This is a genomic window from Paenibacillus sp. Y951 (assembly GCF_056786395.1).
Map to the genome: position 1 here is coordinate 57,672 of NZ_JBXCIY010000002.1, position 230,686 is coordinate 288,357.

Annotated in this window: 217 protein-coding genes, 8 pseudogenes and 1 riboswitch (2 of these 226 only partly in view); of the genes and pseudogenes, 52 read left to right on the forward strand and 173 right to left on the reverse strand. The window is 38.5% G+C overall.

Going from position 1 to position 230,686, the window contains the following annotated elements:
* From AC1TPB_RS02970 to coxB, 23 genes are all read right to left on the reverse strand, one after another.
* A protein-coding gene (locus AC1TPB_RS02970) for a glycoside hydrolase family 11 protein (protein ID WP_482075125.1) crosses the window boundary here: on the reverse strand, positions 1-580 show its 5' portion. The gene continues 56 nt to the left of window position 1, outside the view; 580 of the gene's 636 nt are visible here — the first part of the coding sequence; its start codon is at positions 578-580; the stop codon falls past the left edge of the window.
* Positions 581-744: 164 nt separating this feature from the next.
* Positions 745-1,071, reverse strand: a complete 327-nt coding sequence (locus AC1TPB_RS02975) for a winged helix-turn-helix transcriptional regulator (RefSeq protein ID WP_482075126.1) — start codon at positions 1,069-1,071, stop codon at positions 745-747.
* A 118-nt stretch (positions 1,072-1,189) separates the two neighbouring features.
* On the reverse strand, positions 1,190-3,331 hold the full coding sequence (locus AC1TPB_RS02980) for a glycoside hydrolase family 88/105 protein (protein WP_482075127.1): 2,142 nt from the start codon (positions 3,329-3,331) through the stop codon (positions 1,190-1,192).
* Positions 3,328-4,602: a hypothetical protein gene (locus AC1TPB_RS02985; RefSeq protein ID WP_482075128.1), complete on the reverse strand. Its 1,275-nt coding sequence runs from the start codon at positions 4,600-4,602 to the stop codon at positions 3,328-3,330. Before AC1TPB_RS02985 ends, AC1TPB_RS02980 begins: the two co-directional genes overlap by 4 nt.
* An 82-nt stretch (positions 4,603-4,684) precedes the next feature.
* On the reverse strand, positions 4,685-6,250 hold the full coding sequence (locus AC1TPB_RS02990; RefSeq protein WP_482075129.1) for an extracellular solute-binding protein: 1,566 nt from the start codon (positions 6,248-6,250) through the stop codon (positions 4,685-4,687).
* A 65-nt stretch (positions 6,251-6,315) separates the two neighbouring features.
* Complete coding sequence (locus tag AC1TPB_RS02995; RefSeq protein WP_482075130.1) at positions 6,316-7,197, reverse strand: carbohydrate ABC transporter permease; 882 nt, start codon at positions 7,195-7,197, stop codon at positions 6,316-6,318.
* A gap of 20 nt (positions 7,198-7,217) precedes the next feature.
* Positions 7,218-8,174, reverse strand: a complete 957-nt coding sequence (locus tag AC1TPB_RS03000; protein WP_482075435.1) for an ABC transporter permease — start codon at positions 8,172-8,174, stop codon at positions 7,218-7,220.
* Between the two features lie 169 nt (positions 8,175-8,343).
* Positions 8,344-10,653, reverse strand: a complete 2,310-nt coding sequence (locus AC1TPB_RS03005) for a helix-turn-helix domain-containing protein (RefSeq protein ID WP_482075131.1) — start codon at positions 10,651-10,653, stop codon at positions 8,344-8,346.
* Between the two features lie 357 nt (positions 10,654-11,010).
* The gene (locus tag AC1TPB_RS03010) at positions 11,011-11,997 is read right to left on the reverse strand and encodes an ABC transporter ATP-binding protein (RefSeq protein WP_482075132.1); all 987 of its coding nucleotides are present in this window, start codon (positions 11,995-11,997) and stop codon (positions 11,011-11,013) included.
* Between the two features lie 15 nt (positions 11,998-12,012).
* Positions 12,013-12,786, reverse strand: a complete 774-nt coding sequence (locus AC1TPB_RS03015; protein WP_482075133.1) for an ABC transporter permease — start codon at positions 12,784-12,786, stop codon at positions 12,013-12,015.
* Between the two features lie 33 nt (positions 12,787-12,819).
* A complete protein-coding gene (locus AC1TPB_RS03020; RefSeq protein WP_482075134.1) occupies positions 12,820-13,611 on the reverse strand; it encodes an ABC transporter permease in 792 nt (263 codons plus the stop codon).
* A 408-nt stretch (positions 13,612-14,019) separates the two neighbouring features.
* Positions 14,020-14,505: a small multi-drug export protein gene (locus AC1TPB_RS03025; protein WP_482075135.1), complete on the reverse strand. Its 486-nt coding sequence runs from the start codon at positions 14,503-14,505 to the stop codon at positions 14,020-14,022.
* 98 nt (positions 14,506-14,603) lie between these two features.
* Positions 14,604-15,896: an ABC transporter permease gene (locus AC1TPB_RS03030; RefSeq protein WP_482075136.1), complete on the reverse strand. Its 1,293-nt coding sequence runs from the start codon at positions 15,894-15,896 to the stop codon at positions 14,604-14,606.
* A gap of 4 nt (positions 15,897-15,900) precedes the next feature.
* Positions 15,901-16,803, reverse strand: a complete 903-nt coding sequence (locus AC1TPB_RS03035) for an ABC transporter ATP-binding protein (RefSeq protein WP_482075137.1) — start codon at positions 16,801-16,803, stop codon at positions 15,901-15,903.
* An 18-nt stretch (positions 16,804-16,821) separates the two neighbouring features.
* Positions 16,822-17,727, reverse strand: a complete 906-nt coding sequence (locus AC1TPB_RS03040) for an ABC transporter ATP-binding protein (RefSeq protein ID WP_482075138.1) — start codon at positions 17,725-17,727, stop codon at positions 16,822-16,824.
* Between the two features lie 2 nt (positions 17,728-17,729).
* Positions 17,730-18,122, reverse strand: a complete 393-nt coding sequence (locus AC1TPB_RS03045; RefSeq protein ID WP_482075139.1) for a GntR family transcriptional regulator — start codon at positions 18,120-18,122, stop codon at positions 17,730-17,732.
* 25 nt (positions 18,123-18,147) lie between these two features.
* Entirely contained in the window at positions 18,148-18,867 is a 720-nt protein-coding gene (locus AC1TPB_RS03050) for a hypothetical protein (protein ID WP_482075140.1), read from the reverse strand.
* Positions 18,868-19,332: 465 nt separating this feature from the next.
* The gene (locus AC1TPB_RS03055; protein WP_482075141.1) at positions 19,333-19,803 is read right to left on the reverse strand and encodes a DUF420 domain-containing protein; all 471 of its coding nucleotides are present in this window, start codon (positions 19,801-19,803) and stop codon (positions 19,333-19,335) included.
* Positions 19,804-19,826: 23 nt separating this feature from the next.
* Complete coding sequence (ctaG, locus tag AC1TPB_RS03060; protein WP_482075142.1) at positions 19,827-20,744, reverse strand: cytochrome c oxidase assembly factor CtaG; 918 nt, start codon at positions 20,742-20,744, stop codon at positions 19,827-19,829.
* A 97-nt stretch (positions 20,745-20,841) separates the two neighbouring features.
* Positions 20,842-21,162 (reverse strand): cytochrome C oxidase subunit IV family protein, encoded by a 321-nt coding sequence (locus tag AC1TPB_RS03065; protein WP_482062578.1) that lies wholly within the window; start codon positions 21,160-21,162, stop codon positions 20,842-20,844.
* Positions 21,163-21,166: 4 nt separating this feature from the next.
* Positions 21,167-21,784 (reverse strand): cytochrome (ubi)quinol oxidase subunit III, encoded by a 618-nt coding sequence (locus AC1TPB_RS03070; RefSeq protein WP_482075143.1) that lies wholly within the window; start codon positions 21,782-21,784, stop codon positions 21,167-21,169.
* Positions 21,781-23,625: a cytochrome c oxidase subunit I gene (gene ctaD / locus AC1TPB_RS03075; RefSeq protein ID WP_482075436.1), complete on the reverse strand. Its 1,845-nt coding sequence runs from the start codon at positions 23,623-23,625 to the stop codon at positions 21,781-21,783. Before ctaD ends, AC1TPB_RS03070 begins: the two co-directional genes overlap by 4 nt.
* A gap of 79 nt (positions 23,626-23,704) precedes the next feature.
* Entirely contained in the window at positions 23,705-24,763 is a 1,059-nt protein-coding gene (gene coxB, locus AC1TPB_RS03080) for a cytochrome c oxidase subunit II (RefSeq protein WP_482075437.1), read from the reverse strand.
* A 368-nt stretch (positions 24,764-25,131) separates the two neighbouring features.
* Between coxB and AC1TPB_RS03085 the strand changes: the two genes are divergently transcribed.
* Positions 25,132-25,815 carry a hypothetical protein gene (locus tag AC1TPB_RS03085; protein WP_482075144.1) on the forward strand — a complete coding sequence of 228 codons (684 nt, stop codon included), beginning with the start codon at positions 25,132-25,134 and terminating at the stop codon, positions 25,813-25,815.
* 74 nt (positions 25,816-25,889) lie between these two features.
* On the opposite strand, the gene AC1TPB_RS03090 is transcribed toward AC1TPB_RS03085, so the two are convergent.
* Genes AC1TPB_RS03090 through AC1TPB_RS03100 form a run of 3 tightly spaced genes read right to left on the reverse strand, consistent with a single transcriptional unit; the run spans position 25,890 to position 27,088 of the window.
* Positions 25,890-26,696: a DUF421 domain-containing protein gene (locus tag AC1TPB_RS03090; protein WP_482075145.1), complete on the reverse strand. Its 807-nt coding sequence runs from the start codon at positions 26,694-26,696 to the stop codon at positions 25,890-25,892.
* 58 nt (positions 26,697-26,754) lie between these two features.
* The gene (locus AC1TPB_RS03095; RefSeq protein ID WP_482075146.1) at positions 26,755-26,928 is read right to left on the reverse strand and encodes a hypothetical protein; all 174 of its coding nucleotides are present in this window, start codon (positions 26,926-26,928) and stop codon (positions 26,755-26,757) included.
* A complete protein-coding gene (locus tag AC1TPB_RS03100; RefSeq protein WP_482075147.1) occupies positions 26,888-27,088 on the reverse strand; it encodes a heavy-metal-associated domain-containing protein in 201 nt (66 codons plus the stop codon). The genes AC1TPB_RS03095 and AC1TPB_RS03100 overlap by 41 nt, the downstream gene beginning before the upstream one ends.
* Before the next feature lie 135 nt (positions 27,089-27,223).
* Here AC1TPB_RS03100 and AC1TPB_RS03105 point away from each other — a divergent pair, with 135 nt between their 5' ends.
* A complete protein-coding gene (locus AC1TPB_RS03105; RefSeq protein ID WP_482075438.1) occupies positions 27,224-27,958 on the forward strand; it encodes a glycerophosphodiester phosphodiesterase in 735 nt (244 codons plus the stop codon).
* 4 nt (positions 27,959-27,962) lie between these two features.
* Entirely contained in the window at positions 27,963-29,228 is a 1,266-nt protein-coding gene (locus AC1TPB_RS03110; protein WP_482075148.1) for an MFS transporter, read from the forward strand.
* A gap of 196 nt (positions 29,229-29,424) precedes the next feature.
* Here AC1TPB_RS03110 and AC1TPB_RS03115 read toward each other — a convergent pair whose 3' ends face one another.
* The 5 genes from AC1TPB_RS03115 to AC1TPB_RS03135 form a co-directional block, all read right to left on the reverse strand.
* Positions 29,425-30,267, reverse strand: coding sequence for a YitT family protein (locus AC1TPB_RS03115; RefSeq protein WP_482075149.1), 843 nt, complete (start codon positions 30,265-30,267; stop codon positions 29,425-29,427).
* A 146-nt stretch (positions 30,268-30,413) separates the two neighbouring features.
* Positions 30,414-31,412 (reverse strand): siderophore ABC transporter substrate-binding protein, encoded by a 999-nt coding sequence (locus tag AC1TPB_RS03120; protein ID WP_482075150.1) that lies wholly within the window; start codon positions 31,410-31,412, stop codon positions 30,414-30,416.
* 25 nt (positions 31,413-31,437) lie between these two features.
* Entirely contained in the window at positions 31,438-32,196 is a 759-nt protein-coding gene (locus AC1TPB_RS03125) for an iron ABC transporter ATP-binding protein (protein WP_482075151.1), read from the reverse strand.
* Positions 32,193-33,134, reverse strand: a complete 942-nt coding sequence (locus tag AC1TPB_RS03130; RefSeq protein WP_482075152.1) for an iron chelate uptake ABC transporter family permease subunit — start codon at positions 33,132-33,134, stop codon at positions 32,193-32,195. Before AC1TPB_RS03130 ends, AC1TPB_RS03125 begins: the two co-directional genes overlap by 4 nt.
* On the reverse strand, positions 33,124-34,077 hold the full coding sequence (locus AC1TPB_RS03135) for an ABC transporter permease (RefSeq protein WP_482075153.1): 954 nt from the start codon (positions 34,075-34,077) through the stop codon (positions 33,124-33,126). The genes AC1TPB_RS03130 and AC1TPB_RS03135 overlap by 11 nt, the downstream gene beginning before the upstream one ends.
* 808 nt (positions 34,078-34,885) lie before the next feature.
* Here AC1TPB_RS03135 and AC1TPB_RS03140 point away from each other — a divergent pair.
* The 3 genes from AC1TPB_RS03140 to AC1TPB_RS03150 all read left to right on the forward strand — a co-directional run bounded on the left by AC1TPB_RS03140 (position 34,886) and on the right by AC1TPB_RS03150 (position 37,645).
* Positions 34,886-35,530, forward strand: coding sequence for a GntR family transcriptional regulator (locus tag AC1TPB_RS03140; protein WP_482075439.1), 645 nt, complete (start codon positions 34,886-34,888; stop codon positions 35,528-35,530).
* A gap of 147 nt (positions 35,531-35,677) precedes the next feature.
* Positions 35,678-36,745 (forward strand): mannonate dehydratase, encoded by a 1,068-nt coding sequence (gene uxuA / locus AC1TPB_RS03145; RefSeq protein ID WP_482075154.1) that lies wholly within the window; start codon positions 35,678-35,680, stop codon positions 36,743-36,745.
* A gap of 36 nt (positions 36,746-36,781) precedes the next feature.
* Positions 36,782-37,645, forward strand: a complete 864-nt coding sequence (locus AC1TPB_RS03150) for an SDR family oxidoreductase (protein WP_482075155.1) — start codon at positions 36,782-36,784, stop codon at positions 37,643-37,645.
* A 92-nt stretch (positions 37,646-37,737) separates the two neighbouring features.
* On the opposite strand, the gene AC1TPB_RS03155 is transcribed toward AC1TPB_RS03150, so the two are convergent.
* The 9 genes from AC1TPB_RS03155 to AC1TPB_RS03195 all read right to left on the reverse strand — a co-directional run bounded on the left by AC1TPB_RS03155 (position 37,738) and on the right by AC1TPB_RS03195 (position 43,798).
* On the reverse strand, positions 37,738-38,025 hold the full coding sequence (locus AC1TPB_RS03155; protein ID WP_482075156.1) for a HesB/YadR/YfhF family protein: 288 nt from the start codon (positions 38,023-38,025) through the stop codon (positions 37,738-37,740).
* Positions 38,026-38,091: 66 nt separating this feature from the next.
* Complete coding sequence (gene iscB, locus AC1TPB_RS03160; protein ID WP_482075157.1) at positions 38,092-39,318, reverse strand: RNA-guided endonuclease IscB; 1,227 nt, start codon at positions 39,316-39,318, stop codon at positions 38,092-38,094.
* Between the two features lie 341 nt (positions 39,319-39,659).
* A complete protein-coding gene (locus tag AC1TPB_RS03165; protein ID WP_482075158.1) occupies positions 39,660-39,989 on the reverse strand; it encodes a DUF3024 domain-containing protein in 330 nt (109 codons plus the stop codon).
* 352 nt (positions 39,990-40,341) lie between these two features.
* Positions 40,342-41,991 carry a PH domain-containing protein gene (locus AC1TPB_RS03170; RefSeq protein ID WP_482075159.1) on the reverse strand — a complete coding sequence of 550 codons (1,650 nt, stop codon included), beginning with the start codon at positions 41,989-41,991 and terminating at the stop codon, positions 40,342-40,344.
* Entirely contained in the window at positions 41,984-42,463 is a 480-nt protein-coding gene (locus tag AC1TPB_RS03175; RefSeq protein ID WP_482075160.1) for a PH domain-containing protein, read from the reverse strand. Before AC1TPB_RS03175 ends, AC1TPB_RS03170 begins: the two co-directional genes overlap by 8 nt.
* A gap of 24 nt (positions 42,464-42,487) precedes the next feature.
* Complete coding sequence (locus tag AC1TPB_RS03180; RefSeq protein ID WP_482075161.1) at positions 42,488-42,949, reverse strand: hypothetical protein; 462 nt, start codon at positions 42,947-42,949, stop codon at positions 42,488-42,490.
* Between the two features lie 36 nt (positions 42,950-42,985).
* Positions 42,986-43,411, reverse strand: coding sequence for a hypothetical protein (locus AC1TPB_RS03185; protein ID WP_482075162.1), 426 nt, complete (start codon positions 43,409-43,411; stop codon positions 42,986-42,988).
* Positions 43,408-43,668, reverse strand: a complete 261-nt coding sequence (locus AC1TPB_RS03190) for a hypothetical protein (RefSeq protein WP_482075163.1) — start codon at positions 43,666-43,668, stop codon at positions 43,408-43,410. The genes AC1TPB_RS03185 and AC1TPB_RS03190 overlap by 4 nt, the downstream gene beginning before the upstream one ends.
* On the reverse strand, positions 43,649-43,798 hold the full coding sequence (locus AC1TPB_RS03195) for a hypothetical protein (RefSeq protein ID WP_482075164.1): 150 nt from the start codon (positions 43,796-43,798) through the stop codon (positions 43,649-43,651). The genes AC1TPB_RS03190 and AC1TPB_RS03195 overlap by 20 nt, the downstream gene beginning before the upstream one ends.
* Positions 43,799-43,966: 168 nt before the next feature.
* Between AC1TPB_RS03195 and AC1TPB_RS03200 the strand changes: the two genes are divergently transcribed.
* A complete protein-coding gene (locus AC1TPB_RS03200; RefSeq protein ID WP_482075165.1) occupies positions 43,967-44,158 on the forward strand; it encodes a hypothetical protein in 192 nt (63 codons plus the stop codon).
* Here AC1TPB_RS03200 and AC1TPB_RS03205 read toward each other — a convergent pair.
* The 10 genes from AC1TPB_RS03205 to AC1TPB_RS03250 all read right to left on the reverse strand — a co-directional run bounded on the left by AC1TPB_RS03205 (position 44,147) and on the right by AC1TPB_RS03250 (position 54,222).
* Positions 44,147-45,040, reverse strand: a complete 894-nt coding sequence (locus AC1TPB_RS03205) for a hypothetical protein (RefSeq protein WP_482075166.1) — start codon at positions 45,038-45,040, stop codon at positions 44,147-44,149. The genes AC1TPB_RS03200 and AC1TPB_RS03205 overlap by 12 nt on opposite strands.
* 91 nt (positions 45,041-45,131) lie before the next feature.
* Positions 45,132-46,073, reverse strand: a complete 942-nt coding sequence (locus tag AC1TPB_RS03210) for a hypothetical protein (RefSeq protein WP_482075167.1) — start codon at positions 46,071-46,073, stop codon at positions 45,132-45,134.
* On the reverse strand, positions 46,073-47,419 hold the full coding sequence (locus tag AC1TPB_RS03215) for an ATPase, T2SS/T4P/T4SS family (RefSeq protein WP_482075168.1): 1,347 nt from the start codon (positions 47,417-47,419) through the stop codon (positions 46,073-46,075). The genes AC1TPB_RS03210 and AC1TPB_RS03215 overlap by 1 nt, the downstream gene beginning before the upstream one ends.
* Positions 47,420-47,503: 84 nt before the next feature.
* The gene (locus AC1TPB_RS03220; RefSeq protein ID WP_482075169.1) at positions 47,504-48,370 is read right to left on the reverse strand and encodes a CpaE/TadZ family protein; all 867 of its coding nucleotides are present in this window, start codon (positions 48,368-48,370) and stop codon (positions 47,504-47,506) included.
* Positions 48,360-49,079, reverse strand: a complete 720-nt coding sequence (locus tag AC1TPB_RS03225; RefSeq protein ID WP_482075170.1) for an SAF domain-containing protein — start codon at positions 49,077-49,079, stop codon at positions 48,360-48,362. The genes AC1TPB_RS03220 and AC1TPB_RS03225 overlap by 11 nt, the downstream gene beginning before the upstream one ends.
* Before the next feature lie 390 nt (positions 49,080-49,469).
* Complete coding sequence (locus tag AC1TPB_RS03230) at positions 49,470-49,820, reverse strand: type II toxin-antitoxin system PemK/MazF family toxin (RefSeq protein WP_213514971.1); 351 nt, start codon at positions 49,818-49,820, stop codon at positions 49,470-49,472.
* Between the two features lie 3 nt (positions 49,821-49,823).
* Entirely contained in the window at positions 49,824-50,105 is a 282-nt protein-coding gene (locus AC1TPB_RS03235) for a CopG family ribbon-helix-helix protein (RefSeq protein ID WP_258200484.1), read from the reverse strand.
* A gap of 375 nt (positions 50,106-50,480) precedes the next feature.
* The gene (locus AC1TPB_RS03240; protein ID WP_482075171.1) at positions 50,481-51,134 is read right to left on the reverse strand and encodes a hypothetical protein; all 654 of its coding nucleotides are present in this window, start codon (positions 51,132-51,134) and stop codon (positions 50,481-50,483) included.
* Between the two features lie 261 nt (positions 51,135-51,395).
* Positions 51,396-52,571, reverse strand: coding sequence for an alanine racemase (alr, locus tag AC1TPB_RS03245; protein WP_482075172.1), 1,176 nt, complete (start codon positions 52,569-52,571; stop codon positions 51,396-51,398).
* Positions 52,572-53,013: 442 nt separating this feature from the next.
* On the reverse strand, positions 53,014-54,222 hold the full coding sequence (locus AC1TPB_RS03250; protein ID WP_482075173.1) for a LolA family protein: 1,209 nt from the start codon (positions 54,220-54,222) through the stop codon (positions 53,014-53,016).
* A 216-nt stretch (positions 54,223-54,438) separates the two neighbouring features.
* Between AC1TPB_RS03250 and AC1TPB_RS03255 the strand changes: the two genes are divergently transcribed.
* A complete protein-coding gene (locus tag AC1TPB_RS03255; protein WP_482075174.1) occupies positions 54,439-56,004 on the forward strand; it encodes a histidine kinase N-terminal 7TM domain-containing diguanylate cyclase in 1,566 nt (521 codons plus the stop codon).
* A 551-nt stretch (positions 56,005-56,555) separates the two neighbouring features.
* On the opposite strand, the gene AC1TPB_RS03260 is transcribed toward AC1TPB_RS03255, so the two are convergent.
* The 3 genes from AC1TPB_RS03260 to AC1TPB_RS03270 form a co-directional block, all read right to left on the reverse strand.
* Positions 56,556-57,974, reverse strand: coding sequence for an RNA-guided endonuclease InsQ/TnpB family protein (locus tag AC1TPB_RS03260; protein WP_482075440.1), 1,419 nt, complete (start codon positions 57,972-57,974; stop codon positions 56,556-56,558).
* Positions 57,975-58,327: 353 nt separating this feature from the next.
* Positions 58,328-58,969, reverse strand: a complete 642-nt coding sequence (locus AC1TPB_RS03265) for a DcrB/PsbP domain-containing protein (RefSeq protein WP_482075175.1) — start codon at positions 58,967-58,969, stop codon at positions 58,328-58,330.
* A 1,126-nt stretch (positions 58,970-60,095) separates the two neighbouring features.
* Positions 60,096-61,619, reverse strand: coding sequence for a RidA family protein (locus tag AC1TPB_RS03270; protein ID WP_482075176.1), 1,524 nt, complete (start codon positions 61,617-61,619; stop codon positions 60,096-60,098).
* A gap of 369 nt (positions 61,620-61,988) precedes the next feature.
* Here AC1TPB_RS03270 and AC1TPB_RS03275 point away from each other — a divergent pair, with 369 nt between their 5' ends.
* Positions 61,989-64,022 carry a methyl-accepting chemotaxis protein gene (locus AC1TPB_RS03275; RefSeq protein WP_482075177.1) on the forward strand — a complete coding sequence of 678 codons (2,034 nt, stop codon included), beginning with the start codon at positions 61,989-61,991 and terminating at the stop codon, positions 64,020-64,022.
* Between the two features lie 624 nt (positions 64,023-64,646).
* On the opposite strand, the gene AC1TPB_RS03280 is transcribed toward AC1TPB_RS03275, so the two are convergent.
* The gene (locus AC1TPB_RS03280; protein WP_482075178.1) at positions 64,647-65,297 is read right to left on the reverse strand and encodes a glycosyltransferase; all 651 of its coding nucleotides are present in this window, start codon (positions 65,295-65,297) and stop codon (positions 64,647-64,649) included.
* A gap of 172 nt (positions 65,298-65,469) precedes the next feature.
* Here AC1TPB_RS03280 and AC1TPB_RS03285 point away from each other — a divergent pair, with 172 nt between their 5' ends.
* Positions 65,470-67,299: an S-layer homology domain-containing protein gene (locus AC1TPB_RS03285; protein ID WP_482075179.1), complete on the forward strand. Its 1,830-nt coding sequence runs from the start codon at positions 65,470-65,472 to the stop codon at positions 67,297-67,299.
* Positions 67,300-67,534: 235 nt separating this feature from the next.
* Here AC1TPB_RS03285 and AC1TPB_RS03290 read toward each other — a convergent pair whose 3' ends face one another.
* Positions 67,535-68,527, reverse strand: a complete 993-nt coding sequence (locus AC1TPB_RS03290; protein ID WP_482075180.1) for a cell wall hydrolase — start codon at positions 68,525-68,527, stop codon at positions 67,535-67,537.
* Positions 68,528-69,122: 595 nt separating this feature from the next.
* Here AC1TPB_RS03290 and AC1TPB_RS03295 point away from each other — a divergent pair.
* Positions 69,123-69,554 (forward strand): GreA/GreB family elongation factor, encoded by a 432-nt coding sequence (locus AC1TPB_RS03295; protein WP_482075181.1) that lies wholly within the window; start codon positions 69,123-69,125, stop codon positions 69,552-69,554.
* Positions 69,555-69,651: 97 nt separating this feature from the next.
* On the opposite strand, the gene AC1TPB_RS03300 is transcribed toward AC1TPB_RS03295, so the two are convergent.
* The 5 genes from AC1TPB_RS03300 to AC1TPB_RS03320 form a co-directional block, all read right to left on the reverse strand.
* A complete protein-coding gene (locus AC1TPB_RS03300) occupies positions 69,652-70,494 on the reverse strand; it encodes a MerR family transcriptional regulator (RefSeq protein ID WP_482075182.1) in 843 nt (280 codons plus the stop codon).
* Between the two features lie 178 nt (positions 70,495-70,672).
* Positions 70,673-72,862 carry an alpha-galactosidase gene (locus AC1TPB_RS03305; protein WP_482075183.1) on the reverse strand — a complete coding sequence of 730 codons (2,190 nt, stop codon included), beginning with the start codon at positions 72,860-72,862 and terminating at the stop codon, positions 70,673-70,675.
* A 421-nt stretch (positions 72,863-73,283) separates the two neighbouring features.
* Positions 73,284-74,345, reverse strand: a complete 1,062-nt coding sequence (locus AC1TPB_RS03310; protein WP_482075441.1) for a LacI family DNA-binding transcriptional regulator — start codon at positions 74,343-74,345, stop codon at positions 73,284-73,286.
* A gap of 185 nt (positions 74,346-74,530) precedes the next feature.
* The gene (locus AC1TPB_RS03315) at positions 74,531-75,028 is read right to left on the reverse strand and encodes a hypothetical protein (protein WP_482075184.1); all 498 of its coding nucleotides are present in this window, start codon (positions 75,026-75,028) and stop codon (positions 74,531-74,533) included.
* A 121-nt stretch (positions 75,029-75,149) separates the two neighbouring features.
* Complete coding sequence (locus AC1TPB_RS03320) at positions 75,150-76,151, reverse strand: CobW family GTP-binding protein (RefSeq protein WP_482075185.1); 1,002 nt, start codon at positions 76,149-76,151, stop codon at positions 75,150-75,152.
* 982 nt (positions 76,152-77,133) lie between these two features.
* Here AC1TPB_RS03320 and AC1TPB_RS03325 point away from each other — a divergent pair.
* Positions 77,134-77,232: a dihydroorotate dehydrogenase gene (locus tag AC1TPB_RS03325; protein WP_482062623.1), complete on the forward strand. Its 99-nt coding sequence runs from the start codon at positions 77,134-77,136 to the stop codon at positions 77,230-77,232.
* Between the two features lie 98 nt (positions 77,233-77,330).
* Here the strand turns inward: AC1TPB_RS03325 and AC1TPB_RS03330 are convergent, their stop codons facing one another.
* The 4 genes from AC1TPB_RS03330 to AC1TPB_RS03345 form a co-directional block, all read right to left on the reverse strand.
* A complete protein-coding gene (locus AC1TPB_RS03330; protein WP_482075186.1) occupies positions 77,331-78,845 on the reverse strand; it encodes a methyl-accepting chemotaxis protein in 1,515 nt (504 codons plus the stop codon).
* A 258-nt stretch (positions 78,846-79,103) separates the two neighbouring features.
* Positions 79,104-79,985, reverse strand: a complete 882-nt coding sequence (galU, locus tag AC1TPB_RS03335) for a UTP--glucose-1-phosphate uridylyltransferase GalU (protein ID WP_482075187.1) — start codon at positions 79,983-79,985, stop codon at positions 79,104-79,106.
* Positions 79,986-80,204: 219 nt separating this feature from the next.
* A complete protein-coding gene (trhO, locus tag AC1TPB_RS03340; protein WP_482062626.1) occupies positions 80,205-81,158 on the reverse strand; it encodes an oxygen-dependent tRNA uridine(34) hydroxylase TrhO in 954 nt (317 codons plus the stop codon).
* A gap of 221 nt (positions 81,159-81,379) precedes the next feature.
* On the reverse strand, positions 81,380-82,306 hold the full coding sequence (locus tag AC1TPB_RS03345; RefSeq protein ID WP_482075188.1) for a diacylglycerol/lipid kinase family protein: 927 nt from the start codon (positions 82,304-82,306) through the stop codon (positions 81,380-81,382).
* Positions 82,307-82,582: 276 nt separating this feature from the next.
* Between AC1TPB_RS03345 and AC1TPB_RS03350 the strand changes: the two genes are divergently transcribed.
* Positions 82,583-82,717, forward strand: coding sequence for a hypothetical protein (locus tag AC1TPB_RS03350; protein ID WP_482075189.1), 135 nt, complete (start codon positions 82,583-82,585; stop codon positions 82,715-82,717).
* A gap of 54 nt (positions 82,718-82,771) precedes the next feature.
* Complete coding sequence (locus AC1TPB_RS03355; RefSeq protein ID WP_482075190.1) at positions 82,772-82,960, forward strand: hypothetical protein; 189 nt, start codon at positions 82,772-82,774, stop codon at positions 82,958-82,960.
* Here AC1TPB_RS03355 and AC1TPB_RS03360 read toward each other — a convergent pair.
* Positions 82,957-83,592 (reverse strand): FMN-dependent NADH-azoreductase, encoded by a 636-nt coding sequence (locus tag AC1TPB_RS03360; protein ID WP_482075191.1) that lies wholly within the window; start codon positions 83,590-83,592, stop codon positions 82,957-82,959. The genes AC1TPB_RS03355 and AC1TPB_RS03360 overlap by 4 nt on opposite strands.
* Positions 83,593-84,083: 491 nt before the next feature.
* A complete protein-coding gene (locus AC1TPB_RS03365) occupies positions 84,084-84,524 on the reverse strand; it encodes a hypothetical protein (protein ID WP_482075192.1) in 441 nt (146 codons plus the stop codon).
* A 290-nt stretch (positions 84,525-84,814) separates the two neighbouring features.
* Here AC1TPB_RS03365 and AC1TPB_RS03370 point away from each other — a divergent pair, with 290 nt between their 5' ends.
* On the forward strand, positions 84,815-85,813 hold the full coding sequence (locus AC1TPB_RS03370; protein WP_482075193.1) for a glycoside hydrolase family 43 protein: 999 nt from the start codon (positions 84,815-84,817) through the stop codon (positions 85,811-85,813).
* 145 nt (positions 85,814-85,958) lie between these two features.
* Here the strand turns inward: AC1TPB_RS03370 and AC1TPB_RS03375 are convergent, their stop codons facing one another.
* The 4 genes and pseudogenes from AC1TPB_RS03375 to AC1TPB_RS03390 all read right to left on the reverse strand — a co-directional run bounded on the left by AC1TPB_RS03375 (position 85,959) and on the right by AC1TPB_RS03390 (position 90,314).
* The gene (locus tag AC1TPB_RS03375) at positions 85,959-86,924 is read right to left on the reverse strand and encodes an ArsR/SmtB family transcription factor (protein ID WP_482075194.1); all 966 of its coding nucleotides are present in this window, start codon (positions 86,922-86,924) and stop codon (positions 85,959-85,961) included.
* A gap of 139 nt (positions 86,925-87,063) precedes the next feature.
* Complete coding sequence (locus tag AC1TPB_RS03380) at positions 87,064-88,368, reverse strand: ABC transporter substrate-binding protein (RefSeq protein WP_482075195.1); 1,305 nt, start codon at positions 88,366-88,368, stop codon at positions 87,064-87,066.
* Positions 88,369-88,405: 37 nt separating this feature from the next.
* Positions 88,406-88,504, reverse strand: a pseudogene (locus tag AC1TPB_RS03385) (response regulator transcription factor); the annotation flags it as partial.
* Positions 88,497-90,314, reverse strand: coding sequence for a sensor histidine kinase (locus AC1TPB_RS03390; RefSeq protein WP_482075196.1), 1,818 nt, complete (start codon positions 90,312-90,314; stop codon positions 88,497-88,499). The pseudogene AC1TPB_RS03385 and the gene AC1TPB_RS03390, both read right to left, overlap by 8 nt.
* Positions 90,315-90,466: 152 nt before the next feature.
* On the opposite strand from AC1TPB_RS03390, the gene AC1TPB_RS03395 reads away from it, so the two are divergent.
* From AC1TPB_RS03395 to AC1TPB_RS03405, 3 genes and pseudogenes are all read left to right on the forward strand, one after another.
* On the forward strand, positions 90,467-90,877 hold the full coding sequence (locus AC1TPB_RS03395) for a hypothetical protein (RefSeq protein ID WP_482075197.1): 411 nt from the start codon (positions 90,467-90,469) through the stop codon (positions 90,875-90,877).
* A pseudogene (locus AC1TPB_RS03400) lies at positions 90,810-91,092 on the forward strand (ABC transporter permease subunit); the annotation flags it as partial. The gene AC1TPB_RS03395 and the pseudogene AC1TPB_RS03400, both read left to right, overlap by 68 nt.
* Positions 91,093-91,135: 43 nt before the next feature.
* Complete coding sequence (locus AC1TPB_RS03405) at positions 91,136-91,315, forward strand: YjfB family protein (RefSeq protein ID WP_482062644.1); 180 nt, start codon at positions 91,136-91,138, stop codon at positions 91,313-91,315.
* Between the two features lie 118 nt (positions 91,316-91,433).
* On the opposite strand, the gene AC1TPB_RS03410 is transcribed toward AC1TPB_RS03405, so the two are convergent.
* Positions 91,434-91,793: a hypothetical protein gene (locus AC1TPB_RS03410; RefSeq protein ID WP_482075198.1), complete on the reverse strand. Its 360-nt coding sequence runs from the start codon at positions 91,791-91,793 to the stop codon at positions 91,434-91,436.
* Positions 91,794-92,057: 264 nt separating this feature from the next.
* Between AC1TPB_RS03410 and AC1TPB_RS03415 the strand changes: the two genes are divergently transcribed.
* On the forward strand, positions 92,058-93,092 hold the full coding sequence (locus AC1TPB_RS03415; RefSeq protein ID WP_482075199.1) for a cation diffusion facilitator family transporter: 1,035 nt from the start codon (positions 92,058-92,060) through the stop codon (positions 93,090-93,092).
* Positions 93,093-93,140: 48 nt separating this feature from the next.
* Here AC1TPB_RS03415 and AC1TPB_RS03420 read toward each other — a convergent pair whose 3' ends face one another.
* Entirely contained in the window at positions 93,141-93,557 is a 417-nt protein-coding gene (locus AC1TPB_RS03420) for a hypothetical protein (protein ID WP_482075200.1), read from the reverse strand.
* Between the two features lie 167 nt (positions 93,558-93,724).
* Complete coding sequence (locus AC1TPB_RS03425; protein ID WP_482075201.1) at positions 93,725-95,152, reverse strand: amidase; 1,428 nt, start codon at positions 95,150-95,152, stop codon at positions 93,725-93,727.
* Positions 95,153-95,363: 211 nt separating this feature from the next.
* On the opposite strand from AC1TPB_RS03425, the gene AC1TPB_RS03430 reads away from it, so the two are divergent.
* Entirely contained in the window at positions 95,364-95,891 is a 528-nt protein-coding gene (locus AC1TPB_RS03430; RefSeq protein ID WP_482062648.1) for a superoxide dismutase family protein, read from the forward strand.
* Between the two features lie 209 nt (positions 95,892-96,100).
* Positions 96,101-96,928, forward strand: a complete 828-nt coding sequence (locus AC1TPB_RS03435) for a polysaccharide deacetylase family protein (RefSeq protein WP_482075202.1) — start codon at positions 96,101-96,103, stop codon at positions 96,926-96,928.
* A 431-nt stretch (positions 96,929-97,359) separates the two neighbouring features.
* Here AC1TPB_RS03435 and AC1TPB_RS03440 read toward each other — a convergent pair whose 3' ends face one another.
* The 5 genes from AC1TPB_RS03440 to AC1TPB_RS03460 form a co-directional block, all read right to left on the reverse strand.
* Entirely contained in the window at positions 97,360-98,088 is a 729-nt protein-coding gene (locus AC1TPB_RS03440; RefSeq protein WP_482075203.1) for a hypothetical protein, read from the reverse strand.
* Between the two features lie 74 nt (positions 98,089-98,162).
* Positions 98,163-98,675, reverse strand: a complete 513-nt coding sequence (locus AC1TPB_RS03445; RefSeq protein ID WP_482075204.1) for a hypothetical protein — start codon at positions 98,673-98,675, stop codon at positions 98,163-98,165.
* A gap of 23 nt (positions 98,676-98,698) precedes the next feature.
* Complete coding sequence (locus tag AC1TPB_RS03450; RefSeq protein WP_482075205.1) at positions 98,699-99,628, reverse strand: hypothetical protein; 930 nt, start codon at positions 99,626-99,628, stop codon at positions 98,699-98,701.
* 164 nt (positions 99,629-99,792) lie between these two features.
* Complete coding sequence (locus tag AC1TPB_RS03455) at positions 99,793-100,149, reverse strand: hypothetical protein (RefSeq protein WP_482075206.1); 357 nt, start codon at positions 100,147-100,149, stop codon at positions 99,793-99,795.
* Positions 100,150-100,247: 98 nt separating this feature from the next.
* A complete protein-coding gene (locus AC1TPB_RS03460) occupies positions 100,248-100,565 on the reverse strand; it encodes a hypothetical protein (RefSeq protein WP_482075207.1) in 318 nt (105 codons plus the stop codon).
* 454 nt (positions 100,566-101,019) lie between these two features.
* Here AC1TPB_RS03460 and adhE point away from each other — a divergent pair, with 454 nt between their 5' ends.
* The gene (adhE, locus tag AC1TPB_RS03465) at positions 101,020-103,629 is read left to right on the forward strand and encodes a bifunctional acetaldehyde-CoA/alcohol dehydrogenase (protein ID WP_482075208.1); all 2,610 of its coding nucleotides are present in this window, start codon (positions 101,020-101,022) and stop codon (positions 103,627-103,629) included.
* Positions 103,630-103,719: 90 nt separating this feature from the next.
* Here adhE and AC1TPB_RS03470 read toward each other — a convergent pair whose 3' ends face one another.
* The 24 genes and pseudogenes from AC1TPB_RS03470 to AC1TPB_RS03585 form a co-directional block, all read right to left on the reverse strand.
* Complete coding sequence (locus AC1TPB_RS03470; protein WP_482075209.1) at positions 103,720-104,400, reverse strand: hypothetical protein; 681 nt, start codon at positions 104,398-104,400, stop codon at positions 103,720-103,722.
* A 57-nt stretch (positions 104,401-104,457) separates the two neighbouring features.
* Positions 104,458-104,682, reverse strand: coding sequence for a hypothetical protein (locus AC1TPB_RS03475; RefSeq protein ID WP_482075210.1), 225 nt, complete (start codon positions 104,680-104,682; stop codon positions 104,458-104,460).
* A 56-nt stretch (positions 104,683-104,738) separates the two neighbouring features.
* On the reverse strand, positions 104,739-105,038 hold the full coding sequence (locus AC1TPB_RS03480; protein ID WP_482075211.1) for a hypothetical protein: 300 nt from the start codon (positions 105,036-105,038) through the stop codon (positions 104,739-104,741).
* 531 nt (positions 105,039-105,569) lie between these two features.
* Positions 105,570-105,701 (reverse strand): annotated as a pseudogene (locus tag AC1TPB_RS03485) (RHS repeat-associated core domain-containing protein); the annotation flags it as partial.
* Positions 105,702-105,923: 222 nt separating this feature from the next.
* Positions 105,924-106,871, reverse strand: coding sequence for a leucine-rich repeat domain-containing protein (locus tag AC1TPB_RS03490; protein ID WP_482075212.1), 948 nt, complete (start codon positions 106,869-106,871; stop codon positions 105,924-105,926).
* 61 nt (positions 106,872-106,932) lie between these two features.
* The gene (locus AC1TPB_RS03495; protein WP_482075213.1) at positions 106,933-107,217 is read right to left on the reverse strand and encodes a hypothetical protein; all 285 of its coding nucleotides are present in this window, start codon (positions 107,215-107,217) and stop codon (positions 106,933-106,935) included.
* Positions 107,218-107,577: 360 nt separating this feature from the next.
* Positions 107,578-107,880 (reverse strand): pentapeptide repeat-containing protein, encoded by a 303-nt coding sequence (locus AC1TPB_RS03500; RefSeq protein WP_482075442.1) that lies wholly within the window; start codon positions 107,878-107,880, stop codon positions 107,578-107,580.
* Positions 107,860-107,949, reverse strand: a pseudogene (locus AC1TPB_RS03505) (pentapeptide repeat-containing protein); the annotation flags it as partial. The gene AC1TPB_RS03500 and the pseudogene AC1TPB_RS03505, both read right to left, overlap by 21 nt.
* A gap of 1,368 nt (positions 107,950-109,317) precedes the next feature.
* On the reverse strand, positions 109,318-110,031 hold the full coding sequence (gene bglS / locus AC1TPB_RS03510) for a beta-glucanase (RefSeq protein WP_482075214.1): 714 nt from the start codon (positions 110,029-110,031) through the stop codon (positions 109,318-109,320).
* Positions 110,032-110,811: 780 nt separating this feature from the next.
* Complete coding sequence (locus tag AC1TPB_RS03515) at positions 110,812-111,105, reverse strand: hypothetical protein (protein ID WP_482075215.1); 294 nt, start codon at positions 111,103-111,105, stop codon at positions 110,812-110,814.
* A gap of 49 nt (positions 111,106-111,154) precedes the next feature.
* Positions 111,155-111,322, reverse strand: a complete 168-nt coding sequence (locus tag AC1TPB_RS03520) for a hypothetical protein (RefSeq protein ID WP_482075216.1) — start codon at positions 111,320-111,322, stop codon at positions 111,155-111,157.
* A 61-nt stretch (positions 111,323-111,383) separates the two neighbouring features.
* A complete protein-coding gene (locus AC1TPB_RS03525; protein WP_482075217.1) occupies positions 111,384-111,623 on the reverse strand; it encodes a hypothetical protein in 240 nt (79 codons plus the stop codon).
* Positions 111,620-112,024 (reverse strand): hypothetical protein, encoded by a 405-nt coding sequence (locus tag AC1TPB_RS03530; protein WP_482075218.1) that lies wholly within the window; start codon positions 112,022-112,024, stop codon positions 111,620-111,622. Before AC1TPB_RS03530 ends, AC1TPB_RS03525 begins: the two co-directional genes overlap by 4 nt.
* Before the next feature lie 485 nt (positions 112,025-112,509).
* The gene (locus tag AC1TPB_RS03535; RefSeq protein WP_482075219.1) at positions 112,510-112,851 is read right to left on the reverse strand and encodes a hypothetical protein; all 342 of its coding nucleotides are present in this window, start codon (positions 112,849-112,851) and stop codon (positions 112,510-112,512) included.
* A 425-nt stretch (positions 112,852-113,276) separates the two neighbouring features.
* Positions 113,277-113,534 (reverse strand): hypothetical protein, encoded by a 258-nt coding sequence (locus AC1TPB_RS03540; protein WP_482075220.1) that lies wholly within the window; start codon positions 113,532-113,534, stop codon positions 113,277-113,279.
* A gap of 26 nt (positions 113,535-113,560) precedes the next feature.
* Positions 113,561-114,025, reverse strand: a complete 465-nt coding sequence (locus AC1TPB_RS03545; protein ID WP_482075458.1) for an RHS repeat-associated core domain-containing protein — start codon at positions 114,023-114,025, stop codon at positions 113,561-113,563.
* 741 nt (positions 114,026-114,766) lie between these two features.
* Positions 114,767-115,183 (reverse strand): hypothetical protein, encoded by a 417-nt coding sequence (locus AC1TPB_RS03550; protein ID WP_482075221.1) that lies wholly within the window; start codon positions 115,181-115,183, stop codon positions 114,767-114,769.
* Between the two features lie 204 nt (positions 115,184-115,387).
* Positions 115,388-115,513 (reverse strand): annotated as a pseudogene (locus AC1TPB_RS03555) (RHS repeat-associated core domain-containing protein); the annotation flags it as partial.
* Positions 115,514-115,574: 61 nt separating this feature from the next.
* Positions 115,575-115,832, reverse strand: coding sequence for a hypothetical protein (locus AC1TPB_RS03560; RefSeq protein WP_482075222.1), 258 nt, complete (start codon positions 115,830-115,832; stop codon positions 115,575-115,577).
* A 403-nt stretch (positions 115,833-116,235) separates the two neighbouring features.
* Positions 116,236-116,391, reverse strand: a complete 156-nt coding sequence (locus AC1TPB_RS03565) for a hypothetical protein (protein WP_482075223.1) — start codon at positions 116,389-116,391, stop codon at positions 116,236-116,238.
* Between the two features lie 13 nt (positions 116,392-116,404).
* The gene (locus AC1TPB_RS03570; RefSeq protein WP_482075224.1) at positions 116,405-116,572 is read right to left on the reverse strand and encodes a hypothetical protein; all 168 of its coding nucleotides are present in this window, start codon (positions 116,570-116,572) and stop codon (positions 116,405-116,407) included.
* Between the two features lie 143 nt (positions 116,573-116,715).
* A complete protein-coding gene (locus AC1TPB_RS03575) occupies positions 116,716-117,081 on the reverse strand; it encodes a YxiJ family protein (protein ID WP_482075443.1) in 366 nt (121 codons plus the stop codon).
* A gap of 30 nt (positions 117,082-117,111) precedes the next feature.
* The gene (locus AC1TPB_RS03580; RefSeq protein ID WP_482075225.1) at positions 117,112-124,512 is read right to left on the reverse strand and encodes a polymorphic toxin-type HINT domain-containing protein; all 7,401 of its coding nucleotides are present in this window, start codon (positions 124,510-124,512) and stop codon (positions 117,112-117,114) included.
* Between the two features lie 26 nt (positions 124,513-124,538).
* A complete protein-coding gene (locus AC1TPB_RS03585) occupies positions 124,539-126,563 on the reverse strand; it encodes an S-layer homology domain-containing protein (RefSeq protein ID WP_482075226.1) in 2,025 nt (674 codons plus the stop codon).
* Positions 126,564-126,610: 47 nt separating this feature from the next.
* Positions 126,611-126,706: riboswitch (cyclic di-GMP riboswitch) on the reverse strand.
* 373 nt (positions 126,707-127,079) lie between these two features.
* On the opposite strand from AC1TPB_RS03585, the gene AC1TPB_RS03590 reads away from it, so the two are divergent.
* Positions 127,080-127,469, forward strand: a complete 390-nt coding sequence (locus AC1TPB_RS03590) for a hypothetical protein (RefSeq protein ID WP_482075227.1) — start codon at positions 127,080-127,082, stop codon at positions 127,467-127,469.
* Positions 127,470-127,714: 245 nt separating this feature from the next.
* Here the strand turns inward: AC1TPB_RS03590 and AC1TPB_RS03595 are convergent, their stop codons facing one another.
* The 4 genes from AC1TPB_RS03595 to AC1TPB_RS03610 form a co-directional block, all read right to left on the reverse strand.
* On the reverse strand, positions 127,715-128,014 hold the full coding sequence (locus AC1TPB_RS03595) for a cupin domain-containing protein (protein ID WP_482075228.1): 300 nt from the start codon (positions 128,012-128,014) through the stop codon (positions 127,715-127,717).
* 123 nt (positions 128,015-128,137) lie between these two features.
* Positions 128,138-129,157: a FecCD family ABC transporter permease gene (locus AC1TPB_RS03600; protein WP_482075444.1), complete on the reverse strand. Its 1,020-nt coding sequence runs from the start codon at positions 129,155-129,157 to the stop codon at positions 128,138-128,140.
* Positions 129,158-129,169: 12 nt separating this feature from the next.
* Entirely contained in the window at positions 129,170-130,207 is a 1,038-nt protein-coding gene (locus AC1TPB_RS03605) for a FecCD family ABC transporter permease (RefSeq protein WP_482075229.1), read from the reverse strand.
* A 4-nt stretch (positions 130,208-130,211) separates the two neighbouring features.
* Positions 130,212-131,927 carry an ABC transporter ATP-binding protein gene (locus AC1TPB_RS03610; RefSeq protein ID WP_482075230.1) on the reverse strand — a complete coding sequence of 572 codons (1,716 nt, stop codon included), beginning with the start codon at positions 131,925-131,927 and terminating at the stop codon, positions 130,212-130,214.
* Between the two features lie 163 nt (positions 131,928-132,090).
* Here AC1TPB_RS03610 and AC1TPB_RS03615 point away from each other — a divergent pair, with 163 nt between their 5' ends.
* From AC1TPB_RS03615 to AC1TPB_RS03630, 4 genes are all read left to right on the forward strand, one after another.
* A complete protein-coding gene (locus AC1TPB_RS03615; RefSeq protein ID WP_482075231.1) occupies positions 132,091-133,734 on the forward strand; it encodes an ABC transporter substrate-binding protein in 1,644 nt (547 codons plus the stop codon).
* A gap of 100 nt (positions 133,735-133,834) precedes the next feature.
* Positions 133,835-134,845 carry an ABC transporter substrate-binding protein gene (locus tag AC1TPB_RS03620; protein WP_482075232.1) on the forward strand — a complete coding sequence of 337 codons (1,011 nt, stop codon included), beginning with the start codon at positions 133,835-133,837 and terminating at the stop codon, positions 134,843-134,845.
* Positions 134,846-135,113: 268 nt separating this feature from the next.
* Positions 135,114-137,117, forward strand: a complete 2,004-nt coding sequence (locus tag AC1TPB_RS03625; protein ID WP_482075233.1) for a stalk domain-containing protein — start codon at positions 135,114-135,116, stop codon at positions 137,115-137,117.
* 259 nt (positions 137,118-137,376) lie between these two features.
* A complete protein-coding gene (locus AC1TPB_RS03630; RefSeq protein WP_482075234.1) occupies positions 137,377-139,515 on the forward strand; it encodes a stalk domain-containing protein in 2,139 nt (712 codons plus the stop codon).
* A gap of 119 nt (positions 139,516-139,634) precedes the next feature.
* Here the strand turns inward: AC1TPB_RS03630 and AC1TPB_RS03635 are convergent, their stop codons facing one another.
* From AC1TPB_RS03635 to AC1TPB_RS03665, 7 genes are all read right to left on the reverse strand, one after another.
* On the reverse strand, positions 139,635-140,378 hold the full coding sequence (locus tag AC1TPB_RS03635; protein ID WP_482075235.1) for a hypothetical protein: 744 nt from the start codon (positions 140,376-140,378) through the stop codon (positions 139,635-139,637).
* Positions 140,372-141,073 (reverse strand): ABC transporter ATP-binding protein, encoded by a 702-nt coding sequence (locus AC1TPB_RS03640; RefSeq protein ID WP_482075236.1) that lies wholly within the window; start codon positions 141,071-141,073, stop codon positions 140,372-140,374. Before AC1TPB_RS03640 ends, AC1TPB_RS03635 begins: the two co-directional genes overlap by 7 nt.
* Positions 141,074-141,080: 7 nt before the next feature.
* On the reverse strand, positions 141,081-141,461 hold the full coding sequence (locus AC1TPB_RS03645) for a GntR family transcriptional regulator (protein ID WP_482075237.1): 381 nt from the start codon (positions 141,459-141,461) through the stop codon (positions 141,081-141,083).
* A gap of 44 nt (positions 141,462-141,505) precedes the next feature.
* Positions 141,506-142,243, reverse strand: coding sequence for an ABC transporter permease (locus AC1TPB_RS03650; RefSeq protein WP_482075238.1), 738 nt, complete (start codon positions 142,241-142,243; stop codon positions 141,506-141,508).
* Positions 142,244-142,247: 4 nt separating this feature from the next.
* Positions 142,248-143,207: an ABC transporter ATP-binding protein gene (locus AC1TPB_RS03655; RefSeq protein WP_482075239.1), complete on the reverse strand. Its 960-nt coding sequence runs from the start codon at positions 143,205-143,207 to the stop codon at positions 142,248-142,250.
* 589 nt (positions 143,208-143,796) lie between these two features.
* Complete coding sequence (locus AC1TPB_RS03660) at positions 143,797-144,156, reverse strand: avidin-fold protein (protein ID WP_482075240.1); 360 nt, start codon at positions 144,154-144,156, stop codon at positions 143,797-143,799.
* A gap of 257 nt (positions 144,157-144,413) precedes the next feature.
* Positions 144,414-144,575 (reverse strand): hypothetical protein, encoded by a 162-nt coding sequence (locus AC1TPB_RS03665; protein ID WP_482075241.1) that lies wholly within the window; start codon positions 144,573-144,575, stop codon positions 144,414-144,416.
* Between the two features lie 606 nt (positions 144,576-145,181).
* Between AC1TPB_RS03665 and AC1TPB_RS03670 the strand changes: the two genes are divergently transcribed.
* A complete protein-coding gene (locus AC1TPB_RS03670) occupies positions 145,182-145,463 on the forward strand; it encodes a hypothetical protein (protein WP_482075242.1) in 282 nt (93 codons plus the stop codon).
* A 38-nt stretch (positions 145,464-145,501) separates the two neighbouring features.
* Here AC1TPB_RS03670 and AC1TPB_RS03675 read toward each other — a convergent pair whose 3' ends face one another.
* The 8 genes from AC1TPB_RS03675 to AC1TPB_RS03710 all read right to left on the reverse strand — a co-directional run bounded on the left by AC1TPB_RS03675 (position 145,502) and on the right by AC1TPB_RS03710 (position 152,266).
* Positions 145,502-146,371, reverse strand: coding sequence for an NAD-dependent epimerase/dehydratase family protein (locus AC1TPB_RS03675; protein ID WP_482075243.1), 870 nt, complete (start codon positions 146,369-146,371; stop codon positions 145,502-145,504).
* 306 nt (positions 146,372-146,677) lie between these two features.
* The gene (locus AC1TPB_RS03680) at positions 146,678-147,394 is read right to left on the reverse strand and encodes a 3-ketoacyl-ACP reductase (RefSeq protein ID WP_482075244.1); all 717 of its coding nucleotides are present in this window, start codon (positions 147,392-147,394) and stop codon (positions 146,678-146,680) included.
* A 166-nt stretch (positions 147,395-147,560) separates the two neighbouring features.
* Positions 147,561-148,172, reverse strand: coding sequence for a hypothetical protein (locus tag AC1TPB_RS03685; protein WP_482075245.1), 612 nt, complete (start codon positions 148,170-148,172; stop codon positions 147,561-147,563).
* Between the two features lie 250 nt (positions 148,173-148,422).
* The gene (gene nagA, locus AC1TPB_RS03690) at positions 148,423-149,598 is read right to left on the reverse strand and encodes an N-acetylglucosamine-6-phosphate deacetylase (protein ID WP_482075246.1); all 1,176 of its coding nucleotides are present in this window, start codon (positions 149,596-149,598) and stop codon (positions 148,423-148,425) included.
* Entirely contained in the window at positions 149,598-150,323 is a 726-nt protein-coding gene (gene nagB, locus AC1TPB_RS03695; RefSeq protein ID WP_482075445.1) for a glucosamine-6-phosphate deaminase, read from the reverse strand. Before nagB ends, nagA begins: the two co-directional genes overlap by 1 nt.
* A gap of 2 nt (positions 150,324-150,325) precedes the next feature.
* Positions 150,326-151,174, reverse strand: a complete 849-nt coding sequence (locus AC1TPB_RS03700) for a MurR/RpiR family transcriptional regulator (RefSeq protein ID WP_482075446.1) — start codon at positions 151,172-151,174, stop codon at positions 150,326-150,328.
* 158 nt (positions 151,175-151,332) lie between these two features.
* Entirely contained in the window at positions 151,333-151,578 is a 246-nt protein-coding gene (locus tag AC1TPB_RS03705) for an ROK family protein (RefSeq protein WP_482075447.1), read from the reverse strand.
* Between the two features lie 43 nt (positions 151,579-151,621).
* A complete protein-coding gene (locus tag AC1TPB_RS03710; RefSeq protein WP_482075247.1) occupies positions 151,622-152,266 on the reverse strand; it encodes an ROK family protein in 645 nt (214 codons plus the stop codon).
* A gap of 166 nt (positions 152,267-152,432) precedes the next feature.
* On the opposite strand from AC1TPB_RS03710, the gene AC1TPB_RS03715 reads away from it, so the two are divergent.
* The gene (locus tag AC1TPB_RS03715; RefSeq protein ID WP_482075248.1) at positions 152,433-153,653 is read left to right on the forward strand and encodes a GNAT family N-acetyltransferase; all 1,221 of its coding nucleotides are present in this window, start codon (positions 152,433-152,435) and stop codon (positions 153,651-153,653) included.
* Positions 153,654-153,738: 85 nt separating this feature from the next.
* Here the strand turns inward: AC1TPB_RS03715 and AC1TPB_RS03720 are convergent, their stop codons facing one another.
* The 4 genes from AC1TPB_RS03720 to AC1TPB_RS03735 all read right to left on the reverse strand — a co-directional run bounded on the left by AC1TPB_RS03720 (position 153,739) and on the right by AC1TPB_RS03735 (position 157,359).
* Positions 153,739-153,897: a hypothetical protein gene (locus AC1TPB_RS03720; protein ID WP_482075249.1), complete on the reverse strand. Its 159-nt coding sequence runs from the start codon at positions 153,895-153,897 to the stop codon at positions 153,739-153,741.
* A 13-nt stretch (positions 153,898-153,910) separates the two neighbouring features.
* The gene (locus AC1TPB_RS03725; protein ID WP_482075250.1) at positions 153,911-154,129 is read right to left on the reverse strand and encodes a hypothetical protein; all 219 of its coding nucleotides are present in this window, start codon (positions 154,127-154,129) and stop codon (positions 153,911-153,913) included.
* A gap of 82 nt (positions 154,130-154,211) precedes the next feature.
* Entirely contained in the window at positions 154,212-155,084 is an 873-nt protein-coding gene (locus AC1TPB_RS03730) for an N-acetylglucosamine kinase (protein WP_482075251.1), read from the reverse strand.
* 151 nt (positions 155,085-155,235) lie between these two features.
* Entirely contained in the window at positions 155,236-157,359 is a 2,124-nt protein-coding gene (locus tag AC1TPB_RS03735; protein WP_482075252.1) for a glycoside hydrolase family 3 protein, read from the reverse strand.
* Positions 157,360-157,710: 351 nt separating this feature from the next.
* Between AC1TPB_RS03735 and AC1TPB_RS03740 the strand changes: the two genes are divergently transcribed.
* On the forward strand, positions 157,711-158,628 hold the full coding sequence (locus tag AC1TPB_RS03740; protein WP_482075253.1) for an AraC family transcriptional regulator: 918 nt from the start codon (positions 157,711-157,713) through the stop codon (positions 158,626-158,628).
* A 19-nt stretch (positions 158,629-158,647) separates the two neighbouring features.
* On the opposite strand, the gene AC1TPB_RS03745 is transcribed toward AC1TPB_RS03740, so the two are convergent.
* Entirely contained in the window at positions 158,648-158,965 is a 318-nt protein-coding gene (locus AC1TPB_RS03745; RefSeq protein WP_482075254.1) for a transposase, read from the reverse strand.
* Here AC1TPB_RS03745 and AC1TPB_RS03750 point away from each other — a divergent pair.
* Positions 158,900-159,193: a hypothetical protein gene (locus AC1TPB_RS03750; protein WP_482075459.1), complete on the forward strand. Its 294-nt coding sequence runs from the start codon at positions 158,900-158,902 to the stop codon at positions 159,191-159,193. The genes AC1TPB_RS03745 and AC1TPB_RS03750 overlap by 66 nt on opposite strands.
* 108 nt (positions 159,194-159,301) lie before the next feature.
* Here AC1TPB_RS03750 and AC1TPB_RS03755 read toward each other — a convergent pair whose 3' ends face one another.
* From AC1TPB_RS03755 to AC1TPB_RS03775, 5 genes are all read right to left on the reverse strand, one after another.
* Positions 159,302-160,246 (reverse strand): NAD-dependent epimerase/dehydratase family protein, encoded by a 945-nt coding sequence (locus tag AC1TPB_RS03755; RefSeq protein ID WP_482075255.1) that lies wholly within the window; start codon positions 160,244-160,246, stop codon positions 159,302-159,304.
* Positions 160,247-160,345: 99 nt separating this feature from the next.
* Entirely contained in the window at positions 160,346-160,636 is a 291-nt protein-coding gene (locus AC1TPB_RS03760) for an acyltransferase family protein (protein WP_482075256.1), read from the reverse strand.
* Between the two features lie 597 nt (positions 160,637-161,233).
* Positions 161,234-161,563, reverse strand: coding sequence for a DOMON domain-containing protein (locus tag AC1TPB_RS03765; RefSeq protein ID WP_482075257.1), 330 nt, complete (start codon positions 161,561-161,563; stop codon positions 161,234-161,236).
* 93 nt (positions 161,564-161,656) lie between these two features.
* A complete protein-coding gene (locus AC1TPB_RS03770) occupies positions 161,657-161,785 on the reverse strand; it encodes a hypothetical protein (protein ID WP_482075258.1) in 129 nt (42 codons plus the stop codon).
* Positions 161,786-161,964: 179 nt separating this feature from the next.
* Complete coding sequence (locus tag AC1TPB_RS03775; protein ID WP_482075259.1) at positions 161,965-162,450, reverse strand: AraC family transcriptional regulator; 486 nt, start codon at positions 162,448-162,450, stop codon at positions 161,965-161,967.
* On the opposite strand from AC1TPB_RS03775, the gene AC1TPB_RS03780 reads away from it, so the two are divergent.
* The 5 genes from AC1TPB_RS03780 to AC1TPB_RS03800 all read left to right on the forward strand — a co-directional run bounded on the left by AC1TPB_RS03780 (position 162,421) and on the right by AC1TPB_RS03800 (position 166,338).
* Complete coding sequence (locus AC1TPB_RS03780) at positions 162,421-163,338, forward strand: aldo/keto reductase (protein WP_482075260.1); 918 nt, start codon at positions 162,421-162,423, stop codon at positions 163,336-163,338. The two genes, AC1TPB_RS03775 and AC1TPB_RS03780, sit on opposite strands and share 30 nt — an antisense overlap.
* A 359-nt stretch (positions 163,339-163,697) precedes the next feature.
* Complete coding sequence (locus AC1TPB_RS03785; protein WP_482062726.1) at positions 163,698-164,144, forward strand: LytTR family DNA-binding domain-containing protein; 447 nt, start codon at positions 163,698-163,700, stop codon at positions 164,142-164,144.
* A gap of 12 nt (positions 164,145-164,156) precedes the next feature.
* The gene (locus AC1TPB_RS03790; RefSeq protein WP_482075261.1) at positions 164,157-164,573 is read left to right on the forward strand and encodes a hypothetical protein; all 417 of its coding nucleotides are present in this window, start codon (positions 164,157-164,159) and stop codon (positions 164,571-164,573) included.
* Positions 164,570-165,487: an ABC transporter ATP-binding protein gene (locus AC1TPB_RS03795; RefSeq protein ID WP_482075262.1), complete on the forward strand. Its 918-nt coding sequence runs from the start codon at positions 164,570-164,572 to the stop codon at positions 165,485-165,487. The genes AC1TPB_RS03790 and AC1TPB_RS03795 overlap by 4 nt, the downstream gene beginning before the upstream one ends.
* A complete protein-coding gene (locus AC1TPB_RS03800) occupies positions 165,484-166,338 on the forward strand; it encodes an ABC transporter permease (RefSeq protein ID WP_482075263.1) in 855 nt (284 codons plus the stop codon). The genes AC1TPB_RS03795 and AC1TPB_RS03800 overlap by 4 nt, the downstream gene beginning before the upstream one ends.
* A gap of 187 nt (positions 166,339-166,525) precedes the next feature.
* On the opposite strand, the gene AC1TPB_RS03805 is transcribed toward AC1TPB_RS03800, so the two are convergent.
* The 10 genes and pseudogenes from AC1TPB_RS03805 to AC1TPB_RS03850 form a co-directional block, all read right to left on the reverse strand.
* Complete coding sequence (locus tag AC1TPB_RS03805) at positions 166,526-167,821, reverse strand: alkaline phosphatase family protein (RefSeq protein ID WP_482075264.1); 1,296 nt, start codon at positions 167,819-167,821, stop codon at positions 166,526-166,528.
* Positions 167,822-167,828: 7 nt separating this feature from the next.
* Positions 167,829-169,079 carry an MFS transporter gene (locus AC1TPB_RS03810; protein WP_482075265.1) on the reverse strand — a complete coding sequence of 417 codons (1,251 nt, stop codon included), beginning with the start codon at positions 169,077-169,079 and terminating at the stop codon, positions 167,829-167,831.
* 356 nt (positions 169,080-169,435) lie between these two features.
* Positions 169,436-170,185, reverse strand: coding sequence for a GntR family transcriptional regulator (locus AC1TPB_RS03815; RefSeq protein ID WP_482075266.1), 750 nt, complete (start codon positions 170,183-170,185; stop codon positions 169,436-169,438).
* Positions 170,182-170,955, reverse strand: coding sequence for an inositol monophosphatase family protein (locus tag AC1TPB_RS03820; RefSeq protein WP_482075267.1), 774 nt, complete (start codon positions 170,953-170,955; stop codon positions 170,182-170,184). Before AC1TPB_RS03820 ends, AC1TPB_RS03815 begins: the two co-directional genes overlap by 4 nt.
* Before the next feature lie 14 nt (positions 170,956-170,969).
* Positions 170,970-171,887, reverse strand: a complete 918-nt coding sequence (locus AC1TPB_RS03825; protein ID WP_482075268.1) for a ComEC/Rec2 family competence protein — start codon at positions 171,885-171,887, stop codon at positions 170,970-170,972.
* On the reverse strand, positions 171,871-172,752 hold the full coding sequence (locus AC1TPB_RS03830; RefSeq protein WP_482075269.1) for a carbohydrate ABC transporter permease: 882 nt from the start codon (positions 172,750-172,752) through the stop codon (positions 171,871-171,873). The genes AC1TPB_RS03825 and AC1TPB_RS03830 overlap by 17 nt, the downstream gene beginning before the upstream one ends.
* Before the next feature lie 32 nt (positions 172,753-172,784).
* On the reverse strand, positions 172,785-173,999 hold the full coding sequence (locus tag AC1TPB_RS03835) for an extracellular solute-binding protein (RefSeq protein ID WP_482075270.1): 1,215 nt from the start codon (positions 173,997-173,999) through the stop codon (positions 172,785-172,787).
* A 15-nt stretch (positions 174,000-174,014) separates the two neighbouring features.
* Complete coding sequence (locus AC1TPB_RS03840) at positions 174,015-174,842, reverse strand: carbohydrate ABC transporter permease (RefSeq protein WP_482075271.1); 828 nt, start codon at positions 174,840-174,842, stop codon at positions 174,015-174,017.
* Between the two features lie 743 nt (positions 174,843-175,585).
* Positions 175,586-175,794: pseudogene (locus tag AC1TPB_RS03845) on the reverse strand (fumarylacetoacetate hydrolase family protein).
* Positions 175,795-175,893: 99 nt separating this feature from the next.
* Positions 175,894-176,748 (reverse strand): arginase family protein, encoded by an 855-nt coding sequence (locus AC1TPB_RS03850; protein ID WP_482075272.1) that lies wholly within the window; start codon positions 176,746-176,748, stop codon positions 175,894-175,896.
* 106 nt (positions 176,749-176,854) lie between these two features.
* Between AC1TPB_RS03850 and AC1TPB_RS03855 the strand changes: the two genes are divergently transcribed.
* The gene (locus AC1TPB_RS03855; RefSeq protein ID WP_482075273.1) at positions 176,855-177,193 is read left to right on the forward strand and encodes a winged helix-turn-helix transcriptional regulator; all 339 of its coding nucleotides are present in this window, start codon (positions 176,855-176,857) and stop codon (positions 177,191-177,193) included.
* Positions 177,194-177,311: 118 nt separating this feature from the next.
* Here the strand turns inward: AC1TPB_RS03855 and AC1TPB_RS03860 are convergent, their stop codons facing one another.
* Complete coding sequence (locus AC1TPB_RS03860; RefSeq protein WP_482075274.1) at positions 177,312-177,962, reverse strand: nitroreductase family protein; 651 nt, start codon at positions 177,960-177,962, stop codon at positions 177,312-177,314.
* 119 nt (positions 177,963-178,081) lie between these two features.
* Between AC1TPB_RS03860 and AC1TPB_RS03865 the strand changes: the two genes are divergently transcribed.
* The gene (locus AC1TPB_RS03865) at positions 178,082-178,450 is read left to right on the forward strand and encodes a helix-turn-helix domain-containing protein (protein ID WP_482075275.1); all 369 of its coding nucleotides are present in this window, start codon (positions 178,082-178,084) and stop codon (positions 178,448-178,450) included.
* 775 nt (positions 178,451-179,225) lie between these two features.
* Positions 179,226-180,143 carry a tRNA dihydrouridine synthase gene (locus AC1TPB_RS03870; protein ID WP_482075448.1) on the forward strand — a complete coding sequence of 306 codons (918 nt, stop codon included), beginning with the start codon at positions 179,226-179,228 and terminating at the stop codon, positions 180,141-180,143.
* Positions 180,144-180,281: 138 nt separating this feature from the next.
* On the opposite strand, the gene AC1TPB_RS03875 is transcribed toward AC1TPB_RS03870, so the two are convergent.
* Positions 180,282-181,469 carry an amidohydrolase gene (locus AC1TPB_RS03875; protein ID WP_482075276.1) on the reverse strand — a complete coding sequence of 396 codons (1,188 nt, stop codon included), beginning with the start codon at positions 181,467-181,469 and terminating at the stop codon, positions 180,282-180,284.
* 21 nt (positions 181,470-181,490) lie between these two features.
* Positions 181,491-182,918 carry an MFS transporter gene (locus tag AC1TPB_RS03880; protein ID WP_482075277.1) on the reverse strand — a complete coding sequence of 476 codons (1,428 nt, stop codon included), beginning with the start codon at positions 182,916-182,918 and terminating at the stop codon, positions 181,491-181,493.
* Between the two features lie 673 nt (positions 182,919-183,591).
* On the opposite strand from AC1TPB_RS03880, the gene AC1TPB_RS03885 reads away from it, so the two are divergent.
* A complete protein-coding gene (locus AC1TPB_RS03885; protein ID WP_482075449.1) occupies positions 183,592-184,464 on the forward strand; it encodes a GNAT family N-acetyltransferase in 873 nt (290 codons plus the stop codon).
* 151 nt (positions 184,465-184,615) lie between these two features.
* Here the strand turns inward: AC1TPB_RS03885 and hisD are convergent, their stop codons facing one another.
* The 5 genes from hisD to AC1TPB_RS03910 all read right to left on the reverse strand — a co-directional run bounded on the left by hisD (position 184,616) and on the right by AC1TPB_RS03910 (position 189,438).
* Positions 184,616-185,932, reverse strand: a complete 1,317-nt coding sequence (hisD, locus tag AC1TPB_RS03890) for a histidinol dehydrogenase (RefSeq protein ID WP_482075278.1) — start codon at positions 185,930-185,932, stop codon at positions 184,616-184,618.
* Between the two features lie 459 nt (positions 185,933-186,391).
* A complete protein-coding gene (locus AC1TPB_RS03895) occupies positions 186,392-186,961 on the reverse strand; it encodes a GNAT family N-acetyltransferase (protein ID WP_482075279.1) in 570 nt (189 codons plus the stop codon).
* Between the two features lie 26 nt (positions 186,962-186,987).
* Entirely contained in the window at positions 186,988-187,392 is a 405-nt protein-coding gene (locus AC1TPB_RS03900; RefSeq protein ID WP_482075280.1) for a phosphotransferase family protein, read from the reverse strand.
* Between the two features lie 103 nt (positions 187,393-187,495).
* Entirely contained in the window at positions 187,496-188,413 is a 918-nt protein-coding gene (locus AC1TPB_RS03905; protein WP_482075281.1) for an AraC family transcriptional regulator, read from the reverse strand.
* Positions 188,414-188,874: 461 nt separating this feature from the next.
* On the reverse strand, positions 188,875-189,438 hold the full coding sequence (locus AC1TPB_RS03910; RefSeq protein ID WP_482075282.1) for an S-layer homology domain-containing protein: 564 nt from the start codon (positions 189,436-189,438) through the stop codon (positions 188,875-188,877).
* Positions 189,439-189,689: 251 nt separating this feature from the next.
* Between AC1TPB_RS03910 and AC1TPB_RS03915 the strand changes: the two genes are divergently transcribed.
* Together AC1TPB_RS03915 and AC1TPB_RS03920 are read left to right on the forward strand one after the other, a co-directional pair.
* Positions 189,690-190,889 carry a hypothetical protein gene (locus tag AC1TPB_RS03915; RefSeq protein ID WP_482075283.1) on the forward strand — a complete coding sequence of 400 codons (1,200 nt, stop codon included), beginning with the start codon at positions 189,690-189,692 and terminating at the stop codon, positions 190,887-190,889.
* 176 nt (positions 190,890-191,065) lie between these two features.
* Complete coding sequence (locus tag AC1TPB_RS03920; protein WP_482075284.1) at positions 191,066-191,608, forward strand: hypothetical protein; 543 nt, start codon at positions 191,066-191,068, stop codon at positions 191,606-191,608.
* Positions 191,609-192,018: 410 nt separating this feature from the next.
* On the opposite strand, the pseudogene AC1TPB_RS03925 reads toward AC1TPB_RS03920, so the two are convergent.
* Positions 192,019-192,630: pseudogene (locus AC1TPB_RS03925) on the reverse strand (ATP-binding cassette domain-containing protein); the annotation flags it as partial.
* A 181-nt stretch (positions 192,631-192,811) separates the two neighbouring features.
* Here AC1TPB_RS03925 and AC1TPB_RS03930 point away from each other — a divergent pair.
* A complete protein-coding gene (locus AC1TPB_RS03930) occupies positions 192,812-198,361 on the forward strand; it encodes a sugar-binding protein (protein WP_482075285.1) in 5,550 nt (1,849 codons plus the stop codon).
* 224 nt (positions 198,362-198,585) lie between these two features.
* On the opposite strand, the gene AC1TPB_RS03935 is transcribed toward AC1TPB_RS03930, so the two are convergent.
* The gene (locus tag AC1TPB_RS03935) at positions 198,586-200,325 is read right to left on the reverse strand and encodes an ABC-F family ATP-binding cassette domain-containing protein (RefSeq protein WP_482075286.1); all 1,740 of its coding nucleotides are present in this window, start codon (positions 200,323-200,325) and stop codon (positions 198,586-198,588) included.
* A gap of 729 nt (positions 200,326-201,054) precedes the next feature.
* Here AC1TPB_RS03935 and AC1TPB_RS03940 point away from each other — a divergent pair.
* Positions 201,055-206,571: a sugar-binding protein gene (locus AC1TPB_RS03940; protein WP_482075287.1), complete on the forward strand. Its 5,517-nt coding sequence runs from the start codon at positions 201,055-201,057 to the stop codon at positions 206,569-206,571.
* Between the two features lie 610 nt (positions 206,572-207,181).
* Here the strand turns inward: AC1TPB_RS03940 and AC1TPB_RS03945 are convergent.
* Both AC1TPB_RS03945 and AC1TPB_RS03950 read right to left on the reverse strand, forming a co-directional pair.
* On the reverse strand, positions 207,182-207,334 hold the full coding sequence (locus tag AC1TPB_RS03945) for a hypothetical protein (protein ID WP_482075288.1): 153 nt from the start codon (positions 207,332-207,334) through the stop codon (positions 207,182-207,184).
* Positions 207,331-208,905, reverse strand: a complete 1,575-nt coding sequence (locus tag AC1TPB_RS03950; protein WP_482075289.1) for an anti-phage dCTP deaminase — start codon at positions 208,903-208,905, stop codon at positions 207,331-207,333. The genes AC1TPB_RS03945 and AC1TPB_RS03950 overlap by 4 nt, the downstream gene beginning before the upstream one ends.
* Positions 208,906-209,151: 246 nt before the next feature.
* Here AC1TPB_RS03950 and AC1TPB_RS03955 point away from each other — a divergent pair, with 246 nt between their 5' ends.
* Together AC1TPB_RS03955 and AC1TPB_RS03960 are read left to right on the forward strand one after the other, a co-directional pair.
* Positions 209,152-209,370, forward strand: coding sequence for a helix-turn-helix domain-containing protein (locus AC1TPB_RS03955; RefSeq protein WP_482075290.1), 219 nt, complete (start codon positions 209,152-209,154; stop codon positions 209,368-209,370).
* A gap of 120 nt (positions 209,371-209,490) precedes the next feature.
* Complete coding sequence (locus AC1TPB_RS03960) at positions 209,491-209,685, forward strand: hypothetical protein (protein ID WP_482075291.1); 195 nt, start codon at positions 209,491-209,493, stop codon at positions 209,683-209,685.
* Positions 209,686-209,983: 298 nt separating this feature from the next.
* On the opposite strand, the gene AC1TPB_RS03965 is transcribed toward AC1TPB_RS03960, so the two are convergent.
* A complete protein-coding gene (locus tag AC1TPB_RS03965) occupies positions 209,984-210,520 on the reverse strand; it encodes a hypothetical protein (RefSeq protein WP_482075292.1) in 537 nt (178 codons plus the stop codon).
* A 103-nt stretch (positions 210,521-210,623) separates the two neighbouring features.
* The gene (locus tag AC1TPB_RS03970; protein ID WP_482075293.1) at positions 210,624-210,851 is read right to left on the reverse strand and encodes a hypothetical protein; all 228 of its coding nucleotides are present in this window, start codon (positions 210,849-210,851) and stop codon (positions 210,624-210,626) included.
* A 120-nt stretch (positions 210,852-210,971) separates the two neighbouring features.
* Between AC1TPB_RS03970 and AC1TPB_RS03975 the strand changes: the two genes are divergently transcribed.
* Positions 210,972-211,385, forward strand: coding sequence for a DUF3102 domain-containing protein (locus AC1TPB_RS03975; RefSeq protein ID WP_482075294.1), 414 nt, complete (start codon positions 210,972-210,974; stop codon positions 211,383-211,385).
* Positions 211,386-211,390: 5 nt separating this feature from the next.
* Here AC1TPB_RS03975 and AC1TPB_RS03980 read toward each other — a convergent pair whose 3' ends face one another.
* The 3 genes from AC1TPB_RS03980 to AC1TPB_RS03990 form a co-directional block, all read right to left on the reverse strand.
* On the reverse strand, positions 211,391-212,173 hold the full coding sequence (locus AC1TPB_RS03980; protein WP_482075295.1) for a hypothetical protein: 783 nt from the start codon (positions 212,171-212,173) through the stop codon (positions 211,391-211,393).
* A gap of 85 nt (positions 212,174-212,258) precedes the next feature.
* On the reverse strand, positions 212,259-212,522 hold the full coding sequence (locus tag AC1TPB_RS03985; RefSeq protein WP_482075296.1) for a hypothetical protein: 264 nt from the start codon (positions 212,520-212,522) through the stop codon (positions 212,259-212,261).
* 55 nt (positions 212,523-212,577) lie between these two features.
* On the reverse strand, positions 212,578-212,994 hold the full coding sequence (locus AC1TPB_RS03990; RefSeq protein ID WP_482075297.1) for a DUF3908 family protein: 417 nt from the start codon (positions 212,992-212,994) through the stop codon (positions 212,578-212,580).
* 175 nt (positions 212,995-213,169) lie between these two features.
* Between AC1TPB_RS03990 and AC1TPB_RS03995 the strand changes: the two genes are divergently transcribed.
* Entirely contained in the window at positions 213,170-213,877 is a 708-nt protein-coding gene (locus tag AC1TPB_RS03995) for a transposase (protein WP_482075298.1), read from the forward strand.
* A gap of 2 nt (positions 213,878-213,879) precedes the next feature.
* Positions 213,880-214,734, forward strand: coding sequence for an IS3 family transposase (locus AC1TPB_RS04000; protein WP_482075299.1), 855 nt, complete (start codon positions 213,880-213,882; stop codon positions 214,732-214,734).
* Between the two features lie 220 nt (positions 214,735-214,954).
* Here AC1TPB_RS04000 and AC1TPB_RS04005 read toward each other — a convergent pair whose 3' ends face one another.
* The gene (locus tag AC1TPB_RS04005; protein WP_482075300.1) at positions 214,955-215,401 is read right to left on the reverse strand and encodes a hypothetical protein; all 447 of its coding nucleotides are present in this window, start codon (positions 215,399-215,401) and stop codon (positions 214,955-214,957) included.
* A gap of 82 nt (positions 215,402-215,483) precedes the next feature.
* Positions 215,484-216,053, reverse strand: coding sequence for a phage tail tape measure protein (locus AC1TPB_RS04010; protein ID WP_482075450.1), 570 nt, complete (start codon positions 216,051-216,053; stop codon positions 215,484-215,486).
* On the opposite strand from AC1TPB_RS04010, the pseudogene AC1TPB_RS04015 reads away from it, so the two are divergent.
* Positions 216,045-216,311, forward strand: a pseudogene (locus AC1TPB_RS04015) (tyrosine-type recombinase/integrase); the annotation flags it as partial. The gene AC1TPB_RS04010 and the pseudogene AC1TPB_RS04015 overlap by 9 nt on opposite strands.
* Before the next feature lie 74 nt (positions 216,312-216,385).
* Here AC1TPB_RS04015 and groL read toward each other — a convergent pair.
* The 7 genes from groL to AC1TPB_RS04050 all read right to left on the reverse strand — a co-directional run bounded on the left by groL (position 216,386) and on the right by AC1TPB_RS04050 (position 224,278).
* Positions 216,386-218,014 (reverse strand): chaperonin GroEL, encoded by a 1,629-nt coding sequence (groL, locus tag AC1TPB_RS04020; protein ID WP_482075301.1) that lies wholly within the window; start codon positions 218,012-218,014, stop codon positions 216,386-216,388.
* A 177-nt stretch (positions 218,015-218,191) separates the two neighbouring features.
* A complete protein-coding gene (groES, locus tag AC1TPB_RS04025) occupies positions 218,192-218,473 on the reverse strand; it encodes a co-chaperone GroES (RefSeq protein WP_482062769.1) in 282 nt (93 codons plus the stop codon).
* 129 nt (positions 218,474-218,602) lie between these two features.
* A complete protein-coding gene (locus tag AC1TPB_RS04030; RefSeq protein ID WP_482075302.1) occupies positions 218,603-219,379 on the reverse strand; it encodes an ABC transporter ATP-binding protein in 777 nt (258 codons plus the stop codon).
* Positions 219,369-220,349, reverse strand: coding sequence for a FecCD family ABC transporter permease (locus tag AC1TPB_RS04035; protein ID WP_482075303.1), 981 nt, complete (start codon positions 220,347-220,349; stop codon positions 219,369-219,371). Before AC1TPB_RS04035 ends, AC1TPB_RS04030 begins: the two co-directional genes overlap by 11 nt.
* Before the next feature lie 8 nt (positions 220,350-220,357).
* Entirely contained in the window at positions 220,358-221,302 is a 945-nt protein-coding gene (gene isdE, locus AC1TPB_RS04040) for a heme ABC transporter substrate-binding protein IsdE (protein ID WP_482075304.1), read from the reverse strand.
* A gap of 133 nt (positions 221,303-221,435) precedes the next feature.
* The gene (locus AC1TPB_RS04045) at positions 221,436-223,151 is read right to left on the reverse strand and encodes an S-layer homology domain-containing protein (RefSeq protein WP_482075305.1); all 1,716 of its coding nucleotides are present in this window, start codon (positions 223,149-223,151) and stop codon (positions 221,436-221,438) included.
* Between the two features lie 98 nt (positions 223,152-223,249).
* The gene (locus AC1TPB_RS04050) at positions 223,250-224,278 is read right to left on the reverse strand and encodes an NEAT domain-containing protein (RefSeq protein ID WP_482075306.1); all 1,029 of its coding nucleotides are present in this window, start codon (positions 224,276-224,278) and stop codon (positions 223,250-223,252) included.
* A 327-nt stretch (positions 224,279-224,605) separates the two neighbouring features.
* On the opposite strand from AC1TPB_RS04050, the gene AC1TPB_RS04055 reads away from it, so the two are divergent.
* A complete protein-coding gene (locus AC1TPB_RS04055) occupies positions 224,606-225,556 on the forward strand; it encodes an ABC transporter substrate-binding protein (RefSeq protein ID WP_482075307.1) in 951 nt (316 codons plus the stop codon).
* A 173-nt stretch (positions 225,557-225,729) separates the two neighbouring features.
* Here AC1TPB_RS04055 and tatC read toward each other — a convergent pair whose 3' ends face one another.
* The 6 genes from tatC to AC1TPB_RS04085 form a co-directional block, all read right to left on the reverse strand.
* A complete protein-coding gene (gene tatC / locus AC1TPB_RS04060; protein ID WP_482075451.1) occupies positions 225,730-226,539 on the reverse strand; it encodes a twin-arginine translocase subunit TatC in 810 nt (269 codons plus the stop codon).
* A gap of 65 nt (positions 226,540-226,604) precedes the next feature.
* A complete protein-coding gene (locus AC1TPB_RS04065) occupies positions 226,605-226,838 on the reverse strand; it encodes a twin-arginine translocase TatA/TatE family subunit (RefSeq protein ID WP_482075308.1) in 234 nt (77 codons plus the stop codon).
* A 159-nt stretch (positions 226,839-226,997) separates the two neighbouring features.
* Positions 226,998-228,059, reverse strand: coding sequence for a molybdopterin-binding protein (locus AC1TPB_RS04070; protein ID WP_482075309.1), 1,062 nt, complete (start codon positions 228,057-228,059; stop codon positions 226,998-227,000).
* 72 nt (positions 228,060-228,131) lie between these two features.
* Positions 228,132-228,620 (reverse strand): MogA/MoaB family molybdenum cofactor biosynthesis protein, encoded by a 489-nt coding sequence (locus tag AC1TPB_RS04075; RefSeq protein ID WP_482062777.1) that lies wholly within the window; start codon positions 228,618-228,620, stop codon positions 228,132-228,134.
* Between the two features lie 60 nt (positions 228,621-228,680).
* On the reverse strand, positions 228,681-229,157 hold the full coding sequence (gene moaC, locus AC1TPB_RS04080; protein WP_482075452.1) for a cyclic pyranopterin monophosphate synthase MoaC: 477 nt from the start codon (positions 229,155-229,157) through the stop codon (positions 228,681-228,683).
* Between the two features lie 20 nt (positions 229,158-229,177).
* Positions 229,178-229,768, reverse strand: a complete 591-nt coding sequence (locus AC1TPB_RS04085; protein WP_482075310.1) for a 5-formyltetrahydrofolate cyclo-ligase — start codon at positions 229,766-229,768, stop codon at positions 229,178-229,180.
* A 350-nt stretch (positions 229,769-230,118) separates the two neighbouring features.
* On the opposite strand from AC1TPB_RS04085, the gene AC1TPB_RS04090 reads away from it, so the two are divergent.
* Positions 230,119-230,686, forward strand: partial view of an ABC-F family ATP-binding cassette domain-containing protein gene (locus AC1TPB_RS04090; protein WP_482075311.1) — the start only. It continues 1,370 nt past the right edge of the window; only the first 568 of its 1,938 coding nucleotides appear in the window; it begins with the start codon at positions 230,119-230,121; the stop codon falls past the right edge of the window.

Below are 230,686 nucleotides of genomic sequence, written 5' to 3' on the forward strand. Positions count from 1 at the left end.
TCTGGTAAGACCAATTATAGCCAAGATGCATACCGACATTTTTCCACGCGTTAACATGGTTGCCAAATGTAATAGCTACGTTGCTACCTGTCGCTCTTTTTGACTGTCGTACACTCCAGTACTGAGTAAATGTTTGTGTACCGTCAATGGAAGGCGCATTGTAGCGAGTAGTAGTATATATGTCATAGGTGCCACCATCACTGGACACGCTACCTTTATACGTTCCAGTAGGTCTATAAGTGCCCCAGCTATCCACAACGTAATATTCTATGAGTGAGCTTCTTGTCCACCCGTAAAGAGTCAAATATCCGTTTCCTGATGGCGCCCAAACGCCAGCATTATAATTGACTGTACGAGTTGGTGAACCAACATTCCATCCTTTACCTGTAACAAAATTACCGGTATTACTCCAGTTTACGCTGTAATTCCCACCAGCTCCGTTAGTAGCATTTACTGTTCCGCCACCATCGGTCCAATTTTGATAATAGTCTGTCGCTGCGCTTGAAGATGCACCAATCAAGCCAAAACTCATTGAAGCTACAATCGCTAAACTCAAAAATGTCTTTTTGAACTTAAACATAATCATCCTCCTCAAATAATTAGATTTGACACAACTTGTCTACATACCATCTGTAAGTTGCTTTACTTGCAGTACATAACTTATCCTGTGTCTTATTCTGTGAGCTTTTCCTTGTCCTCCTTTCTAAATAGATTATATAAAGTAAACGCTTACATAACATTGAATTAATTAAAGGTTTTGCTATAATTATTATACTTATCCAAAAAATGATACATATACCATTTTAATGTATCTGTCAACGAATTCTGTAGTTTAATCTCTTGTATGGATAGATGTATAGCATAGTTCCCGTACTCAAGAATTTTATCCAGAAAAAGATTCAATTGTTCATGAGAGTAAGCTTTAATTACACCACTTTCCTCAAGTTTTTTTATACGATTTCCAACGGCTTGTCCCGTCATATGAATTTGTTCACCTAAGTCTTTCCATTGAATACGTGAATTTTCGGATAATAACCGAAGGATCTGAAAATCAATGTTATCAAAGATCAAAGAACCCTGTTTTTAATTCCTGCTAAGCCAAAACCCCCGTAGATACACGCATTCTGCATGATCACGGGGGGCGATTTATTGATAGACTTTCTTACTAATGCAACATATGCAAAGTTTACTAGATTCTTGCCCTTTTCGATAAAAATGTTCGAAGTTTAATGATTTCAATACCCGCGAGCATTACTATGCCTATTCCATGAGTATCATTCAAGCGTGGCAGAAGATCATATTTATAGTATTCGTAATTATAGGAGTATCCTGATCCTCTACATACACCCAATATATTCCCCGCTTCATCTACACCATATTGTGCGAGTGCTTCCCATCCATAGTATGCACTTTCAACATATGGAATTGGGTTATCGTACCAGCCATTTTGCACTCCGCTTGCCAATGCATAAATAAACATCGCCGTGCAGGAAGTTTCCTCATAGGAATCATGATCATCAACTATTTGATGCCACATTCCCCTATTCCCTTGAAGCTGTTGATAGCCTTGACTTAATTGTCTGAACATCGTAAGCAGCTCACCATATTTCTCATGCTGCGGTGACAATTCCGCTAATAACTCCGCAAGTGAGAATATTACCCAGCCATTCCCCCTTCCCCAAGAGACCGTATTCTGCTTATTAAATTTCATATCATAAACATGATGCATAATTTGAAGCTCTTCTCGGTATAAGTAATAACGATACTGCAACATTTGATGTACAGCATCATCTATATATCGGATATTCTGTGTATAACGGTAGTATCGAACTAAAAATGGAACACTCATGTAGAGATCATCACACCACATTGTATGCTGCATAAAATCCGTACTTCCTTTTAAGCGATATAAGGTCCCATCTGGAAGCCGCTCCTGCTCATCCGTAATAAAGTCAGCTATTCGCTCAGCAACGGATACACTTCCTATTAAAGGGTAATTTTCCATAGTAAACAGCATCGTAGCTCCGAAAGAGCCGCAATCATCCAGACTGTCCATCAGCACGATTTGCTGATTTATTCCAGGGGCTCCGTACTGCTTACAATCCCATTTGGCATACTCATAATATTTCGTGCATAGTTCAATATGATTTTGCACATACGACTCAAACGATTCGATAGATAATATTTTCCCCGTACTTAATAATCCATATAAGGTTACACCTAACGGGTAATTCCATTTGCCATAATGAGTCGTTTCAACGAAGGGGCGAATTCTACTACAAGGCGCATCTATATACCAATAATCTAATCCATTTTTTGTAGTATGTAAATTAGATAATTCAATAATTTGTTCTCGCACCGCTTCATCTATCGTTACATAAGGACCGCTATAGAGCCAATTTTCTGACGTTCCTTCAACGGAGACAGGACAATCCAACTTTACATTTTCATTATTAAACTTGAAGTCCCAGCCCATTGCATTATACTGTAACTGAATCATTAAAGAATGAGCTCTATCTTTAGCTATCTCTGCAGTAAACTCAAAATCATGCTCACCTTCACCAACAGACTCTGCTTGAAATTGTAGCTGCCCATCAATAAAAATCTGGAGTTCGCCTTTATAACGGCCTGTCAAATGAACAGGACTATCATTCTCCTTCGAGATCATTGTCCAAGCAATCGCATAGTTACCCTGCTCGCCATTTGTAAATATCCGCTTAATGGCAGTCAACTCTTGTTCGTTAGAAGACCATGTGGCATTTGGATACCAGCTTATTCCATCCTCATATTCTGATCTCTCTGTAGACGGAATAAATGGCAACTCCGTTGTGAGAGCTTCCGTAAAAATCCAACCTTCGCCCCCCGCTCGTTCTAAGGACGGCATAATGAAATGCAACGGTAATCCTTTAATAGAGCCAGTTCCGAATTTAGCACCGCAGCCCGTTTCTGTTTTCATAAAACGCAGTACGAAATGATTCCAGCCTTTCCCGAGCGATAACCTGAACCAACTGCGCCGTTCAGGAAAAACCTCCTCCTCAATATTGGCATAATGAACCCTTTCGCCATTCAGGAATACTTGTGTCGGACCATAGCAACTAAGACTAAACGGAAGCTCCTGCGCTTCTTCCATCCATAGCTTCGACCAAGCATATACGTATTGATTGTTTTGTAGCTCAGGTAATGCCTCTATCATATTTAAGTCATATCTAAAATCTTTGCCTCTAGTAAATCCAGCATAGTTCATTACACGAAATTGATAGGAAGCAGGAGGCTGATCCTCCATATACTTTCGACCAACTGATGTAAGCAGCTTTTCAACCTGTTGTATCATACATATTCACCACCTGGATATAAGGTAGATGCATACAGACGCTTACTCTCTATCAAGCCTTTCGATACAGGCTGATTATTAATATCAATCTGCACTGAGCTGTAAATGACTACTTTTTCATCATTGTATATAACAATTTGTTCAAAGCCAGACTGAACTAGATCGGCATGAACAACATATCCGTCTACAGGGAAAGAAACTGCTGGCTCCATATGACCATTGTACAATGTTGGGAAAACGCCTCCACCTCTTCGATATGCCAAAATATAATCTACTCCACTATCATCCCATTGACGCATCGTTTCAATAATAGTTAGCCAACCGTTTGTTGTACGCTCTTCCTTCCATAACTCTTGACCGTGTTGATCCAATAAGAAAATACCGTCTTTCCCGGTTTCAGTCATTGTCCCGCCCATATCTCCGCGAACAATACGATCTAGCCCCGCAATTTGCAGACCTGGCAAATCTGCTCTAAATTTGCCCAGTGCAATATGCTGAGATTCAACGGAACCATCATGACGCCAAAGCTCATTACCTTCAATGTCATACATGACAGTAACACTACCACCAATTACGATTTGCTGATTACCACGACCCAATACATCACCAATCCACACACAATCTGCATGATCTTCAAGCGGCAGCGTTGACCATTTCAACTCCCCTTGTGGTGTAAGTACATCATATCCCGCGATAACATCATCTTTACCATCTTGATCAAAATCAAATACCCAAGGATAGTGACCTGGATTACCTTCATAGCTCCACAGCACATTCCAATCATAATCCATTGCCCATAATGTACGGTATCGATCCTTCAAAATAATATCTTGAGCTTTCTCTGTTCCACGTAAATTACAAACAATAATACAATCATGCGCCTCATCCCCTGGCAGCGACAATGCTCGCTTCGTAGCTCCAGTAGCCCCGTCAAGCGCAAGAAATTGCTTGTTCATTACGCAAAGAACTTCATTGGCTCCATCTCTATCCCAGTCATAAATTTGGGCAGGGAAATCTGAACCTAAAGTACCAGCATCTTCCGTCGGTGTTCCAACCTGCCATATTATTTCACCATTCAATTTATAAGCGGTCAAAGCCTGAACCTGATGTGGAACATAGCGATCATCGATTCCTCCGTCTGCCTGAACAAACAGTAGCTCCATAGCTCCATCTCCATCTAAATCGCCAACAAGCACTTTACAATGTGGTCCTGCAACTGAAACATCGAATTGTATTAATTCAAAATAATTTTTATTTACTTCTGTACGCATCTATCACCGCTCCCATCAGAAAAATGATCCCTTCAGTGCATTTTCAAAAATGCGCTGAAGGGCTTCTTAATACTAATTTATACTATTTGGATGCTGCGTAAAGCTCATTAATTTCAGCGATATATTCGTTTCCGCCATTCTTTTTCCACAGCTCAATCGCTGCATCTAAGCCTGCATCATCAATTTGACCAACGATATATTGAATACGAGCATCTGCAATGATGTTATCCATCTGTTGTCCTTGCTTCGCATACACTTCAGAGATTAATGGCTCTGCTGGATTTCCAACGACAATTTTCACGTTCGCAGCTTGAACTTCATCAATTTTTTTGTTTATCGTTGTCATTTCAATAGTAGGTGCTAATGGACCAATAAATGTTAGCATTTGATTCATGCTTTCCATTTCTTTAATAAGGGAAGTATCTTCTGCAGTCGTTAATGCTTTAATATGACCATCAACTAATTCATAATGTCTTCCTTCAATACCGTAGCCAAGCAATAATTGCATTTCTGGATCACCAATCTGATCTAAAAAGTGTAATACGCGTTTCAAATCATCTTCCGTTTTAACGGATGATTTTGAAATAGCAATGACATTGGAATAGCCTGAAGTAGGCATATCGTGATGTCCCTTTGGACCTACTGGTGCTTGGAAGACATCCGTGTATGGAACATCGCGGTTCGCTTTTTCTTGCATTGAATTATCAATACGGCGAGAAACGTCTGCTACGTCTACGATAACCCCTGCTTTACCATTTATAATCGGATCGCTCCATATTGCGGGATCCATAACAGCAAAATCATCATTTACTAAGCCTTCATCGTAAAGTTTTTTGAAAAATGTCAGTGCTTCTTTGTACTCTGGGAATAGATGCGCTGGCAGCAATTGACCGTTGGCATCCTCACCCCATTTATTCGGAGCGCCAAACCAAGTTTGCATAATATCCCATGGTCCAGCATATTTCGTAATTACCATACCATAAGTATCATTTTGATCATTTTGATCGGGATCATTTTCTTTAAACGCCTTTAGCATTTCATAGAACTCATCAATTGTCGTCGGTGCAGCCATGCTTAGATTGGCAAGCCAATCTCTGTTTACAGTTACGCCCATTCTTCCAAGAACACGTCCACGGTAAATACCGTATGTTTTTCCATCAACAGAGGAGTTATTCAATATAATTTCATTTGCCATGCTTAAGTTCGGATAATCTTTTAAGTAAGATCCAATTTCCCAAAAAGCCCCTGTTCTTGCAGCATTAATATAACTTGCAGAGTTGCGATCAAGTACCATTAAATGAGGCATTTGACCAGATACTAACGTAATATTCGCTTTATCCGGGTATGAGCTGTTTGGTACAAATTGCATATGGACCTCTGTGTTTGTATATTCCTCCAGTGCCTTAATGACCGGGGAATTGCTATCCGGCAATTCTGTACTGAAAGCAGGTACCATAATCTCTAGCTTTAGAGGCGGCAATACGGCTTCCTCAATTGGTGTGTTTGCTTCTGCTTCCTTAGTCGGAGTAGTAGTGCTAGTCACCTCAGGCGTACCAGAATTTTTTGCACAGCCCGTAAAGATTACACTTACTAATGCGAGCATTACTACAATAATTGCTACATTAACCCTCTTCTTCTGTTCAATCATTTTCAACTTCCTCCCTTTAATATAAAAATGATAGTACATATATTTAGATATCGCATGGCGATAAACTAACCTTTGATAGATCCAAGCAAAGCACCTTTGGCAAAATGCTTCTGCAAAAATGGATATACTAGTAAAATTGGTAGCGTACCTACTATAATAACTGCCATCTTCACAGATTGATCTGGCGGCTTAACAAAGTTGGGATCAGCACTCATATCTCCAATAGCTAGCTGCGACAGCATAACGATTTCGCGAAGCATAACCTGAAGCGGCCATTTCGTATGATCATTCAAATACAGTAATGCTGAGAAGAAATTATTCCAATGTCCTACGGCGTAGAATAAACCAAAGGTTGCAATGATCGGCATCGATAGCGGAATAACAATTTTCCACAGTACTCCTATATCTGTACAGCCATCAATTCTAGCTGACTCCTCCAAGCCTGGCGGCAAGTTTTGAAAAAAGTTTCGAATTACGATTAGATTAAAGGCACTAATTGCTGCTGGTAAAATAACGGCAGCATAGCTGTTTATTAAGCCTAGATCTTTAACGACAAGATAAGATGGAATCATCCCTCCACTAAAGAGCATAGAGAAAATGACAAGATTCATAACAAAGTTTCTACCCATCAGCTCTTTGCGTGAAAGCGCATACGCCATAGTCAAAGTAAAAAATAAATTTGTTAATGTTCCGACGACTGTAATAAAGATAGATACGCCCATACTGCGAAATATGGTACTTGTTGAAAAGATATACTGATACGCAGTTATCGAGATATCTCTAGGAATTAAGAAAAAGTCACGCTCCGCCAATTCTGCTTCTGTTGCAAATGAACCCGCTACAATATAAATAAAAGGAAGCAGCGTAATCAAAGCAAATATAGCTAGAAAAACATAATTAAAAATATCAAAAAAACGTTCGCTAATCTGATCGTGCTTATTGAGCATAGAGCATGCACCTCCTTATGTTAATATAGGCCTTCTTGTCCCATACGTTTGGCTATCCAGTTACTTCCGTAAATTAGAATAATACCAATAACTGATTTGAATAATCCGATTGCGGTACTGTAGCTAAATGCACCCTGCGTAATTCCGACAAAGTAAACATAGGTATCGAATACGTCTGCAACCGTTCGATTCAGCGAGTTGGTCATTAAGAAGATTTGTTCAAACCCATTATCTAAAAAGTTACCTAACCGAAGTATTAATAAAATAGTAACGACCGGAAGGATAGACGGAATCGTAACATTCCAAAGCCGCTGCCACCTCGTTGCCCCATCCACAATTGCTGCTTCATATTGCTCTACATCCACTGCAGCCAGCGCAGCTAAAAATATAATCGTTCCCCAGCCTGTTTCCTTCCACATTATTTGTAAAATAATCATCGGTCTAAACCATGCTGGATCTGCTAAAAAGTTGATTTTTCCGCCGGTTATATTAAATATAATTTCATTTACTATTCCGCCCTGTGTCGTTAAGAACACATAAGTCATACTTGCTACAATAACCATTGAAATAAAATGCGGAATATAAATCATTGTTTGTATCAGCCTTTTGAACACTGAAATACGTATTTCATTTAATAACAGGGCAACTATTATAGGCGCCGGAAAAAAGAAAACTAAATCATATACTGCGAGAATCATCGTATTTCTTAATAGCCTTAAAAAATCGGGATTTGCGAAAAAGATTTTGAAATGTTCAAACCCAACCCATTCACTATTCCAAAACCCAACATAAGGTTGGAAATTTTGAAAAGCAATCAATACTCCCCACATTGGCAAATACTTAAATACTAAGAAGTAAAGCAATCCTGGCAGTAATAGCAGATAAAGCCAGCGATCTCTCTTTAATCGAAGTAGCCAGCGCGGAGGACCAAGTTGCTGGGGTACTCCCGGTTCAGCCGTTAGCGATTCTGTTATCATATTGTTTTTCACTTATCGATTCCTCCTCCACGTTCCATTTGTTTGTTGGTGATTGTAGTATCTCGAACATTGAGTAGCAGAGCAATTATATTTTTTTGCATAAAAAAAGCCTTGATTTACAAGGCTTTTCGGAGCATGAACACTTTTTTGATTCACTGGTATTTTTTTGTTAAGAAGTGGATTCTCTATATTCACTAGGTGTTTGCCCAACCTGCTTTTTGAAAATACGATTAAAATACCTTTGCTGATAGCCTACTTCTGTTGCAATGTCGTTGATCTTCATCGGAGTTTGACGAAGTAATTCTTTTGCCCTATTTATTCTAAGATCAGTTACATAATCAATAAAGTTAACTCCAGTTATATTTTTAAATAGTTTGCTTAATGCATAGAAGTTCATCCCTACTTGGTCAGCACATTGATCTAACGAAATATCTTCATGGAAATGCTGATGAATAAAATTCAACACCTCGCTAATTGTACTCTGCTGCTGCACATTGACACGAGATGCTCTTTCCTCAATATAAGGTAGAATAACTTTCCTTGTAATCCATCTGAGCATTTGCTGCGGATCACGAATTTGTGAAAGCTTACTGTACATATTTTCCCCCTTGAATAATTTATCTGGGTTAACACCAGATTGCATCATCATGTGTTGAATGCTTCCAAGCAGCTGTAAAATGTTTTGCTGTGCATTACGTTCTCTTTGTTGATCCCCTGCACCCATTTCCATAAAACTTTGCAATAGCTGTTCTGCTGCATGCAGTTCTCCTGCACGTAGAGCTTGTAATATTTCTAACTCAAGCTCGAAAGGATATTGAATATCATCTAAAGAAAAATCCGTCGGCGATGCTTCTAATAATATCATTTGATTTTGATTGCGGAATTGTCGATAGCTTGCTGCTCTTTCAAGCTCCATAAATATATTTGCCATTTTTTTAATCTCAGTTGTTTCACGGCTAGCGGTAGTAATAACTTGTAATTTTAAGAGTTGATTAACAAGCTCAGTCATTTCCTTGCAAAACTCAATGAGGGTATCATAAATTTCATACCCTGTAGGCTCCATAATAAAAACCCCTACTGATAAGTTATGAAAGTTCATGACATGACATTGACTAAATCGACCAGAGATTAACTCATCGGCTATATTATAGGCGGCAAACGTAATAAGCCCCTCATCATTTGATGTCATTTGATTGTCTAATGAATCCATCCCAATGAGATAGATGTGAATAAAATAGTAGGAATGTTTATCTACCTTCCATTGCAAGCTCCGCATTCTATTGAGCAAATCGCCTTCACTTAGAGATTGCAGATGTCCTTGCAACAATTGCATAAGAAAGCTGTTTCGCAGCATAGGTTGTGCCGAAGCGACTTCTTGCTTCAATAGTAAACTTTGCTTGGCAACATTGGACCATATCGATTCAATATAGCGGAATTCATCCTTATCGCTTTTATTATTGAGACGCTCTGGATCAATATATCTAATTAATCTAACAATAGGAGAATACATGCGATTTGAAACAATGAAAGACAATAGCAAGCCTATTAATATACTGCTACCACTTATGATCAATATAAATTTAGATAGGACGACTACTGGTGACGTGATTGCCGATGTTGGCGACGCTGATACGTAAATCCATTCCTCAGCAATTCTTTTCATAATCCCATAGGAAACTGTATAACTTTCTCCCTTGTATTCATACACCAAACTTCCATTCTGCTGATCACCCTGAATAATTAGTGCTGTAAGTTGGCTCTGTAAGTCTAATTCATAATTTTGGTCCGATAGTATTGCCTTACCATCATTTTGCATAAGAAAGGTTATTCCCTCAATGTAAGGGGTCATCGTTCGTAGTAAGTTAATGACCTTTTCCCTATTTAATTTTACGATTAATGCTCCTATTGGGCTGCTACTCTCACCTGGAACCTTATGTATAAGCATTAATGGTGATTCGGCTTCATCTCCACTCGTATAATCCCAATATACTCTTCTTTTATCGGCTACTATTTCTTCATAACTATGTATTAACTCATCGTTAAAAACTTGATAATATTCCGTTTTAAACAATATTGGCGGAGTGCGCTTCAAATATAGCTCTACATCTTTCACTAATGGATGGGAACCTTCCATTATATTAAGAGATTTTGTAATATTCCACGTATCCTGAAAATAATAAACAAAGTCCAAATTACTTAATCCAAAACCAAACTGTGGGTTAAATGCCCAGTTAGAAAGGTTTAATTCCAAATAATTCAGTTGATCATCAATATTGGAAACTCTCTCCGTCATTTGATGATGATGTAAAGCACTTAAATCCTTTTCCATATGCTTCACACCAATTTGATATATAAATAATCCAGTGATAAATCCTGGAATACTTGCAGCAAGTAAAATAGAAATCATACTATTTCGATAAAAAACACCTTTATGATCCCATATCCCACCTATTTTACTTCTGACCTTTTTTAGTAACATTATATCCCCCTTCAATTCCGATAAATTATGTTATAGCTCATTACTAAATCACTGTGTAACTTCCTTCATAAACACAGAATTGCTTGATTCGGAGGGAATCAATTAAGTCGTAAGCGTTTTCAAATGTATGTAGGCAGATGAGGAACATGTTGGCTTCCAGTAAAGGAAAAATAAAGTCATTCCTGTTTTCTATTAAATTATTCTATTCGTTAGCTTAATCAAGCCTCTTCAGTCTATATAGCTCACAATTATAACAATAAAGTAATAAGTTCATTTTGAAGTAAAAAACAGTCACCTTCTTAGCGGTGACTGTTTTTTTTAATGCTAATGGTGTCATTACGACCTTATCTTTTAGAGTTATCCTCTATTAGATACTCTAAATAAACTCTTTACCGCTTCTTCAATATTAGGCTCTGAAATTTTCAAGTCAATAATATTGTTAGTAGAAGCTAAAGTGGATATAGCATCAGTCATACTAATATCATCTTTATTAATAAGAAAGACAAACTGATTTTCATTAGAATCAATAAGCTTAAGTCTTGGATCGCTTAATTGCGGTTGTGTTGTTGTAAATTCTACAATGAGTTTATGACCAGTTGAGAACGATTGTTTAAATTGGTCTATTGAGCCATCATAAATTAATTTACCTTCATTAATTGTAATAATTCGATTACAAACGGCATCAATATCGTTCATATCATGAGTAGTTAAAATAACTGTAGTATTTTTCGTTTTATTAATTTCATTTATAAATAAACGTATTTTTTCCTTAACATGCACATCAAGTCCAATCGTTGGTTCATCTAAATATAATATCTCTGGGTCATGTAGCAATGCAACAACAAGCTCAGCTCTCATACGCTGTCCAAGGCTTAGCTGTCTAACTGGTGTTCTTAAGAAGTGCTTCATCTCAAGTAACTCAACGTAAAAGTCTACATTTCTTTTGTAAGTATGTTGTTCTATTTTATATATTTTTTTATATAGCTCAAACGTCTCCTCCATTGGTAGATTCCAATATAACTGACTTCTTTGGCCAAATACGACCCCGATTTTTTTAGCATTTTCCTTTCGATGCTTATAAGGATCTCTCCCATCTACAGTTATCGTTCCACTAGTAGGAACTAAGATACCCGTCATCATTTTAATAGTTGTAGATTTACCTGCCCCATTCGCACCAATATAACCAACAAGCTCACCTCTATTAATATGAAAGCTAAGATCATGGACAGCATGCTTAGTCATATAATCGCGTTTAATTAAAGTTTTTAGTGACGCTTTAAGCCCACTAGCTCTTTGTTGAATACGAAAAGATTTAGTCACATGTTCTAACTGAATTAAACTCATCTATTTACTCTCCCTTTAAGAGCCCGTGCTCGTATAGTTTTTAATTCCAAGCTTCCAAGCTAAACAGGCAACTGTAAATATAATTAAGCCGACTATTGGAGTTAGATATTGAAATGATGAATGGAACAACACTTGATCTTGTTTATTAAGAAGATATTGAGCTGGATAAAAATTAATAAAGCTATATGGCAAAATGAAGGTCAATATAAATTGAATTACTTTATGATAAATAGAGATTGGGTAGCGAATAAATTCAGTCATTTGAAAAAATAGAATGGATTGTAATCCTGAGTTTGAAATGAGCCAAAACGATGGTATAGCTGTTAACAGCAGTGCACCACTTTGAATCAGCATGCCTCCAATTGAAACAACTAAAAGGAACATAATATCAAGTGCTGATAAAGAAATATGTAATCGATTTAATGCGATAAAAATGACAAGTGCAGATAAACTTAAATGACAGATATAGGCACTATTAAAATCACGGCTTACTAAATAAATTAGGGAGTTAACTGGTTTTGTTAATACTTCATCGAATGTACCGTTTTTAATCATATTAGGAAGCTGAGAAGTAACTGAATTGAAAAAGAAGCCAGCTAATGCATAGGTTCCAAGATTGAGTCCATACAAAAATAGTACTTCTTCAGGAAGCCAGCCATTAATGTTTTGGAACTTGTCGATAATGATCCAAATCATTAGAAATTGTGCGCCATACATGGCGAACTGTGAAAGTACACCAAGTATAAAAGAATTGCGATACTGTGCAACGCTCTGTATTTTAATTTTCATAAATTCTAAATATAAGGAAAAGTAGTGCATCTCTTATCCCCCATGTATAACTATTTTGTGTTGAACTCTTAACCATAAAAGCCTCTCAATGATATAAAGACCAACTAACCAGCAAAGTTGATAAAAAAACACATAAAGCGACTCCGTGAACGTATAACGACCTAGAAAAATTGAAATAGGTTCAAATATGGTGAATCTAAACGGTAAAAATAAGGTTAATTGTTCTAACCAGCTAGGATAAAACCATATGGGAATTTGTGAGCCTGAAAATAATGTAAATGTGGCCGTTATTAAAAAGGGGATATACCATGATGTTTCTAACCAGAAAACAGTTAAGGCAAAAATATAGTAAATGTAAAAAGCGATTAAAACTCCGAAAATCACACTAACAATAGTTATTAGTATAGTGTGAAAACTAGTAGAAATTTGGATGTCAAATATAAAAAAGGCTACAAGTGAAATTGGTAATGATGTGAAGATTAAGCGAAAGAGATTGTTAGCTAAATCTTCTGCCAATATATAGCTCTTAAAATTAACAGGTTTCATAAAATCAGAAATAATAGCACCAGTCTCAATTTTCGAACCAATTTGATTGACCGCCGTAGATTGAGTTAATCTTACAATAATCGTTGATATCAATATGTACACAAGCATTTGATTTAAAGAGACACCATCAATAGAGGGCTGATTGTTGTATAACGCTTGCCAAACATTGAATTGAATAAATAGAACAAGCATACTTGATAAAATCGAAACATAAAAATCAAATCTATACGTATACTTCTCCTTAAACGCAAGCTTAAAAAAGCTAAAGAACAATGACATACTGCTCACCCTTAGAATATATTGTTTCATCAGCAATCTTATTACCGTATAGGCGTTGTACTTAACTTATATTTAGTAAGCGTAGATTATACGAGTAATATACTTTCTAATTTTCATCGCTTGAACTATGCTTTGGTCATCGATACTCGTTTGTATTATAACAATTTTATAAGAATATGTCATTTAATTAATTTATCTATACCGATACTAACTATTTTCTAAGGTATTTTAAACAGTCGAGAAAGTGAATATGCCCAAACGATTGTGGACATTAGAGGAATTAAAGAATACGGTTTTGTTATCCTTCCGTACTTATAGAAAAAGAACCCTAGATTACATAATAATCAAGGGTTCTTTTTAACATTCAAATATTTTCGTAAACAGCAGCATTGACTAAAATTAGCGTTTTTACTTTATAATATTAATTCCTAACAGCACTAAAATCCCCATTCCAACAGCCCATACTACAATAGCAATCGTTTGCCAAATAATCACATATCGTTTCGATGCACCTGAGGCAATACATATTAAAGCAGCTAGATGGTCCCCGATCAACAACGGACCAATGAGTGACACTCCGGGAACACCAAACTTATGGAATAGATTCTGTCCTCGTTCTAAACGTTTGTTTTGCTTTTCTTGTTTACGTTCAGATGTTTTTCTACTTTGTAGCCACTGCTTAACACGATCACTGGCTAGGATAACAACCATAACTGAAATCCAGTTACCAACGATTGCAGCTACTATCGTCATCACTGCAGAGAATCCAATCGCAATCCCAACAGGTACTGCAAAATATCCTTCGATAAATGGGATCATTGCCACAATCATAACACCAATGAATTGTAATATTGGATTTGAATCTTGCAACTCTTGTAAAAATTGTTCTAGCATGTTGTACCATCCTTCTTTATTAATGTATGCAGGTCTCCTAGTAATAGATATAACCAGTCTCATTTATAACCGTTACCCACAATAATTCACTACACCAATTAGATCTTATAAGCTTTCATCGCTTTTCGAAGCTCTTTCCAGCTTGGACGTTTACCGTACATCAATACGCCAGTGCGATAAATTTTTGCGGATAGCAATACTGTCAAGTAGATCGTAATCACTAGAATACCTAGTGATAGTAGCACTTCCCACGTTGGAATATCTGTTAATCCAATACGTAATACCATAACGAATGGTGAGAACAATGGAATAAAGCTACAGATTTTCACAAGCATGCTATCTGGTGTTGAAATGCTGAAGATCGCGATATAGAAACCAGCCATTGAGATAAATGTCATCGGCATTACCGCTTGACCCAAATCCTCTGTTCTACTTACGATAGAACCTAAAGCTGCATAAAGTGTTGCAAATAAGAAGAATCCAGTTAAGAAATATAGTACCGCGAATACGAGTAGCATTGGATCAACTAGTGAAAGATCAATATCGAATCCTTCAAGTACACTTTTATTATGTGGTAGATTAAGATTGATTAATCCAACGCCAATGTATAGTGCTAGTTGAGACAGAACAAGTAAGAACATTCCTGTTATTTTACCAAACATACTTGTCAGTGGAGACACACTTGTAATGAGTACTTCCATTACGCGAGAGCTTTTCTCAGCTGTAACTTCGGAAGCAATCATCTGCCCAGAGATCATAACTGCCATGAATAGGAAAACAATAATGAAGTTAATCAAAATCATATTAACGCCTTGCTCTGTTTCATCTTTACCTACTGCTTCACCTGTTGTACCAGCACCTATTTGTACAGAATCAATAACGATAGGCGCTTGGAGCTGTTTCCATTGATCCTCCGTAAGACCTGACTGAGATAAGATGCTTTGTTGTCTAATGACTTGAAGTCCCGTCTCAATCTGAGAGGCAATCGAGAACTCCATTAGCTTCTCACTCTTAACCACGATCTCAGGGAAACCACTATCCGTTACTTCACCAAATACGATATAGCTGTATAATTCACCGTCGTTCAATGCTTTCTTCAGCTGTTCTTCATCCTTAACGGCATCACCTGTAGATGCAAAGCCTTTGAATTCGAAGCTACTGTTCCCAACAGCAGTAAAATGTTCCTGTAGCTGCTTACCTGTTGTTGCTGCTAACTCATTATCCGTACTTTGCGCGTAGCCAATCGTTTTCACTTTGTCTTCTGAATCAAATTGAGAAATAATGAATGGAATATGAATAACTGCAGAAATAATAATTAAGAAAATAAGCGTAGAAATCTGGAATGGCTTACCTTTTAATTTATTGAATAATGTAAATCGAACTACTGTCATGAAATTATTCATTTGCTTCACCAACCGATCTAATAAAGATTTCGTTCAAAGTAGGTTCTTTTAATTGGAAGTGTTGAACATCTGATTGTGATAATGCATGATGCAGTATACGTTTCGCAGCATCTTCGCGCTCAATTTCAATTTCAAGGCCATTCTCATGATGATGAACGGCTTTGACACCTTCAATCTTTTCAAGTCCTTTTACTTCTTTATCTGTAGTAAGTAACACTTTTTCCTTTGGAAATTGACTCTTAATTTCTTTCACATTGCCTTTTACTACTTCATTCGAACGATGTAATATTGTAATATTGCGGCATAGCTCCTCAACATGCTCCATACGGTGAGTGGAGAATACGATACTTGCCCCTTCATCACGTAATTCCTTCACTGTTGCTTTCAATAGCTCTACGTTAACAGGATCAAGACCACTGAATGCTTCGTCCATTATAAGGAATTGTGGTTTATGAATAATAGCTGATATAAATTGAATCTTTTGTTGATTACCTTTGGATAGCTCTTCAACACGCTTATTGTAATTTTCAGGAACACCGAAACGTTCCAACCATTCCTTCAAGCTACGATCAGCATCTTTCGCTGACATCCCTTTCAGCTGTGCAAGATAGACCAGCTGCTCACTAACTTTAATTTTCGGATACAGACCACGCTCTTCAGGCAAATAGCCAATATTGTTCAATAGTGATTTGTCATATGGCTTTCCATTATATTGAATATGTCCTTGATCCGGATAAATTAGTCCAAGAATCATACGCATTGTCGTTGTTTTACCAGCACCATTGGCTCCTAATAGCCCATAAATTTCACCACGACCAACTTCAAATTGTACTCCGTTAACTGCAGTTTTGTCAGCATACTGTTTATATACTTTGTTAATTACTAATGGATTCACAATTTTCCCACCTCTACATTAATTTGAAAAATGACCAACCTGATTGATATGCTGCAGCAATATGTCGTCTAGTTCTAATAGCTGCTTTGTGTGAATTTTAATGTCTCGCTCTATAAACCATTGCTCTGCTTCCCATGCTTTAGAGACAATGACTTCAAGATGTTGACCACTACTATTTTTATGCGAAACGTATCCTGAAACATGTCTAATCTCACTTAATTGCTTATCCGTACTTTCTATGAAATAAGTGGCCCAACTTTGCAGTAATTCATCCTTCTCGTAAAAGCCTAGTACTCTACCATTATACTGGAATATAATGTAATCTGCCAAGCGTTTTACTTCATCAACAATATGTGTTGCCATTAATATGGTCTTACTACCTGATTCCATATATTGATGTAATGTTTCAATCATTGCTTTCCAAGCAATCGGATCAAGCCCTGAGGATGGCTCATCTAGTAGTAATAGATCCGGCTGATGGGATAAGGCTAGACATAGTTCAAACTTACGTCTCGTACCTTTGGACATTTTTTTCAATGGAACGTCATCTTTCGCATTGAGCAATGATAGTAATCCCTGATACGTCGTCTCATTCCAGTTACGATACCATTTTGCATTGAATTTCGCTTTATCTGAGCCCCTCATAAATTCATCATAGGTAGATGGTAATTCACTCATATAGCCTATTCTTTGCTTGAGTTCATCATCGTTTTCCAATCCCAGCTGGTGGCCCAAAATCGTTATCGTTCCGCTCTCAGGCTTCATAAAGTTCATCAAGCAATTGAATAAAGTACTTTTTCCTGATCCATTCGGACCGACAATTGCGGTAACATACCCTTCTGGAATCGTTAATTGCAGTGGACCAAGCGTAAAACTATCTCTTCTAACTTTCATATCGGCAACGACAATCGCTTGCTTCTCCATCTCTATCCTCCTAACTCATACTGCTCGATTCGTTCCTTAAGTAATTGTTCGAGCTCATCCTTAGAACATTGCACACGCTTCGCTGCTTCAAAAAGCTGATCAATCGCTTCAACTACGACAGATTGTTTCTGTTCTTCTCGAGATTGCTCTTCAACTAATGATACATATGTCCCTGTTCCTTGCTTCGTTCGGAGTAAACCTTCATTCTCAAGATCACTATATACACGTTTAATAGTAATAACACTACACTTCAATTGAGAAGCAAATTCTCGTATAGACGGAAGTAGTGTACCTGCAATTAATGTCCCGCTAATGATCAATGCTCTAAGTTGTACCTCAATTTGATAGTATAGCGGCTCGGCACTTTGTTCATTAATCTGTATTGGAAGCCGCATCAATATTCACCTGCTTTAATAGTAATCATATATTTCTCTTTCGGAATTTTGGGGTAATCATTTTATGCGCTAACCAGATCGAACCTACCATTACGACTAAACTTCCAATCGATGTGATCAAAGGCTGCTGCTCCGCTAATTTATCCATTGCTTCAATTAGACTATAACTACCTACTACATAGTACAGTACGACTAAAATTAGAAATACAAAGGGATAAGTCCAACATATGAATGAATATGTTTTCAGCGAGAACACCATTTCACAATATAGCAAAATAAAATTCAACACTAAGGATAGCACTAGAAATTGTAATGCATGTAACATAAGAGGGACATAGTCAAATGAAATATCGGATAATACCATCGCCATAATTATTAATACGTAATAGAGTATAATTGACACTATCGAGTAAAACGTAACTCCGATAATTCTTGACCAAACAATTTGATCTTGCTTGATCGGTAACGTCCGCCAGTAGATAAGACGCTCTGCTAGCAAATCTCGCTTCATATCACCTAATGAATAAAGATGTGTTGCTACTAATCCTATTGCTGAGAAAACGATGAGCAAAAGATACTCGGTAAAAAAAGAATCAAGCTCTATCCCTTCCACAACAGCCCCACTAAAAGTTTTGTAAGTAAATAGTGCTACATATAATATGAAAATTAAAAATGTTAAGTTTTTCCATCTGGCATTTTTCATATCCTGCTTAACAAGAAATCGTATTCCTTGCCAATAACTCATCTAACATCCTCCTAAAACTTTTCATGATACAAACATAAGACACTGCCTAGTGAATGAAAAGTAGCATCGAAAGCATAACCTAAAACTTTTCATTCGCTTCATAATATACTTCTCGTCAATGAAAAGTTGCATCGGAAGCATAAACATTACTTTTTCCAATCCGTTATTTGAAGCAGAGTGTACATACTGTATATATCTATATACACAGTATATACACGACGTATTATGCTGTCAACAGTTTTTTTGTATTTAATTTCCTAATATACAAACGCAATTATTTTATCCAGTCGGTTGAATACTCTGGGCCAGATGACAAAAAGATCCGATAATATTCCCACAAAGGAATATTATCGGATCTCGTGTTAATCGAATATGCTACAAAGCACTACTTCGTTATCAAAGTCCGCTTTGGACTTCAACTTACAATAAGGTTCGAAAAGCAGATGGAGCGTTTACTTCATCCACCTATTGTTTGAACAATGCATCGATAAATGGTTCTGTATGTCCACCTGGATAAAATATATAGAGTAAGAAGTATACTGTCACACCAGTAATAGCGGTAATAAACCAAATAACTGCCGTTACTCTACCAATTTTACGATGCTTTGAATACTTCTTCTTATAGCCTAGTGTCAATGTGGTGATACCAAAAACCGCCGCCACTGTTGCTAACGTAATATGGAAGAATAAGAAGATTAAATAGATCGTCTTCAACTCTTCAGGTCCGCCCCATGTTGTATTACCAACAAAAATAGTACGTGAAGCATAAATAATGAAGAAGATAATCGCAGTTATTGCTGCCCAAAACATCATTTTTTGATGCTCTTCACGCTTCTTATTCAATATTAACTTCCAGCCAATAGCAACTAGTATCGCACTAAGTGCGATAAAGAAGGTACTAAGTGCAGGTAATAAGGAAAATTCAGTTGATTCCAATGCTTGGCCTCCCCTAGTTGATCTTATTTATTATGATTGATTAACAATGCATCATTCAACAGCTTTGCATCAAGATCATCTTGCTTATGTTCTTTGTTAAACCAATCACGAAATACAAATCCGAGCAGTATACCATACATAACCTCTTGTATCAATTTCATAATAATGCCACCTGATTGCTGATCTTCAAGGACGGTGAACATATTGAAAAATTGCGGACCTTCGAATTTCGTAAGCAAATAGCTAGTATCTCCTGGTATACAATAGCCCATAGCATTAGCCCATACTTCTGGATCATTGTAGACAGAGAATAGTGGTTCATTGCTGAAAATAATAAGTGCACATGCCGGAGTAAGTAATACACCATTAGCAAAAATATAGGCCAGCTTTTTGACATGAGCAAGCTTGCTCCACTCTTTTACAGGCGTTATAACATGCCACCACATCATAAAGGCCATAATTAACATCACAACATAATATATACGATGCACTGTGAAATGGGTCATCACATAATCATGAACTACTGGAAGATGGTAAATCGAGAAGGTCATATTGAACATAACTAGCGTGACGATTGGGTGCATAAGAACTTTGTATTTTTTCCAAAAAGGAGCTGAAAATATTTTTTTCCAAATAAAAGATGGAATGGCTGCTAATACCATTGGGGGCACGATCAAATAAGAAATCGCCATATTCACCATATGGAACGAGAACATAATATGTCCTAATAAGCTCGATGGTCCACCATTCGTTATGTAATACAGTATTGCAGCTGTGATGAATAAAGCAATTTGTACACCAGATGCTTTATTTTCCATTGGAAAATGCTTTTCACGCCAAGGTCCTATAATGTACAAATACGCAATAATGACTGCGATTGTAGCAAACAGAAACATTGGACTCCATACCGCTTGAAAAGTAAAATATTGTAATCCAAACATGTCAGTGCTCCCTCCTATGCAAACCAACGACGCTAGCGACAAAATAAGAGGGTCCAATTAAGGACCCTCTTCCACTTAATTAGATATTACTTACATTCTACCATCTAGTCCAATACAATGCCATAATGACACAAGTAAATACGACTACGACACCGGTCAATATTGCAATAATGGCAAACATGTGACCGCGATCCTTCATATGCATCCAGAAAGCCATCTGAATGAATACTTGTATAATGGCTAAACCAACTAGCATGATGTAGACGAAATCAGTATTCATTTCTCCAGCCATTACAAGCGCAAAAGAAGTGAATGTTAACAGAATGGAGAAGATAAACGCAATGATATGCTTTTTGGGACCTTCCGATCTCGTTCGCTTTGCGTTTGAATGTTTAGAAGCCGTTGGACTACTCGCCATTTTATTAACCTACCTTTCCCATCAAGTAAACAACTGTAAAGATGAATACCCATACTACGTCGATAAAGTGCCAGTACATACCGAATAGATAAACCTTCGGTGCTGTCGTAGTATTCAATCCGCGTTTAGACAATTGGTATAGAATCGATGCTGCCCAGAATAGACCAAAAGCTACGTGAGCACCATGGAAACCAACTAATGTGTAGAACGATGTACTAAATGCACTAGCTGTAAATGTATGTCCTAAACCAGCGTAATGAACGAACTCGTAAATTTCTAAGCCTAGGAAAGCAAGACCTAGAGCCATTGTTGCAATTAGCCAATTAATTAATGATTTTTTGTTATTCGCATGCATCGCTTGTAATGCGAACACACTCGTTAAGCTTGATGTAAGTAGTAGCGCTGTTGCAATGGCAACTAAAGCGAAGTCGAATAGCTCATCGCCTGTCTTACCACCATTAATCTCATTGCGAAGTGTTAAATATGCTGCAAATAATGTACCGAATAGTACAGTCTCACCGCCAAGGAATAACCAGAAGGCAGTAATCTTATTACGACCTTCGAGCGTAGCTCTTTCTGGCTCATGAGGTAGCTGATCTTCTACATGTGAATGTGAACTCATGATTTAACCCCCTGATCCTTAAGAATTTCATCCTTTTCAATATGGAATCCATGATCGTCGATCAATGAACGAAGTCCCATACATCCAAATACAATAAGTAAGCCAATAATACCTATAGCATGACCAACTGAAATGAATCCTAGACTACCCCAATCCTCGGAGTACAAGAACCCAAATCCAGTAACGAAAAAGCCAATACCCATTATAAATGGAAGAATAGAAGAATTCGGCATATGAATTGGTCCAATTGGTTCAACTGGAGTCATTGCTGTATTACCTTCCATTTTTTCATGCCACCATGCATCATAGCCACGAACTAGTGGAGTTTGAGCAAAGTTATATTCAGGTGCTGGAGAAGGAATCGTCCACTCTAGTGTACGGCCATCTTCCCATGGATCGTTCGCGCAACCTCTTGGTTTTTTGAATGATGCTGCAACGTTGATTAGGAATAGAATTGTACCAATACCCATCATAATTGCACCAATTGTACTAATGAAGTTCATGTTATTGAAGCCCATACCATCTAGGTACTGCCACACTCGGCGCTGCATACCAATTAGACCAAGGAAATGCTGTACGAAGAATGTTAGATGGAATCCAATATAGAATATCCAGAACGTAATTTTACCAAGTGTTTCATTCAGTACACGTCCGAACATTTTTGGCCACCAGTAATGTAGACCTGCGAAAATTCCTAACACCAAACCACCAACGATTACGTAGTGGAAATGGGCAACGACGAAGTAAGAGTCATGGTACTGATAGTCAGCAGGAGCTGCTGCAAGCATTACCCCTGTAACTCCACCCATTACGAACGTTGGAATGAAGCCGATCGCATAAAGGCTAGCCGATGTGAATTTAATGGAACCGCCCCACATTGTAAATAGCCAGTTGAAAATTTTAATACCTGTTGGTATTGCAATTAACATCGTAGCTACGGAGAACAAGGCGTTTGCCACCGGTCCAAGACCAGTTGTAAACATATGATGGGCCCAAACCATAAAGCCCAGGAAACCGATCAATATCGTTGCAAATACCATTGAACTGTATCCAAATAGACGTTTACGAGAGAATGTTGATATTACCTCGGAAATAATACCGAATGCCGGCATAATTAGAATATATACTTCTGGGTGACCGAAGATCCAGAATATATGCTCCCATAATACGACATTCCCCCCGGCGGCCGGGTTGAAGAAGTTACCGCTGAATAAACGGTCAAACATTAGTGCTGCTAGACCAACTGTAAGAGCTGGGAAAGCAAACAGAATTAGAGCTGATGTAATGAATGAAGCCCAAGTAAACATCGGCATACGCATAAATGTCATACCTGGAGCACGCATATTGATAATCGTAGCTAAGAAGTTAATACCACCAATTAGCGTACCGATACCAGCAATTTGCAATCCAACGACATAATAATCCGTCCCGTGATGCGGTGTATATTGGGTTCCAGATAATGGAGCATACATTGTCCAACCTGCATCAGGTACAGAACCAGCAATGAAACTCACATTAAGTAAAACTCCACCGAAGAAAAATGTCCAAAAGCCTAATGCGTTAAGAAATGGAAACGCAACGTCACGAGCCCCTAGTTGCAATGGAATAATGGCATTCATTAGAGCAAATATAATCGGCATTGCCGCCAAAAATATCATTGTAGTACCATGCATCGTAATTAACTCATTATAAAACTGTGCAGATACTACTTCAGACTGTGGAAACATTAATTGAAGACGAATAAGTATCGCTTCAAGTCCACCTATTAGGAAGAAAAATCCTCCCCCGATTAAATACAATATTCCAATCTTTTTATGATCAACCGTTGTAAGCCAGTCCATAAGACCTGTACGACGTTTAATCGCATGCGCATTAGCATGAGCCAAGGTAGGTACCTCCTTTTACACCGATGATTGTGTTTTACTCAAAATCAAGCTTTAGATTAGTCAAGTATTCTGCAATACCTTCAAGCTCTGTTTCAGTAAGTGTGTACGTGTCAGACATTTGATTGCCTGGTTTGTGTTTCTCTGGATCTTTAATCCACTCGTATAGATTGTTATATACAGTGTCTTCATATGTATACTCTGCTTCGCCCTCTTCGACGTTCATGAGAATACCACCAACACTTTCACGAGAACCAATACCCGTTAAGTTAGGATACATACTGAAGCCGCCATCTTGACCAATTGCGTGACATGTTAAGCACTTGCTTTCAAATGCACTTGCAATTTCCGAATCAGTTGGTAATGCTACCGCACCAGTCATTGCACTCTGCCAACGTTCGAATGAAGAAGGTTCAACTGCTTTTACTTTGAAATCCATCAAACTATGAGATACTCCGCATAGTTCAGCACATTTACCTAAGTAAACACCTGCTTTTGGGGCTTCAAAGTACATTTTGTTCACGTTTCCATCTGGATTCGTATCGATCTTACCCGCTAATGCCGGGATCCAGAAGGAGTGAATGACATCAGCTGTAGATGCAGTAATCGAAATTACTTTATCCGTTGGAACTACTAGCTCCTGAGCTGTTTTAATACCTAATTGAGGATACTCAAACTCCCACCAATACTGATGCGCAGTTACAATAACATGTAATGCATCCGGGTCTTCTGAATAATCATTCGATAATTTAAATACGGATGTCAATGTTGGAACAGCTAAAATAACTAACATAATAACTGGAATAACTGTCCAAATAATTTCTAATTTGTGGTTACCTTCCACTTGCTTAGGAATCGTATTGTCACCCTTACGTCTGCGGAATTTAATCAATACATAGATTGAAATCGCAAACACTGCTATAACAACTATCGACATAATGGTAATAGAAATTATCATCAAGTTAAGTTGTTCTTGAGCAACAGGTCCTTGAGGATTAAGCGTTGATACATCCTCTCTTCCACAAGCTGATAGCACAAGCACCAACAAGGCCATCAGAGGCGCTAGGCGTTTTACAAATTGCCACCGTTTCATTATTAATCAACCCCACTTTTGACGTTTTCACAGCAGCCTTATGTATGTGGCAAATAGTCTGCTGCGTATAACACAACACAGATGTTTCACAATTATTGCATTCTAAATCACTTTATTAAATATAAAGTTGTGACAACCTTTTGTCAATGTTCCACAGGAAGTTCACAAATTGTTCTTAAAGCCGCCACAACCTTATGAAACCTCAGTATATGGAATTATATGACTTGATTTTAACACCCTTTTCTTGCTTTTTATGCTATTAGTTAACGTTTCCATTACAAACGGTCAATTATGTATGTCAAGTCGATGAATATTTTCTATTCATTTAATGAAACAATAGCTATATATCTAACAATCGCTTGGAGGAGTGTATGATGAGAAGTATGAGGCTACTATCGACATTTTGCTTCGTGTTATTACTACTTACAGCTGGATGCAGTAGTGAAATTGAACGCTACAGCAAAAAACTAGATGATTCAGATTATGGCAGCTCACAAGCTAAGCAAGCACAAAAAGGACAGTTCATAACATTCGGTACGAATCATCCCGATGATAAACAACATGTCAATACTACGGTTCACTATAACCCCAAAATATCAGATGCATTAGGTTCAATTGGCGGTGTAGGGGCTGTTCGAGTATTTTTAACTGACAAAAATGCCTATGTAGCTCTTGTCCTTGATAATACAGGCCGGGGTTATGCCAGCTCCAAACAATATATTAGGCAGGATACAACGCCATTCGATAATAAAGCGCCTAATACGATCACCAATAACCCATTTAAAAATTTTATATCCGTTAATGATAATACACAACTTACCGATCGCTTCAAACAAACGATCGCTAATAAAGTGTTTGAGCTTGCTCCGGAAGTTGAAGAAGTGCATATATCCGCTAATTTGAATTTTATGTTCTATATGGATGAATTCGCACAAGCAGCTTGGGGTGACAAACCATTAGATCCCTATTTGAAGCAATTCAATATTCTCGTACAGCATCAATTTGCCAATGGGTTAATTATGCCGACATCATTGAACGATTACAGAAATAAATAGCTACTTTGATTGTGTTTCTACTATTAATATAGTTTTATGCTTCAAAAACAGAGGAAGCAAAGAAGAATTAAGGATTAACCTTGCTTCTTCTTTGCCAATTGTTCGAGATATGCGATTGTTTGGAGCAAGCCTATCTTAATCTCTTCTAAATTTATTTGTTCGGCTTGCTGTTGCTCACTTTGCAAATTCACTTCAATCGTTCGATGATCAAGTGTAAATAATGATAGTGATTGATCTATCGTGTACTGAGCAATAAATACTTCTTCATACTTTAAATTAACAGTGTCCAATTGCTTCTTAAGCCAGACCTCAGTTATACCATTTTGCCGCATTGTATCTAATTCCATTGAGCCATCAACAATCAAGGTCATCGGCTCTTTCTCAGTCGCAATCTTCATTCCTAGCATATTGGGCGTCAGTGGATTAAAGTCTTGCTTCAAAAACACACTTATATCTCCATTGGCTTCTATCGATGCACTTTCCACATCGGATATCTTATAGATATCTTTATTTCTTAATCGTTCAAGTAGCTCTTCTACCGTATATCGTTCTTTGTGTAATGCTTCCTTAAGCACGATACCATTAGCTATGAGCATCCGTCTATTACCGTCAACGGCGGTACGCATCTTTTTACTTTTTAGGGTCCAATATTCTAATATCATTGTAACACCAACCCATATAATTAAAGCAATAATGCCTAAACCCCACGCACGGTCATTTTCTAGCGCGATATAAGCAGCTAGATTCCCGATACTAATGCCCGAGATATATCCGAACAATGATATTTCTGAAAGTTGGCGCTTACCTAACATCTTCGTAAGTGTAAACATGACCAACAGAGCAATTAGTGTCCGATATGTAAGTTCAAATACTTCATTCATAGTGATCCCTCCCATAATAGTATTGCCACTATTTAGGAAGAAATACATTAGAGGAAGTTCAAAAAGCGGACTTTGATAACGATGATTGGCTTCGTAGCTTATTCGGCATTGCATTTGAAACGAACTTGGAAAGTACGGTTCGCGTGTACCAATTACGTACACTTGCGCTTCCGCCTTTCTCAAGTAGCGTCTCAACTGCTCGGTTCTGAAAGTCCACTTTTTGAACTTTCATTTGAAGCTTCGGCATTGACCGCTTGTGTACTCGTACCGTACACGTTGCTGGGTGTTGTTTCATTAGCCTCTGCACCAATTGCTTGCAACGCCTTCTCAACTGAATTCACACAGTGACCACAGCTCATTCCATCTACTTTTAATATCATTTCACTCATCATATTCGCTCCTCTTTCATATCATTTTATTAAATGTTATCTGCTTGCTACTAGCCACTAACTTAATAAAAGTTTAACTTTGAAAGCGTTATTGTATATGGTACGATTCATGTAACAAACTCTATCTTTGAGGAGATTATACCAATGACAATGAATTACGCACACCGCGGAGCAAGCGGTTATTGCCCGGAAAATACGATGGCTTCATTTGCGAAGGCTGTTGAGCTTGGCGCAACTGGAATTGAGACCGATGTTCAGATGACATCTGATGGTCAACTCGTCCTCATCCATGATGAAAGTTTACTACGTACAACAGGTGTAGATAAGTATGTAAAAGATGTAACATTAGCTGAAATTAAACAGCTTGATGCTGGCTCGTGGTTCGCTGAAAGCTTTGCTGCTGAAAAGATTCCTACTTTAGATGAATTGATGAAGCTTGCCAAGCAATCTCAGCTTAAATTAAATATTGAGATCAAAAGTGGCGTATTTCTCTACCATGGAATTGAACAAAAAGTGATTGATAAAATCTACGAATACGAACTTCAAGATGATGTCATTATCTCCAACTTCAATCACTACTCATTAGCACTTTGCAAGCAAATTGATCCAGCGATTGCTACAGGAATTCTCTATATGGAAGGCTTATATCGCCCATGGGATTATGCCGCATCATTACAAGCAGATGCATTACATGCTCCTCGCTATGCAGTAATGCCAGAATGGGTAGAAGAGGCAAAGCAAAATGATAAAATCTACAATGTGTGGACCGTTAACAACGAACAAGAAATGAAGAATTTTGTTGCTGCTGGTGTATCAGGTATTATTACCGATTATCCAGACCGACTTCATCAAATTTTACACGGAAAGGGCTGAATCTATGAAAAAAACTTGGCTGCTTGGCTTCGGATTTTTCAGTATTAGTCTAACATGGGGATTATATAATGCTTTCGTCCCATTATTTCTAGATAACTACATCGTAAAAAGTGCGACGCTCGTTGGATTTCTAATGACGATAGATAATTATTTCGGTTTATTTCTCCAGCCACTCATTGGCCGGAAAAGTGATAAGACCGATACAAAAATCGGTAAACGAATGCCTTATCTTCTTATAGGAATGCCACTTGCAGCTATATTTTGTGCCTTAATACCGATACATACAAGCTTTTCTTTATTAATCTTATTTATGGTACTTATGAATTTATCGATGAGCCTTTATCGTTCACCAACCGTCTCTCTCATGCCCGATATAACTGAACCAAGCAAACGTACACAAGCCAATGGAATTATTAATCTAATGGGTGGTATTGGTTCAATATTTGCCTTTACTGTAGGCTCTACACTTTATGATCAGCATATTGCATTACCTTTTTTAACGTCTTCTGTTCTTACATTAATGAGTTTAGTTATTCTAATTGTATTTATTCGTGAACGTCGTGATGCGATTGAATATACTCCACAAATTCCACAGCAGCAAGCAGCAGTCAATCATGAACGTGTATGGGGAAGAGCTCATGTACTATTGGCAAAAGCGAAACAAGATCTATCTACTTACTCTCAAGAATGGACATTGCCAACGCTATTCCTACTAGGTGCTATTTATTTCTGGTTTTTCTCATACCAAGGAATCGAAGCGTTATTTACACTATACGGAAGAAAAGAACTTAATTTGTCAGATACACAATCATCGTTCTCGCTGGCCTTTTTCTCGTTAGCATTTGTTGCAGCCGCTATACCTGCAGGCTACTTAGGTCATAAATACGGTAAAAAGAGTACGATCATGTTTGGCGTTATCGGACTTATTATCGTTTTCTCTGCTATTTCTTATGTTGACTCTTTACTTACATTAAGAGTACTACTGCTCGTAGGCGGTATTTTCTGGGCATTAATTAACATTAACTCCTATCCATTCGTTATTGCACTAGGGAAGGAGAGTAGTATCGGTACTCGTACAGGAATATACTACATCGCCTCATCATTAGCTGCATTATCTTCTCCGCCATTAATGGGACTTATTGTCGACTTACTTGGATACTCCTACCTGTTCTACGCAGCAGCAGTTGGAATGCTAATAGCATTATTATTTCTATTTGGCGTCAACGATAAAGGTCATTCGAAGCCAGCAGCATTACATCGTTCAATGTAATCGATCTACTATCATCATGAAATAACGTCGTTAAACGAATAAGAGGTTGATACTGCATAGTTTGAATGCAGTATCAACCTCTTTCATTATTCCATAAAAATTCGAGATATCCCCTAATTACAATAAAAATTCAAAATATTCGGCTGTCAGCATAATCATCGTGATCACCGTCGGAGATTTTGAATATCCTCTTATATTAATGTGCCGTTTCTCTGAAGCTGCCGCCTACTACATCTGCTACAGATTCAACTGCCATAAATGCATTGGAATCTGCTACTTGCACGAGCGACTTTAATTTGGAAAGTTCAATACGTGAGACGACACAGTAAATTACTTTCGTATCCACTCTAGAATAACCACCCGATGCATGTAATAGCGTCGTTGTACGACCTAGACGATCAACGATTAGTTGAGATATTTCTTCATATTTCGTAGAAATAATCATGACCGACTTCGATTCATTCAAGCCCTCAACAACGATATCAATCACTTTTATCGCTATATAGTAGGTAACCATCGAATACATCGCTGAGCTCCACTCGAATACAAAGCCCGCTATAACAAATATAACTACGTTAAATACCATAATAATATTACCAACCGAAACTTTGAACTTTTTCGATATTAAAATGGAAATTACTTCAATCCCATCCAAGCAACCTCCATAGCGTATAACGAGCCCAACTCCCATACCAAGCACCATACCACCAAATAGTACTGCTAATAGTTTATCATCCGGAAACGGGCCAGAATTGTGGAGCAGCGCCGTTGTCATCGACATAACTGCAATGCCATATAACGTAGAAAATGCAAAGCCTCTGCCCAATTGTCTGTAGCCGAAAATGAGAAATGGAATGTTAATAATAAACAATAAAATACTTAATGGCAGTGAGGTAAGATGCGACAGCATAATCGAAATACCAGCAATTCCACCATCAATAATGTTATAGGGAACTAGAAATTTTTCAAGTGCAACCCCCATCATTATTGCACCAATGGTAATGAATATAACTCGTTTGAATAGCTCTCCTTTGGACATTTTACGCACTCTCCTTATCTTTCCACGAGTACACTTGTCATATACGGTATTATTTATTTTACTATTACTTTTTCTCAATTGCAAAAAAAAAAACAGTTCCTAAAGCAATAATATTGCTTTAGGAACTGTTCAATGGACGTGCTCTATTATTTTACTGCTGCATCAATATCTGTAACCATTTTCTCAACAGAGATTAATCCGCCACCAGATAGGTACCAGTATTGAGGATCAAGATAAGTGATTTTACCTTCTTTGAATGCATCAGTGTTTTTCACAAGATCATTTTCAACAGTATCTTTTGCATTACCTTCTCCACCAACTGCCGCAGTACGGTCGATAACGAATAGGTAACCTGGGTTTTTCTCAGCAATATACTCAAATGTAATTTCGTTACCATGTGTAGAAATATCAAGTTTATCATCTACAGCTGGAACACCTAGCACATCATGAATGAGACCAAAGCGAGAACCAGGACCGTAGGCACTAATTTTACCTTCATTAGCTAGAACGATTAAACCTTCTTTATCCGTTGCAGATACATTAGCTTTAACATTGTCGATAACTTCGTTAATTGCAGCTAATTCAGTAGCAGCTTGCTCTTCTTTACCGAAGATTGTAGCAAGTGTATTAACATTGCTCGTGAATGAGTTTAAGTAGTCAGCGTTATCAACGCCCATGTAGATTGTTGGAGCAATTTTACTCAATTCTTCGTAAGCATCAGATTGACGTCCAGAAATAATAATTAGATCTGGCTGGGCACCATCAATTGCTTCGAAATTAGGCTCTTTCAAACCACCAGCGTTCATATAATCGCTACTTGCATATTTTTCAAGGTATGCAGGCAGTGAATCTTGTGGAACAGCTACGATAGATTCAACACCTAGACGATCCAAGGTATCAAGTACACCAAAGTCAAATACAATTACTTTGCTTGGGTTGATTGGTGCATCAGTTTCACCAAGTAAGTGAGTTACTTTAACACTAGTTGCTGCTGGCTCTGTAGAATTTTCTGGAGTAGCTGTAGGTGTATTAGTTGCTCCACCAGTTGCTCCGTTATTTGGAGCATTATTCGTATTGTTGCCACATGCTGCCATTACAATAGCCATTACTAATACTAACATCATCATTGATAAATTCTTTTTCATTACTTTTCTCCACCCTTTTTATCTATTATTTGAAATACACACCAATACGATTGCCATGGATAACTTCTATTGGAATATTCATATCGTAAATGCTTTCTAATACAGGTCCATCAATAATTTGTGCTGTCGGACCTTCTTGCACAATTTTTCCATCCTTCAGAGCAACAATATAATCAGAATAACAAGAAGCAAAATTGATATCATGGATGACGATAACAATCGTCTTACCGAGCTCCTCAACAAGTCTTCTTAACACTTTCATAATTTGAACGGAATGTTTCATATCCAAATTATTAAGTGGCTCATCAAGTAATATTACTTCTGTATTCTGTGCAATAATCATCGCAATGTATGCTCTTTGATTCTGCCCACCACTTAATTGATCAAGATAACGATCTTTTAATGAATTTAGATCCATATAATCAATTGCTTCATCTATGAATTTCCAGTCTTCTTTCGTCAATTTACCTTGTGAATAAGGAAATCTTCCGAAACTGACAAGATCGCGAACGGTTAAACGCATGCTGATATGGTTAGATTGCTTTAGAATCGAGATTTTGCGCGCCAAATCTCCCGTTTTCCAAGCACTCACATCCTTACCATCAATTGTAACTGTACCGCTATCCTTCGTTAGAAGTCGGCTTATTATAGATAGTAAACTACTTTTACCTGCTCCGTTAGGGCCAATGAACGAAGTGATTTTTCTTTCTGGGATGTTCAATGAAACATTATCTACGACAGCCTTGCCACCATAGGTTTTGGTAACATTACTTACTTCAATCATGCTTTAGCCTCCTTTAGCAACAAGTATATAAAGTACAAACCACCTACAAAATTGATTAGCACACTTACGGTAGTACTGAAAGTGAACACACGTTCAACAAGCAGTTGACCACCAACAAGTGCAATGACGCTTATACAAATCGATGCAGGTATTAATACTGCATGACGATAGCTTCCCATGAAATGATAAGCAAGATTGACAACGAGCAAGCCTAGAAATGTAACTGGACCGACAAGTGCCGTACTTACAGAGATCAATATTGCAATAATAAGCAGCATTCCTTGTACCGTTTTTGCATAGGGTACACCTAAATTCACTGCATGCTCTTTCCCCAACGACATAACATCTAAATACTTGTTATATCTGATGGAATATAATGCGACCAGCACAATAATGACAGTTGCTAAGATAAGCAGATCAGAATTCACATTATTGAAGCTTGCAAACATCTTCCCTTGAAGAATTTGAAATTCATTCGGGTCGATAAGAACTTGCATAAAGGTAGATATACTACCAAACATAGTGCCCATTACGAGCCCGACTAGCAATAAGAAGAATAAGTTTCTACCTTCTCGTTTGAACAATAAGCGATATAGTACTACAGCAAACAACATCATAAACACCGTAGATAAACCGAAGTTCATATATTTATTTACTGCAGGGAAACTCATAGAACCAAATACGAAGACGACAAATGTTTGAAATAATAAGTATAAAGAATCTAGACCGATCACACTCGGCGTCAAAATTCTATTATTCGTCATCGTTTGAAAAATTAGCGTCGCGTAGGCAATTGCACCACCTGTAATAATAATGGCAAACACCTTTTTCAATCGGCGCGGTAATGCGTAATCCCAATTATGTGGAAGATCTAAAAATACAAAAGCAATAATAATAGCAATCATCGTACCGAATAATATCATCAACTTAACTTTCATAAACTCTTCTCCTCATTAGCAAGTAAAGGAATAAGATACTACCGATAACTCCAACAGTTAGCGCTATTGGAATTTCATACGGGTAGATCACAATCCTTCCAATAATATCACAAGCTAACAAGAATATCGCACCCATTAAAGCGGTATGAACTAGTGATCTTTTCAAATTATCGCCCATGTATAAGGAGACGATGTTAGGTACAACTAATCCCAGAAATGGTATCGCACCTACACTTAGAATAACAACAACAGATACAAGTGCTACAATAATCAAACCGATATTTACTACTCGTTTATGATTAAGACCTAGATTGGCTGAAAAATCTTCACCCATACCGGCAATTGTAAATTTATTCGCATATAGATACGCTACAATAAGTAGTGGAACGCTAATATAAATCAATTCATAGCTACCTGACATGACGCTTGAAAAGCTTCCTTGTAGCCAAGATGAAATATTTTGAATGAGGTCGTTTTTATATGCAAAAAACGTTGTAACTGAGTTAATAATGTTACCGAACATTAAGCCAACAAGCGGAATGAAAATCGCATCCTTAAACTTAATTTTCTCGAGTAACTTCATAAATAGAAACGTACCTGCCAGAGCAAATACAAAGGCAATAAGCATCTTCTCCATCGTTGATGCAGAAGAAAACATTAGCATAGCCACCATAATACCTAATTTGGCAGAATCATCTGTACCTGCAGTTGTAGGCGAGACAAATTTATTGCGACTTAACTGCTGCATAATAAGACCCGCAACACTCATACTTACACCAGCAATAATAAGACTAACTAGACGAGGTATACGAGTAATTGTCATCACTTGGAGTTGCTTCTCCGATAAATTAAAGAGCTCAAATATAGAGATATCAGTTACACCAACAAACAGTGATATGATAGATAGTGTCATTAGAATAAATACCAAATGCCATACTTTCATGTCTTCCCTCTAATCTCTTCTCTCAGATAGATAATCATTCTCAGTTGTTACTAATAATAAAACTCGTTCATAGTTTCAACGAGTTGAATAATTACGTTTATATTGATAATCATTCTCACATATAAACTTATCATTACCTATAGACTTCGTCAACAACTATTGTAGGATAACGTCTAACAATTTACATCGTGTGACTAAGTTATGAATAACTAAAGTAATTCTTATACAATAATTTGAACATTTTAACTTAACGTTTACTGAAAGTTTTTTTGTTGATCGTATTAGTAGAAACAACTCAATACTACAGCTTTTAACAATACGACAAGGTTCAACGCACTATTCAGATCTCGACGAGATAAAAGTTTCACCCGAGCGGACACAGGATCCGTTATTTGCGAATTTTAGGGTCGAATGACATTTTGGCGGACACAGAGGCCGTTATTTGTCCTAAATGGAGTCCAATTGCATCTAATAGTGTGAAATAAGTGCATCTGTGTCCGGTTAGTATCGAGAATAGAGGCATACATAGCAAATAAGGTCTCTGGTGTCCGTCAATCGAGTGAAGCAATCAAAATCAACCTTATTTAATATTCAAGCGCTGATTTTGGTTTTGAGCCAACACTAATTAGCATCTTCTCAACCTTTAACTTGTATGGTAGTATGTAAGTAATAATGTAAGCACTTTCTTGCTTCTACTTTCGCTTCTGCTTTGGAAGCTACTTATTAATTACAAAAAGTAAATCAAGCTGTTAATAAAAAAAAATGGAGGTGTTTCATTATATCCAAACCATCAAGTGATACACGTTCTATTCGTGATCAGGTCTACGACGCATTGAAACAACAAATTATTACACTCAAAATTTTACCAGGAACTTCTCTTTCTGAAAATGAGATGGCAATCCAATTCAATGTAAGTCGTACTCCTGTTCGTGAAAGCTTTGTTAGATTAGCACAAGAAGGACTCGTTCAAGTATTACCACAACGTGGTACGCTCGTGTCATTAATTGATCGTTCACTTGTAGAGGAAGCTAGATTTATGAGACTACAATTAGAATGCGCAATTATTGAGATTGCTTGCAACGATTTTCCCGAATCATCTCTAAATGAGCTAGCAATGAATCTTTCGAAGCAAAAAGCATTGTTAGAATATGAAGATAGCGATCATATCTTCACTTTAGATCAGCAATTCCACTTCATTCTTTTTGCTGGAGTGAACAAGATTCATACTTGGAACACGATGAGCCAGCTTACCATTCATCTGGACCGCAGTCGTAAATTACGTCTACTCGATAATAATGACTGGAAACAAATTTACGAGCAGCATTGTCAAATTTTCGAAGCTATTCAGAAAAAAGACGCTACGTTCGCGATACAAGTAATGAAGCAGCATCTTAACCGCGGTGTAGATGATTTCGCTATGCTGAATCAAAAGTATCCTGATTATTTCATCTAAGTTTATGCTTTCGATGCTACTTTTCATTTACGAGGTAGTTTCTTATGTTTGTATCATGAAAAGCTAAGTTTATGCTTTCGATGCTACTTTTCATTTACGAGGTAGTTTCTTATGTTTGTATCATGAAAAGTTTTAGGAGGATTTATTATGCGCATGACATTTCGTTGGTTTGGTGAGGGTAATGACCCTATTCCTTTAGAACATATTAAGCAAATTCCTGGTACAGAAGGTATTGTGTGGGCTCTTCATGATATTCCTGTTGGCGAAGAATGGCCTATGGAACGTATTCAAGAAGTTAAATCTCTGGCGGATGCTGCTGGACTGCATATCGATGTTGTTGAAAGCATTAATGTTCATGAGGATATTAAGTTAGGCTTACCTTCGCGTGATCAATATATCGAAAACTATAAAAACACGATTCGCAAATTAGGTTCTGCTGGTGTAAAAGTCATTTGCTATAATTTCATGCCTGTATTTGACTGGTTACGTACGAACTTGTTTGAAGAGCTAGAAGATGGTTCGACTGCCCTATTCTTCGAAAAGGCAAAAGTGGCAAATTTAACACCGCATGAACTTGTTGCTTATTTTCAAAGCAGCTCAACATTCCAACTTCCTGGGTGGGAGCCAGAACGTCTAGAACAATTATCGGCTACTTTGGAAGCTTACCAAGCTGTTGATGAAGAAAATCTTTGGAGTAACCTAGCTTATTTCCTTGAAGCAATTATTCCTGTTGCAGCTGAATCAGGTATTAAAATGGCGATCCATCCCGATGATCCTCCTTTCTCATTGTTCGGCTTACCCCGTATTATTACAAGCCAACAAAATTTACGCCGTTTCTTGAAACTTGTTGATCATCCTGCTAATGGACTTACACTTTGCAGCGGTTCATTGGGCGTCAATCCTAACAATGATATCGTATCGATGATACATGAATTCGGCGACCGTATTCCGTTTGCACATATTCGTAATGTTCGTGTAGCTGAAAATGGCGATTTCATCGAAACCTCTCATCGTACTCAGGATGGTACTGTTAATATTGCTGGTATTGTGAAGGCCTACTATGATATCGGGTATACGGGATATGCCCGCCCCGACCATGGCAGACATATTTGGGGAGAGCAATGTCGTCCCGGATATGGACTGTATGACCGTGGCTTAGGGATTATGCATTTGTGGGGGCTATGGGACGCCTATCATTACGCATCAAAGATGTAGTTCAATAAAACAACAGTTTTAGGGGGAGATTTGATCATGTCTACTAATCAAGAACAAACGATTCATCCTTCGCTTGCTAATAAGGTAGCGGTTGTAACTGGCGGTTCGGGGGTGCTCTGTGGAGCAATGGCCATTGAGCTGGCTCGTCAAGGAATGAAGGTAGCTGTACTAGGCCGTACTGTTGAAAAAATCGAACGTGTTGTAGCAACGATTATTGAGCAAGGCGGCATCGCTATTGGCGTACCTTGTAATGTAACCGATACACAAAGCGTTACTGAAGCAAGCCAAGTCGTTGAGCAAAAACTTGGGCCATGTCATATTCTAATTAATGGAGCTGGCGGTAATCAAGCAAGTGCGAATACGACGAATGAAACATTTTCCATGGAGGATATGAATAATCCTAATGTATCATCATTCTTTGATCTGCAGCCAGATGGCATTCGTCAAGTGCTTGATCTGAATTTCGTTGGGACACTTATTCCATCACAAGTATTTGCAAAACAAATGCTTACCGTTGAAAACCCAGTGATCATTAACCTATCTTCAATGAGTGCTCCGTCTCCTATGACAAAGGTTCCTGGTTATAGTGCAGCAAAAGCAGCTATTGAAAACTTTACCCAGTGGCTAGCTGTTCATATGGCTGATGCAGGTATTCGCGTTAATGCGATTGCCCCTGGCTTCTTCCTTACCGAACAGAATCATAAGTTACTTGTGAATGAAGACGGTTCTCTAACGGATCGCTCTAACAAAATAATTACACATACTCCAATGCGACGTTTCGGTAAACCAGATGATTTATTAGGTGTATTGCTATGGCTTTGCGATAATAGTGCATCTGGCTTCGTCACAGGGATTACTGTGCCGATCGATGGTGGATTCATGGCCTACTCAGGCGTATAATATGAAAAATCTCGCTAGAACTGTGATACAGTTTTAGCGAGATTTTTAACATCTATAGTAGAACAGCATACACAAAACATACTAAGCTTTGACTATTGTACACTCATCTTAATCTCTTCAGTGGGTGCATCGAAAGAAACCGTCAAATCCTTCTCTTCCAAATACCATAAATTATCCTGCTCAATGAAGAAGTTTACACCTTCCACTTCTTCCAATAGTCCAATCTCACGTGGTTGATCCTTCATTACTCCTAATGATAGTCCAGGATGAACGCTACCACAGCCGCCTAATCTAACATAGATACGAACATGATCTCCCTGCTGTAATTCCATCTCTGATTTGTACCAGCTTGCTGCTGATTGTTCAACGATTAATTTCATAAAAATTTAGGCTGGCGGAAACTCGTGACTTCCGTCGTGAGAGGAGCCAGCCGGCACTTCCCTTCTCTAAGTTATTTGGGCGAGTAGTGTACTGGCCTTTTCTACTACTCGCAGCTTCTTGTAACTTGCACTTTTGTGTACGCTTGTCCCCTCAATGGTTCGTAGATCAAAGTAGCTCGTTTGTCGTCGACCAAATATGATGCACTCGATTCCTTCAAAAAGGACTTTATCAAACAGCTGAAAATCTTTTACGAATCGTTCCGCTTTATTCGCTTTTCGATAGCCACCTTTGGCGATGGTCATTTGGTGTAACTGCCGATTGTTTTTGCGCACTTGCTTAAACAAATAACTATTGGGGGATGGTTTTGCAAGTGGATTGCCACTGATACACCGAGCATCTACGACGTGAGCTTTCTCCAAGTCATGGCGAATACGTGTGTTTTTCGTTTGAAATCCATACGTGTATTGAACGTGTGGATACAACTCTTTCACTTGGCGATGTATAAACCATCGCATCACGGTCATTTGAGAGGCATCACGAAACGTAGTACTTTTACGTGTAAATAGATGCTCTTTCTCTTCTTCGTGGATCTTGTGATGACACGTTTCACACAGTGTAAGTAGATTATCTGGACTGTCTCCACCAGTTTTACGACTTTCGATGTGATGGACATTTAAAATCTTGTCTTTTGTTTTGCCCTTACAGTGCTGGCATAGATGCTGATCGCGAAAGAATACATACTCTCGCACATTCCAAAAACCTAGCTGATCTCCTTGTTGATACAAATCACCCGAAATCGTAGGGTTCTTAATCTTTTGAATGTCAAACTGTGCTACTTCAATCGTTACATTCGTAATCGGGAGAATGTTATGCACTTTGGTAATCATCTTTGTATGCATATCGACTTTGTTTTGAACGGATGGAGCGAGCCACCCTTTATCTTTTTTTCGATTTGAAAATCGTGGCTCACGGTAGCGTGTCTTTCTGCTTCGCCTGACACTTCGCAAAGTTCGGCGAGTAGCCAGTAGTTCTTGAATATCAGTACGCAGCTTCACTTCGCCCTCGAACAAAACCTGCCCTTCTGTTGTCGCTGATAGTCCGATATGCTTCGTACCAGCATCAACACCAAGTGAGATAGATTGCTTGTAACCGCTAGATCCGTATTGTAGTTGAATGGTAAATGGTGTTCGTTGCACAACTTTTGCTTTTCCTTGTTCCAATAGCTTACGTGCTTTTTGTGGTTTACAAGGCATAAGTGGCTGTCCGTGTTTATTTAGTACATAAACGAGCATATCGTTTACCTCCTTCGAGTTAGGTACTCTTCGCCAATGTTGTAGGTGCTTGCTCAGCATGCAACACCGCTCCTTTCCCTCAGAGCTTTTAATCACATGCGACAGTTGCATAGAACTAGAGTGGCATCCTATGGTGTCATGACACAAACAACGTAGTCAGTAAAGACTTAGGCTAGTCAATTGAGGCTCTTACAAGCCTACGACTTCAGTAGTGGGTTATTGACACCTCTGCACACCCTTCTATGATAATCATTATTTACCTATAGTTTAACGGTTATTGTGTAATAATTGCACTACATTACTACGACAATGACCAATTTATAACCAAATCAATTTCACCGTTATGACCAAAACATTCCACGTTCATTTTTTTCAACGATCGCTAATTGATTTTCAAAATTTTCATCAGCCATATAATCATCTACAAAATGCCATTTGTCCTTGCTATCTTGCCAATAAATCTTCCATTGGTCCTGATCAAGTCTGAATTGGGCGATAGCTCGCTGCACCCATTGCTCACTTCGAAATGCTGGTCTTTCTTCTATTAAAGTAACATTGTTTCCTCTAATTTTATAAGCTAATTTCATTTGATTGCTCAAATGTGCCGGTATTTTGTTACTTATATACTTATCCATTATTTTTCCAATACGTTTTTTTGTAAATTCGTCCATTCGAATCCCTCCTAAATTAACAACTACCTCTAACTGCTGTAAACTTCCCCTTACTTAATAATCATACTATATGCTTATACTAAAATAAATCACTATTCTATTCAACAGCTATAGACGCACTTCAATGATTCACAAAGTGCGCCTCGCAACTTACTTACTTACTTACTTACTTATTTATTTACTTACTTATTTACAATAAAGGTTCAAACAGTGGGCTTTCAGAACCGAGAGGATGGAACGCTACTTGAGAAAGACGGAAGCGCAAGTGTACGTGGTTGGTACAAGCGAACCGTACTTTCCAAGTTCGTTTCATATTCGATGTCGAGTATGCTCCGAAGCCTAGTCATCGTTATCAAAGCCCGCTGTTTGAACTTCCTCGACTATACCAATTCCATACCGACTCAACATCTCCACGACGTAGGCTTCGAACGGAATAAGAAAATACACTGCCGAGCACCTTTGTACTAATCGATATTAGTCCAAGCTTCCGTTGACGTGGTGATTCTTTTACCTTCAGTGTTACAATATGTTTTCTAGCTACGAAATAAGTCGTGCGAGTAATGAATCGGTTACGCAACACTAATTCATTATCTTCAAGCCATAGCCCAGCAGAAACCCGACAGCTATTAGCCCACATCATCACAACTGGATACAATAACAGCATCCATAACCCCGTATATTGCCATAGCCAAATACTAATACCGCAAATAATAGTTACGATGATCATTGGTAATAACGCATACGTTATCAAACCTTGAATAGGAACACCACTAAGCTTTTCCTGAATCTTGATGTTGCGACTAGGTATTAACTGCTCAATAATGGCTGACATATCCTTCTTACGAACAAAAGGATGAATAACAAGCTGTTCCTTATTCGCATCGGATGTAATGACCTGAACTTTTAACTCTGCATAGCCTAATAGTTGGCGAATTGGATTTTCATCCATAATAATTGCTTGAACTTTACCTTCATTGAAGACATAACTTTTCTTCTCCAGTAGTCCATACTTAATCGATAACTGCTCCTTACTACGTGTAATATGATAGTCTCCAAATTTTATCACATACAATGCAATAGACAACAGCCACACGAATAGCATTACTACTATAACTGGAACAATAATAATTTTGAATGATAAGCCATTATAATCATCCAAGTACTGATTATAATTAAATTCAGGAACTACGAATCTAATGAAATCATCGGCAAATGAGAATATCCCCACAATGAAAATGATCGCGTAATTCAAATTCAATGAAGTGAGAGCAGCTTTTAGCAATTGTCCTATAGATAACTTCATATTGTAATCCAGTTGTTCTTGCATGATATGAGCGTTGCCTGAATAAGCAGTTTCCATCTGTTCAGCTACAGACTGCTGATGGACGGTTTCCATTTGTCCTGTTACTGGCAGCTGCCGAGCAGCACTTTCCTGCTCGCTTTTAGCTTGTAATGAACGATCAGCATCCAAATCTGGCCGCTCCATACTAGCATTGCTACTACGTTCTTTCTCTGTAGGCAATGGAGCTATTACGCCACCTTCGCGAATGATCGCAGCATAATGCTTCAGCTGCTGTTGTAACTCAATAGCCTGCGTAAGTGGTAATACTCTTAACTCACCTTCCGCTTTACCACTTTTTCCACCAGGAGTTTCTATTTGCAATTTCGCAACACTGAACACCCGATGAAGCAGTGGCTGCTGTACATTTACAGAATGAATTCGATTATAGTAGATTACCTTTTCTTCCTTATTGAATACTCCGCGCATAATAACAATGCGATCTGATTCTAAGTAGAAACTGAACTTTTTCCATGTTAACCATCCGTACAGCAAGGAAAAGACTACAATAACGACAGCGCCTAGTAGCCCCCATAATGTATACAGCCACTTAAACTCACCACTATTAACGGATGCAACAAAAACAATTGGAATAAATACTCTAATCGTCCGCAGAAATCCAAAGAAAATATCTAGGCGTGATAGTTTACGTGGATTAGTCATGTAGTTCATCCACCTTCGCTAATTCGCCAATCTGAAGTTTCAGTGCCTCTGCATTCGATTGATGTAAGCCGCTGATCTCATGTTCCTTGGCCGCCGTAACAACTTTTAAGCTAGCAAGCTTATATTTACGCATAATCGGACCACTTCCAACCTCAACATGTTGCACGCGATTCATCGGTACGAGTATATTAGAGCGAAACCATATTCCAGATTGGATTTCAAGCTCCTCATCAAAAACTTCGAATGAAAAGCTACGATATTCATAAAATGGAACGACGTACGTAAAGATAACGAATGAGAGTATCCAGACCGCGGCTGCAATATAAATAGGAATCATAGTCCAATCGTTCATAATAATAACGATCAAGGCAGCAATAATAAGTAATAGAAATATTCCGTGAGTAATGTAGCTTGTGAGCTTAGATGCTTTCATATAATCTTTATGTAATTTCTGAGTAAGTTCACGATTCATCTATCCGTTGCCTCCTGCATTATATTATTGGAATACAAGTTGTGAGCTCCCAATTATATTCCATTCTACAGGATTATTGCTTGAAAATATACGCGGATATTTCATTCTAATAACAATGATAACTGCTGGTCGATCAAACGTAGTGCTGTAGCCGTATTCACTAAGACTATATTCATAGGGGTATGCCAAAGTTGCATCCAAAACTTCAAAATGAAGAAGCTCCACTCGCTCCCTTAGAAAAGACTGATCTGTTGGATTTCCACTTTCATCTAATCGTAAATTAGCATACATATACTGCGAGGCCATATTGAATGCTAATTCAGGCTCAATTGTAAATATCCCTTCACTAAGTAACTCCTCATCTAGCTGTAATGCCCCTGCATGCGCTGCATGATTAACAGCTTGCTTGCCTTTGTAGTAGGCTTTCATCGATAGCTCATGATCCAGCTGCTCGGAGTACATCATCAGCCAAATGACTAGCATCAATGGAATAATTAATAATTTATAGATGAGCGCTCACCTCTACTCCACATACTCACTCATCCGCAGGCCATAAGCCCGCATTAATTGCCCTTCGGGCACTGATTCGATGCCAATTAATGCATCAATCGCTGTTAACCGCTCATAGGGGTAGGATAAGGAAAGTACGATACCTTCTCCCCTGCCTACCCGATAACCATCATTGAGCAATAGTTGACCTGCCGTACTTGAAACCTCATATTGTAATTTCTCAGTCTTGAGACCGAATCTTGCTAATCTTCGCTTCGACTGATCAACCATATTACCGCTAATATAACCATATTGACCACTAGCACCAATCTCTAATAAATAATCGACCTCTTGCTGTAAGATCGCTTGTCTTGTTATGAGCACATGCTTGTAAATGGGAGAGAACATCATCCAACAAATAATAGTTGAAAACATAATGAATGCTAATATTTGCTTCATGCGTCAATCCCTCTTACATAATTGGTCAGCTGCGTATCAGACTGATCGAGTTGCTCCTTCACTCCATCCTCATCTTGAATCACCGTTAAGTAAATGACGAGCATCGTAAGCAGTAGTGCGCAAGTGACTACCATTTGTTTCATAAACATCCCTCTTTTTTTCAATTCGATCATTCGAGGAGTAATTAGTGGATTAATCGTAGCTTTCCAACTACCAACTAGCAAGCTATAACCCGCATTACGGTGTAATCTTGCCAATTTGTAAATTAGCAGCATTACCTTGTGATTGGATTTGAGCCTTCGTTCCTGTTCCATCCTTCGAAATAATACCGTTGAACAAAATCACAACGACAATTAACATCATCACCGTCATCAAAATGTTTTTCATCCCGTCACCTCCCTTCAATAGTTTAGTTTCATCTGCTGTATCAAGTACCCACAAAGCAAAACCCAGCAACGTGTACGGCACGAGTACACGAGCGGACATTCTCTCGCTCGAAGCTTTAAATAAAGGTTCAAAAAGCGGGCTTTCAGAATCGAGAAGATGGAGCGCTACTTGAGAAAGGCGGAAGCGCAAGTGTACGTTGTTGGTACACGCGATCCTACAATGTTTCTGCAAGAAACATACATCGGAAGCATATGCTATACTTTCCAAGTTCGCTCCATATTCGATGTCGACTACGCTACGAAGCTTAATCATCGTTATCAAAGTCCGCTTTTTGAACTTCCCCTCATATCAATTCATTAGCGATAGTAGCTTATTCACCTCTTGCACCCACGGATAAATAAATACTTGAAAGGTGTAGAGGATCGGTATACCAGCAATGACAAAGAGGACGTACGACGCAGTTTCTTTGCGGCCTTCCTTAGCTAACTCGATCGTATCCTTATAATCTAGTAATCTCGTTCTCAGCAATGTATAAAAATCTTCATTATTATGCTGCCTGAGCGCATCAATCGTATCAACAAAACTAATTCCTTCTTCCGTACCGATCGCGCGCTTAAATCGTTGCAAGGCAATAATCGGATCGTGATACCAATCGGCAAGCAATATTTCCATATCTTTGCGAAGCAAGCGACTATAAGGGAGACATTTTCGTAGTTTAGTATGAATATGAAGCTTAGAATCCGCAAAATAGAGAAGCTGACCACTAATCGCATAAATTTCCTTCGTAATGGAGTTGGCTCTTAACTGCCGATAAGCCCTTAGCCAATATTCATCCAAATGAATGGCGACGATAATACCTAGTAAAATGAACAATATGACCACTCGATTTGTATTCCAATGTAAGGGAATAAATTGCATTGATAGTAGAAATATCGCCATACTGATATAACCTGTCCATAATACAACTTGTCGCCAGAGCATATAGGCTACAATTGAATATTCAATCCCACATCCTGCCCATAATATTGCCCGTTTGCTTTGCCGAACTAGCTGTTCGTCTATCCTTACTAAGCGAAGTAGCTTCAGAGAAGGCTCGCGTTTATGCCATCCCCACAGCTTTCGTTCGATGGTGTGACTGCGAGATGATGAAGGAATACTTTGCAGTAATGCACCTATACAGATCGCTCCAAAAATAATTTGAGCCACAAATAATATCCAGTTAACCCATTGGAATTCAAACATCTCACACCTCCTACAACTTTTCATAAACTGCTCGATATACTTCTAGTTAATGAAAAGTACATCGAAAGCATATCCCATTTTGCTTTGCAGCCTAGCCCATCTTCTTACGCGATAAATAAATCCCCATAAGGAAAGATAGAAAGATCATCGTAATCATATGCAGTATCATTTCGCGGCCTGATTGGTCATGAAAGTAGTAATATAACGATTGCTCGCGATTGTACTTGAAATTTATAACGATAAATAAGAGCAGAAATAATATCGGTGTAAAGTTAGCAATTCTTATTTCTAATAGCTGATGTCTTTCCTGCTCATTAGCCCGCCTTGCAGCTCTCATATCTTGAATCAATTGTTTTAAGCTACTCGATATTGTAACGCCTTCCTGCAACGCTACCTTAATCATTTGCACAAAATAATCTGCCCATATATGACCAAGCGAATTAGCGAAAATATCTAAGCTTTCCTCGTCATTATCACGCACGCACAAATTACGATATAGCTGCTCAAATATCCCTTTCATCGGTCCAGCAATTCGATTTTCTTCAATAACCTTGGCAAGTGCTATTTTGATCTGACGTTCTCCTGTTATAAGATAACATTGGTAGAATAATTCTATTGCTGGTAGGAAATCAATTTGTGCCTCTAGCTGGCGATGAATAAGTAGCATTCTGAGCGTCATATATGGTATTCCTGCAACCATTGCCGAGCATAATATGGCACCCTTCATCGAACCGAACAGATACCAGCCGAGTACGCCCCCTACAAGTGCTATACTTAGTAGCCAGTGAAGGAATCGTTCTCCACTAATCGATAATCGTAATGTTTGTAGCAGATGATCGAGATGAGTAGTTAACTTGTGTACTGATTTTTGTACCCATGATCGATGATGTAACATTGGAGCTGTCACTACTGGCGTAAGCCGACTTTTACGACGCTGTCTTGTGAAGACGATCAGCATTAATTTCTCGATCATATACATAAGCAAAATAAACAATACTCCAACAATCGCTAACGTCATCACATGAAAAATCATTAACCTACCCCTTCCTCAATATGAGGCAGCTCGCGACGTATATAATTCCAATGAATCGTCCATTGATCTTGCTCTGGATCATATGTTACCCAATCCGTTACGCGAACATCATTGTTATCCCAATGCAATCTTCCTATTCTTGTAATGATACGTCGCCCATTAACAAGTTGAAGTTGAATACCAATCTCCGTGACAAACTGTGTAATTCGCTTAGCTAGACGATTAGCATCCATGCCCCTGCCATCAAGCATACACATATCTACAATCGCTTCGGGAACATCCTCTAACTGATTAGCATGTACGGTTGTCATACTTCCATGATGTCCCCGAGTGCAGGCGCGCACATAGATGTTCGCATCATCATCCCGTATTTCAGCATGAATAATACGTTGTGGAGATTGCCGCAGAGCTAGCTTGAAAGCTTGATTCGAGCTATGCAAATAATCATCTTCATTAATTTCATATTCGATAATATTACGATTCGGATAATCTCTACTAATCATCATTTCATAACGACCTTCAATAGTTACCAATCTTTCTTCGGCTGGCAGCTCTGCGATGCAGGCTTTCAGTAAATTTGTTTTCCCGGTATTCGTTGGCCCGATAAGCACCAGATTATAACGGTTTTGCAGTATCAATTGGAAAATAGTAAGCATACTCGGAGACATCATTCGATAAGGAGCAGCAGCTAATTGCGAGAGGGGAATATTACGGAGCGTGTAGAAGCGAATCGTCAACGTCGGAAGTGCAGTATATCCATGCCCTGTAATGGTTACACGTGAACCATCTCGCAGCATAACTTCCGCCCACCGCTTGCGCATATTAATATGATCATTGTTAAATAGCACCAAATTTTGTTGAATTCGTTCTACCTCTTTCAATTGTTCGAAGCGATATGGAGAAAGGCTTACTTCACCACGTATAATCGTATATATATTCGTACCTACCACTTGAATTTCCTCAAGCCCATCCGTATCTCTAATAATAATTTCTAACACATGCATTCCGACTACCTCGGAAAATATTGCTTCAGCAAGCGAGGGATATGGATGCTCATAATGTTCAATTTCATTAATATGAAGCTTTAACAATCGATCTGTAATAATGTTCAATATATACTGCCTTGCTGCTGGAAATCCAAGTACTGCTTGATTTAATGACTCACTATATTCTCTTCTTTCCTCCTCACTGAGGCCGCGCGGCGTACTCAAAAAACTACGCATCTCATTGCATAATGTTTGAAATTGAAGGGATGATCCATTATCTTTTGACTCAAAATCAACCTTTGCTTTGTGGCGAGACATAAATTCGATTGCTGAAAATCGTTTAATCTCATTGTCCGTCATATGAAATCACTCCTACAACTTTTTATTGACTTACTTATGAACAACTTGCTAATGAAAAGTAACCTCGGAAGCAGCACTTAACTTTTATTTTGCTAATGATGACTTCATTTTACGTTGCCATATCATTTGCACACTTTTCCATGCTCGTTGCTTTTTCAATGTATATTGCTCAGGCAGTAAGTTAATCGATAATCCAACCAACCAGTTGCGCCCCTCCGAAGTTTCAGTTAGCCAGTAATCTAGTGCGCCCTCATCTAAGCTGGCAAATAAGGACGTGGGAAACAGTACATCTCCAATGACTTTCAATTGCAATTCCGCTTCAATTTCCTGTGTTGTAAATCCTGAATATTGTTTACTCTGTCTAATGACAAGGGCATGAACACTCTTATCGCTTAGTCCTAGTGAATGAGACATTGTTCCATACCAGCCTTTTGTATCTTCTTGAAAATGTGAAAGCGCATTTGTCGTAACTAGCACAATCTCATCTGCTTGTTGCATACTGCATAGACTTCCGGCATTATCCCAATACGCATTGCAATCAATAATGACATAATCATAATGTTCCTTGGCAGTAGCTACTAGTTGTCCTATATCTTCATCGCTGAAATATTCCGCCATCTCTCGGTAACGATTGCCAAGCAATAGATGTAATTGCGGTCTTGATGATGATATTGTCATCGCATTCATAAGCATAGTTGAGGTGAGTGAATGGGTACGTAAATGTGGGAGTAATTCATCGACTGTTGCTTGCGTTGGGGGAATGTTCATATAGCGGTGTAGCTTTGAGGATTTGAAGTTCATACATAGAAATGCTACTTTACACTCTGTGACTTCAACGATACGATATGCCGTAGCAAGTGCACATACCGTCGTTCCAATGTTCGGTGTCGTGCCAATAAATGATAACACTCGGCCTTCATGCTGCTCACTGCCGTTACCTCTATTCATCATTGATCTGTCCTTTCACCAATTGCGGTAAAGAATGATAAGCAATAACGAGCTTAACATCACCCGTGCGACAAAGATTATCGATATACAACCACTGTTCTTCTGTAAGATTGACATTGATGTATTCAATCATGCCGTTAGCAATGCGCCTTGAGGCATACATTTGTTCAGCGTTGCCACGAACTAGCGCATTTTTCCCTTCCTCATCTGGAGCTGCTACTTCAAGATTGGATCCCGTTTTCACTGATGCAACGATAATATCTTGCTCAAATATTTTTGTTGGTGCAGCTTCTGCCCCCGAACTGTAGATCCAGACCGCATCTCCAGCACGGATACCATTAGATACTGATTTGATATAATCTTTCGGAATTTGGAAGGTCGCCTCGTGTTCATTCGGGTGAAGTGCATAACGATTAAGCTTCCATTGCAATACGGGTTCATCACTACCAAGCGGAACGATCGCTTCTTGTCCAATAACATCTGCCTTGTTGAACACCATTTCTGCTGTAGCTAATGAAATTGGTATAGACAGCATTTGCAATTGTTCCTCCTTAATCATCTGCCCTGCTTCAATAAATTGGCCAGGTACAACAACTTCAATCTGCTCCTCTGCTTGGATTCGTTCAAATTGAAGAAGATATAATCCGTATACTAACGCTGCCGAGATGGTAGCTGATAGTAACGTGACAAACAGCTTTCTACTTCTTAACATATCATTCCTCCTCCAACTTTTTGTTACATCTCGATGAAACTCTCATATACAAAAAGTACATCGGAAGCATAACCTCCAACTTTTTGTTACATCTTGATGAACCTCTCGTATACAAAAAGTACATCGGAAGCATCCGCTCCAACTTTTTGTTACATCTCGATGAAACTCTCATATACAAAAAGTAGCATCGAAAGCATAACCTCCAACTTTTCATATTCTTCCCGAATATACTTCCTTGCTCATGATAAGTACATCGAAAGCATACACCCACCTGTACATAACAAAAAAGAACGCATGCCACTATCGGTATCGATAGATAGGTATGCGTTCTTCACATATTTGTATCAGGTTTTATTTTCATTATAACTATTTTCCCTTAATATGTCTATTCTAAAAATCAATTAATCCTACACTTATTAATAATGCATCATCAACCTTGCGCATCGTCTCATCATCTAAATGTGTAATTTTATCCGTTAGTCGTTGTTTGTCAATCGTGCGAATTTGTTCAAGAAGAACAACTGAATCACGATCGAACCCATGTTTTTCAGCATCCATCTCAACATGAGTAGGTAATTTTGCTTTTTGAATCTGTGCAGTAATAGCCGCAACAATAACTGTAGGGCTAAAGCGATTACCAATATCATTTTGTATAACTAGAACAGGTCTAACTCCACCTTGCTCCGAGCCAACAACTGGTGACAAATCAGCAAAAAACACATCTCCGCGTTTTACGATCAATCTCTACACCCCACTAACAAGACGACCCAAAGTATGGTCTGCTTCTTCCTCCGCTTGAAAAGCTTCTGAAGCAATATTCAAGTTAATTCTTGCCATTTCCATATAGCCACGCTGCATCTTCTCACGTATTTGTCTCTTTTTGCGCTCGATCAAATACAGCTTCATTGCTTGGCGAATGAACTCGCTGCGATTTGATTTTTCAGTTGCGACAATTCCATCAACTTCTTCTAACAATTGATCGGGCAAACTGATCATTATCCGCTTTGTATTATGAATATTGGCCACAGAATTCGCACCTCCAAAACTTTTCCAACACTTTACTACACATTATGACATAAATATAACTTTTCTATACTTGATCATATATATGTAATGAATATATCAAGTATGCTATATCCAACGATATATGGAAAGGATCGGGATAATACTTTACCCATTATGTTTGCTTAAAAACTACATGTAAATTTTTCCTCTTTACATATATTATTGATTTATTTTTCCATAGTACTCTCATATTACACTACAATGGTGCCTATAAGCTATAGATTATTATTGATAAAATCATCCAATTTCACTAATTACGGAAAATGCAACTTTTTAAGATGCATTGTCTATGAAATTCAAAGAAAAAAGTTACTTTTATTCCACAGACAAACCGGGCTACGATGCGGAGTTAGTGTCTATGACGGAACAAACCCTCTCTTCACACTCAGGGACTTTAAAATTACTGTCTGTGGCGGAACAAACACTCTTTTCACACTCAAGGACCGTAAATTTACTGTCTGTGGCGCATAAAACACTCTTTTCACACTCATAGACCGTAAATTTACTGTCTATGCCGCATAATACACCCTTTTCACACTCAGGGACCGTAAATTTACTGTCTATGCCGCATAAAACACTCTTTTCACACTCAGGGACCGTAAATTTACTGTCTATGCCGCATAAAACACTCTTTTCACACTCAGGAACAGTAAATTTACTGTCTATGCCGCATAAAACACTCTTTTCACACTCAGGGACAGTAAATTTACTGTCTATGCCGCATAATACACCCTTTTCACACTCAGGGACAGTAAATTTACTGTCTATGCCGCATAATACACTCTTTTCACACTCAGGGACAGTAAATTTACTGTCTATGCCGCATAAAACACTCTTTTCACACTCAGGGACAGTAAATTTACTGTCTATGCCGCATAAAACCCTCTTTTCACACTCAGGGACAGTAAATTTACTGTCTATGCCGCATAATACACTCTTTTCACACTCAGGGACAGTAAATTTACTGTCTATGCCGCATAAAACTCTCATTTTCCTCTCAGGGACCACAATTGACGTGGAAAATCCCTCTCATTCGCCGAAACAAAGTAACCTTTTTTTCGTCCCTTCCACTTTGCTATAGCGAAGAGAACTAATCACTCTCCTCCGCCGTAGCGGAGAGAACTAATTGCTCGTGGAAAAGCGATAGCGTTCGTTTTTGTCCTCGGATTTATACCACTATTCCCTTTACAATAAATCCGAGGACAACGGCGATTGGAACAGTGATTAGTTCTCCGAGCGGTCTTCGATTGATTATATACCATTAGATACTGCAATCACTTGACCTTGTTCGATATAACGACGCGGTACACGACTTGCAATCATACAAGTCAATTCATAATTAATCGTGCCTAATAATGCAGCGATCTGTTCAGTCGAAATCGTATGCTCGCCTTGCTGACCAATAAGGACAACCTCTTGATCAAGCAACGATTCAAGCGGATATGCTTTTAACTTATCTAGCGACACCATACATTGATCCATGCAAATTGCACCTAGCACAGCAATCCGTTCACCTTGTAATAATACTTCTACTTTACCAGACAGCATGCGACTGTAGCCATCTGCATAACCAATTGGCAACGTTCCAATCCACTCTGGTTCATCCGTTACATATCGTGCGCCGTAACTAATTCCCCAATCGGCTGGAGCTTCCTTAACATGTACAATTTTAGTCTTTAAGCTAAGCACTGGCTTCAATGCGATATGATCCTTATTCACTTCCTCTGACGGATACATGCCGTACATCGCTATTCCTAGACGAACCATATTGCCAGCCCACTGTGGAGTGTCCATTCCCCCAGCACTATTGGCAGCATGAATAATCGGTATATCCCAGCCTTCATCTCTAACATGGCTTTCAATCGCATGAAAACGATCATATTGAAGTGAAGTATAGGATTTGTCCGCTTCATCCGCTTTGGAATAATGTGTGAAAATCCCTTCTACTTGAATAGTTGAAATAGCCATCGCCTGCTCGATAAATGAGATTGCTTCCTCATATCCCAATATGCCAAGTCTACCCATGCCCGTATCGATTTTCACATGAACCTTCAATCGCTTGCCAGCTATTGCCTCCATAGCTTGAGCGGCTTGAAGTTGATCCTCGCGATATAAAGCAATTGTCACATTTTGCTCTCTTGCAATTGACATATGTTCAGGAGCTACAAAGCCGAGAACAAGAATTGGTAATTGAATACCTTCCTTACGCAGCTGTAACGCTTCATCAAGAAAGGCAACTCCCAAATAATCGACGCCATAGCGTTCAACTGCTCTTGAAATTTCTACTAAGCCGTGACCATATGCATTCGCTTTAACCGATGCTAATAATCGTGTACCTTCTTTTAATTGTGATTTTACTGCTTCTATATTATGATGCAACGCATCTAATGATATGTCGGCCCATGTAGGACGATAAAACGCACTCAATTACTCCACCTACCTTTAGAGGATGTTCAAAAAACGGACTTTGATAACGATGGGTATGCTAACGTAGCATACTCGACATCGAATATGAAGTGAACTTGGAAAGTACGGTTCGCGTGTACCAATAACGTACACTTGCGCTTCCGCCTTTCTCAAGTAACACTCCATCTTCTCGATTCTGAAAGCCCGCTTTTTGAACTTATATTTTATGAGGTTATTCATAAAATGGACTTTGATAACGATGGGTATGCTAACGTAGCATACTCGACATCACGTCTAATAGTTGATATGTTACCCCTAGTCATGTAACGTGTCAATGTTAATCTGTGCGGTTGAACCTCACTATGATTTTGATACGATATTAGCGTCTTTCTTCGTTATATAGCAAAAAGCTAGCTCATTGAATCGAAGATATACTTCGATCTTTAAGCTAGCTTTATCTATCTTATTTGGATACTTCAGCAAGAACGGATTGCGCAACTTTAATCATTTCAACTTCTGGTAGATCCGCACTACTTAGACGGTATTGATTACCAAAGTACGTCCAAGATAATGTATGCACATTATCACCAGATGTAAGCTGAGCTATCGTGAAGCCTAGATCAACGAAATCTCCTGGGACTAATGTTGTTGCTATATCTTTCGCTTCTGTTTGAATCAATGTGTAATTATAGGTACCTGCAAAGCGTGTCATCACACCTTGATTGCCAGCGTACTCAATATCTGTCATATCCTTCTCGTTAACACCTAATGGGGTGTGTGTAGGTCCCATAACCGTAAATGATTGTGGAGTTGTTGGTGCGATACTCGTTGCATCGTCATCCTCGCTCAAATCTGTGCCATGACCTTCCTCACCCGTAGTAGATTGTTCAGTAGGAGCGCCAGTTTTTGGATCAGTACTAGTGTCACCGTCCACATTACCTGTCTCAATGCCTACGCCATCATCACCAGGAGCAAGTGTGTCTACATCATCTTTATTTGGATCAACCGTTGTTGGTTGTTGCTCAGTTACATCGCCAGATTGTGCCTGCATATTAGATTCTGTCTTGAAGAATCCTTCAGTAAACGTCGGATTGAATTCGAATGTATCAAATTTCACGTCTACAAGTACAGTCGCGTTCGTGTCACTAACTTCTACTTGCATCGGTTTATAATCATCTTGGCTTAACCAAATCTTTTGTCTTGCAAGTGATGTACTGTTGTATTTCGCCATAACATCAAATACATAAGCATCATCTGTCGTTGTAAATTGACGGGAACCATCAAGTAGAATACTTTGTACTAATGTTTGATACAAATATACTTGGCCATTTTTTTGCGGCCAATCACTTTGGAAGCGGAAAACTTTGTTTTGCTTTGGCGTTAATACGAACACACCTTCATCATTGCGAAGCACGATTTGCGTAATATCTTTGTCTGCATTTGTCAGCTTAATGCGGTAAGCCTCTGGTTTGGCATAAGAAACTTCCACCTGATACACTTGCGGTTGCTGACCATTATGTAAGGTCATCGTACCTGTGCCACTGTAACCTTCCATACTATTCAAGAATTTGTCCAAATCCTTTACCACGGATTCGGCGTCTTTCGTCCCGCATGCAGATAACACTAGTACCATACTTAGTATAATTGCCGCGATCCATGTCATACGACGCATGAAATCATCCCCTCACACCTTGTTTTTTAACTGGCTTATACATACTATGTGGGGACTTGGACATTTATGCGGACTGGTTGTAGGCTTGACTAATTTTTTTTGCTACATTGTATATATGCAGCTGTTGAAAGTAATTTATACTATGGATTATATTAACATTTTTTTGTGATCGTGTTAACATGATATAGAGATAATATTTGAAAGAGGGTAAAACTATTGGTATCGACGCTAGAGGCATATGTAACATTAGTTTGCACTTCGGTTGTATTGAATTTGTCTATACTAGTCTATACTTATTGGAAGAGACATCATTATACAAATATCGCTAAATTGTTCATGTGGAATACATTAACTTCAATGATTTATTGCTTTGGTTATGCCTTTAGCTTAACATCCACTTCGTTAGAACAGCTTAGATTTTGGAATATTGTACAGTATGTTGGGCTGCCATTTTTCCCTCCGTTAGGATTATTGTTTGTTATGCAATATTTAGGATTTAAATTAACGAGAAAAAGAATTATCGCTTTACTAATAATGCCTTGTCTCACCTTTCTCATTAATGTAACCAATGAATCCCATCATACATTTTATAGAATATATGATATCCATTCGGTACTTGGGGCTCCATATAGTGAGATTGAATATGGGGTATGGTTTGTTGCACATAATATTTACATTTTCAGCTGTATGTTAGCTGCGTTCTTATTGCTACTTTCACGTTGGAAGGAAACAGTTAGTACATATAAACCTCAATTATTTGCGCTCATCTGTGGTCAATTGCTTCCAATAGTGACTGCATTTTTATTATTCATAGGAGTGACACCCGATGGTATCGATCCTGTACCAATGGTTATTTGGTTTTCTTCTGTTTTGTACCTCTGGTCTATTACTAGCTCTCGAATGTTATCAATTATGCCAGTTGCTAAGGAAACAATCTTTAATAGTATGAATGATGGTGTAATTGTGCTTAATGATAGCTATCAATTAATTGAATATAATCATGCTTGTAAAAATATGTTTACTGCATTGGATCGATCAACGTTAGGGCAGCCATTTGATCAAGTTTGGTTTATGCTAACGGATCAATCATTTCCTGTTCAATTAGATACGATATCAGATAAATTGAATGTTACGATTCATCAAGCTAATTATATTTATCAGGTACGTATTTCTATGCTTCAGCAATCAAATAATAACTCTGGCTTACTAATTATATTTACGGATATAACAGAGCTACATACATTACAACAAAAGTTAGAGCATCAAGCCTATTATGATGAGCTTACGCAACTATACAATCGTCGTGCCTTTTTCCAACAAAGTGAGCAAGACTTAATGAAAGTAAAGGGTAATCTGTCATCTTATACGCTTATTCTATTTGATATTGATTTTTTCAAAAAAGTGAACGACACTTTTGGACATCAAACCGGAGATCAAATACTAGTACATGTGGCTCAAATATGTAAAGCTGAGCTTGGAGAAGATATGCTATTTGCTAGATATGGTGGTGAAGAATTCGTACTCGCTATAGCTGGATATACATTAGTTGAAGGGGAAAACTTCGCTAATCACCTTAGATTTTGCATTGAAAAAAATCCTCTAGTTGAAAATAAACGAGTTGTATCAGTTACCTCCAGTTTTGGAGTATCCGTAACGACAGGAGCTATGGATGAATCAATCTATCAGCTTATTCAAAAAGCTGATGAAGCACTTTATGCTGCCAAAAGAGCTGGTCGAAATCAAGTAAAAGTTTTTACTGAAAAGTACGAATTTGTGGAATAGTACAGCAAAATATTAAGAACGCAGAAAAAGTTTGTATACCCCAAAATCACCAATGACACTTGCTGAGGTAGGAAGCATCATTGTTGATAACTGAAAATGAGGCGAAGGGCTGGATACTCCTCATGATACTCTCAGTAAGTGCGGCACAGCAGTGTAGTGGCTGCGTTTTTACCGTACAGTCAAAACTCGTGTAGTACAAGGTAGCGTCCACTTGAAAGTGTTTACAGTCTTGCCCTCCTATTGTGTAATGCGCCTCTGTAGGCGCTGGGTTAGAAGGAACTGGGAACGGACGGAGTTGATGACTGCTGTAGTGAACCCCTAGCCTTAGCTGCTCCCAGTGCAAACGACCAGCAAACCGAAGGGTTAGCCGAGGAGCCTAGTTCGAGTGGCTTCCGTTGCTTGACGGTGGGGGTTCAGTGGTTAAAAGCAGCTATGCGGACAAAGTTGACGAGATGGTAAGATTATTTTCTTCTATACATGTATGAATACTCCCGCCACTTACCAAAGCTGTCGCTTCGATTGAAGTGGGGGTTTCTGATGCTTCATCCCACTTATTTCAGGATGCTTAACACCAGTGGAGTTGACACGTTGATGGTCTGGTTACCATCCAACCCCTCTATCCCATTCGCTCCTCTGGCAGATACGTTTGGGAATACTTTTCGCATAATATTGGCTGCACCGTTGACATCGGCATGAATCAAGCCCTTCGTGTTCTGATACAGACCGCGATACATCCGTTTGCCTGAGAAGATCCATGTCCCTTCTTCGCCATAACTCGGTAACGGGTCTTGATCTACAAAGCTGGCTTTCGAGGTATACGCCTCTTCGGTCAGGATCACGTTGATTCCCTGCTCAGCTGCCTTATACTCGATCATCTTGATGAGCATGTGATGGGGAATATGACAGAAAAACTGATTGTTTCGCCGTCCGATTCCGGGCGCTTGTTTCCATCCATCGTTATGCCCAATGACGATCGTACCGACGTTGTGTTCCACTGCTAACCGAACAATATGATGACTTGCCTTGTGGAACAAGTCTTTGATCCTCCGATGGCGTTTCAAATGGAGACGTTCTAATCGCCTGGATGTATACGCCCCCTCGCGAGGTTCCTTGCCCTGACGAAGATTGCTGATATAGTACGCTTTCATCTTGTTGTAATACTGATTGATCGCTTTCACGATCTTGCCCTTCACGAGGATCGGTTTCGCTCCGGTCGTCGTGACGATGGTTGCAAGATTGGCGACGCCAAGATCAATCGCCAGCACGTGTTCTGCTATGGCTTCCTTCTGTTCAAGCGGATAAGCGAAGATCAATTCAACGACGTATTGCCCATGGCTTGGCACGACACGTACTTGCTTCAGTTGTCCGTCGGTACAGCCTAGTTTTCCGATGTTCAGTTGCAACTTACTCTTTGGAAACTTGAGAAACTTTCGTTCTTTGATCACACAGTCTTGATTGGAGAACATCACTTCCTTTACTCTATTACGTGCGTATCCAGGAATATTGGGCTTGCCGTTGTACTTCTCAGAATACTGGCGGTAATCCTTGATACTGGAAAAAAAAGAATGCCAATTCTGGAACACCACCTTCATGATTCCCTGACTGCTCTGCGTCGGGAGCGCTCGATAATCGAGTTGGTTCATCACTTTGAACAAGGCGTCTAGGAAGTTGTAAGGAACAAAGGGACTTTTTTGCGAGGGTAGCTCGAATGGAAGAGAAAGGTCCCCTTTTCTTCGTCGTTCATTCATTAAGTCAAGATGTAACGCCAGCGTGTCTAAAACTTCCCGTTGCAACGGTTGAAGAGGCTCATTCTTTCCAAATGCAGTAACGATCTGTCGGATGTAAAAGTTGGTCGTGTTATACAGGTTCTTAGCGTCCTGACATGCTTGATCGAGGTACGTAAACAAGCGATGACCCGGCTTAATCCACACCTGATGGGTTCTGTACATTGACTTTGAATCTGACAAAATCTCACCCCCTTCCAGTCGAAAACACGAATGTATGTTCTCTATTCATTATACCTCTTAGGATGTAGGAAAGGAAGAACATCTTGCGGGATTATTCAAGAAATCGCCGATTCACCTCGCCACTTATAGAAGTGGCGAGGTGAATCGGCGAAAACGGATAGATTCAGATCAAGGATCGCATGATCACCAATCATGGGTGAGAGCATAATTGACAATGAACGGATTAAACAAAAACTGGCTGACATGTGTCCAGTAACATACCGAACTCATGCCAGCCTATTAGCTGCATAATAAAAATTTTAACTTTAAGGGGACACTACCAAATCTACTTTATAGACAGCCCCATTCATTGTAAATTAAGAAATTTTGAAAGATTGAATGATCTCTTCGCTTGTTGTCTTCCATTCTTCTAATTGCTCCTGTAAGCAGTTGAAGCTAACAAGGACCAACTGGCCATCTACAACGGTAAATAGCATAGAATTGTAAATACTAGCATTATCTCCTTCAACTTCAACTACAAAAGAGAGATACCCTGCTTTCTTACCATTCATTTCAACAATGCCATCCTCCATCCACTCTGTTGCAACGGGTTGATACATTGCGACCATCTCTTCTTTAAGTGCTTCAAGGTCTTCCTCGTTCATCGGACTGCCAGTCTCGCTCAAAGCAACGTTAATGGTGCCATCTTCATTCGTATAGACCTCTTTCGGAGCGTTTCCAGAAGGATATTTGATTTGCTTCATCTCATCAGACATGATGATGAATTGTTCAGGAATACTGATCGTAGCAAGGCCAGACATAACGCTTTGCTCTTTGAGCGCGATTGATCCTTCAGGTGTCGCAGTTTCTTCTGCCGAGGTTTCCGGCGTAGGAGAGACCTCTGTGTCAGCCACAACTTCAGTAGGTGTAGGTTCATTAGCTGAATCACCTTGGTTTTGGGAGCATCCTGTAACAATGAGTGCAAATGCGGTAAAAACGATAACAAACAGCTTTTTCATAATAATTTCCTCCATGTCTCTATCTTTTATTTCCATCCAGCTGGGATGTAAGGATTAAATCCTCAACTTATGATATCGACAAATCATAAGTTGAATTTAATACTTTTCAAGGAATACATACAAATTATTACTTTTGCACTAATTTATATTCGGGTCATTAGTCTAATACTAATCATTTAATAGATGCGATGCCACTAGTGTTGCATTTATGCTATGTTAATAATCCATAATTTTCAATTTAATCAAAACTAACTCATAACATTCCTTTACAATAGATATGGTAGTAGCACGACCTTCGCCTACCTAAAATTATTCTTACATGCTCAAATTCAACAAAGAGATGGGCTGCGCGAAATTGTATTTTCGGAATTGGTTTCACAGATTTGCCAGTGGATAGGGAAAACACGATATATGGAACAGCAATTCCTGTCATTTCGGAAACGAATACAACAAGGGGTAGTTGGTACACGTGGATAGGTTTGGTCTCGGTAGTAAAGGCTACTCTCTGAAAGTTATCTTCATTTCTTAGATCCCTGAGTTCATTGATTTACGACGATCACTCGTAGTTTCTCTTAATCGTGGTAAGGATTGCTTTTCCTGCAAGTAGTGATCCTTTAACAACACTTACCTTGCCTTTCTTTTGCCTCAAGTACTACACCGCTATAGCAATCCTTCCTCAAAAGTAGAATTCAAGAAGAGCATCGCTTCGTTTGCCCGAAAGTATCTTGCTTCACTTAGCAAATGATGCTTGCAGGATGCGGAAACACCGCATGACGGCTGATTTTGGGATGCTAAAAGCAGCTATGCGGACTGGCATGACAAGCTCGAGTTTTTTTGAGGTGTGATACATGTAGGTGGTGAAATGTAGCATATGAAGGGTTCGGGAGTGTATGTAGGTGATTCTTATATATCCATTCTTATAAAGGTTTTGTATATCAATTATCAGGTAAGGTCCCGATGCAAACCAATATCATTAACCGCATAGAGTTAAATTGAAGTAAATTAAAGCGATATAAAATAAAACATCTTCAAACTAAAATTCTTTGTTAGAATTCCAACTTGAAGATGTTTTCACGGCATAAGTATCTAATTATACATACTTAAGATATGACATTTTCACTCCAACTTAATTCAAGAAGAAATTACCTTCAACTTCAAAAATATCATCTTGATTTAGACGATCAACCTCTACGATTGTACGTGGAGGATATGGACCATCTCCCCATAGCTCTTGTTGAACCTGATTCACTAGTGGACGATAACGATTCATATCTGTTAAGTAAACAATAATACGAGTTGTATCTTGTAATGTAGCACCTTCTGATTCAGCAATCAGCTGCATGTTTAGGAAGGCCTGCTTAATGCGCTCATAATCACCTTGTACTAGCTGATTTGTTGCTGGATCAATACCACGCATACCTGCTACATATAGGTGATCATCTGCTACAGTTGCAAGATTCCAAGTACCTGTTGGTGTAATAGCCCCTTCAGGGAATATTGTTCTAACTCCATTTGGTGAAACATTCGGATCATCAGTAACGATTAACTCACCATCTTCTGGTGCATAGAACGTACCTTCTACCTCAAAAATATCATCTTGGTTTAGACGATCAACCTCTACAATCGTACGTGGAGGATATGGACCATCTCCCCATAGCTCTTGCTGAACCTGATTCACTAGCGGACGATATCTGAACATATCAGTCAAATAAACCACGATACGAGTCGCATCCTGAAGAGAAGCTCCTTCAGACTCTGCGATTAGCTGCATGTTTAGGAAGGCTTGCTTTATTCGCTCATAATCTCCATCTACAAGCTGATTCGTTTCTGGATCAATACCACGCATACCTGCTACATAAACCATATCTCCAGCACGTGTGCCCACATTCCAAGTACCAGTAGGTGTAATAGCTCCTTCTGGGAACAACGTAATAACACCATTCGGTGAAACGTTCTCTGTAGATGCTTCGATCGCTTCATAATTATCATCTTCTGCTACTGCTTGCTTATTATTTGGGTTAGACTTTCCGTTAGACTCATTTTTATGCTTAGGGCCTTTTGGACCTTTAGGGTCTTTTGGAGATTTATTTCCTTTACCTGGCTTTTCTTTTTCCTCTTTATCAACTACATTTTCACTATTAATAGGGGCGTAGAATGTACCTTCAACCTCAAAAATATCATCTTGATTCATACGATCAACCTCAACAATGGAACGTGGAGGGTAAGGGCCTGCTCCCCATAGCTCTTCTTGAACTTGATTAATTAGCGGACGAAAGCGATACATGTCTGTAACATAAACAATAAGACGTGTTGCGTCTTGAAGAGTGGCACCTTCAGATTCAGCGATTAGCTGCATATTAAGGAATGCTTGCATTATTCGCTCATAATCTCCAACTACAAGTTGGTTCGTCGCTGGATCAATTCCCCGCATACCCGCAACATTCACAAAATCACCTGCACGAGTACCTAAATTCCAAGTACCAGTTGGGGTAATTGCACCTTCAGGATAAAGGGTTTTTACTCCTGTATTAGAGTAAGGAACACCTTCTTGGGCAGTCACCAATGATGTTGCAGTGCCAGCCACTAAAAGTTGGATAGCTAATGCTCCTGTTAATACACGTTTTAACATCGTGCTTGTCTTTTTCTTCATTTACACATTCTCTCCCTAAACTATTACATTATTTTTGTGACATTTGATAAATTTAATGATAGACAAGTAATAAGTCAATGTTAATATGAATATATTCACAATATTTCCATTTATATTTCCATAATCATACTATAATTATCATTAAATATGATAAGATAACAGTTTTTTCATTGATTTATTATGACAAATGAAATACACTCCAAAAGTTGGATTGACAATTCAAACTTAATACCTACTATTAATACTTTTTATTCATCAAAACTCATCGATGACCATTAATTTATACATATCAAGATGAGGCTAGAGAATTAGATACTAATTCCATAGCGCAAACCAAATGAACACCATAGAAATCAGGAGGATATCACATTGAAAAAAAATTTAAGTTCAAGCAAGAAAAAGGGCTCATTTTTAATTTCTATAAGGAATACATCGTTCTTCAGCAATTCCTTAACGATTAGAAATAAACTATATGTCTCATTTTTAGGTATTTTAATTATTCCACTCATCATACTTGGATTATTTTCATATCTCACTGCAAAAGAAGACATGTCTAGCTTAATCATTACCCATACGGAAAAAGAAATTAGTAACGTCAATAGAGAGTTAAATTCTCTAATCGAGGCAAGCATATCTGATTTGAATTACTTATCAGACACCGTAACAGGTGATATGGTGTCTGGCTGGGAAAGTCCTATGCTGCATCAAATCTTTGATCCAATTAAGGCAGTAAAGAACGAATATGATCATGTACAATTCGCTACAACTGAAGGAATACTGCTTAACTCACCCCAGCAAACCTTCGCCGAAGGCTTTGATCCACGTGAACGTGGTTGGTACAAGGATGCATTGGCTAACAAAGGTGAAGTTCTAATTAATAGTCCTATCGTTTCACAGGATGGTAAAGTTATCGTTGTTCCATCTAAAGCCGTAGCTGATGAAAGTGGTGTTGTTAGTGTCGTACTAAGCCTAACTAATCTCGCCAATGATGTTAACGCCATTAAAATCGGTGAAAATGGATACGTAACGATTTTAGATACTACAAATAAATATTTAACACATCCTAGTCTAGAAATTGGTAGTGAGGTTCAGGATCCATATATCCAACAATTAAATGATCAAGAAACTCAAATTATCGATTATATTTCTATAGAAGGTATTAAGAAAAAAGCAATCACGATTAAAAATCCTTATACAGGTTGGACCATTGTCGGTAGTATCGATATAAGCGAAATTGAAGCTGCAAGTAGAGGTACACTATATACAATGATTTTTGTGTTAATCGTTGCAATAATTGTTAGCACAATAATTGTCGTTTTCATTATTCGATCCATTACTTTACCACTTCGTAAGTTAGTAGCTGTAACTGATCGTATTGCAGAGGGCGATTTAACGAATACCATCCATTTCACGTCTAAGGATGAAATTGGATTTTTGTCTAATTCTATCAACAAAATGTCTGATAATCTACGCACGATTATTAGTCAGGTAGGTACAAATTCAGAGCTAGTCGCAGCGACCTCTAATCAGCTATCTATCAGCTCTGAGGAAACGCAGCGTACTGCTGAACATATCTCTCGTGCTATGCAAGAAATTGCAATTGGCGGGGAGCAACAAGTAAATAGTGCTAGTGATTTTACGAAAGCAATTACAGATATTTCTCTTGGTATGGATCAAGCAGCCGACTCTATCCAACACGTCTCTGACCTTGCTTCAACAATGAATCAAAAAGCAACACAAGGTAATACCGTGGTAGAAAAAACTGTGGAGCAAATGAATACCATTAACGAAACCGTTTCTTCTATATCTGTAATCATAGATGAGTTAGGCAGCCGTACGAATGAAATTGGTAATATCGTCAAGTTGATTTCAGATATTGCAACACAGACAAACCTACTTGCATTAAATGCTGCAATTGAAGCAGCACGTGCCGGTGAGCATGGTAAAGGATTCGCGGTTGTTGCAGATGAAGTGAGAAAGCTTGCTGTACAATCAGCAACAGCAGCTGGAAATATTACGTCATTAATCCAGCAAGTTCAAGATAAATCTGCCAACGCGGTTAAAGCAATGGCTCAAGGTAAGGTAGTTGTTGAAGAAGGTATTGAGATGGTATCATTAACAGGCTCTACGTTTAATGATATCGTTGTTTCAATCGGACGAGTAAACAATGAGACTCACGAAGTTACAACCATTGTGAATCAAGTAAATACAAGCTCTCAAGAAATGGTTTCACTCGCTGAGAATATCTCTAACATCGCTGAACAAGCTGCAAGTAATACACAAAATGTTGCAGCCGCTACAGAGGAACAAAGTGCTTCTATGGCTGAAACTGCCTCATCAGCAGAGGCTTTGAGTAAGATGGCTCAGGAACTCCAACAATCTATTCTTAAATTCAAAATGTAAATATTCATCAGTCTAGGACTCCTTTGAGAAAAGGAGTCCTTTTTTTGTGTATAAAGCAACTAAACGATTCGTCGTTGTCCCACAGTATGAGTAGTCATAAGCCTCTAGCGCATAGCCTTTCTCATAGAGTAAAATGTCTTCAAAGTACAATAGCATTTCTTCATGGTGTTCTTAGATAGTCTGTTCCTCAAAGTGAAGCAACATTTCTTCCCCATATAGTCCGTGCCCATTATCCATCTGTATTTCCTCCTCGAAGATTATTTTTCTCTTACTCACCTTATTGTCACACAAACTTTTATACAGCACACCTATCAAACCCCAACGAAATCCTGAGCATTTCTAAGCAAGCAACAATTAAAGTTGCAATTGCAGTACAGCCAGTGGCGAAGCTTCCAGTAACAAATTTGGCGATGCCATGCAAGCCTATGTCGGTGGTCAAATGGATCGTGCTCAACTCCTTGAAAGCTTCCAAAAAACTTGGGATGAGCTGAAGTAGCAAATTGACTAGGTACGAATGTTGATGATTCACGTATTAAACTTCATTCACTTGAGGTAGCTGGCATTATGGAATAACTCAAATAGGGACTTGTCAATGTGACAAGTCCCTATTTGTACGTGATAACGCTATTTGAACATTTGTGGGAACTGCTTAATTATTCCGTCAACAAGCATATCTGCGAACATAACCATATGGTCTTTGCCCTTATCGAATGCAACAATATCTGCTTTCCAATCTTTATTCAATCTAGCTACAACTTTATCTGTAATAAATTGCAAGTGAACGTACATCATATCTTTCAATGCCTTTTCTGAGTAATTGGGGTTAATAGAACTTAAATACGCTGCAATAGCATCCGCATTTTGATACCATAGCTTATTACTTTTTTCAAAATCAGCCTTATTGCCGCTTTTGGCTGCCCCAACCACTTGTCCTGCTATTTCAATATGTTCTCTTAGAAGCTTAGCCAGTTTATCGCCAACTTCATCGCCATAAAAAGGCTTAATTGAATTCCCGATGTCATCTTGATTTTTCATTAGTCTCGCTAATACGTCTGACTTGTCTTCAAGATCAGCTAGATCACTAACAATAAAACTTCTCGTCCATAGTACATGATCGATCCAAAGCTCTCTCTCCGCTATTCTCAACTCGCAGGTAGCTTTATTGGTAATTATCCCGTTAGAATCGACGCCCGCTGAAACGGTAGCTTTAATGGGCACTAGCGCTAATGCCATTACAAACATCATGATTACTGTATTTCTTACTATATTTATCATCGCAAATCACTCCATTTGTCATATTTTTTCAGTTTATTATGAGCTAAGGAAGTATTTGTTATACATAAAATACTGTTTACCTCAAAACTATTGTACAATTACTACTATTAGCTACGCTTTGATTCACTTTTTCAAATCTTACTATTTCATTCTATATTTGGGGGAATTCGTAATGATGAACATGAAACTCTTCTTAAAGCAAGTTACTGTTATCAGTATTACTGCTACTTTAGCAATATCGTTAGTCTGGCCATCGATAGCGTTGGGCGCTTCTAGTAATGTACAAGATGCCATCTCGGCAAGAACAGAACAACAATTATTAGAAAAGTGGAATAAATATTTACCTTTGGACATCGACAAATCAAAGCTGTTCGAAGTTACTCCACAACTATCTACTCCATATAGTGCCGGCAAGCTGTCTCAAAATATGTTACTAGATGGGTTAAATGCTACTAATTTTGCAAGATATTTGGCTGGCTTACCAGATGATATTACACTTGACTACTCGATTGCCGAGCAACAACAAGCAGGTGCTATTATTAATGCTAAAAACGGATCTTTAACCCATTCCCCTAACAAACCAAATGATATGAGCGAATCTTTCTATGAACTTGCATCAACTTCTGCTAGATCTAGTAACCTTTCAGCAGGACGAGATACATTGTATGACACTGTATTCTATGGATATATGTCTGACAATGGAAATAATAATCTGGATTCTGTAGGACATCGTCGCTGGATTCTTAATCCTCAAATGCAGAAAACAATGTTTGGTTTTGTAGTTGATTCATCATCTGCTTATGGTATCTATTCTTCTATGTATGCATTTAATAGGGATCGGGATGTTAATGAAGTAGATTATGATTATATCGCATGGCCATCTGCTGGTATTTTTCCAACAGAAATATTACGTCCGTCTGATCCTTGGTCAGTTTCCTTACATACTGATATATATGATAAGAGTAATGTATCAGACATCAAAGTTACATTAACTCGTGAGCGCGATCAGAAGGTTTGGAATTTCGATTCTACCGATCGTGATTACGCTGGTGATTTCTTCAATGTTAGTTCAAGCAATTATGGAGTTGATTTCGCTATTATTTTCCGTCCAGATAATATCGGTTCTTATGTAGATGGTGATAATTTTAATGTTAAGATTACCGGCTTGCATACTTTAGCTGGCGAATCAACTTCACTATCTTATACAACTTCATTGGTTCAATTACAATCGAAATACATCAATGCTTCAACTCGATATATGTTACCAGGACAGAATATGCAGTTCCCAGTAGATGGAACTGCTACTCGCTACAAATCTTCTGATCCAAGTATCGTTAGTGTTAACAGGAGCGGAGTAGTAACTGCTCATAAAGAGGGCTATACCTATATTACAGTTGATGGATATTTGTACTCTAATAATAGTACGATTGATATCCAAGTTATGAGTAAACCTGAGGCGCCAATTCATTCATGGGCACAATCAAGCATTCAAGATGCTAATAAATACGGTTTGCTTAACTTCAATCCGTATTACTATGATCTATCAGCATCTGTTACTAGACAACAATTTGTCTCCTACGTCGTAGGACTTCTTACAGCAATGGATCCGACGATTGACCTTTACAAATACTTTGATGCAACTTCGCCATTTACCGATGTATATGACGGCAGTCAGGAAATCATCTGGGCTTATGAGCATAACATTATTAATGGAACAGGCAACGGTAAGTTTTCACCGGATGCAACCATTTCGAGAGAGCAAGCTGCTTCATTATTAATGAAAGTATACAATTATCTTGAGGGGAACTTGAAGGGTGGCAATACTCCAGTTTTTAGTGACGATGCGAAAATTTCTACATGGGCGCGTTCATCTGTCACACAAGCTGCTGAATTATCGATTATGGGCGGGGTATCTGCTACCAAATTTGATCCACTAGGGAAATACTCTCACGAGCAAACAATTGTAACGATGGTGCGCTTATTCAATATGTTAGGTCACTAGTTTAACACTAGTAGGTTATGAATGGCATGCTAATAACCAAAAAGGGGTGCCATTGGCACCCCTTTTCACTGTTAGTATTGTTCTAATGTACTATTTATTCTACTCTATTATTATGATATTAGGTGATCACTTACTGCTAACGCTGCTAATTTATTACTTTAGAACTATTAGCATCATTATAGTTGGAATCGGCTCTAATTTCAACCATTTTCTTTCATTTACGACAAATTTGTCGTTATTTAGCAAAACGATGATTACCAATCGTATCTACTACAGTAAGACTAGACCAATAAGACCCTGTGGAATATTTCGGATTGAAGAAGTATACGGCGCCCTCTACGTTGTCCTTACCGTTCAAAGCATCCTTAGTCGCTTGTAATACACTTGCATTAGGCTTTGCCTTGGCAAGTAAGCCATTATGGGCTGGTGGGAACTGGCTACCTGCATAGATGACTGATTTAATCGTATCTGGGAAATCAGAGCTCGCTACGCGGTTCATTATAACGTTAGCTACTGCTAATTGTCCTTCATAGGATTCATAGCCTGATTCAACTTGAACGATCTTCGCAAGTAATTGATATTCTTCATTTGTATATTCTTTTGCTTTCTTATCAAGAATGGATGGCAATATGACTGCTAGCTTCATCCCATTCTTAATTTGATTCTTCGAGGAAAATCCATTGCGCTTCACTACTTCTGCTTGCGTCAATTTATGCTTGGCACTAATGACTGCTAATGAATTTTCATCGCTTACGACTTCAAGCGGTACACTCGTTAACGTCAATACCTTCTTGTCATTATCCCAAACCGTCGTAGCATGTGTAATTTCAGCTAGATAACGAACTGGAACGTATAATCGACTATCATACAGGTATGGCACTGCATCAATCGTGTACCGTTGATCATTAAAGTATACGGTTGGTACACCGTCACCAAATACTACCTCATCATCGCTTTTGGTAACTACTGTTGCTTCTTGCGAATTAGAATCCCAGCTTGCTGAAGCACTTAATGATTTTGTTACTAAACCAATAGGTAAATACATTCTACCGTTCACCATATGTAGTGGAGATTCAAGTTCAAAGGAACTACCATTCATGATCACTTTCGCATTTTCAACTTCTCGCTCATCCGCTGCGGATACTGAAAATGGAACTACAGTAAGTAGGGCGATTGCTACAATTGCTAGCAGGCTTAATCTGCTTACTTTCATTATAATTTTTAACATAAGTCCTCCCGACTAATCTTTTTTGTTGCATGAGGTAATGTATGTTAAGCATTATAGCATAGCAATGTAGCGCTTTTTCATTAGGATTTTTACATAGATGAAGATTAGATGAAGATAGATGTTGTGTTTTTTATGATCTTGTTCACTCGTATTTATTCAATAAATCTGCCAAATCCCTCGTCATGCCTACAGTCCTCCGTTTACTAATTAACAACAATCCGCTTCACAAAAAAGGCTTATTTCATTTATAACTTTTCATGAAAAATGTGAAAATTAAATGCAATTGGAATCAATTACTGTTGTTATCCCTCCAAAAACACTGTAATTATGAGAGACCTCTGACCTTCTAAATTGTCTTATGGACTTATTTTCTTAATTTGATAATATTAAAGATGACCCCCGTTCACGCTGGCTGGCGGGTCTCTTAATGCTAAAGTTTAACCTTCCAATATGTTCCAATATATGCGAAGCTAGAATCACTAACGCAAAAGGATTAAAAGGTACAGCAACAACTTTAAGGAGGAATTGAATATGTCACAAGCAAGTAATGTTAATTTATTACAGCATACGGTAAATATCGGGGAGGTAATCTACTATGAACCATAGTGTAGAATGGGAAGCGCAGAAGCAACAATATGAAGCGCAACTGGTCATTATAGAAGAACTACGCAGCAAGCAACTAGAGAAATATATATTAAAGCATAGCGGTCTTTCCAAAGATCTCGAACAATTGCTAGAAAGATATATGCAAGAAATCAAGAAACTACTTACCCTTCCAACAGCACCTCAGGAACAGCTTGTAATGCTGAATACTATTATTGAAATTGAATATGTAGAAGATGGCTTTATCGATACCTACTGTGTTGTAGCACCCGATGAGATTGACCCCGAGCAAGGAAAGATTTCATTGCTTTCCCCTGTTGGCAGTCAGCTATTACTTGTTCCATTACATGAGCAAATCGAGCTTTCGACACCAGCAGGAATGATGACGATTCGTGTCATAAGCATCAAGCGACAAGTAGACTAACCGTCTCTACAAATAACGACAAAGGCAAGCTCATTTTCGCTAGATTTTGAGCTTGCCTTTATTAATAGAGCAAGTTCTTTTCATCATTCGATACCGACTAATCTTTCCGCATCCCATCGTTATCGAAGTCTGCGCGTTGAACTACCAATTGCTCGTTTTTCGACTCTACCTGTGCTTGATAGATGCGATCTACATGTTCCATTAACTTATCGATATAATCTGTTTCTTCTTTACTTAGAATACTCGGAAACAGCGCTGGATCAAGTGTATCGCGACCCTTTTCGAACAGCTGCAACTTCTCCTTTTCTTCCTCGGTCATATTTTCTGTCGCTTTCATCGTTATATCCGCAATCATACTAAATAACGATAATCCAACTGTAATAGCCTCCTCGGAAGTGTGAGATATACCTTGTAGTTGAAGCTCCAATATTTGCGATAGTAGCATCACCATTGTCATTTCTAGGTCAAGCTTCTCTTCCATTTGTTGATCATCTTGAAATATGACGTTCACTATTTCTCTTGGTAAATGTGTAAGCAAGTGCTCGCGTTGCTTATTCTCGTTCTGTAAATTATGAATCATTAATAGCAGGAGCCCTGTAGAAATTGAATCTACCTGCGAAGTTATCTTTTTCACCCGATCAAGGGATGCAATAATTCCATTAAGCTCATCTCGCTTTTTCACAAGCCATTCATGCTGCTGATCGAACACTTCAGCCATAGATACTTTCTCGTCAGCCAAAGTATCTGCTATCTCCTCTAATGAGAAATTCAAATACTTCATCGTCAATATTTTTTGGAGTTGAATGAGATCTTCCTTTGAATAATAACGATATCCGCCATCTTCGCGTAAGGACGGCTTCAATAATCCCTTCTTATCGTAATAACGTAATGTTCTCTCTGTCACACCTGTCAATTTGGCAAATTGTCCGATTCGATACATAGCATCCGCCTCCAAATGATCTATTTGTCTTCATTATAAAGGTTGACGTAACGTCAAGCTCAATATAATTATTATGTAATTCATTTATTATCGTTTAGCGAAAGTTAACGAAATGGAAAAAAGGTATGAGTTTCAGCGCCGGCGGCACTTTCCACACATACCTTTATTCTTGTTTCTATTAAATCGCAGTTAGACGATATACACAGCTTTGGAAGTCACCAAAGAACTGAGGAACAGGATGACCTGCATACATCAATTGATCACCAGCAAACACACCACCATTTTGACCTTCTAAGCGATATGATTTATTAGGATCAAGCCCTTGAAGACGGAAGCGACCAATTGCACCGTTAGGTTCTTGTAATACTTTCACATATACAACAAAAGCTTCAGTCTTATCCTTAGAAACGAACATCCAAGACGTTTCGTTACCTTCAAATGGACTTAATAGACGATAGAAATCACCGAATGAAACGATTGGACGGATATCTTTACAAAGCTCGATTTGCTCTTTCACAAGCTCTTTCTCTTCATCAGAGAATTTAGATAGATCAAGCTCATATCCGAAGTTACCAGATAACGCTACATTACCTCTTGTCTCAAGCGAAGTCATGCGATTCACTTGATGATTCGGCACAGCTGATACATGCGCACCCATCGAACTTACTGGATATACGATACTTGTACCATATTGAATTTTCAGACGAGATATCGCATCACTATTATCACTTGTCCATGTTTGTGGCATGTAATATAGCATACCTGCATCAAAACGACCACCGCCACCAGAACAAGATTCAAATAGTATATGCGGGAATGCTGTCGTAATACGCTCCATAACATTGTATAGTCCAAGCATATAACGGTGAGCCGTTTCACGTTGACGATCTGCTGGTAGTTGAGCTGAACCAATTTCCGTCATATTACGATTCATATCCCATTTCACATACGTAATTGGGGCGCTAGCAAGCACATCAGAAATCGTCTCTATAATATAGTTTTGAACATCTTCACGAGAAAAATCAAGAACAAGCTGATTTCTAGCTTCAGTACGACGACGGCCATCTACATGTAGACACCAGTCTGGGTGATTGCGATATAACTCACTTTCAGGTGAGATCATCTCAGGCTCGAACCAAAGACCAAATTCTAATCCAAGATCACGTACTTTTTTCGCGATCCCGCCAAGTCCATTAGGCAGTTTGTTACGATCAACGAACCAATCTCCTAGTGAAGTCGTATCGTTATCACGTTTGCCGAACCAACCATCATCAAGTACGAATAGCTCAATACCGAGTTCTTGTCCTGCTTGTGCAATAGCTTCGATTTTCTCTTCATTAAAGTCAAAGTATGTCGCTTCCCAGTTGTTCACTAGAATTGGACGTACTTTATCGCGGAACTCACCACGAGTTAGACGACTACGATAGAGATCATGGAAACGACGTGACATGCCACCGATACCTTCATGAGAGTGTACCATTACAACTTCTGGCGCTTGGAATGATTCACCTGCTTCAAGTTTCCAGTTGAAATCGAATGGATTAATCCCCATAAATAGGCGAGAATGCAAGTAAGGATCTACTTCAACACCAGCAATAAAGTTACCACTGTATACAAAGTTAACGCCATATACATCGCCATGTTGCTCCGTTGCCCCTTCACTAACTAGCGCAATAAATGGATTTTGCACATGACTACTTGATCCACGACGACTTTCGATCGATTGCATCCCTGGCTCTAGCTTGCGACGATGAATATAGCGTTCGCGCACCCATGAACCAGATAGTTGAAGCATTTCGTAGTTATAGCTTGGCATATCTACGTTCATACTTAGCGCACGATTCAAGTTCAATACCTCTGTACCTTCATTGCGATATTGTACGGATCGTGTAATAGCACTGAAATCACGGAATACCGTATAAGATAGTACAATAACTGCATTCGTTAGTTGATCTCGAAGTGTAATGAATAAAGTTTGAGCTTCATCATCAGCTTCAGCATATACGCTTGGTAGACCATCAAGCTTCGGCTTACCATTCACAATTTCATGTGACTCATAGCGGAAATCAGTAACTGTGCTACCGTTTGGCAGCTCAAATTGATAAGCCGGCGTACGGAAATCAGAATCACCATAAGCAGGTAGCTCCTGTTGTAGTGTATCTAATGAATACTCAAGTTGGTCGAGATCAGTGCTTGGTGTGAATGAAGGTCTTATATTGATCTGATACAAACCATCTAGATGCTCGCCTGATACTTTACGTCCCCAATAAATATGAGCAATATGACCTTGATTCGTAATTTTGACTGCATAGCTAGTGTCCTGCGATTGTAGATGGAATACTCTTGTTGATTCGTTATATGAGATCATATGAACACTCCTAAAATTTTTTATTGACGATTTGACACGACTAATAAAGTTCATACCATAATTAGCTTCTTGATACCGTGCGAATTAAAGGTAAAAGTTGCTTTATTCGCTACCAAAACCGTGCTACCGTGCGAATTAAAGGTATATGTTGCTTTATTCGCTCCTCTATCCATACTTCCAGACGAATTAAAGCAATAAGTAACCTTGTTCTTCCTCCCTCCACCTTCGCCTTAGCGGAGAGAACTAATCATTCCCCTATGCTCTAGCGGAGAGAACTAATCGCTCGTGGAGAAGCGATAGCGGTCGTTTTTGTCCTCGGATTTATACCGCTATCCCCTTTACCATAAATCCGAGGACAATGGCGATCGGAACAGCGATTAGTCCTCGGAGCGACCTTGATTGGTTCTCGCAGCGAACCCAGTTAATTATTATTGTTCATGCAGCTATCACGTTCCACAAATGTCGTATTCAGCTTAACTTGCATCGCCACGTTACGACCTTCCATCCGCTCAACGAGCATCTTCACTGCGGTTTCGCCTAATAGTTCCGTATGAGCATGTACAGTAGATAATGGCGGATTAACAAATGCTGCAAGTTCAATATCATTGAAGCCAATGATCGACATATCTTGCGGTACCGATATCCCAGCTTCATGCAACGCATGCAATGCCCCAACTGCCATATTGTCACTTGCGATAAGACAAGCAGATGGTCGATCACTTCGCATGAGCATACGTTGCATTGCTTCGTATCCACCTTGCGAGGACCAATCATCCACCCACTCCACACAAGCATAATAATGCCCACATTCGCGCATCATCCGAGTGTAAGCAACATAACGATGCTCCTCAGAGCGTCTTAACAAATGACGGTCACGTAAAGAATGAACCCACTCTATTCCACCGATAAATCCGATCTTCTCATGACCTAAACTTGTTAAATATTGATAAGATGTGCGAATAGCTCCATCAAAATTGAGATGAACAGAATCATAATCTAATAACTCTTCACCATGGTTGACGAACACTATTCGATCAGGATGAGGATAAATATCCAGTACATCTTGCACTTCAATCGAACCTACAACTAACAAGCCATCAAGTTCCTCTGCTTCTTCAATTGCCGTTGTAAAATCCCCGCGAATGACTTTCGTAATGGATATCCCCAACTGTTCACAATGAATTTCTATCCCTCTACGAACAGCGGCGAAGTATGGATCATCCTTCTCGTCCTCTGCTGTTGACCAGAACAACAAGCCAATTTGCAATGTTGAGCGCTGCATTTCTTGCTTTAGCTTCTTCAATCTTTGCGGCTTATAATCCAGCTCCTCAGCAATTGCAAATATACGCTCACGAGTTTCTACACTTGTACTAAGCGTTGTATCATTATTGAGCACACGAGATACTGTTGCTGTCGACACTTCAGCTAGTTGTGCGATTTCGCGAATAGTAGCGATATGATCACTCCTTTCTATATTAGATATCGTCTGTCATCATCACGATTATGTTTAGTTAATAAATTTACTTAACAAATTATATATTTATCATACTCGATGAATGGTTCTTATTCAAGCACAAAAAGAGCTGAATTCAACATTAGCTTTTCTGCTTACGTTGAATTCGCTCCTGTAATCCATCTACCATCACATATTCTAATTAGTTCTCACAATCATTCCTTCATATTATGCTTTAATTTATGAAGTTCTTCGCGTAATTGTTGCTCCGTTTTACCTTCAATTGAAATACCTTGGGATTTCGCAAATTCACGAATCTCCTCTAGCTTCTTCGCGCGAAATTTTTGTTTGAACATTTCCCATTTCTCAGGTTGTTCATTCTTTGCCTTTTCGATTTCAACTCTTAATTCCTTCGCAGATTTCCCCTCTGTTTCAATCTCGAAGTAATTAGCTAGCCTTTTCAGCTTATCCAACTTATGCGCCTGCAATTGTTCCTTACTCATATGTTTATGTTGATGTTGATGTTGATGTTGATGTGAAGATTGCTGTTGATCCTCGCTACTATTACTTTGTTCTCCCTCTAGTTGCGTAGTTGCGCCGTTACTTTTAATATCATTAGCTGCAGCTCCTATACTCGGAGCTAACCAACATAGTGATAACAAACTAAGCGTGATAATTAACATTGAAAATTTCATATTCCATGCTCTCTTCATTAGTAACCTTCCTCCAGTAATCTTAGTTGTCATTATCATACTGTAGCTAAGTATTCCCAATTGAGTTAAGTATAATCACCATGAGATGACATGGAGATCTATCGGTGTTCCTTCCATACGCCTAGTCCTCTTGCTCAAGTAATGCTAATTGTTGCTTGAGCCATGCTTGATCAAAGTGTTCACCAATAAATACTGCAACATCATGTACTTCACCTTGTGGATCAATTCGCATAAAATCAGATTCGCGATAAGCAAACTGAAACAAAAATCTACTCGGAATATCACGAAATGTAACGATACCTTTTGCTCGATAAATATTTGCTGGCAAATCTGCAAGCCATTGTTCAAATATCTCACTATTAGGCTGACCTTTCCAGTAATGCGTATAAGCCATAACATGCGTATGATCACTATGTTCATGATGATGCTCATGTTCTGCATCAATATCGTCAGTGCCGTTAATTTGTTGCTGTCTTATTAATTGTATTGACTGTGGTTGATCTAACTGCGCGCCCTCCAATAACCATTGCCAATGATTAAGCCGACAATGATCGGTCGTAATAATGTCTGCATGTTCATTGAGATCTCGTAACGTTTGCTCAGCTTCAACAACTTTCTCCGGATCTAGTCGATCACATTTATTCAATATAATTAAGCTTCCGCAACGGATTTGATCCTGCATTAAGCGATATGTAGCGTCCTTCACTAGTCTGGAACGATCAAGTAAATGTTCTCCATCTACAACGGTAATAACAGATTGCAATTTTACATGCTTGTACATCGACGTTTCCGTAATCGCATCAATCGTTTCCATCGGATGTGCTGCACCAGTAGATTCTACAATAATAAGGTCAGGCGAATACTGTTGCAGTAATTGATTAAGCTCCAATGATAAGTCGCCACGCATGCTGCAGCAAATACAACCGCCAAGTACTTCCGCCATCGCAACATCCCGTTTCACAAGCTGTCCATCAAAGTTAACTTCGCCTAATTCATTCATTAATACAGCTGGTGTTAATCCCGCAGCCTGTGCTTTTTCCACAATCTGTGTAAGTAAAGTCGTCTTGCCACTTCCTAGAAATCCAGATAATAAGTATATTGGAACAATTTTTTGAGTGTTCATTAGTAATAACCTTCTTTTCTATAAATGTATTACTTCTATTATGGCTCAAAACCATAACCAGCGCTTGACGAAATATGAATGGACATACGGATATGCGGAAGTAGCTCCATTTCACGCACTTTGACGCTACTTTTGGTATTGCTACGCCGCAAGTGGAGAATGAAGCACAAAAATGATCTTCATTGTGTACGGATGGTAATCAAGTGGGGAATGAAGATCAAACGAGCGGACTCACAGAACGCTAATTAGCTAAAAACCAACACTTTAGGATGTAAGAGGACTCACAGGACCCTATTGATCGTTTAATACTGAACATTTACTAGCAAACGAGTGATTAAGGTCCCGTGAGTCCGCGTAAACTCGAAATGAGCGGAGAACGCAGTAATAAGGTCCTGTGAGTCCACTATCTGAAAAATGATCAATCATGCCCATAGCGTACCTGATGTCCGCTTACGTATACAAATTTAAACAGTCGAGCACTTATTATGAGGTTGAGCCTCTATTATATAACAACTTCTTCAATCTTTTCATTGCCTTCCGAAAGTAACATCATTTAGATGAAAAGTTATATCGGAAGTATTCACAATAGGAAAAAAACCTATGAGTGATTTCTCACCCATAGGTTTTTTCGAGGCCCGCGCATCGCGTATTAGCAAACACAACTGATAATTACTAGAAGGATGAATAGAACAAGAATCCAACTTATGTTAAATCCACCACAACCTCCGACATTGCCGTACGAATGATTAGCTCCACCTGAAACATTAGCAGCATAATTCATAACTGTCATCTCCTTTAAGTTAAGGTACACCATATCATATGTAATTCAAGTCATTTGGATTGGGCCAGCGCCTATTAGACTCATCCCAATCAACATTTCCGCTCCAGCCTATCTTTTCAATTCTTCAGATATACCCAGACCTTTTGCTACGCTGTTGCATAGATTATTAGTGTAGTCACTACTTGAGGAGGTGCATGTTATATGTCAGGAATCGTTGGTGGAAGAAATAATGGCTTTGCATTTATTTTGGTGCTATTCATCTTGTTAGTTGTAATTATTTGTTGCTGCAATAGTTTCTAATAAAAAGTAGCCATTAACAGGTTATGAAAAAACAAACAAAAGCTAGGTGATCCCGTTGATCATCTAGCTTTTGTTTGTTTTTCATTATGGCTATGGCATTAGTTACTTTTGAACTGACCACTTAACTGCTGCGCTAATTGATTAACAACGCCGATTTCCGTATCAATTTCTCTTGTTACATTTTGTTGCTGCTCTGTTGTCGCAAACAGTTGTTCAAGTGATGAGACACCTTGTTGCGTTAAAGCAGACATATTCAATATTTCAGAGAAAATATGCTCTGTCTTAGCTTGTAATTGCTGCGAATCTCGATACAATTCTTCAATGATATTACGCATCTCTTCATTATGCTGTTGCATATTGTTATAATCATGAACTGTACTATGAGCTAATTGTACTGTTTCGCTTGTCCCTTGTTCACCTGTGTGGATATTCATCATCGTATTTTGCGTTTCTCGAGTAATATTCATCAGAACTACTTTAATTTCATCAGATGCTTGCTGTGATTGATCTGCTAGCTTCCTTATCTCTTGTGCAACAACTGCAAAGCCACGACCTTCTTCACCCGCTTTTGCTGCCTCGATCGAAGCATTCAGCGAAAGTAATTTCGTTTGATCAGAAATTTGACTAATGAGTGTCATCGCATCATCAATTTGTTGTGACGCCTCTTCTAGCGCCATAACTGAGTGAGAAGCATCCTTAATCGCATCTGACACTTTATCGATATGATTATTCAACGATTCCATAGCAATATATCCATCATTCATAATTTGTTTCGACGTATTCGTTCGATCATTCAGCACTTGGAATGCATCTGAATTATGATCCATAAGTTCCTTCACTTCATCAAGATCAATATTGATCGCTGAAATTGAATCATTTTGTTTCTCTAATCCACTAGTTACCTCTTGGAATGAAACCATCATTTCGGTACTAGAACGCATATGTTGACTCGACTGCTGAGAGATCATTGACGTAGAGCTCCCTAATTGATTAGCCGACTGTTCCAAGCTTATAAGCAATGCATCCAATTGCTCTTCTTTTTCTTGCTTAATCACTTCTATTTCCTGAAGTACACGATTTTTAACGGATATTTGTCTAATTGTCGCGAATGAAGTAACAACAAGAAATATAGCGTGTATCAATATCATGGCAAAGCTATAGCTCTTCGCTCCGAATACAAGTTCCGGCAACCAAAGTAGACCTACGAGATGCTGAACTGCAAAGATTGAAGTCATAATAACGACAAGCTTAATTCGATCATAATAAGCGATAATTGCAATGACCATGAATATGGAAAAATGTAATTCCACCATTCCCCCGCCACCTGAAATAATGGAAATACTAGAGAATGTTAATGATATCGTATTGAATATCGCTATTTTTTCATTATAATTATTCTTCCGATACATGATATATGCAATCACCCATAATATTATCGGAATGAGTAATAACGCATTAAGAGTTAGCCCGTATGTACGTTCATCAGCTCCATAATGTGACCCCATTAATGAATGTATCACACCTGTTACACGATTCAATATATGAAATACAATACTTAGTAAAATTGCTAATCCGCCGTAAATTAGCATCAGCTTATTTTTCTCTTTTAACAACTATTACACCTTCTTCAAAAGTTTTCTAGGTTACATTAATCTATTTGTGCTACTCTATAGTGTAGCACTCATTTCTCAACATTTTCTGAATATTTCCGACATTTTCAGAACAATTTTCGAGTGTTTTCGAGCTTTTTTTTCGATATTCCTATCCAAAAAAAAAAAAAAAAAAGATACTGCTTCATCGATTATTGCATTTCGATGATAGTAATATCTGTTGAACTAACATAATAGATAAACTAACATAATATCAGCTCATCATTGAACCTTATCATGCTGACGAACGATCGCTTTAAGATATTCAAGGAAAGGGCCACGCAACTCCGGTCTCCGTAGTGCATACTCAACAGTCGCTTCTAGAAAACCTTGCTTGTCTCCAACATCGTAACGGCGCCCTTCAAATTCATATGCATAAACCGCTTCATGTCGTGCAAGCTGATTCAATGCATCCGTCAATTGAATTTCCCCATTGGCACCAGGTGAAGTATTTTCTAGAATAGCGAATATAGAGGGCATAATAATATAGCGTCCTAATATCGCAACGTTAGAGGGCGCATTTCCAGTATTTGGCTTCTCGACTAGATTATCAACTCGATATACATGCTCATCAATTTTTTCACCATCAACAATACCGTATTTATGCACATCTGCCTGCTTCACTTGTTGTACGCCAAGCACTGTATTATTGTAATATTCATATATTTCGATTAACTGCTGTAAGCATGGTGTTTCACTGTATACAATATCGTCGCCTAATAACACAGCGAATGGTTCATTGCCGATAAAGCTTTTCGCACAATAAATCGCATGCCCTAACCCTTTCGGTTCCTTCTGTCTTATATAATGAATATTAACCATATTCGATATTTGACGTACTTCCTCAAGTAGATCGAATTTCTCCTTCGCCTCTAGCTCAAGCTCAAGCTCAACCGATTTATCGAAATGATCTTCGATCGATTTTTTGTTACGACCTGTAATTATCAGAATTTCATCTATACCAGAAGCAACTGCTTCTTCTATAATAAATTGCAATGTAGGCTTATCCACAATCGGAAGCATTTCCTTCGGTTGAGCTTTTGTTGCTGGCAAGAATCGAGTTCCAAGTCCCGCAGCAGGAATGATCGCTTTCCTTACTTTCATACATATGCCTCCTTTTTCAATGTCTGTTATGATCATAATATCAGATTACATATATTTATGGTATGGACAGTAGAACCATCAGATTACAAAGTTGAAAGATTGGCATGATTCTCAAATTCAACCTCAACATTAACAAAAAAAAGCTTACGTAACATTTACGCTACAACGAAGTTTGTCACCTCTGTTGTAGTTACAATGGAATTTACGTAAGCTTTATTATTATTGAGTTATTTCTTGCAGCAATGCTTTCATTCTAAGTTGTACTTCTTCTGCAGATAGGTTATGTCTCGCAATATATAGGTTGTGTGGATGCTCTACACATGCCGGAGTACAACTTCCCAAATACTTATGCTCATTCTCTTCTGAAGCGAGAATTTGTTTATTACACTCGGGATTAGCACAATTAATATATCGTTCACAAGGTTCACCAGTAAAATGATCTTTTCCGACAATAACTGGATCAACCTGATTTATAGGAACTACAAGTCTTTCGTCAAATACATAGCATTGACCATTCCATAATTGACCTTTCGCGACAGAATCTTTACCATAGGTCACGATACCGCCATGTAACTGGCCAACATCTTCATATCCTTCTCGAACTAACCAACCAGAGAACTTCTCACAACGAATACCACCGGTACAATAGGTTAAGATTTTTTTACCATCTAACATTTCTTTGTTATCTCTAATCCATTGCGGTAGTTCACGGAATGATTCAATATCTGGGCGAATAGCTCCATCGAAATGTCCGACATCAAATTCATACGTATTACGCGCATCAATAACAATCGTATTCTCTTGCTGCATTTCCTCATAGAAATCAGCAGGCGCTACGTAACGTCCTGTAACTTCTAGTGGATTAATATCATCTTCCAAGCTTAAGTTAACAAGCTCTGGACGTGAACGCACATGCATCTTTTTGAAAGCATGTATTTCTGATTCGTCTATTTTGAAGACCATTCCTTGGAATAGCGGATGAGCGTTCATATATGCCATATAAGCATTTGTTTGCTCAACTGTTCCCGACACTGTTCCATTAATTCCTTCATACGCTACAAGAATCCGACCCTTTAATTCCAATGACTTACAAAAGGCTAAATGTTCCTTTGCAAATAGTTCAGAATCTTCAATTGCAGTGTAATGATAATACAATAAAATACGATAATCCATCTTCTCATTGACCACCTATCATGTATATTTACAGGATATAACCTGATAGAGTGATTCTCAATAAGCTCAGTGAGCAATAATTAAGAACACCTGCCTATTTATAGGCATAAGAGAAATTATAGCTATTCTACGTGTAATTTGCAATCGTAATATACTGGATTGTGCATATTTTTCGTGTTTTATTGATTAGCAATCAGTAATTAGTAGCATATCTTATTGTATTAGCATTTAGCCAAATACCATTTACGTGGATCCAATTGGCAAGTAATCATCTTTTCTGCAGATACAAGCCCAAGAAATTCTCCATCAACATGACTGACTGTAGGTGCGTCAACCTGCAGTGAAAACTGATCGGATTGTAACATTTCCACTTCACGAAACTTCACATGCTTCCCCCAAAATACGCTCATAAATACTAGTAATAGCTTTATTCTCGATAAATCATGTACAACTGTCAATTCTAATTGCTGATCATCACTTCTAGAAGAAGGTGAAATCTTCATTCCTCCGCCAAAGTAAGGCCCATTACAGATCGAGATAAACCAAACATTACGGAAACGATGCGTTTGCTCTCCACTATGAATAACTGCATTGAATCGTTTGAAAGTAAACAACGCCCAAATTGTGAGAATCATATAGGATAGTCGGCCTAGCTTCACATAATTGAGCCAACGCTTTAATCGGGATTGGTTCAAAGTCGTAGTAATAAAAGCATCAAAACCAATCCCTGAATTGTTGACAAAGCTATGTGATGATTGATCTTCTAATGTAATCTGACCAAGATCCATCGCTTTGAGCTCTGAGTTGTGATGGTAGTAATAATTCTCTACATCAGAAACTTTTTCAAATATATAGTATCCCCGTGCAAAATCATTGCCTGAACCAGCTTTCATTGCTCCTATTTGAATATGATCATTGCCAGCAGATCCTTCAATGACCTCGTGAATCGTTCCATCGCCACCAACTGCTAATAATAGAATAGATTCTTCCTTTTCTAGCGTATATTGCTTAGCTAGATGAACAACATGACCAGAATAATCAGATATATGAACGATATAAGGAATCGTGAGCTGCGACTTTATTTTCTTCCAAACATGCGCGCCTTTACCACCGCCTGCTTGTTCATTGACGATAAAAATAACTTTCACTTCGTAATTCTCCTTCGGAAGCATTCTTATAGTGTTAGTTCAAAAATCGAGCTTTATGAACTTCCGCTTATAGTTAAGCTTACAAAGAAATGTCGCATTTTGTCTATAGTTATTTGCTACCGAGAACAACGAAACTTTCAGCGGCAGCAAAAAAAGAGCATCTAATTCAACAAGCACAATGCTTGTGAAAAGATGCTCTTCGTTTAGATGCGATGTCGACTAAGCTACAACGCATCACATCGTTATCAAAGCCTGCTGTTTGAACTTCCTCTTACAATGAAGGTTCAAAAAGCGGGCTTTCAGAATCGAGCATGTGAAGCGCTACTTGAGAAAGGCGGAAGCGCAAGTGTACATGATTACGTACACGCGAACCGTACTTTCCAAGTTCGCCTCAGATGCGATGTCGACTAAGCTACGTTAGCCAGTCATCGTTATCAAAGCCCGCTATTTGAATTTCCTCTTACAATGAAGGTTCAAAAAGTGGGCTTTCAGAATCGAGCATGTGAAGCGCTACTTGAGAAAGGCGGAAGCGCAAGTGTACATTATTGGTACACGCGAACCGCACTTTCCAAGTTCGCCTCAGATGCGATGTCGAATATGCAACGTCAGCATAACATCGTTATCAAAGTCTGCTGTTTGAACTACCTCTCTTAAGCTGTTACTGCAACAGAAAGTTTTTCTGCTGCCGCCTTAACCTGCTCAAGACCAGCCGCAACAATCGCTTCTGCTTGTGCTGGAGCAGAAGCATGACCTTCGATAATTACTTCATCAATAACTTCACAACCGTAAACTCCGCCAATAACGTTACGCATATAATTAACAGACATCTCCATAGGAGCCGCTTCTGGAGAAGAATAAATTCCACCACGAGCATTTAGGAAGATAGCTTTTTTGTCAGTCAATAGTGGAACAAGTTGACCTTGTTCGTTGTATTTGAATGAATAACCAGCTTGGTAAGTGTAGTCAATAAATGTTTGAAGTGCCGCTGGAATTGTTAGGTTCCATAGTGGGAATGCGAATACTACTACATCAGCAGCTGTTAGAGCATCCATTGCTTTTTGTTTTGCAGCAAGAAGACGTTGGTCTTCAGTCGTTAATGTACCAGCTTGTGCATTACCAAAAGCGTCAAAGAATTCTTGACCGAAATATGGCATATCTTCAGCGAATACATCAAATGTCGATACCTCTACACCTTTTAGATTAGCTACAAATGTTTCATACATCTTGCTTGAAACACCTTCAGATGCTGGACGGTTATTTGCTTTTACGATTAATACTTTTTTCATTTCTCATTCTCCTTTATCTCTTTGAAATTATGTCTCTATATAAGATACTTTTACATCATAACCTATATTACCGATAAAATAAATAGCAACTATACAAAATATAGTGTTAAATTATGAACATTTAAGCAAAATGTTCACCTGTTAGGCAGTGACAAGCAATATATAATCAATACTATCGTTGTAAACATTAGTGGTATTGTCGTAAGAGACAACATGATTAATGTGGCCGTTATTGCGATACACTATGTCTGTTAATTCATAGGCAATTGTGTTGTAATCCGGCGAACAACAAAAAACGTTACACTCAAAGGGAGAATATAATGTGATTGGTACGTGTTCACAAACAATGAAACGAAACCCAGCAGAAGGAGGACGCTCCAGTGTACGTAATTGGTACACGAGTCCCGGACTTCCCAAGTTCGCTTCATATTCGATATCGAATAAGCAACTACGCAACACATCGTTATCAAAGTCCGCTTTTTGAACTACATCTAAGTTAAGCGAACCTCAGCCTGCTTCTCTGCCGACTCATAGATTGCACTCAAAATTTGAATCATATGAACACCATCTTGCGGTGTAATCGTTGGCGTATCTATACCTAGCACACAATCGATAGTTAGTTCATTATTAATCAATGAGAAGCCAGCTTCCGTACCTCTCCACTCAAGGAAGCGCTGCTCTTCTTCAATATTAGAAGCCCAACTAAACTCTACTTGTAGCGATGCGCCATTCTCAAAACGGATAAAGCCCGTTGCCATATCTTCTACGTCAAAAGTACCCGCAGGAATTTTTCCAGTCTCATCTGGTCGATCTGTAAATTTACGATTAGCATCACACACTGCAACAACTTGAATATCTTTTGAAGTTTTCCATCCGTTCAGATGCGCATAACGATATATTCCACCTGCGCCGATAATTCCAACTTTTAGCATGTCAATTATCCTTCGTTCTGCTATTCAACAGCTTTTAATATAGCTATTAACATATATATTAATACATACATCATTTAATTAACATATATGTAAACCACCTCAACCTACAGCCTTCGCCATTTCAAGAGGTTTCCCTTAAAAATAGTGCTATCCATTGTATCATTCCACTGTTTAGATGCTTTTTTTATGTGAATTTTAAAAACCTACTAGACAAAAAGATCAGTTTATGTAATATTAATATTATTATGAATACTTAATGTTTATATTAACTTTATAGTCAGGAGGACTGTATGACTAACAATTTAACAACGGAGTATATAAATCCGATTATTCCCCAACGCGCTGATCCATGGATTTATAAACATTCAGACGGCTATTATTACTTTACTGGATCAGTTCCTAGCTATGATTGCATTGAACTGCGTCGTGCTACCACGATTAGTGGTCTTGCAGAGGCAGTGCCTTTCGTATGCTGGCGCAAATATGATACGGGTCCCATGAGCGCGAATATTTGGGCTCCTGAAATTCATTACATCGATAACAAATGGTATATTTACTTCGCAGCAGCACGTACTGCCGAAACAAATGAAGGATTATTTGATCATCGTATGTTCGCATTAGAATGTGATGCAATCAATCCACTAGAAGGTCCTTGGATAGAAAAGGGACAAGTGACAACAAATTGGGAATCGTTTTCATTAGATGCTACTTCCTTTGAACATCATGGTCAACGTTATTATGTATGGGCTCAAAAAGATGCTAAAATTCCAGGTAACTCTAATCTATATATAGCACCGATGATCAATCCTTGGACACTTTCAGCTAATCAAGTTCGTATTTCTATTCCTGAATATGAATGGGAAAAAATCGGCTACCTCGTTAATGAAGGTGCTGCTATATTGAAGCGTAATGGTAAAATATTTATGACTTATTCTGCTAGTGCAACTGACCATCATTATTGTATGGGCTTACTCTGGGCAGATGAAGATAGTAATTTACTTGATCCGCTATCATGGAATAAGTCACCTGCACCTATCTTTGGGACCAATGAAAAGTTGTCTATCTTCGGACCTGGGCATAATAGCTTCACAGTAGCAGAAGACGGCGTTACGGATTTGATCGTATATCATGCTCGTAATTACAAGGAGATTGTTGGCGACCCATTGTATGATCCTAATCGTCATACTTGCGTTCAACCTTTAACTTGGACACCGTCTGGTTTTCCAGATCTAGGTAGACCCGTTCAGAAATCTGCTCTTCCTCTTGTAGAGACTGATCTGGCTCTTTAATTAAATTAATCGTTACTAACCATTTGCAAGCTATACAAAAAACGCATTCCGTTCCACTATACAGTGGGATAGAATGCGTTTTTTTTGTTTTCATCTATAAAAATTCATGTTCAAAAGTGAGCTTTTGAACTACCTCTAATACGTATTAATTCGCTTTAGCAGCTTTAGCAGCCTCCGCTACTTCCGCTTCTGTTAGTCGGCGATCATAATAAAGCTTAAACACTAAGTCCTGATTATAGTTACCAAATCCGCTTCCGAACAGTGTTACACCTCCTACATTTTCCGCATCTTCCAATACAGATATACGGAACTTCCACTGCTTCAGATCAAGATCAAGGCTAGATAATTTCACATCAGAAATTTTCATACCATCAATAAAGGTACCTTCTTCATTAATCTTCAGCATCTTCAGCAAACCATACTGATTAATTTCATCCCACCACCAGTCAGGTGTATAGCGACCACGTTGCTTGTCACCACCGAAATCACCAGGACTTGTCCATTTTCCAATATCTACGCCATTCAATGTAAATGTAATATCTGACGGCCAGTTTTCGTTAGCAAACGGTGCTTCCGATGAAATTTCCATTGATATTTCTAACTCAAGGGGATTTTCATTTTTATTCAAATAATTGGCTAGTCTGTATTCTACAAACCCTTGACCGAACCATAGTATCTTGGCGTTCACTCTTTCAGGCTCTAGAAAAGCACGTGGCTCATCAAACATACCTAATACTTTAACCGATGTCGCTAAGCCACAAGTTGGTGTTACTTCAAAGTCTGTATAATGACCTACAGATACTTCAGTTACATGACAATCGCGAAATACAGTTTCAACTTTAGGAGGGAATACGATTTCGATCGAGTCCGTAACTAATGTACATACTTTTTTGGCTCCACCTTTACCAGGCTGCATAGAAGACTTAATAATACCTGCTCGCTCAAGCTTCTTAACATGCATCGTCATAATCGCACTACTAAGACCCATCGCATCCGCAAGTTCTTTAATATTCATAGACTTTACTGCAAGTACTCGAATCATTTCGATTCGCACATTACTCGCTAATGCTTCATATACAGGCAATGAGTGTTGAGAAATATCTATTTTCATTAAATACCACCTTATAAATAATGTTTATATTAATAATATACATTGTTGTTAATCCAGTTGCAAATGTAATCGCATTCACTTTTATGTATATTATTACATTTCACTATAATTGTAATAGTTTGTGCTGTTTCATGCTCTACTACTTAGCAGCGCCAAATTGGATCCATGCCTGTTGAATTTCTTCTACAACATTATCTTTTGATTTGTTTGCACCGATATAAGATTGCATAATTCCACCGAATTTTTGGTGGAATGTATCTAATGAATAGTTAACAGAAAGCTCACCTGATTGACCATCTTTCAAAACTTCTTCCATTTGTTTCATCATATCTAGATCAGGAAGTGGTGCATCTTTAATTGGCGGAATAACTTTCGCTACATCCGAGAACCAGCTTTTACCGTAGTCAGAAGTATATAGCCAGTTAAAGAATTCAATTGTCTCTGCTACTACTGGAGAATCTTTGGAAATACGAAGTGCTGCGTCTGCACCTGTTGTAATCATTGCTTGTTCAGCCTTATCACTTACCGGGTAACCAGCAATTTGAAGATTGAAGTCTAGTGTAATTTTCTTAATTCCTTCTTCATCCCATGCACCTTTACCAGTCATAAATGCGGCTTGGCCAGTTGCAAAGTCACCAACTTGAGCATTAGAATCACGTTCAAGCGGCTTAGTTGTTCCATGCTCTACTGTTGTATCGATAAAGCTAAAGAAGTTATTGTAAAGTACTGGATGTTCTTGGAATGTTGTCGTTCCAGCAATAAATTGATTAACTAGCTCCTGAGGTGTAATATTAGCATCTTCAGCGGCTGTGTTAACGAAATGTTGGAATATATGTTTCCATACCCACCACTCTTTGTAGGCATTAGCAAAGGGCGTAATGCCTTTAGCTTCAAGCTTTGCAATAGCATCTTCCATTTCAGCTGTTGTAGCTGGTATCGATGTTATGCCTGCCTCTTCAAGCAAATCCATATTGACGATCATACTCATTAGATTCCCTTTAACAGGAAGACCTAGTATTCGGTCATCAGAAGATGTCATATTTGTCTTAACGATGTCAGTCATCACTGCCGCAAGTGGCTCGTTCGTTAGATCAGCGCTGTATTCAGCGAAATTATCAATATCACCACCAGCAGTTGTCTGGAAAACATCTGGCGTATTACCTGAAGATATTTTTGATTTCAATACTGTGTTATAATCTGCTTGCATAATTTCAAGGTTAATTTTTACATTTGGTTTAACTTTGGCGTATTCTTTAATATATGCATTAAAAGCCTCTGTATATTCTGGTGCAGCGGTGAACATGTTGATTGTCACTTGTTTCTCACCAGTATTTGTTCCATTTGTTGCAGAATTTCCGCCGTTCTTGTTATCGCTTTCACATGCAGCAAGCATACTCATCACAAGCACTAAACTAACGGTTAGAGAGGTTAATCGTTTTAACATATAAATGCCCCCATTCACAAATGTTGTTACGATACTATTCATACAATTGCACGACACCAAGCTCTTCCCATAATCCTAATATTGTGATTGCTTCACGCAATGGTTCTTCATCATCAATAAATAACAAACTATATATGATCCTGTTGTCCTCCTCTAGGTAGTATAATTAATAGAGTAGTTTGCTGATCATCGCTCAAAATAACAAGTTGCGCATCATTACCATATAATAGCTTTAATCGTGTGTTTAAGTTAATTAACCCGATATTCTCCTGCTTATTGAGTGCATCCTCCCAATCTTGAGCAAGCCATTGCTTAATCTCTTGTAGCTTATTAGATTCAATAGTCGGTCCATTATTGGCAACCGTAATTATAACTTCAGTTGCTGTTTGCTCCGCAGAAATATAGATCGTTACAGGTGTAGATATTTTTTCTAAGCCGTGCTTCACGGCATTTTCCACAAGTGTTTGAATCGATAGCTTCGGTACTTCAATATCCATTAGCTGCTCATCCCAATCGCGCTCAACTTGAAGCCGATCGCCAAAACGCGCCTTTTGTATATTAAGATAATGACCAATATGTTTCAATTCTTCCCGTGCACTAACTTTATCTTTACCGCTAATACAATAGCGTAAGGATAATGCTAATGAATCAACCATATCTACAATTTCAAATTGACCGTGCTTTAACGCTTTCGTTGAAACCGCTTGTAATGCATTATATAAGAAGTGCGGATTGATCTCAGCTTCCAATGCCTTTAGTACAGCATTTTTTTCAGCAAGCTTTAATTTGTAGCGCTCATTAATTAGTTCATTCGTCCGACTCACCATTTGATTAAACCGATGTGAAATGTAAGCTAATTCATCATTTCCAACAACATCTGTAATCGCTTCAAAATCACCCGCGCTGAATCTCTTCATTTGCAGTGATAGTTTTTTCAATGGCTTTGTAATTTGATTAGCAAAAACAATAACTAATAGCACTGCTAAAATAAGAAATGCAATACCGACAATCAGACTGAAATTACGAGTTTGATTCGCAATATTATTAATCTGGTTATAAGGAATTTGTTTGATTAGCTTCCACCCTTCAGATTTACCGATATTATAAATAATAAGATATTTCTGTTCCCCATCTGACCAAGTATATTGACCATTATTTTCAGTTGTAAGATTTGAAATGACATTCTCATTCATTAATTGATGATACGTTACAGAGTCCGTTGCTACAAAAACTTCATTACTTGGGCTTATCCAAAATAACTGTTCTCCTTCTTCAAGTGGAACATCCTCCATAATGATATCTTTGACAGAACTATTATAATAAAACGACAATACAGCCTGAGGCTCCCGACTTACAATCGATCGCAACACTCTATGATAAGCAAAAAAATCTTCATTATTTGCTATCCGATAAGCATCAACATATTTATTGAAATCCAACGACTGATACGCACGATTATGTGGGCTATTCAATACTTCCTCATACCAAAACTGCTCATCTGTAGTCTGATCTGGCACCGTTCTAATCGATATATCGTACTGCTGACGTGAAATTTCATAGTACTTATTAGCTTGGACAATATACATATATACGACCATCAGATCATCCTGATTAAGAAAAATGCTACGTAAATAATCCTCAATGTACATCTTCGATGCATAATCTTCTGATTCATGTAATATCGCATACGTTAATTCATCATAGTTCACTTGTGGTAGTGATCTCCGTTCCATTTCCTTTACATAATCCTCAAGATTTTGATTAACCAATTTCAAGTTATTCGTAGTACTCGAAATACTATTATTGATTGATTCTTTATGCAGCATTTCATAAGAGATAATTGTCAGAGAACTTACAACTAATATAATAATTGCTGAAAATAAAATAATAAGTTTATTTACTAATCTACTAGTAATTCTATTGAGTAAGCGCTTTAAACATTTCATTGTAAAATCCCTCCCCATTCATAGTTTCAACAATACGGTTCACTTTTTTACCCTTAAATGATAATGAAAGTCCATTTTGAAGTAGCCTTAACATCCGTATAATATTAAATATAACGTCACTAAGCGGCATAATACAAGAAAAGAGGTGCCTTATGTTCAAATTTCTAGGTCGAAGATCAAATGAAAAAATCGAATTTAATTTATTCGCGATTCCTGTTCTTATTTGCGTGGCCATCGCTTTCTATATTCCATTCGTTATAACTATAAGATACTCTCTTATGGAGTGGAATGGAATATCTAGTAGCGTAAAATTTATTGGACTAGACAATTTCATAGCAATCTTATTGGCATTATTACTTAATATGAAGCTGAAATCTACAACTTGGTTAAGAGCAGCCTTCTTCGTTCCTTACATCTTAAGCTTAGTCATTATTGGTTTCATATGGGAATTTATTTTCATGCAAGGTTTTGAGTCATTAGGTAAAAGTACAGGCTGGGCTTGGTTTTCTATATTGGGGATTCGGTGCCCCACTAGCTGTATTTATCTATCATGGATTTGTTAAAGGAATTCCGAAGGACATTGATGAAAGTGCGACAATCGACGGAGCTTCTGGCTTCCGCTTATTTTTCTCAGTAATTTTCCCGCTTTTGAAATCAGTAACGACAACGATTATAATTATCGATGTGATGTGGGGCAGTACTACCTTCCATTATCGCATTTATGTTCTTACAAAAATATATTGTTAAAGGTGTCGTAGCAGGGGCGGTAAAAGGTTAATATTGATGTTGAAGTTAATGAAAAGTTTTAGGAGGGGATATTATTGGATATTGCGGCAGCATCAACCGCTAATAGTCTTGCTAATGTGCAAGCTCAACTACAAGTTGGCTTGCTAAAAAAGTCTTTGAACCTTAGTAAAGACCTTACTTCGCAGCTATTCACTAAAGTGCTAGAAGGTAGCCTTGATCCTAATTTAGGTAAAAACTTAGACATTAGAGCTTAAGTTTTCATAAGAAAGAGCGACTCATAATGAGTCGCTTTTTCTTATTCGTATACATATGTATAGATCATTAGAGTTATCTGTATATCGCGTTATTTGTAGCTGTTAATGAGGTCCGGTATTACTGATTGTTTTGATTGTTTTGATGATTTTGATTATTATAATCATTGTTGTAGTACATTTGTGGCTGAGCATTTTCCACATCTTTTACTGTGACAACTAAGCCACCAAACTTCTTTGCTAAACCGTTATACACTAGCGCAATTAACATCGCAAACAGACCATATACCCAAATAAGAATAATAGGTAAAATAATATACGGAATACCTACTGCTAGTAATCCACGTTGACCAATTGCCGAAGCGATAATAGTAAAAAGAATGCCTACTAGCATCATAAATCCTAATGGAATAATAGAATAATAAATCGTTACCTTAAACGCAGATAACGGCGTTACATTGGTCACTTCAATTTTCTTCACATACTTCCCCCCTTTAACTGTTCATATTATCTTATGTTCATACCAGCGACGATATCCTTAATTCAATATAAATATATACTCAAATTCAATTATATTACATATCAAGGAATATTGGAATGATGTCACTGCTACTTGTAAACACTAGCGCGGTATTCAAGAACAATAATATTATTGACTAGTTAATATAACTATGCTTTACTATACATATGAATATATGCTCATATGTTGTTGGGTGTTTAAGTGAAATTTTAGGAGGGATATATAATGACTACTAAAAACTCTGTACATAATGATACACATCGTAGCTGCGACCACAAACATGGTCATGAACAGCAACATAACGACCAGTACCATCATAAACATGACCATGAGCACGACCAGCATCATGGTCATGATCATAGCCACGGGCTGCACCATCATCATGGCGATATCGAAGGAAATCGTAAAGGGCTAATAATTGCCCTTATTATTACTTCAACTATTATGATTCTCGAGTTTTTCGGCGGCTTAATCACAAACAGCCTTGCTTTATTATCCGATAGTGGACATATGCTTAGTGACACTAGCTCGCTATTATTGAGCTTAATCGCATTTGGGTTTGCTGCCAAAGCAGCTTCGCCCAAACAGACTTATGGATTTCATCGCTTTGAAATATTAGCAGCTTTATTGAATGGTGCCACTCTATTTCTTGTCGCCGGAATTATCATCGTAGAAGCATTCAAAAGGTTTGTTGAGCCACCAACCGTTGCTAGTGGTTCCATGATTCTCATCGCCTGTATTGGCTTATTAGCTAACTTGCTCTCAGCTTACTTTCTAATGAGAAAAGGCGATGTGAAAAATAACATTAATATGCGTAGTGCTTATCTACATGTTATCGGTGATGCACTTGGTTCTGTCGGTGCCATTGTTGCAGGGTTAATTATGTTAGCATTCAAATGGTATTATGCCGATCCGATCATTAGTGTTGTTGTTGCGCTACTTATTCTTCGTGGTGCTTGGGGTGTATTGAAGCAAACGGTTCATATATTAATGGAAGGTACACCATCGCATATCGATCAGCAGGAAGTGCTACATACATTGCAGCAGCTACCACATGTGCTAGAAGTACATGACCTGCATATATGGACGATAACTTCAAATCTGGATGCATTAAGCTGTCATATCGTGATTGAGGAGCATGCTGATCAACAAGCTGTATTACAACAAGCACTAGCTCTGATTGCTAATAAATTCGAAATTGAGCACTCCACGATACAAATTGAAACACCTTCCTTCAATCATGAGCCACTTAAGGTTTAGTTTGTAGTCACTATCTAACGTAAAAAAAAAGCTCTGATGTCGTAGTTATTATACTGCAATATCAGAGCTCATATTTGGATAATCTATGCTATTTTCAAATTCCAACTGGTTCTCTGGACCACTTCCACCACCGCCCAAGATGATGGAGTTACTCAGATTGTCCCATGATTCTATCTTTGATTCGTGTAGCTTATGTGTACGTTGCTCATCATAATAAAATATTAATTCGACGTTATCAATATTTGTAATGTCTTCAGATTGATATGAAACTTTTCCTCTTCCAAATTGTAACTGACTGTCTTTATAGCTTAATTGATAGTTTTCTACTAACCAGTTTTCTGATTTTCCTTCTAATAATATATCTATCCAAATATCATGTTTTGGCACATTGCGAACGAAAAAAAATAACGATAATGTTATGCAGTTAGTAATGATAAGTAACATACTGATTTTTTTCCATTTCATAGAACTAAACTCCTTCCGTAAAAAGCATAAATGGTTATCACATTATGATAACCATTTATGATAGAGATATAAACAAATTAAACTTTAGTCAGTAGAATAAGTAGTAATGCTTCATTATACTCATATTTAGTTGTAGTATTTGGAGTTACACTAATGGAGATTTACCTCTACGCGTCGTAAGTAGTACAACGTTTATAACGATACATCTCTTCCTCTAACCATTCTCCTAATTGGAAAATAGCATCTTCATTGCCGATGTTGCAAATAAGCTGCACACCAATTGGCATACCTGCTTCATCCGTACCGATTGGCATCGTAAGCGATGGAAGTCCCCATACATTGGCATAAGCGATATAAGGCATATATTGCTTGTATGATTTGCGAATCGAGAATATTTCACTGTACAACTTACCATGCTTTTGCGCTGCTTCATGGTAGACAGGAATAATGAGTATTTTATTACTGAAATACTCAGCGATCTGCTGATCTCCTTCAGCAAACAGCTTGCGGATTTCTGCTAGTCGATCTTCCGATGGTTGAAACATTCGAGCACCTATTAACGCCCAAGAAAGATAAGGATGAAGGTCAGATTGGCGCGTTACCTTCTCTTTCACGAACTCCCATAATGGATATTTCTTCGTACCATCTTCCGTTAATAATTTCACTACATGCTTGGCTCCATCTATACTCATTAATTCTTGCCAAATAAGCGCACAATCATCAAATAGTGGAGGCAACTCACTGTTTACTTTATAATCAGCCGCTAATTTGGCACGTAATTGCTCCATCAGTTGATCCGTTGTTTCATCTAGTGGAATATTGGGTTGCTTATAAGGCATTACAAGTTCATAAGCATCAAGATCAACGAATTTCCGCTTCCCAGCTGTTAAGATTTCATTCATAAGACGGGCATCACGTACTGATTTACTCATCGCACCAATACCTAGCATACGATTCTGCTCCGGAATTGTCACATGGGGGAAATTACCGACAGCACTAACCTGCTTATCACCTGATTTGAAACCGACAATTCCATTGTTATGGCTCGGAAAGCGAATAGAACCACCAATATCTGCTCCTAATCCTACTGCTGCACCACCAAGAGCAATTAACGCACCTTCCCCACCGCTAGAACCACCGACCGAGCGCGAAAGATCCCAAGGATTATTCGTCCGACCATATAGCTTATTATCTGTTTCCTGACAAAAACAAAGTGTTGGTGTATTCGTCTTACCGATGATGATCGCACCTTCTCGCCTCAACAAAGCTACTGCTTCAGCATCCTCGGGCTCGATATTATCTTTTCGATGGATTAGCCCACCTGTTGTTGCCATTCCTGCAACATGGAAGCAGTCTTTAATACTAATCGGAACACCATGCAATCTACCTACTGGCTCATTATTTTGCAATTTTATATCTGCATCTATCGCTTCCTGCTTCGCAATATCATAGCGGTCAGCCGTTACACAATTTACACTTTTGTTCGCTCTTTCAAGATGTTCGATATAAGCATTGGTAACTTCTAATGAGCTATACTGCCCAGTTTTAATTTTTTCTGCTAGTGCCGTTGCATCATCATCTAATATTTGTTTCATCACCATTCCCCCCCAAAACCGTTATGAGTTTTTACGAGTAAAAAGTTAATTCGAAGATAGTCTTTATAAAGAGTAGTCCGCTATTACTAGTGTACGTGCCTAGTTGCTATATATTCTAATCATACTAAAACTCAACAGTGTTTGGAATATTAATTATTCTATTGGGCAACATATGCTAACAACTTAATAAACACTTACAATGGAGGGTTTTATGAACAAAATATTAATTGGGCTATCCTTGCTCATCGTAAGTTTGTGTATCAATACAACTGGCGTCAGTGCGAAGGGAAAAACAATAACTATATCTATCATTAATACCGATGGACTTAGTATCGGAACAGCCAGCCTTGTACAAGATGGTGACAATGTCAAAATTCACTTACAAGCTACACAATTAACTGCTGGTGTGCATGGCATCCATATACATGAAAATGGACAATGTGATCCGCCTGACTTTAAGACAGCAGGTTCACATTTCAACCCCATCAACCATCAGCATGGATTCAACAATCCCAATGGATTTCATAACGGTGATTTGCCTAATGTCGAAGTATCGAGTGATGGCACAATCGATGTGGAACTCATTACAAGTGTCGTTACACTTAAAAAAGGTGAAGCTAATTCATTGCTTAAGAAGAAAGGTACTTCACTTGTCATACATGCAGATGCTGATGACTATGTTACCGATCCAGCTGGTAATTCTGGAGCACGCATTGCGTGTGGTGTTATTAGTAAATAAACAAAAAGGCAAGTTTCCAGTTTTTCTGGAAACTTGCCTTTTTTTATTGCTACTTTTGTCTGTTCATGAATTTTCCGATAATTCTTCTTATTTACATATTTATTCGTAATGAAGCTATAGTACAATAATATTGTAGCTTCACCGCAACACAATACGAATGAAACAGCGATTAGTCATTATAGCTCAATCTATTATATGGAGGAAGACAATTGAAAAAGTATATATTAATTTTTATTTCACTATTATTTGTCGTTAGTATTTCAACAGCAGCATATAACTATTTTAAAGGCCACGATGAAGGTGTCGTCGTACTTATGTATCATGATTTTGGTTATAGTAATGATCCGAAAATTATTAACGCCGAAGTATTCGAAGAGCATATGGCTGCATTAGCTGCTTCCGATTATGATGTTATTTCCATGGAACAGTATATTGCTTATATGGAAGGTCATCTTGAATTAAAGAAGAAGTCTGTACTCATAACTTTTGATGATGGATACGAGGACTATTATAGTATTGCTTATCCTATTCTGAAAAATTTCAATCTACCTGCTACGAACTTCATTATTGTGAAACATACTAATGAACCTAACGAGAAAACACTGCCCCATCTAACCTGGGATCAAATGCGTGAGATGCAACAGTACGGACAAAGCTTCTACAACCATACCTATAATCATCATCTTTATCTTGATCCTGGTACATATAAGCAGGCAGCGTTAGTTAGCTTGAAAGAAAATGAGACCGAAGAAGAATACGTCAATCGCATAAAAAATGATCTTTCCTCTGCGCATGAGTTACTCGTTAAGGAGTTAGGTGACCAGCCTAATATCGTCGCTTTCCCTTATGGACGCTACGATGATAAATTACTTGAAATCAGCAAAGAACTTGGCATTGAACACACATTCAATATAAAGAAGGGTATTAATCAGTCCAAAGGGGCTAAGCAGACCAATACCGCAGTATACCACAGAGTGAACGCTGGCTTATCAAAAATTAGTGGCGAAGATTTGTTGAAGCTTATTAAAAGACAGTAATGATTACAATCACAAATGAATTAGAAAAAAAACGAAAGGGCATGAGTGCAGTACCGCACTCATGCTCTTTCGTTGTCTGGTTCAATAACTTGTCTTATTATAGGGAAGAAGTTCATCGTATATGGTTTTACATTTATTTATACCTTGAAAAATACAACATAACGAGAACTAAATTCCCGATAGCGAGTATTGAGATTATTGATTTCCTCTTCAGTCTCATTGACCATAATTTGAAATAGCCAAATATGGTTGCAATTATCAAAACAGCCACAAATAACATTTTGTCACCATCAATTCCCATTCTCTTGGAATGAAGGATACCAGCCTACATCGATTAGAACTTGGCCAGAACCAATTTTCAAATCACTAACCATACAACCCCTCCTTCACTTTGTGAGCTTTTTATATTCGACTCGTAACAGGTCTAACAATTAACTTAATGAATCCAGAAAACCTAGTGCCGTCTTATTTCCAGGCTCACTAAGCAGAATTTCTTTAGCTGTCTCTATTGCTTCTTCTCGACTAACAAGTTCATCGGGGACTTGATACAAAAAAATCAACATCTCTTTAATTGAATGATCAGTTGGATGTAACTCTATCGCTCTCCTTACATGATATAAGCTTGAAGTAGAAGCTCCCTCTATAAAAGATAGTGATGTAGATAATAGAGTTGCTGCGAGACTATGCAGGCGTGCCGTTTCATTATCCATAATCAATTTGCATACAAAAGTGTAACATGCTAAATTACTTAACTCATAAGATAATTTAATGCAGAATTCATCTAATTCCTCATCACTTAATCCTTTATCTTCTAGTAACATAGCCGCCTCAGTATGTTTACCAGAATTCAACAATTCAATTATTAGATAGATTATAATGCCGTGTGGAGTTGTTAAACTTGTATGTGACTCTTCGACATTAAGTAATTGTTTTTCTAGATTCCATTCTTTCGGTTTAGACGAGGAATTGCTAAACCATATCGCTCCTTCTTCTATCCACTTATCTCTATACTCTTGATGACTTATCCCTCTATCTAAATCATCAACACCAAATTGGAATCCGCAACAACTACATATTTCAAAACTCCCAGTCTTTACATCATTATTAACATATGGAGGTTCATCTAACTGGTCATACCCACAAACTGGACATAAATACATATTCACACCCCATAAAGATACTGTTGTCTATCCTAATATGTCACTCTATCGAAAAGCTTTATCTTTCCCCATGTTTACCCACTATTAACTTCGAAACAAAAATAACCAAATGCCAAATCCTCAACTGTTAAATCCATTAATTCAATCGACCACTGCATTAGTTTCGGAATCATATCGTCCAGAAACTCCACATAACGTTGCAATATCCTCTGATATGTCACAGTATCATCATACTTGCATAATGGATAAAGGATTGTTCCATATCGATACTCTTCATCAGTCATCTCGGATTTACTCTTACCTACACAATCTTCCATATGATTTAATTCATCAGCTTCACTAAATTGATCTCTGCATTCCAAATAGAACATGTAATCGTCGAATTCAATTTGTTGATCCTTCCTCGCGTTTCTATAAAAAGGATTGAATTTAATATATTGGGTAGTCGAGTCGGTATTAATAATTTTACTGATTAAATATTTCAAATTTATAAGCGTAGGATAATAACTATTTAAACCATTATTATAAATAGTTTGATCATGAACGATACCGTTAATGATCCCTTCTTTCTTCTCAATATTTTCCATTTTCTCACTCCTACAATCAAATCCTACTCCAATCTAAATGATCTTCCTGTAATCTCAATATCAGGGTTAAGTTCCTTCAGCTGCATCCCATATTCTTTCTTCATGCTAGATATATGCAATGACTCTAAATTCGGAAAATACGACTTAAGTTCAATAATATCCACTTGAACATTGCACAATATAAAGTCAAGATGCTTGACGTACTTTAATTCTCCAAGCTCACATAGATTCATTTCATTGGGACAGCTGTTTACAATTAATGTTTCTATCTTCTCAAATGAACTTAATGTCCGCAGATCTAGTTTTTTGCATCCATCTACAATTATTCTTGTAATATTACTATTATCTCCTGTAAAACGTTCTAAGCTGCGGCAACCTAATACGTATATTTCCTTTAAATCTGGAATGGCCGCTATATTTCCTAACTCCTTAAACTTCCCTCTCCTAAATCCAATAAACTCAAAAGGTACGCTTCTCCACTGAGTTAGATCCACCTCCATTGAGCGATTTAGATCTAGTTTTTTTAAACTTCTGCATTCAGCTATAGCTGTTAAATCTTCTAATCGCTCTACAATTATATTTATTGACTTTACTTGGATTTGAGAAAGGAGCGAAATATCTCTTCGTCGATTGCGATGCGTTTCTATTAAGATGTATTCACCCTTATCAAACCATTCAATGCCTTCGAATGTTTTAATATGTTGACCATATATAGCTAATGTTCTTAAGTTTGAAAAAGCGCTAAGTACATTAAGATTTTTCAATGAGGAATTATAGTTGATGGTAAGATGTTGAATACGATCCATTCCTTCTAATTTTATTAAATGTTCTATTAAAGCTACGGCATCAATTTCTGCCCCTAATGAATTACTTATTCTCAAACTGTCATACTGCGGTTCTATGTGTACCAATTGAGTAAAGTCGGACTCTTCTACTTCAATCTCTGTCGACATTAGGTTCATCCTTTCTTTTTCATGCTAATCCATATTGTGACAAAGTGCTCTGTTGTGAATCGGATTGATTTCCACTTAGAACAATAAAATTTGTATTATGTTCATTCTGCTTTCTAGCTTTTAATATTCCCCTTGTAATTATACTCCCTACTTTTACCTTTATTTCAGCAGTATACTTCCACACACGATGATTCAATTTTAATTTGATCACCAGAGTTTAATATAATTAAAAATTTAATTTTACTACAATCACTTTCAAGATTAACATTGTTCTCTAAACTATCATCTATTGAAGCTTCTAAAAAATAAAACCCACTTCCCCAAGGTTCTTGACAACTAATCGAAAAAAAAGAAAGTTCTTTAAACGTTAAATTTAACATCCTACTCTTTTGGTTCGGTATATTTAGCATAGTAGAAATAAATACTGTTTGATTACGATAATCACAATTTACATCTAATAGTTCAGCATCATGTAAATCTAATTTTTCAAACTCAAGCTTATTCTTTGAGTTAATAATCATTGACTAACTCATCTCCCTTTATTGTGATATAAAATTTTCATCACAGTAACCTCACTAATAAATCTACCAAGACTAGCATCGAAGTATCACGTGGTTCATTATCCAACTTTTGTATATTTATATTTTAATAATGTTTTCCCATATTTGAACTCTATCAATTTTATCTTATAGTTATTGTATAGTTCATACCCCCCAGTACCTTCACTTAAACCAATTCCATCGTATTTAACAATAACTGTATCCTCTACAGTTATAATTTGACCATTGATCTCATACTCCAAGTAAAAAGGAAACTCTCCGTAAGTATATGTAGGTTTAGGAGGATTTTCTCCAAATAAGAGTCCTACATAAATTAGTAACCAAGGACCTACAGTAAATGCAAAAAGAAGAAGTATTATTATTGCTGGGATTAACATACCTCAACGGATTATTCAACATAGACGTATCCTAGTTAATAAACCTCGTGCTTTCGCTGTTAATTTTTAGTATATCATCCAACATGTTGTTCTGGAAGATTAGGCATCTGATAATTCGCTTGACGCTTCATTAGATAATAAATACCAAAATGTTTCCTTCGGTGTCTATGTAATATCACTGCCACGCCCTTCTAGGCAGTGCATGTATGTAGAATTATATTCCGTTTGACAGTAAATCACCATTAAGTATCTGCTGGCATTTAAGGAAAAATGATATCGATTATCCTCTTATTAACAATTCAGACATATGTATAATGTAAATTTAACAATGTAAGCGGTTGTGTAACAAAGCTGTCATACATCCTTGTGAAAAATTTCACATCATTTATGTAGTTGGAATTGGTACTATTTGAGTAAGAACAAAAATAAATTTCCAACTAGGAGCGTGAGAGAAATGGCGGTTAAGAATGAAGCGGTTAAGGACATTAAACAGAGTGCTGAAGGCTATATCCAGACTGTGATTGACAAATCTTTAAAGGCACAAGAGAAATTCATGGATATGAATCAAGAGCAAATTGACAACATTGTAAAGGCAATGGCTCTTGCAGGTCTCGACAAGCATATGTATCTTGCGAAGCTGGCTGTTGAAGAGACCGGACGAGGAATATACGAAGACAAAATCACTAAAAATATGTTTTCAACAGAATCTATTTACCACAGCATTAAATATGAAAAAACTGTAGGTGTTATCGAGAATAATCCGTATGAAAACTATCAGAAGATTGCTGAGCCTGTAGGGATCATCATGGGTATTACTCCAGTAACAAATCCAACATCTACTACGATGTTTAAGGCACTTATCTCAATTAAAACACGTAATCCGATTATTTTTGGATTCCATCCGTCTGCACAAAACTGTAGTCGTGAAGCAGCGAAAATTTTACTTGAAGCAGCTGTGAAGAATGGTGCTCCTGAAGACTGTATTCAATGGATCGAGCAGCCTTCTATGGATAAGACAAATGCACTTATGAATCATCCAGATGTTGCTTTAATTCTAGCCACAGGTGGATCTGCTATGGTCAGAGCGGCATATAGCTGCGGTAAACCGGCTCTTGGCGTAGGTCCTGGTAACGTGCCATGCTTCATTGAAAAAAGTGCAGACATTAATCAAGCTGTTACTGACCTAATTCTGTCTAAATCATTCGATAATGGTATGATTTGTGCATCTGAGCAAGCAGTTATTATTGAAGAACCCATTTATGATCAAGTGAAGAAGAAAATGATTGCTAATGGATGTTACTTCCTTAATAAAGAAGAAACTGAAAAATTGACAGCTGGTGTTATGAATACAGAAAAATGTGCTGTAAACCCCGTTATCGTTGGCCAATCCGCAGTTAAAATCGCACAAATGGCTGGCATCGAGGTTCCAGAAGGCACTAAGATTCTAGTAGCAGAGCTTGAAGGTGTAGGCATAAAATATCCGTTGTCTGCAGAGAAGCTAAGTCCTGTACTTGCATGCTATAAAGTAAAAAATGCTGCTCAAGGTATTGAACGTGCTGCCGAAGTCGTAGCCTTTAACGGGATGGGTCACTCTTCAGTTATTCATTCTCACAATGAAGAGGTTATCCAGAAGTTCTCTGACCGTCTGCAAACAGGACGTATTATTGTGAACTCACCGTCTTCACATGGTGCTATTGGTGATATATATAATACGAACCTACCATCACTAACACTAGGCTGTGGATCTTATGGTCGTAACTCTACTTCTTCAAACGTAACAGCAGTGAACTTAATTAACGTAAAAAGGGTGGCACATCGTACTGTGAATATGCAATGGTTCAAGGTTCCAAACAAAATCTACTTTGAAAAGGGCTCAACGCAGTACCTATCAAAAATGTCGGATATTAGCCGTGTAGCTATTATCACTGACCCTATGATGGTAAAACTAGGTTATGTGGAAAGAGTAGAGCATTACCTTCGTCAACGTCAGATTCCAGTAGTAATAGAAGTGTTTTCTGAGGTAGAACCGGATCCATCTACGACTACTGTAGATCGTGGTACAGAGATGATGAATCGATTCCAACCAGACTGTATCATTGCCCTGGGCGGTGGATCTCCAATGGATGCTGCCAAAGCAATGTGGCTGTTCTACGAGTATCCGGATACTAATTTTGAAGGTCTAAAACAAAAGTTCATGGATATTCGCAAACGGATTTACAAATACCCGCGTCTAGGTAGAAAAGCTAAATTTGTTGCGATCCCAACGACATCAGGTACTGGTTCTGAGGTAACATCTTTCGCGGTTATTACGGATAAAAATCTTGGCAACACGAAGTATCCTTTGGCTGACTACGAATTGACACCAGACGTAGCGATTGTTGATCCTGAATTCGTATACTCTCTGCCTAAGGTAGCAGTAGCGGACACCGGTATGGACGTTCTTACACATGCTATTGAAGCCTATGTATCTGTCATGGCAAATGACTACACAGATGGTCTTGCGATTAAGGCAATCCAACTCGTCTTCAAGTATCTTGAAAAATCAGCACTCGAGGGTGATCCGGTTGCTCGTGAGAAGATGCACAATGCTTCTACGATTGCTGGTATGGCATTTGCGAACGCATTCCTTGGAATTAACCACAGCCTTGCACACAAATGGGGCGGACAATATCATACTGCACATGGAAGAACAAATGCAATCCTTCTGCCTCACGTTATCCGTTACAATGCGAAAAAACCAACCAAATTTGCTTCATTCCCTAAATATTCGCACTTCGTAGCAGATGAGCGTTATGCTGAACTTGCACAGATTCTTGGTTTACCTGCTCGTACGACTGAAGAAGGTGTAAACAGCTTAATAAATGCTATCCGCAAACTCAACAGTGTGCTTGGTATTGAAGAATCGTTCCAGCAATTAGGCTTTGACGCTAAGGACTTCGAAGCTCGCGTGGATTACTTGGCAGACCGTGCATTTGAAGATCAATGCACAACTGCGAACCCGAAATTGCCACTTGTTACTGAATTAGCAGAGGTTTACCGTAACGCCTTCTACGGTCGCTTCTAACTAGCTTCAACTAAAAGTAAAAGGATGAAATCCAACACGGATTTCATCCTTTTAATTGTCCAATTCAGAATAAGTCTCACTTAGAATTAATTATTCTAATCTAATTGCTTTAGCATCCTTTACATTGATCCCAAATTCAGCCTCAGGAAACGGTGAAAGTTTTTGAGTTTTTAATATATATATCCCTTCATGATCACTAGGTTGTAGCGTAGTAAAAAAATTCTCTTTCGAGTTCCACGATATCCCACTCACTTTAGGCAAATCTAATTTGATTCTTACTTCCTCATTACTTTGTACGCTTTTCAAATACAGCCTGATTGAACTATTCCTTTGAAATGTATTTACCAATTCGGTGCGATATTCATATTGATTATCTGCAGTAACTTGCATAGTATCTATTTTAATATTCTCAGTTAACCACCCATTTGTATTAACATATTTAAGAAATGGTACACTTAGTAAGATCATAATTACAAGTAGAACTGTAACACCTAACATACTATAAGGTGACTTCACCCCTCCGTTTTTTAACATATACAATGAATAAAGTATCAATATAAACGAAGGAATTCCAAATACTACAAGAATGACTGTTGCTACTAGATCAACACCTCTTTGAAAGTTAGCAGTACTACCTAAAACAAACCACATAATTGAACCAAAATTTATAACAATACATGTCCACCACAAGGTATTGAAAATGACTACAATTTTTTTATCTTCTCGAACCTCACTTTTCGATTTGGTAAATAATGTATTACTCTCACGCATCAATTGAATTGTGCATTATAGAATGGTTTTCTACACCATAAAAGTTTTCTATAATTTTTATTGATTTTCAGGTAATATCACTTCTATATTTTGCGCATATTCAAAAGTTGGTGTGCGAGCTTTCATTGATTTCTTGTTGCTACCGCCATTTCTTTGTATTAGATCATAATTATTATATACATGTAAATGTTGTCCTACATCAGTTGTAAGCTGAAACTCTCTAACTGGTGTTGCTATAGTTATCAACGTTTCAATTTCAATCCCCAATAATGAAGTTTTCACAAATAGTTAGAAATCAGTCTTTGAAAGCAATTAGACGAATAGGAAATCAAAAAATATTAATCTCCTGCAATATGTACAAATTCAGCAGAAGCATTTAATAAAAATTGTGTAAGTTCATCGATGTTAGAATGAAATTGAAAATCAATATATTGCTTCATATTTTCGAGGTCCTGTGCCAGTAAAATTATTTCCGGCTTTGAATACTTTACTTTTGATGTGTAATAATCATTTATTTTCCGCAAATATAAGTAACTTCTCCAATTACTGTTACTAAACAATGACTTATGCAGATCTTCACTAATTTCAAATAAGCCAATATCATTTTTATTGTTGTATAATACAACATCCAAGCCCATAGATTCATTTCCTCATTTCCAATTTAATGACGGGAATGCAGTTACTACTGTTCCATCTTTGTCCACACCCATTTTTCCGAAAATTCTTTCTCATAAACCAATCGATCACCATCTTTACTTATCCTATCAGGATTATTTAATGTTTCCCTGGAATAAGTTTTCCAATAACCTCCTTTAACAGTCCATTTACTTTTATGTTTCCATCCTGATAAACTAGTCCAATAAATTGCTTAACTTAATGTCTACCGCCTAAATCAATTAGTCTATCCAAAAAATTGGAGTAATGAGTAAGAAATTCTTGAACAGCCCAACCTACTTGCTTTACCATCAGGATCATATAAACTGTTACGAATTGCAATATCAAATAAATACTTAAATTGATTATTGTTTTTACCACCAGGTATTATTTTTTCCGTTTTTAAATAATGTCCCTATGTGAGATCTGTAGTCCCAATATAGTTGAGAATTATTACTTGTATTACGTGCATCCTCAAGGGCTACTACTAAATCCAAAAGCAAAGACTCGTATTTATGTCCACTCGGATCAACATACCTCAACGGATTATTCTGAACATACGTATACAAGTTTAGCCCAAGCGGATTATTCAATTCCCCTTCATACGTATCCTCACTTATAAAGCGGCCTACTCCCGAATCAAAGTATAATGTAAAAAAAGAAACCATATTGACCATTTTCCATAGGTAAATTACTACATAGGAATCTCTTGCTTCTCCTTGAACCACATTTTTTTCTGACCTCACACTATTTGGTATCATCTGTATATAACATATGAATGATTACTCACGTAGTGTAGGATGTCCCCAAAAGCTAACATCGTTATCATACATACACAATAAATTGAATCTACTCAAATTTGGTTATGTTTATTTCCTCCTAGCTCCTAATTCTTTTCTTAAGTGATTTTCAAATAATTCCTTCACATCAACAAAATCGCTCATCTTGTGAGAATAGTGTTTTTTGTTATCAAATCCGACGTATTCAATTCCTCTACAATACGATAGGTCTCCATCTACTATATTGGTTTTGCTAAATACGAGGAATTTCAGATTAGGAAGATTCTCAATGAATTTAAGTGATGTTATATCCCCACAATTAATTATTGATAACCTCTCTAGGTTAGACATTTCTCCAATGATTTCGATATTTTGTATACCTTTACACGATTCTAGTGTGAAATTTTTTAATAACTTGATATGCACAACATCATTAATGGTTGTAAGCTTGCTCAAATAATTCAGTTCCAATGACTCTAAGTTATTCAGATATTGGATACCATCTAATGCATTTATTGTACCTTGAGTCAGTTTGAGTTTTTTTAGACTATTTAACAATAAAAGCGAGACTAAGTTTTTTTCTTTTGGCTTAAATTTCCACAAAGATAACTCATTTAAGTTAATACAGTTTCCAAGTCCGATTACATTTTTTGTAACCGTATAGATTGAGAGTATTTTCAATTCTCTAAAATGAGTTAAATCTACCTTCCCCTTTGGTTCCTCTAAAATTAACTCCTCTAAACTTTGTAAGCCGTATAAAACCTCATAATTTTCCAATGAAATAGATAAATTAAGTTTCCTTAAGTGCGTTAAATACTGAATAAATGTAATATTCTCTAAAGAATAATATAAACTAGTAAGAAAAATAGCTGTAATACTATGTTTTTGAATATAGCTTACGTATTCAGACAACTTATGATCTTCAACTATAATGTACTCTCCGTTAAGGAATAATAATCCATTTTCCATTTCAATCGCCATCATTTCCCCCCGCTTCTTTGCATCTGTCTCCTTCAAATAAACAATTTTTAATTTCAACGGCCTACTACAAGGGAAGCATATCAGACACTCAAGATTCTTCTGTTTACATTGATTTACTTTAACCCTTAATAACAAATGCTTGTTTCTTGGCATGTGTATTTATGTTATTGACTAAATTATCTCTATAGATTGAAATGCAATTTGGAATTTCTCTGTGGTTATCAGGATAAATATTCTCTGGGAAAATAAAGAAATTATCTCTATCCATTTTTTTGATTATATAATAGTTCCCTTCGAACTCCCCACTTCTAATATGAAAAGAAGTCACAAAATCATAAATAGATTCATACAACTCTTGAGATGATATCTCATCATCTAAGAATCTTTCAATTAAATTTGACATATTTGCTTTTCCTCCTATTTAACTGGATATGCAGATAACATTGCACCATCTTCAGAAGGGCTGGTTTTTATCAATGTCTCTCCACTTGATTCGACTGCTTGCCCTGCACTAATAATTTTTTCATACGATTAATTCCCTGCTTTGTTAATCTATTATCTAATACTTTACCATTTTGCATTTCATTTTTTAATATCTCTTCTGCCCCTGCTTTTGTATCCCCTAAGAATTTTGAAAAGTTCCCTCCAGTTGTTTAATTTACATGGAACTTAGCTGTCCGATTTATTCGACACTGGGAGCACTGAAAAAAATACCACATGAAGCTGTTACACTCACATGTGGCCCAACATATATTTGAATAGATTATACATTAATCATTTTTTCGGTATTATTGGTGGATTTGTAAATTGCTCCGTGATCCAACGGAAAAAATCCTTCGGGCCAAACTGTCAAATCATTAAAGAGAGCCCCTTTAAGGTTTGATTTTTCCAATGCTTCACAGTTAAGAATAGTACCAAATAACAATGCCCCCTGAAAATCGGCATCACTAACATTTGCATTAGTTAAATCTGTATTAATCATGCTTGCATCTTTAAATGAAGCATATAAACAAGTTGTATTGGTTAGTTTTGCATCATTTAAAATGGCATTATTCAATATACACATAATTAACGATGCCTCGGTAAGATCTGCTTTCAAAAGATTTGCACTACTAAGATCAGCATTTCGCAAATTTGCTTTGCGAAGACTCTATCTCATTAGTTGATAATTGTTTAAAATAGCTCTGTGTAGATTGTATTCATCCAAATTTGCTTCAATAAGTGAATCTGCATTCACCATGATTGGATCATCACTTACTAGAGTATGTATTTTTATCATTCCTGTTTACTCCTTTACCTATTTTCCCAATCTATGCAACATAACGATGATAACCATTGTTCAATTCAGAATAAGTCTCACTTAGAATTAATTATTCTTTTCGCTTCTTTTTCTCGTATGTAAATATGATACTGAATTTCTGGAAACGGAGAGTCATTGGTAGTGATTAATTTATAGATATTCATACTTTCATTTTTCACAACAATGATTAAGTATATTGAGACAGTTAACAGAAGGGTTGACGGAATTACTAGACAAAAAAATAAAACAGTTGTAACCAAATCTATTTCGCGATTGAAATTGGAAGTTGTTCCCAATACAAACCAAATAAGTGAAATTAAATTGATGATGCTCGATGCTATCAGATAGTACATTCTAATGCCAAACCTTATGTCCACTTGGATCAGTATAAGTCAATGGATTATTCTGCGCGTATGTATACAAATTCAACGTAAGCGGATCATTAATCTCCCCCTCATACGTATCCTAGTTTATAAACCTCATGCTTTCACTGTTAATTTTTAGTATATCATCCAACATGTTGTTATGGAAGAATCGGCAGCTATGTCGGTTTCATTACGCTTATATTGGCGGTTTTGAGCGTGGAGAACGTAATATTTCTTTGGATTTACCTGTTGTGATTGATTTGTCAGATCGTTCATTCTCGTGGGTCATGGGCAAGTATCTTAACTCGTATTAAAAAGAAACCACTTCAGTTATGCAACTCCTGATCTCAATGGGGGCAACAGTATATATAAGGAACTCTTGGAATCTCAGGGTTATGACGTAAACACCGCAACCACTTCTGCTTTTGTCCAGCAGAGGAATAAAATCCTGCCCTCTGCTGTGGAATGCTTGTTTCACAAATTTACGCAATCGTATACGGATATCTGCATTAAAATACACCGTCGGTCTGACGAATTTTCACACAAAGAAGCAAGCGTCCATCATCCAAGAGATTTTCGCAAGAATGATCATGTACAATTTCGCTGAAATGATGACCTTACACGTCGTCATTTCCCAAATGGATAAACGCCACCAATACCAAGTCAACTTCACGGTCGCCGTTCACGTTTGTAGACATTTCTTGCTTGCACAAAAAACAAACGGCACAGGGCTTTTTCCCATGCCGTTTCGATTTCCATTTGTATTCCCTATTTTGTCTTTGAGCTTAACTTAATGACATTGGCCTGGCAGACTACCTTTTTTGTAAATGGAATCGCTCTAATTGCTCGTATATTTTACCCAATCATATTCGGCATATAACGGATTAGCCCCATTATATGAGCCAAGCCAGCTATTAACTCCCGTACCATTCCAGATATTCATCATAATTTTACCGGGATTGCTTGGAATGTTGGTAGTAGCTGTATGCTTTAATACGCCGTCTACATACCATTTGATAGAATTGGGCTGCCAATCAAATGCATACGTGTGGAATCCGGTTGAAGCGTCGAATCCGAGATTTATAGTCTTCTCATTACCGCCTACACCATTTTTGAAATAATTAAATTGTACTTTGGTCGTATCCTTACCCAAAAATTCAATATCAATCTCGTCCCAAGGCGTACCATCGGTAGGACCAGTATAGGTGAAAAAGGAGGATACGATACCGATATTTTTCGCCGGTTTCATATTAACCTCGTAAAGCCCATATCCGTGTTTTTGAGTAGAACGATATTCACCGCAATCGAATTGATTATAAGCGGAGCTTGTTAGACCAAGCTTTAGTTTCCCATCACTTGTGAAGTTGACATTGTTTGCACGCCAAGTGCAGTTAAACATACCACCATTCGAATATCCATCAGCTTTTTGCCATGTAGCGTTATTGAAATAAGTCAGTGGCTCCCAAAGCACGTAAGCTCCATACACATTAGCAACTAAGATGAGAGAAAGCATGAATGCGATAATACCAGATAATATCGATTTTTTTTTCATAAAACCCCTCCAAAATATAAAACTCACTAATTGAAAGTGAACATATTTAATGATTCTTGCCATTTAGTATGCGCTTTCATTAGTGGCAATTTTATTATATATCCCTCCCAAGTATTGATATATACCAATATTTAAAGATCCGATAACCTTTTTCAAAGGTCGTTGCATGGAGTGCGCGAAAAAAGACACTTAAACGCACCAATAATAGCGATTCAAGTGTCCAATGTTGAATTTTTTATAAGTTGATAAATTTTATAAGTTGCTAGTAGCGTTACGTCGCTAATGCATAGATAGTATTGCATACGACAATCCTTTAGTCATCTTCTTTTTCTATTCTTACATCTGAATACGTCGTTTCACCTTTAGTAATCTACGATTGAAACTCGTGTCATGGCATCCTCTACTTTCAATAAATCTTGAAAATGTGATGCCATGTCCATATCCCAATCGTTCATGCGCTTTATCATTCGAGCCATTCATCATCTCCTTTAATTAACCCGCATGGAGTTCGTGGATGAAAAAATACCGCCTGCAAACGATATGCAAACGGCGTTCTTGTAACAGCCGTCTATAATATATTGTCGTAAGAGCGTTTCCTGAATTAGTACCGATTGCCCAGGTTCCATTATGGAATTATTTCGTAGTTTAGTAGGAGTGTTCTTAATAAAGTTAATTTGGGCATCAATACCCGATTCTTTCAGCACTGGGTGGGGTACTGCTAAGAAAAAACCACATGGAGTTTTGCTCTCATTTGGTTTAAGAAACAATTAGTCTACCATTTTATATATTTTCATCGAATGGCAATGGGATTAAATCCTTCTTATTTTTGTTCCACCAAAATGAATTCCGTCCATAATATACTTCATGTGCCCATTCATCTGGTAACATGTGAAAAATCATACAATCATTATCCATATGACTGCTTTTTAACCAATGTCTATTGACACGCCCAACTGCTTCTTGATGTGAAATTTTGAATAACATAACTAGCTGATTCACAATCTCATCGAAGTATCTTTCCGCTTTTTCTGTTGTTGAAAATATATACTTCTGCATTAATTCTCTGCCTTTCATATCAATCCTCCCAAAAAAACTACCAATATCGCCCTTTGTTATTGGACTGTTATCCATTGGTCCATGATGTTAATTTATTCGCTAGATCGTAAGTATACGTTTCTACGGTTGCCGTACTACTTTCAACGGCAGACTTCGTAAGCCGATTTCCAACTTCATCGTACTGATAGCTTGTTGTTGCCCCATTGCGTGCTTGCACTTCAATTAATTGATTCAAAGCATCATAGATGTAATTGGATTGTTCTAGCTCATGAGCACCTTCCTGTGATCGATCCTCATCACTGCCTCTTGCTTGACGCGTCTTCCTGCAGCATATTTCCTACTTCATTATACGTATAGCTCAGCTGCTCTAACGCTTCTCCACCTGATGAATAATGCGTTAAACGACTAAGCTGCCCCAGCGCATCATATTCATAATGGGATGCTCCCGTATTCGGTAGACGCTTTTCTATCATTCTACTATTCGCATCATAGGTATACGTGGTAAGACCACTGCTTGCATCCCTTACCTCTGTCACTCACCCGAGCCATCTGTCATTTCTAAGCGGCGTCCAATAAGGTCATAGCTATAGCTCGTTTGCTGTCCATCACTATAGATAGCCTTGATCACACGACCTACTTCATCAAATTCATAGCCTGTTGTCGTACCATCTTCAGCGGTCATCGAAAGCAACTGACCGTTGTCATTATACTGATAGGACAAAGCTTCACCTAATGGATTAACACGTTGAACAAGCTGATTCGTCTCATTGTACCGATAACTTGTCATCGCCCCTGCTGCATTCGTCTGCTCTATCCGATTACCGTTCGCATCATAATTAAACTGTGTTTCGCTTCCTAAAGCGTCAACCATCTTTGTTACATTGCCCAGTTTATCATACGTATAGCTTGTCATTACCTTTTCTATGTCGACTGGCACGTTACCAGATTATTCAAATTAAACAGTGTATCAATATTTTGTTACAACTTAACAAATACTTTTTTCACTCATACCATAAGTAGTTGCTCCATGTCTTTAGAAAGTTGCGACATACAAAAAATAAAGTGCATACTTTTATGTTTCCAATACATGTCATTTGTTATGTTTGTATATAATCGTGAGAAAGCAAAGGTACGCTATTGCAAGCATTATACGTTAGTAACTGAAGTTTTAAGAAGGAATATACAAATTAAAATAAATAGGTTATAAAATTCGAGCGATGATTCGGTCTGTACGTACAGTGACATTAGTAAAGTAGATTTTAGAATAAATGCAAGTTAGGTTACTTTAAACTTAGCTGTCCGATTTATTGGGTACTGGGTGGGGGCACTGCTAAATAAAAGAAACCACATGGAGTTTTCATACTCACATGTGGTATTAGATCATTACAACTCAGAATCATAATATCTCATTAATAACAAAGCTCATTCAAAAATCCATTTTTCTTCCTGATCCTTACGACCTGAAGCATGTATGTCATTAACCGTTTTCACTCCACGATACCATGCCACGTATCTAACTTCATTCACTTCATATTCAATCTTATAAATAACATTTCCAGAGTAGCTTTCTAAAAATGGACTTTCCTCTAGCTTTACCTTATCTATTTCCAAAATTAAGCCATTTCTATTTGATATAATCCTTTCCATTTCTTCAGTGTGTTTTTGTTTTAAAATAATAAGTCCAATAGGTACTGCGACAAGAAAAATGATTAGCATGACTCCAAACATAGTAGCTAACATTAATTTCCTAACTTTTTTACTCACTACTACCTCTCCCATAGTCAAGATACTATCCCTATGCTATTCATCAATTTGTGATCTTTTTACAAATTTCCACAAATAATATATACATGCAGTAACTAAAAACAACGTTTATTACATAGCTTAACATGATATTCTGCACAATTTGATTGATACCAAATCCATTGATGAACAGTATGAAATAGGAAAAAAATACAAACAATATAATAATACTAATCTTTAACCTTTTTTTCCTCTCTACTTTCTCTTCTATTAATTTCATGTAGTACCAAAATGATAGAAACATTGCGAGATATGGTATAGCAAACTTTATAAAAAGAAGGGTTTGCTTGAAATGGTTCTTAAACATGTATTTTCCTCTACCTTCGTAATTATAGCAATTTACTAGCATTCTAATAACTATAGATACTAGCAAAGTGCTATAAAAGCTATTTCCCTAAAATATCCATCCACTCATCATAGGTTGGAGATCCATAAAAATAATCCCCACCTTCAGGCAAATTTAACGGGAGTTTAAGTCTAATTATGACATATTCACCCTCAGTAGATACATTAACAACAGGGAGTAAATGTACCTTTATACCACCACCTGCACCGCCTGCTAACTTCCAATATTGACCTGTAGTGTCGATTTTTCCTTGTATTTCACCAAATAATCCACTTCCACCGCTTACTCCACCACCCATTCCAGTATTAGTATTCCCTCCATTATTTATCTCTGCAGCTCCGCCAATAAAGAAACTTGCTCCAACCTCAAATTTAATATATACATTCCTTTATATGTACCTTTGTTAATTGAATCTATAATACCTTGTGCATGCCACCAATTAGTGCTAGCAAAAGCTATATTCTCAGTAGCTTTATCTTTGTCTGTAGTTATATTCGATAGTTTAGCTCCCCATGAATCATAGAATTCACTCTTAACTTTTGCTTCACCATTCAGATCAATATAAATTAATGGATTATTCTCAACATACGTATACAAATTCAAACTAAGCGGATTATTCAATTCCCCTTCATACGTATCCTCATTAATAAAGCTTACTATCCAATAACAGCGATGGAGTTTATGTGGTACTTTAGTAAATCCCTTATGTTGAGAAGTAAACTTGCTTTCTTGAAACACTTTATCCATGTACTCATTCGCTGCTCCTGTATTAACTTTTTTGTTCATCATCTCTTCACCTACCTTCATATCTTGTGTCCAATTTATGGATGTTGATATATCAGAAAGCGGCTAGTTTAAAACGTATCCTTACCTTTTCTATGTCGACTGGACGTTACCAGATTATTCAAATAAAACAGTGATACCATATTTTTATTGCAACCTAACAAATGCTTTTTCCACTCTTTCCGTAATTAGTCTCTGCATGTCTTTAGAAAATTGCGACATATAAAAAATCAATTTCATATAATTATATAATCGTGAGAAAGCAGAGGTAAGCTTTTGTATGCATTACACGCTAGTAACTAATGTTTTTGGAATAAATATACAAATAAAAATAAAACAAATAGGTTTTGAAATTCGAGCGATGATTAGGTCTGTACTTACGATCTTATTAGTGGAGTAAACGCTAGTTAAGTTACATTAAACTTAACTGTCTAATTTATTCGGTGCTGGGTGGGGCACTGCTAAAAAAATACCACATGGAGTTTTTACGCTCGCATGTGGTTTAATCATTCTTTTGCTCTATTGCATTTTAATTACGAGAAATATAATACAAAATATTAAAAAGGACAGATTGAACAAAGCAACAATCAAATTATTTTTCACAAAACTATTAACAAATAGCAGCAGTAAAAGTACTGAAACAAAGAGAATAAATACGACCCATCCCGTAAGTGAAAACAGATATACAATAAATAGAATTACTAATATTATCCCTGTGTAGAATAGTTTATGCTCCATTTTCATTGATTACTTCCGCCCTTTTTTCGTTACGTACCAATATCTCTCCTCAATAACTATAGGTCTGTTGGTCACAATAACTAAATTACTTATTTCTCCTGTATCGGTATTTGTTCTCCATATAATATGTCTCTCATTACCTACATCAGGCGAAACAATATAATCACTAAGCGCCCATTGTGATACTTCAGGAACAACACCAGCAGTAGCAGCTTTCACCACTGATTGTACTTGAGTAGATGTGCCACTGGTATAATACGCAAAATAATAACCCGTCGTTCCTGCAAGTGCTAATTTTCCTACTATCTGTTGAGTCTTATCACCAACACTATACTTATGGGACTCCGTGTAGTATTCATATCCGGATTGTTGCTCATATAGTACATCGCCATTATACGAAATTCTGACTTGATGTGCTTTAGTCACATCAGAATTAGCAACATTTTAACTGATAGATAAGGATCAGTTGATTGAAGTAAACCATCTAAATATGAATACTGACTTCTAAGTCTATCAGCCTCAGCACTTGCCGCTCTCATTCCAACTTTATCATTGGAGTCGTTGGCTATCATCCACTTTTTTTCGATCGTTTAGTAGTCCGTTCACTTTCCAAAGTTCTGAATTTACCCCGATTGCAACATGCCCACTCGGATCAACATACTTCAACGGATTATTATACACATACGTATAAAGATTCAACGTCAGCGGATTCGCTATATCACCTTCATACGTATCCACACTAATAAAGCGGCCTACTCCTGAATTATTCAATACTCGGTGGGGAGCATATCATATGACTCCATGTGGCTTGAAATAATTACGATCTAGAAGCATTGTTAAGCAAGATTTCACGGAAACCTAAAACAATAGGAGTTGATAATCTCAGATGTTCGCTGTCATCATAACAAAATCTAATTTCTTCTAATTGATTTTCCAGAGTATGAATAAACTCATAAAGATCACTTGATAGTTCGCTCATAGTAAAGGTTAGTAATCTTTGTTGAAATTCAGCAATTGAATATTGTCCTTCCAGAAAACTCTCACACCGTTCAATCATCTTCTTTATATTGTCCATACTTCACCTACTTTGTTATTACTGTCACTACTGCTCTAAAACACTTGTCTATTACATTAAATCCCCCATAAATCTCATTAGCTGAAGTCATTTAATCCTATTAAAAAATTCAAATTAATACCTTTTTCTGTATAAAAGTATAACTCTAATTCTGATAGAAGAAAAATAAAAATAATTACAACTATGCAATATTTAATAGTTCTGAATGTACCACTAAATATTCCTTCTTTTAGTTCCACTGCATAAAAGAGAATATTACCCACGGTTAAACTAAAAACAATCCCAAAAGCTTTAATTGGAATTAAATAACTCCAATGCGGTATCCCAGTTATATTTAAACTAAACATATAACCTATTACATACCCAATTAGTAGATATTTCAGTCTATTAATGTTCCCACTTCCTATTCATTAACATCAAACTTAAAAATAGAATATCCATCCATACCAATAACTATTGTTCCAGTACCGACTTTAGATAAATCTATAGTAACGGTTTTTACATAGGTCCCTGTAGTTATGTAAGTATTGCTATTTATTTTAGTTCCTGAATGTAACACTGTAGTAACTGTTTCAGCTCACTTGCTCATAACCAACACTCCAACCAGACACTGATACTGATTTACTTGGTAATTGTGCAATGCCTGAACCTAATGCGATTAATCCTATCCCAAGTTGTGAACCATTATATAACTTACCACCCAAATCGTCACCTAATAATGATTTGTATCCTTGTTTCATAAATAAAAACACCCTATAGAGTAGACTTTTTACCGTGTCTACACTATAGGGTACAGTTTAGTATAAAGTAGAAGTTTTGTTTTTTCTACTGTCTACTATGATGGGAGCATATCATTTTACACTCACTTGTGGTCGAATGAAGTTTATTGATTTTTCAAAAAATCCAATATCAATTTTCTCGCCTTCTCATGAGAAAGGTATTCATTAAAAAGATGTGGGTAATGAAGTAGTTTTCCCTCAAGAAAGCCATAGTGTATATATCGTTCAAAGAATCCCTTGTGCAACAGATCTACCTGCCTTTCAGGGATCCCCCCTGCATTATTGTTTATGATATAGGTAATCGTTCCTGCAATGACCGAACAATAATCATTAAAATCTGCACTAAAACTATCGTCAATTTGAGAGAAGTCCATTTTAAGATCTTCTCTCATCTTAGTAATGTCTTCATAAGGAAATGGATTACTAAATTTTGTTACAAATAATTCTGCTAATATCCCTTTGTAATTCAGTAGAAGCTCCTCCTTTCATGCCTTAAACCATTAGGTCTTGCCAAAAGAAACAATCGTACCGTCAGGGGCAATATCAATATATTTCCCATTCTTTTTATATCGAGTAGTCCCTTCTACTGCTCCCGAAACAGAGCTTTTAGTCGAACCTTTTTTTGCTGTTTTAGCAAACTCCTCGGCTTTTCTAACATATTGCTCTAAAGTTTCTGCCCCTACAGATGCTCCATGTTTCTTGAAATGATATTCGACTGAATCTGCTATTTTATCGAAACTACCCTTGTTCCATTTTGTTAAATCACAGTTATGCACCCATATTCCAAGATTGGATACAAAGTACGAATGGAACTCGGCTACTTCAAAGTTATAAACAGTTGTTTGTCTCGGCTCTTTCTCAATCTTGTCTATAGCAAGTGTAGTACCATCACTTGAGACAAGCAAGTCTCCATCCTTTAAGTCTTTAACCTCTGTCCAACCAGTACCATCAAGCCAGAATGGATGTTGAGCCGTAGCTTCAATGACCTCATCACCAATGTGAACCTTATAGATTTCATCAGCCTGTTTCTGGAACAGCCCCACGACTTCCTTGTAAGCCTGTTCCCCTGTGACTTCATTCTTGGAAAGAACCTTATCCCCTACCTCGATCTCCTCGATAGGTTTTTCCCCTTCGTCTGTAACTACCTTCGTTCCTGCTGTAAAGCAATTACATGCTTTGGTAACACTTCCCGCGCCCTTTATCCCTGATGTAGCCTTTGTCCCTGACGTAGCCTTTATACCTGAGGTTAGTGCTTTTATCTCTTTTATTGCAGTAGCTCCAAGAACATAGTGAGTGAAGATATAGGCCATTACTTGTCCTTGATCGTTTGCAGAGGCAGTCGGGTCCATCAGAATATCCATTAATTCACCATATGACATCTCATCTACGCGTTTATACGATGTAGATTTTGAGAGCCCAAGTTTCTCATCCAGTTGTTTGCACTGGCTTTCTGAATAACATGGAGCATACCCACTTGGATCAATATACTTTAACGGATTATTATACACATACGTATACAAATTCAAACTAAGCGGATTATTAATCTCCCCTTCATACGTATCCTCACTAATAAAGCGACCTACTCCTGAATCAAAATACCTCGCCCGAGCATAGGACAGATCACTTGCATAATCATATGCGAGTCCCGTATAGCCGAATAGATTATCTGGGCCTGCGTAATTCAAGTCTAGCTTATAGCTATCCTTCATACTACCAAATTCATCGTAATGATAACGAGCTGAGATGGTTCCAGCATCATTCGTTAAGCCAATCACACTTCCTCTTACATCTTCTAGATAGTAAAGACTTGTATAGGCAGCACTTGCATTCGCCCCACTTGCCCCTGATGTCGGTTCCCAATCATTGCTTGCATCGCCACTTGCTTTATAGCTCATGCTTATTCGTTCATTCTGTGCACCATATACATAACGCTGGCTCCACTGCTCATTCGCAATGCTTGCCATTAGCGGCTCAACGTATGGTAATGTCACGTCGTTAGCAAAATAAAGCTCTCGTTGCTCCTGCTTATACTGTGGCTCCCATCCATCTCTTAACCCTTCTAGATAGCTGCTTGGATGCTGATTCGCTCCATCACGACTACCTACGAGCGTACCCATGTAGATGCGATTTCCATCACCGTCATATTGATACGTCGTCGTATCTCCTTGCTCGTTCACTTGACGAACAAGACGATTATCTGCACTCCACTCGTACTGCTCTAGAACACCTGGTGTTGAACTTAGCAGATTCGATGCTATGATGGCATCATCATTCTCTACTTGATCGCTTTCAAGTCCATCCATAGACTCCGCTTGATCTCTATCATCTTCCTCTATTCCTTCTGTAGACTGGGCGTTTTCTTCATCGATGTTCCCGTCGTCTTCTGTAGCTTCAACCTGTTCTTCATCCTGAAAGATCTCATCTTCTAGATTCCCTTCAGCATCAGATACAGCCTCTTGCGATCCTTCTACAGTTTCTACTACTGCTCCGTCTTCTACCGTTTCTACTATAGTTTCTGCTACCGCTCCGTCTTCTACAGTTTCTGCTACAGCACCGTCCCCTACAGCTTCTTCAAGCACCTGCTCAGCTTCCTCTATCATCTGCTCAGGTTCTTCAATAAGGCTCTCTATGTTATTCTCGTCTAGCACTAGCGCATCCTGCAATGAAGTTAAGGCTGTAACGCTAGCTACACCACTAACCTCTAGCAAGTTACCACGCTGATCGTACGTGTAGTTCTTGGACTGTTCTCCATTGGTCCATGATGTTAATTTATTCGCTAGATCATAGGTATACGTTTCTACGGTTGTCATACTACTTTCAACGGCAGACTTCGTAAGTCGATTGCCAACTTCATCGTACTGATAGCTTGTTGTTGCCCCATTACGTGTTTGCACTTCAATTAATTGATTCAAAGCATCATAGACGTAATCGGATTGTTCTAGCTCATGAGCACCTTCTTGTGATCGATCCTCATCACTGCCCCTTGCTTGACGCGTCTCCTGCAGCATATTACCTACTTCATTATACGTATAGCTTAGCTGTTCTAATGCTTCTCCACCTGATGAATAATGTGTTAAGCGACTAAGCTGCCCCAGCGCATCATATTCATACTTGGATGCTCCTGTATTCGGTAGACGCTTTTCTATTATTCTACTATTCGCATCATAGCTATACGTGGTGAGACCACTGCTTGCATCCCTTACCTCTGTCACTTGTCCCAGTACATCATATCCATATCGAACGGATGAATTGTCTGGATAAATGACACGGGTACGATTATTCATCTGATCCCATTCATAGCGAATGTTATTTCCTCGTGCATCGATGACTTCGGTCAACCGATTCAGAGCATCATTCGTATAACGTGTCGTCCCCGAGCCATCTGTCATTTCTAAGCGGCGTCCAATAAGGTCATAGCTATAGCTTGTTTGCTGTCCATCGCTATAGATAGCCTTGATCACGCGGCCTACTTCATCATATTCATAGCCTGTTGTCGTACCATCTTCAGCAGTCATCGATAGCAACTGACCGTTGTCATTATACTGATAGGACAAAGCTTCACCTAATGGATTTACACGTTGAACAAGCTGATTCGACTCATTGTATTGATAGCTTGTCGTCGCTCCTGCTGCATTCGTCTGCTCTATCCGATTACCGTTCGCATCATAGCGATAAGAGGTTACATCACCTAATGCATTTTGTACCGACAGAAGACGGTCAATGGCATCATAATTAAACTCTGTTTCGCTTCCTAAAGCGTCAACAATCTTTGTTACATTGCCTAGTTCATCATACGTATAGCTTGTCATATGACCGAGAGCATTAATGACTTGTGTATTTTGTCCTAATTCATTGTAGCTATAACGAGTGATCGCTCCTTCTGCATCGGTAAGAGCAATCATTCTGCCCAATAGATCACGCTCTATGCTTGTTTCATTGCTTAGAGGATCAATACTTTTCAGTTCTAAGCCACGGCTATCAAATTCTGTCTCCCAGACTGAACCATCCGGTTGAATAGTAGCTGTACGATTTCCTACTGCATCATATTCGTAACGAGTAATGCTACCTAATGCATCTGTTGTTGAGCTAAGCTGCCCTATTGCATCATATTCGTACCATGTACTATTTCCCAGTGCATTTGTTTCCTTCACTAACTGACCTAAGCTGTCGTATTTCAGTGTAGTACGCGCGCCATTAGGCTCTGTCGTCGTCAATAGCCGATTGTCATTGTTATAACTATATTGCGTTACATGACCTTCTGCATCGGTAGAGGTTAACAGATTACTATTCGCATCATACGTATAAGTGCTTTTCGATCCCAGACTATCTGTTGCTTCTACCAAACGGTTCATACTGTCGTATTGATACGTAATCTGTGATCCATTGCCATCTACATATTGAATCACATTCCCTGCTGCATCGTAGCTGTATTCCTTCGTAATGCTTTCAGCATTCGTGTTCACAAGGAGACGGTCTACGTTGTAGCTGTAGGATGTTTGTTCCCCCGCTTCATCAGTCATTGTAAGTAGATTACCTAAACTATCATATTCGTATCCCACAATATGTCCTAAAGCATCTGTATGCGAAATGACACGGTCCTTAGTATCGTAACCATAATGCTGAACGATACCATTACTGTCATCAATCGTAATAATACGATGAAGCTCATCCCGTGTAATTGTTTGGATATGTCCTTCACTATCCTTCACTTTAATCGGGTAGCCATATGAATCATTCGTAATCACAGTTGTAGCCCCAAGCGCATCCTCTAATGAGACTGGAGCACCTTGGGCATTTCTAATAATACGCTCACTTTGACCAAGCGCATCTGTCGTTCCTACCATATTTCCTGCTGCATCATACTGATATTGATGCCTATGACCTAAAGCATCTGTCATATTAGCCATACGATTGTCATGTCCATAACGATAAACAATCGATTGGCCTTGACCGTTGACAAATTGCTGTAAATTACCCCGTTCATCATAATTTACTGCTATCTGAACGCCATTGCCATCTACTAGTGATTGTAGACGATTGCCATAATCATAATTGTACTTTAGCTTCGTCTGATCTGGTAATGTCGCAGATTGCAATAAGAAGCGATCATTCCATGTATAGCTTGTTGTTCGTCCTAATGCATCCTTCAAAGACGTAATATTTGCTGTAGCTAACGAAGCTGATAATGAAGTAGACGCTGATGTACTAGACGTAGATGTAGATGCTCGCGTAAGTGCGTTAACGTTAGTTGGTGGATAGGTTAATATCGTTTTCCCAGATCCAACACCTGCTGCTACCTCTGGTGTTTTATTCGGCGTCATATCACCACCAATAGCAAATACACCGCCAGTAGATATATTAAGCTGATTATTCACGCTTACGTTATTGCGAACGAAGAGATCTCCGCCAGTAATCGTAAGATTAGCCAAATCGTTATTGGAAACTAATCCACCTAGTGACATCTCGCTTTCGATATTCATTTCCACTTTCGTATTGATGTGCAGTTCACCAGCTACAACAATACGTTTTGCCTTCACATTCAATAATCCACTATTATAGGTAAGGCTTGATGTGTAAAGTGTATCTGCTATATCTAGCACAGAATCGTTATTAAGATGAATAGCACCGTTTGACCAAATATTTCCGTATTGATTGCTTACTTGCTTGGAGATTAATTGCAGATTCGTATTGGCATTAAGTCCATTTTTCACAATTAAATTACCGTTAATCGTTACCGTAATATCTTTGTTCGTGTTCATGCCTTCAGCAATAAGAATAACTGGTTTGCTTGCGCTGCCGAAGGTGACACTTTCCTCTAGATTCAAGTAGCCAGTCTTCATGACTACTGGGTTAAGATTGCTCGCAGTGATCGACGATTGTAGTTCACTTATTGTGCATGAGCTGCAATCTACGGCACTATTACTATAATTAGTAATGGCCGATGTAATCACTTGTGATTGCCCTTCGATGTAATTCGCAATAACAGGCTGCATACCAGCAACAATTGTATATTCTGGCGCATTGGCAAGATTGTGCATAGTACCCGAAAGTAATACTTTATTGGAGCTTGCAATATCTCTCCCGTTATTCGGATTAATGCTTACAGGTCCATCCTCTGGCTGTTGTGCTTCCTGCTCCCTTTCAACAGGTGCAACCGTTCCATTGTAATCCATTTGTGTCGTTTCACCATAATAATCCGTTAAGCCGCTAACACGCAGCTCCTCATCATACGTCACCGATAACGTCCCAGAGCTATTAGCATTTGTAACACTAATAAGATGATGCTCGCTATCGTATTGCAATTGCGTCGCACTATGGTCAACATCGATAATTTGTACAAGATCACCGTTCGCATCATAATTAAATTGTTGACTACGTCCAGCATGATCGACTACCGATACTAGCAAATTATCGCTATCGTAGCTCAATTGGAATGAAGCACCACTCGTTGTCACTGACTTTAACAATGAATTTTGGTAGCCCAATTGAATCTCATTACCATTAATATCTCGTATAGACTCTAGACTTCCAGCACTATTAAAATAGTATATTGTTCCATACGCTGTTTCTAGCTGATGTCCTCCGCCAGATCGCTGAGTTAAGCTCCAATTCGTTCCTTTGGGAGTGAAATATTTCCCATTCGATAATGGAAGGAATTCATAACGAGAACCGCTTGGCTCTAGTAAAACGATCTTGCTATCCTCTTCCGTCAATGACCATTCATAGGAGTGCAGCCACCCCAAACCACTAGTACCTTCATTGGAATTACGGCTTAGATATAAGATATTAAAGCTTAGTGGCATTAACGCATCAAGTCCAAAGTAAGGGGATGTATATACAAAATCCCCTCTAGCCATATCAATCGGTGCAGTCCCACTTGGATTGACAATGCGTAATCTCGCATCTAGAGCATCTGTTGTAAATTGTGCTAGCTCGGCTTGCGCTGGTAATGCTTCTATTTCAGGATTGACTAATAATATAGAGCTTAGATTGCTAATTGGATTAGAACAATCTAGTCCATTACAGACATCATCTGTTACTCCATTCCATACAGCGATTTGCTCCGCTATTTGAATGCTTTCAGCGATTGAATCCGTCTTGTAGAAGTATCCCGCTGCTGCTTCCCAAGTCATCGGGAAGGATGGTGTAATAACCTTCATGACACGGATGATTTCTGAATGACTAGAAGTAATGCCATTCTTTTTAGCTTTAGCTGTAATATAAGCTATTTGCCCAGCAGTCAATGATATCTGATGCGACCAAGCTCCATTCGCACCAGCTGTTGTCGTCCCTAGCTGCTTGACCTCCGTACTGCTCGCCGTCGTATATTCTAATTCAATTGTTGCTCCTGCTGCTGCAGTACCACTAATGACCGTTCTGCCATTACTAGAAGCTGCTGCTTGCAAAGATGTCGGCGACTTAAGTAGCTCAGTGCCAACCATCTCAAAGCTCGCCATCTGACCATAATACACACTGTTTCCTGTATAGTCAGCAGGAGATATACATATGGTATATCGACCCTCTGGCAGCTTTTGACCATTGATCGTACCATCCCATATTACTTCATGAATAATATATTGATTGCCTGCTTTCGTAGGATAAATCTCTCGCTTAATGATGCTCCCTGGTATCGGTGAGCCTCCATCACTTTGCGGCGTACAAACCATAATAACGGTATCATGCTCATCTTCTCCATTATCTGCTGCATTGAAGCTAAAGCGAATACTTGTTGTCTCATTGCCCTCGACAGGCAGCTCACTTGGCTCAATCCGCATATTGGTAGAGGCATAAGCTCTATTGTTCATTACCGAATCTAGCGGTGGATAAATCGGAATGCCTGAAAACAGCACCGCCATCATTAGCGCCCATATTAACACAACTTTAGTCATTTTCCTTTTCAACTTTATCTCTCCTCATTCTATTTTTATTAAAGTTGATCTAACACTAGCAATAAGCGATAGATCACTGTAGCTGACTCTGCTCTTGTTGTTAATTGTAATGGCTTCAGTCCTGTAGCATTACCTTCGATGAGATTCAAGCGAATAGCTGTTGCCACAGAAGATTTTGCCCACTCACTAACAGTATCGCTATCTTTGAATTCTGCTAATTTTGTTTCATTGCTACTAGTATTTTGCTCCCCTAGCTGCGTGCCTACTGCTCGTACTAACATCGTCATCATCTCTTCTCGAGTTAACGCATCATTAGGCTTAAACTTGTCTCCTGAGCCTTGTACAATTCCAGTTGCAGCAGCTGTTTCAACCCATGAATAATACCAAGCTTGAGGTGAAACATCACTGAACGATGATTGCTCAGCCACTACTTCCTCTATCCCTATCGCTCCTACTAGTAGCTTTGTAAATTCCGCTCTAGTAATCGACCGATTCGGAGCAAAGCTCGTTGCACTAACACCATTAATGATGTCTCTAGCTGCCAATGTTTCAATCACATGCTGTCCCCAATGCTGCTGTATATCGTCAAAGCTAATACTGCGATACATAATCGCGTAAGTACCTGTCTGAGCAATTGAAGCTTGCGTAAATCCTGCTACAGCTTGATTGGCTCCACCGATATACTCCCAATAGCCAACTGTCGCGTTCCAGCGATAAATGCCGAGCTTATCGATCTCATTGCCCGAATACGAATGCAGTGAATGACTCATGCGAAGCAGTGCATTTTTCATAAAGCTTTGCTCTGCATCGAGCTGCCAAACCCCACTCGCAAGCTCTAGCGCATTCCCGCTTGCATCAATTAGCGGATATTGATTCGAACGTTTTTGCGTAATACTTACTTTTGTTGGATCTGGAAAGCTGATCTGCTCGAATGTGACAACGACACGCTGATCATCCGTTGCCAACTCCCCACCTTCTCCATTAATAACTATGCTATATTGCTCTTCCTCCTGATCAGATCCATTTGGTAATCCGGCGTCACTATCAGTTCCAGACTGATCGGGTGGAGATGGATTACTATTGCCTGTAGCTAGATTCATAGAGGCTAAACCCCCATCTGGCTCGCTATAAAATAACTGTGAGCCATTTATACCAATCAAGCCTCCCATTGCATCAGATATAGCAATTGTGGAGACCTTACCATTATTCAGCTCAACCGTTTTCAATACTGGGGTGCCATTCGTATTTTCTATAAATGCTGCATATGTATCACTTATCGCCATCATTGCATATTCTTGCTGTTTGCTTGTATACTCCGTTATATCCTTAGCTGAAGAGGTGTTATTAAGCACATCCATCGATACATATTTGCTTTCACCCTGCTCATTACGCTGCAACGCCAATATATGCGTGCCATTAAATACGAAGCTATCTATATGGTTAGAGCCACCTAGCATAATAAGCGGGCGCTTAACTCCTGTTTTGAGCTTTAATAGACTTACACCGCCGTCTCTAGCATGCTTATAGACGACCACCCCTTCAACTAACACTGGAAAACGACCTTCTCCAATAGTAGATTCTCTTCCCGTAGAGAAATCATAGTACATCATAAACCCATAATTCGTACGGTCATACCATAGCGCTCCATTAGCATCCACCGTTGGGTTAGAATATTGTCCAGCTTTCGTATTAAGCTTAGTTTTCGTTCCTGTTGATATTTGATAACGCATAATATCCCAATTCATCGTTGCATTAGGCTCATCACCCTTATCTGCCCAAACGATGTAGTCACCAGCTAGATAAGGTGCATCAACTGTAGGGCTACCCGTTGTAATGTCTTTTTTTTCTCCTGTTACTGTATTAAAATAGACTAGCTTTTTCTGACCAGTGTCTTGAATTTCTAGCCAAATAATTCCATCTCCTAAAATTTGCACATCCGTAGCTTTTTCTAAATTCGGGATAGCAGCTGCACTTATTTTCGTATTCGTTGCTAGCAATACGAAAACAATTGCTACTACTGAACATGCTACTAATGTCCTAACCCCTTGCTTCCATTTCAACATTATGTACCCTCGTTTCACGTATTTTGGACGCAAAAAAACCACTTGCCTTGAGCGACCCGGCTATCATCTCATCGAGCTTTACTCGATAAATTAGACCCGTGGCTTTGCGTCTCCGCCTTTCGACGAATTTGCCTTTTTTCCTACATTTGGTTTGTCATTTTATGAAATATTTTGCAGTCTCTGCTTATTTACATTCTAGTCTCTCAATGAATTCCCTTCTTTTTTCCTATTTTCCCATAAAAAATTTTTATATACTTGTGACTTCAGTCTTTTCAAGCGTTCCAATAGACCCATATACCTCTAAGTACTAGTAGCCTTAAGCATGAGATTATAATAATAGAGCACATACTTTATACCAATTAGCGCGAAATTCGGTTAATTCTTAGGTCATTAACCAACTTAATAAAGCAAAAATGTCACTACAACAGATACATTCGAGCAATTGTGGCGCTGTAATGCCAATAGTGTCACTACAACAGATACATTCGGGCCACTAGGTTTCTCCGTTATGCATATGTGGGAAATGAAGCAAACAAGGGCACTTTTTACTCTATTTCGTATCAAGGTGCTGGTTACGAGACAAACAAAGGAACTTTTTACTCTATTTCGCATCAAAGTGCTGGTTACTGGACAAACAAGGGCACTTTTTACTCTATTTCGCATCAAGGTCCTGGTTACTGGACAAACAAGGGCACTTTTTACTCTATTTCGTATCAAGGTGCTGGTTACTGGACAAACAAGGGCACTTTTTACTCTATTTCGTATCAAAGTGCTGGTTACGAGACAAACAAGGGCACTTTTTACTCTATTTCGCATCAAGGTCCTGGTTACTGGACAAACAAGGGCACTTTTTACTCTATTTCGCATGATAGCACGGAGCCATTTATTTTATCAAAACAAGCATAGTTCAAGATAAGTTCCTTAATCTACATATATGATTTCAAAAAAATCGAGGTTAACGATTCCATAAAGAGGTATGAACTGCTTAGGTCATGATATATTACAACAAGATCTCAAGGACTCAGATGAATTTGTGGATAATCGTAGAATTCGGGGCGAATTGAAGGTTCAAAAACAGACTTTCAGCTTGATTAAGTTGATACACCAACCTAATCAAGCTGAAAGATGTTTTATTTATACATATGAAATGATTATCTCTCAACACGAATGAGTAATAGCTCTACGTCTTCTAGTGCCTGCAAACTATGCTGCTCTTTCAGCTCCATATATAACATATTGCTAGGCGTAAGCTCGACTCGCTCCCCAGCAACATTAAATGCTACTTTGCCTTTTTGAACTACGATAAGTACATCCGCATTTGCACTATGCTCCGGAATACCGTTGCCTTTCTTAAGTTGAATCTGGACTACCTTTGTTTTCTCAAAACTGGTAAGAGGATTCATATACTTGTCCTGATCCTGCAAATGGCTTTCTAGATTAAATACTTTCATCCTTTATTCCTCCCTGCTTCATTGAAATCATTGTACTCAAGCCGTATTAGTGATAGTCGTTATCACTACCTTCAGTATAAATCAGTTTACGTTAATAGCATGTGATTCAAATCACCAATTTTGCTACTTCATCTTAATAAGGAGATAGATAAAGTATGGAGCTCCGATTACTGCTACAACTACTCCTGTCGCTATTTCAGCAGGTGCCATAATAACTCTCCCAAGCATATCTGCGACAATAACTAATAATGATCCTGCTAATGCTGCAGTCGGTAGCAAAATATTATGCTGCGAACCTACTAATCTTCTAGCTAGATGAGGTCCGATTAATCCAACAAACCCTATTCCTCCACTTACAGAAACACATGCTGCTGCAAGTGCAACAGCTGCTACAAGCAACTTGATCTGTTCCCGTTGGACAGAGATACCCAGTGCTATCGAACGTTCCTCACCTAAACTAATAATGTTCAATACATTGGATTTGTACATCAAATAAGGAATGAGAATGAATATCCATGGCACTAATGTTATAACAAATTTCCAATTGGTCCCCCATATGCTTCCCGCCAACCATGAAGCTACAAATTGATATTGATCCGGCTTTAATCGAATCGTAAGAATAACCATGGCTGCACTAATTCCCGCTGCAACACCAATCCCCGTAAGAAGCAAACTATTCGGAGAAATTCCTTGGTTACGTTGATATGACAGAATAAAGATTACTGTAGCGGTTAGTCCCGCACCTACGAAAGCAAGAACTTGCAGTAAGAAAATATGTCCCGTACTCGTTACAGAGAAGAAGGAAACAAATATCATAACCATCAAACCAGCACCAGCATTAATACCGAGTATTCCTGGGTCGGCTAATGCATTGCGTGATACAGATTGCATAATGCAACCTGACACCGCAAGCCCTGCACCGATTAATACAGAGATTACAATTCTTGGTAAGCGAAAATCAAAAAGTATTAATTGCTGCTGAGCAGTACCTTGACCAAATAATGTTTTGAATAATTCAATTGGTGCAATCTTCATATACCCCGTATTCATACTAAGGATGAAAGAAATCATGATAAGTATGCCAAATGTTATCAGTATAGTCGCTTTACTACGTTTCTTTTTCAATTCAACTGCACCATTCATTGCTTGTCTCACTTAGATCGCTCTCCTTTCTTTACGAGCCAAATACAAGAAGAAAGGAACACCAATAACTGCTACGATAGCCGCAACGGGAGTCTCATATGGAGGGTTAATCATTCTTGCTAATAAGTCGGCAAGTATAATAAGTAACGCTCCAAGTACAGCAGAGCATGGAATAATTAGTCGATAATCTAATCCCACTAGTTTGCGAGTGATATGTGGAATGATAAGTCCCACAAAACCAATGGAACCAACAAGCGCCACAGATGCCCCTGCCAACATAAGGACAATAATAGCGCATATTAATCGGACGAATCCTGTTCTTAAACCTAGACCTCTCGCAACCTCTTCTCCAAGCGCTAGTATAGTAACAGATCGCGAAAAATAGATTGCCCCTGCCATCGCAATAATGAACCATGGCAATAACATCTCAAGCTGCTCCCACTTAACACTTGACACACCTTGAGCATACCAAAAAGCGATATCTTGACCTATTTTGAAATAAAGCGAAATCCCTTCACTTAGCGCAGATAATAATGCACTAATCGCCGCTCCTGCCAACACAAGTCGAACAGTAGATACACCACCTCGGTTCATAGCTGCTATACCATATACGAGAAAAGCACCAAGCCCCGCTCCTACAAATGAGAATAGTAATATAATGTGAAATGGTGCTGATGGGAAAAAGGCCAAACTTATTGTAAGCATTAACGCAGCACCTGCATTAATACCCAATAAGCTTGAATCTGCCAAAATATTACGTGTCATCCCTTGCATGATCGCACCCGCGACCGCAAAGCTAGCCCCTACCATCGCCCCAGCTAGGATACGAGGTAAACGCAAAGTATGAATAATCTTATGATCTAATATCGTTGAGTTATAGTGAAAAATTGCATCCCATACTGTAGAAAGAGGCATCTCGGCGAAGCCAATCGATATCGATATCGCAATTGCAACGACTATTGCAATTAATCCACCAATAAGTGTTATTATCGCTGCGATTGGTCTTGAATGAACCTTGACCGCTGCTGAATCTTTGACATCATTAACCATGATGTTATCCTCCGAATTGTGCTAGATGTAAACGGCGGTACACGCCATCTTGAGATAGAAGTACGTCATGACTACCTTGCTCTGTTATTCCTTGTTCGGTCACAACAACAATACGATCTGCATCCTTAATCGTCGCCAATCTGTGAGCAATAATAAGTGTCGTTCTTCCTTTGGATAGCTCAGCTAATGATTCCTGAATCGCTAATTCTGTTTCCGTATCTAATGCCGAAGTCGCTTCATCCAATATTAATATCGGAGGATTTTTGAGGAACATACGTGCAATCGCTAATCGTTGCTTCTGACCACCTGAAAGCTTCACTCCACGTTCACCAATAACAGTATCTAATCCATCCTCCTGTGCTTCGATCAATTGTTCCAACTTAGCACGGCGTGCGGCTGCCCATACGGCCTCATCATCAGCATCCAATTGACCGTACTTAATATTTTCACGGATCGTGCCTGAAAATAAAAATACATCCTGCTGCACAATTCCGATTTGCTTACGTAGAGAATGCTGAGTAAACCGGCGAATATCTATATCATCGATACAAATTGAACCATGATCTACATCATAGAATCTTGGAAGCAGGCTACAAATGGTTGTTTTGCCTGCACCAGAAGGTCCAACAAAAGCAATAGTCTCTCCTTTTGTAATCGTCAAATCGATATGATTAAGTACCGGTTGCTTTCCGTCATAACCGAATGAAACATCCTTAAATTCAATTTTCTCATTCATCTTGTCCAATATAATTGCATCCGGTGCGTCTGCCACATCGGGATTCGTATCTAATAGTTCGATATATCTCTTGAATCCGGCTATACCCTGAGGATAACTCTCAATAATGGCATTAATTTTTTCAATAGGTTTGAAGAAGACATTCGTTAATAGAATAAATCCAACAAAATCACCGTTAGTCATGTCTCCACTAATAACAAACCAAGTACCAAGCACCATAACGAATAAAGTAACGAATCTCATCATCATATAGCTGATTGAACCATTTTTGGCAATAAGTTTATAGGATAATAATTTCGTGAGACGAAAACGATTATTGTTAACTTCAAATTGTTCTTCTTCAAATTTTTCGTTAGAGAATGCCTTAACTACTCGAATACCGCCTACATTCTCTTCAATTCGTGCATTAAAGTCCCCAATATCACTATAGAGCTGGTGAATCGCTTTTGTCATTTTTTTATTAAAGTAGATAACGACAACAATAATAAATGGCACAATAACAAAAGTAAGTACTGCCAGCTTCCAGTTAATGAATAGCATCATAACAAACGCACCAACTAACGTCATCACTGCAATAAATAAATCCTCAGGACCATGATGGGCAACTTCACCAATCATGTTCATATCATTCGTCAGTCTACCAATAAGATGACCTGTTTTCGTATTGTCGAAAAAGCGGAATGATAATTTCTGAATATGAGCAAATAACTTTCTTCTCATATCTGTCTCAATACTAATACCAAGCACATGTCCCCAATAATTCACAATATAAAGTAGAAAAGTATTGAGCACATATAATGCTAATAATGCTACGGAAGCCCATATAATGAGATTCCACTCCTCATTGGGTAATAACTTATCAATAAATACCTTAACCGCTATCGGAAAGGCTAACTCCAGTAAACCAGCTAAAACCGCACATCCAAAATCAATAATAAATAGACGGGTGTATGGTTGGTAGTAACTGAAAAATCGTCTAATCATCTAGAACCTCTTTTCTATAACATAATTACGTTGACATAAGTACTATTTATATCTCATTCTAATATTGATAGTGATTATCATATTCACAACAACAAAGTATAGAGCATTATTGATTTTGGCGCAAATGATATTGTTACTTTGATACGAGAGGAGTTATCCGAAATTGGACTATCTATATTGCTATAAGCAAATCATGCAACATACTTTGCTGGCAACAGAAACACATAAACGTCAATGGAACGATGCCTATAGTATTATTCTAACCGTTGAAGGAAAGTCTGAGTTACTTATTAATGATAAGACGGTCATGCTTTATCCTGGTACAGCAACTTTTTGCAATCGTGATTGTTACTTGCAATTTAACGTGATGGCTGAACATGACTTAGTTGTATATATTATATCTTTTCAAATATTAAAGCTTGTACAAGCTGATGCAACCGAGCCAATCATTTATGAAGAATCCAAACAATATTGGCGTGAAGATGGACCTATCTACGGCATATCTTATTATCGGTTTATTGAAGTCGCCAAAGAGTTGTTGGAGCTGCGCCATTCTACAGAGAAACATATTTCATTCAAACAGCAAACATTGCTCTATGAGCTTTTGCCTTCCATCCATCAACAAAACTCTAATCTTGCATCGCAACACTCCACACATCATGGAGACACGATTCAGCAAGTGATTACTTATATGCATCAGCATTATCAAGATGAAATTACCAGAGACGGTATGGCCAAATTCACCGGATTTCACCCGCGCTTCTTCTCTAAAATATTCAAATTAGAGACCAGAGTAGGCTTCTCAGAATATATGGCTAACATCAGAATAGATAAAACCAAAGAACAACTGCTGCTTACAGACCTCAATCTGAATGAAATTGCAGCGAATGTGGGATACTCCAATGGTCTGTATCTGAGTAGGAAATTCAAGCAAATGACAGGTATTTCCCCCAAAGGTTATATTGACAAGCCTAAGCGAATGATTGTCTATGATTGGATCGGTAACTTGCTGGCATTAGGAATAAAGCCTGTAGGGGCATCATATTTCTATGGATTACAGGGATTGTACTTATTAAGAGAAATGTTAGAAGATGTCGTTGATGTTGGTAGAAGTTCGGTAGAAAGCATCATTGCATTAGACCCTGAGCTTATTATCGCACCCAAATGGCTTGGTAACACCTTATTGAATAATTTAACGAAAATAGCTCCGACTATCATTATACCTTATGGCAATTCTTTTGAGCGATTTCGTTCGCTTGCACATACACTTAAGCGCGAGCAAGAAGCTGAACAATTTATCGACAAATACAAGCAACAAGCTCAGAGGGTAAAACAAAGTATTCAAACTATTATACATCCCAATGAAACAGTTGGTCTATATGAGCTCGCCCCTAGTCGTAATATTTGGGTAATGAATGAACTTCATGGCCGTGGAGGCTATAATTTATATGAAGGACTAGCATTACATGCACCTGAATTGATCAAAAAGAAAATTATAGGTAAAGATTCTCCCTTAGAGCTTCCGCTAGATCAATTACCTTTATATGCGGCAGATCATATGATTATTAGCTACCCCTTTGATGCAGATAGTAAAGATTATGTGACTGAAATAATGAATCATTCCGTGTGGAAAAGCCTATCTGCCTATCAGAGCAATAGAATTTATTTTATTGACAAACGTATTTTCCATGCTAATGATGTCTATTCTCTTTATAAGCAATTAGAGCTTCAAGAGCATCTATTTCTCTCTCAAAGTCGCAATCATTTGCAGTCATGTCATTTTGTGCATGAAATAAATGACTTATAGATATAGACAAATAAACTGCTGTTGTTAGAATTAAGCTTATTGATATTGAGTATCATTATCTATTCGCAGCATCACTAGACAATTTTAGGGGGAAGAAAAAGTGTCATTAACAAATAGAAAGAAAAACGTATTCCAACTATTGTGTGCCATCATGATTATAGCTATGTTAGCGGCATGCGGTAATAACAATACTAGCAACTCCAATCCACCTCAAGAAACATCACCTGCAAACAATGAGGTGACTGAAGAAAATGAGGCAATTGAAGACAATGTAGAACGTACTTTAACTGACCCATTAGGTCATGAAGTTATTGTACCTGCTAAGCCTGAGCGTATTATCGCTTCGTATCTAGAAGATTATCTTGTAGCATTAGATGTTCAACCAGCAGCTCAATGGGCTATTGGTGAAGCTCCAATGTTGTATTTACAATCTGAGCTTGCATCTGTACCGCTTATCCCTTATGATCTGCCGTTTGAAGCTGTACTTAGCTATACTCCTGATCTTATTCTAATCGGAGATGAAACTTTAATCGCTGATGATAAATATGCTAATTACGCCAAAATAGCTCCTACCTACGCACTAGGTGCTGAAATTAACAGTGACTGGCGTCAATCACTGTTAGCCATTGGCGAAGTACTTAACAAATCAACAGAAGCCCAAGCTGCTCTTGATGCTTATGAAGCAAAATCAATCGATGCGAAATCACAGCTTGCTACTGAAATTAAAGCAGATGAATCCGTAGCGGCTATTTGGTTAGTGGGCAAAACGTTCTGGATCGTTAACGATCATCAATCTAGCGGTGATGTGCTGTATAATGATCTTGGATTTGCAGTTCCTGAGCTAGTTCAAACGATTTCCGAAGGTGACACTGGTATTTGGCGTTCTGTTTCCTTAGAAGCATTGGCAAAACTTGAAGCCGATCATATTATTCTAGTTAACAGTGATACTGCTACCGGTTCTGAAGCATTACAAGATTCGATCTGGAGTGAAATTCCAGCTGTGAAAAACGGTCAAGTATATGAATTCGGTCCAGAGTCTAGTTGGTTGTATACTGGTCCAATTGCAAATACACAAATGATCGATAATGTTCTTGCAAGCTTAATTAAATAAGCTTTCGATTCATATTTGTGATGTAAGATATTAGACTGATGCCCTATACCGTTCATCTTTCAAGGTTACTTGAAGTGTTGGACTTGCTATAGGGCATTTTTGTTTCTTGAATTTAATATCTACTATGCAAATGTCACTTGATATTACATTTATTTTTATGTTTACATTTTACATCGCAACTATTATTTACCTTTTTCCGTCATATTGTATGGAGAAAAATAATGGTATAAGTATATGTTGTACAAATCCAATGAAAAGGAATGATAACATGTTAAAACTTCTTAAATATAGCACAACAAAGTTAGTGCTATTATGCATCGTATCATTATTGTTAACAAGCGCTTCAAACTGGTTGAATCCTCAAGTGGCTATTGCTGACAGCAATAATGTTATATCCGGAATAAACAAGATTGTATTTACGATAGGTAGTAATGAAATTACCTTTAACGGTACAAAGTCCAAGATTAAGGTACCTATTACTGTTGTTGATAATACAATTTACATCCCGTTCAAAACATTTGCCACGTTATATGGCTTCAAAGTAAGTTATGATTCAAAGTCGAAATCTTCAGTTGCTTCTAATAAAAGCAATAAGATTACATTTAAGCAAGGATCCGATGAGGCTACTGTAAACGATCGCAAATACTATTCTGGAACTCCCTACACGAAAGACGGTAACTTAATGGTGTATTTCAATACTTGGGCTGAGATGACAAGAAGTGACGTATTAGTGAATGGAAAAACTGTAACACTTACATGGAATACAGCACCAGAAGCTTACTTCAATGTTAATGAAGACAAGATCATTGCTGGTCAAACACAAGTCACCATCACTGACAACTCATCAAGCCTATACGGTTTTGATATTGTAGCTGAAGAATGGATTGGTAATCAAACGATCTATAATGAACCAGGAAGTTACGAAATTACTCGTAGAGTGAAGGATGAACGAGGTGTATGGAGCTATCCATATACCGTGTATTTACAGGTTCATTTACCTAATACAGCCCCTATTGCAGCTTTCACAACGGATAAAAATAGTTATAAAATAGGTGAGGCTGTTATCTATACGAATAAAAGTAAGGACGATTATGGAATTGACTATAGCAAATGGACTGGTAAAGAGGCCGCGTTCTTTACTCCCGGTAAAAAAACTGTTACTTTAACCATTCTTGATGAAGAAGGTCTTACTTCCACAGCCAGTAAAGAAATTACAGTATTAGATGAAGTGATGTATACGAAAGATCAATTTTATCTAAATTTCACAAAAATCGGTGAAAAGTTCCCTATCGATTCTAGTGTTGCTTTAGGCATTGCTGCAACTCCTTATACGATAACACCTGAAGATGTAACGATTGTACGCACGAATAGTCCAGGGCTTGTTATGGGCCCAGCAATTGACTATACAGATACACTTAGTGGAAGAGTAAGATTTAATGTTCATAAGCAAAATGGTGCAAAACAAGATCTTGAGTTGCATCTCATGGTAACAAATGAAAATACCGAAACTGTTTATATCGATCAAAATCATTACGTTGGAGCCGGCCCTACACCTTATGTAACATTAGGTGGTAAACAAGCTACACAATACTATCTTCAAGATATAAAAAATAATTTACCAGCATCTCAATCAGCACTTTTACCAGGTAAAACTTATGAACTTTTTGGAACTGGGAATGGCGCAATGCATACGAATCAAACGATGTCCTATTTCGCTGAATATACGGTACCTGAAGATTCTCCATTAAAATTCACATTATTGGTTACTGAAAAACGTACAGATGAACTTGCTGCACTTAAAACATTACAACAAACTGCCAATGATACGAAACAAGTTCGCGGTACATTTGAAAATGGTAACCGCAAGATTACAACAAATAAAGTTCTAGGAGCAAAAGGTGCAGATAGATTAATTTTCGGCGACAAAGTTTATGATCAGATGCTACAAGGAATTGACGCTGTAACAGGCAAACCAGTAACTAATTCGGATAATGGCGGGGTATTATACAAACTACAGCTTGAAGTTTCACCTAAAACTGCCATTGTTTTGAATCCTCGAGGTGGTCAATATGGCGGGGCCTTTCTCGTTAACAATGAAATAGTAGAAGTAATGCCAAAAAACAGTAATTTAGTAGGTTCTACAGAAGCAAGTATTCTGCACCGTACCGGTAATAAGCAAGAAACAGTGAATTTAATGTTCATGGCGCCACCCGGTAGTAATATGCCCATTAATCTTCTATTCCTACCTATCCCTTCATTAACTAACAGTTAATCTATTAAAACAAACAATTATAGCTTGGGTCGATAGCTAATGCTAACGATCCAAGCTATAATTGTTTATAACATGGCATTATAAACATTCAATATATGGTTATTTTGTCAAAGTTAATCGATGTTTCACGATATTTTACGCTACTTCTATAACTTATGAATTTAAACCGCAACTATTAGGTTGATTATGTCGTTATACTCTATGGATGAAACTTTGCAGAAAAAAACAAACTGCTATCCCAACATAAAGGAGAAACAAAATGAAAAAATTACTTACAGCTATGACAACAAGATTAGCATTATTGGGCATGTTATCTCTAATGTTAACAGGCGCTACAAGTTGGTTAAATCCACAGGTAGTTAATGCTAAGAGCAATCTTGCAACAACTGAAAAAAACTCTGTTGTGTTCACAATGGACAGTAAAGAAATTACCTTCAACAACACTAAAACGACTACCGACATTCCCATTAGTGTTATTAAAGGTGTATCCTATATTCAGTTCAAAACGATTGCAAAAATATACGGTTTTAATGTAAGTTATGATGCAAAAACGAAATCATCAATTGCCTCTATTAAAAACAAGAAGATTTCATTCAAACAAGGTTCTACTAATGCTACCCTTAACGGTAAAAATTTCAAAGCTACTGGAGCACCATATGCGAAAGATGGTAACTTAATGGTACCTATTCGTACTTGGGCTGATATGACTGGTAGTAAAATATCAGTAAAAGGAAAACAGGTAACACTTAATTGGGATTCAGCACCAGCAGCTAATTTTGTTGTTAATGAAAAGAATATCATTGCTGGTGAAACGAATGTCACAATTACTGATTCTTCCTCAAGTCCTTACGGCTATGCAATCATTGCAGAGGAATGGGTTGGCAAACAAACGATCTATAATGAACCAGGACAATACACGATTACGCATCGGGTTCAAGATGAGCACGGTATTTGGAGTGCTCCGTACAATGTAGTTATCAATGTACTCAAAGCTAATGAAGCACCCATCGCAGCATTCGTAACAGATAAGGATACTTATAAAATGGGTGAGCCCGTCGTATATACAAATCAAAGTACAGATGATACGGCTATTACTGGAAACACTTGGAGTAACAACCAACCTGCGTTCTTTACCCCAGGTAAACATACGATTACTTTAGCCATTCAAGATGGACCTGGACTTAAGTCCACGGTAAGCAAAGAAATTACAGTATTAGATGAAGTAATGTATACGAAAGAACAATTTTATCTAAATTTCACAAACAGCGGTAGCAAGTTCCCTATCGAGTCTAGTCTTGCTTTAGGTATTGCTCCAATTCCTTATACGATAACACCAGAAGAAGTTACAATTACACGTACGAATAGCCCTGAGCTGCTGTTAGGCCCTGCTATTGATTACATCGATACACTTAGTGGTAAAGTAAGATTCAATATACACAAACAAAATGGCGCCAATCAAGAGCTTGAATTACATCTTATTGTTACGAACGAAAATACCGAAACAGCATATATCGACAAAGATTATTTCGGTGCTGCTGGTCCGGCAAAGTATGTAACTACTAGTGGTAAAACGGCTGTAAAACGCTATCTTCAACAAATATTAGATAATGAGCCTTCTGAAAGAATCGCGGTTCAACCTGGAGAATCTGTAGACCTTATTCCAGATGGTATATTGAGTCCTATCAAAAAGAATCAAACGATGACTATTTTCGCTGAATATACAGTAAGTGATGATCTTCCATTGAAATTCACATTAGTAGCTACTGAAAAGGATACAGATGAAATTGCTGCGCTTACTACATTACAACAAAGTGCACATGATACGAAACATGTTCGTGGTACATTTGCGAATGGTAATCGTGTAATAACAGCTGATAAAGTACTAGGAGAAAATGGTTCTGACAAGCTTATTTTAGGTGACAAAGGCGAAAAAGCTTTCGATCAGTTGCTAGAAGGTATTGATGCTATAACTGGTGAGGCGGTAACGAATTGGGGTAATGGTGGAGTGTTGTACAAGCTACAACTTGAAGTTGCACCTAATACTGCGATCGTCTTGAATCCTCGTGGGGGCCATTATGGTGGTTCATTTATTGTTAACGATAAAGTAGTTGAACTGCTAAGCAATAGTATTCTAACAGGTCCTACAGAAGCTGGCTTCTTACACCGTACTGGAAGCAGACAGGAATCAGTAACTTTGATGTTCTTAGTATCACCAGGTAGCAATATGCCACTTAATCTGCTATTCCTACCTTTACCTTCATTAACAAACAATCAAGATTCTACTGAGACAATTGAAACAACTGAACCAACAACTGAACCAACAACCGATTCAACAACAGACACAACAACAGACACAACAACTGAGTCAACAGAAACAACTGAGACTATCCAAGAGTAAATTAAAGTTAAGAGCCTTTAATTAGAATGACAAACTAGAGCCTCGCTGGTTAGCTAATGCTAACTAGCGAGGCTCTAATCGTTTTTAAGATAATGATAGAAAAAACGGCCAATTTAATATTATAATTCTATTTTCTTGTTCATTAGATAGGTCATCGCATATATAGCCAACAACGTCGTTATAACATCAAAAGCGATCTTACCAGCCATTCCCACAAAGTTCATGTCGGCTACTGATATACTAAAGCCATCTCCCGCAATCTTCGATTCATAACTTCCAACCATACCATTGCCAAATAGCAGCTCTGAAATATATGCAATAACTCCAGTAATTATAATGAATGTCGTAATTCCAATCCAGACACGATTTTTCGTCGTAAAGCAGGCAGCAATGGCGACCGCAAGCATTATAAATACTAATATACTTACCGCAGTCCAAATCGTGTAGATCAACCCTCTAATCATTAAAGAAGGTCTATCTAAGAAGGTATGAATAAAATCCATATTGATAACTGAAATCATCGGCAGCAGTATCGCATATACTATTGCAATTACAGCTGCCATAATAACAACATAAATGATTTGTAATAACAATAATGCGCAGATTTCTTTGATTGGTGCAACAGGGAGCAATCTTCGGCTATACGATTTCAAATTATTATTGTACGTAAAACAAATTTGCGTAAACAGAATGAAACCGCCAATAGCAAAAGCGAACACGCTTAATACTAGCGTCCACTCACCTATTAATCCGCCAAAGTTGTCAGCAATCATTAATGCTGCTTGAAATAGAAGTAGTACGGTGATCGTTGCATAGAAAATAGTACTGTTTCGCAACCAATTATACTTAAACAGTTTTAACATTCCGCGTAGACCTCCTTGAACAGTTCATCAATACTTTTCTTCTGATTGATGCGAATGTTCTCAACCTCGTCTTGCAAAAGCAGCTTACCGTTCTTCACAAGTATCACTTCATCAAATATACGTTCAATGTCTTGGAGTAAATGTGTTGAAATAAGAATACTACTTTCCTCATTGTAGTATTCTACAATAGCATCTAATATTTTCCCTCTTGCAACGGGATCAACACCGCCAATGGGTTCATCCAGCATATACAACTTGGCATTGCGCGATAAAGTTAACGTCAATTGCAATCGTTCTTTCATCCCTTTGGATAATGTGTTCACCCGATCATTATTGTTCAGTTTCATAAAATCTAGCATATCTTTCGCTTTCGCTGGATCAAAATCAGCATAATTATCCTGATAGAACGCTATCGCGTCTTTTACCTTCATCCAGTCTTCTGTTAATGTACTGTCAGGCATGAAAGAAGTGATAACCTTCGTTTCAATGCCAACTGCTATGCCGTCAATGAGGACTTGACCTGAAGTGGGATGTGTAATACCTGCAGCAATCTTCATCATCGTGCTTTTTCCGCTACCATTACTACCTAGAAGACCAACAATTTTACCAGGTTGTATTTGGAAAGAAACATGATCTACTGCCGTCTTTGCTCCATATTTCTTCACGACATCACGAAACTCTAATAAAGGTTTCATTCGTTCCTCACTCCTGTTCATCATTGGATTCATTCACTGCATGAGCTACAATTTTAACAATATCAACATTATCAAAGCCTAGTTCTTGCATTCCTTGAATGAAATGATCTAAAAGATTGCTTGCCATATCTTTTTTGATCTCCATAATTTTAGTCTCCTCACTTGTCACATATCTTCCCAATCCGCGTCTTGTCTCAACAATCATCTCTCGTTCGAGTTCTTGAAATGTGCGTTGTATCGTATTCGGATTAATTTGCAGTTCCGTTGCCAATTCGCGAACAGACAAAATTTTTTCACCTGGTTTCAAATGGCCTGCAATAATTTGCTTCTTAATATAATCCATCACTTGCAAGTAAATAGGTAGATTATTATCAAATTCGATTGCCATATAACGTTGCACTCCCTTCCCTGTCAATGGAAATCTATCATTGATTAAATATCACGTTTGTTGAATACAGTAAATGAAATTGCTAGAAACAGTGCCAAATATAGAGCAATCATTATACTTGAAAAACCTAATGTCATACCTTCCATAGGTGCTCCATCATTGAGATAAGCTGATAAATTTGTATTTAGAAATAACGTATACTTTGCCCATTCATATCGAGATAACAACATAACAAAAAGACTTTCTAAGAAGGTGAGTGCTAGACCAATACCAATCGTAGCTCCCATTGATCTGGTTAAGACTCCGCACATGAACATTAGCGTTGCATATATCATCGTGTATATAAATGTGCTCGCAATATTTTGCAAAACAAGCGTTATAGAAAGATTGGACGTATCAAGTAACAATAAACCCATAACTAATGCAATTATTGTAGTAAATAACATTAGTGCAATGATATAAAAAATTAATGTTACATATTTTGATGCTAGAATAGTGGAGCGTGAATGAGCACGTATTAATAGAAACTTAATCGTACCAAGCTGATGCTCGACCGTTACAATACTTGAAGTAAAAATCAGAGCAATCAAAACAACAATTACGCCAAATCCATTTAGACCTAATATGAGATTCACATAATCAGTTACACCTATATTTTCTCGTAATATCGTCTGATTAATGATGATTGCTGCAGCGATTGCCATAATTGCTATTAGCGCATATGCAATGAAAAAGCTTTTTTTCTTATAGAGTTTTTGTGATTCATTGTGTACCAATTTCATAAAGCTAAACAATTTGGCCACCTCCAGTCCATTTCAAGAATTCATCTTCAAGCGTTTGTTTTTCTTCAATGATCCGATATAGTCCGACGCCTTGCTCGCTAAGAGCACGTACAATACTAGGTACAGCCTCATTCTTCGTTTGTAGAATTATACTTTGCGCTTCCACATTAACAGTTAGCACGTTAACCGATGGTAAGGAATGTATCGTTGAGGCTGCTAATTCTGTATTATCAACGATAATCATTAGCTTAACCCCTTCATTACTTGAGATAGGACTAGCACTATCCGCTAGTAATTGCTCTGTTACATATTTCCCTTGCTGAATAACTACGACACGACTGCACATCAGCTCCATCTCAGATAGCAGATGACTTGATACTAGAATTGCGATCCCTTCTACCGCTGCAATCTGCTTCAAATAATCACGCATCTCACGAATACCAGCTGGATCAAGACCATTCGTTGGCTCATCGAGAATAAGGATACTTGGATTATGCAGCAGTGCTTGTGCAATTCCTAGACGTTGACGCATGCCAAGAGAATATGCTTTCACCTTCTTGTTCATCGCATCAGTTAGTCCAACAAGCTTTACTACCTGCTGCATTCTTTCTTCGGTAACACCTTCAGACATTCTTTGGTATTGCTTCAAATTATCTAGACCCGTCATATAAGAATAGAACTCTGGGTTTTCGACAATTGCCCCTACATGTCTAATCGCTTCTGTAAATTGGCTCCGAATACTTTTCTCCTGAATGAACACATCGCCACTCGTCATTTTGATCAGTCCAACGATCATTCGAATCGTCGTAGTTTTACCTGCACCATTTGGACCAAGCAAACCAACAATCTCACCTTTACGAGCTTGAAAACTTAATTGATTGACAAGTGTTTGCTTACCGATTTTCTTAGTCAGCTGGTCTACCGTTAAAATAATATTATCTTTGTTATTTTCAACTTGATTCACAATATACCGCCTTTCGCATGTTAGTGTATGAGTTAAATAATACACTAGTGATTATCATTTGTAAATAGGCGCGACAAAAAAATCCACCTTTTTTTGGGCTCAACCTCATAATAAGTGCTTGACTGTTTAAATTTGTATACGTAAGCGGACATCAGGTACGCTATGGGCATGATTGATCATTTTTCAGATAGTGGACTCACAGGACCTTATTTCTGCGTTCTCCGCTCATTTCGAGTTTACGCGGACTCACGGGACCTTAATCACTCGTTTGCTAGTAAATGTTCAGTATTAAACGATCAATAGAGTCCTGTGAGTCCTCTTACATCCTAAAGTGTTGGTTTTTAGCTAATTAGCGTCCTGTGAGTCCGCTCGTTTATACTTCATTCCCCACTTGATTACCATCCGTACACAATGAAGATCATTTTTGTGCTTCATTCTCCACTTGCGGCGTAGCAATACCAAAAGTAGCGTCAAAGTACGTGAAATGGAGCTACTTCCGTATGTCCATTCATATTTCGTCAAGCGCTGGTTTTGGTTTTGAGCCTTTTTTTGAAAGTGGATTTGAGTGTGATAATAGTATAGACCGCTTCTATGTTTTTATTTCTTCTATTATTGATTGTCCTTTAGATTGATCTTTACATGTCCATTGCCAGCTTTCATAAATTCTTATTCGCCCATCAACTAGTAGCTCAGGGGTTGAACTACATACACCCGTCATTAATTCACCCTTTTCATTAATATGATGATATCTCATATCAAGTTTTCCGCTATCATCAACTGTTCCAACTAAGTGACCTAGTAGTATTTCACCACCTGAATAATCGGCCCAAACCATTCGATCCTGTTGTCTATACTTAAATACTGTCTCACTCGTAACTTCACCATTGTCTGCGTTCTCTATCGATACAAATGTTTTTCTATCGTAATTAATTGTATGAATAGTTAACACCTCCTGATTTCTATCAATTTAATTAATGTTGTTTTGTTAATAGGAAGTTTCATATAACGTTTTTGTATTCATGAACTTGCGTAGCAAGTTGTCAGACAGCCAGCACATCCTGAATTCCTTCTGCTGACCAAGGCGCAGCCACAGCGTGAATACTGTGTTATAAGATATACAATGACTAGTAGGAAAAAGGCTCTAAACTAATATTATTGTCAAATACAATACTGAGATCGGAAATGTCATCATAATGAATAATGTCTTTAATAGTGTTCTTCAATAAAGCTTCCTTTTCTTAACCGCCAAGCGCACTCGATAGTTAAGAAAGCCTCTTCGAAAGTAATTATGGGATACATTCTATTAATTTCAGTAACCTTCTGATTAATAAATTCATTGAAATTAATACCACTATGTTTTCTAATCATTTTAAACTTCCTTAAAATTTATTGTTTTTATTAGATTTTCGGATATTTCTTATAACAGCTTATTCACAAACTAAGATCTCTATTTCTTTACACTATAGATATGAAGCATCTAACTAGTACTACACAGAAATCCCCAGCACACACATACTTAAGCAGTTCTTTAGATTTTTTAAATTATTACTTCTTTGTTTAAGTTTAACAAACTTGAACAGGAATACAATGGAAATCAACCATGAGAGACAAGTCAGTCTTGCTTTATTTAGGTCCTTTGCTGCTTCCCACCCGATTGGGGAGCATACAAAGACACTTTTACCTTTATTTCGCTCAGGAGCGCGGTTATTGGGTGGTTATCATATGAAATCGAGCAAAGTTAAAGCACACGCTCCTTAAAGGCTATCAATGCTTTTTAACTGTTTCAAACGTAATATTCCTTACAATGCATTATGAACTGCATAAGTCCTCTAATGTAATGAATAGCTTTGCTATGATAAAAATAAAAACCCAGCTGCCGATTTTAGATCGACAGCTGGGTTTGCACTTTTGAACTCCCTCTTCTAATAAATGTTCAAAAAGCGGGCTTTCAGAACCGAGAAGATGGAGCGCTACTTGAGAAAGGCGGAAGCGCAAGTGTACGTAATTGGTACATGCGAACCGTACTTTCCAAGTTCGCTTCATATTCGATGTCGAGTATGCTACATAGCTGCACATCGTTATCAAAGCCCGCTTTTTGAACTTCCTCTTCCAATAAAGGTTCAAAAAGCGGGCTTTCAGAACCGAGAAGATGGAGCGCTACTTGAGAAAGGCGGAAGCGCAAGTGTACATGATTACGTACACGCGAACCGTACTTTCCAAGTTCGCTTCATATTCGATGTCGAGTATGCTACATAGCTGCACATCGTTATCAAAGTCCGCTTTTTGAACTTCCTCTACTGTTCCATAATATTATACTTTGCTTTCCAGCCTAACAACCGCTTCGCCTTAGCACTCGATAGAAGCGTCGTTCTGCCTTCAAGCGGTTCACGAATATCAGTTACACCTGGCAGGTAGCGCTTCACTAATTCCGTAGTTGGCTGATCTGAAGAGATGTCATCTGCAGCTAGATTCAAAGCAACTGCTCCGAGTCCATCGGTCTCGATCGCTAATTGACAAGCAGATGCTACATCTCTTGCATCAATATAGCTCCACAAAATGCGGAGGCGATCCTCTGGATGATCAAAGCGTGCCTTCACAGCCGCATAACGCTCGGGTACTAAAATATTTCCTAGACGGAAGCTAACCACTTGCATTCCGCTACGTCGATGAAATGTTTCTGCTGCTACCTCATTTACAATTTTCGATAATCCATAGCTATCCTCTGGCAACTGAGGATGCTGTTCATCCATCGGTAAATAGTTCGGCTCAAAAAATTCACTTGCAAAGCAAATACCATACGAGGACTCACTTGATGCAATAACAACTTTATCGATATTATAATTTGCTGCCGCTTCAAGAATATTGTATGTAGTCATTACATTATTGCGGTAGCACACCTCGTTCGGATGTGTATACGCTTGTGGGATCGCAGCAAAATGAACGATGCCCGCTACTTTTTCCCGATGTCCACCTGCATATTGTGAAAGTACATTATGAACCTGTCCCAAATCCGTTAAATCTGTAATAATTGTCCGGCAGATCTGCTCGTCGGGAGCTTTTATATCTAAATTAATAACTTCATAATTTTGTTCAACAAAATGCTTCAATATCCATTTTCCTGCTAAGCCACTGCCTCCAGTGACGATTACTCGCTGTTTACTCATGAAGTGCCTCCTCAATGTGATCTATCGTAGTTTTTTATATGAATATGTCATTCACAAGCTAGATAATCTATTACAAATTATTATGAACACGCGTTCATATCTTTATTATATCGACTTAACCATCAATTGTAAACCGTTTTCATTATCATCACTTACTGCGAATTTGAGACGTATAGCCCTTCACATCGAAATGAATGCCCAATAAAGGGGATATGCCCATAGTCATTATAAAACTGACTACAGGCATATCCCCTAACTTATAAATGATTGTTATTAATGACGTACAAAATTACCTAACCGCTACGATTAAGGGTTCGTAGACCAAAGACCAGCATGCTTTAATAGAACACGCGGATGAAGCTTAAGCTGGGCAACCATTAAGTCTGCCAAATCTTCAGGCTGCATCACTTTTTCTGGATTGCCGTCTGTTAAATTCAATTCAACAGCCATATCCGTTGCAACTGTACTTGGCGTTAATGTCGTCACACGAATATTTTTCTTACGTACTTCTAACATTAATGACTCACTTAACCCGATAACGGCTGCTTTGGAAGCTGTATATGCACTAGTAATTGGTGCGCCTCGTTGACCTGCTGTTGATGAAATATTAATAATATCGCCACTATTGCGCTCGATCATTTCAGGCAATACAGCGCGTGTTGTGTAGTATACACCCTTTACATTCACATCAATAATATTAGTCCATTCTTCTGGCGTTAAATCCATAAAGCCGCCGAATTTTGAAATTCCCGCATTGTTTACTAATATATCAATTGCACCAAGCTCATCTCTGATCGACTGAACCGCTGACGTAATCGAGTCCAAATCCGCAACATTTGCCGCAGCTATCGCTACTTTTACATCATATTGCTGAAGCTCCTGGGCTACTAGTTGTAAATTTTCCAGCGTACGCCCAACAAGACCTACGTGAACCCCCTCTTGTGCAAAAGCGATTGCTGTTGCCCGTCCAATACCTCGTCCTGCTCCTGTAATTAATGCTACTTTTCCAGTAATTGATTGCATATTGCACGCTCCTTTAGATGTGATATTACTATTGTACACATAATAGAGTGTAATAAACCAAATCATTTCAACAATTGCGTTAAATATGTATTACAGTCTTACTTTAGAATTGAATGTAATAAAAAACCAGACGAAGCTAAACAAAACTTGTCTGGTTTCTACATAGTTACTTTTTCACTTTATTATTATATTTGCTAGCTTTATTCTTGTAATTATTTCTAGATTTTTGATTGCCATTTTTATTATCTTTTTGGTTGTCGCTACCCTTGCCTGCATTGTTACTATCTTGCTTGTTATCTTTGTTGCTATCTTTGTTGTTTTCATTGTTGTTATCTTTGTTGCTTTCTTCCGAACTCTCCGCGCTAATGAAGCTGCAACTTTTTATATGAGAGTAGAGGATTAGAAGAGCTTCGTCCTTTAATACGATCGTAATATAATTATCGTAAACTTCAGTTAATACACCTTTGACGCTTTCAGGACCGCCACGGTTGATTTGAATGCGATTGTACTTCATCGATTGAAAGACATCTTTCATCGTTCCAGTTTTTACATAGTTCAGTCGAGATACTGGCTTTATCACATCCTGTGAGGATTCATTCTTTACAAGTGTAATACTTTTGATATGATCAAGATAGTAATAAACGATTCCCTCATTTACAGTTGACAACACCAAGTAATCGTCACCGACTGCTAATACAAGCCCTACTCTAGACTCTGGTCCACCTCTATCTAGCTGAACGTTCTTTCCTATTAGATTAGACATTTGATACTCCGCCATCCCATATACACCTCTTCATTAGTAATGATGAATCTATTGCATATATACGTGTACTGGAGTGATATTGATCTAATTAATCCGCCTTTCTTTAGAAAAAGCCGCTAGTATCTATATAAACTAATATAGCTAACAATAAAAAAAAGGAAACCTATATCTTCTAGCATTGTGTTTTTTGCACAATAAGAAGATTAGTTTTCCTTATTCATTATATTATAATAATTATCTTATGATGCCGAGTAACCATCCTGTATCACTTCGTTATCAAAGTCTGCTCCCCGGCAATAAAGACCGACTTCATCGCCAGCTCCTTATCAAGCAACAATAGATCCGCACGCTTACCTACTTCAAGACTGCCATATTGCTCATCTATTCCGATCACGCGAGCTGGATTGAGGCTTGCAATCCGACTAGCTTCCGCTATCGATACGCCAACCTCTTGTATAAGATATTGGAAGCCCTTAATCATCGTGAGCGTACTGCCTGCTAAGCTGCCGCCTTCCTTCAAGCGAGCAATACCGCCCTCTACGATAACAGGTAATATGCCAAGTAAATATTCACCGTCAGACATACCTGCTGCCGCCATTGCATCTGTAACAAGTACAACGTGATCGGCACCTTTAGCTTTTACTAATAGTTTAATAGCCGCTGGATGAACATGCTGTCCATCTGCAATGACTTCAGCTGTAATGCTTGTATTAAGCATCACAGCACCAACCGTACCCGGCTCTCGATGATGAAGCGCACGCATCGCATTGAACGTATGCACAGCATGCGTTAATCCATGTCGGGCTGCATGCTCGATCTCTTCATATAATGCATCCGTATGACCACAAGCCGCAACAATCCCTTGCTCTTTCAGTGCTCCAATATATTGCAAGGCACCATCTAGCTCAGGCGCTAATGTCTGCATCTTTACAATGCCAGGATACTGCCGAGCCCACTGATTGAGCCACTCTAACTGTGGTGTGACCATAAAGCTTTCATTTTGCGCACCCTTCCATTGCGGATTAACAAATGGACCTTCAAGATGAACACCGATAAGCTGAGCATATGGCATTGGCTTACGCCGATACTCAGCAACCGTATCAATCACTTCCGTCAATTCATCACGCGACGCAGTAACCGTTGTCGCTAGCATCGTCGTTGTTCCGTGCTCCATATGAAAGCGAGTAATCGTATGAAGCTCCTCTTTCTTCGCAGTCATAAAGTCCCCGCTTGCACCGCCATGTACGTGAATATCAATAAAGCCAGCAACAGCATAACCACCGTCGCCATCAAGCTCACGAGTAGCTACTTGATAGGCTGGAGGCGTTGCATCCGCTGCTCCAACAGCGGCAATGCGACCTTCCTCCACGAGCACCCAGCTATTTTCAAGCACAGTATGCGGCAATACAACATTCACATTTTTAATACACACGCTGTTCATTATAGTAAATTCCCTGCAGCAGTATCCAAAAGAACAACTAGATTAGGATGAGTTTGTAGCAATGAGGCCGGGCAATCTGTCGTAATCGGGCCCGTTAGCGCACGCTTAACAATTTCCGCCTTATCTTCACCTTTCACAACTAGTAGCAGCATTTTCGCTTTCAAAATCGTACCAACGCCCATCGTAATCGCTAAGCTAGGTACTTCTTCCTCATCTGTAAAGAAACGCGCATTAGCAACCTTTGTCGCTTCAGCTAGCTCAACAACATGCGTGTTACTTGATAAATTAGCTGCGGGCTCATTGAAGCCAATATGACCATTATGTCCAAGACCAAGCAACTGAATATCGATACTGCCAGCCGTCTCAATCGCTTGCTCATAACGACGACATTCCTCCTGTAAATCACTCGCTTGCCCTGATGGAATATTTGTAAGTGTAGCGTCAATATCAACATGATTGAATAAATTTTCGTTCATATAGTGGTTATAGCTTTGGTGATGAGTTGGAGCAACACCAACGTATTCATCAAGATTAAATGTCGTTACATCTTTGAAGCTGACTAGTCCACGCTGATGCGTTTCTACTAATTGCTTATAAATGCCAACTGGTGTACCGCCTGTCGCTAAGCCTAACACCGCCGCAGCCTTAGTTTGTACAACACTTGCAATAATAGCTGCCCCTACTTCGTTAATTTGCTCTTCTGTATTAAACGTTAAAATTTTCATCATTAATTTCCTCCTTTTTTGTCGGTAAATCGTTTTACTTTCTGATAAGAACGTTCTAATCGTGGTACATATATATCAAAATATTCACTAACAAGTCCAACAAAGAGTATATCAACAAGATGCAGCTGAGCCATTCGCGAAGCCATATCTCCCCGACGCATGCCTGCCTCAGAGGATGAGATAAATAAGCTGATTTCAGCAATATCCGCTAATCTATTCGCATCATAATTCGTAATTGAAATTGTAGTCGCTCCTTGCTCAGCAGCACTAATGATCGCTTCGATTGTTTCAGGTGTTTCTCCGGAATAAGAGAATCCAATCGCTACATCTCCACGACCGAGTGACGCTGCAGACGTTTGCTGCATATGTGGATCTGAAAACACAGCTGCCGCTTTACCAATTCGTATTAGCTTTTGATAGAAATCCTCGGCGACGACACCCGAGGTAGCTACACCATAAAGATCAATCCGCTTAGCATGATGCATGGCAGCAATCGCCCCTCGCAGCTGTCCATAATCAAGCAGATTCGCTGTATCCGAAACCGATCGAACATTGTTAGCTGTAATTGCAGATACAATATGATCTAGCGACTGCCCTGCAACAATATCCTGATATGTACTAGTCATAGACTCCTCGGATAGCTCCATCGCCAGCTTAACCTTAAACTCTGTAAAATTTTCTGCATGAAACGAGCGACAAAATCTGGAAATTGTTGAAGTGCTGCTTCCCGATAATTTTGCTAACTCTGTAATTGACATTTGCACAGCTTCTCTTGGCTGCTCAAGCAAAAAACTAACAAGTTTTTTTTCCTTTGGTGACATTTGGTCGAACTGCTCCCTTAGTGCTTGCATTAAGCTCAAGGCAACTCCTCCTAAAACTTTTTGTTATCTACTTTGAAGTACGTCCTGCTAACAAAAAGTAGCATCGAAAGCATACGCTAAAACTTTTTGTCTTCTTTCTTTGTTACTTCTATACCAACAAAAAGTTGCTCCGTAAGCATAATGCTCAATTAACTTGTTGAATCCATGTAAAATAATCCAGCAGCTCCAAGCACACCTATTTCTTTACCAAGCTCAGTACGTCGTACTTCTACCTGCTTATACATTTCCGGCAGACAACGCTCGGCAATAATCTTCTTTGCTTCCTCATAAATAATATTATCGCTGCTCATTACGCCGCCACCTAATATAATTTGGGAAACATTAAATAGATGAATCAATGCACAATTCCATTTCCTAAGTAGAAGCCCGCCGATTTCACGATGTCGAGTGCGTCATTATTACCTGCATTCGCAGCATCTAGTACATCTTTACTCGTCCAAGCGCTGGCAATCGCTCGTTAGCAATACGAGCAATCGCTGTACCAGAGCAATAATTTTCAAGACAACCAATATTACCACAGCCACATTTAGTACCGTTAAGATCAATCATAATATGACCAAACTCGCCTGCGCTATCAGTAACTCCTTGCACTAGCCGACCGTCACTAACAATGCCAGCTCCGATTCCTGTACTAACCGTAATATATATTAAATCTTTAAAGCTCTTGTTCGTACCCCACACATATTCTGCAACAGCCGCCAAATTAGCATCATTACCTAGTATAACAGGTACATTAAAGCTTTTCTCAAGCTCAGAGCCTACATCCTTATTGCTCCAGCCAAGATTTGCAGCATAGACAATGGTCTTGCGCTCTGAGTCAATTACACCAGCCGAGACAATGCCAATCCCTTTTAACTGACCATCCTGAGGAATATCACCAATCAATGAACGAACCGCCTCATGAATTTTTTCAATCGTATCATCTGCACCGTTTTCAGGCAACGTTCTGAATTCTATCTGATTCAAAATGCTTCCAGCTCTATTTACTAGAGCTACAAGAGTCTTAGTTCCGCCAATATCAATTCCGATCACATAATGGTTATGACTTTCAATTGATGCCATCGACTATTACACTCCCCTTTACGATCGGAAAATTGTTTTCATAATAATTATAGTAATTAAGGTAATTATTTTCAAGGTTTATATTACAATATGACATCCTTTATATTATAATGACTCCAAGATAGCATACTTTATCTACATTCATTTTTATAGGAGGAAATAACAGATGACGACATCAAAGCAAGAAATTATTGTTTCGCAAAGCCCTACGCGGGAGCAGCTTGAGTCTATTTACGATATACTAGGTGATGTTTTTTCGGTAGGTCGTGCTTTTTTTCAAGAAAGAATAGATTTTGATTCGTCATACGATGCTAATACGACATGGTTTGCCACCGTTAATGGTACGGTTGCCTCAAGTGTACAAATTTTCCCGCTTCATATTCGCATCGGAAAAGCCAGCCTGAAAGTTGGAGCGATGGGTAGTGTTGGCACGAACCCTAACTTTCGCGGTATGGGGCTAGCACACTTAATACTCAATGCTCAAACGGATTGGATGAAAAATGAAGATTATGATCTTACCCTGTTGCTCGCAAGCATTCATACCTTTTATGAAAAGGTTGGCTGGAAACTAATTCCCGAAAAAGCGTATTCTATCACACGTCCAGAAATAGCTCCGAGCAATGCTAGCTTAGACATCATTCCATTTGATCCTGCTTACTTAGACGATTTGCGTGCTATCTACGAGCAATTTAATAATGAGCGCACCTATACCGTTATTCGTGATGAAGCGTATTGGGATGATCTAATTAAATGGCCGCTTTGGAAAAATAATGATTGCTTACTGATTCGTAAAGACAACCGCATTGTTGCATATGGCATTCTGGAAAAGGCAAATAAAGATAGCCTTTTCATTCATGAATTTGCTTATCTACCAGAAGCTGAGAAAGATGTTGTAGATCTATTACTAGCATTATGCCAGCGAAGCCCTCAGGCGCAGCAAATTTTCTCGATGCTTGCTGAAGATCATCGCATTACTGCTTATTTCAAGGAGCAGGCGGCAACGGAGCATATGATCGACATCGCTATGTGGAAAAAAATCAGCTTCGCTTCTACCTTCACTAAGCTACAGCCTGAATTAGAAGCTAGACTTCAGCGTAATGAACATACTGCAACACAATCGCTTCACCTTGACCTATATAGCGCCGATGAGCATATCTATTTGGATTATGAGCAGCAAAAGCTAACCATTTCTCAAGCAAGCGCGCAGGATGCTACGTATATACCGTTTGTCGTCGATGAGATTCAATTAATATCTTATATTATTTGGGGTTATGAGGCAGCTCATGATGGAAATGAGGAAGTTATTGTTGGAGATGAAGCTTCTCGTATTTTACAAGCATTATTCCCTAAGCAGAATGCGACCTTCTATTTCTCTGACCGCTTCTAATTGCTGGATTATATATAGTAACAGTAAGAAGCTGGACCGTAGTTATTGACTAACTACGGACCAGCTTCTTTTGCAAAACCTTATGCTAAAGAGCTAGCTTCAGAGCAAACAAAGCAACTTTTTTCTCTATTGCGCCACACGAGCTAGCTTTCGGAGCAAACAAAGTAACTTTTTTCTCTATTGCACCATACGAGCTGGCTTTCGGAGCAATTAAAGTAACTTTTTTCTCTATTGCACCATACAAGCTAGCTTNTTCTCTATTGCACCATACAAGCTAGCTTCAGAGCAAACAAAGCAACTTTTTTCTCTATTGCGCCACACGAGCTAGCTTTCGGAGCAAACAAAGTAACTTTTTTCTCTATTGCACCATACGAGCTGGCTTTCGGAGCAATTAAAGTAACTTTTTTCTCTATTGCACCATACAAGCTAGCTTTCGGAGCAAACAAGGTAACTTTTTTCTCTATTGCACCATACAAGCTAGCTTCAGAGCAAACAAAGCAACTTTTTTCTCTATTGCGCCACACGAGCTAGCTTGAATCATCAATTTAAAGTGAACTTTTACTCCTTTGCCAATTTTGCTATTGCCATTAATACTGCCCCATACGCCGCATCCTTAATCGGCATCATGAGCTGCACTGACGGATAGCTTTGCGCAAGCTTTCGCGCTAATGCTTCACGTACAAAGGAGGACTTATGCAGTACACTACCCGCAATCGCGATTGGACTATCGGCTAGCTTCAATCGTTCAATAACAGGAACGATAAGCTCATATAAGGAATTGGCACAGCGCTCTGCAAGTTCAAGCGCATGCTTATCTCTCTGTTCACATGCAAGCGTCATAAGTCGTGCGAGCTTCGCAATATCCTTTTTCGTCGTTTGCTTATCATAGACGAAGCCGATAATTTCCTGCACCGTTCGCATCCCTAGCTGCTCATAGACAAGAGCTGGAATGATCGTTCCAGATATTCTCCCATCCTCGGCCTGTACTAATGTAGACAGTAGATCACGGCCAATACTATAACCGCTACCTTCATCATCAATGAGATAACCAAAGCCACCTGTCCGATGCTGCTCTCCCTGCTCATTTACACCAAAACAAATAGAACCTGTGCCTGCAATAACAATAATTCCTTGCATCGCATTTTGCGCACCATATAAAGCCGTTTCTTGATCACCTGTTATCGTTAATTGACCAGAATATCCATTATCACGTACATTTTGTTCAAGAAAGCTTGTAACGATTGGATTACTGACACCAGCAGCACCAATACAAATATGTGCAATATTTTCGAGCGAGCTACAGCAACCTTTTATTTGCTCGAACATCGCTACGAACGATGCTGCAATTCCATACTGCTGCACAGTTTCTATAATGTCACCATAGGAACGAACATTAATGACAGGATTGAGCGGATTATTATTAATATCCATAACAACAGGTGAGGAAGAAGATATTGATTTTCATCTAGCAATTGCTGCTGAATGAGCATCAAGCTATTTTTGAGGCGATCGCTGCTCAAGATGCAAAGAGGTCTCTCGAAATTCGAGAGACCTCTTACTGTTATTACAGCGCTTTTTGTTCTTAATAAGTTAGTCCGTGACCTAGTGTGTAGATATTCCCATCACTATCCTCATATGCATAACGTAATCCTTCTGGCATATATTTGTCCTTGTCATAGCCTGCTACATCATTTCTCGATATACAGTCTCCATTGGCATCAACGGCAATAACTGCTTCGCTCGCTGGCAATGTCAACGGCAGCACACCTACAGGTTGGCTATTGCCCGCCATAACCTCAAACTGTGCCTTATAGAAGGTATCATATCCAGCGATCAATGCATCTGCCAAAGGCTCTACATTTCCAACAATCCACGGCAATGTAACATTGACACTAATAATTGCTTTTCCGCCACGTTTTTGAATATTTTCTGCAATTTCCTTAAGATGTTCCATACGAAGCAAAGTAGTTTCTTGATACGAAGAACCATCTAACGCAGTTTCAGTTTTGTCCTCGCATATTTCAAGCTCCAAGAGCCCTGGTGTTGCATTAAAGTAAGCACCCGATTGAGGATTCAAGAACAACATAGCAACATCGGCTTCTTCATAGTTAAGGGTTAAATTGAATTGTCCAAGTTCTTGACATTCCTTCCTTGCTTTTTCAGTATAAGAAGTTGCTCGTTCTGCATCTTTGTGGAACACCTCCACATAAACCTTCTTACCTGCCATTTTTTCAGCTGTTAAAGGTAATGTCTCCTGTTGATTTTTAAGAATGGTTACTGATTTTTTATGAGCTTCATAAGCGGCTTCCCAGTTAGCTGGATTATTAACTGTTGAAGCAGCACCTTCCGTTGACACATACGTACGATCATCGAATAGTCCTAGAGCAAACATTTCCGTAAGTAATCGTACATTGGCTTGATCGATACGTTTTTCACTGATCCATCCGCTGTTGATCGCTATTTTTAGATTTTCAATATCATTCGTATCCGCAACCATATCTGTACCAGCATTGATTGCTTTAGCAAAACGCTCCGCCTCGCTTAGTTCTTCAACACCCCAGCTCATTTTGCTCGTAATACCACTATCACTATTTACATAGCCTTTGAAGCCCATCTTCTCTCTAAGTATATGATTAAGGAAATAATGATTAAATGTAAAACCAACCTCTTCGTAAGGGATATCGTCTCCCTCAAATTGTTGCACCACACTCTTTTCGATGCTAGGCATAGAGTAATACGGCATAATCGATGATGTACCATGATCTACTGCTGCTTGGAATGGTGGTAAATGATACTTTTCCAAGCTACCTGGTGTTGGATATAGATTCCACTTTCCTTCTTTATAATGTGGGTCAAATCCATTTTCCCTTGCGCCTCCGCCTGGGAAATGCTTTGTCGTCATTGCGATACTATGCTTACCTAATCTCTCACCTTGAAAAGCATCGATAATACGACCGATGGCATCAGCAATAAACTCTGGATCTTCACCAAACGTACCATATGTACGTTGCCATCTAGGATCTGTAACGGTATCAGCCATATACATATAGCCTTTTCTTATTCCAGTAGCATCCCATTCATCATGTGCAATTTGAGCAAATTGACTAATAAGCGATGCATCACCGCCATTTTTAATATCACCTTTCGCCGCTGCTGCAAGTCCTAAAGTTCCTGGCCATGTGGAAAAAATCCCGGCTGCATCATTCATACCAAAGATGAATTCTGTATTTTCGTTTCTTGAATTTGAAGCGATCAAGCAAGGAATACCAAGACGCGTTCCCTCACTTAATTCATTCATTGCATTAACCCATTCCGCCATTTGAGCTGGACTCCAGTTATCTCTCAAGATGAAATGTCGCAAATTCATTTTTTCGATCGTATGCGTCGTGCCCATTACTTTAGTAATAGCAAAAATACTTTCACCCTTTTCCACAATACCTTCGTCTAACACACCATTGTGGCTTGTCTTACTTTTATCTTTTTGCGAGAGACCCATTCCGCGTGTATTAATAAGCATCATGCCGACTCTTTCATCAATATTCATTAAGGAGACTAGATTTTCCGCACGTTCTTGCGGACTCAAACGCCAGTCTTCATATGGATCTAGCTTCCCATCATTATTCAAATCTTTAAATTTCAATCCATCAACTTCAATGATATTCTTCGATTTAACTTCCAAATCAGGTTGTTTTACGTTAACTCCCATCGTTTACGCCTCCCAAAACTTTTTTGTAGCTTCCAAAAATGCTTCTCAGTAACAAAAAGTTTTCCCCTATAAATAACCTCTAGATCAATCTATTGCTTGTCTTCTGCTAGCTGTTATACCTATCATTTCCATTTAACTCTCACTTATGACAAAAAAATGTACGTTATTGGCACATGTGTCCCGCACTTCCCAAGTTCACTTTATCTTCGATGCCGATTAAACTTCCTGCATTACTTCGTTATCTAAGTCTACTTTGCTGTATACTGTTATCATAACAACAATTTATCGAAAATAATTGACGCATATTGCTAAAAATATTGTAAAAGTTGCTGAATGAAAGGAAACGAGCTAATGAAGCAATCTATTCTTATTCCAGTTCTAAATAAAGGATTTGAAATAAACTACTTTAGCAAGCGAAATCCAGATGATAACTGGCGTAATTGGCTTACGAACGATGATCAATCATCGGATAATTTCTCTCAATTAGAAAATTTATTCCGATTGCATCGGCATGATGTAATGGAGCTACTTGTATTTTTAGAGGGGGATTGTGAATTTTTCTGTGAGGGTAATACCTATTCGCTCAAGAAAGGTGATGTTGTCGTTATCCCTCCTTATGCCGTTCATCAAGCTACTGTTAAAAATTTTGCTAGCTATGAGCGAATTATTGTTAGCATTAGCGAGCATTTATTGGATGACTTTCTTGCTAGCTCACCATCTATGAAAGAAAATATTGTTTATCAAAAGACACAGGGTTCTTATGTGTTGCATCTACATTCCAAAAAGTTTCAACATATTGTTACGTTACTTCAAGAGCTGAATAGTAAAGTAAAGATGGATAAAGATATTTTTTCCTTCTCAACAAATTACTTATTATTTCAATGTATTCAAATCATCTTCGATCCAGCTAGTAGCAAACCAAGCCTTAACAACAATAATAAACTAGACCAAAGGTTCTTATCAATACTAGAACATATTGAATTACATCTGACAGAGTCCGATCTAAGCTTAGTTAGTGTATCCAGTCATTTCCATTTGAATAAGTACTACTTTTCTCATTATTTCACCAAAAACATGAGCCTATCGTTTTACCGTTATGTATCACTAAAACGTCTAGCTTATGCCGTAACTATGATTAAAGAAAATCAAATTTCTATAGAAAATATTGCTTTGAAATGTGGTTTTCTTGATTATTCTAGTTTTTATAGACTGTTCAAAAAGGAATACAATATTTCTCCTAAAAAATTACAGATGGAATATAAAAACTAATGGTTCAATGGCTGCATCTCTATCGTATCCATATATTATATTCATAGGGAGATAGATCATAGATGCTACCGTGGATTCGTCTTTGATTGTAATATTGAATAAATACAGTCACAATCATGTACGTTTGCGGATAAGTCTCAAATTCATTGCGTCGGTAACACTCCAACTCCAATATAGAATGAAAGGATTCGATGTGTGCATTACTATTTGGTGTCTTTGGTGGGATGCGCTCATGGATCATTCCGTTAGAGACACAAGCCTTTTCAAATAGATGGCTAATGAACTGTGGGCCATTGTCAGAGCGTATAACAGGCTTGTTTTCCTTGCTAATGAGCATTCGCTTCTTCAGCGCTTCCTACATGATTTGAACCAAGTGTTTGGCTTCACATTTCAATCCGATATGGTAAGCAATGATGGCACGGTCAAACACATCTATGATACACATGATGAAGAAAAAACGATGTTCTCCATCGATCCAGCCATACTTGATATCGGCTTCCCAGAGCTGATTGGATCCTGTGATTATCCGATTGTTAGCAAGGACTCTAGGATACTTTACGAGTAGCTGCGGAAAAATACATCCATATCCAACAATTGCTACTGGTCTAAACATATGTTTTCCTCTCTTTCTATTTATTAAATTTATAAGTCTAACTGTTCAATTGATCTTCCATTAGTGATGACGTTGTAAATACCACTCAACCGTTTTGAAAATTGCTTCATCAAGTGGTGTTGAAATATCGCCAAACTGTTTAACAAATTTTGAACTATCTACTACAAAAGATTTATTGAACTGATACAACATTTCGATGCTTTCTTTTGCTTCCGGTATAAATAACCCACCAAATCTCATCATTCCAATCCCCATTGTGCTAAGCTTCGGTGACTTCTTAATCGTATTGAATGCCAATTCCAAAAACTCTCGTGTCGTTACAGTTTTAGCATTTGGAATATGCCATACTTCTCCAAGTGCTTCCTCGTTTTCCCCTAATATCACTAGTGCTTTTCCAAAATCCTCAATGAACGAATAGGTATGTAATGCATCCAGATCCCCCGCGTATACTACTTTTTTTCCAGTCACCAGTTTATTAAACACGCGTTCTCCGACCGCAGAATTGAGCACATGTGGACCAAAAAAATCTGAAGCACGTCCAATACTTACTTTTACTTTCCCAGCAGTATGTGCCGCTATAAGATTTTCTGCTACTTTAGCTCTCACACTACCTTTCCTGGTAGTAGCGTTATAGGGTAGTCTCTCATGCATGGGTGCCAAAACTTCACCATACATATACAAATTATCCCCTACGACCAACTTAGCATTATTAAAAGCTGCACCTTCTATAACCCCCTTGATAAGATCTGGAAATAATTCTGGCCATTTTGTATAAGATGGTTGAGAACACTGATAAATTATATCTGCATTTTCAAATGATTGTTTAGCTTGTTCAATGTTTGATACATCGGCTACTATCGTCTCAACATTCGGATGAGACCAGCCATCTTTAGTCGTTACAATGTTTCTCACTTTCTTTCCTTTCCCATTAAGTTCTTGTATCACAGCCTTACCTAGTGCACCTCTACCAATTACAACATGCAATTCTTGATTATTTTTGTTCATATGTTCCTCCAATATTTCCTTTAATATTAATTCTCTTATTGAATACTGTGCCTTTTACCCATCTAATCAACATTCTGCCCCAATGACTAACAAGAAAACTTAATGATAAGGTTCTATTGCATATTGCAATAAAACAAGTATCGGTACATGAATGATATAAACCCCAAACGTATTCTGCGATAATAAGCCAAGCCACTTATTAGTAACATTGAATTTTTCTCTAAATAACACCATTAGTCCAATCGTTAAAGATGTACAAAGAAAGCTGTCCCAAATTGACCAAATCAAAGCATTCAAATTGTTCCCTCCAGATGCCATTGCAACATCAAACATACCCTTTCCAGCAATTGATGCTACAAATAAAACGACACCGACACATAACCATATCAATCACTTTTTCTTAGGATAATTACTAAACCATTTGTATTTATATGCTAAAATACCAACAATAAAGTAAAAAGCATATTTAGGAAAATTAGCATACTCTGCTTGAATGCCCCCCAAAAAACCTTCCCAATAATCAAGGGGATACCAAATTCTAATTCCATATGTAGCGAGGGAAACAATAAATGTGATATAAATAATGGAGAGGGCGAGTAACTAAAGGAAATCCAAAAAATATGGGGATAACAAGCTTGAGTAATCGTTCTCTTAAAAATTTCATACCACCTTTTTTATTGTATGATAATGAAATTAAATATGTAAATTAACAGCTTTTAATAATTAATAAGTCATGTTGGGATGTAATTTCAAACTCATTCTTAAGCTGTTCAAAATATTCTCCTTCCCTTGCATTTGTCTAAACGTCTACACAACTACTATAATTTTATTGTGTTAACGCTGCGTCATCGTCATGTTAATGATTAGTTAAGAGTAGTCATACTATTAATATGATTAAATTAACAAAATCTAGGATACTGGATAAACTAGTAAACACTAGTTTGCCTACAGTCTAACAGCCTTGCCCAACCGGCTAAGGCTGTTTATTTATTCCAATATCATTTCGCCAAAATATTGTGAAAGATGATAATTAATAGCACCCGTCGGACTCCATGCTTGATATTCTCTTTCCCCATTTCTTTGCTCGTCAATTCGATAAAAATTCACTTTAAATGCTTTTCCTTTTTCTAAAGGAGCAGCAAAGTTAGTAGCAGGGATATAAATATTATATATAAAAACTTCTGGCTGTGGCTTATGGATCTCTGTTCTGAGCCCCTCTAAATTCCACGCTAAATCTATATCCGTAACTTTACCTTGACCATTATTAATAATTTTCGCATCAAAAATAACGTTATGGGGACTAATCTCCAGTTCCATAATCCGTTTTAAATAGATAAATTTATTCCTTTACACCCTCATCTGCCGTAACTAAATATGGTCCTAGAGGTGCAATGCCATCACAGGACTTACCTAGCAACCATTGCCCTTTTCAGCAAATAGTGGTGTTGGTATCATGGTAGCTCTTAATGAGCTAGCTACTCCCCCTGCTAAATAATGTTTTGATTCCTCTAAATTAGCTATTGATTGAACGTATGTCATATCTAGTCTTCCTCCTTGTAATGATATCTATAAAAGGCTAATTCCATTCGATTTGAATGAGAATTAGCCTTTGTTTTGTTGTTATTTGACCTTTGTTCTACTTTATTTCACCAAAAATATGAGCCTATCGTTTTACCGCTATGTATCACTTAAACGTCTAGCTTATGCAGTAACAATGATTAAAGAAAATCAAATTTCTTTAGAATACATTGCTTTGAAATGTGCTTTTCTTGATTATCCTTACCCTCTATTGCCATTTGTTCCAGCGCATCCCCATGCTGATCTCGCAGAATCCTATAGAGAATTTCCTTCGTGAATAATGGAGCAAGTACCGGGATATCTTCCGGATTGTCTAATAAACAAGCTAACCTGACTACTGCATCTAATAGAGATGGCTCAACTTTGCTAACATACATAGCACGTTTCGCATTTCTTTTCGTGTTTGCTAACATATTATAATCACTTAAAACATCTAAAATTTGACTTGGGGTAAATTCAAGCTTGATTGCCAAGTATGGAGCGTCGGAAGAGGCTTTAATCACTTGCCCCTTAATCGGTAAGCCAACAGACGACACAATATAATCCGAAGCGCCATACTTAAAGCTTTCCTCTGCCAGTAATACTTCCTTCTCCCCTTGGACAATAATGCAGAACGATGGGTTCACCCATGGGTAATTAATGAAGAGCAAAGTCGCCCTGTTATTAAGAATGCTCTTGATCTTGGTATCAATTTTTTTGATACGGCAAATGTCTATTCAGATGGTACAAGTGAAGAAATCGTTGGACGCGCGCTAAAGGATTATGCGAATCGTGATGAAATTGTACTTGCTACAAAGGTACATTTTCGGATGCATGAAGGTCCAAATGGTGCTGGTCTATCCCGTAAAGCAATTATGAGTGAAATCGATAAAAGTTTGAAGCGACTTGGAACCGATTATGTCGACCTTTATCAAATTCACCGCTGGGATTACAATACACCTATCGAAGAAACGATGGAAGCGTTACACGATGTGGTGAAGGCTGGGAAGGCAAGATATATCGGCGCTTCTGCTATGTATGCATGGCAATTCCATAAGGCTCTACATGTAGCGGAGAAAAATGGGTGGACGAAGTTTGTATCGATGCAAAATCATTTAAACCTCATCTATCGTGAAGAGGAACGGGAAATGCTACCGCTCTGTAAGGAAGAGAAAATCGGGGTAATTCCTTATAGCCCGCTTGCTTCAGGAAGATTGACTCGTGACTGGTCAGAATCAACGCATCGTTCCGAAACCGATCAAACACAAAAATCTAAATACGATGCAACCGCTAATGCCGATCGATTAGTTGTGGAGAGGTTAGCGGCAATTGCAGAGGAACGTGGCGTTCCACGTATTCATATCGCACTTGCCTGGTTGCTGCAGAAGGAACCAGTAACAGCTCCTATTATCGGTGCTACGAAAATATCTCATCTCGAAGGTGCAGTAGGCGCTCTATCTATTAAATTAACAGCTGCAGAAATTGCGTCTCTAGAAGAGCCATATGTAGCTCATCCAATTGTTGGTTTTAGTTAAATGGTTTTGATGGTAATCTGATTCCGTCTTTCTGCTGTTTATTAGAATACCCGTGAACTTCAAAAAGAGGTGCTATTTATGGGTATTTAATATGATGATTTTGAAAAAAGGTCTTTCATCAATTCAATGATGAAAGACCTTTTTATTTTCAGCAGCATGAATTGTTTTCCTTGTAATTTGAAAATCCTCTGCCATTTTCACTTGAGTAATGTCTCTTACCAATCGTTTTTTGAAAGATAACCTACGTTTTTCACAAAAAACTGCAACTCATCTATCTATAAATGCAAGTTACTTTTGAAACGTTGTTCCTCATTCAATCTAGTGATACTATTCAGTCAATAGGAATTCTGTAAAAGGGCGTGATCATTATTCGTTTAATAATTGACGAATCTGAAGATTACAATGAGATTGAAATTATAATTAAATGTCCCCGAGTCGATGAGCGGCTTGAACGTTTGATTGAACAATTTAAACACTATGAAATTATGTTAACTGGAAAGAGAGATGCTAGAACATATTCCCTTGCTGCGGAAAATTTATATTACTTTGAGTCTGTCGATAATAAATCATTTCTTTATGATGAGAAAGAAGTGTATGAAAGTAACTTGAAATTATTTGAGCTTGAACAATTAGTACGCGGAACACATTTTATCCGCATTAGTAAAAACTTGATTGTCAATACAACACATATCGATAACGTACGCGCTTTATTCAATGGAAAATTTGAGGCTATGTTAACAAATGGAGAAAAAATAATTGTCAACAGACATTATGTCAAAGCATTTAAAGAAAAGTTTTTGACGTAAGGGGGAAATCGTATGAAAGAATTTATGAAGTATATTGTATCCAGTTGTATTTCGTTCACATTTAGCTGTATTTTTTATCTCTTTTTTAGTCTATTAACTGTTTTCCCTCCTTTTGATGAACAACTAGCCGTCACTATGTTATTTATTTCTATTGGCATCATGTCATTGATTTACTTAACCCATTTATTACCTATCCGAAGTCCTTTTGTTTTCAGATTATTGGAGGTTATGGCTGTCATCATCGTTCTGCTTGTGGCCATCGTATTTTTCAATATGGTTCCATTCCAAACTACGTATATTCTTTATGTACTAGCGATCGGATTATTGATATATGCGATCGTAATTTTCATCCTATTTACTGGGGACCAAGCGGCTGCAAGAAAAATCAATTCCGTAATACGGACTCAGAAAAAGGAGGATATCAGATGAAGAAAATAATTAAAGTAGATAACTTGTCTAAATCGTTTGGAAAAGTCCAGGCGGTGAACAACGTTAGCTTTTACGTCGAGGAAGGTACTCTCTTCTCTTTTTTAGGGACGAATGGTGCTGGAAAATCGACAACCATCTCTATTCTTTTGACGCTCTTACAACAAGACAAAGGCACCGTTAAAGTGAATGGCTATACCGTCGGAAATGAAGATTCTAAAATTCGCCAAGAAATTGGTGTTGTCTTTCAAGAAAGTCTAATGGATTCCTTACTCACTGTGGAAGAGAATTTAAAGATCCGTGGATCGTTTTATGGAATGTCTAGAAAAGAAAGAGCAGAAGCAATTAAAAGAGTTGTCGCCATAGCAGACTTGAATTCTTTCCTAAAGCGACCCTATGGTAAATTATCAGGCGGTGAAAAGCGGAGGGCAGATATTGCGAGAGCGCTTATTCATAACCCTACTATTTTAGTACTTGACGAACCAACGACTGGTCTTGATTCACAAAGCAGAAAAAACATTTGGGAAACAATCATCCAGCTTCAAAGTGTGACGAAAATGACCGTGTTTTTGACAACGCATTATATCGAGGAAGCCGCGAGCTCGGATTATGTCGTCGTCATGAAGAATGGGCGTATTATTGCAAAAGGTACCCCAGAACAACTAAAAAACAAGTATTCATCCCATAAGCTTATATGTACTACGAATAATGAAGAAGATTTGAAAAAAAGACTTATTGCGGAAGATTACAAATTTGAAATCGAAAAATCACTCATCCACTTCCCACTAGTGGAAACAACGGATGCGATTCCAATTTTGACCAAATTCTCTGATCTAATCTCGTCCTTCGAAGTACGAAAATCCAGTTTAGATGATGTGTTCATTACGATTAATGAATATGGTGGTGATAAACGATGATGGCATTCACTAAACGCAATATCCTCTTATACTTTAGAGATAAAACAGCAGTCTTTTTTTCAATACTTGCCGTACTTATTCTTATTGCTTTATACGTTATATTTTTGGGTGATTTAACTTCAAAAAACATTCCTGACTTTCCATCGAAAGAAGCACTGCTCAAATCTTGGTTCATTGCAGGAATTTTATCAGTCACATCGTTAACAACGACATTAGGTTCTTTCGGAATTCTTGTCGAAGATCGAGCAAATAAGATATATATGGACTTTTACTCCTCTCCTATTTCACGGGCGAAGTTAGTCGGAGGCTATATTTTCAGTGCATTGATTATTAGTTTTATTATGTGTTTATTCACATTTATTGCAGCAGAAATCTTTTTTTTCATCACTGGCGAAGCATTGTTACCTTTTAACAAAATGCTTGCAGTAGTTGGTGTCATCATTTTGGCAGTTTTATCGAGTGCATCGATGGTTCTATTGCTAGTCTCATTCTTTGAAACATCAAATGCTTTTGCTGCAGCTAGTACTGTCATTGGGACACTTCTTGGTTTTTTAGCTGGCATTTATATTCCGATTGGTAGTTTACCTGATTACTTACAAACGATCGTAAAATTTTTCCCGGTTTCCCATTCAGCCGCATTATTCCGTCAGTTATTAATGGATTCGCCTCTACTTGACGCTTTTGCCAATACTTCTACTGAAATGAAAGAAGCATTTCAATTCGATATGGGAGTCTTTTATGAAATTAATGATAGTCATATGTCTACTTTGTTTAGTATTTTCTACCTCATTGGCATAACCATCGTCTTTTTCCTTATTTCTCTGCTCGTTTTGAGGAAAAAAAACAAATGAATTTCACCGAAATTTCACTTCTTATTTAATATGTATTCGCGATAAAGGAGGTTTGTGTCAAATACATAGTCATGTTGCTGTCATGATCTATGCTTCACTTCTACTCAAAAAAGTAGCACAAACCATTGTCTTGGTTTGTGCTACTTTTTAAAAATATGCTATAAGCTATTTTTGACAGACAAATCGATTACTCTATGAAAATCTCTTGCAACACTCTACCATCACATGGTCCAAAGTTAATATCTAACATTTTCGCCATCGTTGGCGCTAGATCAACGACCTCTGCATCGCCAAACGAATAGTTACTTTTTATCCCCTCGCCAGATACAACCAACACGCTTGTATAATCAGGCTTGTCGGGAGAGTAGCCATGTGTAGCATAGACCTTCCCTTGTTCTTCTAAATCTATTAGGATGGGCTCATCATAATCATCTTCAAAGCAATAGCCGACCTTAGCTTCCAGCATATATCGCAGCGAGCTATCTACATGAAAACGATCCAGATCATTTCCCGTTAATATACTCTCAATGCCACAAGCATTGTCTTGCAAGGCTTGCTTAATCAACTTCACGGCTAACGCTTCAGCCTCATCATCGCCGACTTTGAGATGTAAATAAGCAGCTCCACCCGCTCCTTGCACATATGCTCTCCACTTCATCTCCCCGTTTTCCTCATAGATCAGCCCATGCTCTTTCAATAAAGTGTTAAGATGCACCTTATATCGAACATCTTTCTGTCCATGATCTCCAACGACAATAAACGTTGTCTGTTCCTTGATACCAGCTTCTTCAACAGCTCTCATCAAATCACCGAGCCTATTGTCCATACGCTGAATGACCTCCTCAATATGAGGACCCTTTGTGCCAAAAGCATGCTTAGCATCATCAAGATCAATCAAATGCATCAGAAGTAAATTTGGTTTCTTACGCTTGATCGTATCAACGGCACACATCGTTGTAAAATCATCAAGATAAGGCTGCTGAATGCCTTGGCGAACGCGTCCATATTTCAGTTCCATATTGAGGCTGTACAATAGGCTACCGTTCTTCAATATTTTAAGCGCCTGATTTTCATTATTGATCGCTCGGATCTCAGGAATATTATATTTGATCGGAGCTTTCCCCGACACTGGCCATAATAGCCCCGCCGATGTCATCCCATGCTTCTGGATGGCATCATATATTGTAGGTACTTTAATATCACTTCTGAACCAGAACCAACGCTGATTCTCCGCATCGACAAAGGGTTGAAGCGGATTATTATGATATACTCCATGCTTATTGGGATAGACGCCTGTCACAAACGTTGTATGAATAACATAAGTCAGCGTAGGGTATACACTTTTCAGCTTCGTACTATAAGCACCATTTTTCATTAAGGCTGCCATATTAGGAAGCTTACTTGCCATCTCCCAATTATCCTCTGAAAATGCATCATAGGATACAACAATTAAGTATTTATCTTTGTCTGCTTTATTAATCAAGATTACATCATCCTATCACTTCAATACTATTATTCTGTTCCTTAGGCAGCGTCAGAAATACTATCAATCCAATAATAAATAGCGGAATAATTGATAAAATACTAAACTTAGCGTTACCTGTCACTGTCGTCGTCATCGCCATAATAAACGGCCCGATAATAGCTGCGAATTTACCGAAAATATTGTAGAATCCAAAAAATTCATTAGAGTTTTCCTTCGGTATAATTTTCGCATAATATGATCGGCTTAATGCTTGAATGCCACCTTGCGCTGAACCAATGAGTGCACCAAGAATAAATATATGCCATACTGACGAAATGAAAAATGCAGCTATACAAGACACGATGTACGTAATAATACCAACAATGATCATTGTTCTAGCGGAATACTTTTTCGCCAAATTCCCATATAGTATAGCACATGGAAAAGCAATAATTTGAATGATTAATAATATACCTAGTAACGTAAATGTATCAAGCGTATCAGCACCTAGCACCGCTGTGGCATAGGGCACAACCATTTTAATAATCGTATCTACTCCATCAATATAACAAAAGTAAGCAATTAGAAATACAAACACTACTTTATAGCTTCGAATTTGTCTGAACGTGTCCGCTAGCCTTTTGAAGCTATTTAAGATTGGACGAGGTTCAGGCTCAATATAGTAACGCTGCTGTACATCTCTAACCATCGGAACCGTGAGTAGTCCCCACCATAATGCCGTAATAATAAAGCCGATTTGATAGCCAATTGCTTTATCCATGCCCATAAAGAAAATCAATGCTAAGCTAATCCCGAAAGGAATAACACTAGATATATAACCATAGGCAAAGCCTCTAGAAGAAACCTTGTCCATACGATCATCCTTCGTTACATCTACTAGAAACGAATCATAAAATATATTAGATCCAGCAAAGCCGATTGCTGATAAAACATAAAATAGTATGAGCAGCTGCCACTGGCCGCTACTAGGCGAAACAAAAGCGAGCGATACCGTAGACAGAATTCCTACTAGAGCAAAAAATAGAAAGAAGCGCTTTTTCTTATCCTTATAGTCGGCTAATGTACCTAAAATCGGACTAAGAACTGCAATAATGATACTTGCTAACGAATTGAAATAACCTAGATCCATGCTACTGTTTGCATTATTGAACATACCAAAAACAATTGGCAATAACGCCGTTGTAACCGCCATTGAATAAGCCGAATTCCCGCAATCATATAAAATCCACGATCTCTCTTCCCTGGTTAACTTCATAGACACTTCTCCTGCATATCGTTAATTAACTCAACTATACAGTTACAAGGTCATGCTAGTGTTAAAAGTAAGTTAAGCAGGCGTAAAGTTTCACTGTATGAAGCTATTCAATAAATTCCAGATCGCTTGCGCATTGTAGGCATAACCGATCTCAACATGAAGAAATACGAATCAGCTTTAGCCATTTCTACAATATTGGTTGCATTTGGAGAAAGCTTAAATTACTAACAATCAAACACATCTCTGAAAGAATCATTGCAATCGTCCTCCCATGATGAATTATGAGCATCATTAACTAAAAAATAGTAGTACATATCATTGCCTTGGTCTATGCTACTATTTTTAGTTTCAATTAATTATTTTCGTTCTCGGCGAATCCAGAAATTAAACATATCATTTCTTAAATAGTCAAAGGAATAGAGCACTTCTTTATTTTTTTCATTATAATGGAGCTGCTTCATAAGAATGACTGGCGTCTCTTCTTCCTTATCTATTTGCAGTCTCGCAACATACTTATCCTTCTTTAAAGGGACAAGTAGCTCTGTATCTGCTCTAGCAATATTGATTTTGCATTTATCCTCTAGAAAACCAAATAAAGAGCCAGAGAAATCAACACGTTCAAACGCATCACCAACTAAATCTTTTGGCAATATATTAATAGAGTAAGCCACTGGCTCACCATCGGCATATCGCATTCGTTCCAACTTAATAACCATGCTGTTTTCTGCAATGTTCAATGCAGCTGCCCATTCCTTGGTGCATGGTACTTCCCCAATCATTTCTTTGTTCTCTTCTTCATTCAAACCTGCCGCCTTAATCATAGTACCAATACTTTGCAGCATCTCAAGGCGGCTCGGAATAATCGGAAGCGGCTTAATGACAAAAGTACCTACTCCATGCTTTACTAGCAACTTACCTTCCTGCTCTAGCAACTTAATAGCTGCTCGCAATGTCTCCCTACTCACATTGAAATATTTGGCCAGCTCGTATTCAGAAGGTAATTTTTGTCCGACCTTCCAGAGCTTATTGTCGATCATTTTTTCTATGTCTAGTTTAATCATCTGATAGCTTCCCATTATGCCTAGCCCCGCTTTATATAATATCATTCCTGTATAAGTAAACTTACCTTTAAGACATCAGATAACTCTTTATTACTACAAAGGATAAGAGAATGATCATTGATTTCTAACCGTTGAACTATTCCACCAGCCTCCTCTGCAATTAACGCACCTGCGCACATATCCCAATCATTGAGATTGAATTCCCAAAAGCCGTCAAAATACGAGGCGGCTACAAAACATAAATCTAACGCCGCACTGCCCGTACGTCGAATGCCAGCAACCTTGCTAATCATACTATTAAAATATTTTAGATTAATGTACTCTGAATGGCCGCCTCCGGGAAATCCAGTAGCCAACAAGCTCTGTTCCAATTGATTAGTATTTGATACGGAGATACGCTTCCCGTTCAAATATGCACCGCCCTGTCTAGTTGCACAAAACTTCATATTGAGCCAAGGCGAATAAACCACTCCAACCTGAGTAATACCGTTATGTTGTAAAGCGATCGAAATTGATGATATTGGAAAATGATGAATGAAATTGGTTGTGCCATCGATAGGATCAATGACCCATAAGTAATCACTCCCATTGACATAGCTCCCTCTTTCTTCAGAGAGAATGCTATGCTCCGGATAAGCTTGCCTAATACAATCAATCAAAATACCCTCAGACTTTACATCTACATTTGTAACAAAATCAGTCGCATAACCCTTCGTACTTACTTGGAACTGATTGTCCTCAATGGCGATTTTCTGATAAGCAGCCGCCTTGTCTACCCACGTCTCTATTTCATCAATTAACTGATCTAAATTCATATCATCACAATTCCTTATTGTATTAATTCCACTATGTATTGCTCTGCATCCATGCGAAGAATTCGATGAGTCGTTGTTGCAGCTTCCGTATAATATAGCTCAGCCTTACAATGCTCAGAGATCATTTCCTCAATCTCTTTATGCGGAAGCTGATACGTTCCTTCGTCATCAGCACTAACAATAACAGCTTGTGGGTTTATGCTATTAAGCCACTCCCCTGAAATCTGATGTCTGTCACCATGGTGAGGAGCTTGTACGACTATAATGTTTTCAAGCTCCGTTTGATAAGGCTCCCAAAAGTCCAATTCCACATCAGAAGTAAGTAGCGCAATCGATTCATCTTTATAGCTTATAATAACTGCCATTGCCGTAGAATTGAGCATTCGGTCAATTTTTTTCAAGCGCTCCATCTGCTCTACAAGACAGCTCATATCTAGCTCATTCAGCTCTAATCTCAGTTGTTTCAGCTTGCTCATATCTGGCATTAATAGCTTATAAGACAAATCTTGTTCGTGAAATGTTGTAGGCTTCTCCACGATATTAATAGAGATATTGAGTTCTCTTGCTCTATTAACAATTTGAATATACAACGATAAAGAAGCAAGCATCGGCGTTGAATAGTCTATGAGACGACTTTCCAATATTAATTCAGGTAACATCAGATGAATCTTAATTTCTCCAATCGGAACATTACCTAAAACCTCATATACCCCACCAATATGATCCTTATGAAAATGAGTGATGACAAGCACATCAATTTTCTCAATGTTATACTCTCGAACATATTGTGCCAAACTTATTCTACGTGGATTAGTACAAGGATTAACATCTCCACCATCAACAACAAGACAAAAACTCTGATTACCATTCGTATGTCGAATAATCGTTGCTTCACCAAAGCCTACATTCAAAAAATCAATGACGCAGGTCATGTTGAGCCCCTCCTATTGAGCGCTTAATATAAAAGACTGAAAATACAAGTACGAGTCCAACCATAATTATTGATGCTGCTGAACCATAACCAATTTGCAAATTATAAACACCTTGTCGATAAATATACTGGGTTATCGTAGTTGTTGAATTGGCAGGTCCACCACCAGTTAAAATGTTAACCTTATCGAACAGTCTAAAGGTATCAATCATACGCAGTAAAATAACAAACAACAGAGCAGGCATAATATTAGGAAGTGTAATATGTTTGAAAATGCTTACGGAATTAGCTCCGTCAACTTTAGCTGCCTCATATTGAGATTTGGGAACCCCCTGCAATGCTGCATAGATTAGTAAGAAAGCAAAAGGCGTCCATTGCCAAATATCTATAAATAGAATTGCATAAAACGCTATTCTAATATCCATCAAAAAATTAAATGGATCTAATCCAAACCAAGACAACATATGATTGATGATTCCATTATGATTACTTAGCATCATCTGCCATATTAAAGCTACCGTAACAGGTGGTAATAAAGAAGGTATCAAAATAGATACCCGCAAAATTTTTATCCCTCGCTTAACACTTTCAACCAAAACAGCAATAGCTAGTCCGAGAATCGTTTCAATCGAAACAGCAAGCAGCATGAATTTGGTAGTGTTCCAGACTGCTTGTTGGAATACCTCGTCCTTTAAGACATTAATATAATTACTTATTCCGATGTATTGCTTAGCTTCGCTTGCTAAGTAGTAATAATCAGTAAAGCTATTGGCAACCGTATAAACGATTGGGAACACCGTTAAACCCGTTAGCAGAAATAGTACTGGGGCCAGCATAGCCCACTGAAAGCGACGTTTACTATGCAATTCTCTAACACTCCTTCATATCGTGAGGGAAACTATTGCATAATCTGATTGATTGCTTGATTCGCATCAGATAGTGCGCTCTCGACTGATTTTGTTCCTGCAATAGCTGCTGATAGTTCAGTACCAAGCGCTTCTTCTACACGAGACCATTTCGCTGTTCTTGGTCTAGCTACAGAGTTTTGTAACGCTTCTAGCTGTGTTGGAAAGTGCTTATATTGGGCAGCTAATTCTTGATCTAGGTATACACTTTTTCTAGTAGGAACTCCGCCATACTCAACCATTGCCTTCTGTATCTCACTGCTCGTAATGAACGTTAAAAATTGGGCTGCTAACTCTGGTTGCTTCGCATTTGCAGTTACGCCCATCATCCAGTTACCAATCATCCCAGTTGCAGCTGCCTCTGCATTTGTCGTTGATTTAGCTGGAATAGCAGCATAGTCTGCACTTGCCTCTTCCCCTTTAATAAACCATGAAGGCCAGCCTAATGCCATCACTGCACGTCCCTCAGATACAGAACTAACAATATCAGTTGTCTCATAATTTGCACCTACAGCAAGTAATTGAATATAGGTATTCAATGCTTGTTTTGCCTCTTCAGAATCTACTTGTGCTTTCCAATCTGCATCAAACACTTGACCGCCATATGCCCAGAAAATTGGTAAGAAATCTGAAACAATTGGGTTCCCTTGCTGACCACGAATAACATATCCCGCTACATCATCTGCAGCATGAATTTCATTAGCTATTGTAAGAACCTCTCCCCAGCTTTGCGGAACATCGTAGTTATTACTTTCTAGCAACTGTTTGTTGTAGAAGAAGAGTTGCACATTTCCCGAGAAAGGTAATGCATATAGATCACCAGTAGCATATGGATGTTTTCCTAATGCGATCGAAGACTCTTCAAAATCAGCATCTGCTTCTACTCCTAGCTCGGATAAGTTCGCGAAAATTCCACCTTCACTAAGCTCAGGCATCCAAGGATCATCTGCCATTAGCAAATCATAAGCACCTTGTTTGTTTTTAGAATCAAGTGATATTTTTTGTTTCAAATCTGCAGCTTCAAGCCCAATAATTTCAATTTTCACATTATGTTCCTTCTCGAACGCTTCCTTTACAGCTTCCATTGCCGTTACATGTGAGCCACCTCGTGCAGCGATTACCAGCTTCTCCGGGCCTTTTGCTGAACAAGCTGTGAAGATCGAAACCATCATAATCGTGCTTAATATTATTGCAATTTGTTTTCTCATTTCTCTTATCCTCCTCTATTCTTTTACTGCACCAGCAGTCAAACCATTCATTAAATGTTTCTGCATGAAGATTGCGATCATTAGCACAGGAAGCATCGATACAATGCCACCACTTGCAACTTTGCCCCACTCAGTTAATTCCTGCTCACTATTTAACGTGGCAAGCTTCAGTGGGATTGTAAAATCTCCTGGACTTTGAATGAAAATAACACTATACAAATATTCATTCCAAGAAGCCATAAACGAAAGTATCGTTATAGCTGCAATTCCTGGAGACACCAACGGTAAAATGACTTTGTAGTAGATCGTAAATTCTGAAGCACCATCGATTCTTGCACTCTCTTCAATTTCATCTGGAATACTAGCGAAAAATGCAAGCATAAACCAAATAACTAGCGGTAAATTCACTAGAATATGAGCTAGAATAATAGGGATTTTCGTATTCAATAGCTCTAATTCGTTCATCAATATGTATAATGGCAGTGCAAAAGTGATCGGTGGTAGCACTCTAACAAGCAATATCCATATGAGCAGTGATTTATTGTACGCAATAGAAAAGCTTCTTCGTCCCAATACATAGGCACTTGCCAAGCCACATACCAATACAATCGTTAACGATGCTACTGTAATAATGAAACTGTTGAGTAATGGAAGGAAATAATTTTCTTCCATGAAAATGCTAATCATATGCTCCAATGTAAGGGAGTTAGGCAATAATGATACTTCCGTAAATAAATCTTCTGATTTCTGCATTGCCATCGTTACCATCCAATAAATCGGAAACAATGTTCCTAATAGAACAATAATTAATAAGCCATATTTGGGATGTAATTTCAAACTCATTCTTAAGCTGTTCAAAATATTCTCCTTCCCTTGCATTTGTCTAGACGTCTATACAACTACTATAATTTTATTGTGTTAACGGTGTGTCATCGTCATGTTAATGATTAGTTAAGAGTCGTAATACTATTAATTAGAGAACTTGATGATCGTACCTTTCTTGCTTCTCGATACTATCTTGTGTACATATATAGCGACCGTATGCAGCGATCATTATTAGCAAAAAGTATGTTTTAGTGTATAAGTAACCAAGTTGTCAAGTTTACGTCATAGAACCTTCAAATATCTCCTATTATTAGCGTCAACCCATATTTCAATAAATTATCTATTTTGCTATGATTAAATTAATAAAATCTAGGATGCTGGCCAAACTAGATTACAACAAGAAAAACATAGTGAAAGGAGTGAATAAGGAAATGACATACATTATCATTTTAAGTTTATTACTTGTTAGCTCTGTAGCACTGCTTGTTGCTGCTGGTAAACATATTCTTAAGAATGATCCAGTATAAGGATTGTTCTTGGTTCTATACCAACTACTAATAATAAATACCGTTACTATAAGCTCGAACCCCCACTCAAGCTAAGGGATTCGAGTAATTATCCATTGGAATACACCAAAAGTTTTCCATTTCAAACAAAATAGACTGTAGTCAAACTAGTGTTTACTAGTTTGACTACAGTCGTAACAGCCTTCAATATCCCATGCCAAATCTATATCTGTAACAATAGATAAATTTATTCCTTTACAACCTCTTTAACAAATACAATGTGAAGCGATCCAAGCTTTTCAATGATAACTTCACTTCATCACCTGGCTCTAACGTCATATGCTTCGAGATATAGCTAACAATTTCATCACAATAAAAGATCATATCCTCGGTATTAGAATTTTGGCGTATTTCACCATTCACTTCCGTTTGAATAAATAAATTATTGGGGTCGCCAACCTCATCTGCAGATCTCGAGCAGATATATCATTGACCACAGTATAGCCAAATACATACTACAGCATCATCGACTTACGTCAATGAAGAGTTAGTTTGTGGCTTTACTAATTTAAAATAGGTATTTCTCGAAGCAATTTCTTCATATTAATCGCATCCCAAGGCAAATGTTCCGTTATACCTAAACCTACTACATCTGTTAGTTCAGAAAGTTCTTTTATTATATGAAGTAATTGATTCAACTGCATAGTTCCAGTAGCAGAAAAATCGTAAGAAGCTTCGGGGTTGGCAAATAATAACGAACGAAATCCTTTTGGATCAAGCACATCTAAATCAAGGTGGATGGCTAGATGCTTAATATCACTTTGTTTAATCCAATTCTTAATAGATTCAGTACTGTTCTTTAACTGTTTAGTTCCGGCAGTTTTAATACCCAGTCTCTGAATAATCTCTGTATCTTGTTCTGTAGCAGTATCCAATCCTGCAAGAAAGACATTTTCTGGTTTTAGAGGGATTTTTACAAGTTTTGCAAACTCTTTATCTCCTTCTCCTAAAAGATTTCCCAGCGGTAATGTATGTCCATAGTCATATCCAATAATTCTATCTAAATCAGTGTGAGCATCGATCCAAATTAAACCTAATTCCCCTCCGTAAAGTTCATTTAAATAAGCAAATGGGGCTTGTTCGACTAAGCAGTCACCACCAAACATGACAATACGATCTGGTTTATGAGCTTTTATGATATGTTGAGCAGCTTCTAATTGTTCAATTAGTTGTTTTCTCCCGTAAATACCATTTTCATTTTCAAGCGGTGTTCCATCATAAGCTTTAACTGGTACATGAACAAGAGGATGATCACTATCTGGAGCAAGCCAAGCAAGCAATTCAGCTCCAAAAGAGTAGTTAGGGTTGTTTCCTCCTTGCCATTGTGGCATTAACATCCGTATTGTTTTTTTATTCATTTTTGACTCTCCTTTACTTCAATGTAAGTTTAGAATATACTAAGTCAAAATAAAAAAGTAGTACGCACTTTCATGATATGTACTACCCGAAAGGATATTGTGAATTATGAGTATGACTGAATATAAAGGTAGAGTTAAAGACATTAAAGATACCCCTTTTGGTTATACAGTTTCGGTTATCGGTGGTAAATGGAAAATGGTTATTATTTTTCTCTTAGCAGAAAATCAAGTGGTTCGCTTTAATGATTTGAAAAGACAAATAGGAGCTATTACTTATAAAACATTAAGTTCACAACTAAAAGAATTAGAAGCAGATGGTTTGGTGAAACGAAAAGAGTATCCCCAGATTCCTCCTAAAGTCGAGTACAGTCTCACAGATAAAGCGAAAACATTATTACCAATTTTGGAAGATTTATGTGAGTGGGGAGTAAACAACCAAAATTAATTAAATTTTAATTTGTGTAACTCCAGAAAAGGCGACCATAACTGTATCAAAAAAATGGTCGTATCCACTGGGTACGACCATTACCGATCTTTTTTTCTTAGCTTGGTGTAACGATTGATTATGCCCAGGTTGTAGTTGTTTCAACTGGCAGTCGGTAAGAAGGAAAGCCCTCTTGGGCTGCTTTTCCCATTGAGATCAACATGACCGGTTGGAACCGCTCTTTGTCCAGTCCAAAAGCTTCCGCGATCTGATCTTTATCATAACCGGCCATCGGGTTGGTGTCATATCCGTGAGCACGGGCTACAAGCATCAGCTGCATCGAAAAGAGACCCGAGTCAATGAGGTTCACGTCACGTAAGTCGGATGCAGCCAAGCTAGCATAATAAGGTTTCGCTTGTTGCAATTGCATATCCTTGATGTCCCCTGGCATGTATCCAAGTTCCACAGCTTTGCCGTAAATTTCATCCATATATTCAACGTTGTTTGCATCGTAAAATACCGCAATGACAGCCGAAGAAGTCAGAACTTTCGTCTGATTGAAGGTGGCTAGCAATGCCAATTTTTCTTTGCCTTGAGCGCTGTCGATGACAAGGAAACGCCATGGTTGCATGTTAATGGAAGAAGGGGCCCGGGAAGCTTTCGCCAAAATTTCGCTCATTTCCTCCCGGCTGATTTTTACTTCAGGGTCGTAAATTTTAACAGAACGGCGCTCCAAGACGATTTTATTAAAATCGTTTGTCTTCTGGATTTCACTGGTGATTGTGCTCATATAGATTTCTCTCCTTTTTTTATATTTGTGAGATCGTGTTACATGTCACTTTTCCTTACTATTAGGATTGTAAACTATGAAGTATACTTTATAGCAACAGAAAAATAGAGGTGATGAATATGAAGATTAGTGAAGTAGCAAAAAATGTTGACCTTCCGATATCAACCATCCGTTATTATGAGAAAATAGGCATTATTCCCGATGAGTATGTACAGAGAGACCAGAATAATTATCGAGACTATGCTATAGAAATCATGCATCATCTAAATGTAGTTAAGAATTGTTTAGATGTTGGTTTTTCAATTCATGATATAAAATCCATGATCTCAAAAAATGGAATATCAAAAGATGAACAAACACACATTCTCAAAGAACAAATAACACAAATTGAAGACGCTCAAAAAAAATTAGATGCGTCCAAACAATCTCTTTACGATATTCTTGAAATGGATATTGTGTGTGAGGGTGGGTTCGGGAAAATTAAATGAATGATACAATTCGTATAATGATCACTCCAAAGATCAACAATCAAATTAAACGACCCCTTCCCTTGGACAATTATAAAATTCTAGACAATGTTTCCTGCGACGTTAATTCACGAAGGGATTTTGGTCAACGTACGCTTCTTTGTAAAAGAAGCAAGTAATTTCACGTAGGTTATAACATTCATCAAGAAAACTAGAAAAAAGGTCCCTCATCAATATAACAAATTGATGAGGGACCTTCGTATTTAGAGTGATTTACCTGCGCTTATGACCAATAAAATGACCACGTTTTGATGAAAGTTGCTCTAACCCTTGATAAATCAAGGGTTTAGAGTTTTCCTCACATCATGCCGCCCATGATGTGAGGTTAGTTTTAGTTCTTATCATAGGATTTCTATCCGAATCCCCTTAAAAAGCATTCCTATATTTCCAAGTCAATATGATGTATTGGCAGTGTTCGTGGCCAAAATCTGGATATAGAATTATCCAAGCATATGACGAAGCAGCCCATCATGTGCATCTTTGTCATAGCATTTAAAGCCGAACTCATTTGATTCTGTGCATCAAATGAAAAAAAATGATACTATGTATAATGGGTAAAGATCTTTGCTATGGCTTATATCGTTTTTATATGTTAAGCCCTTGCTTCCGATGCGACTTTTCATTTGCGGGATGCATAGTCAAGAAGTACAACTGAAAAGTTTAAGGAGAAGATAATGTGAGTAACGAACAAAATTTTTGGCTTGATTTACCGAAGCCATTTTTTATATTAGCACCAATGGAAGATGTTACAGATGTGGTATTCCGTCACGTCGTTAGTGAAGCTGCAAAACCTGACGTATTTTTCACGGAATTCACAAGTACAGACAGTTATTGTCATCCTGATGGAATAGCCAGTACTCGTGGTCGATTAACTTTCACAGAAGATGAGCAACCGATCGTCGCCCATCTTTGGGGCAATAAGCCAGCATTGTTTGAACAGATGAGTATTGATATGAAAAAACTTGGTTTTCGTGGTATTGATCTAAACATGGGATGCCCAGTACAAAACGTCGCATCCAATGGAAAAGGTGCTGGATTAATACAACATCCTGAAGTTGCAGCAGAAATTATTCAAGCAGCAAAAGCAGGTGGCTTGCCGGTTAGTGTTAAAACAAGATTGGGTTACCATAATATTGAAGAGTGGCGCGGTTGGTTAGGACATATATTGAAACAAGATATTGCAAATCTTTCTATTCACCTTCGTACCAAAAAAGAGATGAGTAAAGTAGATGCACACTGGGAACTCATCCCTGAAATCAAAAAATTACGCGATGAAATTGCTCCCAATACGTTGATAACCATTAATGGAGATATTCCTGACCGCGCAGCAGGATTAAAATTAGTGGAACAATACGGCGTTGATGGTGTCATGATTGGCCGCGGTATTTTCACCAATCCATTTGCTTTTGAAAAAGAACCTAAAGAACATAGCGCGAGGGAGTTTCTTAACTTACTACTTTTACACTTGGATCTTCACGAGAAATATTCAACAGAAACCGAACCACGTCAATTTAAACCACTTCTTCGCTTTTTCAAAATCTATGTTCGTGGATTTAGAGGTGCAGGCGAACTTAGAAACCAATTGATGGATACCAGATCGACTGATGAAGTCCGTCGTTTAGTATTACCTGTTTTGGATGAGTTATTGGATTAAGACAAGCCTATTTGTGTATGATTAAAAAAACTATATCAAAAATAATGAGAGACCTATCAAAAGTTCAATGAACTCTTGAAGGGTCTCTCATTTTCACACTATGTGGTCTTCCTTTCATGGGAACTCTTGATATTTTATTTAGTCTAATTCGTAATAACTGCATACAACCTGTCCAACCGCTTTAGCAGCTACGATAAGAGCATCTTCGTCAATATCAAATTTCGGATGATGATTAAAGTAAGGCTGTTCTACGCCTTTAGGTGTACAGGCAATGTAAAAGTAGCAAGCTGGGAATTTTTCCGCATAGTAAGCAAAATCTTCAGATGGAGGCAATGCTGGGAATTCTTTCACTTCTTTAATGTCTTTATCATTCATGCTTTGTAAGCTCTCCACTACCTTAGCTGTAAGCTCTGGATCGTTGTACAAAGGCGGGTAATCTGGAGTATACGTAAGCTCACATTTAACGTCAAACTCTTCTTCAATCCCCCTTGCAATACGTCTAATCTCTTTCGCAATCGTTTCACTTGTTTTTACATTCATATAACGAATATCGCCCTCAAGCTCCACACTATCCTTGATTACATTGAATGTACCTTTTCCGTCAAAAGATCCGATGGTGATGACACCGATATCAAATGGATTTAATCTGCGGCTTACAATAGTTTGCACAGCAGTAACAAAATAAGCAGCAGCAACAATCGCATCGTTAGCTAGATGAGGAGATGAGCCATGGCCGCCTATTCCTTGTACTTTTAATTTCATATATGCTCGTCCATTGAAGGAATATCCAGCATGATATCCTACTGTTCCCGCTGGACCCATTGGCAATAAATGAATGCCATAGATGGCATCTAAATCATCAATTAAACCAGACTCGACAATACTTTTTGCTCCACCCGGCGGAACCTCTTCAGCATGTTGATGAATGATTTTTATAGTTCCTGGAATAGAGTCTTTTAATTGAATGAAGCAATCAGCTAACACTAACATGTAAGCCGTATGTCCATCATGCCCACATGCATGCATCACGCCTTCATTTTTTGATTTAAACGGTACATCCGTTTCTTCTGTAATGGGAAGGGCATCAAAATCCGCTCGCAGACCAATCGTTTTACCAGGTTTTCCACCTTTAATGGTAACGATAATGCCATAACCGTTTCCAACATTCGTTTGAATATCCACACCTTTTCCTTTATAAAAATCTGCAATATATTGAGCTGTTTTCTCCTCTTTAAATGAAAGCTCTGGATTTTCATGTAAATAGCGGCGTATAGAAATTATTTCTTCCTTGCGTGATTCTAACATGCTCATTAGTTCGCTTTTCATTATTTTCGTCTCCTAAATTTGTTAGTTAGCCGCTTTATTTGGCATTTGATATGTTTTTTTCGAATGATCATCTGACGGTTTACCAGCATCTTTTGGAACCATGATCAGAATGGAAAGTAATGAAAGGATTCCGAATATTACGTTTACGATAATCCCTACTGATGCCGCAAGTTCAATACTCCCTACCGCTGCTATTGAACTATAAACCGTTGCCGAGATCGCTACACCTATCGCACTGCCTAATGAGCTTGCCATTTTATAAACCCCAGCCGCTTCACCCACTTTATGTGATGGTGCATTGGAAACAGATGTGTCTGTAGATGGTGTAGCATATATACCAAGTCCAAGCCCGAATAAAACAAACCCAATAAATACCGCAACGGTGTACATAAAACCTGGCAAGAAGGTTAATGCCATAAGCGCTACACCAACTGTCGTAATAATAGCACCCCAAACCATGGGTGCCTTTGCTCCTACTCTTTGCAAAATTTTCTCACCGACACGAATCATAGCTAGAACAACGACTAAATATCCAATCGATAGCATCCCTGACTGAAATGCAGTGAACCCTCGACCTACTTGAACATACGTATTGGCAACAACAAGTGTTCCAGCAATCGCATTTAACAAAAAGTTAGAGTACGTTGCGCCAGCGAATGGTTTGTTTTTAAATAAAGAGAAATCAATAAGTGCGATATCTTTCCCTTTTTCAACCTTGAAGAAGACAATAGCTCCACCAATGGTAACGATGGCAAGAATAATCGTAATTGGACTTGTCCAGCCCAAATCCGCACCAAATGTAATAACAACGTTTAATGCAATCATGGTGACGATAAAGATTGCTAAACCACTGAAATCAAACTTAAACTTCCCGCTTCCTTCTCCTTTGCTTTCAGGTGTATCTTTAATGAGCCACATAGCAAGAATGGCAAAAACTATAGAAAAGATAAAAATCCATCTCCATCCCAAATACGTTGCAATGGCGCCACCTGCAAATGAACAGACTCCTGAACCGCCCCAAGATCCAATGGACCAGTAACTAAGAGCACGCTGTCTGTCTTTTCCTTCGAAGTAAGCCTTCATTAGAGCAATCGTCGCTGGCATAATACAAGCTGCGGAAAGCCCTTGAATAATGCGTCCGATAATTAACAAGACTGACCCTTGTGCAAAAACAAGACATAACGAGCCAATAATACTTAAAATCAATCCAAGATACGTAATTTTCTTACGCCCAATTTTATCTGCGATTCCACCAGCAGCAACGATAAATAACCCAGAGAATAAGGCGGTTAAACTAATTGCAATATTTATTGTTCCATGCGAAATCCCTAAATCTGATTGAACTGCAGGTACTACATTTACCATTGCCTGTGCAAAAAGCCAAAATGTAATAACGCCGAATACAATCCCTGCAATTAACTTATTTGTACCTTTGTAATTTGTCTCCATCGTAATCCTCCCATAATTTAACTACATTTTATGTACCTTATCAATTTATTTCATCTACTTATTTGATAGAAAGTATGCCCCCAATACCTTGACCTCATTCTTCATACAAGTAACCTTATCCCGCATTTGGTAACTAATCATTTTACAGTTCTCCCTAGTGCGTCTCTTAATAGACATATTGCCAAATAAATTAAGGAGCAGTATCGCTTTCGTCAGGTACTGGGTATAGGCAAAACAAAGGACGACTGTCTATAGCCGCCCTCAATCGAACTAATGGTCAAAAAAAGAAGCGGGACTTTACCCGCTCCGTTGCTGTATACGCCAATACACCTCAACTATTAGTCTTTCCTGACCAACAGAAAACAGCACTGTTATCGGTTCTTGAACAATAAATATAACTGCGTTTGAACAGCGATAACATTCGTGGTGGAGAAAATAATTATAGTTGTAAATTATGTTTGATACAATGGTCAAGGCATGTTAATATAAATGGTAATAATAGTTAAAGGAGGCGTTTATTATGAGTAAACAAATGATAGCAAAGGGCAAATTTATTAAGGGGAACTCGCATAGCTAGCCCTCTAAACTGCGAAATCCCCCTATTATTGAGAGGGGTATTATTTTGAGTCAATCATCAACAAAAATATTCATACGTAATTTCGAAGATGGAGACATGCCTTTGCTTGGCGAGTTGTACCAATCAGTAACAGCAAAAGAAAATGCAACATTTTGGTGGGTCGGGGACGAAGATAATTGGAATAACGTTTATTGCGCATTTGAAGATGGGAAAATGGTCGCTAAGGGGCAAGTTAGCATCATTAACGTTGTACCTCCCGGTCGTTCAAAAGAGAACAATCACTCCATATACGTCAATCTTAAAACCATTCCCGAAAGAGAAAATGACATTACTTTGCTCGACAACGTCTATCAATATCTTTTCATAAGAGCAAAACAATTAAAGGAAACTTTACCTAAAGAATATGGAACAATACTATGTGTAGGTAACGATTCGACAGAAACAGCAAACAATCAGTTTTTCATCCAAAAAGGATACCTTCATCTGAATAGTTTATATCGCATGAATCGAGACTTGAATGAACCGATTCCTGAATTAAAGCTACAAGAGGAGTTTCAATTTTCTTACTGGAAGATGGAGTCCTCTCGCGAGGAAAGAGATTACCTAGATGTAGAAGCTGAAATTTGGCCTGACACTCCACTAGGACTTAATAGGTTGTCTGAATATAAGAATAACAAACTATGGACATCCATGGTCATACGTCAATCAGACGCTATTGTTGGCGGACTGATGGCATGGCAAGAAGCAGACCATGGTGTCATAGAGGATGTTTTTGTCCGCGAACCATGGAGAAAACGCGGTATTGCCAAGTATTTGCTTACACAAGCTTTAAGATATCTCAAATCCCATCAGCCACAAAACGCTATACTCATGGTATTAACTACAAATAAATCAGCTTTATCTCTATACGAATCCGTTGGATTCTATACAGATAAAGAAGAGATACGGTACTTTACAATACTGAATTAGGCCACAAAAAAGAGGGGCTCTCCGCCCCTCTTTACTATTTCCGCCAATACATCTCCGATATTAATTGTCCTTTCGCACTAACAGTGAGCAACACTCCACATGGGATGAGTGCTGACGATAGATTAACCTAATACGATGTGGCTGTATTCATCTAATCAAGCAACCTTATATCAGCCGCTTTTACATGACACGGTAATTGTTCGTAATTACCCATCTCTTTAATTATCGGATATATTTCCTGTAAAGCATCCTTACTCAGTCTTCCGATTGTTGAATACTTTACCATATCTTTAGATGTCACTCCTGAAAAGGCTCTGGCAAAATGGTTAGTCGGCAATACTGCTGTAATTCCAATCCCGTAGTTAGCCGCCGAAAAAGGTGTATATTCGCCGATAAGAATTTCACCTGCATTGTTTATACGGGTCAAAGCACGATTCTCAGTTTCTTTATCGCATACAATCATCAAATGTTCTGGTGCAAACCAATTAATAAAATCAATAGCTTCCTCAATGTCTGATGCATCAATGATTGCTCCCTTACCGTTATAGCCAAAGACATTTCGTAAATATTGTCTCCGTTTTCCTTCGACCTCATCAATACATTTCCAGAGGTGAGTTTCCACTTTACGAGCAAGAATTGTAGAGGTTGTGACCAGAATAGAAGAAGAATCGGGACCATGCTCTCCTTCATTAATCAAATCATAAGCTATTTTTAATGGATCGGCAGTTTCATCTGCGAAAATTACACATTCGGTTGGACCGAGGCCTAATACACTCTTTTTACCATATGTCATTGCTACACTCATAGCCGCCGCAATTCCACCTGGTCCTGGTCCATAAATCCCATCAACTTCTGGAATGGAATTTGTGCCCTGTGCAAATCCAGCAATTATAGACACTCCGTTGCCGATCACAAATTGATCTGCTCCCGCAAGCTTTGCCGCCGCTACGGTTCCTTGATCCCCAAGTCCATCTTTCAATGGAGGCATCCCCACAACGATTTTCCTAACACCTGCTGTTTTTGCCGCTACAACCAGCATTATCGCAGTAGAAATTAACGGTCCTTTCCTTGCTGGTATCCATATACCTACCGAATCTAAGGGAACCACATTTTCACCGATTACTGTTCCAGGTCTAATTTGCTTTTCCCATGTTTTCGGTAACATAGCTATATTAGCATCTTGCACATTTCTAATTGCTTGTTCCATAGCTGAACGTAATGATGGTGACAGCGAAGATATGCATCTTTCAATATAATCATTTGAAAGAATCAGTCCATCCAAGTCAACTTCATCATACTTCATTGTTAGACTTCTGATTCCTTCATCGCCCTTATTGGCCACCTTATCGAAAATTGATAGAACCCCATTAAGTACATCTCTGTCGAATAGCGTTTTATGTGTTTTGAAACGCTCTGTAAGTAGTCCATTCTGTTCTGGAATTTTGAATACAATGCTTGAATTTTGCATCTCTTTCTACCTCCAATTTTTTATAAATAAAAAGAGCCACGTAGGATAAAAAACACCTACATGACTCTTATACTTCAAGTCCGTAGGTATAACGCCAAAAAGCGTTTGTACCTACGGAAAAATTCCGTAATACAAACGCCTAACTATGATGATGATTATAGGATTTTGTTAATACAAATATAAAACGGTTCATTTTGATATCCCCCTAAACCATACTTGGACATATTATAAATTGCAAATTGCAATTTGTAAAGAGTTTCCAATGTCGCATTAGAATATTTTGAAAACGATACTCGTCACGACAGTGTTAAGATCACTATCATGACGAATATTCAGCACCTCGATAATTTTGCATTTACTGTTGATTGTCATACCCTTTTAAAACTGTGTTGAAGAACACCCCTGATTTATTTACTTTATGTTATATGCAGGTACATATCAACTTAATCACTTTTTTCATCATTTTACATAGTCTTCTTTTAAAATACTGTATATTTCTAAATCGATAATTCCTTTACCTGCCCATAGTGTTGCTTGTCTCAATGTTCCTTCTTTGATGAAGCCATTCTTCAACAATACCTTCTTTGAAGTCTCATTTAGAGGCATCACTTCAGCCTGAATTCTATTGACGTTGACATCCTTAAACAAATAATCGAGCAAAATTCTCACCGCTTCAATAGCAATACCTTTTCCCCAATGCGATTCCGACAAATAGTAGCCAATCGCCACTCCGTTAACCTTTTGATTAAAGTCGAGTGCCTCGATAATTCCAAGCAATCGATCGGGTTCAGCATGTGCGAATATCCCCCACTTGACCCTTGACCTTTTATTATAGTCTCTCTCAAAATGGCCAATCATATTTTTCACAGTATCTTTATTGTGTTTGGGTATAATGCCACAGTATTCAAATACATTGTCATTGTTATAGATTTCAAAAACTTCATCAAGATGATGATTTTCAATCTTCTTCAATATGAACCCATCTGATTTCAGGTTAGGAAACTGCTCAAAAACTGCTTCAATGTTCATTCCGTCACCGCTCCATATTTTCTTTTTTATCGGAATATCTCCAATAGATAACCTGAACGAAACACCTGTGCATGTCCATACGAAATGTATATCTTTTGTAGCGTAAGCGACCATGCAAAATCATATCTGGAATCCCCTAATTGTCCGTTCGTCCAATCTATTACGGTATATCGGTCATTTTCCTCTACAATGTTTCCCATATGGAAATCACCATGAATTATACGATCTTGCTTTATTTGAATGATTTGGACCAGAGAAATTAATGCACTATTTAAGTCATCGTGTTCCCTTACTCCAGGAAAAAAGTAATCAATGAAATCGTACTTAGGAAGTTTTGTATCCCCAATTTCTTCTACCTGGATCTGATGTATTCTTGATAATACGTTCGCTATATCAATCATTTTCTTTTCATTTAGTTTGCTAACAGGCATTCCGTCAAAAGTAGTTAACAACACCTTATCTGCGTTTAGATTTACCCCCAGTCCACGATACCTATAGGGGTTCCCAATAATCATCTTCCTTCCATACGGTTATTTATATTCTCTTCTTGATCGGTATGTATAAATCAACTTTACATTTTCCTTCCTTATCCTTAGCAGGATCATTCCTACAAAATTCGAGGCATGGTCTATCGTCGGCATCATACTCACTATTCGGTAACCATAGACTGAATACGTTTTGATAGGCGAGAACAAATTTTTCTACAGTGTCATAGTATTGATATAAAGCATACATTCCACTAGAAAGTGTTTTAAAATCAATATGATTTTTATGTTGGTTTCTCTCGAATCCACTTGGTAATGTAACACAAGTATCGTATCGACAAGCATATTCTTCTACGAGATTTCCATCATCCAACGATATTCCGATAAACTGATGGTATTTGGGGCTAAGTCCCTGTTGGCTTGCCCAACGTCCCAACTTGTCCCAAGCAACATGAGTATCCAAATAACTCCCGACATGTCTAACGTACGCCACTTCATATTCTGGAAGCTCTTTGATTGTAATCATATTTTCCCACGCTTTTTTTAAGAGTTGATTTTCTCTATTTCTATTGTAATCCTGTAGAGGAGATAACTCTTCTTGATTATTGCTGAATTGTAATGAGAAATTGCTTTTTTTCCTTACGCTATTTCTAACGTCACTTGGTGTTTTACTGTAGTGTTTCTTAAAGAGGGCATTGAAGGTTGACACAGATTCGAAACCGCATTGATTCGATATTTCCAAAATGGGCTTGTTGGTTTCAACCAAAAAATAAACAGCCTTTTGTAAACGCTCTTGATTTACAAATGCAACTGGAGTCACACCGACTATAGATGCAAATATTCTTGTAAAATGATATTTCGAAAAATTTGAAACACCAGCCAATATATCGAGATTGAGTTTTTGATTACTATTTTCCACTATGTATTTCATTACTCTATCAATTCTATCTTTATAATCATTATTCATTTATCTCATTCTCCAATTACTTTTGTATTAGACTACTAAAATTATACACCGCAAATGGAAAACATGGATAGCTTGAATGAATATACAAACGTATTGATCGTGATGAAGTATTTATCATATTGCTACAGCTTCTTGCCCCTATCCCTTTCAGGAACCAGGACAGTCACATCCTTCAAGTAGAAGAAGGAAATCTTAATAAGTTCGGCTATGCCTTAGCGAACTTTCAAGGCAAAAACGCTCACCATCAACGGCACTGCCAGGAAGAGTTAGTTCCTCGGTTATTTTTTAGGCGATCATCCCTTCAACGCCGATTCTTTTTATTTTCATGTCCGAAATCTCTTAAACGGACTATTCTGTTAGGGGAAACTGCGTATTTGAAATATACCTGAACCGTAACAAGATCAATCCTGCCGAGAGTCGATCTTGTTACGATCAGGCTATTACTGTTGGACCAATGAAATTTAGTTGACTTTGGTCGTTGAGGCAAGATGGTCTACTATTCTCAAAATCAAGGTAACAGCTTCGGCTCTGGTCGTGTAACCGCCTGGAGCAAACTTATTATTGCCCCTTCCATTGATTAAACCTATGTCCGCAGCTGTTGCAATGGCCGGATAAGCCCAATTAGGAACTTGATCCGCATCATCATAGGCGAGCGTAAGACTCGAATTCATCTTGTCTTCGTACCCTAATACGCGCATCATTATGACCGTAATCTCAGAACGGGGAATCCATTGCGACGGCCTAAATGTTGCGTCCTCATACCCTTTCACCAATCCGGCAGCAACGAATTGTGATACATGGGATTTTGCGTAATCCGGAATATGCTCATGATCCTTAAATTTCTTTGCAAGGTCAGATGAAGCAGAAGACAGATCCATCGCTCTTGAAAGCACTGTAGTGAATTCAGCCCGAGTAACCTGATTATCTGGAGCGAATGTGTCATCTGGATATCCTTTGATCCACCCCATTTTCGTCACCCTTACAATGTCTTCCTCAGCCCAGTGGCCTTTCGTGTCAAGATACATAGTTATTTAGACTCAGGAATAATTGTTACATGGAAATCTACGATACCTTTCTGATGCAATCAGCGACTCTAGCCTCCGAGTTCGTGTAACTGATCCTTTTGACCAAGGTGTTCGGGGAGACATATTAGGAAATAAATGGTATACTATGAGGGTATATGGAATGCGAACCAGGAACATTTCAGTAAGAAAATTATTTGGTAAATGTATCATAAACGGAATGTGTTGTTTACGTTTAATAAGGAGTGAGCCTCTTGAAAAAAACTGTTTCTTTTTTTGTGGCAGGAGTTCTTATAATAGTAGTTATTACATTGTTAATAAATTCTTATCGCGGAGAGAACATGCCCGATGAAACACCTATTCTTAACCCTTCTGAAACGTCTTCTCCTTTACCAAGTTCTATTGATAAACCGACTCATGAGGATACAAGCAGTAGCGAAATTGAAGAGAACATACCTTTTGAACTTTTCACAGTGGATCATGACATGCTTGCCGATACTTTTGTTGCACCAAGCTATGTTGATGAGAAGCAAATAGCCTTTGAGATCATAGAATCTAACATCGAATCAACCAGTCATATTGCTGTAGTCAATAAATATAATAATGAATGGAAAACCGTCTATACCGCTCCTTCAAAACAAGTAATAAATTCACTTGTAGGCAGTGAAGAAACTCTATTCTGGGTCGAACATATCTATGAACGACAGATCGATACAGCATGGACATTAAAATCGTTATCCCTACAAACGGGAGAAACTCGAGAAATTCGTTCAGGATTGGCCGAAGATGAAATTTCTCCACCCGTACTCCGAATTGATAATGGTCTCATAACATGGATAGAAAAACGAATTGAAAATCATATTGTTATCAGTTCCGCTTTTGCATACAATTCCAAAGAACAAGTTCCAAATTTAATTGCTGAGGCAGAACTCAATGAAAAAAATGAGCGCCAAGGTACTTTCTTTATTCTACAAAGACCAATTGAAGACGGAATATTAATACATCAATCCGTATTTTCAGAAAATAAAGATCTCGAAAAAACGTTCCAAATTGTACTCTATCCCTATGATAAATCGGAACCCAAAGTGATGGTCGATAATGTGAGACATGTGGATTTCACCGCCGATTCCCATTATTTTGTGTGGACCGAAACAGGTAAAGTATCTGTCATGGACAGAGATTCAGGGATAATTGTACATGAAGTGAAAGATCCAAAACGTGATATGTCTTTTGATTCCCCCTTTATTAGGAATGGTACTTTGTATTATCGATATTCCATTGACTCTATTTTTTCCTTGGATTTACAATCTGGAATTGAACATGAAATCGTTGCTAAGAAGTCCATTTATTCTAAAGTGTTTAATAGCGAAGGGTTTCTTAGCTTCTCTTATATGCCAGCAATTGAGCCGGAAAACGAAGTTGATTTCTTTATGTTACGAATAGATGAGGATTAACAGTCGTCATTAAGCAAACGGAGCAGGTTATTACGAAAAAAGAATTCCGTAAGGAAGTGAATAAGGTGATAAGAAGTAAAGTAGTTCTTATTAGTTCAGCTATTATTTTATGTATATGTATGTATTTGTTTTTTCCATTTCCTAACAATTTATTGTTAGATTCACGATCATCTTTCATGTCGTTTCCAATCCGCAATCAAGATGGATATAGTATGCTTGGTATAATCGGTTCAGTTTTGTTTGTAATTGCATTGATATTACTTGTTAAAGGCATAAAGAAGTACCATTTTCGAACAGTAGTAATCGTTGTAATAGCATATACATTTATACCACTAATACTCATTACATTGTACCAAGAAACTTTAGCAAGTGGCATTAACGCTATATCTTATGATGGCAAAGGTAAGTGCAATTTTAATGCTGTGAGTGAAGATCTACTAAAGGGAGAATGTAATGTCATATTAAATAATCATAGCAATAAAGCTGTTTCGTTTGAGCTACAATTTTTAGATTCATTTTTCATGGATGATGGTACTCGAATGGAATCGCTTATGAATTTAGCTAGTCCACATAGCATTACAATAGAAGCAAATAAAAAAAAATCTATTCATTTGAATGAATTACTTGATGTATCCAATGTTCCAAAACATATTCAAGGCGGAACATCACTTAGTGTTCATTTAAAATTGATTGACGGTGAGATTGAGCGAACTTTATAGAGATGCTCTTCATATATTCTCTAATCTTGTTCACATCACGCTCTATGTCATTAAATGAGCGCATGAGATAAACTGAACACTCTACCATTTCGTTGGCAATAAATTCGCGAAAATGTGCTATAAGGAAGTAAACTATTTCCAAAAAATGAATACATATGCAAAAGAATGCAATCTAAAATGGATTGCAGCCCTTTGCATATCTTAGTGGCTAGCTATGTTACAGCCTTACTTTATTACAAATTCGGATCATACTTCATGACAGTTACTTTCTCTCCATTGGCATGGTCTACAGTTTCTTCGATGAGAAACCCTTGCCCCACAAGGCTTTACAGTCTAGATTTCCGCATGGAGCTTTAGCTCCATCGGCGATTCAATTTACCGCTTAATCGCTTCAATCAGAGGGTTGTAATTTAAAGCAACTTAATCAGCTCTTCTAGCTCATCAATCAATACTTTTGCAGTTTCAAAATCAGTATCTTTTAAAGCCAATTCTATTTTCATTTCAACTGATTTTTTATTTTGTTCAGTTTCTAAATAGCCCATATCAAAATGACTAGCATAAATCATCTGTCTAAATTTTCGTATACTCATTTTTCTAATCGTCTTTTCGTCAATGATTAAAACATAATCCATACCATTTACAACAGAATAGAAATCATGAGAAATCATGAGAATCGCACCCTTATAGTCTTCAATGGCTTTCTCCAATGCTTTTTGTGTATAAGTGTCTAAATGGCTTGTCGGTTCATCAAGAAGCAATACGTTTGCTTTACTGGCAGAAACTTTAGCCAGCTGAAGCGTGTTTTTTTCTCCTCCAGATAAAGACTCTATCTTTTGATTAACGATTTCTCCTTCAAAGCCATAGCTTGAAATATACGATCTAATCTCATCATAAGTTTTAAACCCGGCATCGATGAATTCTTCTAGTATTGTATTAGAATCCTTTAGCATTTCGCCTTGATTCTGAGATAAATAAGCCACTTTAATATCAGCATTTATTTCAATTGAATCATGATTATTTTTAATTTTTTATAAAGTAAGCGATTTCATACTTTAAGGGGTAAACACCTTTAATCACTGTATTGGAAAAAATGGATTTTTATTATATCGTATATTTGGGTAGTTGTCAAATTGGCAATATGTCCAATCACGATGCGGATAAGCCGCGGGCGCACCGGATCGAAAAATAAGGAGGATTTCATTTATGTCCAAACGATTTAGCAAAATGCTCTCGTCCCTCTGTTGCTTGGTAATGTTGACGTCGCTAATGCCTGTCAGCTTTGCCGCCGACACTGAGAACATCGAGATCGCAGAAGCGAATGAAACACCGACCGCCATGTTCGGCACTCCTGAGCTCGGGTCAGATGACCCAATGTGGGCCCTGACAATGGAGCATCTCATCAACAAAAGCACTGTGCCTGACGACTCCAGACCTCATGCCACGGGCACAGCAAGGATCCTTTGGGACAACGACTACCTGTATACCCGCGTGGTTGTAGAGGACAGCAATATCTATCAGGGACCTGGTGCGGATCATACTTACGACAGCTTAGAATTTTATGTCGGCCCAGGATCTAGCGGCTCAAACCAATGGCGTGTCAGTTCGACGGGCATATTCTCAGGGCAGTCCCATACTGGCAGAGCTGCGTGGACCGAGATCACAGATACTGGATACATCGTGGAAATGAGAATCCCAAAAGTAACCTTGGAGCCAGGCAAGCTTACCTTCGATGTTTATATCAATAACTCCACGGAAAATGGTGGAGATCGCTATGAAGTCGTTTCCGCTTTCGGAGATCCGGACACGGGTTATAGCAGCGCCGCTTCATTTACAGACAGCTTGGATCTCATTCTTGCCAATGACGTGGACACTAGATTCTCAATCACCACCTCGACGGATACGGGCGGACGCATAACGCCAATTGCACCCGGCAATGTTTTGAGAGTGGAAAGTGGAGAAGACGTAACCTTTACGGTTACCCCTAATTACGGAAAAATTGTAGATACCGTAACGGTTGATGGTGAGGCTGTGGCTATATCCAACGATAATACGTTTTCTTTAACAAATATTAGCGCTGATCATGAAATTAACGTAACGTTTAAAGATGATTCAGACGCTAACCAGCTTTCGTTTATCGTATGGAATGACAATTTTGCTAGCGGCGAGTACACAACGGCTGTCATCATCGACGTAGGCGAAGGGAACGAAGCATCAGGTTCAGAGCTTGATCCGGACTTATTTACAGTGTCAGCTAGAAACACGACCCTGGCCGGTGACTCAGTGGTCTTTGAAGGAACACGCAAGATCTCAAGAGTATACGCCAATAACGAGCCGAAAGTGCGCGGCTATCTTGGGAAGGTTGAAAATTCACCGGATTATCAAGACGGACTGGCAAGTGGACGTTACATCGTAGTTGAGCTTGAGTTTTATACAGAAGCCGGCGGCAATGGAACGCTGGATGGCAGCTCGAACTCGACAAGGCAAAACTACAACATTGTTCAAAACGATGATATCTTGCTAGCTGAAGGCGCTTCGCTTAGCTACGCCGTATTCAAACAAGTAAGCGCTGTCAATCCGATCCTTGACAAATTTACAGCACATACGAGCGATTCGGTCAATTACGCGCGCTACCTTCACACGGATGAAGTAGGTGAAGAGCTACAAGGAATGCCGCTATATGTCTATACTCACGGCATGTCACGCGGCGGCACACAGGCACAGCTCGACCAAAAAGCGTCTATGAAATCCGCTAACGGTTCGGCTGCGCTGATGAAGAAAATGGAAGAAAACCCTGGAAAATATGCTAGCCATATTCTGAACATTTCTTATAATGGAACATCTACTCCACAAGTAGACGATGTTAAGAAGGTTATCGACGACTTAGTTGCCAGCGGATTAGTAGACGCTAACCGTATTTATGTGGCAGGCTTTTCATGGGGTGGCGCGTATACGAACACCTTAATTAACACCTACCCTGGCTTCTTCGCAGCAGGTGCACCTATGGCCCCAGTATTCAGTTCACCGGAAGCGAGCGAAAACAGAGCTCACAGTGATCTCGCTTATTGGATGTTTATCAATGCTCATAACGCTGGAACATACCAAACTAACCTCACTAACTTCATAAATACTAATATGCCGGAAATGACTAACGCAAGGGCTTCGAACTTTGAGAGCAATGAGGCTCTTACGTGGCCATACAATCAATTTGATCAACCAAATAAGAGACCAAATCCGGACAATACACCTCCCCTACTTGACTATATAGCACATGAAGTAGAAGCGGCGGTTCTTTACAACGAGATTACTATGGAGAATCTGTTTACTGAGGAGACTTCGAGCATAGCTCCGATTGCACAGTCCCCTAACTTGCCTGCTTGGGACAATGACTACACAGATGTCTTTGATTGGATGTTCTCACAGAGTAAACTAGGCGTGCTGCCTGATGGTCCTACCGCAACATTTGGAACTCCTGAGCTCGGATCCAATGACCCACTGTGGTCCAAAACAATGGAGTATCCAATTAACAAAAGCACTGTACCAGATGATTCAAGACCGCATGCTACGGGCACAGTAAAGGTTCTTTGGGACTCTGACTACGTGTATGCCCGCGTAGTTGTAGAGGATAGTAATCTTTATCAGGAACTTGGTCCGGATCATATGTACGACAGCTTAGAGTTTTATGTCGGTCCAGGATCTAGTGGCTCAAACCAATGGCGTGTCGGTGCGACGGGCGTGCTCTCAGGGCAGTCCCATACTGACAGAGCTGCGTGGACCGAGATCACGGACACAGGATACAGCGTGGAGATGAGAATCCCAAAACGTGACTTGACCTTGGAGCCAGGCAAGTTTACCTTCGAGGTTTATATCAATAACTCGACGGAAAATGGTGGGGATCGCTATGAAGTCGTTTCCGCTTTCGGAAATCCGGATACAGGTTTTGGTGGCCATGCTGGATTTGCAGACAGCTTGGAGCTCACTCTAGCCAATGAAGTGGACACTAGATTCTCAATTACTACCTCGACGGACACGGGTGGCACAATAACGCCAAACGCACCCGGCAATGTTCTGAGAGTCGTTCCTGGCTCAGACAAAACATTTACGATTATCCCTGATCACGGCAAAATTGTAGATATCGTAACGGTAGATGGCGAGGCTGTGACTATCTCCAATGATAATACGTTTTCATTAACAAATATTAGCGCTGATCATGAAATTCACGTGACATTTAAAGATGATCCAGCCGCTGATCAGCTTCCGTTCATCGTATGGAATGACAACTTTGCTAGCGGCGAGTATACAACGGCTGTCATCATTGACGTAGGCGAAGGGAAACAAGCGTTAGGTTCCGAGCTTGATCCGGACTTGTTTACCGTTTCAGCTAAAAACACGACACTGGTCGGTGACTCAGTGGTCTTTGAAGGAACGCGCAAGATCTCAAGAGTATACGCTAATGACGAGCCGAAAGTGCGCGGCTATCTTGGGAAGGTAGAAAATTCGCCAGATTATCAGGACGGACTGGAAGGTGGCCGTTACATCGTAGTTGAGCTTGAGTTCTATACGGAAGTCGGCGGTAATACAACGCTGTATAGCAGCAACTCGACTAAGCAAAATTACAACATTGTTCAAAACGATGATATCGTGCTAACTGAAGGCGCTCCGCTTAGCTACGCCGTATTTAAACAAGAAGGCGTTGTCAATCCGATTCTTGACAAGCTTACAGCACATACGAGCGATTCGGTCAATTACGCGCTCTACCTTCACAAGGATGAAGAAGGTGAAGTGTTGCAAGGAATGCCACTATATGTCTATACTCACGGCTTTTCACGCGGCGGTACACAGGCACATATCGACCAAAAAGCGTCAATGAAATCAGCTAACGGTTCGGTTGCTTTAATGAAGAAAATGGAACAAGATCCTGACAAATATGCTAGCCATATTCTGAATATTTCCTATAGTGACGGTTCTACTCCGCAAATAGGCGATGTTAAGAAGATTATTGACGACATGGTTGCTAGCGGGTTAGTAGATCCTAACCTTATTTATGCGTCGGGTTTTTCAATGGGTGCAATGTTTACGAACACCTTAATTAACACATACCCTGGTTTCTTCGCGGCAGCTGCACCTTTGGGAATTGCAAGTGGCACTCCGTCAGCGAGCGCAAACGAAGCACACAGAGACCAGGCCTATTGGATATTTGTAAACACTTATGACACTCGAGTAAATGCATCGCAGCTCGATAACTTTATTACCAACGATATTTCGGATTTGTCCAATGCAAGGGCTTCTCGTTTTGAGAGCAATGAGGCTCTTACGTGGCCATACAATCAATATGATCAGCCAAGTCAGAGACCAAATCCAGACAACACACCTCCCCTACTTGACTATATAGCACACGAAGTAGAAGCGGCGGTTCTTTACAACCAGATTACTATGGATAATCCGTTTACTGAGGAGACTTGGAGCATAGCCCCCATAGCACAGTCTCCTAACTTGCCGGCTTGGGACAATGACTACACAGACGTCTTTGATTGGATGTTTGCTCAGAGAAAACTAGACGTCCCTAGTGCTCCGAGCAGCTTAAAAGCGACGGCGGGCGATAGACAGGTCACATTGAGCTGGACTGCTCCAGCTGACGACGGTGGCAGTGCGATATTGGGCTACAAGGTCTGGTACAGCAACGAAACGCCGGTCACACTGGATGCTAAGGAGACAAAATATACGTTCACAAGCCTGACGAACGGCCAAAATTATACCTTCAAGGTCGTCGCGGTGAACGCGAAGGGCGACAGTGCGGAAATAACTGCGACGGCGACACCGAAGAAGAAGACTCCTATTGTGCATGATCCTTCTGACGGCAACAACGGCAATACAGGTAATACAGGTAATACAGGCAACGAGACAGAAGCTGGATCGTCGAAGCCGACCTACACAGTGAACACACCGCAGGATAAGCCCGCGGTCATAGACACAAACGGCAATACTACTCTGCCTGGCGGAGGCTTGATTACGACCAAGGGCGGGACGAAGCTTGAGGTGCCTGAAGGCACAACTATAGACTCTAACGGTAAGGTGACCATTCCGGCAGACAAGAGCGCCGAGGTTACACTACCAGGCGACAACGACATAACGCTGAACATCCATGAGGGTACAGAGCTTGTATTCGATGACGACACCCCTCTGGGCTTCATAGTGATATCGAGCAATTCTTTCAATGATATCAACAAGAGCGACTGGTTCTACAGCTACGTAAACTCAAACTACACATTCGGTCTTTTCAACGGCACGACGTCCTCGACGTTCTCACCGGGCACCTCAATGACACGTGCGATGTTCGTACAGGTACTGGCCAATCTTGAGAACATAAACCGCTCTAGCTACACTGGTTCCCGCTTTAGCGACGTGACGGTAGGACAGTGGTATACAGCGTCAGTCGAGTGGGCGGCTGAAAGCGGCATAGTCAACGGTATAAGCGCAGATCTATTTGATCCTAATGCATCGATGACACGCGAACAGATGCTAGTGATACTGCACAACTACATGAACTACAAGGGCTATGAGATTCCTCAAAGCCAAGCTCAGTCCTTCACGGATGAAAGCAAGATCAGTTCATGGGCATTGGCGGCCGTTAAGGCGCTACAAGGTATCGACATTGTAACAGGCAAGGGTAAAAACTTGTTTGACCCTAAAGGTACCGCTACCCGTGCCGAAGTAGCAACCGTCTTTGTAAGATTCATCGAATATCTAGCTAAGTAAAAGCGTAAATAGAAAAATATAGACCCTTCTGGCTGGACAATATCCTGCCGGAAGGGTCTCCTTCTATTTCACAAATAAAATCTACCGTTTGTCGCTTAACTCACGAAGGGAAATGCATTAGCGTTGATGTACGTCAAAGCTCGAAAGCCTTGTCAGTTCTACCGCATGTTTACAATGTTCGTGGTCAAAATGTGGTCATGGAATTATCACTTTCTAGTTGGAATTTAAAGCAACTTAATCAGCTCTTCTAGCTCATCAATCAATACTTTTGCAGTTTCAAAATCAGTATTTTTTAAAGCCAATTCTATTTTCATTTCAACTGATTTTTTATTTTGTTCAGTTTCTAAATAGTCCATATCAAAATGACTAGCATAAATCATCTGTCTAAATTTTCGTATACTCATTTTTCTAATCGTCTTTTCGTCAATGATTAAAACATAATCCATACCATTTACAACAGAATAGAAATCATGAGAAATCATGAGAATTGCACCCTTATAGTCTTCAATGGCTTTCTCCAATGCTTTTTGTGTATAAGTGTCTAAATGGCTTGTCGGTTCATCAAGAAGCAATACGTTTGCTTTGCTGGCAGAAACTTTAGCCAACTGAAGCGTGTTTTTTTCTCCACCAGATAATGACTCTATCTTTTGATTAACGATTTCTCCTTCAAAGCCATAGCTTGAAATATACGATCTAATCTCATCATAAGTTTTAAACCCGGCATCGATGAATTCTTCTAGTATTGTATTAGAATCCTTTAGCATTTCGCCTTGATTCTGAGATAAATAAGCCACTTTAACATCAGCATTTATTTCAATTGAATCATGATTATTTTTAAAGATATCTCGGAGTAAAGTCGTTTTCCCGGTACCGTTTGAACCAATAATGGCTACTTTATCAGTAGATTTTATCTCAAAGTTAACATTGTCTAAAAGCAACTCATCATAGGCAACACTATAATTATTGACATTTACAACAATGGTGTCTTCAATTTCATTATCGATACCAAAACTAATATTCGGTTGCTTAATATTAACAAATGGTGCTTTAATTCTACGCGCTTCCAATCTTTCTTGAACCTTAACTCTAGCTTTTAAGGCTCTCCCTCTAGATGCTGCTGGATTATAAGTTGCATTAGCTCTAAGATTAACGATTATGTTCTCGTTTCTCTCAATTTCCTCATTATCAGCGATTGTAAGTTCTTGTAACTCAATTTTAGTCTGAAGTAATAGGAAGTTATAATCAATATATCGCCCATCAAACTCTTGGATCTCCGTGTTTTCAAGGTGTATAATTTTGTTGAAACAATGATTCAATAGATATCGGTTGTGCGTAACAACTAGCAGTATTCCTTTGTGAGAATTAATAAGATTTTTAAGCGCATTTAGGTTTTCAAAGTCTAAAAATACATCTGGTTCGTCCATAATCATTACGTCTGGACCACTAAGCATTTCCTTCATTACTTGAATAAGTTTGAATTCCCCACCACTCAGGTCGGATACCCTAAGATCTTTTAGCTTCATGAGGTTTGCTAGATTTAGTTTCTTATTAATGTTGCTTTCAAAATCATCCCCACCGATTGAATCAAATGCGTCTAAAGCTAATTGATACTTTTCCAATAACGAATCAATATCCGATGATGTTTCCATTTCAGTACAAATAGATGTTATTTCATTTTGTATCTTAATAAATTCTTCCCCGATATATTCAAAAACTGTTGTTTCTTTAGTTTTGTCTAGTTGTGAGAATTGACTTACATGCCCAATTTTGCAAGTCGGGTCTATTTCTAACATGCCCTCGAACATATACCTTTCTGGATCCATCAGTATATCTATCAATGTACTTTTCCCACTGCCACTTGTTCCTATAAAAGCGCAATGTTGTGCCTCTTCGAACGTAAATGAAATGTTATTATATAGCTCTTTTTGCGGAAATGAGAAGGATAAGTTATTAACTTTTATCATAGTGTTACCTCGCTTTATAACTAGAATAGTGACTATTATTAAATGTTCATATAATGAAGTATTATTCCCACAATGCTTCTGTAACCCTTCAAAAATGACATACCTTATCATTATAAGGAAAACGGGGCAGAATGAACATGATTATCTTCTCCTGTTGCAACATATAAAAATGATATTGTCGCTCATATTTGGGGCAATAAACCTGCATTTTTTGAACAGATGAGTATTGATACATTACAAAGAACGATCAACAGCAAGCAATTGATCCTTTTTTAGGAGGTGCGATGAAGATCATAGTTACTAATATAGGTCTAAGCACTTATAAAAATAAGATTTTTTATGAGTCTAAAGAATTATTTATATAATCGGAAAATAGTTATTTTGGATATCCATAATTTGACGTTATTTTTAAAACCTTTTTGTTATACTCAATCTATGCTAAAACGAAATTGCAATAAATGAAAGGATGATGCTATGTATCTAGCATTACATTTTCAGTATTTGGCTTGCTAAAACATAAAATTTGAAAGGAGTAGTTTAATCAATGTTGTAGAAAAGGGTTGTAACGATTTGTATTGTATTAGAATCCTTTAGCATTTATTTGAATTGAATCATACTTATTTTCAAACGATTTACATAGTAAGCGTTTTCATATTCTGGTAGATTATATTATAAAAGTGTTCTAGAAAAGATAAAAAAAATTATATCAAATATAAGGAGGATTTTCATATGTCAAAACGATCTAGCAAAATGCTCTCGTTCCTCTGTTGCTTGGTAATGGCGGCATCGCTAATGCCTGTCAGCTTTGCCGCCGACACTGACAACAACGAGATCTCAGAAGCGAGCGAAACGCCCACCGCCATTTTTGGAACTCCCGAACTCGGGTCAGACGACCCACTGTGGGCCCTGACAATGGAACATCTCATCAACAAAAGCACTGTGCTCGATGACCCAAGACCCCATGCCACGGGCACAGCCAGGATCCTTTGGGACTCTGACTACGTGTATGCTCGCGTAATTGTAGAGGACAGCGATGTATATCAAGGATCTGGTGCGGATCATACGTACGACAGCTTAGAGTTTTTTGTCGGCCCAGGATCCAGCGGTTCCAACCAATGGCGTGTCAGTGCAACGGGCCTATTCTCAGGACAGTCCCATACTGACAGAGCTGCGTGGACTGAGATCACGGACACAGGATACATCGTGGAAATGAGAATCCCAAAACGTAACTTTACCTTGGAGCCAGGCAAACTTACCTTCGAAGTTAATATCAATAACTCGACGGCAACTGGCGCAGATCGCTATGAAGTCGTTTCAGCTTTCGGAGATCCAGACACTGGTTTTAATGGCGATGCTTCATTTAGAGACAGCTTGGAGCTCATTGAAGCCAATGAATTGGACACTAGACACTCCATCACCCTCTCGGCGGAAACGGGCGGCAAAATAACGCCAAACGTACCCGGCAATGTGATGAGAGTTGTTCCTGGCTCAGACATAACATTAACGATTATCCCTGATAACGGAAAAATCGTGGATACCGTAACTGTAGATGGAGAGGCTGTGACTGTTAGCGATAATACTTTCACTTTATCAGATGTTAACGCTGATCATAAAATCCACGTGACATTTAACAATGATTCAGCCGCTGATCAGCTTCCGTTTATCGTATGGAATGACAACTTCGCTAGTGGCGAGTACACAACTGCTGTCATCATTGACTTAGGTGAGGGGCAGGAAGCGTTAGGCTCCGAACTTAATCCAGACTTGTTTACCGTATCAGCTAGAAACACGACCCTGGTCGGTGACTCAGTAGTCTTTGAAGGAACGCGCAAGATCTCAAGAGTATACGCCAATGACGAACCGAAGGTGCGTGGCTATCTTGGGAAAGTACACAACTCACCGGATTATCAGGACGGACTGGAAAGTGGCCGTTACATTGTAGTTGAGCTTGAGTTTTACACAGAAGTCGGCGGTAATACAACGCTGGATGCCAGTAACTCGACCAAGCAAAATTACAACATTGTTCAAAACGGCGATATCATGCTAACTGAAGGTGAACCGCTTAGCTACGCCGTCTTTAAACAGGAAAATGTTTTGAATCCAATCCTTGACAAATTCACAACACATACGAGTAGCGAGTCGGTCAATTACGCGCGCTACCTTCACCAGGATGAAAATGGTGAAGTGTTGCAAGGAATGCCGCTATATGTCTATACTCACGGCTTTTCACGCGGCGGTACACAGGCACAGATCGACCAAAAAGCATCTATGAAATCAGCTAACGGTTCGGTTGCTCTGATGAAGAGAATGGAAAAAAATCCTGACAAATATGCTAGCCATATTCTTAATATTTCCTATAGTGACGGTTCTGCTCCGCAAGTAGGCAATGTAAAGGCGATTATCGACGACATGGTTGCTAGCGGGTTAGTAGATCCTAACCGTATTTATGCGTCGGGCTTTTCAATGGGTGGCGGGGTTACCACCAACTTAATTAACACCTACCCTGGCTTCTTCGCGGCAGCTGCACCTTTGGGCATTTCATCTAACTGGCCGTCGGTGAGCGCAGACGAAGCTCACAGAGATCTGGCCTACTGGCTATTTGTCAACACTTATGACTCTGGAGCAAGTAATGTCGATAACATGGTCAACGATATTGATGATTTGACCAATGCAAGAGCTTCTCGTTTTGATAGCAATGAGGCTCTTACATGGCCATACAATCAATATGATCAGCCAAGTCAGAGACCAAATATGGTGAACGATCCTCCACTACTTCGCTATATAGCACACGAAGTAGAAGCAGCGGTTCTTTACAACCAGATTACTATGGATAATCCGTTTACTGAGGAGACTTGGAGCATAGCTCCGATTATACAGTCCTCTAACTTACCTGACTACACAGACATCTTTGATTGGATGTTCGTACAGAGTAAACTAGGCGTGCTGCCTGATGGTCCGACCGCCATGTTCGGAACTCCTGAGATCGGATCCAACGACCCACTTTGGAACAAGACAATGGAGTATCCGATCAACAAAAGCACTGTACCAGATGACCCAAGACCGCATGCTACGGGCACAGTAAAGGTTCTTTGGGACAATGAAAACGTGTATGCTCGCGTAGTTGTAGAGGATAGTGATCTATATCAGGGACCCGGTTCGAATCATACGTACGACAGCTTAGAGTTTTATGTCGGCGCAGGATCCAGCGCTTCCAACCAATGGCGTGTCAGTTCAACGGGCGTGTTTTCAGGACAGTCCCATACCGACAGAGCTGCGTGGACTGAGATCACGGACACAGGATACATCGTGGAAATGAGAATCCCAAAACGTGACTTGACCTTGGAGCCAGGCAAACTTACCTTCGAGGTTTATATCAATAACTCGACGGAAAATGGTGGAGATCGCTATGAAGTCGTTTCAGCTTTCGGAAATCCGGACACAGGTTTTGGTGGCCATGCTGCATTTGCAGACAGCTTGGAGCTCACTCTAGCCAATGAAGTGGACAATAGATTCTCAATCACCATCTCGACGGATACGGGCGGCCAAATAACGCCGAACGCACCCGGCAATGTTCTGAGAGTGGAAAATGGCGAAGACGTAACATTTAAGGTTATCCCTGATTACGGCAAAATTGTAGATACCGTAACTTTAGATGACAAGACTGTGACTTTATCCAACGATAATACTTTCTCCTTATTAAATGTTAACGCTGATCATGAAATTCGCGTATCATTTAAAGACGATCCAACCGCTGATCAGCTTCCCTTTATCGTATGGAATGACAACTTTGCTAGTGGCGAGTACACAACGGCTGTCATCATTGACTTAGGCGAGGGACAGGAAGCATTAGACTCCGAACTTGATCCGGGCATGTTTACCGTGTCAGCTAGAAACACGACCCAGGTCGGTAACTCAGTGGTCTTTGAAGGAACGCGCAAGATTACAAGAGTATACGCCAATGACGAACCGAAAGTGCGCGGCTATCTTGGGAAGGTAAGCAATTCACCGGATTATCAAGACGGACTGGCAAGTGGCCGTTACATCGTAGTTGAGTTTGAGTTTTATACTGAAGCCGACGGTAGTACAACGCTGGATGGCAGTAGCAACTCGACAAGGCAAAATTACAACATTGTTCAAAACGACGATATCGTGCTAACTGAAGGCGAACCGCTTATCTATGTCGTCTTTAAACAAGAAAATGTTGTGAATCCAATCCTTGACAAGTTTACAACACATACGAGCGATTCGGTCAATCGAGCGCTCTACCTTCACGAAGATGAAAACGGTGAAGTATTGCAGGGATTGCCGCTATATGTCTATACTCACGGCGGAAGTCGCGGCGGCACACAGGCACAGTTCGACCAAAAAGCGTCTATGAAATCCGCTAATGGTTCGGTTGCTCTGATGAAAAAAATGGTAAAAGATCCTGATAATTATGCTAGCCATATTCTGAATATTTCCTATAGTGCCGGTATTCCAACCCCAGCCAATGTTAAGAAGGTTATAGACGACCTTGTTGCCAGCGGTGCAGTAGACCCTAACCGTATTTACGCTGCGGGCTTCTCACTCGGCGGCATGTTTACTAACAACTTAATTAACGCCTACCCTGGCTTCTTTGCGGCAGCAGCACCAATGGCGCCGGTAAACGGATCACCGAACGCGAGCACAGACGACGCTCATGCCGACTTGGCCTATTGGATGTTTAATAATGTTAATAACATTGGAACATACCAAACTAACCATAATAACTTCATAAATAACAATATGCCGGAAATGACCAACGCAAGGGCTTCGAACTTTGAGAGCAATGAGGCTCTTACTTGGCCATACAATCAATTTGATCAGCCAAGTCAGAGACCAAATCCGGACAACACACCTGTCATGCAAGACTATATAGCACACGAAGTAGAAGCGGCGGTTCTTTACAACCAGATTACTATGGGGACTTGGAGCATTGCTCCGGCATCACAGTCTTCTAACTTGCCGGCTTGGGACAATGACTACACAGACGTCTTTGATTGGATGTTTGCTCAGAGAAAACAAGACGTGCCCGGTGCTCCGATCGGCTTAAAAGCGACGGCGGGCGACGGACGGGTCACATTGAGCTGGACTGCTCCGGCTGACGACGGTGGCAGCGAGATATTGGGCTACAAGGTCTGGTATGACAACAAGACGCCGATCATACTGGGTGATACGACGACCGAATATATTTTCACGGAGTTGAAAAACAACCAAAGCTACACCTTCAAAGTCGTCGCGGTGAACGCGCAGGGCGACAGTGAGGAGATAAGTGTGACGGCGACGCCGAAGAAGAAGACGACTCCTACTGTGACCGATCCTTCTGGCGGCAACACTGACAATACGGACAACACCGGCAATACGGGCACCGAGACAGACACTGGATCGTCGAAGCCGACCTACACAGTAAACACACCGCAGGATAAGCCAGCGATTACAGACACAAAAGGCAATATTACCCTGCCTGGCGGCGGCGAGATTGTGACCAAGGGCGGGACGAAGATTGAGGTGCCTGAAGGCACAACTATAGACTCAAACGGTAAGGTGACCATTCCGGCAGACAAGAGCGCCGAAGTGACACTACCTGGTGACAACAGCATATCGCTGAACATCCATGAGGGGACGGAGCTTGTGTTCGATGACGACACTGAACTAGGCTTCATCGTAGTGTCGAGCAACCCTTTCAATGATGTCAACGATGACAACTGGTTCTACAGCTACGTAAACTCTGCTTACACATTCGGTCTGTTCGACGGCACGTCATCCACAACGTTCTCACCGGGAACCTCAATGACTCGCGCGATGTTCGTGCAGGTACTGGCCAATCTTGAGAACGTAGACAGTTCCGACTACACGAATTCTCGCTTTAGCGACGTGGCGGACGGACAGTGGTACACGGCGGCAGTCGGATGGGCGGCTGAAAACCGCATAGTCAACGGTATAAACGCAGATATGTTTGATCCTAATGCATCGATGACACGCGAACAGATGCTAGTGATACTGTACAACTACATGAACTACAAGGGCTATGAGATTCCTCAAAACCAAGCTCAGTCCTTCGCGGATGAAAGCGAGATCAGTTCATGGGCATTGGAGGCTGTTCAGGCGCTACAAGGCATCGACATTGTAACAGGCAAGGGTAAGAACTTGTTTGACCCTAAAGGTACCGCTACCCGTGCCGAAGTAGCAACCGTCTTTGTAAGATTTATCGAATATATGGCTAAGTAAAAGAGTAAACAGAAAAATATGGACCCTTCTGGCTGGACATTATCCTGCCGGAAGGGTCTCCTTCTATTTTACAAAGAAAATCTCCGGTCTGATGCTGCTAAACACACCTATCATCTAAAAAATCCTTATACGCAAACTTTAAATGCACAAAAAACCACTCCCTAATAAAATATTAAGAAGTGGTCATTGTTTAACGATATATTACTTTCTATAACAGCTTCATAAAACAACGCCTGTTTGACGCTTAATTTACGAAGGGAAATGCATTAGCATTGATGTACGTCAAAGCCCGAAAGCCTTGTCAGTCCTACATCATGCCGCCCATGCTTTTGGGTGGTTTTTTGTTGCCGTTAAATAGTAGCTTGTCCGCTATTACAGCGTTTGTAGTACTATATTTCCATTGTTTATCGTGATGTGAAAATGCTTATGTGAGTGATGGTGTGAGTGAATGTGAGTTAATCAAATTTAGCAACACAAACCATCGGTTTTTACATCAATTTCACATCATATTAATAATAGACCAAACTGAGAATAGTTTGGTACAAATATGGTCAAACGTAATTACATACTTCACCACTTATAAAAAACGAATGGTGTATGTATATTCGAGCTACAACGACTTTTTCATAATTTCAGATAGCAATTGTTTCTTCCATTCTGGCCAAGCATCAATAATATCTTTCGCAGTTTGAAATTGCTCATCAATATTACGCGCTTGATCAAGTTGCTCATCGAATTTTTTTATTAAAGTTGTAGTAGTCATTTTATTGCCTCCAATTTTTGTTGATAGATAAAAGTAGCCATAGTTTCTTTCTCTAAATAAGATATTGGCAATAACTGCATTTTAGCACTAGCTATTTCCGGCTTCCAATCTACCACTTTTCCTTCTTTATCTTTTCTACGCTTAATATTACCATAATTACTAGCCATAGAAAACAATTCAAAAAACCTTCTAGGCCCTATCCCTATAAACGGCTGAAATATCACTTTTGTATTATTTTTTGTATCTTTCTCAATATCAATTTCGGTACTTAATATTATGGAATCCGAATGAAATTGCAATGCCTTACTCTTAGGGTATGGTTCTATATAAATAACCTTATTTATACCTGCTGCAACAATATGTTTCGCACAATTGTGACAAGGGAATGTTGTTCCATATAATTCAGCACCGCGGGAAGACACATTGTTTCGAGCGCACATTAACAAAGCTTCCATCTCTGCATGGACCACTCTACCATACTCTGTGATATCTTTAATGCTGCTGTTCTGTAATTTTTTTTTATCATTGTCACTTAAATTTAATAGGGTTGATATTTCTTCAACTATAATTTTTTGTTGAGCCTTATTAGAATCGTACCCTCTTTTATAGTCTCTACCTCCATCAGAATCAATAATTCGACTCTGAGAATCATCGTGGACTGGCCAATATAACCCGCCACCTGCCTTTGGGGTATCATTTGCACCCGAAGCAATAATCTCATTATTTTGAGCTATAACAGCCCCTACCTGTCGAGATAAATCTGCCGATCTCAATGCAGAAGTAAATGCCATGAACATCGCGTATTCTTCGAACGTAGGGGTTAAGTGAGGATGTCCAAATATTAAATCTAATATCCTCCGAATACTTTTCTCCGTCTGGTCATGATTGCTATCTAACGAAACAAAAAAATCAGACATTTGAAAAGTATCTCTTGTATGTTGTCCATACCCTTCTACTTCACTAACATCTCGAGAAATTAATTTTCTTGCATTGTCTAAACTTATGCCTTTATTCTCGTTTAAATTTTCTAGCCTGCGATCTTCTCTCGAATCAATTCCAAAAAGATAAAAACCATCAGTATATACTTCTCTTAGTAACTCAACTTCTTCTGGATGTTTTAATGAACTAATTATGTAACATTCTCTTTTACTGGGTTTATCATCTTTTCTGTATGATGCAATCCGAGTAATGGCACCTAAAGCTAAAATTGAATTATCATTAGAACTCCGTCGAGCTTGATTACCCAATTCTATAGAATTAGTTATTCTTTTATATTCATCATTATTGTAATCTTGTGTGCCAAATATACCAGGAATCACATCACGAGAGATACTAATCTCCTTAACTGAATAATTATACCGTTTTAATCTTTCTGTAATGCTTTCAACTACTGTTTTATTTTTTGTCCCTACTGCTCCTACAAGAGCAAAGACAAGCACACTATCTTTATATGTACTACTTAATATTACTTCTTTTTTTTGATCCGTATTATCAGTTATAGTAGATTCTATTGCTTTTTCTTCTAAGGGTACTTCTATCTTTGCAGTTTGATCAACTGTGGAATTAACCAAAATCATTATCCTCCCATCGTTCGAATCTATAAGAAGAGTTCTACATTTAAGTCATAATACCTTCTTTTGGATAAAATGTAATCAGAAACGTATTTTTCATCAATGAACATTGGTGAATTCTTTAATCACAACAATTAAATCACTCGAATATATCACATACAAACACAATCCGATATGTAAATTCTCACTGCTTGTATGCTTCGTTTCGGCTATGATATGAGCAATAATAACAATGAGGTGAAATATATGAGCGGCATTAAATCAAAAGAAGATTACCCCCTAGTTTTGAATCCATTACATGTTCAAGAGATACTGTCTATCAGCAGGCGTGCCACATATGAATTACTTAATAATCCACCGTTTCATGTTAACCGTATAGGAAAAGGGAAGATATTCAAAATATCGAGAGATACATTGTTTAAGTGGTTAGAATGTGATCAACAATGTGATTTACATGCTAAATAATAGATATTTTATTCCTGGAGGTTGGTATGTTTGGGAAAGGTCATAAACTAGCAAGTACCACTTGTCTTCGTGAATCATAAGACATGCCAAACAATAAAATAATGTATTGGGGAAATGAATATGGGACGAAAAAAGGTTAAAGTTGAAGTAGTTTTTATCCCTAATGGGATAGATCCTGTGGAAGCAATAATCAACGCAATAGAACCAAGCATCAGTTTGGCGTTGGCAAAGCATGGTGCATACCTTAAAATGGATGTTAAAGAGTATTTGCGTCAGCATGCAAAAAGAAGTAATGGCTCTACTCCAATTGAGTAAACATAATTCACTAGTACTCTCGTTGTGATCAACCTAGCGAGAGTGCTTTTTCCATGCTGATATTCATAGAAATAGAGCTAATCATTATATCTTGGTATAAATACCCTAACTCCCTATGATGTAGTCGTATTCCTGCTTTGAACGTCATAAAAAGAACCTCACAATCGCTCCTAGTTGGAATGAATGCAGAGGTTCTTCATATAAGTGAAATCAATAGTTCTTGATATCCTGTATTCTCACGTTATCTCGCATTTAATCTAACATCAGTTCGACGGTTATCTCGTTAATGCTCGTTATTTTATTTCTCATACCCTAATTTACTCAATTGATTTTTAATCGCCTCAACACATTCTTTTGCTGGAGCAACTTTTTCGTTCAGGATACTTGCTGTAACAAAACCGTTTAAATCGGCATGCCAATATTTACTGTAATATTGAAGGTACAACTTCCATATTTCTAAAATCGCTTCTTGTTGTCCATTGTTAAAGTACATACTTAACTCTTCATTAGTAGGTTTTTTGATTCCGTAGGAGTTTTTTATTGCATTAAAATCAGGCTTATTACTAGCCACACCTTCCAATGTTGCAAGTATATAATTAACATCGTTTTGAACATTTTTTAACATTATTCTCATCATGCTATCTAACTGGTCTTCTGATCTTTTCAAAAGATCCTTTTGTAACTCCATACTGGATTTTGCAATCTCAGTATTTGCTGTAGCAGCTTCAGCGCTTTTTTTGTTTACATTCCATAAAAGATAGCTTAAAACGCCAGTAACTATTACTCCGGCTGACGCCACTAGTAAACCCCAAATTTGTGCTGCATCATCAGACATTTCTTTTCCACTCTCCTTTAATCGAATACAACATACTTAGATAACTGGAAGTGAATTCCTTTTACAAAAGAAAAAGCACCACTAGGGTGCAAATTCTAAATTGCTATTCATTTTCGTAGTGATCTAAACAATTATCACACAAAGAAACTTCTCTAGAAATTGGTACCGGGTTCCCATCACGTTCACATTTTACTACAGTGTCCTGATATCCACATTCTGAACAATCAAGATTATCTGAATTTCCCCAATTAATCCAAACTGTTGCACCACATTCTGGACAATCTCTTTCATGTTCTTGTTTATCAATTAACTCATCTTTGAATCGCCCCATAAGGAACACCTCCTAGATTATTCTAAGAGATATATTCAACAACAATATGACCAATCCCTCTATCTTTCATCCAAATATTACAAATATATATATTACATAGCATGGGCAAGGATTCGAACCTTGCCTAGCGGCACACAAGCCTTATACTTATATAATGGACAAGCAGTGTTTGAGATTGGTAAGCGTCTGAAGCATGTGAAAGAGAATGATTTGGTGCATGGGGAATATATCGATTGGTTAACAACAATTGAGATTGATCGTTTTACCGCTAATAAAATGGTCCAAGCATTTGAGCAATTTTCAAATGTTCAGACGTCGCAACATTTGCCAATAGGAAAGATATTCCAAATGCTATCCCTACCTGAATCAATCGATCGTTCCGAGTTCATTGAAACACCTCACACTGTACCATCAACTGGCGAATCCAAAACAGTCGATGACATGACGGTCAAGGAGCTTCGTGAAGTCAAGAAGTCACTAAAAGAAGCTGAACAACGAGAACAGTATAAGAAAAATCACCTTTTAGACGCATAGGTTAATTACATATAACTATTAATTAACCTATGATGGTGTTGTGCGTCTATATCACCTGCCTGTTCTTTACACTCGAAATAAATTCTATACATTTCGGTTAAGTCATTTGATAGTTGGGAAATAAAAATTTGTTTATATTTACGCTGTTCAGGTTCGGAAAATTGCTTTGAATCAACGATGAATTGGTTTATGAATATGTAATTATCATAAGCCAATTCAAAATTATCAATATGCTCTAGGTGATTTTTAAGATTCCAATCTTTGAACTCATCTTCATTGTGTAGATCAAGAATTTTATTAATACTTTGCAAATTTACTGATATAGTCGAGTACGTCCGCATTTCGTATTTTAGAGATATTATATTGCCATTCAATCCCTTAGAATGACCTGTATATTGAATTTCTTTATTGATTCGATTCATTATATTAATATGCGCATCAATTAAGTTGAAAAAGGTGGTTTCAAACCTCTGAAGTTGCATATTCTTACTTTGTTCAGCAAGCTCCGCGGTATTCTTCTTTAATTCATCTCTGTTCTGAGCTATTTCTTCTCTTTGTAGCTTTAGTTCTTGATTTTGAAACACATTAGAAACAATTACACCTGCTAATGCTAAGCCTGTAAAAAGAGCATTTATAGCTCCGAACATATCACCAAATGTTCCTGCATCAAAGCCTTCATTTTTTCCATAGATAAAGTACATTGCAATTCCATATAGAATCCAAACTATTGCTATTACTACAAATAAGAACCATATTCGCTTATGCATCCATTCAAGAAACTTTTCCACTCTCATTCTCCTTAGTATGTAATTACCAAAATTATACTAGCTGAATGGTTATAAGGATATACAAAGTTCAACAAAAAAAGCCACTCTAATAAGCAGCTTGTACACCTTTTGCTATGTTTGTTGTCTCCTCAGCTATGTATGGTAATCCATATGTCACAAAGATATATCCTACAATTACCGTTATAAGGACCATAATAATACTAAATAATTTACCTCTAATCTTCAATACATATCCTACAACTATCATCATAATTAATTCTGGGATTACTATGTAGAATAATAAGGTTTTTACTATTATCCACGCACCTGCTTGAAACATCGCCGTTATACCATCAAATGCTTCATCCATACCCTCACCCCTTTACTGACTAATATAAAAAATCTAGATTAACAAGAAAATATAACTATGAAGACATAGTCAAAAGCTTAAATATGTCATCTAGATTATTCGAATACTCCTCTATCCAGTGTTCATTTGTGTCTACTGAGGAATCCAAATCTATGGATTCACCATTATTTAACTTCATGTTTAGTTTAACTCCATAGTATCTATCATTTATTTTTCGTTCTAAATTAACGCTCTCAATTTGGCGATTCTTCAAAAAAGATACTTCATAAATATTACTACTTGAAATTGTAAATCTCCAAATGTTGTCCCCTTCAAAAATAAATAGTTCCTTATCTCCTTCTATGAACAAATTGCGTAAATAGTAAGCTTTTACGTGATCATCATCTACATACCTAGAAGCTAGATCACACACATTTCTTTGAAAAAAGTTCGCTTGACCTGTTACCATTATTTTAAACTCCTGATACTCCATAAAAAACCTCCTCATGATCGAATACATTTTAATTCGACAAATGGAATCATATTCCTTTTGTTTATGATTAATTCCAACAAAAAAAGAGCCACGCATCACGTAGTGATATGCTCCCATTATAGTAGACAGTAGAAAAAACAAAATTTCTACTACTACGATTATGGGAGTTTTTCTAATGTCTAAAAGAAGTTCAACCTCTGTTGAAACAAAATTACATGTCGTGCAGCGATGCTTAGAGCACAAATCAAATCCAACATATGAAGCAAAACAGATAGGCGTTAACCCACACACGGTTAATGATTGGATAAGAAAATATAAAGCAGATGGATTAGATGGATTAAAAGAATCGAATACATGGAAAACATACTCAACGGAATTGAGGCTAGCTGCTGTTCATGATGTATTATCTGGTCATTGTTCTGTAGAAGAGGCAACAAAGAAGTATCGCATTTCAAGTAGAAGTGTTTTGAGGAATTGGATTTCCAAGTATAATAGTGAGATAGAATTGAAACCTACTCGTAAAGGAAGAGGGCTATCTCGTATGAATAAAGGACGTAAAACAACATTTGAAGAACGGATTGAAATTGCACAATATACCATCGCTAATGGGTTGGATTATCAGAAGGCGATCGTAAAGTACGGGGTATCTTATCAGCAAGTCTATGCATGGGTTCGGAAATACCAAGCAGGCAGCGAGAATGCGCTCAAGGACAATCGCGGTCGTAATAAGCCATTAGAAGAACTAGATGAGCACGAACGCCTTAAGCTACGGATCAAGGAATTAGAAGCTCGGAACGAATACCTGGAGATGGAGAATGCCTTCGAAAAAAAGTTGGCAGAGATCAAGCGACGAAATTCACGCTATCCCTTGTTCGACAAGTAACCTTGTATCAAGCGATTCAAGAACTGAACAACGAAAAAGGGTACGCCATTGCGAAGTTATGTGCGTTAGCAGGAGTTGCTCGATCTGCCTATTACAAATGGTTACATTGGAAACCATCTGCTAGGGAACTTGAAATCCATGCGCTAGCCAAGGAAGTGGAGCTCCGTTATAACAAACGAAAAGGGATACTTGGTTATCGTCAAATGCGTACTCAGTTAAACCGAAAACTCAAAAAGAAGTACAACAAAAAGCGCTATTACCGCATCATGCGTGCGCTTGGGCTTAAATCAGTGATTCGTAGGAAACGACCAAGCTATGTGAAGGCCTCTGAGATCCATGTTGCTGAAAATATAATGAACCGTAACTTTGATGCCTATTCTCCTAATTTAAAGTGGTCTACGGATGTAACCGAACTAAAGTATGGAAATGGTCTCAAAGCCTATTTAAGCGCGATTATTGATGTATACGATAACTCTATTGTTTCATGGGTATTAGGTCATTCCAACAATAACAAACTCGTGATGGATACGCTGAAGAAGGCTTTCAAGAAGAATCCCGGTGTAACCCCACTTCTCCAAAGCGACAGAGGCTTCCAGTACACATCCCATGAGTATAATCGACTTTATGTAACATACGGCTTTATGAAAAGTATGTCTCGTGTGAGCCGATGCTTGGACAACCAACCTATTGAACGCTTTTGGGGTACTTACAAATCGGAAAGCTATTATCTTTCAAAGTTTAACACCTACGAAGATGTACTCAAAGACGTTAACAACTATATTCGCTATTACAACAACTACCGCTATTCTGAGTGTTTGGATGACTTGTCACCTAACGAATACCGAAGAGCTGCATAACGAAAAGAACCTCAGCCCTGTTAAAACGAGCCGAGGAATCTAATCTAGCTATTTTTGTTTTTTACACTGTCCACTTGACAGGGAGCACTTCATAGCTCTTCATGTATCAATATGCAATTAACTAAAACCTAATCGTCTGTTGTCACGCGTATATTCTTCAATCATGCGTCTGAATTTATCCTTTTCATCAGACATAACTCGTTGCACCTGGTTAGCCACATCAGTGGTACCACCTTGAATGGAACGCAACAATAGCTTCAAGACGTAATTTTTCCATTTCCTTTTCAGCATCAGTCATCTGCTCTATAAGACCAAGTTTTTCAAATATCTTACCCTTCTCAATATCATAGTTACTTATTATCTGCGGGAACATATCTTGAAGTGCAACTGTGAAATCTACCTTTCGTTGTTGTGCAACTGCTAACTCTTCAGCAGTACCTACATTGTTGCGTACTTTCTCATCTAACGTACGATACTCATCAGATAATTGACTTGTGAGCTCTGACTTATCAGCGACAGCTTGATACTTGTCTTGCGCTTCTTGTAACGTACCACCCATATTAATAAGTGATTGCCTAGCATTCTCTTGATGCTTTTTATAAGCAATAATACCAGTAGTAAGCACGCCTACACCAGCGATTGCAAGACCAATTGGATTAGTTAGCATTGCTAATGCAGGAGCAAACCTACTAGCTGAACCAGCAGCAACGCCAGCTCCTGCGGTACCACCAGCTTTGCCGAGTGAGAGGTCAAGGTTTTAACTGTACCTGCAATACCCTCGCCCATCTTAACGCCTGGTACAGCAATAGCTCCTGAACCAGTGAATGCTTGATCGTCTTGCCAATTTCACCTGCTACCTTTTCAAACTCGGCTGAGCCTTGCGACTTCCACCAAACTTTGAACGGATCAGAGATGATTTTATCCCACATGATCTGCATCTTACCTAGCCAATCCGCATTTTCCCATGATGGGTTGTTAGTCTTCGTTTTCCATGACGCTTCGAATTTATCGATCGCGTGAGGTAGTGCGGTTGTAAAGTTATCGACAAGGTTTTTAATTGTTGGTGTAAGTTTCTCGCCTATCGCAAGCTTGGCACTATCTACAGCACTTCGGAGATATTCCATTGATCCATGGAATGACTGCATTCGAATATCAGCTATTTCTTGAGCTGCACCTTTTGAGTTATACAACTCTTCTGTAAGGTTTTTAAGTACGGCTGGGCCTTGGTTCATCAAAGCTAAGAAACCCGCCATTGCTTCTTGCCCAAAGATAGCACTTATATCAGCGGAGCAAGAACTGAAGTGCTTACTGCTGGATATCCTGAATGTATTAAGACTATAGGGAACCGTATGAGATGATTGTTGAAGCTTTCAGGATTAAATGAAATGCTTACCCCTCACTCACTCCGTCACACTCACACATTACTGCTTGCTGAAGCTGGTGTTGGACTGCATGAGATCATGGAGCTTCTAGGTCACAAAGACGATGATACGACTAGAAATGTGTACATGCACGTTACAAAAACAAAGAAAAAAGAGGCTTCCCACAAGTTTGGACAACTCATGAGTAACCTCTAATCTTTTACCAAGTGTGAGTGAATGACCTTCAAAACTATCCAAAACCCTTATATATCAAGGGATTTCAGTCAGTCTTACATCATGCCGCCCATGCCACCCATACCGCCCATATCAGGCATAGCAGGTTTATTTGGCTCAGGTTTTTCAGCGATTACAGCTTCCGTTGTTAGGAACATAGCTGCAACAGATGCTGCGTTTTGAAGAGCAGAACGAGTTACTTTAGCAGGGTCAACGATACCCGCTTCGAACATGTTTACCCATTCGCCAGTAGCTGCATTGTAACCAATACCTACTTTTTCGTTTTTCAAGCGTTCTACGATTACAGAACCTTCTTGACCAGCGTTAGCTGCGATTGTGCGAACTGGTTCTTCTAGCGCACGAAGTACGATGTTAACACCCGTTGCTTCGTCGCCAACAGCTGCTACTGCTGCTACTGCTTTATATACGTTAACTAGCGCTGTACCACCACCAGATACGATACCTTCTTCTACTGCTGCGCGAGTAGAGTTCAAAGCATCTTCGATGCGAAGCTTACGCTCTTTCAATTCAGTTTCAGTCGCTGCACCAACTTTGATTACAGCTACGCCACCAGCTAATTTCGCTAGACGCTCTTGAAGTTTTTCTTTGTCAAACTCAGAAGTTGTATCTTCTAGTTGAGCTTTGATTTGGCTAACGCGTGCTTTAATATCAGCAGAGTTACCAGCACCATCAACGATGATTGTATTTTCTTTTGTAATGCGAACTTGACGAGCAGAACCAAGTGCTTCTACATCAGTAGTTTTCAAATCAAGACCAAGCTCTTCCGTAATCACTTGACCACCAGTTAGAGCAGCGATATCTTGAAGCATTGCTTTACGACGGTCACCAAAGCCAGGAGCTTTAACCGCTACGCAAGTGAATGTTCCACGAAGTTTGTTCACAACTAGAGTAGCTTGTGCTTCACCTTCAACATCTTCAGCGATAATAAGAAGTTGTTTACCTGATTGCACAACTTTCTCAAGTACTGGAAGAATTTCTTGAATGTTTGTAATTTTTTTGTCAGTAATTAAGATATATGGATTTTCTAGAATAGCTTCCATTTTATCCGTATCCGTAATCATGTATGGTGAGATATATCCACGATCGAATTGCATACCTTCTACAACTTCAAGTTCAGTTGCGAAGCCTTTTGATTCTTCAACCGTAATAACACCATCATTACCTACTTTTTCCATTGCTTCAGCGATCAGATCGCCAACTTCTTCATCAGAAGATGAAATTGCAGCAACTTGTGCAATAGATTGTTTACCTGTAATCGGTTGAGAAATCGCTTGAAGTTCAAGTACTGCTGCTTTAACAGCTTTCTCGATACCTTTACGGATAACCATTGGATTAGCACCAGCAGTTACGTTTTTCAGACCTTCACGAATCATAGCTTGAGCAAGAACTGTTGCAGTTGTAGTACCGTCACCAGCGATATCGTTAGTTTTTGTAGCTACTTCTTTAACTAGTTGAGCACCCATATTCTCGAATGCATCTTCAAGTTCGATTTCTTTGGCGATAGAAACACCATCGTTAGTAATTAGTGGGCTACCGAATTTTTTCTCAAGAACTACGTTACGTCCTTTTGGTCCAAGTGTTACTTTAACTGCATTAGCAAGCGCATCTACACCGCGAAGCATAGAGCGACGAGCATCTTCACTAAATTTAATTTCTTTAGCCATGATTAAGTCCTCCTAAAATTTTTTATGGTATCTCCGTGAGTTACTACCTGCGAATAAAAAATCGCATCGGAAGTATATGCCAAACTTTTGTTGTCTTCTCGATGAACTCCTTGTAACTCAAAAGTTACATCGGAAGCATAAGCAATTAATTTATTGTATGTGTATTTGATCGCGAGCCTATTCGAAGATCGCGTGTATGTCGCTTTCTTTCATGATCAAGTATTCTTTACCTTCATACTTGATTTCTGTACCAGCATATTTAGAGAACAGAACGCGGTCGCCTTCTTTAACTTCCAAAGCAACACGAACGCCATCTTTAAGCGCGCCACTTCCTACAGCGATAACTTTACCCTCTTGTGGTTTTTCCTTAGCCGTATCCGGCAATACAATACCACTAGCTGTTGTTACTTCTTGTGCAATTGGTTCAACCAATACTCGTTCACCCAAAGGTTTAATCATTGAAAAAAGCCTCCTTATATGAATGGTTCAATTTGTAATACCTTTTAGCACTCGACCACTGATAGTGCTAACAACTATTATTCTACCTATTTTCTTGTCTGATTTCAAGTATTTACTCAAAAAAAATACCTATCCATTTGTAGCAATAGGTACGATATACATTCCGGTCTCCTCATCCTTGCGAATAATTGCCTTTACTCCGTATACTAATTCCATTAATTCGCTGGTCATAATTGTCTCCGGTTCACCTTCAGCAATAATATTGCCATCTTTCAATACTTTTATGTCATCGCTATAACGAATCGCTTGGTTCACATCATGGAGCACCATTACAATCGTTAAACCATGCTCTCGATTCAATTGTTGTACAAGATCAAGTAATTCAATCTGATAGTAAATATCGAGAAATGTCGTTGGTTCATCGAGAAACAGAATCGATGTTTTCTGCGCAAGTGCCATCGCTACCCAAGCACGCTGCTTCTGTCCACCAGATAGCTCATTCAAGCGACGACTGCGGAACTCCGTAAGCTTCGTACACGCAAGTGCCCACTCCACTGCCTCGCGATCCTCATCCGTCTCTGACGAGAACATATGACGATAAGGTAGACGTCCATACTCCACTAGCTTTTCTACCGTTAGATCATAGGGTGCTTCATTCTGTTGATGCACAACGGCTAGAATGCGAGCTAATTCCTTAGATTTCAACTGCTGTAAGTCACGTCCATCAATAATAATTTGACCAGCACTTGGCATATTGTTACGAGCTAGTAATGCTAGCAAGGTTGATTTCCCACTGCCATTAGGTCCAATGATCGTCGTAATCTTACCTTGAGCAATTGAAGTTGAAAGTTCACTTAAAATTTGTGCGCTGTTTTTGTATTGAAAGCTAATCTCCTTAATTTCCATTGACTCGATCCCCCCTCATTAACATAAAGATTAGGAATGGACCACCAATAATCGTCATAATAACAGAGGCTGGAATTTCCATTGGCGCGATAATCGTTCTCCCGATCGTATCCGCTAGTAAAATAAGTAATCCCCCTAGTATTGCGCAAAACGGAATAAGAATCTTATGATCAGTCCCAACCATTTGACGGGCAATATGTGGAATTAATAGACCAACAAAAGCAATTAAGCCACCAATAGCAGTTGCAATTGAAGCTAACAACACCGCAACAAAAGAAATAATCACTCTTGCACGCATGACACGTAAACCTAAATTACTAGCTGTACGATCCTGCAACGACAACATATTGCACCATGTACTAAGCAGTAATGCAATAATTAAACCAATAGAGCTGTAGAGCAAAATCATTTCCACATCATTCCATGTTTTCATGGAGAACATAGAGCTGACTGCTTGATTGACATTACCTACCGCATAGCTGCCTCGATAGTTGAACAATTGACTAAGTCCAGAGAACATCGCATTAACAGCTACACCGACAAGAATTAGTCGTAATGGTTGCAGTCCTGAGCGCCAAGAGAATAAATATACTAAGAAGCATGCTACTAGCCCACCAATAACAGAGAACGCCGGCATCCAAAAAATAAGTGTAGGCGACAATGTAGCAATTAATACGGATACAAAGCCTGCTCCAGATGAAATTCCGATTACTCCAGCATCAGCTAGTGGATTACGCATCACCGCTTGCAATAGTACACCGGATACTGCGAGTGCAGCTCCAGTCATTATGGATACAATAATACGAGGCAAACGAAAATCTCGAATAATATCAACATGATCATTACCACCATAGATTAATCCTTGAATGAGTTCCCAAGGTCCAACCTTAATACTTCCTGTTGCCGCAGAATACAATGCGACTGCAACAAGCAAAACTACTGCAGCGACAAAGTAAATCGTTTTTTTCATAGGTTAAATTATCCTTTCCGATCCGGATAGAGCATGTCAGCAAGTATATCTAACGCTTCATCTGCCGCTAAATTACCTGTCGTTCCAAAGAAATCTTCAGGCAAATCATAGACACGTTCATTCTTCACTGCGTTGAAATGCTTCCAAATATCATTTTGCTTAAATTCAGCATCGAACATTTCAATCACTTCTTCTGGCATCCCATGAGCAGCACGAAGTATAACATCAGGATTTCCTTGATGAAGAAACTCAGTATTGGCTGAAACGAATTCAACTTTCGAATCTGTTACGATGTTAGCGCCACCTAATTGCTTCACAAGATCACCAATATATGAATTTTCTGTAGCAACGAGATAACTACCGGGAATCCCCATCAATATTAATACGCTAGGCGCCTGTTGACCTGCAACATCCGCTTTAATATCATCAATTTTCTTATCGTAGCTTGCAACAAGCGCCTTCGCTTGTTCTACTCGATTGAACTCTGCACCAAGCTTTGTAATTTCGTTCTTCATATCTTCAATACTTGTAAAGTCTAGAAATCTTGCTTCGATTCCTAATCCTTTAAATGTATCTTCCAAATCATATTGTAATGTCGTTACCGATAACACATGAGTAGCTTTCAGAGACTTCACAAGCTCCATATCGGGACTCATCGGGTTACCAATCTTAACAGCTTCGCTATATCGTTCTGGCAATGATTTGGCAGTGGATGGTATGCCTACTACATTAAGATCAAGCTCGGCAAGAATTTCAGTAATAGCAACAGTGGTCGATACGATGCGATACTCATCATCTGAGCTTGGAGTCGCTGTATTGTTGCCTGCTGTATTGGATGGTGGATTAACAGATTCATTCTCTTTGATTCCATTAGAGCTACAACCTGCTATGAATAGTATACATAATGTCAAACCAATTGCGATTAGCTTCATACCTTGCGTCTTTCCTAACATTGTATAACGTCCTTTCATAAACTCCTTATAAATACACCATGAGGACATCGATTAATCGAGGTCCTCATGGTGTAAACTATTCATTTCATAACACACCCCGAAAGGCATGTTCCATACTATTACTGCACATAAATTATTGAGCGCGTACAATGATTGTTACTGCTTCAGCACGAGTAGCTTGCCCGTTAGGACCAAATGTGTCAGTAGTAAGACCAGTAACTAGACCAAGCTTCACTGCAGTAGCTACATATGTTTTCGCATAAGTTGGGATAGCATCACTATCTTTGAACGTTAGCTCATCAGCAGAAGCAAGTTCTGTAATGTTTAATGCTTTAACAACCATTACAGCCATTTCTGCACGTGTAATATTGTTGTTCGCACGGAATGTTTCATCTTGGTAGCCTGTAATAATTCCAGCGTTTACCGCTTGTTTCACAAATGGAACTGCCCATTCTTGAATGCTAGCAGCATCTTTGAATGTTAATTCATTGCTAGCTACCGGTAGATCAAGAGCCGTCGCAATTAATTTGGTAAATTCAGCGCGTGTAATATTTTTGTTCGGTTGGAATGTACCGTCTGTATAACCATTTACAATGCTTTTCGCTACTGCTAAGTTAATAGCATCTTTTGCCCAATGAGCAGTAACATCAGAGAAGCTTACGTTTTGCGCAACGACTTCAACTAATGCATTAGTAGCTGTAACGATTTGTTCATTAGATTTCAAGTAGCTATTTGCAGCTGTAGCTGTTTCAATTGCAGTCGTTAGTGCTGCAGAAGGAGTTGTTACTGCATTCGCTACTGCAAGTGCTTTAACTAGGTTAGCTTTTGCTGCATCAACGTTACTGCCGATGACGATATCAATACCGTGAGATTGTGGCTCAGTGAATACATCTGGAACCATGTACGAAGCAGATGCTTCGATTACTGCCTGCACATCAGCTACTACATAATCCAATGTGAAGAATGTTACTTCCTGTGGACCAGTACGGCCGTTTACCGTTGCAACATACTCAGCAACTTTAGTACCGGCTTTACCTTCAACTGTAACAGTTACATCGTATACTTGCTGTACATCAAGACGTAGATACGTTACGTCGTCTTTTGTATATGTTTTTGGATTGGAAAGATAGTTAGCCATGGAAGAAATTTTACTAGCATCGCTTTTGTTAACGAAATATACTGCTGCTTCTGTTGGATTCTCGTTAAGTGCTACTTTTAAAGCCTTAAGCGCTGCTTCCAAATCAGCTTTTTTTGTTACATAGTTATTTGCTTTTTCAGCAGCGACAAGAGCCGTTTGAAGCGCAGCTGTTGGAGCTTTTTCTAATTGCGCTTGCTCGATTAATGTTGCAAGTTCAGCTTTTGCAGCATCGATATCATTACCAATTACGATGAATAGATCATGAACTTGTGTTTCTGTAAATACGCCTGGGACAAAGTAAGAAGCTTGAGATTGTATAATTGCTGTTGCATCTGTTAATGCATAATCAAGTGTGAAGAATGTTACTTCCTGAGAACCGTTACGGCCTTCTACTGTTTTCACATATTCATCAACCTTAGTGCCTTCTTTACCTTCAACTGTAATTTTCACACTATATACTTGTTGAACATCTAATCGCAAATAAGTAACGCTATCTTTTACATATGTTTTTGGTTCAGATACATAAGCTGCCATACTTGATAATTTGGCAGTATCGTCACTATTAATGAAATGTACAAGTGCTGCTGTTGCCGTCTCTTGATTACTAGAAATAGCCGGTACTTCTGCCGCCAATGCAAATGCTGGAACTGACCCTACTAGCATAGCTGCCACTACAGCTGTTGATAGATGCTTAACCATTTTCTTTTTCATTATTCATTCTCCTCAAATTTTTTATTAGCTTCCCGATGAACTACCTTGTCAATAAAAAATAGCATCGAAAGCATAATCTTTTTTTTTGTTTTTTCTAATTATTTATTGCGTTTACGACTGACAACCATCCAGGCAATAGCGCCTGCAATAAATATTATCGCAATAATAATAATGATTGTAATAGCAATGGTACCGCCTTGCTTTTCTTCTATATCAACGGTAAATTGATCCGTTTCAACCTCAGTAGTGCCATCTAATGCTTCATTAGCAGTAATGCCTTCTGCCGTTACAACAATAACATCATCCGCTGCTTCACCTGTAGGTACTTCCGCATCTTCTTTCGTCGCTGCATCTTCTTTTACACTTATACCAATATCAGATCCTTCACTGCCCTCATCTACCATATTATCATCAGTAGATGATGTGCTTGCATTAGGATCTGGCATTGCAGAGTTAGAAACTGAATTATTAGACGAACTCGGTGTCATCGTATCCGTTGAATCTTGCGGCTTCTCTGAAGTCGTAGGTTTCACTGGATTCGTACCTGTGTTCGATGTGTCTTTTGTTGGTTCAGCTGTTACTTTAGGCGTTGACGCTGGTTTCGCTGTCGGTTTAGGCGTTGCTGTTGGCTTAGTTGTGTCTGTAGGCTTTCCAACTGTTTTCAAAGAATCCGGATAAAATTTGAATCTAGCCTCATAGCTATGTAAGTAATCCATCTCCGGAATATCAACCGTCATGGAGGATAATAGCAGGTCGTCAAAGCTATTAACTTTGAATTCCGCAACTCTCGAATTAGCCTTTTCATTCGTCGAAACAACTTTTGCATCAACCATTTTCCCATTGCTTTGTGTTGCAAATGCAATAACCCAAACATGTTGATTAATATTCGTTTGTACCGTGATGTTACCGTCTTTCACAATAACTTTAGCAGGCTTATCCCAATAACCATCAGCAAGTGAAGTGGAATCATCTTTGGTGTCGCCTCTTAGTATTTCATAATCAATTGTATATTCTCCATCCTCAAGCGCTGCCGCTGCCATTGTATGAGAAGTACTTAATAAGACTAGTAGTACAGACATTACAATTACTGTAAGTAACTTTCTTACATAATCCCTTTGAAAGATCATAGATACCCCCAAAACTTTTATTAGCCTCTCGGTGAACTTCTCTGCAAATAAAAAGTAGCATCGAAAGCATAAACTGATTAAACAAAGTCATTATTGATTATCATTCTCATTTGATATTACATGATTTCAAAAGAAATAGTCAACAGATTTATGACATTTCTAAGAAGCTTTAATGATATGTCATTATTCAGACATAAGTTGTCTCTTTCCTTCAATCCATAACTATGTCACAATTAATAACGAGATTAAGAATCATTATCAAAGTTAAAATCTAGTAATACAAGCTTATTACCTTTAAATATAGTTTCTAAATTCGTTGGAGGAGACATGATGATGCAAAAACACACAAAACTTTTAGCTAGCATGTTGCTGACATGTACTATTCTACTAGCTGGCTGTGGTACAGCTACTAATCCAGCTAGTACGAATGAAGCAACAGGGGAGCCGATAACCGTTACCGATTTCAATGATCGATCGATTACCGTTAATGGTGTCCCTGACAAAATTGCCGCTTTAAGCATCGGGGAAACGAATATTATCTACTCACTTGAGGGCACTTTAGTTGGTCGTCCAACGACAGATGTCCCACTTCAATGGGAATCATCCTACGATGTACGTGAGATTGGTACAACACATGAGGTTGATCTAGAACAAATCGCTTATGTAAAACCACAAGTCGTTCTCGCTCACAACATAATGAATGCAAAGGATGTTGCAAAGCTCGAAAACATCGGTGCCAAAGTTGTTCTTACAAGCGGTAACTCGGTTGCAGATATTCAGCGCCAAATTACGATATTTGGCGCTCTGCTGCAAAAGCAAAGTAAAGCTGAGCAGTTAGTGACTGAGATTGATACCAAGCTTACTGAGTTAGCCGGCACTTCAGAGCAATCCGTTCCAGCGCTTATCGTATACGGTGCTCCAGGCACATTTATGGCAGCATTACCTAGTTCACTAGCAGGTGATATTCTTTCACTTTCAGGAGGGGCTAATATTGCAGCAAATTATCCGCAGTTAGCTAGTTATCCGCAGTATGCAACACTTGATATGGAACGGATTGTCGAGTCTAACCCACAAGCTATTTTCATCATGACTCATGCTGATCCTGAAGAGGTCAAGGATAGCTTCATTCGTGAGATGGAAGCTAGTAAAGCATGGAATAGTGTCGACGCCGTGAAAAATGGTCATATTGAAGTATTACCAGCAGAATTGTTTGGCTCTAACCCTGGTACACGTATTAATGAATCGTTGGATTATATGTACAAAGTACTTCACCCATAATTATTCAGGCTAGCTTGGATATATTCAATATCACAAATAAAGAGAGTGTCTCCATGGTAGATTACATCTACCATGGAGACACTCTCTTTTCTAATTAACCTCTATCTGTGCAATAGCACTCCATCGCAGTACGCATATATAAAGCTGTACGCTATGTCCTATTACTATAATTCTTACTTATCCGTCTCTTCACCTACCCACTGACTATCCGACAATAGCTGTTTCTTATACACTGTACCTGATAGCCAAACACTAATTTCATATAGCACAATAAGTGGAATAATAACGAGAATATCTGAGATGAAATCCGGTGGTGTAATAAAGACACCGACAACCGCCATTAAGAAATAAGCGATCTTTCTCATCTTCCGCAATCGAATTGGATTAACAATACGTATAGCTGTCAAAAACATAATGACGAGTGGTAGCTCAAATAATAACGTAATCGGCAATATAATGCTGAACATAAAATCAAAATATTGTACAACGCCAAATGTTTCGGCTAACCCTAACCGCGCCGAAACTGCTCTTGTAAAGCCAAATGCCAACGGAAACACGACAAAATAAGCAAATGATAGTCCAATTAACGCCATAAATACGGCAAGTGGAACATATTTCAATGTTGAACGTTGTTCATGAGGCAATAAAGCTGGCTTCACAAATAACCATAACTGCAGTACCGTGAACGGTAGCGTCACAATCAATGCGACAACAAAAGCAACCTGCATATAGATGCCAATACCGTCCCAGAATGAGAACGTATGTAAGACTAGCGTGCCAGATGCTGGCTTTTCGTTCAATAAAAACTGATAAGTTGGTTCTGCTATAACAAGACCTAGTATAAGGCCAAGTACGATCATAATTAGTATGTATATTACTCTTTTGCGGAGCTCGGTTAGATGTTCAACTAGTGACATTAATCCTTCCTCTGACAAAAGTAGATCTTTTGCGGAAGCCAAACGCTCCAATTGTTTTCGTGCCATACTCATTCGCGCGACTTCCCTCTTTTCTGTTCGATGATTAACAAGCAAGAAAAAAGCGGACCAAACTAGTCTGGTAGCCGCTTATTGTTTTTCTCTGATTGCTCCGATTGATTCACTTCAACGCGAGATGCGTCTTCGTTCTTCTTATCATTCGAATCCATTATCTCATTAGCGCCCGTCTTAAACTCGCGTAGTGTACGCCCTACTGCTCGTCCAAGCTCAGGTAACTTATTCGGACCGAATAACAGCAATGCTACCAATACTAATAGAATAATCCCCGTTACACCTATGCCCATCACGATTCCTCCTAAAAATTTTTATGTTCCATCTGTACTACTTCCTGCTCATGAAAAGTAGCTTCGGAAGCATCATCTAAAACTTTTTATATACTTCTTGAATCTACTTCCTTGCTTATGAAAAGTCGCATCGGAAGCATTATCTAAAACTTTTTATATAACTTAGCAGCCAAGTAAACCGCCATAGCCAAGAGTGACTACATCTTCCTTCTCGATCTTCTCACCTAGCAATAGTCTAGGAAGAAATACATCAAACGAAGTGTAAGGATCATGCATTACACAGCCTGGCAAGCCAATAATCGGTATATCCTGCAAATAGGCTATAAGTAGCATCGAGCCTGGCAGCATAGGCGTTCCATAGCTTACAATATGTGCTCCTGTCGCCTTAATAGCAGCTGGAGTACGATCATCTGGATCAACAGACATACCGCCAGTTACTACTATCATATCATAACCTTTAGCTTGTAAATATTGAATTTCTTCAACAATTTTGGCACGATCATCCGTTGCGAAGCGTTGCTCCACAACCGTCGACCCGAGTGCCTCAAGCTTTGCTTGTACAGCAGGTCCAAATTTATCCTTAATTCTGCCATTATACACTTCGCTACCAGTTGTAAGCAACCCTATACGTCTAGCTGGTAAAGGAACAACAGATATTGGTGCTACCCCATATTTTTCACGATAGTGCGTAGCAATACTCTCTACTTGCTTAATCTTTTCTTTCGATACAATAAGCGGTATTGCTCTAGTCGCAGCAAGTTGTCCTCCTTGCTTCACCACTTTATTGGTCACGATGGTTGCCAGTGCGATTTCGCCAATCGCATTAACGGCATCGACTACTTCTTTCGCTATTTTGGCAACGCCAGCAATATGAGCTTTGACGCTTACTTTTCCCTCATGTGGTTCATTACGCAATAACTGCTCGTCCATCAACGCATCAGCCATTAACTTAGCAGCTTCATCCTCATGGAGATCAAGTGAACCTAATTCCATCACATAAATATGCTCTTTACCGATATCAAGTAATTTTGGAATATCTGCTTCTGTAATCATATGACCACGCTGGAATAGTCTACCCTTGAATTGACCTGGAATGATTTGCGTCAGATCATGTGCAAGTCTTAGTCCAATCGCATCATAAACAGAAACCTCCCTAAGTGAGGTTTCTGTTATGGTAGTATGTGAATCCACAGCGTTGTCATCATGTCCGTATAATTGTGTCATCTCGCCTAATCCCCTAACACTTTCCATATATATAACTACATGCATATGAAAAGTATATTCGTAAGCATTATTCTAATGCTCTAGTAACTCTCCCGATAATATTCCTAATGCATGTGGTATTTGATCTATAATGGCCAATAAGCTTTCTGATACGCCCTTCGGACTGCCTGGTAAATTAATAATTAATGCTTTGCCACGAGTACCACATATGCCTCGAGATAGCATAGCACGTCTCGTCTTATGCAGAGCGCCCATTCGCATCGCTTCAGCAATTCCTGGAACTTCACGATCAATGACTTTCAATGTAGCTTCTGGTGTTACATCCCTTGCTGAAAGTCCAGTACCACCTGTCGTAATAACGAGATCTGCTCCATAATATTCTGTCATCTCAATTAATGCTGCCATAATCTCATCTTGCTCATCTGGAACAATTCGATAATCAACGATCTGGCCACCTAGTTCATCTTCAACTAGTTCTCTGACAACCTGTGCACTTACATCTTCACGTTCACCGCGTGCACCTTTATCGCTTGCCGTAAGTATTGCAACCTTCCATTGCATCTCCAATTCCTCCATCCTTCTCTCTTAAGCTTACTCTTTCTATAGCTCTAGCACTGGCTATCATTCAACTCTTTCAAAGTCCCCGTGTACTCCGCCGGTTTTCTTCATAAGCTGCGTCGGACCTATAATCATATCTTTCTGCAATGCTTTACACATATCATATATTGTTAAGGCGGTGGCGGATGCCGCAGTAAGTGCTTCCATCTCTACGCCTGTCTTCCCGGTAATCTTCACTGTCACCATAATATACAACTCGTCGATGTCATTATCAGTGAATGAAATGTTAATTCCGTTCAACGCTAGAGGGTGGCACATCGGAATCCATTCAGATGTTTTCTTTGCTGCCATAATTCCCGCTACTTGCGCTACAGCTAGTACATCGCCTTTCCCTATCTTGCCTTCTTTAATCTTCTGTAAAGTAGTTGGTAGCATCTTGACCATTGACGTTGCCGTAGCTTCGCGCTTTGTAGCCTCTTTATCAGATATATCTACCATTTTCGCTCTACCTTGTTCATTAAAATGAGTGAACTCCACTATTTTCGTTACTTCCTTTCATTCTATGAACATCTCGTAATTCCTTCATTTGTAATTAAAATGTTCAATTTAATGTCAAATTGCTCCATCGGTATATGATCTGTAATCTGCTGTGCATAGCCTATACCAATCCAAGTAACTTGCAGCTCCTGTTGTCCCATTAACTCGTAAAAACGATCATAATACCCTCCACCGTATCCTAAACGCGATCCATCCTTTGTATAGGCAAGACCAGGTACAATCACTGCTTCGGGTATTGTTTCAATTGGCGAAATCTGCTCAGAATCAGGTTCTAATATATGATACGCCCCTAGGCGCAGTTGCTCTTTATTGTATAATGGATATAGTTGCATCGTATGCGTCGCCACCTCGCATTTTGGCACGATAATAGTAATCTGATGCTCCCAGCACCATTCGATGAATGGCCATAATTGAAGCTCACTGCGAAATGGGATATAGACCATAATTTGTGTCCAGCCTTGTTGTTGAACTAGACTAATCGCATACTCAGTAGCCTCCTTGGACCATTGATACGCATCAAACTGTGTAATACTATTTCTAATTTCCTTATATTTTTTCCGTAGATATTGTTTTTGCACCGATAACTGTTGCATAGTATAACCACCTAAAACTTTTCATTAGCTTCTTGATATAACTTCATAGATTTGAAAAGTTACATCGGAAGCATACCCTAAAACTTTTCATTAGCTTCTTGATATAACTTCACAGAATTGAAAAGTTACATCGGAAGCATACCCTAAAACTTTTCATTAGCTCCTTGATATAACTTCATAAGAATTGAAAAGTTACATCGGAAGCATAATCCTATAAGAAATAAATAGTTTTCAATTGATATTAGTGTACCATTGTTGCACAAGTTACGCCATTAAATAACAAGCTTATGGTACACTATATAGTAGTTAGATAGACGTAGATACCACTACATTTTGATGGAGGACAAGACATGTTACTGCAAGTATCCAATATTACAAAAAGCTACGGGATTGATACAATCCTTTCAAATATTAATGTACAAGTATTAGAGAGAGATAAAATTGGGCTAGTAGGCGTCAATGGTGCCGGGAAATCAACACTTTTGAAAATCATCGCAGGAGAAATTAGTTTTGAAAGCGGAGAAATTCATAAAGCGAAAGAAACAAAGCTAGGCTATCTTGCCCAAAATAGCGGCCTACAATCTCATCTCTCTATAATAGAAGAAATGCAAACGGTATTCTCCCATCTTTATGCTGCCGAAAAAGAACTACGCGAGCTAGAGTTGAAAATTGCCGATCCTGTATTGCACGATGATGAGAAAAGATATAACGAAGTGCTTGAACGCTATGCACAACGTTCAGATTGGTATAAAGCTAATGGTGGGTTTGAAATTAATACTCGCATTAATAGCGTTCTGCACGGCATGGGATTCGGAACTTTCGAACTTGATATGCCGATCGCATCGTTAAGTGGTGGACAAAAAACAAGATTAGCATTAGCTAAAATTTTACTACAAGCACCTGATCTTTTAATGCTCG

Excerpts from the sequence above, each read along its gene's own strand:
- AC1TPB_RS02980 (WP_482075127.1), bottom strand. The coding sequence starts at position 3,331 with ATGATACAACAGGTTGAAAAGCTGCTTACATCAGTTGGTCGAAAGTAT.
- AC1TPB_RS02985 (WP_482075128.1), bottom strand. The coding sequence starts at position 4,602 with ATGCGTACAGAAGTAAATAAAAATTATTTTGAATTAATACAATTCGAT.
- AC1TPB_RS02990 (WP_482075129.1), bottom strand. The coding sequence starts at position 6,250 with ATGATTGAACAGAAGAAGAGGGTTAATGTAGCAATTATTGTAGTAATG.
- AC1TPB_RS02995 (WP_482075130.1), bottom strand. The coding sequence starts at position 7,197 with ATGCTCAATAAGCACGATCAGATTAGCGAACGTTTTTTTGATATTTTT.
- AC1TPB_RS03000 (WP_482075435.1), bottom strand. The coding sequence starts at position 8,174 with ATGATAACAGAATCGCTAACGGCTGAACCGGGAGTACCCCAGCAACTT.
- AC1TPB_RS03005 (WP_482075131.1), bottom strand. The coding sequence starts at position 10,653 with ATGTTACTAAAAAAGGTCAGAAGTAAAATAGGTGGGATATGGGATCAT.
- AC1TPB_RS03010 (WP_482075132.1), bottom strand. The coding sequence starts at position 11,997 with ATGAGTTTAATTCAGTTAGAACATGTGACTAAATCTTTTCGTATTCAA.
- AC1TPB_RS03015 (WP_482075133.1), bottom strand. The coding sequence starts at position 12,786 with ATGAAAATTAAAATACAGAGCGTTGCACAGTATCGCAATTCTTTTATA.
- AC1TPB_RS03020 (WP_482075134.1), bottom strand. The coding sequence starts at position 13,611 with ATGTCATTGTTCTTTAGCTTTTTTAAGCTTGCGTTTAAGGAGAAGTAT.
- AC1TPB_RS03025 (WP_482075135.1), bottom strand. The coding sequence starts at position 14,505 with ATGCTAGAACAATTTTTACAAGAGTTGCAAGATTCAAATCCAATATTA.
- AC1TPB_RS03030 (WP_482075136.1), bottom strand. The coding sequence starts at position 15,896 with ATGACAGTAGTTCGATTTACATTATTCAATAAATTAAAAGGTAAGCCA.
- AC1TPB_RS03040 (WP_482075138.1), bottom strand. The coding sequence starts at position 17,727 with ATGGAGAAGCAAGCGATTGTCGTTGCCGATATGAAAGTTAGAAGAGAT.
- AC1TPB_RS03045 (WP_482075139.1), bottom strand. The coding sequence starts at position 18,122 with ATGCGGCTTCCAATACAGATTAATGAACAAAGTGCCGAGCCGCTATAC.
- AC1TPB_RS03050 (WP_482075140.1), bottom strand. The coding sequence starts at position 18,867 with ATGAGTTATTGGCAAGGAATACGATTTCTTGTTAAGCAGGATATGAAA.
- ctaG (WP_482075142.1), bottom strand. The coding sequence starts at position 20,744 with ATGTTTGGATTACAATATTTTACTTTTCAAGCGGTATGGAGTCCAATG.
- AC1TPB_RS03065 (WP_482062578.1), bottom strand. The coding sequence starts at position 21,162 with ATGGCGAGTAGTCCAACGGCTTCTAAACATTCAAACGCAAAGCGAACG.
- AC1TPB_RS03070 (WP_482075143.1), bottom strand. The coding sequence starts at position 21,784 with ATGAGTTCACATTCACATGTAGAAGATCAGCTACCTCATGAGCCAGAA.
- ctaD (WP_482075436.1), bottom strand. The coding sequence starts at position 23,625 with ATGGACTGGCTTACAACGGTTGATCATAAAAAGATTGGAATATTGTAT.
- AC1TPB_RS03085 (WP_482075144.1), top strand. The coding sequence starts at position 25,132 with ATGATGAGAAGTATGAGGCTACTATCGACATTTTGCTTCGTGTTATTA.
- AC1TPB_RS03090 (WP_482075145.1), bottom strand. The coding sequence starts at position 26,696 with ATGAATGAAGTATTTGAACTTACATATCGGACACTAATTGCTCTGTTG.
- AC1TPB_RS03095 (WP_482075146.1), bottom strand. The coding sequence starts at position 26,928 with ATGAAAGTTCAAAAAGTGGACTTTCAGAACCGAGCAGTTGAGACGCTA.
- AC1TPB_RS03100 (WP_482075147.1), bottom strand. The coding sequence starts at position 27,088 with ATGATGAGTGAAATGATATTAAAAGTAGATGGAATGAGCTGTGGTCAC.
- AC1TPB_RS03110 (WP_482075148.1), top strand. The coding sequence starts at position 27,963 with ATGAAAAAAACTTGGCTGCTTGGCTTCGGATTTTTCAGTATTAGTCTA.
- AC1TPB_RS03115 (WP_482075149.1), bottom strand. The coding sequence starts at position 30,267 with ATGTCCAAAGGAGAGCTATTCAAACGAGTTATATTCATTACCATTGGT.
- AC1TPB_RS03120 (WP_482075150.1), bottom strand. The coding sequence starts at position 31,412 with ATGAAAAAGAATTTATCAATGATGATGTTAGTATTAGTAATGGCTATT.
- AC1TPB_RS03125 (WP_482075151.1), bottom strand. The coding sequence starts at position 32,196 with ATGATTGAAGTAAGTAATGTTACCAAAACCTATGGTGGCAAGGCTGTC.
- AC1TPB_RS03130 (WP_482075152.1), bottom strand. The coding sequence starts at position 33,134 with ATGAAAGTTAAGTTGATGATATTATTCGGTACGATGATTGCTATTATT.
- AC1TPB_RS03135 (WP_482075153.1), bottom strand. The coding sequence starts at position 34,077 with ATGAAAGTATGGCATTTGGTATTTATTCTAATGACACTATCTATCATA.
- uxuA (WP_482075154.1), top strand. The coding sequence starts at position 35,678 with ATGCGCATGACATTTCGTTGGTTTGGTGAGGGTAATGACCCTATTCCT.
- AC1TPB_RS03150 (WP_482075155.1), top strand. The coding sequence starts at position 36,782 with ATGTCTACTAATCAAGAACAAACGATTCATCCTTCGCTTGCTAATAAG.
- AC1TPB_RS03155 (WP_482075156.1), bottom strand. The coding sequence starts at position 38,025 with ATGAAATTAATCGTTGAACAATCAGCAGCAAGCTGGTACAAATCAGAG.
- iscB (WP_482075157.1), bottom strand. The coding sequence starts at position 39,318 with ATGCTCGTTTATGTACTAAATAAACACGGACAGCCACTTATGCCTTGT.
- AC1TPB_RS03165 (WP_482075158.1), bottom strand. The coding sequence starts at position 39,989 with ATGGACGAATTTACAAAAAAACGTATTGGAAAAATAATGGATAAGTAT.
- AC1TPB_RS03170 (WP_482075159.1), bottom strand. The coding sequence starts at position 41,991 with ATGACTAATCCACGTAAACTATCACGCCTAGATATTTTCTTTGGATTT.
- AC1TPB_RS03175 (WP_482075160.1), bottom strand. The coding sequence starts at position 42,463 with ATGAATCGTGAACTTACTCAGAAATTACATAAAGATTATATGAAAGCA.
- AC1TPB_RS03185 (WP_482075162.1), bottom strand. The coding sequence starts at position 43,411 with ATGAAGCAAATATTAGCATTCATTATGTTTTCAACTATTATTTGTTGG.
- AC1TPB_RS03195 (WP_482075164.1), bottom strand. The coding sequence starts at position 43,798 with ATGAAAAACATTTTGATGACGGTGATGATGTTAATTGTCGTTGTGATT.
- AC1TPB_RS03205 (WP_482075166.1), bottom strand. The coding sequence starts at position 45,040 with ATGTTTGAATTCCAATGGGTTAACTGGATATTATTTGTGGCTCAAATT.
- AC1TPB_RS03210 (WP_482075167.1), bottom strand. The coding sequence starts at position 46,073 with ATGATTTTTCATGTGATGACGTTAGCGATTGTTGGAGTATTGTTTATT.
- AC1TPB_RS03215 (WP_482075168.1), bottom strand. The coding sequence starts at position 47,419 with ATGACGGACAATGAGATTAAACGATTTTCAGCAATCGAATTTATGTCT.
- AC1TPB_RS03220 (WP_482075169.1), bottom strand. The coding sequence starts at position 48,370 with ATGATGAATAGAGGTAACGGCAGTGAGCAGCATGAAGGCCGAGTGTTA.
- AC1TPB_RS03225 (WP_482075170.1), bottom strand. The coding sequence starts at position 49,079 with ATGTTAAGAAGTAGAAAGCTGTTTGTCACGTTACTATCAGCTACCATC.
- AC1TPB_RS03240 (WP_482075171.1), bottom strand. The coding sequence starts at position 51,134 with ATGAGAGTTTTATGCGGCATAGACAGTAAATTTACTGTCCCTGAGTGT.
- AC1TPB_RS03250 (WP_482075173.1), bottom strand. The coding sequence starts at position 54,222 with ATGCGTCGTATGACATGGATCGCGGCAATTATACTAAGTATGGTACTA.
- AC1TPB_RS03265 (WP_482075175.1), bottom strand. The coding sequence starts at position 58,969 with ATGAAAAAGCTGTTTGTTATCGTTTTTACCGCATTTGCACTCATTGTT.
- AC1TPB_RS03270 (WP_482075176.1), bottom strand. The coding sequence starts at position 61,619 with ATGAAGAAAAAGACAAGCACGATGTTAAAACGTGTATTAACAGGAGCA.
- AC1TPB_RS03280 (WP_482075178.1), bottom strand. The coding sequence starts at position 65,297 with ATGATAAATATAGTAAGAAATACAGTAATCATGATGTTTGTAATGGCA.
- AC1TPB_RS03285 (WP_482075179.1), top strand. The coding sequence starts at position 65,470 with ATGATGAACATGAAACTCTTCTTAAAGCAAGTTACTGTTATCAGTATT.
- AC1TPB_RS03290 (WP_482075180.1), bottom strand. The coding sequence starts at position 68,527 with ATGTTAAAAATTATAATGAAAGTAAGCAGATTAAGCCTGCTAGCAATT.
- AC1TPB_RS03295 (WP_482075181.1), top strand. The coding sequence starts at position 69,123 with ATGAACCATAGTGTAGAATGGGAAGCGCAGAAGCAACAATATGAAGCG.
- AC1TPB_RS03300 (WP_482075182.1), bottom strand. The coding sequence starts at position 70,494 with ATGTATCGAATCGGACAATTTGCCAAATTGACAGGTGTGACAGAGAGA.
- AC1TPB_RS03305 (WP_482075183.1), bottom strand. The coding sequence starts at position 72,862 with ATGATCTCATATAACGAATCAACAAGAGTATTCCATCTACAATCGCAG.
- AC1TPB_RS03315 (WP_482075184.1), bottom strand. The coding sequence starts at position 75,028 with ATGAAGAGAGCATGGAATATGAAATTTTCAATGTTAATTATCACGCTT.
- AC1TPB_RS03320 (WP_482075185.1), bottom strand. The coding sequence starts at position 76,151 with ATGAACACTCAAAAAATTGTTCCAATATACTTATTATCTGGATTTCTA.
- AC1TPB_RS03325 (WP_482062623.1), top strand. The coding sequence starts at position 77,134 with ATGTCAGGAATCGTTGGTGGAAGAAATAATGGCTTTGCATTTATTTTG.
- galU (WP_482075187.1), bottom strand. The coding sequence starts at position 79,985 with ATGAAAGTAAGGAAAGCGATCATTCCTGCTGCGGGACTTGGAACTCGA.
- trhO (WP_482062626.1), bottom strand. The coding sequence starts at position 81,158 with ATGGATTATCGTATTTTATTGTATTATCATTACACTGCAATTGAAGAT.
- AC1TPB_RS03350 (WP_482075189.1), top strand. The coding sequence starts at position 82,583 with ATGAAGGTTCAAAAAGCGGGCTTTCAGAATCGAGCATGTGAAGCGCTA.
- AC1TPB_RS03355 (WP_482075190.1), top strand. The coding sequence starts at position 82,772 with ATGAAGGTTCAAAAAGTGGGCTTTCAGAATCGAGCATGTGAAGCGCTA.
- AC1TPB_RS03360 (WP_482075191.1), bottom strand. The coding sequence starts at position 83,592 with ATGAAAAAAGTATTAATCGTAAAAGCAAATAACCGTCCAGCATCTGAA.
- AC1TPB_RS03365 (WP_482075192.1), bottom strand. The coding sequence starts at position 84,524 with ATGCTAAAAGTTGGAATTATCGGCGCAGGTGGAATATATCGTTATGCG.
- AC1TPB_RS03370 (WP_482075193.1), top strand. The coding sequence starts at position 84,815 with ATGACTAACAATTTAACAACGGAGTATATAAATCCGATTATTCCCCAA.
- AC1TPB_RS03375 (WP_482075194.1), bottom strand. The coding sequence starts at position 86,924 with ATGAAAATAGATATTTCTCAACACTCATTGCCTGTATATGAAGCATTA.
- AC1TPB_RS03380 (WP_482075195.1), bottom strand. The coding sequence starts at position 88,368 with ATGTTAAAACGATTAACCTCTCTAACCGTTAGTTTAGTGCTTGTGATG.
- AC1TPB_RS03390 (WP_482075196.1), bottom strand. The coding sequence starts at position 90,314 with ATGAAATGTTTAAAGCGCTTACTCAATAGAATTACTAGTAGATTAGTA.
- AC1TPB_RS03395 (WP_482075197.1), top strand. The coding sequence starts at position 90,467 with ATGTTCAAATTTCTAGGTCGAAGATCAAATGAAAAAATCGAATTTAAT.
- AC1TPB_RS03415 (WP_482075199.1), top strand. The coding sequence starts at position 92,058 with ATGACTACTAAAAACTCTGTACATAATGATACACATCGTAGCTGCGAC.
- AC1TPB_RS03420 (WP_482075200.1), bottom strand. The coding sequence starts at position 93,557 with ATGAAATGGAAAAAAATCAGTATGTTACTTATCATTACTAACTGCATA.
- AC1TPB_RS03425 (WP_482075201.1), bottom strand. The coding sequence starts at position 95,152 with ATGAAACAAATATTAGATGATGATGCAACGGCACTAGCAGAAAAAATT.
- AC1TPB_RS03430 (WP_482062648.1), top strand. The coding sequence starts at position 95,364 with ATGAACAAAATATTAATTGGGCTATCCTTGCTCATCGTAAGTTTGTGT.
- AC1TPB_RS03440 (WP_482075203.1), bottom strand. The coding sequence starts at position 98,088 with ATGTATTTATGTCCAGTTTGTGGGTATGACCAGTTAGATGAACCTCCA.
- AC1TPB_RS03445 (WP_482075204.1), bottom strand. The coding sequence starts at position 98,675 with ATGGAAAATATTGAGAAGAAAGAAGGGATCATTAACGGTATCGTTCAT.
- AC1TPB_RS03450 (WP_482075205.1), bottom strand. The coding sequence starts at position 99,628 with ATGTCGACAGAGATTGAAGTAGAAGAGTCCGACTTTACTCAATTGGTA.
- AC1TPB_RS03455 (WP_482075206.1), bottom strand. The coding sequence starts at position 100,149 with ATGATTATTAACTCAAAGAATAAGCTTGAGTTTGAAAAATTAGATTTA.
- AC1TPB_RS03460 (WP_482075207.1), bottom strand. The coding sequence starts at position 100,565 with ATGTTAATCCCAGCAATAATAATACTTCTTCTTTTTGCATTTACTGTA.
- adhE (WP_482075208.1), top strand. The coding sequence starts at position 101,020 with ATGGCGGTTAAGAATGAAGCGGTTAAGGACATTAAACAGAGTGCTGAA.
- AC1TPB_RS03470 (WP_482075209.1), bottom strand. The coding sequence starts at position 104,400 with ATGCGTGAGAGTAATACATTATTTACCAAATCGAAAAGTGAGGTTCGA.
- AC1TPB_RS03480 (WP_482075211.1), bottom strand. The coding sequence starts at position 105,038 with ATGGGCTTGGATGTTGTATTATACAACAATAAAAATGATATTGGCTTA.
- AC1TPB_RS03495 (WP_482075213.1), bottom strand. The coding sequence starts at position 107,217 with ATGTCAAATTTAATTGAAAGATTCTTAGATGATGAGATATCATCTCAA.
- AC1TPB_RS03500 (WP_482075442.1), bottom strand. The coding sequence starts at position 107,880 with ATGTGTATATTGAATAATGCCATTTTAAATGATGCAAAACTAACCAAT.
- bglS (WP_482075214.1), bottom strand. The coding sequence starts at position 110,031 with ATGAAAAAAAAATCGATATTATCTGGTATTATCGCATTCATGCTTTCT.
- AC1TPB_RS03515 (WP_482075215.1), bottom strand. The coding sequence starts at position 111,105 with ATGAAAGGCAGAGAATTAATGCAGAAGTATATATTTTCAACAACAGAA.
- AC1TPB_RS03540 (WP_482075220.1), bottom strand. The coding sequence starts at position 113,534 with ATGGGTGGTGGAGTAAGCGGTGGAAGTGGATTATTTGGTGAAATACAA.
- AC1TPB_RS03545 (WP_482075458.1), bottom strand. The coding sequence starts at position 114,025 with ATGATGAACAAAAAAGTTAATACAGGAGCAGCGAATGAGTACATGGAT.
- AC1TPB_RS03560 (WP_482075222.1), bottom strand. The coding sequence starts at position 115,832 with ATGGACAATATAAAGAAGATGATTGAACGGTGTGAGAGTTTTCTGGAA.
- AC1TPB_RS03570 (WP_482075224.1), bottom strand. The coding sequence starts at position 116,572 with ATGAAACAAGGATACAAATCATTATTAGGTGACGATTTGGGTGGTAAG.
- AC1TPB_RS03585 (WP_482075226.1), bottom strand. The coding sequence starts at position 126,563 with ATGTTGAAATGGAAGCAAGGGGTTAGGACATTAGTAGCATGTTCAGTA.
- AC1TPB_RS03595 (WP_482075228.1), bottom strand. The coding sequence starts at position 128,014 with ATGAAAGTATTTAATCTAGAAAGCCATTTGCAGGATCAGGACAAGTAT.
- AC1TPB_RS03600 (WP_482075444.1), bottom strand. The coding sequence starts at position 129,157 with ATGAATGGTGCAGTTGAATTGAAAAAGAAACGTAGTAAAGCGACTATA.
- AC1TPB_RS03605 (WP_482075229.1), bottom strand. The coding sequence starts at position 130,207 with ATGGTTAATGATGTCAAAGATTCAGCAGCGGTCAAGGTTCATTCAAGA.
- AC1TPB_RS03610 (WP_482075230.1), bottom strand. The coding sequence starts at position 131,927 with ATGATTAGACGATTTTTCAGTTACTACCAACCATACACCCGTCTATTT.
- AC1TPB_RS03625 (WP_482075233.1), top strand. The coding sequence starts at position 135,114 with ATGTTAAAACTTCTTAAATATAGCACAACAAAGTTAGTGCTATTATGC.
- AC1TPB_RS03630 (WP_482075234.1), top strand. The coding sequence starts at position 137,377 with ATGAAAAAATTACTTACAGCTATGACAACAAGATTAGCATTATTGGGC.
- AC1TPB_RS03635 (WP_482075235.1), bottom strand. The coding sequence starts at position 140,378 with ATGTTAAAACTGTTTAAGTATAATTGGTTGCGAAACAGTACTATTTTC.
- AC1TPB_RS03640 (WP_482075236.1), bottom strand. The coding sequence starts at position 141,073 with ATGAAACCTTTATTAGAGTTTCGTGATGTCGTGAAGAAATATGGAGCA.
- AC1TPB_RS03645 (WP_482075237.1), bottom strand. The coding sequence starts at position 141,461 with ATGGCAATCGAATTTGATAATAATCTACCTATTTACTTGCAAGTGATG.
- AC1TPB_RS03650 (WP_482075238.1), bottom strand. The coding sequence starts at position 142,243 with ATGAAATTGGTACACAATGAATCACAAAAACTCTATAAGAAAAAAAGC.
- AC1TPB_RS03665 (WP_482075241.1), bottom strand. The coding sequence starts at position 144,575 with ATGATTAGAAAACATAGTGGTATTAATTTCAATGAATTTATTAATCAG.
- AC1TPB_RS03675 (WP_482075243.1), bottom strand. The coding sequence starts at position 146,371 with ATGAGTAAACAGCGAGTAATCGTCACTGGAGGCAGTGGCTTAGCAGGA.
- AC1TPB_RS03680 (WP_482075244.1), bottom strand. The coding sequence starts at position 147,394 with ATGCAATCAATTACTGGAAAAGTAGCATTAATTACAGGAGCAGGACGA.
- AC1TPB_RS03685 (WP_482075245.1), bottom strand. The coding sequence starts at position 148,172 with ATGGCGGAGTATCAAATGTCTAATCTAATAGGAAAGAACGTTCAGCTA.
- nagA (WP_482075246.1), bottom strand. The coding sequence starts at position 149,598 with ATGAACAGCGTGTGTATTAAAAATGTGAATGTTGTATTGCCGCATACT.
- nagB (WP_482075445.1), bottom strand. The coding sequence starts at position 150,323 with ATGAAAATTTTAACGTTTAATACAGAAGAGCAAATTAACGAAGTAGGG.
- AC1TPB_RS03700 (WP_482075446.1), bottom strand. The coding sequence starts at position 151,174 with ATGCAAGCACTAAGGGAGCAGTTCGACCAAATGTCACCAAAGGAAAAA.
- AC1TPB_RS03710 (WP_482075247.1), bottom strand. The coding sequence starts at position 152,266 with ATGGCATCAATTGAAAGTCATAACCATTATGTGATCGGAATTGATATT.
- AC1TPB_RS03715 (WP_482075248.1), top strand. The coding sequence starts at position 152,433 with ATGACGACATCAAAGCAAGAAATTATTGTTTCGCAAAGCCCTACGCGG.
- AC1TPB_RS03730 (WP_482075251.1), bottom strand. The coding sequence starts at position 155,084 with ATGGATATTAATAATAATCCGCTCAATCCTGTCATTAATGTTCGTTCC.
- AC1TPB_RS03735 (WP_482075252.1), bottom strand. The coding sequence starts at position 157,359 with ATGGGAGTTAACGTAAAACAACCTGATTTGGAAGTTAAATCGAAGAAT.
- AC1TPB_RS03740 (WP_482075253.1), top strand. The coding sequence starts at position 157,711 with ATGAAGCAATCTATTCTTATTCCAGTTCTAAATAAAGGATTTGAAATA.
- AC1TPB_RS03750 (WP_482075459.1), top strand. The coding sequence starts at position 158,900 with ATGGCTAATGAACTGTGGGCCATTGTCAGAGCGTATAACAGGCTTGTT.
- AC1TPB_RS03745 (WP_482075254.1), bottom strand. The coding sequence starts at position 158,965 with ATGCTCATTAGCAAGGAAAACAAGCCTGTTATACGCTCTGACAATGGC.
- AC1TPB_RS03755 (WP_482075255.1), bottom strand. The coding sequence starts at position 160,246 with ATGAACAAAAATAATCAAGAATTGCATGTTGTAATTGGTAGAGGTGCA.
- AC1TPB_RS03765 (WP_482075257.1), bottom strand. The coding sequence starts at position 161,563 with ATGGAACTGGAGATTAGTCCCCATAACGTTATTTTTGATGCGAAAATT.
- AC1TPB_RS03770 (WP_482075258.1), bottom strand. The coding sequence starts at position 161,785 with ATGACATACGTTCAATCAATAGCTAATTTAGAGGAATCAAAACATTAT.
- AC1TPB_RS03790 (WP_482075261.1), top strand. The coding sequence starts at position 164,157 with ATGAAAGAATTTATGAAGTATATTGTATCCAGTTGTATTTCGTTCACA.
- AC1TPB_RS03795 (WP_482075262.1), top strand. The coding sequence starts at position 164,570 with ATGAAGAAAATAATTAAAGTAGATAACTTGTCTAAATCGTTTGGAAAA.
- AC1TPB_RS03800 (WP_482075263.1), top strand. The coding sequence starts at position 165,484 with ATGATGGCATTCACTAAACGCAATATCCTCTTATACTTTAGAGATAAA.
- AC1TPB_RS03810 (WP_482075265.1), bottom strand. The coding sequence starts at position 169,079 with ATGAAGTTAACCAGGGAAGAGAGATCGTGGATTTTATATGATTGCGGG.
- AC1TPB_RS03815 (WP_482075266.1), bottom strand. The coding sequence starts at position 170,185 with ATGATATTATATAAAGCGGGGCTAGGCATAATGGGAAGCTATCAGATG.
- AC1TPB_RS03820 (WP_482075267.1), bottom strand. The coding sequence starts at position 170,955 with ATGAATTTAGATCAGTTAATTGATGAAATAGAGACGTGGGTAGACAAG.
- AC1TPB_RS03825 (WP_482075268.1), bottom strand. The coding sequence starts at position 171,887 with ATGACCTGCGTCATTGATTTTTTGAATGTAGGCTTTGGTGAAGCAACG.
- AC1TPB_RS03835 (WP_482075270.1), bottom strand. The coding sequence starts at position 173,999 with ATGAGAAAACAAATTGCAATAATATTAAGCACGATTATGATGGTTTCG.
- AC1TPB_RS03840 (WP_482075271.1), bottom strand. The coding sequence starts at position 174,842 with ATGAGTTTGAAATTACATCCCAAATATGGCTTATTAATTATTGTTCTA.
- AC1TPB_RS03850 (WP_482075272.1), bottom strand. The coding sequence starts at position 176,748 with ATGAATAAAAAAACAATACGGATGTTAATGCCACAATGGCAAGGAGGA.
- AC1TPB_RS03855 (WP_482075273.1), top strand. The coding sequence starts at position 176,855 with ATGAGTATGACTGAATATAAAGGTAGAGTTAAAGACATTAAAGATACC.
- AC1TPB_RS03860 (WP_482075274.1), bottom strand. The coding sequence starts at position 177,962 with ATGAGCACAATCACCAGTGAAATCCAGAAGACAAACGATTTTAATAAA.
- AC1TPB_RS03865 (WP_482075275.1), top strand. The coding sequence starts at position 178,082 with ATGAAGATTAGTGAAGTAGCAAAAAATGTTGACCTTCCGATATCAACC.
- AC1TPB_RS03870 (WP_482075448.1), top strand. The coding sequence starts at position 179,226 with ATGGAAGATGTTACAGATGTGGTATTCCGTCACGTCGTTAGTGAAGCT.
- AC1TPB_RS03875 (WP_482075276.1), bottom strand. The coding sequence starts at position 181,469 with ATGAAAAGCGAACTAATGAGCATGTTAGAATCACGCAAGGAAGAAATA.
- AC1TPB_RS03880 (WP_482075277.1), bottom strand. The coding sequence starts at position 182,918 with ATGGAGACAAATTACAAAGGTACAAATAAGTTAATTGCAGGGATTGTA.
- AC1TPB_RS03885 (WP_482075449.1), top strand. The coding sequence starts at position 183,592 with ATGCCTTTGCTTGGCGAGTTGTACCAATCAGTAACAGCAAAAGAAAAT.
- hisD (WP_482075278.1), bottom strand. The coding sequence starts at position 185,932 with ATGCAAAATTCAAGCATTGTATTCAAAATTCCAGAACAGAATGGACTA.
- AC1TPB_RS03895 (WP_482075279.1), bottom strand. The coding sequence starts at position 186,961 with ATGAACATTGAAGCAGTTTTTGAGCAGTTTCCTAACCTGAAATCAGAT.
- AC1TPB_RS03900 (WP_482075280.1), bottom strand. The coding sequence starts at position 187,392 with ATGCCTGTTAGCAAACTAAATGAAAAGAAAATGATTGATATAGCGAAC.
- AC1TPB_RS03905 (WP_482075281.1), bottom strand. The coding sequence starts at position 188,413 with ATGAATAATGATTATAAAGATAGAATTGATAGAGTAATGAAATACATA.
- AC1TPB_RS03910 (WP_482075282.1), bottom strand. The coding sequence starts at position 189,438 with ATGTATCTTGACACGAAAGGCCACTGGGCTGAGGAAGACATTGTAAGG.
- AC1TPB_RS03920 (WP_482075284.1), top strand. The coding sequence starts at position 191,066 with ATGTCGTTTCCAATCCGCAATCAAGATGGATATAGTATGCTTGGTATA.
- AC1TPB_RS03930 (WP_482075285.1), top strand. The coding sequence starts at position 192,812 with ATGTCCAAACGATTTAGCAAAATGCTCTCGTCCCTCTGTTGCTTGGTA.
- AC1TPB_RS03935 (WP_482075286.1), bottom strand. The coding sequence starts at position 200,325 with ATGATAAAAGTTAATAACTTATCCTTCTCATTTCCGCAAAAAGAGCTA.
- AC1TPB_RS03940 (WP_482075287.1), top strand. The coding sequence starts at position 201,055 with ATGTCAAAACGATCTAGCAAAATGCTCTCGTTCCTCTGTTGCTTGGTA.
- AC1TPB_RS03945 (WP_482075288.1), bottom strand. The coding sequence starts at position 207,334 with ATGACTACTACAACTTTAATAAAAAAATTCGATGAGCAACTTGATCAA.
- AC1TPB_RS03955 (WP_482075290.1), top strand. The coding sequence starts at position 209,152 with ATGAGCGGCATTAAATCAAAAGAAGATTACCCCCTAGTTTTGAATCCA.
- AC1TPB_RS03960 (WP_482075291.1), top strand. The coding sequence starts at position 209,491 with ATGGGACGAAAAAAGGTTAAAGTTGAAGTAGTTTTTATCCCTAATGGG.
- AC1TPB_RS03965 (WP_482075292.1), bottom strand. The coding sequence starts at position 210,520 with ATGTCTGATGATGCAGCACAAATTTGGGGTTTACTAGTGGCGTCAGCC.
- AC1TPB_RS03970 (WP_482075293.1), bottom strand. The coding sequence starts at position 210,851 with ATGGGGCGATTCAAAGATGAGTTAATTGATAAACAAGAACATGAAAGA.
- AC1TPB_RS03985 (WP_482075296.1), bottom strand. The coding sequence starts at position 212,522 with ATGGATGAAGCATTTGATGGTATAACGGCGATGTTTCAAGCAGGTGCG.
- AC1TPB_RS03990 (WP_482075297.1), bottom strand. The coding sequence starts at position 212,994 with ATGGAGTATCAGGAGTTTAAAATAATGGTAACAGGTCAAGCGAACTTT.
- AC1TPB_RS03995 (WP_482075298.1), top strand. The coding sequence starts at position 213,170 with ATGTCTAAAAGAAGTTCAACCTCTGTTGAAACAAAATTACATGTCGTG.
- AC1TPB_RS04005 (WP_482075300.1), bottom strand. The coding sequence starts at position 215,401 with ATGCTAACTAATCCAATTGGTCTTGCAATCGCTGGTGTAGGCGTGCTT.
- groL (WP_482075301.1), bottom strand. The coding sequence starts at position 218,014 with ATGGCTAAAGAAATTAAATTTAGTGAAGATGCTCGTCGCTCTATGCTT.
- groES (WP_482062769.1), bottom strand. The coding sequence starts at position 218,473 with ATGATTAAACCTTTGGGTGAACGAGTATTGGTTGAACCAATTGCACAA.
- AC1TPB_RS04030 (WP_482075302.1), bottom strand. The coding sequence starts at position 219,379 with ATGGAAATTAAGGAGATTAGCTTTCAATACAAAAACAGCGCACAAATT.
- AC1TPB_RS04035 (WP_482075303.1), bottom strand. The coding sequence starts at position 220,349 with ATGAAAAAAACGATTTACTTTGTCGCTGCAGTAGTTTTGCTTGTTGCA.
- isdE (WP_482075304.1), bottom strand. The coding sequence starts at position 221,302 with ATGTTAGGAAAGACGCAAGGTATGAAGCTAATCGCAATTGGTTTGACA.
- AC1TPB_RS04045 (WP_482075305.1), bottom strand. The coding sequence starts at position 223,151 with ATGAAAAAGAAAATGGTTAAGCATCTATCAACAGCTGTAGTGGCAGCT.
- AC1TPB_RS04050 (WP_482075306.1), bottom strand. The coding sequence starts at position 224,278 with ATGATCTTTCAAAGGGATTATGTAAGAAAGTTACTTACAGTAATTGTA.
- AC1TPB_RS04055 (WP_482075307.1), top strand. The coding sequence starts at position 224,606 with ATGATGATGCAAAAACACACAAAACTTTTAGCTAGCATGTTGCTGACA.
- tatC (WP_482075451.1), bottom strand. The coding sequence starts at position 226,539 with ATGGCACGAAAACAATTGGAGCGTTTGGCTTCCGCAAAAGATCTACTT.
- AC1TPB_RS04070 (WP_482075309.1), bottom strand. The coding sequence starts at position 228,059 with ATGACACAATTATACGGACATGATGACAACGCTGTGGATTCACATACT.
- AC1TPB_RS04075 (WP_482062777.1), bottom strand. The coding sequence starts at position 228,620 with ATGCAATGGAAGGTTGCAATACTTACGGCAAGCGATAAAGGTGCACGC.
- AC1TPB_RS04085 (WP_482075310.1), bottom strand. The coding sequence starts at position 229,768 with ATGCAACAGTTATCGGTGCAAAAACAATATCTACGGAAAAAATATAAG.